Below are 224,701 nucleotides of genomic sequence, written 5' to 3' on the forward strand. Positions count from 1 at the left end.
TTAAAGTTGATGAATCTGTCTATACAGCAATAGCTGATTTAAATTTGCCAGCGCCAATGCAGGATCTAACTACTTTAAGAGATTAAACATTCTTAAATACCCTGTTGGACAGGATAGACGGATAGAAACAAGTACTTTATCGCGGAAAAAAAATTAATCGTTGTTTTACAATAAAAACATGGAAAAGTATTATATTGTAGTATGGATTTCATTCCAATAACCACGTATTTATTTAATTAATTGAGAAAATGGGTAAATTTGAAGTAAAAACTCGGAAAAATGGCGAATTTCAGTTTAATCTAAAAGCTGGAAACGGACAGGTGATTTTAAGCAGTGAAGGTTATACAACTAAAGCAAACTGTTTAAATGGCGTTGAATCTGTTAAGAAGAATGCTCAGGACGATAACAAATTTGATCGTAAAACTGCTACCAATGGTAAGTACTATTTCAATCTCAAGGCGACCAATGGTCAAATTATTGGAAGCAGCGAGATGTATGAAAGCGCAAGTGGTATGGAAAACGGCATTGAATCTGTCAAGAAGAATGCGCCTGACGCGACGGTTGAGGAGATGGCCTAAGTCTATATTGAAATGCCGATCGGCTGCACATAAGCAGTCTGTAAATAGAAGCGCATAGGAGTTTATAACAAAGAGCCGGTTTTTTACCGGCTCTTTTGCGATTATCTTTCCGCTGGTGGGCGTGGAATGGAAAACCAGAAACTGCTGCCCAAGCCTACCGTACTGTCAACTCCTATTAGACCCGCGTGTTTTTTGATAATTTCAGCGGAGATATAGAGTCCGAGCCCGAGCCCCGAGTACGATTTGCCTTCATGGTTTGCTCTATAATATCGATCAAAAATAAAAGGCTGTACTGCCGGATCAATACCTTCACCTTGATCCTTGACGGTTATCTTGATACAATCTTGCAGCTGTTCCACAGTGATATTGATTTCTCTCGATTCTGGTGCATATTTAACGGCATTGTTGACATAATTAACAAGCACTTGTTCAAGGCGTTGCTCGTCAGCAAATATAGTTGCATCGAGATCGCCCGTAATATTAACTTGATGGTTGCCTTGGGATATGATATTGTGACAACTGGAGGCAAGAATCTTTGACGCTTTGAATGTTGTTTTTTCGAGATGAAGCTGTCCTTCACTGATTCTATGCATATTGAGCAGGTCATCAACAAGTGTAACGATTTTTTTTGATATTGACAGCAGACTGATCAATAACCCTTGAAATGATCTCACTTCCAGTTTTGTCCTTAAATCGTTCCAGCAATTGAATCGTTCCCTTTAAGCCCGTGACGGGTGTCTTTAGTTCATGGCTGGCAATGCCCAGGAAGTCATCTTTTTGTGATTCGTAATTCTTTCGTTTTGTAATATCTGCCACTACGCCGATGAGGTGAGTTGCATGACCTTCTGGATCGTATTTGGGAAGACCTGATGCATTGATCCAGTGTAACGATCCATCAGGCCAACGGATGAGATATTCAGCGTGATAAGTGGTCTTGTTCTGGATAGCGTCCTGCACCTTTTGATACACCATTTCGCGGTGTTCAGGGACGATGCTTCGCATGAGGTCTTCATAGTCAAAGCGGTCGTTTTTGGTAAGACCAAAATTGATTTTACAGGTTTCGGAGCAGTCCATTTTTCCTGTTTTGATATCGCGATTGTAGGAGCCGAGTTCACCAGCTTTTAGTGCAATTTCCAACTGATAGTTGAGAGCTTCAAGATGTTCGTTTCTTTTGATGCGCTCGGTAACTTCATTGGCTATGACAATAATAGACTCCGTTTCACCTTCATCATTCTTTAACGGCTCATAAGTAAAATCAAAATAATGATCGCCCAATACCCCCATAGACTCAAGTCTTGCGTAGGCAGTATCTCCAATGTAGTTTTGGCCGGTGGTAAAGACATCGTCCAATATCCCTAAATAGGGCTGTCCCTGAAGTTCTGGAAGCGCTTGTGCAAGTGGTTTGCCGAGGACAATTTCGGTTTTGCGCCAGAGCTTGAGCATCCTATCGTTGGCAACTTCAATAACTAACTCACGGCCTGTTAAAATCGCAAAGCCTATTGGGGCCTTATCTATAAAGGATCTGAATCGACATTCACTTTTTTTGAGATTTTTATTGAGTAGCACGGTCAAATCATAGGATTTGTTGAGCTGACTATTCGTGCGATAAAGTTCGTCATTGGCAAGCTCCATTTCGTCATTAAGTTCGAGCAGTCGTTGTTGCATGGTTGCCATGGTAATATTGACGCCCTCAAGCTCATCAATTTTATCGATGGAAGAACTTCGAAGCTCGATTTGATCCATCGCTGTGCGTGCAAGACCTGCTAATATCTGTCGATCAGCTGCGCTGAAAGCCCGCGGATGCTTGTCGATAACGCACAGTGAACCGATCATAAAACCATCATGTGTAATAAGGGGTGCACCTGCGTAAAACCGTAGCCCAAAGTCTCCAATTACAGTTGGATTGGTCAGTAGGATATCTTCTTCCAATGTATCTTCAAAGACTGTTACTTTCTTGTCCAAAATAGCCAGACTACACAAACTTTGCCCTCGATTCGTTTCCTTTGTGGTGCCCATGCCGATATTTGCTTTGAAATAGACCGATTCTGCATCCACCAATGAGAGCAATGCAATAGGGGCATTAAAGATCTGGCTGGCTAATTTTGCAATTCCATCAAAGCTGGCTTCAGCGGGGGTTCCCATTATTTTATAGCGTCTGAGGGCATTCAGTCGGTCATGTTCATTTTCAGGCATTATATCCATTCCAAACGTATTCTCTATCATAGTGACCCTGTAATTCTTTTTATAAAGATATAGTTTTAATTACAAAAGGGAGATTCAATTTTTCTCTCTTCATCGGCAATTCAATGATTCCATAAAACCACCAAAAAATTTCTAAACCTATAGTTGAATTAACAGCATTTGGGTACTTCGAACTCGGTTTGTGGTTTATGGCTGGGGCAGGATGGCAATCCGACCGTAAAAACGGATCCCTTATTAGGTGTGCTTTGGATGTTCACTACACCTTTGTTCCGCTCAATAAGATCCTTACATAAAACAAGGCCTACGCCCGATCCGGGTTCGTCTTCCGTTCCGAAAGACTTTTGCTGGATCTCATTAAAAAGTACGGCGGACTTCGAAGGGTTAATTCCTATTCCTTCATCTTGAATATGAATATGTGTATAGGTTTCATCCATGCTGGTGTAGATGTTGATATTCCCGCTCACATAGCTGAATTTAATCGCATTGCTGATCAAGTTGCGTAAAATAATGATGGTATGATCCCGATTGGCAATTATCTGTGTGTTGTTTGGTATATCAATATTGATTTTTAGCTGTTTAGATTGTGCATTCTCATTAAAAACTTCAACAATTTGTTGTATTATAGGTTTGATCAACTGGGGTGATGCTTTGGTATTGATCCCCTGCATACTGCTGCTGCCCCATTGCAATAAATCATCCAACGCCTGATTCTGCTGCGTAATTTGTTGAAAGATCTGCTGGATGTATTCCTGGGAGTTTGTACTGTCGAGCATTTGATTACGAAACATAAAGACCAGTGCTTCCAGATTGGCAAAAGGACTTTTGATGTCGTGCGCGATAATAGAAAAGATTTTTTCTTTGTCCCGATTCATGGATTCTAAGTTGCGGCGTTGCTGCTCAATTTTTTTTATATTCTTATAGATGATGTCAAGAAAGAAGTTGACTGCGACGACCATAAAAGCTAGTGCATTGATAATATTGAAAACAGACCTAGATCGAGGCACTTGCTGGCTTAACGGGAGTATATCGGGAAGTAGATATAAGAGTGAAATCAAAAAAGCTACCGTAATACAAAGGGCTATATGGATCTTTCGATTATCATACATCAACATGGAGACAATCAATGTGCACAATAAAAAGTATTCGCCACCATTTTTATAAAGTAGCGCTCCAGCGAAGAAAAACACAGCATTACTTGTCAACAGTGTTGCCTTAGCGATAGTACGCTTCTCATAATATTGAAGTAGAAGGACCGTAAGCGCACATAGTGAATTGCAGAAGTTAATCGCTGCTAAAATATAACGGTGGTCGATAAGATTGAGGATTGAAAAGAAAATTGTCGGAAATAAACATAACAATGCAATCAGATTGATCATGTATACGCGTTTGAAATCGATGTATGACATGTCCGGATGTGCACCAATATGGGAAAGTAGTTTCCAATATTTACGAAAATGATTCATAAAGACTTGTCTGATTTGCTTGCAATTTCTAAACATTCAAAATTAGCTATAAATCAGGAGTTCAACAATGATTTTTCTTGAATAGCAGGACAAGATTGGCAAAATCTGTCCTGAAAGGAAGATAAAAGGCTACGTCACGTTATTAATTTGGAAAAAACAAACGAATTTCGGTCCCTTGGTTTTCCTGACTGAAAATGGCCATCTGCGCTTTGAGCCTTTCAAGAATTTCCTGAACGATAAACAATCCGATGCCTTTTCCCTGGTACTCCGTTGAATTTGAGCCACGAAGTCTTTCCATACGGATATTTTCGAGTTCATGCTGCGGAATACCGATACCATTATCTTTTATGATATATAACACACCGTTCGTTACTTTTTCACTATAAATATGCAGCGCTGCTTTCGTATTGGCCGAAGAGTATTTAATGGCATTGTTGATCAAGTTTGTAAAGATTTGGTAAACTCCATTTTGATCACTGTTTACTGGAAAAAGGTCCCCAAAGATAAGTTCAGTATGCGGGCTACGGAATAATAATTTAGCTTCCCGGCACCAATTGGGCAATGTAAGATCTAAACGGACAGGTTGTTTCCGTAGCCTATACATTGGGGCAAGGCTCAGCTCTACCGTTTTGTCGATAATGTCAGCGATGTTTTCAAGTGATTGATCGATGACCTCATACAGTTCGAGCCGCCTATTGGTTTGCATATCCAAATGTTCTTTAAGTACACCTATACCCAATTTAGCGAGTGCCAAGGGATTTTTAGCATCATGTGATAGTGTATAGGATATCATGCGCAGGTTGGTTGCGGGATTGATAGTTATATTTTCTCGATCTAAAGGTTTCTCATCGTGTATCTTATGCGTGACATCGGTAGCTGTGTGGAGGATGGAATTTGTTCGTCCGCGCTTATCAAAGAGTGGCTTATACTCAAAATCAAAATAGCGTTTGATTTTGAAATCACCGTCAACAATCGTTGCGGGAGTTTCAACTGCCTTGTAGGTAACACCGCTTTCCCAGACGTTACGGAGTATATCGGTAAATCCTTCCTGGGTAAAAACCGGAAAAACCTCTCCAAAGAAATGTCCAACTATTTCATTCTCTGTACGCCACATTTTTAACATACGAGAATTGGCAAATGCGATATTGAGGTTCGAATTATCATAAATGGCCGTGGCAATCGGCATTTGATTTAATGCTTCAAAAAAAATCGGTAAATCCTTTTGAGGTTTTTGCATATTGGTTGTTTAATAATCATCTGCTTGCCACAGTGCGAGCGAAAAATTAATCAAAAATCAAGCCAATAGCCATAGTTTTTTATGTTTTTTAATAAAAATGAGATTAGCGGGTATGCTTGGGAATAGTGCAATAAAAACCCACTAAATTATTCCTATATTTAAGAAACTTCACAGGAGATGTAAGTTTAAAATAGACAGGGATTTGTAATCATACCAATTATGGATAAGTATTTGGAAATTAGGAAATATGATGTTCAAGATAGCAATAAACTGATTGATATTCTTCATATGAATATACCGAAGTACTTTGCACAGAGCGAGGTTGCCGATTTCAGGGAATATCTGGATCAGGAAATGGAGACGTATTTTGTTGCACTGGTTAACGGACAAATTATTGGTGGCGGCGGTGTAGGTTTTTCCGATGATCAGCGCACAGGATATTTGAGTTGGAGTTTTTTAAATCCAAAATATTATGGATTTGGTTTTGGAAAAACCTTATTGCATCATCGCATTGACTTTCTTTACGCCCATCATCAGGTTGAAAAGATCGAAGTCGGCACCTCTCAATTTACGTTTGGATTTTATAAGAAAAATGGTTTTGTACTACGGGAAATCCATAAAGATTATTGGGCTGAAGGCTTTGATTTATATGATATGGTCCATACAAGGGAATAGATAAATACCATGAAGGAATAGACACAAACCATGAATGCTAGTCAGGCAACATGTTGAAAAATAAGTTGCTACTTAGTGGTTTAATGACGCCAAGTTTTCCTTAATTTGATTCAGGTGGTGTAGGGGATGATAGCTCATCAGGTAAAACATTTCACGTATACTGAGTTTTCCGAGCAAAGGGTGGGTAAGACCAGGCTATCGAGCTCCTCTTCATTGTACAGTGCAAATAATTGATTAATTGTGGTTATTACTTCTTCTAATTGCGTTATAAGGCTCTCTTTTGTGCAGGCAGGATTTCATCAGGCAAAAATTGACCTGGCGCCTGTAGGCTTGTTTTGAGATAATTGTTAAGTACTGTATCGTAGTCCCAAGATTTACGTTGTAGGGTGCCGAATTTTTGGACGATGAACTCTTTTGATTGCAGTATCTTTGGAAAGGGTAGAAGCGTTAAGAGGATATGTTTTAGCTGCTGACCAGCTGTCCATTTTTCATGATTACGGTATAAAAAAAGGGGATCAGGTAATGCCTGGATATAGGCAATAACCGTATGGTGGTTGTCAGAAAAAGTTTTGATCAGTTCTTGTCGATTCATCCTATTTTTTTTGGTAAGTGTTTACTTCGGTCGTTTATTCTAGCTTATTGATAAGTCAAAGCCTGCACGCCGTACTAAAAATATAAAATTATTTGCTAACCACACTTATGAAACTCACTTATTCATGGTGATCAAAACAAAAAAGGCCGGTATTGTTTGTTATACCGGCCGCCTATTCTATTGGTTTAAAAACTAATATGCACCAAAATCTGCAAGATGAGAATAGAAGAAATCACCCCAGGAACTTGTCGATTCTATTTTAAGGTATTGGGTGTTAACGGAGGCATTCAGATCGACATTGATCCAGGAACCAGCAACTTTGTTCAGCTGCGTCGTTTTGATTAATGTCCAGCTTACACTATTTGTACTTGAGTAAATATTGACATCTTTCATCGCTCCATTTAAATTGTCGCGGTTACGGAAAGCAACTCCTTTCACGGTGCGTAATGCCCCCATATTGATGGAGAAGAAGTGAGGCTGCGGAGTTTGAGTGGACGACCAGGGCGTATGCCACACTGTACTTCTATTCATATCCAATACATTGCTCGCCGGTGATCCAGGCTCGTTACTATCGCTAGCGACAATTGACCAACCTGTTGTCGGTAAAAGTTTATAGGTAACAACCTTGGATAAATCGGGTACATTGTTAACGAAGTTATAAGCGTACCCTAAGGTTGTACGGCTTCCATTGGCATGGAGAAACCCTATTCTCATTTCGTAATTCCCTGTCAGATCATAAAAATCAGCTAATGGACACTCGAATCGAAAGCTATCCTGGCCAATTATTTTTGTGGCCCATTGTACGGCATCATAATCGTTGTTTACGCCAAAAGGCTCTCTATCATGCCAGACAACAATGTCATTGACCGGTTTTGTTGTCGTAAATTTCCCGGAAATGATAATCTTGTTGTTCACAAAGCTTGATGACAAGGATGTAATTTCTGCAGAAGCGGATGCATACCAGTCACTTCTTACCACAGTGCTAAATACTTGGCTATTGTTAAATGTTGCTGCTGTGGTACTGGTCAATGAGGTTGTGGAGATTCCATAGGTTGAATTGCCTGAACCCATTAAAGCCGTACCTAAAGTTGGTGCTAATGTTTTGTTCATCCTATTGTGACTGGCATTTAATCCGTGGCCCAGTTCGTGGATCATTCCACCGATTCACACAGTTGCTTTCCATCCAATATCGCCGCCTATTCCTAAGTTTTTAGCGTCTAGATTTACATAATCTAAGGCGTAGCAGCTGGTGCCTGTACCATAGAACGGCGGGCCTCCAGGATTAGCTGGATCTGTATTATACGTTGGAATAATAATTAGATTTTGCTCGCTTTTTTTTCCTGACGGATTTTGGTTAAAATAGCTGTCCACTTCTGCCTTCACTGCTCCGCTACCCCCTGAATATGGATAAGTAGCTTCACTTGCGTCCTAAACGTTTAAAAAGTGGCGGTGTTTAGATATAGCAAAGTTGCTATATTTAAATCGCAAAATTATAACACACCGCCATGATAAATTTAAACGTTTTTAGTCAGATTTTATCTCTTATCGACCGCGAATTATTCAAAGATTTGGTTTCAAAGCACAAAAGTGACAAACATCAGAAAGGGATCAACAGCTGGACGCATCTAGTCAGTATGCTTTTCTGTCATTTTTCCTCGGCAGATTCGGTTCGTGATATTAGTAACGGTTTACGCAGTACCACTGGTAATCTGAACCACTTAGGTGTAGTAAGAGCTCCAAGTAAGTCTAATATATCCTATATCAACACACACCGTACCCATGAACTTTTCAAAGATCTTTACTATTCTGTTTTGGATAGGCTTTGGCAAAAGGACACCCATTTTCGCAAAGATCTTGGTCAGCTAAAGCGTAAAGTATATCTGATGGATGCCAGCATCATCCCCTTATGTCTATCTGTATTTGACTGGGCTAAATTCAGGAGCACCAAAGGTGCGGTAAAACTGCACACCGTTCTGGATTATGATGGCTGCCTGCCTGTTTTTATGCAGATTACCGATGGAAAAGTACATGAGAGCCAGCGGGCCGGTAGTTACAGTTTTTCTAAGGGAAGCGTGGTGGTAGTGGACCGTGGCTACGTGGATTACAGCTGGCTTGGGGATTTGGACAGCAGGGGCTGTTATTTCGTTACCAGGAGTAAAACCAACATGAATTACAAGGTTATCAAATCATATCAGAGTGAAGCACTCTTGGAAAAGGGAATCATTAAAGATGAGATCATTGAGCTTTCCGGTGCTGCCTGCAATAAATACAATTCCAAACCGTTACGCCTGGTCCACTTTTGGGACAGCACCACTGGTAATGAGTACCACTTTTTGACCAATAATACTAAATGGAAGGCTTCTTTGGTGGCAAACATCTATAAACAACGCTGGCATATCGAAGTCTTCTTCAAGCATCTAAAGCAGCGCTTAAAAGTATCGACATTCATAGGGACTTCTGAAAATGCAGTGATGATACAGATCTGGACTTCACTGATCGGCATATTACTGTTAAAGTACCTCCAAAAGAAGGCCAAATATGATTGGAATCTTTCCAATCTTGTGGCATTTATCAGAATGAATATCTTCGTGAAAATAAACATCTGGAAATGGATAGATGATCCATTTGTCAGGCCTCCGGTCAAAGGAAAAAATGGACAGCTGAACATCTTCACGGAATGAAAAGTAGGGGTCAAAATTCAAATGAGCAAAAAATCAATGGTTGTAACACAGAAAACGACTCCTAAAATTTATTTAGGACACATGTGAAGTAGCTTTGCCGTATTTTCCGGCGATGTAATGGATATTAATCAAACTGTCATTGAGTAGATCCAATCCGAAAGATTTTCTTCCGAAGCCTTCGCGATCCATATTATTTGCAAACATATTTTGAGCATCTAAGAGGATCTTGCTAAGACGCTTTCTGAAATTGGGAATGGAGTCAACATCATTTGGAACAAAATAGATGACATTCAGCTTATAGGGATTACTGCTCCATTCATTGGTTACCGAAGTTGTTGCTGCGTTTGCCTTTAGATTTCCTACACTTTCTTCGGTGTTAACCAAGGTCTTGTTGCAGGATGCAACCCCTAGTGCGAGGGTTGCAAGCATTAAATTTAAAAGTTTTCTTATAATGGTTTATATTGTGTATCAATAAATATAAATAATGTTCTTTTATGGTGTGTAAAAAAAATAAACTTTTATCATAATTAGTTTAGTCAATCGATTGATTAATCAGCTTTGGAAATTGTTTTGTAACATTTTAATTCGTTTGGGTAGGAAATCATTAAGAATTAATAGGAAATGGACGATCTTTAACCGATGGTGTACTTGGCTTTCATCGTGGTCTTATTACATTTGATTGCATGAATAATTAAATCGTATGGAAAAAATCAAAAAACTGATATTACTGTTGGGCCAGCAGTTTTAGCTATGCAAAAAATGGAGAGAACAATTAAATTGACAGTATTTTTGCCCTATGACCAAGATCTGGTGTGGCGTGCATTGACGGAAGCAGACCTGCTTGGGGCTTGGTTTATGCCAAACGACATCGAAACCGAGACAGGACATTATTTTACGTTTAGGATGAAAGCCCAGAAGGGCTGGGATGGTATTACGCATTGCGAAATTATTTCGGCAATACCCAAGCAATATCTTGCGTATAGCTACCGGGGTGAAGCTACTGGTGAGAAAGCATTGGCCTGTGCCGGAATTCATTCGGATAAGGCAGATAAACTAACGAAAGGAATCTTCACAAAATTGGATACAGTGTTGAGCTTTTCATTAGAACCAACCTGTAGTGGGACTCTTTTTTTGAAAGTGAAACAGTCCGGTTATAAAGGCATTAAGCTGGTTTTGATCAGTTTTATTATGGAAATGGGCTGGAAAAAGCAGTTGCACAAAAAGTTACCCCATCTCTTGCAAAAAGCTCAAAGCAGAGCTATAGAAACAATGATTAGTCCAATTTCTTTCTGAGCCATGTACGGACAGGTTCGTCATACCATTTCAAGCTGACATAGGCCAGTGCAATACTCGTCAGCAAAATCAATAGGGCATAAGGCAAGGCTGTCACTAGCGTCACATCCTTGTTATTGCTGATCCAGGCAACATAAAAATAGACCAAAGGATAGTGTACGAGGTATAGCGGGTAGGAGATGTCACCCAAAAACTTGCAGAGCTTATTTTCTATTCTGCTACTTGATATGTTACTTGTTCCCAAGTAAACAATCAAGGGAAATACAATGATAATGCATACAGACTCATATATCCCGTTCAACCAAAGCTGATCTGCTCCGCCTATACGAGGCATATACAACACAATGGCGATTAAAATACTGCAGTATAAAAATGCATGTCGGATACGGCTGGGATTGGTTATTCTGGATAGCAAAAGGCCCGCAAAAAAGGGATACATGGCGCGGGTGATTCCTATCCGCACTTGCTCAACATTTAACGTCCAGCCACCACTAACATCACCATTGGGACTTGTAATCGCCAAATGCGCGAGCGCCACAGCTGCGATAATGACCAAAATGCTTAAAGCTGTTTTGGATAATTTACGAATACCGATAGCATAGAGAATATTGGCAATATATTCAAAAAACAATGATCAGCCAACACTATTGAGCGGGTGCATTTCCTGCCAACCACGAATATCCAAAGAGAGGGGGACGGGGAGAATCGTATAACCGATGAGCATTACGAGAAGCATTTTCCAAATCGGGACGGTATGAATAAGTGGCCAGATGGTGGAATCGGTAAAGTAGAAGCCTATCGCGCCAAGAGTCATACCCAGTATAACCATGGGCTGAAGGCGTTCAATACGGCGTTTAAAGAAAGTGCCAATCGACATTGTACGCCAGCGATCATCATAAGCATAACCGATTACAAAGCCAGATAAAAGAAAGAAAAAGTCAACTGCCAAATAGCCATGGTTTACCAAGATATCGAGGTGACCTGTTGCCAATGGCTCGGTGAGATGAAAGGTGACAACGATAATCGCCGCCAATCCTCTTAGTCCGTCTAAAATGGGATAGTGTGGTTTTTTAGAAAGGTTTTTATTATTCATGGCTTCTGATTGTATTTCGAAGATGTCGATGGACTTGCTAATTGTTTATACATGTTATCGAATGAATGGGTGAAAATAGTGAAATAACACATTTGATTTTGATCATATTGTATCAAAATCCCGATGGTTAGTCTCATTTTGGTGTTACGCAGATTTGTTTATACGGATTCACTATTCTTGTTACTGGTCTATACAGCTAGCCAGCTTATTTTCTTGTCGATGAAGCATCGCGGGATTCAATACTCCAAATTTTTATATCTTGCTGTCCGATTCACAAAGGTTTTCTTTAATCGCTATACGCAATTAAACCACGTTGTTTATTACTACATGCAATGTCAAGGATGTCATCGATCAAGGTCCAGCACTTATTCTGCTCGTTTATGTAAATATGGGGCTAAATTGCTAAACGCCCGGGTAGACAGCAGCGTTATTAATATGGTTAGCTCGATCCCTTTTTGATGGCTGCCACACTTGGCTGACAATAAATAGCTAAGGAGGCATTAAAACTGATACATTCTAATACCAATTGGGAGGTAATAACAGTTTTCAATCATTTTTTAGACAGTGATTAGTCAGTATTTGTTCAGTTCCCACTGAGTAAGCACTGAGTAAGCACTGAACGAGCACTGAACAAGCACTGAACAAGCACTGTACTAAATTAGAATCTGATCACTCTTTGATCCTCATTTACTGCAATTAAAGATCAAACAAAAAAAAGGAAAAGGAACTACGCTTCTGTGACAAAAAAAACTGTTTCGCGGTAATAGTTTATTTAGGTATAGAGATAAAGCGAAATGATCTTTTGACATCTTTCAAAGCATCTAAAACTGGAATGTTTTAACGTTGACTACTTACATTTTTAAAACTAATCCATATACATTTAGAATTATCGGCTGTTGGATATGGAAATATCATTATAGGAGGTATTTTGAACGGAATTAAAGAATTAAAGTCATTGCGTGAAAATAAATGACATCATTAAATCGAAGTAGGATAACCTGATAAACAAATTCCACATTGATAATTATGTGGATCATACCGAAAGTTTGGGGGGTAAAGTTTTTAAGCATACAGTTTCATTACTCTATATAAGAAGAATGTGGTGTCTCTTACGCCCCGAAAGACACTCCTGAAAGCTTTGAGCTTTGCATTGAAAGATTCTGCTGAAGCATTGGTGCTTCTGTTGTCGAAGTAGTGTAGGATATATTGATGATGTGCCGCAATGGATCTTGCTACGCTCTCAAAAGAGGCGATGCCCGCATTCTCAACCTGATTATGCCACAGTCCCAGCTTGGTAAATGCTATCTTTTTGTCCCTGCATTTATTGAATATGTCACCCAGGGCAATTCCAAGGTCATAAGCGAGCTTTAGTTTGGGAAACCGTATGAACAACTGTTCAGCTCGTTATTTCTGGTTTTCGGACCATCGGCCTGGATGCTTGAACAAGAGGTGTCTGGATCTAGCCAGTAACTGTTTGAGCGTGTCTCCATTAGGCAACAACTCGGGTTCATATGGGGTTCCCTGCTTTCTAGAATAGGCCATCTTCTTGCTTTCTGCATCCAATACTTCCCAACGATACCTGATACGGAGTTCCTGCACTGCATCGTAAGCTAACTTTTGGACATGGAACCGATCGACCACACGCCTGGCATTCCTGAAACATCTACGGATTGCCTTAGCCATGTTCGGTGCCATATCCATGGTCACCTCCTTTACCTTATTCCTTGAACGTAAAGGTATTCGCTCAAGAACAGTCATGATATCCTCAGCCTTTGTGCCCCTGATAGTTGCCAGAATCGTCCCTTTACGCCCTTTTGCCGATTTACTGCTAACAATGGTATATAATTCACCGTTGCTAAAACTGGTCTCATCGATGCTCAAGCGTTCGGAGATATTCCCGGGGAAAAGAGTCCATCGCTCTGCATGTGGCTTTTGGCCCCAATCATGGAAGTCACTGAGATGGTTCTTGTATTGATCCTGAAGTTGCTTGCCGTCCATCTGGAAGAATAATCCTACCAATTGGGCACTTACAGGATAGTTATCCAAATATCTTCTTTAAAAAAAGCCCGAATTCAGTTGTCATTCGGGTACCTTCACGGACCAGGTTCCAATCTCTTGTGATAATCTGTCCCGTATCTAAGACTGTCCAGCGACGGCGGCGGATATGTAATGTGACTTTCTGACCTCTAATGGGAAAGTCGGAAATCTCTGTAGAAGGCATAAAGCCCTTTGACTCCAGCTTGCTGTTCTCATAGCCTGTTGGAGAAATATTAAGCTCATCTAAATAAATGTGGAGTTGATTGTCAACCTGATCGACTTCTAAAATCTGAAAGTATTCTAAAAGCCCTTCGGGCATCAATAGCGATAGTAATTTACGTTCGGCGTCTTGCAAGGGATATCTGTATTAAAAATGCTAAACTAGGAAATTTTTGATATTCCCCCAAGAAGTCTACTTGATCCGTTTAATGCAGAATGATCTGATTGATTTTTGTTATTAACACAAAAAAAAGCCAATCTTGCGATTAGCTCTTCTCAGTGAACTTGCAAGGATTGTCATTGAACCATTTGGTGCAAGATTTGAACTGGATTTTACGTATAACTGTCTGAAAAATAATAGATTGTATTTTTGTGAAAAAAGTTCGAATCTCATTGATATATCTATAAAGGATTTTATTTTCGAACTTTTCTTGCTTCAATTTTCTATTTGTTGATTCTATTTTATTGAAAAATAATGAGTTATGAATCAAATGATCAGTTCGAATCCTGCGAGCATACGTGTTTACTTCATTATTTTTCTTAAAATAGATATTGTAGAGTTGGCAAATTGCCAACTCTATTTTTGTTTTATGGTCAAAATTACTGGATGATATTTTAAGAGAATTATCCATAGATTTTATTTACTTATAATTGTTTGTTCACTTTAAGTTATAGCAAATTCCTAACAATTTTTGTGGGGCTGAATTGTAGGTTTTGCTTACTATTTTTAATGATTGCAAAGTTGGAGGTGGTCTTTTCGATTTTTCTTTCATCTTCTTAATTTTATATGTTTATAAATTTGGTTTTACGAATGAACAGAAATATTAATTGATTTTGGGAGCTTTAATTTATTCGTTCATTCTTCTATATTGAGTAATTTCAAAATTTATCTTAAAACAATTTTAGTATAATTAATATTTGGTTTTTTAGAAAAAATATCCGGAGGACTTTATTAAATATATGATCATACCAACTACCTTGATTGAACAAAAATCGAGAACTTTTTGAAAAATAAATAAGCTTAAAGAATTCGTGACGTATTTTTTCCTACGCTTTCCTAATCATACGACATGTAAATACAAGATGAACAGATTGAGCCAATTAATAGAAGGTATTAAAAAAAGGATATAAAAAATAATGAGGTGGTTCCTTATAAGAAACCACCTCATTATTAAGGTAGGATAATCATACACAAAGATTATTTAATTGATTTTGTCTCTGACAATAACCAATCCAAGCTTTTCTTTTAGTCCTCCTTCTAGTTCATTGAATTTGAATTTTGTGAGAATTCGGTTATCTGCATCATTAAAGAAATAGCCTACAATCGTGTCTTCTTTACCGTTTCCCCAGTCTAAATAGGTAGTCGAACTGACATTTTCACCCAGTGTTCCTATATTGTTCAGCAAAAGTTGTAGCTGATAAGGGGACGGATTTGTTTGTTCATTAGGCACTATTAATTGGATTCCATAAGGATCACTAAGATTGGGATTATAGTACATGGTTTTCTTACCTTCCTTAAGATAATACAGTCTAAGCTTGGAAATATTTGTATTACCTAGTTCTTTTAAAAGATCATTTTTTTCGGAGCTTACAAAAGAGACCTTTAAATATTGGTCTACAACTACCGATCCGCCATTATTTTCCGTTTTCTTACAAGAACCCAATGTTAAGAAGACAGCTACCAGACATATTAATTTCATATTTTCTAATTTAAGTAAATTATGGACGGATATCGTAAACCATTCCTGTTTTATAATTAAAAGAACCGCCTGAGTTGTTCAGGTGCTCGGTCTGATAATAGCCATTGTCAATACCGCTCCAGCCCCAGTTCATATAGCCGTAGGTGTTACTATATGCGCCTATTACCTGACCGGTTTCCCAGTTCCAATCGCAGGTCCAGGTCATTCTGCCGCCTTCTACTACCCATGCATGTCCGTTTGCGTAGTTACCGTTCACATTTTGCCCGCCTCTCATGATTAGCACCCTTCCGGCCTGTAGTTCAGTTATCATTTTATAAGAATCAAAATTCATATATTTTGCAGATGAGTAGCCGAAATTGTTCCTGAACGCTGTAGCAACATCGTTTTGCGTATCGGCACCTGATCCATTGCATTGCCAGTCCATGCTGACTGCCTGACCAATGTTCTTCATTAATTTTGCGGTTTCAGAAGTAGGGTATGTAAGTGGCACTGCGCTCCAATTATACGATGTTGGATAATTATAGTACTTCATCACCTGTCCCATAGCTGTCGCAACACAACCCACGGGAGGACGGCCATTGCTATAGTTGGTGCATGACATATTTATCAGCTGGTCATTGTATCCCACACCTTGCCCCCATGTAGTATTTATTTTAGGTGCAATTTCAACATCTTGATAATTACAAGGTTCCATTTCGCAAACGGTATTGATCCCGAACTCAGGATCTATGCCCCTGAATATGGCATCAGGACATGGCCCGTCCCACAGTGGATTTACGGTCGAGGAATTTACTGCCCGATTTGATTTGTCTTTTTCAATATTCTGGATATACTCCGCGGTAGCATCTACCCAACTTTTTAGCTCCGGACTTGTTTTATCATTGAAAATAAAATTTCCATGAGCAGAAGACGCAATTACCGGAACTGATCTCTTATCTGCCGCCAAAAGGATGAATCCACCCTCATCGACATAATTTATAATATAAAAAGAGGGAGATTCGTCGTTGGGATAAGCAATCACTTCTTTCACAATTCGTTGTTTTGATTCTCCCGTCTTTCCACTTGCCTGCTTTGATGTTTTGGAGGATACTTGGCTGGCGAGACCTGCCAAATCTCTCGCTTCGGTGGTAGTAACGTTGTATTTGTCTTTCTTAGTAATTGACATGTCATCTCTTTGGCAGGAAAGGATGCCTAGAGAGGTGATGCCCAGCAAAATGTACTTGAGTACTTTCATAATGGTTGTTAGTTTAGATTTTATTTATTTTCTAAGTTAAATAAAATATTAACCTACTCTGCATTAAGGTTTGAAAACTACACTTTTGTGTAATCTTAGAGAGTTTTTTTGAGATTTACAGATAAATAATTTAAGAAAAACTGAAAATATATTTAAAATTCTTTTTTAGCCCGAATTCTGCTTAATGTAGATTGAGTTATTCCAAGATATGAAGAGATCATACCTAAAGGAATACGTGCAATAATATTAGGGTATTTTTCAAGTAGATGCAGATAGCGCTCTGTTGCACTAAAGACACGTAATTCGTTTGCCTTTTCTTCGGCTTTAATGTAATAAGTTTCAGTTAGAATCCTACCAATATAATTGAATTCTGGAAACGAATGATAAAGCTCCATTAATTTTTCATGGCTAAGCACCAAAAGACTTGAATCTTCTACAGTCTCCAATACCTCAAAAGACCTCTTCTGACTAAAGAAACTATATACGGAGATTGCAAGATCCCCCTCAAAAAGTATCCATGAAGTTGTGTCTTTACCAAAGCTATCGAGATAGTAAGACCTAACTACTCCTTTAACAATAAAAAAAAGAGATTTTTGGATTTCATCTATATCGAGTAGAATATGCTTCTTATTTACTTTTTGCAAATATGTATTTGAGAATAAGGCAGCACGCAGTTCCGGCGACATCGAATGAATACTTCCGAGAAAGCCCAATAAGGATTCCTTAGCTATATTCTCTTCCTCTGTACTTACAATATTTCTCATTCTTATTTTCGGAAAGATTAAATGTGTAGTTAGTAATGATACTGGAATATACGTGAAAAATTTTAATTAAACATGCTCTTTTTTGCCTTTTATCAAAAATATTCAGTATAAATAGTGGTTAATTTGTTATTCTGAAAGCCATATTACAGAAGGTTGATCTATGAAAAGAGGTACATTTATTAATCAAACTAGAGTTCCCTTTGACCTATCTAGTAAATGGAAGAAGTTTTAGATTTTTGTTGAAAGGACTTTAACAAAGTAGTATAGTCCAGAATTATCATGGGAAAGCTAAGCAATAGTTATGTCATTACTTTTAATAAAAGATTAGTCTAATTTCCTTGTAGTATTAATATTTTTTTATTTAAAGCTATCAATTCCCATGTGGTAATAATTAAACTTATTGGTAAAGTCAGATTTTTATTAAATGCCAGCGGATACCAATTATGTTGCTACAAATAATTAAACACCCTTATAGTCAATGGATGTGAAATAAATTATAGTGTATATTTAATTTTGTTTTATCTCAATAAGATGGGATATATTTTAAAGTGTGGGGCATTATCACTTTAAAAAATAATCATATGAAACAGGCATATAAAAACATTTTATTATCTATCGAGAAAGAAGAGATAAGTGTATCAAGAAGCAAGAAAAGTGCTATTGATGAAGCTTATCACATGGTCTCTTTTCTTGACAAAACTTTAACAGAATTAAAAGGGCAAATCAATATTAAAGGATTTGACAGTATTCTTGATGAAATTATTTTTTTTAAACGTGTGAAACCTGAGATACTGGGACGGCTTATGTTTTACAATAAAGTTATAAAAATAGAAGCCTTTAGTCCTTTGAATTCTGAACTTATCGAATCATATTACAGTGAACAGATGAAGTTGCTAAATAAGGATTTTAAGAAGCATATATCCTCATCCGATTTTTACAGTTACTACCGTGCCGGACGATCAGACAAAGATGAATATTATTATCGGCTCGGAAACATCAATTACTTTGATGGAGTTGACAGCTTTTTCTTTGAGGTTGATAGGGACTTTTCAACCTATTATGATTATAAGGTCGCGCAGATCAATGCTTATGATCTCTATCATTCCTATCTTAGTGGAAAATTCATTAGGGTGGAGCACAACCATAAAGATGAGCTGGTAGATATAAATGAGGATAGTGAATTTTCCTGGACGGATTCAAAAAATGCGCTTATTGAACTTATTTATGCACTTCATATCTCACGAAGTGTTTCCAACGGAAGAGCAGGTATCCGGAAGATATGCCAAATGTTTGAGGATATATTTGAGGTTAGCCTTGGCGATATTCATCATGCATTTTATCAGATGAAATTCAGGGCCGGTCAGCGAGCACGGTACCTTCATTTCCTAAAAAATTCACTTGAACAGTATATGGATAACGATTGATAAAATTTTGGTAGATCTGCTCGTAATATTCATCGGATGTTTTTACAGCATTATGAAACTGCTGGACATAATTGAATTATAATTGGAATTAAATGTCATTTTAGATATAAAGAGATGGTCTTTTTTAGACCGTCTCTTTTTGTTAATAGAGATCCCAACTTATTAATCCCCAAACAACCAAATTAAGAGAAACTTTTACTGTTTTACACTATGCCTTTCTTTAGTCATGTTCAGTCATGGGCTACCCATTAAGTCAGCCTAAGAACATTGCCGCTAATGATTATTGGGTCATAAAAAAGTGAAAAAAAATCCTTTATGGCTAGATATGACTAACCACGCTGGTAGAAATAGCCGGAAAAACTAGGTCAATTTTGGATCTGTAAACCAAACAGCGAATGCTATGAATATCGACAGAATAGAATTTTTGAATTGGATGGAGCGAATCATGAAGCGCTTAGATATCCTTTCGGGTGATCTTGAAAACAGGGAAAAGAAAAGACTAAGCGTAGACGGCGAAGAATTGCTGGATAATCAGGATGTCCTGCAGATGCTAAAAATAACCTATCGCTGCCTTCAACGCTACCGCACAATCGGAAAGATCAAATACTTTACCGTAAGCGGTAAGGTGTTCTACAAAAGTTCCGATGTCCAGCAGTTTATCCGTGACAGTTATCATGGTGGTAAATATACGCCTAAGTAGGAAAACATCGGATAGCCACCTGACGAAGCACCCAACAAAGTATAGATTCGATCAACGTAAAAACTTTTTATTATGAGCGAACAAACTATTTCTAAAGAAAACCAGCCGCAAGAACTGGAAGCATTATCAGATATCCTTTTAGTGCTTGACAAGAAGAAAAACCGTATTGAAGCGGTCAAAGGGGTAGATGAAGAGGGTAATCTCCAAACAGCAGACCCCAAAAAGTCAAATTTACTGGATTTTATGCGTGTTGATAAGGGAGATGCCTTGAGCAATTTCTTTTCGAATTTCTGGCGCAGGCTTAATGACCCCATATCATTCCGTTTTTTCAGGGGCCCGGAGATCGACCTGAATGAAGTTGCCAAAAAATTACAGAAAGCGATAGACCATCCTACGCCGGAAGGTAACAAGCTTCTGGATGCACTTGAGATTAAGTATGACAACAATTAAATCAAAAAAATATGGAAACAAATCAAACATCGGAAGGCGCAGCGCCAACAAATGAAACCAAATCAGCTTACAAGTATAAAGTGGAGGAGATAGACTGGACCTCCCTTGAAAAACTAAACCTGAACCGTGCGCTTCTTGAAAAGAACGGCCAGCTGGATAAGCTGCTAAAGGGGTACAAATCTGACGGAATTTACAGGATTGAAGGAAATTTCGATGGTATAGTCATGAAAGGAGATGCACGGCTTTCACTGAGAAAACCAAAAGATAGTGATCAGGTCGTGGTGATGGCACATGGTGTCCGTCTCGAACCGGATCTAAAAAATCAGTTTTACGGCCATGTTTTTACTGCGGAAGATAAAGACAATTTAAAAAAGACAGGAAACATGGGCGGGTTGCCGAACTTACAAACTATCTGACGGACAAAAGTAAAATCGCTGATCAGCATCGATAAACTTACGAATGAGGTCGTATCTTTTCCGGTAGATCTCATTAAAATCAGTGAAAAGTTTGGTGGAGTTAGGTTAAATGCAGAACAGAAAGCCGAACTACTGGAAGGAAGACCAGTTCTTGTTGAAGGCATGGTCAATACAAAGACAGGTGAAGTTTTTAATCAGCAACTGCAATATAGCGCAGATGCCAAAAAGCTGGGTTTGCGGGACAGAGTGAAGGACAACAGCAGGGGCAGAACTATGCATTCCGCCTGAATTTAGAGGTAAGGTGCTGGAGGAGAAGGATAAAAAACGTTTAGAGAATGGTGAAGTCATTTTTATGAAAGATATTGTTAACCTAGAAGGAACGAAGCTTTATTCAGGGTACGTCTGGCAAAATAAGGAAACCGGTAAGCTGGACTTCGATTTTGACAACCTCAGCAGGAGAAAGCTCAGAAACAGTCCGAAACTCAGGGAACTGTTCAGGGACAGGCAACAAAACAGGATGCTACAGCCAATAACGCGCAGAAAAATGCTCCTAAAAAGGAAAATGCCAGAGGGCCGAAAATACATTAATCCTTACCTTATGAAAGCGATCATAGCAGAGAAGCCCTCGGTGGCCTATGAACTGGCAAGAATTGTAGGGGCTACAGAGAAGAGGGACGGTTATTTTGAGGCGGAGGGTTTCTTGTGACCTGGGCATTTGGACACCTTGTTGGACTGGCGATGCCGGAGGATTATGGGATTAAGGGATTCAATAAAGAATCCTCCCCATCATTCCTTCTGAATTCAAACTGAATGGCAGAAAGGTGAAATCTGGTAATGGGTATGTGTATGATGAGGGTTCAAAAAGACAGCTTGAAATAATAGGCTCCGTATTTAAGAAGTGTGGTAGTATTATTGTTGCTACGGATGCCGGGAGGGAAGGTGAAGTGATTTTTCGGTTCATCTATCAATATCTCGGGTGCAGCAAACCTTTTGAGCGGTTGTGGATCAACAGCCTGACCGAAAAGGCAATTATCCACGGATTTCAAAATCTAAAACAGGGAAGTGAATTTAACGGTCTTTTTGAAGCTGGTAGGGAACGTCGGAATGTGACTGGCTCGTAGGAATCAATGCAACCCAGTCGCTTACCATTGCGATGGGTGATGGTCTATTTTCGCTGGGAAGAGTGCAGACACCTACACTTGCGCTTATCTGTAGCGTTTCCTTGCACATAAAGCATTTGAGGTCAAAGATTATTTTCAGCTGGAACTATCCTTGATAAAAGAAGGAATAAGTTTCAGAAGCCAATCCGAGGATAAATGGCATGATAAAGAAAAGGCCGAATCTATCCTGCGTACGCTTGAACGCTGTGGCGTTGCAGAGATAAAGGAGGTTGAAAAAAAATCGGGTACGATCCAGGCTCCACTGCTTTTTGACCTGACGGGATTGCAGAAAGAGGCGAATAAAAAGCTGGGTTATTCTGCCGAACGGACACTTGAGATTGCCCAGAAACTTTATGAAAAGAAATTTATAACCTATCCAAGAACGGGTTCTAAATATATACCGGAGGATATCTGGGCTGAAATACCTTCATTAATCCTCGCTTTAGGTTACCGGAGTTCATGCAAGGAAGCTGTTGATCAAATCAAGTGGAACGCTATAATAAGCATATTGTAAATGATGTGAAGGTTACGACCATCACGGATATTGATTACCGAAAATATCCCTACCAGACTGGAAGCAAGTGAAGATGCTCTATATGAATGATTGCAAAACGTCTTCTTGAATCAGTTTCACCCGCATGTCATAGGGAAATTACAGATATAAAAATCGCAGTTCTGCATTATAATTTTAAACTGAAAGCGATCAGGATTACTTCTGCTGGCTGGAAGGTGATCAATGGAAATTTGAGCAGGAAGGTGAGGATCTTGTCACTGCTTTTCCTGATCTCCAAACCGGAATGCAGCTGAACATTGATGCTGTAAACGTACTTGCGAAGAAAACAAAACCCCCGATGCTCTATACGGAAGCGGACCTGCTTGCGACAATGGAAAATGTAGGCAGCACAGTTGAAAATGAGGAAGAACGAAAAATCCTGAAAAACATCGGTATCGGCACACCTGCCACACGGGCCGCCATTATCGAAACTCTTTTTGACAGGGGATATATCGTTCGGGAGAAAAAGAGTATTGTTCCCACCGATAAAGGCATGCTCGTTTATGAAATTGTTGGGGACAAGAAAATTGCTGATGCCGCAATGACCGCGCAGTGGGAGATTGCATTTGAGAAAATTGAGAATGGAGAGATTGATGCTGAACTTTTTCATGCGGAGGTTGAGCTTGCAGTACATGAAATAACCAGTGAATTACTGAACGTAAGAAGGGCTTCTACGGATAGTATGGATCTGTACTGTCCGAAATGTAGGGGTAAGGTGGTTCTACGGGAAAAAGTTGTTAAATGTACAGATGAAGGCTGTGGGTGGGTTTTATTTCGCAATATCTGCGGTGTACAACTTAGTTATAAGGAAATTGATGCCCTTCTAAAAAAAGGTAGAAGTCCATTGATTAAAAAGATGGTCGGCAGAAATAAGAAAGCATTCAATGCTTATATCCTGTTGGATGGGTCCGGCTCGACATCCTTTGAGTTTGAACAAAAAAATAAAGGTAAATACAAATAGTTCATGATGTGATTTTTTGGTTAGTGAAGTCCGGGACCGCGAATGGTTCCGGGCTTTTTTTGTGTAATGGGAATATCAAGGTAAGAATAGGAAAGGTTAGGTACCAAATCAAACTTTGCTCCTCTAGCTGATTAGGTTTACCGCTATAAAGTTTTAATAAAAAATATAGCGATATGAAAAATCATAGCCAGGACTTTTCCTACTACCAGCTAAAGTTGCAGGATCACATTGATTCCAGTTTTCCCGAGAGATCAGGGGACGTTAAATTTATCAGCCAGCGTGCAAGGTGGGCCGCAAATGCTTATGAGGGTGCTTTCCGCTCAGGTAATCCGATCATTAAATGTAATGAGATTGCTGATTACATTCTTTACGAAGGACTGCATTTTTCCAGATTTGATACACTATTTGAAGTGCTGACCTATGAATTTTCGGATGTTTTCGATGAACTTGATTATCGTGATTTTGCATTAAAGGTCCTTCCAAAATGTGAGGAGATCTTTGGTCATTATGAGCTGACTGATGATTTTGCATATACAACTGACTATGATCTGCTGTATACGGAGCTAACCGGTTTCATCGCCATCTGGATTGAGCAAAATGGCATTCGATAAGAAGCGGAGCATCCGCCAGAACATTGAAGCGATCCGGACGGTTTTCTCCATTGAAAAAGAAGGAAGATCAGCAACAGACGATGAAATATCCATACTAAAGCAATATTCAGGATTTGGGGGCTTAAAGTTCATCTTGAATCCAGTAGGGCAGGCGGACGATATAAATCAGTGGAAGGCTTCCGATATGCCTTATTTTCCGCTTACACAGGAATTGTTTTCGCTCATTAAGGACAATTCTGAAAGTGAAAACAGTTATAGGGAATATATATCCAAAATTAGAGGTTCTATCCTCGATGCGTTTTACACACCTACGGAAATCACTCAGAGTATTGCAGCAGCAATTACAGACACAGGAATTTCTATATCAAGCATACTTGAACCTTCGGCTGGGGTGGGAGCATTTATCGAACCATTTACTGGCACCGGCGGGCGCGGAATATGCGCCTTTGAACAGGATTTACTAACCGGGAAAATCCTGAAAAATCTTTATGGCTCCAATGCTGATATCCGGATTGATAGCTTTGAAAATATACACGAAGAAGATACAGGATACGACCTGATCATAGGTAATATTCCTTTTGGAACTACTTCTATTTTTGATCTTTCTTATTCAAGAGGAAAAGACGAAGCACGAAAATTTGCTGCACAGAGCGTGCACAATTATTTCTTTTTAAAGGCAACTGATAAGTTAAGGGAAGGTGGGCTCCTTGCATTTATAACATCGCAGGGAGTTCTAAACAGTCAGTCCAACTTTCCTATCCGTGAGGCACTAATGAAGGAGCACCGCCTGGTTTCTGCATTACGTTTACCCAATAATCTTTTCGAAGAAAGTGGAACATCTGTAGGAACAGACCTGATTGTGTTGCAGAAGAGCAGCGGGTCACGGTCATTGTCCAGACGGGCACTTGATTTTACGGGAACCAGTGAAAATTGTAATCTGCTATTTAACAACCCCAATCACATCGTTGCGACACGATCTTTCCAGGATACTGACCAATATGGCAAGGCAACTACCATTCATATACATGATGGTGGGATTGAAAGAATCGCAGAAAGTCTTCATCAAAAGCTTTCTGAGGATTTTCAGCAGTATTTTGACCTTAAATTGTTTACTGAACATAAAGTAACCTCGATTGGCACTAAAGTTTTATCAAAGCCTGCTGTTACCATTCCTGAGAAAAATATCATTCATAACGGTGGTGCTGAAAAAGCTATACAACTCGATCTTTTTTCCGATCAAGTGCTAGGAGAAATGTCTGTTAAAAAGACCAAGAGAAGAGGTAAAAAGACGTCTCAAAGCAAGATTACAAAATTTAAACAGCTTTCCTTTTTTGATTCCGGAGAAATCGGCACGGTGGATCAGAAAGATAAACTGAATACTGAATTGAATCAGAATGAAAAGAAAGCCAATATTCAAAAACATTCGTCCAATTCCTCAAAGAAAAAAGTTGAATCTCTTTCGTTGTTCCATGAAATCGACGATAGTAAGGTTTGCAAAAATGAACCGGAAACTTTTGCAGGAGAAGTAAAATCTTCTTATCGGGAGAATACGCTGATTGTTTCAAAAGGCAGGGTAGGTAAACTACAAATGAACCGCCGGGACAGAGCTTTTATTTTTCAGCCGATTGAATTATCCGTAACTGACAATAAACGTATCCAAAGTTATATTAAGCTACGGGACAGTTATCAACTGCTTTATGATTTTGAAGCCAATAACAGGCAGGAGGATGTAGAGGCCAGAAAACTTTTAAACGGGACGTATGATGATTTTGTGGCTCGTTTTGGAAATTTAAACACAGCAGAGAACATTAAATTTATAAAATGGATGCTTCGGGGAATGAAATTCCCTATCTGGAGCGGGTGGTTGGTGGTGTAATACATAAGTCCGATATTTTTGACCATCCGGTCAGCTTTTCGACAAGAGAAGTCACGGTAAACAGTGCTTCTGAAGCTCTATCTGCCTCGCTTAATTTGTCGGATAGTGTTGATCTGGGGTTTATGGAAGAGATCAGCGGGTTTACTGAAAGTGAATTGCGTGAAAATTTACAGGGTCAGATATTCTTCAATCCACTTTCGGGCAACATGGAGGTTTCCCAAAAGTTTTTGGCGGGGAATGTTGTTTTAAAAGCCCGCCAACTAAAAGAATATATTTCCGCACATCCAGAAGACACAGAAGCCCTAAAAAGCCTTGAAGCGCTTGAAAAAGCGAGGCCTGAGCCTATAAAATTTGACGAGCTGGATTTTAACCTGGGAGAACGTTGGATCGGATGTGATATTTACAACAGGTTTGCAAGCCACCTTTTTGATAGCGAAATCAAAATTTACTATTCGGAAAGCAGTGATGACTTTTCGGTCAATGCGAAATCCAGCAACATAAAAATCACTGAAAAATATGCGATAAAGTCGGAGAGCAGAACATTTGACGGACTGAATCTACTGCGTCATGCCCTGGTCAATACAACTCCCGATATTACCAAAACAGAATATCTCGCAGACGGAACTGCCATAAAAGTCAAAGATATGGACGCTATCCAGATGGCTAACGGAAAAATTGACGAGATACGGAATGAGTTTACGGACTGGTTATATCAGCAGGATGAGGGGTTTAAAAATGAGCTGACAGCACGCTACAACGATCTCTTTAACTGTCATGTAAGGCCTTATTATGACGGCAGTCATCAGACTTTTCCAGGACTGGACCGTGCAGCACTTGATATCGAGGATCTTTATGATAGCCAGAAAGATGCCATCTATATGCTGAAAAGCAACAATGGAGGTATCTGCGACCATGAAGTGGGAGCCGGAAAGACACTTATTATGGTAGGGGGTGCACAAGAAATGAAAAGACTGGGACTTGTTCACAAACCGATGATCATCGCGCTGAAAGCCAATATCCATGAAATAGCAGAAACCTATCGGAAGGCGTATCCTTTTGCAAAAATTTTGTATCCCGGAAAAAAAGATTTTACACCACAGAAAAGGCTAAAAATCTTTGGTGATATTAAAAATAATGACTGGGACTGTATCATCTTAACGCATGACCAGTTTGGTATGATTCCGCAGTCTCCCGAGTTACAGAAAGAAATTTTGGAGGCAGAACTTCATTCTGTGGAACAGAATCTCGATGCCCTGCGCAATCAGGGAAAAGATGTCTCCGGTGCTATGCTAAAAGGTGTAGAAATTAGAAAGAAGAACCTGAATGTAAAATTAAAGACGCTGGAACATGATATTGAAAACCGGAAAGATGATGTTGTGGACTTTAAGATGATGGGAATCGATCACCTTTTTGTTGACGAAAGTCATAAATTCAAGAATCTCATGTTTAATACCAGGCATGAGCGTGTCGCAGGACTTGGAAATGTACAGGGAAGCCAAAAAGCGCTCAATCTTCTTTTTGCGATACGTACGATTCAGGAAAGAACCGGAAAAGATCTAGGAGCGACCTTTCTTTCGGGAACGACAATTTCCAATTCATTGACTGAGCTTTATTGTTTATTTAAATATTTGCGCCCAAAGGCATTGGAACGACAGGGTATAAACTGCTTTGATGCATGGGCAGCGATCTATGCCCGTAAATCGATAGATTATGAATTCTCGGTAGCGAACAATATTGTTCAAAAGGAGAGGTTCAGGCATTTTATCAAGGTCCCTGAACTGTCGCAGTTCTATACCGAAATTACTGATTATCGTACAGCAGCAGATATTGGCATAGACCGCCCCATAAAAAATGAAATCCTGTACAATATTCCTCCAACGGCAGAACAGGAAATCTTTATCAAAAAACTCATGGAATTTGCAAAGACAGGTAATGCTGAGTTATTGGGAAGACCACCTCTGTCACCGACTGAGCAGAAAGCGAAGATGCTTATAGCAACTGATTACGCAAGAAAAATGTCTTTGGACATGCGTCTTATCTCTCCAAAATATACCGATGATCCCGGAAACAAAGCTTCTGTCTGTGCAGACAATATTGCAAAATATTATAGGAAATATAATGCGCAAAAAGGAACGCAGTTTGTTTTCTCAGATCTTGGGACCTATAAATCGGACGAATGGAACATCTACAGTGAGATTAAAAGAAAGCTTGTACTAGATCATGGGATACCTGCGGATGAGATCCGTTTTATCCAGCAGGCAAAGACCGAAGATCAGCGTAAGGAGCTGATAAAGGCGACCAATGAAGGTAAAATCAGAGTTCTATTTGGATCTACTGAAATGCTGGGAACAGGTGTAAACGCACAGAAAAGGGCAGTTGCCGTACATCATCTTGACATTCCCTGGAGGCCGTCGGATCTTGAACAGCGGGATGGCCGTGCGGTACGAAAAGGGAATGAGATTGCTAAATTTTTTGCTGGAAATAAGGTTGATGTCTTTATTTATGCTGTCGAAAAATCCCTCGATGCCTATAAGTTCAATACGCTGGCGAATAAGCAACGGTTTATCGGCCAATTAAAAAGTAATACGGTTGCGGTTAGAACACTTGACGAAGGAGGTATGGACGAAGTTTCAGGAATGAACTTTTCGGAATATGTAGCTTTACTTTCCGGCAATACCGATCTTCTGGAGAAGGCGAAGGTTGAAAAGAAAATATCTGTTTTAGAAAGCGAGAAACATGCTTTTCTCCGATCAAAATGGAGTTCTTCATCTAAACTTGAGAACCTGACCGAAGAACTTGAAACAAGATCCTCCCGGTTAGAAAGGCTTAATGCCGACTGGAACAATTTTCAGAAGCGGGTCCAAAGGTCGAAGGATGGAAATATGTTAAATCCAATACTTTTGGATGGGGTGTCTACAGATGCTGGTGTGAAGGAAATTGGTGCTAAGTTGAGTAAGCTGGCTGCTGTTTCAAGAACTGGGGGAGATTATGAAGAAATAGGGTCTCTATATGGTTTTCGGCTACTTGTTAAGACGGAAATGACGCAGAAAGACAGTTCTAGCCTCGTTGAACGAGATAACAGGTTTTTTATCTGTGGAGAAGGAAATATCAAATACACGCATAACAATGGTATCATGGCCAGTGATCCCGAAAGGGCAAGTCTGAACTTTCTTAATGCGCTGCAGAAACTTCCCGGACTTATCGAGGAAGAGGATAAAAAATTGAAGCTACTAAAAGATGACCAGGTTGTGCTTAACGATATTGTCAAGGGAAGCTGGAATAAGGAAAAACAGTTAGCTACATTGAAAACAGAACTAGCCTCAGTTGAGCGAAAAATTCAGTTTTCTTTGGATGAGGAAAAGAAAACCGAGACTGAGGTAAGTACTGACGGTGAAGTCAAGAAAAAATCCATCGGTCCCAAAATGTAGAACGACAAATAAAAGATAAAATGCATTCAGACCTAAGAACTGAATGCATTTTATCTTTCACAACGTATGCAGCAATTTAATTTGAGACGTTTCTGAAACTTACGTTTAATTATGTTTTAATAGATAGTTATATTAGGACTAAAATTCAGTTTTCTGTATGAGTTATTAAGATTATATTAGAAAGAGCTTAAACAAGAACATCTGATAGGTAAAAGAGCTTAAAAATAAATACAACGTGATGAGTAAATTGCATATATGGCTTGGGAATTTTAAATCTGAGAAAGAACTAGAAAAATATTTGGATCAGAAGGAATATTTAAGGGCATGGGCTGTTTATGATTGTGAGCCACCAACTGGAAATGAAGATGGTGAACCTAGCGAAGAATTGCGTTGTGATTTTTGTAAAGAAGTTGATTTTGATATCTATGATGAAGATGCTATGATAATGAAATATTATAATGAATCTATTGATATCAACACTGTAGCTAATGATATCCTTATTGACAAAAGAGAACTTGAAATATTGTGTAAGAAACATAAAATCAATGACTTTAACTCAGTAGTAGCATATCAGAGCAATGACTTAGCTGAAAAAGATGCCTCTGGGTCCAAAACAGTTAAGTACATTGGGAAGGTTCCACAAGTTTCGATTGAAGCAGCTACTGATGTTAAGATTCATTATTTATGGATAGGGGACCATAAAATAGATAAGAACAATATCCTTAAACAAGCTGCCATTGATAAAAAGAGTGTGGTAAAAGTGAATTACTTCCATACTGCGAAAAAAGGAAAACTTGATGAAGTTTTAATCCTTCAAATCGAGGACTATAATGTTGCTGAGAAAATGATTTTAAAAGTTGATGAATTAAACCTCCATACTGCCAATTCGATACTAGATTTAATAGTTAAAGGTGCTATTAATTTAGACGGTGAACAGATCGGCAACTTGCTAAATATGAAATATATCGGAAAGTTTGATACGGATGATCTAGCGTGAAATTCTTAGACCCTGATTTTTAGCCTTCTCTGCTGACAATTTCAACACAGGAGATTTTCTATCTAAATATTCTGACAATTCTCTATATAGTTTTCCCTTATTTATAGAGTAAGATAAGTAGCCGGGGGTATTATCTATTCCTGCAAGGATCTGTAGCTTTTTCATTTTATCTATGTCAAAACCATCAATGATATTAGGAATACTATCAATATTCTTGCGCAATTGTCTGCAAAGATTATCGATTTCTCTGGGTTCATTGGAATGTAATGCCCTGATAATATTATCGATCTGTCGGGAATTTGCCGGAAGAATAGAAAGATATTCACTCTCTGGAAAGAGAGACATAATGTTTTTGTTTACAATGGTAATGTTAGCTGGGTCGAAAACACAAAATTCAACTTTATCGCGCGAGAATCTTGAGATAATGTGGTCATAACCACGTTCTTTAAATTGTCTTAGATTATCTTCGGAGTTAAAGGCTTCCATAAACTCCATATATTCGCCCATTCCAATACTTTCATCAATAAATTCCAAAGCTTCCCCTGTATCTGAGATATTTTCCTCAAATATAATATTTACAATATCGGGTGCTTGATCCGCGAAATCAAACACTTCATTCAAATTCAATGGTTTTTTTAAATTAACATGGCACTCTAAAACTTTTTCTCCGAAGAGTTGAGCCATATTAATTTCTTGGGTGAAATGAATCCCCCGATGGCAATTATCCCAATGTGTATTCTGACCTAGATATTCCAGGGAAAATTCATTAAAGTCACTATTTGTACCATGATATAAGGTATGCGTACTAGGCTGTAAAATTGGTCTTATATCCATATTTGTTTTTTTTATTACTATGTTGTTGGATGTTTTATTATTATCCCTGATGCACTAAGTGGGCTAGCTCGGGATCATTTTTGATTCTTTCCAGTTCGTTTGCAATGATAATTGACACATCAAGTTTTATCTGACGGTAATTTGCATCAATTTCTTTTTCCATGACATCTTCACCGGTCTCAGAAAGAAAAGAACGAATCTGTGGGATGGGCTTATAATGTTTCATTTCATTTTTTACTTTTTCATTATCGACTACAATTTGACAATGAAAAATTTTCTGGTCTATCTTTTCGTCAAAATTATCTGCAACGGCACCAACAAACATACCTTGGCTTAATGTAGAGATCTTTGATGCAGGAATAAGGCTATCAAGCTGGGTGGAAATAGAGGAACTGGTATCATTTCTGTTTATGCTGATGGACTGTCTTTTTTGTACTATTTTACCAAATCTTTCTGAAAGTGTTTTTGCGGTATCTCCAACGACCTGTCCAGCGAAAATATTGCCGACAATATTTTGAATTACTTTGCTCTCTTTATCACCATAATCCCGCGTCAACATTGAGTAATCCTGGAGTCCCAGGCATACAGAAATTAAATTGGATCTGGCACTGGCTATCAGATTATCGAGGCCCCGGAAAAAAAATTGTGGCAATTCGTCTATGATTAAAGAGCACTTTAATTGCTTCTTTTTATTGATCAATCGTACTATTCTTGAATTGTATAAGCCTAGTGCTGCCGAATATATGTTCTGTCTATCTGGATTACTTCCTACACAAAGAATCTTTGGTTCATCCGGATTATTTATGTCAAGACTAAAGTCATCACCGCTCATTACCCAGTATAGTTTAGGGGATATAATTCTTGACAATGGTATTTTAGCCGACGCGATCTGACCCTGAAGCTGATCCTGTGCTCCGCCTTCCCACGCATCAAGGAAGGGACTTAGATAGTTTTCCAGTTCAGGATAACTGGTAAGGATGGTGAAAAGATCGGCGTATTTTTTGTTCAAAAGCTCAATGGCGTGTGGAAATGTACAGTATTTACCCCCTTGGTATATTTTAAGAAACCAGATAATCGATGCAAGGAGAATGATGGGGGATTCTACAAAAAAATCACCTTGTTTCTGAATCCATGTTCTGTTTAAGTTTAACATTATGGTATATGCTGATTCGTATGCATCAGATATATCTGTCAGAAATGATGGGCTTAGAGGGTTACATCGGTGACTTCGACGTGGGTCATCAAAGTTGATCACATAGAACTTTGGCTTTACCTTGTATTTATCTGTATGTTTTAATAAATGGTTATATACGATAACAGAAAGATCATCAAACTTAAAGTCGAAGACATACATTGAAAATCCAAGTTCAATGTGTTGCTTGATATAGTTGTTTATGATTGCCCAACTTTTTCCAGATCCTGGCGTGCCAGCAACTATTGTTGCACGAAAAGGATTAACGACATTAATATACCCATCGTTCCATTTACCCTTATAGTAGAATTTTGTAGGTAGGTTAACTGAGAATTCATTTTCGATCAGACGGGTTTCCTGCATGAAACTCTCATTTTCGTTGTTAAATGGATCATCCAGTAATCTGCTTTTCAGCAATCTGCTCATCCATAATCCGGCAACCATAATTAGGATAAACCCAACGGAAGTCGTAAGCATGTAGAGTGAAGTGGAAATTTGGATAATAGGGAAATTTAAGAAGTAAAGGATTGAGCCTATGATAAGGCAAGTATTGATATTTCTCCATCTTATCTTTTCATTTTTTACTCCCTTTGTGCCCAAACAGCTTAGAGCCAATAAAATCAGGGCAAATAACTTGGTATATAGGGGATGAGAGAACAGCCCGGAGGTTCTTTGAAAATTCTTTAGTATTCGTTCCAAAACTTCAAGTGTCCATCCCTGGTCGTGAAAAAAGGAATAGCAGAACCAATAAAAATTCATTAGCACCAGTAAAATACTTACTGCGCGCATGAATGCCATAATTTTGGCCAATCCACGTAAATCGTCTTCTTGCATAATCAACTGTTTTTAGCATAGATATAGGGATGGCAATGATTATTTTCAAAGGTGGTTTTCAGAATCCTAGATTGACCGATATTTTCCGGAGTGTTGGAGTTAGTGAATTATTAAACAAGTGATTATTATTTCATATAAATAGCGAAGATCTTAATTAAAAATAACGTCTTTGTGCTGAACAGTTTGGATCGAGATTTGTAAATAAAAGAAGAAACAATTTAAAATAGAAATTATGAAAAAAGCCTTAATTATCCTTTCACTTGGAATTCTTGTGATAGGTTGTAACAATGGTCAAAAAAGTACGAGTGCTAAAAACGATTCAGTCAGCCAGCCCGAAGAAGTAGCTCAGACCCCTGATTTATTTGGCAAGGAATGGAAACTTATAGAACTTAATAATGCACCGATTAAAATTGATACCGCTTTCAAAAAAGAGCCCATGATTACTTTTAATAAGGACAATAACCAGTTAAATGGTAATGGAGGATGTAATGGATTTGGAGGAAGCTTTAAGACGGAAGGGAATGATGGTATTGAAATATCTCTGACCGGAGCAACGATGATGTCGTGTCCTAACCTTGAAGTCGAGACAAAATTTTTAGATATCTTAAAGCAAAGTAAGCATTATAGCCTAAGCGGTAATACTCTTGAATTAAAAGATAAAGATCAAAAAATAACAGCTAAATTAGAAGTTAAGTAATCAGTCCGTTAAATACCATATATATCTGAGCAATTCGTAGAGTGATCTCGAATTGCTTTTTTTTGTATGATACATAAAGACAGTTTCATGGGGTTTTTGTTTGAATGGTATAATGCTTGTAATAATTGAAAAAAGATTTAAATATCTTAATGAAACAATATATATAGATAATTGTCTAAGCTTTAATTCATCGATTACTTTATGGAAAATAAACATAAAAATCTGTTTGATCGCTTTGCGGATTGGGCAGTATGTTTCACAGGAAGTGCAGGCGCATTTGTTGGCTCTAGCATTTTAGTTATTGTATGGGCTATTACAGGGCCAATCTTTAAGTATTCTGATACGTGGCAAATGGTAATTAATACGGGAACAACCATTATTACTTTTTTAATGGTATTTCTAATACAGAAAGCACAAAATAAGGATTCAAAAGCCATCCAGATAAAGTTAAACGAATTGATCTCTGCTAATAAGGAAGCTAACAATAGGCTTGTTGATATTGAAGATCTTACAGAAGAAGAGCTCGACCGTCTTCATCAACAATATGAAAAAGTTGCTAAATCTAAAGAGGAAAAAAATCAGTCTAAAGATTTGAACTGAACAAAAACTTTGAAATAGTTTACGGTGCTATAAGAACAGCTTGTAAGCACCGGCTAGGATTTTAGAGAAATTATTTAAATAAGATGTCATAATAACGTTATTTAATGGGAAACTTGTTAATTATTTTTTAAATAGTTACAAATGTTTATAATTGCATTCGAAATTTAAATTACGTAATGAATCTGACATATTCTGAATTACAATTAATAGAAAAAGCACTGGAAGTCCAAATAACCATTTATGAAAGTTATGGTAGATATAGTAAAATCGAAAAAGCATTGGATGAATGTAGGAGCCTTTTAATTAAAATCCAAGAAAGGATGAATACTCCCTATTAGAAATTTTGTATTTCTCATTTATGCGAAAGTATAGGGCATTCTTACTATAATAAATTTTACTATCATTTTTTGTATACAGAAACATTTAATAGCATACCATATTAGTTATTTAATGTGCTAATTCCTTAGATACCTAAGTGTGCGAAGACACGGCTTGTTGTGTTTATATATTAGACTTCCAGTTAGAAAATATAATTTTTCAAAGCAGTGATTGATTGAGAAAAGTATTTAGATTTTGCAGTAAAATTCATATTATTAGGGGAGAATTTCATATGTAATTTTTTTCTATGCAAGACACAATTGGCAAATATGAGGAGCATTTTGACAAACAGGTATTCAGGGTAACTTACAAGTTGAAGGATTATCAGGTAATTCTACTTAAAAAGGACCTTAAAAAAGATCTCAAGGAGATAAATATACTATTAGACGGTTTAGTTCAGAAAATGATTAAAGAGGAGGGTAAGTGGCAGTTTGAACATGGTGATGACCGCGAGCTTGCAAATGATATCTGGCGTGCTATTTCATTACGGTATCGAATTTTCTCGTAATTATTTGTTTATGTGTGCGATGCATTTGCAATCTTTGTAAAGTGTATCTAGCGGATCTGATTGCCAAATTTGTTTCGTATCAATATTTAACATAGTCAATTTTCCATTCGATCCCGCTCCTGTATCCAAATTGGTAATATTTAAAGCCGTCATTGGTTGAACAGTATCCCAATTTAGGGTAGATGTATGACCTATGTAGATGCTTTTAAAATGAGTAATCATTTCAAAGGTATCGACTTTTTTTTCCTTCATCTGCATGGCTTAGGCTTCAGTCCATAGCCTGCGATCCCAATAGTAATTTTTTTCTGACTGCTCATGGAAATCGAGGTATCGATCAAAACCAGCATGAACAAAGCATATATTTTCTAAAATATAAAAAAGCTTCTGTTTCTGAAAAAACTGCCGATGCAATGGTGGGATATCAGAAGAGTTTAATGAAGTTTTAAATCCTGATCCTTTGGAAAAGCACACCTTTGGACCATCTTTGTATTTCAGATAAGATTCTATTGTTCCTTTTCCACCATAATTCCATGATACAGGATGAAAATCAGTCTGGATAAACTCTTGGAACCATGCGTCATGGTTTCCCTTAATCGCTATCAGATTTTTAATTTTTAAAAGTTCCTCGACACATTCGTAGACTTCGTTATGGCCATCGGCTATATCACCGAGCTGAATTAAGGTATCATTTTGATAGTTAAATCCGGACCTTTGTAAACATTGTACCAACGCTTTGTAAGCTCCATGAATGTCGCCCATTACAAATTTTCTTGATTTCCTATCTTTCATTTCTAGCCTTTCACTGCTCAATTAAATATATGAAAATTTATTTTTTTATTGTTTGAATTTTCCGTTTAATCCTTAATTTAGTGTACTCCCTGTCCCTATAGGAGTTCATCAAATAAAGCAAAAAGCACCGAATGTAAGTTCGGTTCTTTTTTGTGGTAGAGATCAATTTGTCAATAAGTACTATATCGTTTCAACATCAATTACATACCTATAACGGGCTTCTTTATTTACCACTTTCTCCCAAGCCTCGTTTACTTCTTCAGCTTTGATAATCTGGATTTGCGGATAGATTTTGTTTTCTGCACAATAGTCCATTACCTCCTGTGTTTCGGGAATACCGCCAATGAGCGAAGAATTATAATTCACACGGTCAAACATAAACTTGCCGTTATCAACGGTAAATAAGCCTCCAATTGGTTGTCCAACCTGCGTAAAGAAACCATAAGGCTTCACACAAGCGGCATAGCTTGAAAGGTCAAAAGCATAGGGAATAGTGGAAAGCATATAATCCAGCTTACCCAGATAAGGTTGTAATTTATCAATGCTGTCCACTACGATAACTTCTTTTGCTCCGAAACCTTTAATATCGTTTACTTTGGATGGCGATGTGGTAAATGCGTACACTTCCGCACCTTTTGAAACTGCTAATTTGATAGCTATATGTCCTAAACCGCCAATACCTGCAATACCTACCTTATCGCCTTTTTTGAATTTGGCTCTCATCAGTGGCGAATAGGTGGTAATCCCTGCGCAAAGCAACGGTGCTGCATATTGCAGGTGTATATTATCAGGAATTTTGATGGCAAAATGTTCTGTCACCACGATATTATCGCATAGCCTCCCTGTGTTATCCCAGTGGGCGATGATTTTTCGGGTACGCCGTATGTACCTACCATTCCGGTAGTTTCACAATGGTGTTCTTCTCCTTTTTTACAGCTATCGCAGTGCATACAGCTATCTACCATACAGCCTACGCCCGCTTTGTCGCCAACTTTGAATTTGGTCACGTTTTTACCGACTGCGCTAACTATACCCGCTATTTCGTGTCCAGGCACTTGTGGGTACTGCTGTTTTCCCCAATGTCCTCTGATAGTATGAATATCAGAATGGCAGACACCGGAGTATTTGATTTCAATTAGAATATCGTTGTCGCCAACTGGTCTGCGCTCAAAGCTCCATAATTCCAGTTTCCCTTTTTCGCCTTTTCCGGCGTATCCTTTTGATTTTATATTCTTACTCATAATTTTGGATTTATCTGTTTGTGAAAAAATGTGTAAAGGGCTTGCAAGCATTATGCCTGCACTCGCCAACGCCGTTTGCTGAATAAATTTTCTTCTCGATGGTTGTTTGTTATTTTCTTCCATAGCAAAAACGATTTGATGGTTATAATTCTTTCGAGGTTATTTTTATTGTAGCTGCCTTTGCCTGTTTATTAATCATTGCATTGAGGTAGGGGCTGTTACCATATTTTTTGCGATAGGCTTCATCAATTTGCTCATTGATGTTGCCATTTACCGTTTCAAATAAAACGTCCTTAATCATTCCTGCGGCGTGAATACGACCTGCTTTCTGTTCGATGGCGGATTGATACCAACGTGAATTTTGCCCGTTATAGGCACGAACGTATAGGTCATTGTCCACTACCACTGACCAAATCCAGGTAGGCGTACCATAAGTAACGCCGTCAGCCCGAAATGGGGCAATTTTCAGGTCGTCTGCCCTGACTATACTTTGTAATTCTTCGGGTGAGAATTGATAACCTGTATTACTCATATCCTACTTCAATTTTTTAAAAATCTCTACCATAGCCTCTTTATCAGGACTGCTCATATCTACCAGTTTTAATGATTTTATCATTTTAAGGGTAGTGGTCTTATAGTGCTGAAAGTGGGGCGTTTGCAAATGGGATTGATACGCTTCCTTGTTGGCGTACATTTCCACAATCCTTACCTGCGTGGGGTTCTCCTGTTGATACATTGGGAAGATGGCAATCACACCCGGCTCTTTTTTTACGGAAGCCGATGCCTCTTCTTTCAGGATGGCGTTGTATTCGTCCAGATATTCAGGCAGGATTTCTACTTCAGAAATGCGTACCATTATATCCGGTTCCACAACGGGAACGATTGATGTTGAAATTGATTTTCTTACCGAGTTTGCCTGCGTCCTGCTGATATGTTTTTCTATCAATCCGGCAATCTGTTCCAATTGGCTGTTTGTGATACCTGTGTTAACGCCCATACTTATATGGGATTTTAACTGGCTTTCCACTCCGGGCATTGCAGCCAGTGCAGAAATAGTTACCAATTCCCTTTGCTGAAAGCTAAGGACATCACTTACGAAAATATCGGCAAACAGATGTTCTTTCAGAAAGGCATCAATACGAGGGGCAAACGCTCCAAAACCCGGTGCGGGTTTAGCCTGCTTTGTTTTGGTCAAAGTTTCCAAGACTTTTCTGCCCTGCTCGTATTTATCGGTAACATTGTTCTCAACTACAATCTTCTTTCCATCCCTATCTTTTATGCCCTTTGTCTTCCTCTCATCCAAAACGGTCTGAAATATACCGAGTGCATTTAAACTTCTCGGAAAACCACAGTAGGCATAGAGCTGTACCAAAGCTTCTTTGATTTCGTTGATTGTAACTCCTGCATCCAATGCTGCACTTAATTGGGGTTTCAGGTTTTCCAAATCTCCTGCCGCCGTCAATGCCGAAATCGTGACCATACTTTGTTGCTGTGCATTGAGGCTATCAGCATTATTCTGTGCATTCATTGTATGTACGTTAAGAGTGAGAACAAAAAACAATATCCATTTTACAATCTTGCTTCTGTCCATAGTTCTAAGGATTATTTTGTGGCTTCATTTACGGCTTTTTTATATTCCTGATCGCCGACAGGTTCGAGCCATTTGTTTTCATTGGTCTGTGGGTTGCAGGTCACTCCAATGTGGGAAAACCAACTATCGGGAGCTGCACCGTGCCAATGCTCAACATTGGGTGCGATTTCCACTATATCTCCGGGATTTAGACGGCGGGCAGGTTTGCCACGTTCCTGGTAATAACCCACACCGCCAACACAAACTAAAATTTGCCCACCAGTGTGCAAATGCCAATTGTTGCGACAGCCCGGCTCAAAAGTGATATTCGCCATTGGCACATTCAATTCTTTGTTAGAGGTAAGCGGAGCATTCCAAGATTTTCCACTGAAATATTTTTCATAGGCGGTGTTTGGCTCGCCTACAGGAAAATCACTTACTTTTTTCGGTGTTGTTGTTTCCATATTTTTATCTTTTGAATTGTTGCAGGAAAACAGCAGGAATAGTGCTGTTATCGTTGCAATTGTTATTGTCTTTGTCATATATGCTGATTTTAAACGTTATCCAATCTTAATATGTTAAGGTATTGCGAACGCCATGATTGAACCCGAAGGATTATCTTTGGTTCCGCCCACCGAAATTGCCACGTATTGTTTGCCGTTTACCTGATAGGTACATGCCGTAGCGTTCGCAAGGGCAGGGAGCGTAGTCTGCCAAAGCAATTTCCCTGTCGCCTTATCCAAAGCCCGCAGTTTCCTGTCTTCCGTTCCGCTTATGAAAATCAAGCCACCTGCCGTTACAACAGGGCCAGCTTTTCCTTCTTGCCCGGTTTCAGGTGCGCCTTTTTGTTGCCGCAGGCTGTCATTGCCCAACGGTATCTGCCACGCATAGTCCCCGGTAGCCATATTGATGGCACTAAGCGTTCCCCACGGCGGTGTAATTGCCGGATTACCGCTTGGGTCTTTCCACGTTTTGTAACCTGTACTGTTTACATACTGGTCGGGACGTGCGCTTCTGTCGGCGGTTGTCAGTTGGCTGGAACTTTCCTGAACATCCATTTCCGAAGGCTGTTTTGTTCCGGTGGTGATGGTAATCAAGTCCGGCGCATCGTTCGATTTGACATACAATAAATTGGTAGCAGGGTCGTAGGCAGCACCGCCCCATTCACCGCCACCCCTTGTTCCCGGAAGCTGGATGGTTCCTTTTAAGTCAGGTGGCGTGTACAATCCCTCATAGCGCATCGAACGGAACTGTTTTACCAATGCCTCATGGTCTTCGGGAGAAAAGTTTGTCAGGTCTGCCTCTGTGATATGCTGCCTTGCAAACGGTTTGGGTTTTAGCGGAAAAGGCTGGGTGGGTGAAGAGTGTTCTCCGGGCAGATTGCTTACCGGAACTTTTCTCTCTTCAATCGGGAATAGCGATTTGCCCGTTTCCCTGTCCAATACAAATACAAAACCCTGCTTGGTAATCTGTGCCACAGCATCGGTTTTCTTACCATTATTATTTATCGTTATCAATGCCGGAGGTGCGGGCAAATCGTAATCCCACATATCGTGATGGACGGTCTGAAAATGCCATATATGTTTTCCGGTTGCCGCATCCAATGCCAGGACACAATTGCTGTACAGATTGTCGCCTTTTCTGTCTGCTCCCCAAAAATCATACGATGCTGAACCCAGCGATAAAAATACCATTCCACGTTTATTGTCTATACTAAGCCCTGCCCAGTTGTTTGCGCCCCCGACAACTTTATAGGCTTCGGGGTCCCAGGTCTCGTGACCCGGTTCCCCAGGATTGGGGACGGTATGGAATGTCCATTCCAATTTTCCCGTAACGCAGTTATAAGCCCTAATGTAACCGGGTGCCGCTCCCGTAATAAGAACAACTTTGTCTTCCATCAGTTTCATAATCAAATTTTTGTCCAATGTTAATTTTAAAATTCTATTTTGTTTAACGTGATTTACCTCACGTAAGTTTGTAATACAAAGTTCCTATCTTCCTAAAACATATAGCATATACAAACCACGGATTGTGCTACCATTTTCACTGATTTGCACCAATTTGCATATAGGGGAAGAAATAATGGATAAATTTGTATTGATTTTAAACGCAATTGAAATGGACGATATTTTAAGAATTGATACGGTTAGCCAGCACGATGCTTTCTATCATAAGGAGAATTTACATCCGCTGGTAAGCATAATGGATTTTGACGGCAGAGTGCCGGAGATCTATGCTTCCAAAATGAATTTTGGTTTTTATGCGGTGTATTTAAAGGAGGTGATGTGCGGCGATATGAAATACGGGAAACATACCTATGACTATCAGGATAGGACATTGGTCTTTGTTGCTCCGGGGCAGATCATCAACGTGGATATCAACAAGGACTACAAACCGCAGGGCTACGCACTACTGTTCCATCCCGACCTGATACGTGGCACATCCCTGGGCAGGCATATAGATGAATATACGTTCTTTTCCTACCAGTCGAACGAAGCGTTGCATCTATCCGAAAGGGAAAGAAAGATTGTACTGGACTGTTTCGACAAAGTCGAGTACGAACTGGAACGGGGTATGGACAAGCATAGCAGGATGCTGATTGCTTCCAACATTGAACTGTTCCTGAATTACTGTGTACGGTTTTATGAACGCCAGTTCATTACACGTAATGAGGCAAACAATGATATTTTAATCCAGTTTGAAAAGCTGTTGGGTGAATATTATCAATCGGAGAAACCGCAGACAATAGGCTTGCTTTCTGTTACCTATTGTGCGCAGCAACTCAATCTTTCTACCAATTATTTCGGTGACCTGATAAAAAAGGAAACTGGCAAGACGGCTTTGGAATATATCCAATTGAAAATAATGGCTTTGGCTAAACAGAAGATACTGGACAATAAAAAGACCATAAATGAGATAGCCTATGAATTAGGTTTTAAGTATCCTGCCCACTTTACACGTACATTTAAAAAGATAACTGGAACAACGCCGATAGAATACAGGTCTTTGAATTGAAAAAGTTGATAGAAAAGGTGTTAATTTAGGTTTCTCTTTCTTTTTTTCTTTTTTTTCATGTTGAACTCAAATATCTGTTCCTCTGGATCTTCGTACATTCCATCTAGCAAAAGTGAATCCAACAATCCCCATTCACTTAATAAATTTCCGCTGTTTATCATAAAATCGAATAGCGGATGAAGTTCATCTTTAAGAGATGTCGTATTTATATTCGTGTGATTTGGAGGCGTGGTTCGTTTGTTGCTAGGCGTTTCACTGAGTTTGTTGTCGGCAAAAAGCTTTTGGAATACGTTAGCAGAGAATTGTTTTCCCAAATGTGAACCGTTGAATACATGACCGGTATTGTGATCTATAAAGGTAATTCCATACAATCTTTCCTGTTCATTTCTTCTAATGACTGTATTTATTCCGTGCTCTATTAAATAAGTGGTAAACTCCTTTTCATTGCTGGTTATTGTTAAGGCCTCAGAAATAATCAGACTGGTTTTCTCTTTAATTTCGGGACGTACTATTTTACTCTTTTCAAAATGTGATCGAAGGGCTATAAGGCCCGCCTGTTTTCCGAAGAGGGATGCTTTAAACGGATTACCTATTTTAGTTCCGCCAGCATCAACAGCGCTATAAACTAATCCTTCTTTGATCTCGCCTCTATAATCTTTTTTTATATGTTCGGCGGTAATATTGAAAAGTGAAAGAAGAGCATTGTAACTGCCCAGGTTTTGAAAGTTATAATAGGCAGGTAGGTAACGTACAATCGACGCAATCTGACTTTTAATATTTCCTTTGTTATGATCGACAGGGGTAAAGGTAAAACGCTCATCAGAACTTATCTTTTGATCTGCTGGAATTAATTTGTATTTTTTTTCAATCTGTCGGCAGATTTCCATTGATTTTTTCTTCTCAAAAACATCAGATATTTTTATTCCGTTTTCATCTACTGTTGTTGATACAATGTGGATGTGTGTTCTATCGATATCGTTGTGCTTAAAAACCACATAGGGTTGATTGCCATAGCCCATTCTGGTCATGTACTCATTTGCAATGTTGATGAAGTCGTCATCCGATACAATATCATGCGGATCTGGATTTATCGAAATATGGATTGCAGTTTTTTCTGTGTTCTTATTTGCTGCAAGGTTCGGGACGAATGAAGCCAATAATTGTCCTGTCGTATAGTTTCCATCAGGCGTTTCAAGCATATTGTTCATGTGTAATATCTGACCGTTATCCCGTAAAACTTTGTTATGATTATATAGCAATGCACCATATATTTTTGAGCCACGACCTATTTTTGCGATCATAAATGTTGTTTTTTAGCAAGGTGTTCGGTTTCAAATTTTTTGCTTAAGATCAAAATTTCCCGGCAGATCGTAGCTAGTTCTATGGTCAGTGCTTCAAGTTTTCCTATATAAAAGACTGTTTTTTTATCACCGAAATTTGTGTGCAGGATCTTTACGATCTGGTTATAGTTTACCCCGATTGCCCTGAATTGGCTAAAAAACTGCGTTAATTTCGTGCAGTAATCCATAGCTCCTTTATCTAGGACAACTGAATTTATCTTCCTTTCAAACAATAGGGATACAATAAATTTAGCTTTATTGTCAAGCCCTGATTGATCCAATAATGCTAAAAATCTCGCGTTTTCTGCATCCGTAAGGCGGAAAGCATAACGATGTATAGCTTTTTCTATTTTAGGTTTTCGACCTCCTCTATGAATTGTTGTAGCCATCTTTTTTTTTAAAAAAGTAGGCCATTTAAAAATTTAAAGTTGGAAGTATTCCAATAATTTCCTAATTGATCCTATTAATTCATAAATTGAAACAATCAATTTTTCCCTTTTACAGGTCCGTTTATGAAATCCTTTAGCTAAATAAATTTTTTCTCTTTAATTTGTTTTGTGGTTCCATCTGGCTGATTAGTATAAAATGAAAAGGTAGCAATTTGCTACCTTTACAACCTTATTATAAATTGATTTTGTCTATATTCTTTCTTAAAAGTAACTGTTAAATTCCTTGTGACCCTACCTTTATTTTGATTTTACAATTTGTCATAAACGGAAGTGCTAATAGGTATTAATTGCACTTCCGTAAGCTCAATAACCTGTTGATATTTTTAATTGCGATGACTATACTGTAAACCTAAAGTATGCCACAATTGCTGACAGTATAAAAACCACAATCAACATGGGGAGCATTTTGTATTCTTGTTTTTTAGTATGAACAACCATACCTGCTATCATAATTAAACAAAAGCCCGTTGCTGACATAGGTGTCAGTATCGGTGCAAAATCTATAAGCCACGGGATTATAATGCCGATACAGCCTAACCATTCAAGAACTCCTAATATTCGGATTGGTATGATTGAACTCTCGGATTTTAAATGTCCATCTGCGACATGTTTTTCTTTACTTCCGGTAATTTTTCCAAAGCCCGGCATTTATAAAAAATAGAGATAGAAGTCCCTGTATTATCCACAAAATTGTATTCATTTTTGGTCTTTAAGTAATTAAAAAAATATGCTATTGAAAACTTTAATGGATGAGCATAACAAGAAGCCTTGAAAAATCAAGGATGCTCCCCAAATGATTTTGAGTGACAAAATCCTATATTTCCTAATTACTGGTTAACCCTTTTTAGGTTGGTCTAACCAAAGATTGATATCTTCCATTGATGGTTCTATTTGTGCTAGAATATGCAAATATAATAAAAAGTGATGCTGTTAACTGAATTGTAGATTGATGATTTTAAGTTATATCTATTCTCTTCTGCGTTTGTGCTTCCTATTCATCATAGGCAAAATCTTGTTTTTCGTAATCTTCGCTCTGGGCTTCGTGCAGTGAACCGCCCAGTACTTCAATCAAACTGTCTCCACGTTTATCCGTAGTTAAGAAGTCGAACAAATGATTTGTTTCTTTCGCAGGAAGATCTGGATCATTTGATGTAGATAGTTTGGGTTGTAATCCAGCTGGTTCCTTAATATCGGGCTTCATGTTATTGTTCCCATAGTCATTAAAAGTTTTTGATGACGGTTCCTTTGCTTAGGTTGAGCCGTTCCATATCGTTTCAGATTTTTGTGGTCTACAAATGTCATTCCGTAAATACAGCTCAGTAATCACAAATCAATTTTAATTCACAAAAACCCTCGACTTTGGAGAGCGTTTTCAGTCCTCGGCAGAGCAAGTAGTTTTGGGGCACAAAACGAGTTTTGAGGCACTCAAAACACAACTTGCTCTGTTCTTGGGAACAGATATGAGAAAGTGTAGAATAAAGCTCGAATCATAAAGAGTTCTCGGAAACCGTAGGTAAAAGGAGGAAAGGTAGTAAAGCTTCTGCTTTACTGCCCATACAGTTGCCTTCTTTTGTATAGAGCATGTGGGAAGGAACTATGGTTAATTTACCCACTTGCAAAGCAATTAATTATAAAAGCATAAAAGTGTTAGGTTTTGCAACTATAAAAGCATAAAACTATAAAAGCGTAAAAGCATAGAAACGGTAAAATTTGAAGTCATAAATATTGGAAGATCGTTTACCCAGCCTACGAAATTCTAAGAAGTATGAATGATTTACAAGTAAGATGTAAGTCTATATGTAAGGGCCTTTATAAATCCTTATAACTGACTAAACACATATTTTACGATGCATCTGTAAAGTTAGGCAGTTGCTCTTTGATACAACTTTAAAATTAGGAAGCTATAAAATGATATAATATGGAAAAAAAGAAAGAAACCTTAAAGGTAAGCATTTATGCGCAAAAGGGCGGAGTTGGTAAATCGACAATGACGATTCTTCTTGCGAGCGTTTTGCATTATCGTCTTGGATATAATATCGTGGTACTGGATTGCGATTTTCCGCAGCACAGCCTTCTCGGTATGCGTGAAAGAGATAAGCGTAGCATTATGGAAAGTGATTTCCATAAAAAACTGGCTGTTAAACAATTCCATAGCATAAATAAGAAGGCTTATCCGATCATAAAGTGTAAGGCGGAAAATGCGCTTGAAAAAGCTTTTGATTATTGTGAGACAAGCTCTGTTAGGCCGGATATTATTTTTTTCGATCTCCCCGGAACTGCCAATACACAGGGCGTTATCGGTGCTTTAAAGGGCATGAACTACATTTTTTCGCCAATTACTGCAGACCGACTGGTCGTTGAGAGTACACTGGCATTCAGTGAGGTTTTCCTGAAACTTCCGGCGCAGAATAAAAATGTCATTGAGCAATCCTTATTCCTATTCTGGAACCAGGTTGACGGGAGGGAAAAGACAGGTCTTTATGATTCTTATCAAACTGTAATAGAGGGATTATCACTGAAGAGTATGGCAACAAGGATCATGGACAGTAAGCGGTTTCGGAAAGAAATTGATGACACAGGAAGCTATGTTTTCAAGTCCACACTGCTGCCTGCCGACTTACAGATTTTGAAAGCTACGCGTGTAGATGAATTTGTTAAAGAATTTTTAAAAATAATTCATATCTGAGATGGCAATAAAGAAAGATCGTAAAGAATTTGAGAAACCCATCATAGATGAGGAGTACCTGATGAGCATTATGAGTGGCGATGAGCCTTTGCCAGCGGCAGATCCGGAGAAAAGCACCGATAAAGATATAATGCCCACGGCTAAAGTTGAGAAGTCCAGACCAAGATCCGGTAAAAAAATGGATTACGAAGATTTGTTCCTTGTCAACCGTTTTCCAACCGGCAGGAGTGGAAAGGTTGTCTATATACGGTCTGAATATCACGAACGGCTCCTGCGCATAGTTCAGTTGACCCGTGAGGACAAAATCACTCTGTATTCCTATATAGATAATATACTGGAAAATCATTTTAGAGAATATGGTGATGAGATTACCGATTATTTCAATAAAAAATTTAAACCCATTTTATAAGATGAAAAAGCAACAGAAAAAGGTTGAAGTTACTGTAAAAGTACATCAGCAGGTAACTTATGAAAATGTGAATTACGAATCACTTTTCCTGTCAGATATTTTGATGGATAAACGTGGCGATAAGAGCATCTATGTCAGCAGCGAGCATCATACCAGATTAGCCAGGATCGCCAATGTGATCGGTGAGGATAGAATACCGTTGTATGCGCTACTGGATAATATTTTGAGGCATCATTTCACGCTTTTTGAAGAAATGCTCGTCAAAGAGTTTAACGACAAATCTAAGCCACTTTTTTAAGATCATGGAAGCTTTAATACAGATTGTAATATTGTTCTGCCTAATTATCGTGATTATACTGTTGTTGGTTGACAAGGTTAGGTTCATCAATCCTCAGCGCAAAATAGATCGGAATGTTGAGCAGGAAGCGGAACCCGATGTCATTGGGAAGGTCACAATTCCTGAAAAAGAAAAAGGACCGGTGTGGCTTGCCAACAGGAAAAGTTAATCGAACAGATGTTAGCAAAAAAGGCGGATCAGGAAAACAATGATTCAACCGGAAATGAACGGGAAGAAGAAAGTGCCTCAAACTTTAATAATGAGGAACCTGACGATATCGATAATATTCCAGCGGATGATGATCGGTTTGGACAGGCAGTCTCTTTAAATGAACTGACAAAAGTTGGAAACCTGTTGCAGCAGGAGAATCTGGATGCAGCCCAGGAAAAGGAAACAAGTGACATTATCCAAAAAATTGAGGGAACGGAGTTTCTAGCGATGATGCAACAGTCCATTGATGGGGCTTCTCAGAAGATTGCCAGACTTTTAGATAAGTCGTTATCTGAAAAACATAATGTTATTCCAAAAGAGAACCAGAATAATGCCCTGGACAATTTTGATATCGGGGACTTTATCTGATACTGAATTTTTAATGCACTAATTAGTAATAATAAAAAAAGCAGCTATGATAGCAAAGGATGATCCTGACTATATAATAGAAGAATACAAAGGCCGGATAATAGCCAGTCATAAAAAGTAATGTGTCACAAAAATCAATGGACAATATTATCATTGTTTATGATAAGCTTGATTTTCCCGATTATGGATTTTACATCGGACTTGATGATTCAAAAAACATAGGCTACCGGAAAATGGAACCTGTTAATATGGAAGATGCCAGAAATTATATTGATTGGCTATCAGAAGTGACCAATAAAAAAGGCATACAGCAAGATCGGTCAGTTTCTGTTCCCTTACCGATAAAAGAAGTGGTTGGCCAGATTTTATCTGAGGTCGCATTGAAAGGGTTGGAAAAATAAAGAGGCACAGTCCCCAATTAAATCCCGAAAAAGGGTAGGGGATTTGAACCTCTCAATTTCGGAAATTGGATAGGAAATGTTCGGAATAATAGTGTCGCGATTGTTTGTCGTCTTCAAAAGTCGGCGATTTCACGCTGAATTTAGCTCAGCAATAAAATTAATAAAAATGATAAACGCTGAGCTATGGAAAAAGAACTACCGGATCTACACAGATCCGATTATGGAATCGAGTTTATTGTTGATATACAGAAATTCGAATTTCGAGAAAGAGCCAACCCTGACAATCGTTACACATTAGAGGATATAAGTGATCTGGGTGAAGAAGGATACTTTTTTGATCATTTCGATAAATCAACAGGGATGACCATTTGTATAAAGCCTCCTCAATTTGTTACGCTGGCTCCACAGCAGATGGCAGAGAAATATAATAAAGCTGTTGAGGAAATTCTTTTGCTGACCGATTTTGAAACTTATGGTCGATCAGGAGGTACTGACAAGACGAATTAAGTATGGTGAACTTCCCACGATTAAAATTGGCGACCACATCTTTTACGCAGATGCACGTATCGATCTTTTAAGGCCCAAGGACGATTTTTCATCAGTGGGTATACGTTTTGACGATCTGGAGGATTGGTATGTTGAGGATAAAAATGTCTATGCTTTCCTTACGATCCCAAAAATTATAAAATAGGTGATCGGGAGTGGGATAAAAATATTGGATTATCCCACAGATTTAATTTTTGTTGAAATTCCTCATGTGAGGACACTTGATCCTGTGGGATGGAACAGAAGACATGGCTGGCGTGAAATAGAAGATCTAAAAGAAACAGGCCTGAAACTTGACTTTAAAGCCGAGCTGGTCCCCTGGAATAAGTCTGGAATCGATAAACTGATATGGGAAAACAGGATTAAACAACCTATCAGGGAAGCAGTTAAAGAAAGAGATAAAAGGAAAGAAAATAAAAAGGGGCGGAAATTATAGAATCTTTAAGGATATAGCTTTATGCTAAGAGTTTATAAACTTGGTTAACAACTAATTAGATAACGGTGATGTACGAATTCCTTTAGTTAAAGATCCGTGAATGGGAAATTTGGATTTTTTTAAAAACTTTTGCTACGAAAGATTCTACTGTTGGACTTAAGTTAATGAGAAGGAAGCGATACATCGCGTATCGCTTCCTTCTGAGAAGTTATTATAAATATCCTAACATTTCGTTTTTCGGATAGATGGTCTATTTTTCGGTATATCGTTCTCCAGGGGATATTTTATATCGACACTTGGGTCATCGGTTCCCATTGCATTCAACGCTATCAGATCCAATTGTGGCTTAATAGCAGGGGAAGGCTTAGTAAAAGGATTGGTAAAAGAGGTGTAGTCGGTAAAATAACCACCCGATCTCATATATATAGCATTGGCATATTCACCGGATGAAATCACACCACCAGCAACATCGGCTCTTCCTTGCGCCTGGTCTCCGGTGAAGATATAGTTAATAGGCTCAACGTATTGCCCCTGATCGGTGATAAACCAATGATTTGTAAAGTAAGCTTTATGCTCAGCGGCTCCCATCTGTCCGTTAAAAATCCTCTATAAAATGCCCCGCGCTTGTATACCAGTATGGTCCCTTAACTGTCGATTGTGTGACTCCTTTATCTCCAGTAGTACTTCCTGCCGTCTCCATTCGCACATAAAGATCCATTCGGTACCGTTGTGAAACCAAGCCTTATACAAAGTTGAATTAGGAAATCGTACCTGGTCAGGATGGGGGCGGATACGAAGTAAAACTTTATAAGTTTTACCAGTTTCCCACTTAACATTCAGATAACTCTGCCCGCCGGTACCTTCACCGCCAAACACCGAATATGTAATACCAGGTCTATACTGTGGCTGATTACATACCCGAACAATTTTGGGATTATACTTAACTTTTAATGCAGAAGGATCAGACTCCTCTATTGCCGCCCATATCGAGAACAGGAACCGACGCTCTGTTGCCGAGTTTGGTCTGTATACCAGCGTATCCCCTGTCCATTGCCGGAGGTCATATAATATGTATATAATGGATCTCCTCCTGGAGGTACCGTGACTTCAGTATAGAAATATTCCATATTGCCTGTCGGTGCGGTCATATTCATGTGGATGGATGGCGCAGCAATTCCGTCTCTTGGTGTAGCATAAGAGAAACTAATTCCGGTCTTTTTGCCATTAAATAGTGCACCCTGATCTCCTCTGGTAGCCCATCCGTTGAGCCAAAGTTCATAAAAGCGATAGTAATATGAACTATTTCCACTACCTGGGCGTAAAACCTACCCCACGAATCTCCAATTTTACCTGTACCCCGACGTTTCCTGCAGGAATTTCAGGGATAATGATACGATGTAGAGTCACTGTATCAGTAGCGGTTGTCTTGCCAATCAAACGGTAGCTATGATTGTAATCAGTTGTCCCATTATCATCCTTTGCAGGCAACCCATTGATATATGCCTTTACATTGATCTGTTCGCCGTTCGGCGAGGTACCACCGCTACCGGTACGGCCTGCTAACGCAAGCTGCAATTCTCCAGCATGACGTGCGACAAAGTAGATCGTATGTACCCCGGTAGGATCAGGTCCGCTGTTATTATTTTGAATGTAGCCGGTTGTCGCGTTCCCACTACGGCTGAGACCTAAACCTGAACCTGAACTATAAGCATTTCCCCAGAGGCCAAACTTAATGGGTTTATATTTGGGTGTTTCACCTTCAAACCGGCGTTGCGTCTCATTTCGTGGAAACGGCTCAGGTTCTTCCAACCATTTTAATGCTATTTTCCATTCTTTTTTGTTACCATTTGCTGCGCGTACTGTATAGACAATATTTTCCTGCGAAAAATCCGTCACACTGCCCGAAATAGGGGCAACAGTTGCGTTGGAAGAGACTTCAATATTGGGACGAAGCAATTTACCCACATACCAAGGAACCATCACATAGACAGAATCTTTATCGGGTACAATATTCGTCTCGACCTTATCTCCATCTTTATATTCGGGAAACTGAGTTATATCAATATTGAAAGCCACAATATCGTTTATACCGGGGCGGTTTGGATCCGGTTTGTCGAGGTCGGGGTATGTAAGCCTTTTACAGCTTCCCAGTCCAATGGATAGGATACATAATACCAACACTATAATGCAATGGAATCTAAATATCTTCATGTTATTTTTAGATATGTTCAAAACTTAATTTATTTTTCCAAAAAGCTCTATTTCCGCCAATGCTGCAAACCCACCAACAGAGGCACCTGCGTTCGGGTCGAGATAATTCTCACCTTTGATTACAATCTTTACATTGGTCGGATTTTTCACAGATACGGGCAAGACAATACTGCTTACATGCGGCAGGGCAAAATAAGGGGTTTCATCACCTTTATACATCAATTTGTAACCTTCTGAATCCACCGATCCCAGGCTATTCTCTTTCCAGATATCATCGTTTCCGGGCACTGTACTATTTGTATCAGTACCATCTCCTTTTACATAGATAAGATATTGTCCCCAACGACCGTTACTTTTCCTTGGTTCTGTTCTGGGGTAGAGCACAATCATATCCAGGTTTTCTGCACCCGGTTCTAATGAAAATGAAATTGTATGATTTTGTCCTTGTGTGCTGTTTGTCGAATACCGGCTATGCCACATTGAAACATAATCCCCATCGATCGTCCAGGATGCCGGTCCATCCGGTTGCTCGGATGAAGCCACAGCACTTGTAATAGGCAGTTTGCGGGTAGGTAAGCCACTTTGTTTTATCTGCATGGTTGTACTCCGTCCGGGAACCTTGAGTGTAATGACTGTTGATCTCGGACTGATCGAACTATTACGTTGCGTAGTAATCTCCAAATATTTGTCTTTGACATTAATGGAAAGCCATTCGCGGGCAACCTCGGGAATTTCTACTTCTAACGGATATACGGTGCTGTACACCCGATTGAGATAAGTTTCGCCATCCCCGACAAAGGTCAGGTCCGCCTCTTCAACCATTACGCTCGGTGGGATAGCGATACGGTCTTTGCTACATGAAAATAATAGCGTAAAGATAACAGCCAATAAAAATATCTTCTTCATATAAGGTCTTGTTAATAAGTCTATAAATGTCTTAATTGACAGGATTTTGTGTCAGCGGAATCGGATACGCGTCAATCTCACTTTGCGGTATATATTCCACAACGCGCGGATCTGTTGGCAGAATCTCAAGTGGATAGTTTGTGCCTGTCAGGTGTGATCCTGGATAGCGTCTATCGATGACTTGCTGATTTCGCAATATATCATATTTTCGCTGCGCTTCCCATGCAAGTTCCAGCCGGCGCTCGTTCAGTATCCACTGTAGTATCTCCGCATTAGTACCTGCTTGCGCGACAGTTTTCAGCGGCACATTTGCCCGCGTACGAATCACATTCAGATCAGCCACGGCTCCTGAAAAATCGTTGCGATGCCACTTTGCCTCGGCACGTGTCAGGTACATCTCTGCCAGACGGAACAATACCGGGGAATATAGCTGGGATTGCTGCTCCTGGTATGAGCATTTCATAATATATCTTTTAGGATAACCATTTCTATCGATCAGCGCTGGTTCTATCCATACATTATAGCGTGTACCGCCAGACATGACATAATACTGTGTATTTCCTTCTGCGGTGGTTTCTTTCTGTACGGTAGGGCTACTATACTGGTTAGCATCCTGTACAATGGTATAATCATTGCCCGATCTCTGAACCTTCTTCCATACGTAATTATATGTCTTGGCTGTCTCATTACCGACAACATAGATCATCCACAGGTCCTGGCCGCTTTGGGGCTGATTACTGATAAAACTAAAGCGAAGATCATTTGGATTTCGGCGCAATAAATTAAGATACGATTCGGAAGGGTACATTTCACCCCAGCCCACTTGATCGATTGTCGAATACATAGCACCCACTGAATATTCATCCATAAAATAATCTTTGAAATCAGCATCTTTCACCATCCGAATACACCAGATAGTTTCCGAATTTGCCTCTGGGACATGTTGTGCATATTTTTGGTATGCCTCTCCCTGTAATAATGAATACCTGCCTGAATTAATTACAGAATCTGCATACAGCCCGGCCTTTTCCCAATCGCCCATATACAAATAGATCCGTGACAAGAAAGCCCAGGCAACCTCCTGAGAAGCGTAGTTGTTATTTTTGGGGAGTGTCGAACCTGATCTTTTCATATAGGACGCTGCCCGCGTTGCATCGCTCAAAATTTGGTCATAGACCTGCGCTACGGTACTCCTTGGCGGGAAATAATCGATATCATTGGTTGTTTTGATAGGAATACCTAGGTTGTTATTGGCACCTCCGGCATCCAGATATTGACGGCCGAAGATATTGTTACAATTGAAATATGCCGACGCACGGAGCAACAGATTTTCGCCGATCAGATGATTGATAGATTCCTTCTCTGCCTCAGGAGCCGCATAGTTTTCCAATACCGGTAACAATGAATTTATGCTACCTATCATCTGGTAAGTAAAAAGCCACACGCGTGCCGTGTAATAACTATTTGCACTGCGTGTGTAACGATAAAAATTGAACAGCTCATCGGAAGTGGTCCCAGAAAGCGATACATTGTCGCCGCCATATTCACCTATCTGATGGATCGTCTTGTAATAGTACTCTTCTTTCATCTTCGCATAGGTACCGCGTGTAATCGATTCTGCACTGCCGACCGAGATATTATCATCGGAGATCGAATCATAAGGAAACCTGTCGAGTTTTTTGCATCCATCCAATAAAACGACAGCAAGTAATCCCGCGAATCCTACTTTTATATTTTTTATGTTAAGTCTCATCTGGATATATTTCATAATTAAAAACTAAAGTTGACGCCCAACGAAAATCGACGTACTGTTGGGTAGATATCAGTCGCATAGGTTCCATTGCTTTTGCCTATGCCGGCTTCTACATCTGCTCCCGAGAATTTGGTCAATGTCCACAGATTTTCTCCAGTCACATAAAATCGTGCATTTTTCAAACGGATTTTCTGCAATAATGCTGAAGATACATCGTAAGCTAAAGTGACATTTGATAATCGGAAATAGCTGCCATCTTCAAGATAGCGGGTAGACAATTCATTGGAACTACTGTTTCCCCCTGACACAGCCTGGGGATGCGTAGCGATATCTCCGGGTTGCTGCCATCTCACCCAATCTTTATTGGAAGAAAGACTCATGGCATTGTATGTGGGATAAGCACCATCATTGTCATAAAATTGACGAGCGGCATGATAAATCTTGTTTCCTGAAGCGAAAACACCTATTGCGGATAGTGTAAGGTGCTTATAGGATAAGCTTGAATTTATGCCACCTGTAAATTTAGGTGTAGATGATCCTGCCAGTACCCGGGTCGCCTTTGCACGATCAGTTACAACCGAGCGGGCGCCAGTTTGCGGATCATAAGCATACCAAAGCGGTGCTCCGGTGTAAACATCTACTCCCGCCCATTCCGGCAGATAATATGTATCCCGGTCTTCACCTACGCGAAAAATTTTGTTACTCGTATCATCGGGAAACTGATCGGCATTCCCATTCGCCAGCTCCGTAATTCGATTTTTATTGTAGCCAAAATTTGTGCCTAGAGACCATTTCCATCGATCTGTCAAAATAATATCGCCTGAAAGACTTACTTCGATCCCGTCATTTCTTAATGCCCCGATATTTTCATAACGGCTATTGTAGCCTGTCAGCGCACTTAGCTTGCGTGAATACAGGAGATCCGAAGTGTTTTTGACATAATATTCAGCAGTAAGATTTAAACGTTTGAATAAACTCGCATCAACAGCAAAATTTGTTTCGTATGCCTTTTCCCATGCGAGGCCAGAGTTTCCAAGTACATTTGGGAATGCCGCTGGAATACCTACATAGTTGCGGTTGAGCGCATAGACACTCAGGTAAGAATAGTTTCCTAAGCTGGATGAGTTACCGATGGAACCATAGCTGAATCTTAATTTAAGAAGATCTACAAAAGACAGGGATTTTATAAAATCTTCTTTTTCCATTGACCAGGCAGCTCCGACGGTCCAAAAATTGCCGTATCTATTTTGGGGCCCAAATTTTGAAGAACCATCGCGGCGAAAAGAAAATTGTGCGCTATACTTATTATCATAGACATAATTTGTATTAAAATACATTGATCGGGTTGCATTTTCATATTTGGTGCCTTTCACGCTATAAGCTTTTGCCGCCACGTCAAGGACTTCACTATTTATTGGTATAGACTGTCCGATTGCATTTGTATTTTCATACAAATAATCACTGTATTCGTAGCCCAGGAAAGCGTTTATGCTGTGTACTGTTTCAAAAACACGAGAAAAACGCAACAGTTGATTTGTATATCGTGTTGTCGCCAGATCTTCCTTATTTTCGATAGCTCCACCGGTTGCTTCCGAACCGATCGCACGCGGATCGGTATAAACCATACCGCGGGAAAAGCGAAACCCAATACTGTTATTCGACTCGAAGGTCAGCCAATCCGTTAGCCGGTAATCAAATCCAAAATTGCCGTTGATACCGATCTGTTTATTTTTTTCATAATTAAACTGGTTGTTATAAAGATAATTGTCCATATCCCGGCCATGCCAGTCCAATGCTGTTCCCATTCCGGTCTCTTTCCCGGTACGTACAGATCCATCGGGATTAAATGGATAATCCCAAGGTAAATAAGTCATTGCGCTATAGATACTCTGCTGCCTGTCGTCCGTAGTCCTATAGTTTCCGGCAACTTTAAGATAAACTTTCAGCTTGTCGTTGAATGAATAATCTATATTATCCCTAAAGCTTATACGGTCGAATGTATAGTCTCTTACCGTTCCCGATTCTTTATAGTAATCGAAAGACAAGAAATTGCGTACTTTTTCTGTTCCTAAAGTATGTGAAACTGTATGGTTTTGTGTCGTACCGGTTTGTGTGGCAAAATTAAACCAGTTCGTATTATGGGAAAGCAATGCGTCCTTGTCGCTTAACCAGGGATAATCCTTTAGAGCGTTCTTCATTGCGATTGAATATGCATACAGTTCAGGACCATCCATTAAGTGGAAATTTCCGAGATTTTGTGTGGCTATACCAAATTTGGAGCTTGCAGCAATGGTATTTTCTCCCGTACGACCACTTTTGGTCGTTACAAGCACGACACCATTTGTGGCACGCGATCCATATAATGCCGTAGCCGAAGCATCTTTCAAGATGGAGATACTCTCGATTTCATTGGGATTTAATTGTGCTCCTGTTCCCGAAACTACCCCATCTATTACCCATAGTGGTTCGATGGTATTATCTCCGCCTAGCGAACTTTTTCCACGGATACGGATTACAGCAGGATCGCCCGGTCTACCGGACGTATTTAATACCTGTACCCCCGCGACTTTACCCTGTAGCATGCCATTGACATTAGGAGAAGTTACTGTGGTTAGTTCCTTCGCCTTTAGCGTTGTTATGGATCCGGTAACCGAACTTTTCTTTTGTGTACCATATGCTACAGTAACCACTTCGTCGAGCATAGATTCTTTCGGTCGAAGAACGACAGGGCCTTTCAATTCGCGGATGCGTAACTCCTGTGTCTGGTAACCGACATAGACGATTTCCACTATAGCGTTGCCTTGAGATACTGTGAGTTCGAACCAGCCACCCTGATCAGTTACAGCCATAATTTTACTGCCTTTAACCTTGACCGTAGCTCCGGGCAGAGGTTGTCCTTTCTCATCGGTCACACGTCCCCGAAAGATCTCCTGTTGCAATATCTTATTCGACAGGTTTAGGTTTTTATCCGTTACGACACTATTCTTTTCTGTCAGGGTGATAACTTTATTCGAGATATCATAGTCAAGTGGCTGACTGGCAAAAAGAAGAGATAAAGCTTCTCCTAGAAGCTTCCCTTCAATCTTAATGGTGATGGGATTGGCTTTTTCCAAAAGTTCTTCCTGAACCACAAACGAATAATCTGTCTGTTTTTGGATATTACGCAAAACTGACTTCATTGAAGCTGATTTCACGTTTAGGTTAATAATTTGGGCTGCCGTTTTTCCGGTCACCTGTAAGCAAAAAAACAAAGATAGAAGTATCGTTAGTTTCATACTCAGGATTTTAAAGAAAACACCTCGGGACAGTAAATTGGAATACCATCCTTTGGCATGAATAAATTTATCCATACATTTGTTAAGGTTACTTGTCATAAATCAGTTCATTTTATTACATTTTGGCCTACTGCGGAGTTGTGGTGTTCGAGCACCACAGCTCTGTTTCTGACAGAGGGCCGTTCCTCTATTTAATCTTATTTTCTTTTTATATATACCCTCCTTTCATTTACTGCAAATGCTATATTATAGTTTACTTCCAAGGCTTTTAACACATCTTTTAGAGGTAGGTTACGTTTGAGTGATCCAAATACTTTTTTCTGCGCAATACCATCTGGTATTGCCTCAAATTGCACATCATACCAGCGTTCCAATTCTCGGGTCACTTCGCTCAGCGTCAGGCTATTCAGCATAATTTGCCCATTTGTCCACCCAGCATAATCTTCGGCATCCACTTGCTGTAGCGATGTTAGTCCATCAATGGATGTTTTTAACTGTTGACCGGGCTTTAAAATCTGTATTTTGCTATATTTCTTGCTTTTCACTTTTACAGCACCTTCCAATAGCGTAGTTGATTGGATTTCACTTTCGGGATATGCTTTCACATTAAACTTGGTACCCAATACCTGGATAATCTGCCTGCTGGTTTCAACAATAAAAGAATGGCGAACCTGGCTTTTGGCAACTTCCAGATATACTTCACCACTGACTGATATACGCCGCTCATTACCGGTAAATCGAGCAGGATACCTTACTCTTGAATCTGCATTAAGCCAGATGCGGGTGCCATCTTCTAATACCAGCTGATATTGTCCGGCCCTTGGTGTGGTTACGGTCACCCATTTAACCGTATCAGAAGCAATAAGTGATCTACCATCGCCGTAACCGATAAAACCTTTCCCATTTGTAAGGACTGCCTCCGATTCGCTTAGATGTATAGGTTTACCTCCATCTAGTGTAAGAGTAGCTCGATTTGTGCCAGAAAGTATCTCTGTTCTGACAATATTGTGCTGAGATGTTCCATCCTTTTTTGTCCACAACAGATAAGAGATTGCTCCAACCGCAATTAACATAGCGGCAGGTAACCATCGGATTAATCTATGCATGCGGGCGGGACCTTTCCTAATAGGCTGAGATAATAGGATAGTACTGTCCAGCTGTTGAGCCAATCGATCAATTTTATCCTGTGAAATAATATCTGGAATAGGTTTTTCAAGCTGGGAAAGGATACATTCCTTAAGCTTATCACTATGTTCGTCCAATTCAAAGTAACTCAACAGTTTTGCTAACTCCTCCGGCGTCACAGATCCGGCCAAATATTTCTCAAATAATATAGTTATATCTTTAGGTTTCAAGAATCCTCCTGCTTTTATAGAGTTATACGGATCAAAAAGAAAAATGAGGTACAACAATATAAAATTATATTGATAAAATATTTAAAATACTGATATACAGCTGAATATTTTTTTATATCTAATGCAGCTTGTTTGCTTGGGTAGTACAGCTCAATACCATGAGAAGTAGAAATAATTCAGGATTCTTGATAACTTGTTCTTTCAGAAAAGCGTTTGCACGTTTTATATGGGTGTTGACAGTATGGCGGGTGATACCGACTTGTTTCGCGATTTCCTCATAACTATATCCTTCTAACTTTGCCATTCGGAATACAAGTCGCTGTTGTGCGGGCATTTTGGATAATATCTGGTGTAGCTGTTCAGAACGTTCCTTTTTGATAATGTTATCATAGACGTGATTGTCGCTTTGTTCGGTAACCACAGCCAACGTATCGTAAAGAGATTTATCAGAATTGGCCTTCCGAAATAGATCATATGCTTTATTGGTAGCAATCGTATAAAGGTAGGATTTAAAGTTTTTATCAGGATCGATCTGCCGGCAACTTTCCCAAACAGCCATAAATGTTTCCTGAGCGATATCCTGCGCTAGTTCTTCGGATTTAAATAGAAAAAGTAAATGACCAAGGATGTTTTTTTTATACGCATTATATAATTGCTCAAAAGCGTATCTATCTCCTTTATGAAGCCTCAAAAGTAATCCCTTTTCATCTATAGGTGGGATAGTTTTCATATTTGGTCAGTTTTTCAAGAACGAAGTTAAAAAATAAATAACGGAAAACTGCTATTGCCTGATTTTTCTTTTCTGCGTGTTAATGTTTACCGTTCTCTTTTGTACAATATTTTCCGATAATGCTTTATCCTGTTGAAAACTTTTTGAATTTAGTAGTTGGTATGTTGGATAATGAAGATAGTTCTCTTAATAAACAAAGATGGTCACAGGTACTGACAAACTAGTTTCCCAGTAAGTTGAAGATGTTAAAACCGTGGACGGCAACTTATCAGGAATCAGTGCGACACTGATTCCTGTAATTAAGAAGATCAATAAATAAGAAATACTATACTACAATCCTAGAAAGATGAATATTGTAGTCTTTCTTCTTCAAGATCAAGACGCATCAGATGTTTTTTTATTATATCCTCATCCAGATCTTTGTATTCTGCATTTTTTTTCAGCAGCCATCGTCTTTGAAATTCCAAAAGATCTATATAGAGATTTTTGGACGGAGCAGTTCGGCATACATTTTCGACATCATTATATTTTTTCTCCCACTTTGCTACCATGTTCATGACATGGGGATAATCCTGGATTTTATCACCGTATTTGTCCTGGAGGTAATGGACAGTTTCCACTGTCATTTCCTTAAAAAGACTGGCGCTGATCTGTTCTTCGGACATTTCGTTTTCTTCGGAAGGTAAGTTCAGTTTTTTAATGAGAAGGGGGAGAGTTAATCCCTGAACAACAAGAGTTAATAGGATGACTACAAAAGTGACAAATAAAATGAGGCTTCTTTCCGGGAAAAGCTGACCGTTATCCATATAAACCGGAATAGAAAGTGCTGCAGCTAAAGAAACCACTCCGCGCATCCCTGACCAGCCAAAGAAAACCGGGAATTGCCATCCGTGGTTCTGGGCAGCTGCGACCGTCATAAATTTTCTTGCAATGAATGTCGCAATTACGGCGGCATAAGAAGAGATAAACCGGATAAGTATTACAACGCCGGTAATCAAGACACCATATCCGATAGCTTTTGAAATGCTTACATTTTCAAGCTCTGCAATAATCTGGGGAAGGTCAAGACCGATCATCATGAAGACTGTACCGTTTAGTATAAAGCCCAGGCAGTTCCACACACTTATTGTCCGTAATCTGGAAGAACTGCTCAAAAACTTATGCTGGTTATAGGACAGAAACAGTCCTCCCGATACAACAGACAATACACCGGAAGCGTGAGTTTCTTCAGCCGCAAGGTACATAATGTAGGGAGCAATGAGCGTTAAAATGGTATCTATATTAACATCTGTATCCAGTTTTTTATGTACTTCCATAAAGATTTTTCCTGTCAGAATACCAATTCCCACGCCACCGATCACCATCCAGAAAAAGCTTCCCAAAGCTTCATACCAAACAAAATGTCCGGTCATTACTGCGGCTATGGCAAAATGAAATATGATCAATGACGAAGCATCATTCAGTAGGCTTTCGCCCTCCAGGATAGCGGCGGAACTTTTGGGTATTTTCACATTTTTAAGAATTGCCCCCGCACTTACGGCATCCGGCGGCGATACAATTCCACCCAATAAAAAACCCAGGGCCAGGGTAAAACCGGGAATAAAATACCAAGCGGTAACTCCAACTGCGAAGGCAGTGAAGAATACAACCAAAAAGGCAAAACTGCTGATAATCCTGCGCCATTTCCACAGCTCTTTCCATGAAATATTCCATGCTGATTCGTAGAGCAGGGGAGGTAGGAATATAATGAAAATTAGCTCGGGATCAATTGTTATAACCGGGACACTGGGAATGAAGCTAACAGCTAATCCTGCCAATACCAGTAAAATAGGATAAGCGATCCTGATCTTTCTTGCCAGAATAATCAAAAGAGTAATCAATACTGCAAGGATCAGATAAAAAATAAATTTTTCTTCCATTTTGCAAAAATAATATTCCTAAACTTGATCGTGTAGAAGTATCCTACAACTAATTCGACACTATATAGAATTGCACATTAAAATAATGTGCAATTCTATATAGTGCAGCGTTATTGCATCTTTGTATGATATATTTAGCGGGATCTAAGCCCCTCAGTATCGTTAAAAACTATCGGATGCGAATACTTAGATATAGATGAACTGTCTATAGAGACCGTCTAATTGAAGGCGGATTTCATCTGTCAGTTTTTCATCATGATCGTCTGATGCAGCAACAAGCTGACGTTCCAGTTCAGTTATCCTTTCGCAGAGCTCCTCAAGATTCTTACAAAAAGCTTCTGTGTGGGTGAAGTTTTTTCCTTCGCGGGGTTCCTCCGCATTTGGTCTACGGCTGGAGGAAACGGGAGAAACATGATTTTCTTCGTTGAAAGCAATCTGGCGTTTACGGCGACTTTCGGTTTCGTCAATAGCTGCCTTCATTGCCGGGGTGATCTTGTCGGCATACATAATAGCTTTTCCGTTGACATTACGTGCTACACGGCCAATCATCTGTATAAGTGCACTTGCTGACCGCAGAAATCCAGCCCTGTCAGCATCAAGTATTGCAATCAGTGAAGCCTCCGGAATGTCGAGTCCCTCCCGCAACAGACTGATACCTATCAGGATGTCGAATTCTCCGGCTCTGAGATCATTGAGAATTTCAGTTCTTTCTAAGGTCTTAAAATCCGAGTGTAGATATCTCACGCGGAAACCTTCGCTCTGGATATAGCCACTGAGTTCTTCGGCGGCGGCTTTTGTCAGCGTGGTGATCAAAACACGGTTGCCCGAATCCACACATTTTTTTATTTCGCCCAGCAGATCGTCAATATCATTTGCTGATGGCCGTACCTCCACAATGGGATCGAGAAGTCCAGTGGGTCTGACAACCTGTTCAACAACGCGGTCCTCTGAAACTTTCAGCTCATAATTACCGGGGGTGGCCGAAACAAATATAGTCTGCGGTTTGATCTTCTCAAATTCTTCAAAACTAAGGGGATGGTTGTTTTTTGATGAAGGAAGTCTAAAACCATAATCTATCAGGGTATCTTTACGTGCCTGATCGCCCTTGTACATTGCCGAAATCTGCGGAATCATGACGTGTGATTCATCTATAAACAGAAGGCCATCCTTCGGTAAATAATCCAGAAGGGTAACGGGTGGCAGTTTGGGATCACGGCCACTAAAAAAGCTTGCGTAGTTCTCCATACCAGAACAGTATCCGGCAGTACGGAGCATTTCCACATCATCGGTAATACGCTGGTAAAGACGGTCAGCTTCTTCCAGTCTATTTTCGTTGTTGAGCTGTGCAACACGCTCATCAAGTTCGGTCATAATCTGGTCCGCTGCTGCTGTTGCCTGTATTTTTGAAGGTGCAAATAGAGTTTTGGGCGACACTGAATACGCTGTTATATCTTCAAGCTCTTTGCCTGAAGCGGCATCAATAAACTTTAGTGAAGTGATTATCCCGTAACTAAGAACGATTTGTATGGCCCTGTATTCTGAATCAGCGGGAAAAATTTTTATGATATCTCCTTCGATCCGGTAGTTACCACGTTTCAGGGCACGTTCCGTACGGCTGTACTGTAAATGTGCCAGGCCCTGCTCCAGCTGGTCTATCTGAACTGTCATTCCCAGCGACAGGCGAACCTGTAATGCGCTATAATCGCTGGGTGCTCCAAGCCCATAAATGGACGAAACCGATGCGACCACAATAGTATCCCTGCGTTCAATAAGGGATTTTGTGGTGGAAAGGCGGAGTCTTTCCAAATGCTCGTTGATGGAAGAGTCTTTTTCAACGAAACGGTCACTGCCGGGCAGATACATCTCAGGCTGAAAATAATCGTAATATGAGACAAAAAACTCAACAGCATTCTCTGGGAAAAATTGCTTCATTTCATCATATAGCTGAGCAGTCAAGGTCTTGTTAGGTGCAAGAATCAAGGTCGGACGCTTTAGCTGATGGATAATGTTGGCCATTGTAAAGGTCTTTCCTGAACCTGTGATACCTTTGAGTGTCTGGTGGGTCGCTCCAGATTCAATTCCCGAAACAAGTCTTGCGATAGCATCCGGCTGGTCTCCTGCTGGAATATACTTTGAGTGCAATATAAAAAGGCCTTTTGACATAAGTTTCCTGTTAGTTGGTTGTAACACAAATATAATTAAAAAACTGATTCACGGTTTGCCGGTGTTCCGGGAAAATCAATGTTTCATTTATCCGCAAACTAAACCTCCGGAATTTAATGTTTGACCAGCAGGTGTAAAATAGTTTGGTAAGGCCATAATGTGCGTTGGACTGTTATTGATCAGGCACAGTTACCTTTTTTCTGGGTTCAGCGACACCACTCCCTATACAATACAGTATTATTAAAATATAACCCGCTCTTTTACAGTGGTCAGGAAGGTCGCAAATGTATATTATATAATGTTATATGTATAATATCAGGCGTCTCAGGCAGCATAACTTTGTATTATCAAATCAGAGGATCTGGTGATAAAATATCCTTACTACAGAAAATGGAAGAGAATAGTTCAATAAACAATTTAAATATAATCCTGGATGAAATTAAAGCGATTTCATCAGTACTGAATCCGGTATCGCTACAGACACTGGAGGACAATTTAAAGAAAGCGGACCGTATATTTTTTGCAGGTGCCGGACGTACCGGTTTAGCACTGAAGATGGCTGCCATGAGATTTATGCATCTAGGCTTAAATGTATATGTTGTGGGTGAAACAACTACGCCCGCCATCTTAAAGGACGATCTTCTGCTGGTAGGCTCCGGTTCTGGAAGCACGCCGACACTTGTAATCGCCGCTGAAAAGGCAAAAAAACAACATGCAACTGTTATTGGCATTACAGCGGATTCGAATAGCAAAATTGCTAGCCTTTCAGACCATGTGGTGCTTGTTAACGCGGCGGTGAAGACGGACTTTGGAGAATCAGCGTCCCGTCAGTATGCCGGAAGTCTCTTTGAACAGTCTGTCCTTTTGGTCCTTGATGCTGTATTTATGACACTGTGGAGAGATTCAGGCCTGACAAAAGAGGAACTCTGGCCGAAACATGCCAATCTTGAATAACGAGAAATACAATTAAATAAATATTAAAATTTTATATTATGACTAAGTTACAAGTAGCGATTGACTTATTGACTACAGAAGCAGCCCTTGATTTGGCTGCAAAAGTATCACCTTATGTGGATATCATCGAGCTGGGAACACCTTTAATCAAAGCTGAAGGTCTAAAAGTGATCACCGCAATGAAATCCGCGCATCCCGATAAATTGGTCTTTGCGGATCTGAAAACAGCTGATACAGGTGCATTAGAAGCAGAAATGGCATTCAATGCAGGTGCGGATCTGGTAACCGTAATGGGTGCTGTTGATGATTCCACGATCAAAGGTGCGGTAGAAGCAGCAAAAAAAGCCGGTAAAAAAGTAGTAGTTGATACGATCGGTGTAAAAGACCGTGTACAACGTGCCAAAGAAGTTACAGCCTTTGGTGTGGCATTTGTTGAATTGCATGCTGGCCTTGATGAACAAGCGCAGCCGGGTTATAACGTGCAAAAACTTATCGGTGAGGGCCGCGAGGCACAGGTTCCTTTTTCGATTGCCGGTGGTGTAAATCTTGACACGATTAAAGATGTCGTGGCTGCTGGTGCAGCAGTAGCTGTTGCCGGAGGAGCCATCTATGGTGCCCAGGATCCAGCTGCAGCAGCTAAAGCCCTGAAAGAAGCCATCACAGCATAAATCAGAAAGTCGGATTATCCTTCGAAGTCTTCTCTGTACTAACAGGGAAGACTTTATTCTGCGAATCTAATCTGCTCAATTTTTAACTGTAGTGAAGAATGATATAAATAGAATATTTAAAGATTTAGAAAATGAAGACATATAATTTTGGTATAGTAGGCCTGGGTGTGATGGGCCGAAATTTATTGCTCAATATGGCGGATCATGGATTTGCTGTGGCTGGGCTGGATATGGATCAGGAGAAGGCAGGTTCATTGCAGAATGAAGCACAGAAAGACCATCAGATTTTTGCAACCGTTGATCCGGAATCCTTTGTTAAATCTCTGGAAAGTCCGAGAGCAATAATGCTCCTTGTTCCTGCGGGTTCTGCTGTTGACGGGGCAATAGGAACTTTACTTCCCTTGCTGGATGAGGGCGATATAATAATCGATGGGGGCAATACCTATTTTTCTGATACCGACAGGAGGTATCAGGAACTTTCGTCAAAGGGAATCCACTTTTTTGGTATGGGAATCTCAGGTGGTGAGAGCGGGGCCAGAAGGGGGCCGAGTATGATGCCCGGAGGTGATAAGGTAGCTTATGAGCGATTACGCCCCATTTTTGAAGCAATTGCTGCAAAAGTTGATGATGCACCATGCGTTGAATTTTTGGGTAACGGCTCAGCGGGCAACTATGTGAAGATGGTTCATAACGGTATAGAATATGGAATTATGCAGCTTATTGCAGAGACCTATGATATAATGAAGAATGTCTATCATCTGGAGCATGAAGTGATACAGGAATCATTTGAACAGTGGAACAGGGAAGAACTGAATTCCTTTCTCATTGAAATTACCGGAGCTATTCTAAAGCGAAAAGAAGAGAATACTTTCCTGGTGGATCTGATTTCAGACTGGGCTAAATCCAAAGGGACAGGTAAATGGACATCTCAAAATGCAATGGATCTTCAGGTGCCCGTACCTGTGATCGACGCTGCTGTGAATATGCGGGACATGTCCAAATATAAATTGGAAAGGATTCAGGCATCGAAGCTGCTGACCTGGCAAAATACGTCAAAAGTTGATCCTGTTGATCTGGAACATCTGAAGGCCGGTCTTTATTTCGCCATTATTAGCACATACGCACAGGGGCTTGCCCAGCTTAGGATAGCATCTGATACCTATGGTTATGGACTGAATCTGGAGACCGTGTGTAAAATCTGGCGTGGGGGCTGTATCATCCGTGCGACACTTCTGGAAGACTTCCGAAAGGCGTTCGCTTTACAGCCGGATCTTGCAAATATTCTGCTTGATAGGGAGATTGCTGCTAAGTTAAATGCATCACAGGCGGGTATCCGGTCTATCATTCGGGATGCCATTCAGAATGGTACACCTGTTTCGGCATGGATGAATGCACTGTCATATTTCGATTCTTACCGTGCAGAAAATTTGCCTACGAACCTTATTCAGGCACAGCGGGATTTTTTTGGCGCGCATACTTATGAAAGAACTGATAAGGAAGGCGTATTCCATACCCGTTGGGAATCTTAAAATTAAATAAAATGAAAAATAATGATAAAAAGCCAACCTCGATCGTAGTTTTTGGGGCAACAGGAGATTTGGCGAAAAGAAAATTATTTCCTGCATTTTTCAATCTGTTCCTGGAGGGTTGGTTGCCCGAGGAATTTGAAATTCTTTCACTGGGAAGAACGGAACAGACACAGGAAGAATTCAGGAATTATATCCTTGAAAATATCAGGACATTTTCAAGAATCCAAAAATTCTCCCAGGAACAATGGAATAATTTCAGTGAGAAAATTAAATTTATCAGATTTGATATAACACAGGAGGAATCTTTTATCCGGTTGAAAAATGAACTTGATACCATTGATGTAAACTTGGGGATCAGATCCAACCGTCTGTTTTACCTTTCAGTGGCACCCAGTTTTATTGAAACGGTATCGAATAGCTTAAAAAATGCAGGTCTGACCGAGAATGTTGATCAGGACAGGATGATCATTGAAAAACCTTTTGGGTATGATAAGGCTTCGGCCGTAGCGCTCAATAAGCTCCTTTCGCAGACTTTTAAGGAAGAGCAGATCTACCGGATCGATCATTACCTTGGAAAAGAGAATGTACAGAATATCCTGGCTTTCCGTTTTGGAAATACCATTTTTGAGCCATTGTGGAATAATAATTATATCGATTCTGTACAGATTACCGTTGCGGAGACTGTCGGCGTTGAAGACCGGGGCGGATACTATGATGGGTCGGGTGCTCTCCGTGATATGATCCAGAACCATTTGATGCAGATTCTCTGCATGATTGCCATGGAAGCTCCCGCTGCATTTGAATCGTCAGAGATCAGGGACCGTAAAGTAGATGTGCTCAAAAGTGTCAGAAGGATGAATCTTGAGGATATCGGACATTATACGGTAAGAGCACAGTATATCGAGGGAGAGATTGACGGTAAAAAGAAAGCTGGCTATTTGGAAGAACCCGGAGTGAATCCAAACTCAAATACCGAAACATATGTTGCGATGAAGTTTTACATTGACAATGAGCGCTGGCGCGGGGTACCGTTCTATATGCGGACGGGCAAGCGCATGCAGGAAAAAAAATCTTCCATCGTGATCAGTTTCAAAGACGTCCCGTGCACGACATTTCGAGATGATCTGAATATTCTGTTCCCCAATAAACTGGTGATCAATATCCAGCCAGAAATGGACGTCAGGCTGTCGTTCATGACCAAAAAACCAGGTCTGGACATGAAGCTGAAACCGGCTGAAATGGTATTCGACTATTTTGAATGTTCATCGGAAACTCCTGAAGCTTATGAAACCTTACTCTTGGATGCTCTTGACGGGGATTCTACTCTTTTTATGCGTTCGGATCAGGTGGAGGAGGCCTGGGATGTTATCTCTAATATTCAGGCCGCCTGGGAAAGCGGAAATTCGCCAAAGATGGACACGTATGCTGCTGGAAGTGCGGGGCCTGCAGCTGCGGATGATTTATTGAAGAGACAGGGGCATCACTGGTTATCTACTTCCGCCGAAAAATTTAAAAAGGAACAAGATGCTTAATATATTTGCGACCACAGAAGAAATTTTCAAAGAAGCTGCAGCGGTTTTTATCAGTTCTGCAAATGAAGCGATTAGGCAGAAAGGATATTTTGCTGTTGCACTGACGGGCGGATCTTCACCGGAAGGCCTGTATAGGTTATTATCGGAAGATCAGTATAAAAACCAGATCGACTGGGCCAAAGTACTGATCTTCTGGGGAGATGAAAGGTGGGTGCCACTTGACAATGACCTGAGCAATGCCAGGATGTCCTATGAGCAGCTCTTGGACAGAGTGCCTGTTCGGCCGGTCAATGTCTTTCCCATGTACCGGGACGGTATAACAGCAGAGGATTTCGCTGCTGTATATAATGTATTATTAAAAGAAATGCTGGGAAGTGATGGCAGAATGGATCTCATCCTTCTTGGAATGGGACAAGATGGGCATACTGCCTCGTTGTTTCCGGGAACCGTGGCGCTGGATGAAACAGAAAATTGGGTCACTGCGTATTATCTGGAACAGCAGCAGATGTACCGGATTACACTGACGGCCCCTTTTCTTAACAGGGCACGAAAACTGCTCGTGATCGCTTTTGGAGAAACGAAGGCAGAAGCTCTCAAAGAGGTTATCGAGGGGCCTTATAACCCCAGAATATACCCGGCACAATTGCTTGCGCCATCTCAGGGAGAATTATTATTTTTGGTAGACAAAAAAGCAGCAAAATATTTGCACGGCAATATTTAATATAAAAAATAAATATGATCACACATCATCTGAAAGATATTCAGCATAATTCTGAAAGGGCAATCACGCCCTTTCATATTTTTGAATTGGACAGGAATGCACTGGAGGAATATAGGGAACCGCATACAAAAGACCATTTTTGTCTATTATTTGTTAAAAAAGGCAAAATGAAAATGCAGGTGGAGGACCGCCGGTACGATGTGACCGAAAATAACATCTGTGTTATATTTCCTGGACAGCTATCATCAAAAGAACAGATCAGCAGCAACTTTGAGGGCAAGATGATCCTGTTTGATGAAGTGCTGTTCTGTTCGGATATCCTTAAAAATGAGCTGAGTATTTACAATCACAACATTTCTGTCAAACTCAATCATATTGAACTGCCCGTAGCGGAGACCAAGGAAGTAGAGTTGCTGTTGGATCAGATAGAAAAATTATACCATGACCTGACATCGGTAAAGAAAGAACAGGCACGGTTTTACATCAAGATAACGTTACTTAAACTAGTCGAGTTTGTCCACACGAAGTGGGACAAGAATAAACTGACCAATGAAAATACAAAACTCTATGGGAAATTTTTAGAATTACTGGAGCGGCATTACAAGACAGAACGTACAGTAAGCTGGTATGCGGAAAAATTGCTTATTTCACCAAAAAAATTAAATGAGATCACCAAGAAAACCGCGGGGCTGACCTCGATCGAAACCATCCACGCAAGGATCATGAATGAGATCAAGCAGCTGTTGCTGCTCTCCAGCTATTCCCATAAGGAAATTGCTTTCGAACTTGGCTTCAACTCACCTGCTGCACTTAACAAGTTTGTTAAGGCTAAGCTTGATGAAACACCCACGGACCTGCAGCAGCAATTGGCGCAAATGTATAAGACATAGGTATAAGTTGGTTGCGTGACCGCCGGAGAATTGAACTAGGTTTGTAACATAAATCTTAAACATATGTTACCAACGGTTAATTTAAAAAATACAGCGGCTTTTCAGAAGCTTACAGCACATTTCCAGATGATAAAAGATGTGCAGATCCGCAATTTATTTATAGAAGATCCCCATCGGTTCTCCACGTTTTCAGTGCAATGGGGCGATATACTGTTTGATTATTCAAAAAACAGAATTACAGAAGAGACGCTGAATCTTTTGCTGGAGCTGGCAAAAGAGGTGAAACTAGACCAGGCGATTGATAAAATGTTCGCTGGAGACAAGATCAATGCAACGGAGGGCAGGCCTGTTCTGCATACAGCACTGCGCCAGCCAAAAAATGCGGTAGTTACTGTTGATGGAGTGAATATCATACCCCAGGTTCATGAAGTATTGGACCAGATGAAAAATTTCACACAGGATGTACTTTCGGGAAGCTGGACTGGATATACGGGAAAGGCGATAACTGATGTTGTCAATATTGGGATCGGTGGGTCAGATCTCGGCCCCGTCATGGTAACGGAGGCTTTAAAAGCATATAAAACGCCTCTGAATCTGCATTTTGTATCGAATGTCGATGGTACGCACATTTCTGAGGTCTTCAAGCAAGTGAATCCTGAAACCACACTTTTTCTTATTGCTTCCAAAACATTTACCACCCAGGAAACCATGGCCAATGCCCATAGTGCGCGTTCTTGGCTGCTTGAGGCGGGGGCTGAAATAAAAGATATCGAAAAACATTTTGTTGCGCTGAGCACGAATGAAGCTGAGGTGGAAAAGTTCGGAATCAATACGCGTAATATGTTTGTGTTCTGGGACTGGGTAGGGGGAAGATATTCATTATGGTCCTCAATAGGACTGTCCATCAGTCTTGGAATAGGATATGCTAATTTCCAGGCGTTATTGGAGGGTGCCCATGAGGCCGACGAGCATTTTCAGCATATTCCCTTTGAAAAGAATATTCCCGTGATCATGGCTCTTTTGGGGATCTGGTATATCAATTTTTATGGTGCTGAGACCTTGGGTATTTTTTCGTATGATCAATACCTGCACCGTTTTGCTGCCTATTTTCAACAGGGGGATATGGAAAGCAATGGTAAATATATCGACCGTAACGGTCATATGGTTGATTATCAGACAGGACCTATAGTCTGGGGCGAACCTGGCACCAATGGACAGCATGCGTTTTATCAGTTACTTCATCAGGGGACGAAGCTGATACCTGCGGATTTCATCGCGCCTGCTCAGAGTTTAAATCCGCTGGGAGAACATCATAAAATACTATTGTCCAATTTTTTTGCGCAGACCGAAGCACTGATGAACGGAAAATCGGCGGAGGAAGTGATAACCGAACTGCAGGGATCTGGAAAATCAACTGACGAAATCGAGCAGCAGCGTAAATACAAGGTATTTCAGGGAAACCGTCCGACAAATTCATTTTTGCTGAAAAAGATAACGCCAAAATCATTGGGTAAACTGATCGCTCTTTATGAACATAAAATTTTTGTGCAAGGGGTCATCTGGAACATTTTCAGCTTTGATCAATGGGGCGTTGAACTTGGTAAACAATTAGCTAATGCTATCTTACCTGAACTTCAGGAGGATCACCAGGTTCAGGGCCACGACTCATCTACCAATGGGTTGATCAATCAATATAAGTCCTGGCGCTGATTCAGGATAGGTTTTACTCCGAGTATAAAAAGCAGAAGTTTATTACTTCTGCTTTTTATACTTAATACAGTACCATATATGCTGTATGTCAGTGATTAAATGTATAACAATGAATGTTGTGTTCAGTGTGAAGTGTTTGATTTTCAATAGTATAATGGTTTATGTCTGCCTTTTTGTTTTAATTTCAGTTGTTTATTTATAAGGGAGCAAATGTATATCATATAATATTCAATGTATAACATCAGCGTCTGCCATTGCAGTAATTTTGTATAAGAAATTTAAAATAAAAATATGAGTAAGTTATTTGTTGCCAGCGAAGTATTTCACGGAGCTGGAAGTTTATCAGAATTAAAGAACCTTTCAGGAAAGAAAGCGATCATTGTAACTGGTGGACAATCAATGAAAAGAAGTGGGACCTTAGATAGAGCACTTTCCTATTTAAACGAAGCAGGACTTGAAACTGCTGTTTTTGACGGTGTTGAAGAAGATCCGTCTTCGGAAACAAGTCTTAAGGAGCTGCAGTGATGCGTGATTTTGAACCGGACTGGATTGTTGGTCTTGGGGGCTGTTCTGCAATCGATGCGGCAAAAATGATGTGGGTCTTCTATGAATATCCCGATGCCGATTTTGAGGCAATGACAAAGCCTTTCACTGTTCCGACATTACGCCAGAAGGCTAAATTTGTAGCGATTCCTTCTACAAGTGGTACAGGAACAGAAACAACAGGTCTGGCGGTTATCACTGATAGAGAAAAAGGGGTGAAGTATCCGATCGTTTCTTATGAGTTAACTCCGGATATTGCAATTGTAGATGGAGAAATATGTGCTTCAATGCCGGCTCACATCACATCAAATACGGGTCTGGATGCTTTGACACATTGTGTGGAAGCCTATGTGTCGAATATTGAAGATAACTATGCAGATGTACTGGCAAAAGGAGGTCTGGAAATTGTTTTTCAGAATCTGGAAGAAGCGGTGAATAATCCGGGCAATATCAAGGCCCGTCAAAACATGCACGATGCTTCATTTATGGGAGGTTTAGCTTTTAATAATGCGTGGTTGGGTATTGTACACTCATTATCGCATCAAGTTGGCGCCCTTTATGGTATTCCCCATGGTGCAGCCAACGCGATATTCCTTCCAAATGTGATCCGTTACAATCAGACAGCAACAAGCAGATACCCTGATCTGGCCAAAATTGTTGGCAGGACATCAGCAGAGGAGCTGGCTCAGGAAATTGAGAAACTTAGAGCGTCTGTCAATAACATAGGTTCACTTAAAGCATTCGGTATTTCCCGTGAAGACTGGGAGAAAAATCTGGATTTCATCAGCAAAAATGCTTTAGAAGATCCATGTACAGGTTTCAATCCGCGTAAACCGACTTTACAGGACTTAAAAGATCTTTACAATGCTTCTTTTGAAGGTGATATCTATCAGAATTAAACAAGATTGATAAAGAAAGTGGTTTACCCTTTAATTTAGGGTGGATCACTTTCCTCCATTTGATATTTTGGAGTTATATTTATTAAATTGGAATCGGAAATTCTTATTTTGAATTGTATAGTAATAATAATGTTAAATAGAAAGTCCCATGATAATAAACCGCAGAGTTCCATTTAAATTTCTATTAAATGAAATTAAGGTACAATTGTTTACAGTTGCCCTTCTGGGGGTTACTTTTGGTCTATTACCATATTATTTACCAGATTATGCGCCGGATATTTCCATTCAGATAGCGACAACATTGGGTATTGCGATCTCGATTCTGTTATCGTATAAAATCAACCAGTCCTATAACCGGTGGTGGGAAGCCCGTACCATCTGGGGAGCAATCGTAAATGACAGCCGTTCTCTGATCCTGCAGCTCCAGCTTTATGTGAAAACTGAAAACGTAGATGTGGCTAAAATTTCCCATTATCAGATTGGCTGGTGCAGAGCCTTAGAAAGATCATTGAGGCGGCAGGAAATTTGGCCTGTTCTGGAAGATTTGCTCAGCGAAGAGGAAATTAAAAAGCTCCAAGAACATTCAAATGTTCCCCTTGCGATCAGTCAATTACAGAATGGATGCTTGAAAAAACTTTATGATGAAAAGCTGCTGAATGAATTTGCTCTGCTTCAGATAGAAAAAACATTAAATGATCTGGTAGCATCGATGGGGAGGGCAGAGCGGATTAAAAATACCGTTTTTCCACCCACATTTGGACAGATATTGCATGCCGCCATCTATTTGTTTGCCGTTTTTCTGAGTCTGTCATCCTCGTTCCACTTAAACATTGTGCTGCAGGTTGTCATTCTTATTTCGGTTTCGATGATGTTTTTTTTCTTGGAAATGCTAGCGCATAGGCTTCAGGATCCTTTCAGCAACAGCCCTACGGATACGCCTATGACCGCACTTTCACGAACGATAGAGATCAATATCCGTCAACTATTAAATGAGAAGGAAATCCCAGATCCGATTGAGCCGCAGGGATTTTATCTTATGTAACCTTAAAGCATTATTTTATGAAAATTTTTGGTAAAAATACAGAAGGCTCTAATAAGAGAGACCTTTCAGATCAAAGTCCAAGCGAACAGAATTCCGAGGGTTTTGTACGTGTCAGGGGAGCCAAGGAACACAATCTAAAAGATGTTGATGTCGATATTCCCAGAAATAAGCTTGTCGTGTTTACGGGGATATCGGGTTCGGGTAAATCTTCTCTTGCATTCGGTACGATCTATGCGGAAGCACAGCGAAGATATCTGGAATCAGTATCACCCTATGCAAGACGTTTATTTAATCAAATGAATGTTCCGGAAGTCAGTGCCATTCATGGACTGCCCCCGGCTGTTGCCCTGCAACAGAGCAGGGGAGGAACTACCGTCCGCTCTACAGTGGGAAGCGTAACGACTATTTCCAATTTATTGCGGATGTTATATTCCCGGGCAGGGGATTATCCGCCAAAACAGTCTATCATCTATGCAGAAGGATTTTCTCCAAATACGCCGGAAGGAGCATGTCCTGTATGCCATGGTATCGGACGCATCTACGATGTCACAGAAAAATCGATGGTACCGGATGATTCCCTGACAATACGTGAACGGGCTGTGGCTGCCTGGCCTTCGGCTTGGCAAGGGCAAAATCTCCGGGAAATTTTGATGACTTTAGGATTTGATGTCGATAAGCCGTGGAAGGATCTGCCGAAAAAGGACCGGGACTGGATACTATTTACCGATGAAACACCTACAGTACCCGTGTATTCAGGGCTGTCTGCAGCGGAGGTAAACCGCGCAGTGAAAATGAAATTGCCGCCAAGTTATATGGGAACTTTTACCGGTGCCAAACGCTATGTTCTGCAAACATTTGCAAATACCAACAGTCAGATGATGAAGAGACGGGTATCACAGTATATGCTGAATACGGAATGTTCGGAATGTCACGGAAAGAGATTAAAAAAAGAATCTTTGGCTGTAAAATTTGAGGGATTCGACATCGCTGATCTATCCAATCAGTCGTTATCTCAGTTGATGGCCATTTTTACCCCATATGCGGAGGGTAGATTTTTATCTAAAGATAAGGATAAACATCCCGAGAAAGCGATCGTTGCCCAAAATATTGCGATAGATCTCGTTGCCCGGCTAAAAATCATGATTGATCTCGGTCTGGGGTATCTTTCGCTGGAGCGGAGCACGCCAAGTATTTCCCCCGGCGAGTTACAGCGGTTAAGGCTGGCGACACAGGTACACTCAAATCTGTTTGGCGTAATTTACGTTCTGGATGAACCGTCAGCGGGTCTTCATCCTGCAGATACAGAAGCCTTGTTGGCAGTTTTGATAAAATTGAAAGATGCGGGCAATTCAATGTTTATCGTAGAGCATGAGGTTGATATTATCCGACATTGTGACTGGGTTGTGGATGTTGGGCCACAGGCGGGAGCCAATGGCGGGGAAATATTATATAGCGGTCCCCTGAAAGGACTACAATCTGTAGAACGGTCGGTAACCCGTCATTATATTGATCCGGTTCCTGTTACCAAAGAGGTTGTCAGGACAGCTGAACACTGGCTTCGTGCGAAGAATGTCACTAGAAATAATATCCAAAACCTGGACGTGTCAATTCCCTTGGGCGTTCTCACCAGTATTACTGGTACTTCAGGATCAGGTAAAAGCAGTCTGGTAAGTCAGGCGCTGGTAGACCTGATATCGGATTATTTGGGACAGGATATGGAGGAAAGTAGTGATGAACAACCTGAACTATCACAGGAAACCAATATTCATACTTCAGGTGTTATCACAGTCGGCATGGAACACATCAAACGGCTGGTACGAGTTGACCAAAAGCCAATTGGCAGAACACCACGTTCAAATCTGGCAACCTATACGGGGCTTTTTGACAGGGTAAGGCAATTATTTGCTGAAACTGAGCTAGCCAAAAAAAGGAAGTATGATGTGGGACGTTTTTCTTTTAATGTAGCCAAAGGACGATGTGCACACTGCAAAGGAGAAGGATTTGTTATGGTAGAACTGTTATTCCTTCCCAGTGTCTATACACCATGTCCGACCTGTAAGGGAACCCGGTATAATGACAAAACACTGGAAGTAAAGTATGACGATAAAAATATTGCCGAAGTTTTGGACATGACTGTGGATCAGGCCTGGGATTTTTTCAGCAGCGACAGGTCTTTAAGCCAAAGTCTTGAAGTCCTCAGACAGGTCGGTTTGGGTTATATACGTCTTGGACAGCCGGCCACAGAATTATCCGGGGGAGAAGCACAGCGTATCAAATTGGCATCGGAACTGCAGCGTACGCAAAAAGGGAAAACCTTGTACGTTTTGGACGAACCAACGACAGGACTGCATCCGTCTGATGTGGAAAAGTTGATAGGTCAGCTGAATTTTTTGGTTGATGCCGGAAATACCGTGATTACGGTTGAACATGATATGCATGTTGTGGCTTCCAGTGACTGGGTTATAGATCTGGGACCCGGTGCGGGTAAAGATGGCGGAAAGATAATTGCTGAAGGAGCTCCCAGGGATGTAGCTAAGAATAAGCAAAGCAAAACAGCTAAATATTTGGCTGCCTATGTTTAAAAAATGAAAATTAAAGGACGAAATGTCCGCTATTAACAAAATAAATATGTCGTATGAATACAGACGTAATTGGACTCATTGCAGGTGTCTTAACTTCATTTGCAATGATGCCCCAATTGATAAAGGTGATAAGAACCAGAAATGCGGATGACATTTCAATCTTAACACTTATTGTTTTACTTTCAGGCCTTTCCCTGTGGGTCTGGTATGGAATCATGAAACAAGATTGGCAGATCATCCTATCGAATGCCTTTGCCGTTCTGGTCAATTTATCCCTCCTGGCTTACTGTATTATTTCCAGAAAGTGATTTAACAGGTGCAGATCCGAAATGTATGGCACACTGCGATCAAATCTGGCGGCTGCGAAAATTGGGATTAAGTAAATTTTATTTGGTCAATAGTAAATATATAAAGACTTAAGTATGAAATCTTATCGGATAACTCCCGTAAATTTAAGCGACAGTTCTAAATTGGATTCCAGACTGGAGCACCGGAGGACTTTTAATCTTCCGAACTGTGAGCTCAACATATTTGAAACATTTCATAAAAGTGACAATGTAATACTTTCATATAGTGGTGGATTGGTGGTTTCAAGTATGATGAGAGGTAAAAAAGTGATGTCCGTGGAGGGTCAGGAGGCATTTGACTTTCTGCCCGGTCAAAGTGTGATCCTTCCTGACGGACTAACCATGAATGTAGGTTTTCCAGACGCAGATGAAAATCGTCCCGTGCAATGTATCACTCTTACACTGGACTGGAATACTGTTCACAAAAATCTTGACTATCTAAATGAGAGATATTCAAATCATCAGGCACCTTTTGAATGGAAACTTGATTTTTCGCATCAGCATTTCGAGAATAGCATGGAGCTGGTAGCAAGTCTCAATAAGCTTGTTAACCTTAGTATGGAGGAAGGTTTTGCAAAAGAGGCAATTGCGGACCTGTCTCTTAAAGTACTTCTATTAAGGCTTCTTCAGACCCAGAACCGTTTGTCAGTGAACAGCAATCAATCAATGTATGACAATCGAATTCAACCGGCAATCAATTATGTGCATAAGCATCTTACGGAAAAAATAACTGTTGAAAAGATGGCAAGAGAATGCTGTTTGAGCCAATCATCTTTTTATCAATATTTTAAAAATATACTGGGCATAACTCCACTGGAATTTGTTCTGCGTACACGCATAGACCATGCAAAAAAAATAATGGCTGACAGTTCCGTTACTGTGACCGAAGCCTGTTATGCATCAGGTTTTAATAATGTGAATCATTTCATTAAAATTTTTAAAAGGCTTGAGGGGCTTTCTCCGGGCCAATATAGACACTGATTAACGCAAAGTGCGCGTTAAATAGGTATGTAATTGGTTAAGCTGAGAAATTAAAAAAAGGTGGGACATTTATTCGATGCCCCACCTTTACTTTTTATTTTCGCTCTACATGAGTTTACGAACGGTTTTTTATCATGCCATGTGGATCGATAATAAACTTTTTGCTTGAACCATCCGAAAAGTCTTTATAGGCTTGTGGTGCTTCGTCAAGACTGATAACCTGCGGGTTCATGATCGTTTTCATCGAGATACGGCCCCATAGAATGGCCTGCATAATTTGATAGTTGTAACGTCCAATTGGAGCCATTCCCGTTTGAATATGCAATGACTTAAGCCAACCTTTTCCCCAGTCGACAGTCAGTTTACCGTGCTTAGCGTTCTCATCACGTCCTCCTGGGTCAGAAGGAGTATAGATACCTGGAATCCCTATACCTCCGCTTGCGCGGACAACATCGAAAAGATCATTGATAACTGCATTGGGATTTTCTTTTTTGTAGTCTTCATCACCATGTCCATGTGCCTCATAACCTACGGCATCCACACCGGCATCCACTTCCGGTACTCCGAGAATCTGTTCGATCTGTTCTGCTACACTGGCATCAAGGGTAAGATCAACAGTTTCCATTCCCGCCTGTTTGACAAGTTCCAACCGCTCCTTGTTCATATCTCCCACAATAACGCAGGAAGCTCCAAGAAGCTTTGCTGATTCTGCAGCACAGCGTCCCACTGGTCCAGCACCAGCAATATAAACAGTAGATCCTGTTGTAACACCAGCAGCATACGCGCCATGATATCCTGTTGGGAGAATGTCAGATACTAATGTGAGATCTAAAATCTTTTCCAGCGCTTGTTCTCTATCTGGAAACTTAAGGAGCTGAAAGTCAGCATAGGGGATAAGACAATATTCAGATTGGCCACCTAACCAGCCTCCCAGGTCAAACCCATAAGCGCCAACAGGAGCATCCGGATTAACGGTCTCGCAGACGTCGGTATTTCCATTTTTACAGTTTCTGCACCGTCCGCAGGAAACGTTGAAAGGGACTGAAACGATGTCACCTACCTTGATGAATTCTACGTCTTTTCCAATTTCAACTACTTCGCCTGTGATTTCATGACCCAATACGTGTCCCACAGGTACTGAGAAACGTCCCCTAAAAATGTGCTGGTCACTGCCACAAATATTTGTGGAGACCACTTTAATGATTACCGCATGATGAATGTCCTTTCCCTTGGGGTTCTGGAATGTGGGATAGGCAATTTCATTTACTTCTAAGTTCCATGGGCCTTTGTAGACCACTCCTCTGTTACTAGCCATAATGTTTTATTTTGATGGTTTATAAATGTTTGTATTCCCTCATTCTGTGAGGATTATATATTAAAATTAAGCAATATTTAGTCCGATAAAACATGTTGAACTCAGTAACGGAGAATGCTTATTCTAATATCAAGGATCGTTCTATTGTTCTGTGATCCAGTTATGATGAGAATAGTAGAAACCTTGCTTTTTAAAGCACTTATAATTTATGGAGCGAGACCTATTTTTGTAAGATTTTAGTATAAAATTTATCCAGTAATGTTTGGGAATAATGACTTACCAGAATTTTATTTTTGGGATAAACCAAATCTGTAATGAATACTAAACGCGAATAAGTAAGATATGAATCAGTAAAAGAAATTACTGGAATCATTTTCAAAAAAATGCATAACCGCCAGCTTCTAAAGCCTGACGGTTTTTTTTGTTTCCCGGTACTCACATTAGGAAAACAACGGCAAACTTAGTACCTCTCATACCACCAGCCCCCAACTCTGATACTATCTGCAACACCTTTGTTTCCAAGCCCGCATAGGCGGGTATTACAAACTTAAAATGTAATGAAACATGAAAAAATCAAGACAAAAAATTCTGCTGGCGTTGCTGTTTATTTCGCTTATCAGCAATGGGACTTTTGCGCAGGGAAATGGTGCTGCAGGTATCCAGGAAGCCACGCAGATGGTTACAAGCTATTTTGATCCGGCAACAAAGCTGATCTATGCTATCGGTGCTGTGGTCGGACTGATCGGAGGTGTTAAAGTGTACAACAAATTCAGTTCGGGTGACCCTGACACTTCAAAGACAGCGGCGAGCTGGTTCGGCGCCTGTATATTCCTGATTGTCGCTGCGACCATTTTGCGATCATTTTTCCTTTAGGCTAACCCGATTAATTTTTTTCAATTATGGCAAAAAATAAGATGGTTACGCCACTGACGTATTATGGCGGAAAGCAACAGCTGGCCAAGATCATTATACCGCTTATTCCACCCCATTATACCTACGTTGAACCGTTTGTTGGGGGAGGAGCGATATTCTGGTCAAAACCAAGGTCTGAGGTTGAGGTGATCAACGATTACAACCGTGAGCTGATCAATTTTTACGAGATGGTCAAAAATCAGTTTGTTGAACTGGAAAAAATGATCCGAATAACGCTTCACAGTAGATCCCTTCATAGCGATGCGCTGGTGATCTATAACAATCCCCATCTCTTTGACAGATTACAACGAGCCTGGGCAGTCTGGGTTCTATGCAATCAGTCTTTCAGCGCAAAGATCGGTGATTCATGGGGTTATGATGTTCGGGATCAGACTTCCACTAGAAGATTGAGTAATAAGCGAGCATCATTCTCCGAGGAATATGCTATACGACTTCAGAATGTTCAGATCGAAAATACGGATGCTATTCGGATTATTAATTCAAGAGATCATGAAAAGGCTTTTCACTATTGTGATCCGCCTTATTTTAACAGTGACTGCGGTCATTACGACGGGTACAGCAAACATGATTTTGAATCTCTTCTATTATGCCTGTCCCGTGCAAAAGGCAAATTTCTATTGAGCAGTTATCCCAGTGATCTCCTGAACAAATTTAGCCGGGATCTTAATTGGCACACTGTCAAAATGCAGAAAGATGTACTGGTCGATAAACATTCCGGAAAAGTACCCAAGAAAAAGATCGAAGTGCTGACCGCCAACTATGACCTTGCTATCGTGCAGGGGACCCTAAACTTTAAATCCCAAGAACATGAAAACCTATAACATCAATAAAGGTATCGGCTGTACAGTCGAATTTAAAGGGTTGAAAGCGCAGTATCTCTTCGGATTTGCCGGAGGATTGTTATTGGTCCTGATCCTGGTTATGGTGCTGTACATGGCTGACGTAAATATGTATATCTGCCTTTCGGTCGGCTGTATTTCTGCATCGCTGATTGTTTGGAAAACTTTCAGTCTGAACAACAAGTACGGTGAACATGGGCTGATGAAGCTAGGTGCGAAAAGAAAGCATCCACAATTTATCATCACCCGTAAACCTGTACAATCTTACCTTAAATACTCGGTTGCAAAAGGTGAGAAAATCCAAAATTTTAACACTAAATCTTCAAGGCTATCATGAGAAATATCTCTAAAACAACTACGTTAGAAAGCCGTTTTCCCCTCCTTGCAATTGAGAACGATTGTATTATATCGAAAGAAGGAGACCTTACGGTGTGTTTCCGTGTAAGGCTACCGGAAATTTTTACGGTGGGCACGGATGTATACGAATCCATTCATTCCTCATGGAGTAAAGCGATCAAGACTTTGCCTGATTATAGTATCCTGCACAAACAGGACTGGTATTTAAAGGAAAACTATCAGCCGGATCTTGAAAGAATTGAACATAGTTTTTTGTCGCGTTCTTTCCAGCTGCATTTTAATGAGCGGCCGTTTCTGAACCACTACTGTTATATTTTCCTTACAAAGACCACAAAAGCAAGGATGCAGTCCCAGAGCAATTTTAGCAGTTTGTGCAGGGGCAATCTTGTTCCAAAAGAAATAAGGGATAAGGAAGGAATGCGGCGTTTCTTGGAATCGGTAAGCCAGTTCCAGCGTATCATCAATGACAGTGGTCATATAACAATGGATCAGCTGGGTGAAGCTGAAATATTGGGGAGCGAAGGGAAAACCGGAATCCTTGAACAGTATTTTACACTGTCACGTGATGCCAATCCCGTTCTGCAGGATATGGCTCTGGGAGCAGAGGAACTTAGGATAGGAAGTAAGAGGATGGTACTTCATACCTTATCCAGTACAGACGATCTTCCGGGAGCTGTTTCAGACTGCAATCGCTATGATAGGCTTTCCACAGATCGCAGTGATTGTATGTTGTCTTTTGCCAGTCCTGTGGGGCTGATGCTGAGCTGTGACCACATCTATAACCAGTACCTGTTCATCGATAATAGTTCTGAAAACCTTAAGAAATTTGAGAAGTCCGCCAGAAATATGCACTCATTGGCACGTTATAGCCGGGCGAACCAGATCAATAAAGAATGGATAGAGCGTTATCTGAATGAAGCACACTCCCACGGTTCACCATCGATCCGGGCTCATTATAATGTATTTGCGTGGAGTGAAGACCGCCAGGAGCTACGCAACCTGAAAAATGATGTCGGAAGTGCGCTTGCGTTAATGGAATGTAAGCCCCGTCATAATACCGTAGATGCTGCCACTTTATATTGGGCGGGAATTCCGGGCAATGCCGGAGATTTTCCTGCCGAAGAATCCTTTTACACTTTCATCGAACCGGCATTGTGTTTTTTTACGCAGGAGACCAACTATCAGAATTCACTTTCTCCTTTTGGGATCAAGCTTGCGGACAGGCTGACTGGGAAACCGGTGCATTTGGATATCAGTGATCTTCCCATGAAAAAGGGGATTATCACGAATAGAAACCGTTTCATCTTAGGGCCATCTGGGGGTTGGCGGGCTATTCTTAATTGAGTAGCCCGCCAGCCCACCCAAAAAATGGAAGTGGAAAATCATTCTTCACCAATCATATGGTGAGACAGTATTATGAGCAAGGAACTCATGTGCTATTAGTTGATACGGGTAACTCTTATCAGGGTCTTTGCGAACTGATCAAAGGTAAGACTAAGGGAAAAGACGGGGTTTATTTCACCTATACCGAGGAAAACCCGATCTCATTCAATCCTTTTTTTACCGAAGATAATGTCTTCGATATCGAGAAAAGAGAAAGCATTAAGACCTTGATCCTCACATTATGGAAAAGGGACGACGAAGCTCCTAAACGTAGTGAGGAAGTGGCACTCTCCAATGCAGTCGCAGGATATATCGAAAGAATTAAGAATAGTTCTGAAAGACCTTGTTTCAATGCTTTCTACGAATATATCAAAGGGGACTACAAAAAGATTCTTCAGGACAAAGAAGTACGTGAGAAAGATTTTGATCTGGCGAACTTTTTAAATGTGCTGGAACCCTATTACAAAGGTGGTGAATACGATTACTTACTAAACTCAGAAAAAGAGCTCGATTTGCTTAATAAGAGATTTATTGTCTTTGAAATTGATGCGATCAAAGATCACAAAATACTGTTCCCTGTGGTTACGATCATCATTATGGAGGTCTTTATCAATAAGATGCGTCGGTTAAAAGGTATCCGTAAGATGATACTCATAGAGGAGGCTTGGAAGGCCATTGCTAAAGAGGGGATGGCAGAATATTTAAAATATTTGTTTAAAACCGTCAGGAAATTTTTCGGTGAGGCGATTGTGGTTACGCAGGAAGTGGATGATATCATACAGTCTCCCATAGTCAAGGAAACAATCATCAACAACAGTGACTGCAAGATACTACTCGACCAGCGGAAATACGCCAATAAATTTGACGAGATCCAGAATATGCTCGGGCTTACAGAACGGGAAAAATCGCAGATACTTTCGATCAATCAGGACAATGACCCAAAGCGCAAGTATAAGGAAGTATGGATAGGACTTGGAGGAACGCATTCAGCGGTCTATGCGACAGAAGTGAGCGAGCAGGAGTATTTGGCATACACCACGGAGGAATCGGAGAAAATGGAAGTGATGGATCTAGCGCATGAAATGGGCGGGGATGTTGAAGCCGCCATCAAAAAAATATCACTGAAAAAGATCAAGGGTTTATCACTCTTGGACCATCAGAATAAATAAAAATCCTAAAAATTTTAAAAAATGAAAAATTTATTAATGACCGTGTTTATGGTAATGGCAATTACCCTATCACACAAAGCAAATGCACAATGGGTAGTAACAGATCCAGGAAATCTGATTTCAGGGGTTCTGAACAGTGCAAACGAAATTGTACAGACCTCAAATACTGTAAGTAATGTGGTGAAGAATTTTAACGAAGTCAAAAAGGTGTATGACCAGGGAAAAGAATATTACGACAAACTAAAAGCAGTCAACAATCTTGTCAAGGATGCAAGAAAAGTTCAACAGACAGTTTTATTGGTTGGTGATGTCAGTAATATGTACGTGAATAATTTTTCCCGCATGCTGAACGACAAAAATTTCTCTGCCGCAGAGCTGGTGGCAATTGGAAACGGTTATTCATCACTGCTAAACGAGAGTACCGAACTGCTTAAAGAATTAAAGCAGATTGTTAGTTCAAGCAGCTTATCACTGAATGATAAGGAGCGTATGGAGATTATTGACCGTGTGTATAAAGAGGTTAAAGAATACCATAGCCTGGTAAGATATTACACCAATAAAAATATCTCTGTCAGCATCTTACGAGCTAAAAAGCAAAATGACACCAAGCGCGTCATGGATCTATATGGAACTGCTAGTCAAAAATATTGGTAATAAATTCTCAAAGTTATGGAATTTAACAATTTACATGAGATCCTAAGAGGTCTCTACGATGAAATGATGCCCCTTTCGGAAACGATGGCTGTGGTAGCAAAAGGAGTGGCTGGTCTGGGAGCTCTGTTCTATGTGGCATTAAAAGTCTGGCAGGCATTAAGTAGGGCAGAGCCAATAGATGTTTTTCCACTGTTAAGACCATTTGCCATAGGCATGTGCATTATGTTTTTCCCTACAATAGTTTTAGGGACAATTAACGGGGTACTTAGCCCAATTGTTAAGGGGACACATTCTATGCTTGAAGGTCAGGTGCTGGATCTTAATACCTTGCAACAGCAAAAAGATGTACTGGAAAAGGAAGCGATGTTACGGAATCCTGCTACTGCCTATCTGGTCTCCGATGAGGAGTTTGACAAAAAGCTCGATGATCTGGGATGGTCATTTGATGATATCGCAACGATGGTCAGTATGTACCGGGATCAGGCTGTATACAATATCAAGCAGGAAATCAAAAAAGAATTAAGGGAAATACTTGAACTACTTTTTCAGGCTGCGGCACTGGTCGTGGATACTATTCGGACTTTCTTTTTAATCGTTCTTTCGATACTGGGGCCGATTGCATTTGCCATCTCCGTCTGGGATGGATTTCAGAGCACTCTTACCCAATGGCTCAGCAGATATATAAGCGTTTATCTGTGGCTGCCTGTGGCCGATCTTTTCAGTGCCATGCTTGCGAAAATAAACGCCATGAGTGTACAGCGGGATATAGAACTGTTAAGTGATCCCTCATTTGTTCCAGATCCCGAGAATAGTGTTTACCTGATTTTTATGATCATCGGAATTGTTGGATACTTTACCATTCCAACTGTGACAAGCTGGATTATTCAGGCTGGCGGGGCCGGAAACTTTACCCGCAATGTCAGCCAAGCGGCCATGCGTACGGGAAATGTTGGTGCAGCTGCGGCTGGAGCAGCAGTGGGAAATATTGGTGGCGAACTACTGGATAATAAGAGTAGTGGACAAGGACAAAAAAGCAATTGATTATGGAATTCAAAACTTTAAGAAACATCGAAAATAGTTTCAAGCAGATCCGGCTGTACGCGATTGTCTTTGCAGTAATGTGCCTGAGTATAACAGCATTTGCGGTTTGGAAGTCTTATTCTTTCGCTGCATTGCAACGTGAAAAGATTTACGTATTGGACAACGGAAAATCACTTATGTTGGCACTTTCCCAGGATGCCGCAATCAATCGACCTGTTGAAGCCCGCGAGCACGTCAGGAGATTTCATGAACTCTTTTTCACGTTGGCACCAGATAAGGCTGCGATTGAAAGCAATATGAAACGGGCATTCGATCTGGCAGACAAAAGTGCATTTGATTATTACAGGGATCTTTCAGAAAAGGGGTATTATAACAGGATTATTTCAGGAAACATTCAGCAACGAATTGAAGTGGATAGTGTGGTCTGTGATTTTAATACGTATCCATATTCTGTAACCACCTATGCTAAACAGTTCATCATCAGATCGAGCAATCTTACCCGAAGAAGTCTTGTCACCTCCTGCAACTTATTGAATAGTGTACGATCTGACAGTAATCCACAGGGTTTTCAGATTTTGAAGTTCTCAGTCCTTTCCAATAAGGATGAGGAAGTAATCGAGCGATAGATGTACTGACTTATGAAGAAAAATTGTGATTTGGAAGAGTTTATTAAGATTCTTACGGATAAGGGCTACAATGGATATTTTATGACACAGGCGGGCTATCCTGGAAAACTAGCGGACAGTTTGGGAGGATTTCTGGAAAGCCTTGATCCTGAATTTGGTTTTGATCAGAATGTTTTACTCGAAACCTACTTAGACTGGAACGGTGAAAATAAACCGAGTATTCAGTGTTTGATATCGTTAGAAAATGACAATGGCAAATTTGCTATTGATATCATGGAGATTATCCATAAGGATCGTTTTGGAAAATGTATCAGCGAAAAAAAACTTATGGACATTGCGATTGATGCACTGCCAACCAGGGATCAGGCTATCAAAATGGTCTGTGAAGAGGTTAGGAAAATAAGTTCTACCCTTAAAAGAGGTAGACGTTTTTAGTTCAAAATTGACATAATGAAAAATATTAGAACAACAATTGATAATGAGCTTGAGAAGCTCGATCTGAGATGGCGGAATTTACCCGTCAAAAAGCAGATCAGATACGTACTTTATCTATTCGCATTCTACTTGCTTATGGGCGTAGGTGTATTGGTGAAGGTATTTTATAATCTGGGAAAAGGGGACAAAATCGATATAAGCCATATCGAGGTGCCCGCAGTAATTCATAATGAATCTTCTATGAAAGATTCTGTTAGAAATCCTAAAACTATATACAATGGAAGAGAAAGAGAATAAGAGGATCAGCCTGATTGTGGATGATGATTCTGAAAAAAGTGAAAAGGAAAAGACAAGTAGGGAAAAGCTTAAAAAGCCGATCATCTTTGGTCTAATGGCAATCGTTTTTATCGCCTGTCTTTACTTAATATTTAAGCCTAAAAATGGTGTTGAGGAAAATAAAGACAAAGGTTTAAAGAATGCTGTCCCCGAAGCTACGGACAAGGGTTTGCAGGCCGATAAACAGAAAGCTTATGAGAAGGAAATGGTTGAGGAGAGAGAAGCTGCGAAGCGAAATTCCCTGATGTCATTGTCGGATTATTGGGATCGTAGTGATACATCGGTTAACGGTGAAGCTGCAGTTTCAAAGGTTATTGCAGACAACTCTGGGGGATATGGGAAGAGTGGTGCACAGAATAGTTCTTTGAGCAGCTATCAGAATGCACAGCAAACCCTGGGCTCCTTTTATCGTGACGATGACAGCGAAAAGCTGGCGTTGCGGAAACAGGTTGATGAACTCAAAGATCGCCTTTCAGAAAAAAATGTTCCGCAGGCACCCACTTACAAAGATCAACTGGTACTTATGGAAAAGTCATATGAAATGGCTTCCCGATACCTACCGTCGGCTAGTACCGGTCACGGTGCTCCTGCAGTTAACATCGGTCAAAATATGGATTCAATATGGATTAAAAAAGTTTCTTTGCCTAGCACGAGAGAGAAAACCGAAAGTTTGAAGGGTGTTAAAAAGAGTGTGGTATCAGCCTTGTACCGGGAAGAGGACGCATCGGAAATTTTAAATGGGATCGCAGAGCGTAACATGGGCTTTATCACGCCCGGACAAGTTGCCCAAAGCGATATTGTCAGGAATAGTATACGTGCAATGGTGATGGAAACAAAAACATTATCAGGCGACGGGTCACTGAAGTTGAGGTTATCCGAAAATGCTACCATTGGTGGTTTTCATGTTCCCAAAGGAACCGAGCTTGTTGCCGATACCAAATTTCAGGGAAACAGGTTGCAGCTAAAGATCAGCGCAGTTGAAGTATCCGGAAATATAATTCCGGTTGAGATTCTAGTCTATGGCACGGACGGTCAGCTTGGGCTACTTGTCCCACGAACAGATGAGATCAATGCCGCAGGAGAAATAGCGGCTAACATGAGCCAAAGTTCCGGAATGAATATTTCGATGTCGCGTTCAGCGGGACAACAGGTGGCCAGTGATCTGAGTAGGGGCTTGATACAGGGAGTTTCCGGCTTTTTTTCTAAGAAGCTGAGAGCTGTTAAGGTAACAGTACGATCAGGTCATCCGGTACTGCTGTTGACAAAAAAGTAATATAATAACAATAATAATCATACTATGATATCAAAAAAAAATATCCTTATGATCCTGCTTTTTGTAGGACTGTTTATCAAGACTTTTGGGCAGCAGTCACTTGAAGCGGGAAGGGTCGAACCTTATAGGTTGGAAGTTACCTATAATAAAACCTGCCACCTGATTTTTCCGGTTGCGATCAGGTACACGGATCTGGGATCGAATTATCTGATTGCGGAAAAAGCTGAGGATGCACAGAACGTGCTGCGTATAAAGGCCGCAGTCAAGGATTTCGCTGAGGAAACCAACTTTAGTGTCATTACCGAGGATGGGCAATTTTATAGCTTTAATGTTATTTATAATGCTGATCCATCTACCTTAAGCTATGATCTAAAGAAAATGAAAAAAGATGTTGAGCGCAGCGAAGGACGAAACGTTCAGTTTGAAGAACTTGGTTTTAATCCACCCTCTTTGACAGAAGTTGTACTGAAAACCATCTATCAGCAGAATAAAAGATATGTACGGCACATCGCTGCAAGATCCTATGGCATTCAGTCAATACTGAAAGGGATTTATGTCCACAATGGAAAGTTTTATTTTCATCTTGAAGCGAAGAACAGATCAAATGTGCCATTTGTAGTGGATTTTTGCACGTACAAGATCGTAGATAAACAGATTGCGAAAAGAACGGTGTCTGAGGAAAAGCAATTGGTTCCGGTAAGACAGTATCCCGGTCTTGAAGTCATTTCGGATAATTCAGTCGCTGGCAACGTCATACTTCTGGATCAGTTCACAATCACCGATGAACAGGTGCTCAGAATTGAAATTTTTGAAAGGAATGGTGCAAGGAACCAGGTTCTGGAAATTGAAAATTCGGATCTGGTTGCCGCAAAGCCTGTATCTGAAATGAAGATTAAAGTCACTCAATAAAGCAGCGAATTATGAAAAAATATATCATCTTTTTGGTACTGGCCATTTTGAGTATCAAATTACATGCTCAGAGAATGGTGTATAAGCAGAAATCTTTGGAAATTAACTCGGGACTTCTAAATACAGAGGGGGTAGGCAAAAATTTCTATCTAAATCTGACACTGAACAGTTTTGCAAAACATGGCAACTACTGGATCTGGGGACTGGAATATCAAAGAAAGACCGTAGACTATAAAAACTCGGAAATCCCTTTGGAGGACTTTCTTGGAGAGATAGGGTATAGTGTTAAGCTTCTCTCGGATTCAAGGAAATTTATTACGCTGAATGGAGGTGTAACAGGAGTTGCTGGCTATGAATCCGTCAATAGAGGCGATAGCGTCCTTTTTGATGGAGGCCTGCTAAAAAACAATAATGGATTTGTTTTTGGGACTGGCGGGAGATTGTCGCTGGAAACCTATCTTTCAGACCGGATCGTATTCATGTTACAAGGACGTATCAGGGTATTGTGGGGTACTGATCTTGAGAAATTCAGACCCTCCACCGGCGTAGGCTTACGTTTTAACTTTTGAAAATCAGAAAATATTATGAAAAATATATTAGATAAGTGGAAAATGTCGATAGGATCGGTTTTTCTTGGATTTATTGCTATTTTAGGCGTAGGGTTACTTTCAGGCTGTGATAAAGAGGTTCTGGATGTGCAGGAAGTTTTTCCTTTTGAGGTGAAAGTTATGCCGGTGCCGAAGGAAATCGGGATGGGTGAAAGTGTTGAAATCAGATTTTCAATAATTTCAAATGGAAATTATTCAGGTAATACCTACAGGATACGTTATTTTCAGAACGATGGAGAAGGTAGTTTAAATTATTCAGGTTATAAACCTTACTTACCTAACGATCTTTATCCGCTGACCGAAAAAGAATTTCGATTGTATTATACGTCACAATCTTTAGTTTCACAGCAATTTGACGTTTGGATCGTGGATAGTTTTGGTAATGAAAAGCAAATTTCTTTTCAGTTCAATAACAAAAAATTAGGTCCGATCATTATCGGGCCGGTTAGATAATATCACAATTAGATTTTTATGGGGTAATGCCTTACACTACCAGAGTGAGAGCATGCTCGTTAGGACAGCCAGTGGCTGTCCTTTTTTTGTTACAAATAATATGAAAATGTACACTTAAGAAAGTGAGATAGTATTATTACATTGAAATATTTCTTTATTAGGGTAAAAATGTTAGATTTATAATACTGTAGACTATAAATTACACTATACGAAAATATTAATTGCCCTATCCCGCCACTGGTCTATTTTCTTAACTAAAACAGACTAAAGATGAATACACACATAATTACACTGTTTAATGACATGGCCATGCAGAATATGCATAGTTTTTCACGATTACCATTGGTAAAATCTTTGATATGTGCAGATAATATCAATTTACTGACAGACGAGGTTAAGCAATTAAGCGACTTTTATGTAACGTTTCTGCAAAAAATCGGGCTTTTACCTGACAATGTTCAATATAGTAGAAGGAGCCTTACAGGGACTTATGATTTTTTTTATGAGCTCCGAGACAATGATCCTATGGTTAAAGAAGTTTTATATTGTTTTACGAAGGAAGATTTACAAAATGCCGAAAATATTGTACCTATCCATGTACGCTATTTTGATTCGACCAACCTCTATTTAGCAAGTGGTTTCTCCTGGACAGAAAATGGGAAGAAAGTAATGATCCATTTATCCGAATTTTCTATGCCCAAACAGGCTATTAATATGGCTCCTTCTCATCTTTCGTATTTGGTTGAAATATTAAATGAGTTTGATCCGACCGAAATGAGTTCTATCCGTGAGATAGTTGCTAAAAAAGGTCTGAATTATAATCGCGTTCAAAAAGATTCTAAAATTTATTGGGGAGATACTTTTTATAGTTTCTTTAATAAAATTAAAATGATCGAAGCTGTTGGGGATATTATTTTTACTAGGCTCACCTTGAAAGAAATAGCGTTTCGTAATAAATTTAGTAATTATATAAACATGCATAGAACATTTTTAAGTTATGGAATTAGTTTATCTGATATTCCACGATTGGCGAACCATTAAGTTACATATTTTTATTATCGATGGAATTAAAACTTTTTAATATATTTTTTATTTATTAAGACATAAGATTGTAATTATAGGTATTGGTATGGATTATAACTTTGTTATTAATCAATACTGATAATTATGATAGTTGTAAGATTTATAAGAACGCATTTCGTAACCATAGTCAGCATTCTTTTGGCCTTACTTTTTGTATATGCTGCTGGTAGTAAGTTACTCGACTTCGAGAACTTTCAGGTCCAGCTTGCTCAGTCTCCCTTGTTAAGTGCATATTCCGGAATTATCTCTTATGGTGTAATTGCAATAGAAATTTTTGTGGCTATTTTGCTTTGTATCGATAGCACAAGAGTATTTGGTCTGTATGCGTCACTTGGCCTACTGGCAGCCTTTACTATTTATATTTTTCTAATTTTGAAATTTAGTGATTTTGTACCCTGTAGTTGTGGAGGTATTCTTGAAAAGCTTGGCTGGGAGGAACATTTGCTATTTAATATTTTCTTCTTTTTAATAACTGGTACTGGAATTTTTGTACTTAGCAGAAAGGGTGGCGGCAAAACATTAAAGACTTTATTATTATCCGGTACCACGACTATAATAAGCTGTCTCATTGTTATCCTTATGTTTCTTTCGTCAGAGAACATTATTAAAAAAGAAAACAACTTTACGCGTAGATTTTTGCAGCACCCTATATTTGAGAATGGTGTGCTTGATCTAGGAGTAAATTCCTACTATTTTGCAGGTATGGCTGATGGAAACATATATTTGGGAAATGTTACAGCACCACTTTTTATTTCAAAAATTGATAGTGGACTGCAGAGTTTTACTCGAATAAAAATTAAACTTGATAACACAGACCATGCTTTTAAAAGCTTACAGCTAAAAATTAAATCTCCGTATTTCTATCTGTATGATGGTAATGTTCCTGTTATTTACAGGGGCAAACTTGGGGATTCTGTTGCACATACTATTAGTTATGGCGATGCTTTTTTCAACCAGTTAACTGTTCTGGATTCAGCGAAGTTTGGAGTTAGAACACAAAGAAAACTTGATAATCAGTATACAATCGCTTCACTTGATTTAAATAGAGAGCCAAAAGCTGAATTAAAAAATGAGGTTCTTCAAAAGCAGATAGATGGTGTTTTTGATGTTGATGGCTTACTTATTTCAGATCCTGAATCGGGGAATATGGTTTATACATATTTTTATCGCAATCAATTTATTGTACTTGACAGTAAGTTTAATATAAAAAATAGGTTTAATACTATCGATACTACAAGAACTGCCAATATCTCAGTGACTAGGTTATCTGATGGAAGGACTAAAATGAACGCTCCACCTTTTAGTGTAAACAGAGGTTTTGCTCTGTTTGGAAATCTTATCTTCAACCGTTCCAACCTTAAGGGAAAATATGAACCTTCAAGTACATGGAGAAATTCATCGATTATTGATGTTTATAGAACAGACGAACAAAGGTATATAGGAAGCTTTTACATCCGAAATAAAAATGGAAAGGGGATGTCTTCTCTGGTATCGGATGGCCGTAATATTTACGCACTTGTTGACAATGAGATTCAGAGGTATAAAATTAGAGAAGGTGCTTTTAAATAGAACTCAAAATGAAATCGGTAGTTCGAGGAACTTCCGGTGGATCAGGATATATAGGGAATTAGCCGAAAACCCCGAAACAGATTAGGCAATAACCAATTAAATTATGATAGCATGAAAAAAATATTATTACCAACTCTTATTGTAGCAATGGGATTTGGTGGTGCTTATGCAGGTAGTAAGGCAAGTAAAGCAATGCCTACTTATCGTATCGAGGGAAGCCAGTGTATACAGGTGGAGCAAGAATGTGATGAGCAAGGTGATGTAGTTTGTACTTGGAACGATGATGGTATAAATCAATTGTACAAATTCCAAAGCCCTGATGAAACAACCTGTTCTTCAGCACTTCACAGAAGTCTTTAATTCAAAAAAGGATACCTATTCGGTATCCTTTCTTATTTGTTTATTTATCCATGCAACGTCTTTTCGATCTTTCAAAAAATAGTCCCACCATTGCAAAATTCTTCTGTTTCTATCTTCTGCTTCCTTAGGTTCAAATACTAAATCGTGTCCGCCATTTGGATAAAAGAGAGCAATTACATTTTTATTATAGCGTCTTAATCCTATGTAGAATTCCATGACCTGATCCCACTGTATGTTTGTATCTTTCTTTCCTGCCCAAAGAAGGATGGGGGCATTAACTTTTTCAACATTTAAAATCGGACTATTTTGCAAATAAAGGTTTTTATTCTCAACAATTGGAACCCTCATATCATATTGACCTGTTTCAAATTGGAAATAAAAAGGTTTAACGAACTGTGTATTATAAGAATAGTACGATCTGATTAAATCACTATTACCTGCACCAGAAATATAGGTAGTAAATCTGGAGGAATTAGTCGCAATAAAATTTGTTTCATAACCACCATGCGAATGACCTATCAATCCGATTTTTTGTTTATCAATATTAGGGTTCACAAGAACCTGATCTAGTGCATTATTAACACATTCCAAAGCCGAAAGACCAGTTCCTCGCTCACCGAAGGCAATATCTGGTAAATACACGAAATAACCCCTTTCCATAAGTGTTCTAATTTGGAATCCGACGGGCATCAGATTATTCGGGGAAAGATATTCATTGGATGTTTCCCTTTGCATTTCGTAAATATGTACGACCATCGGATATTTTTTTCGAGGATCAAAGTTTAGCGGATAATAGAGAATACCATTAAGTCTTCTACCAACGGCTGAATAAGTATAGATCTCCTGTTTCAATTTTTTTGCATGCACATCCTTTATATTTCCATCAAAAAGTAAATGATTTTGGTGTTTTATATTGTAAGTATAAATTGCAGGAGGTAAGTTATAATTTTCTTCAACGGTATAAAATGTAGTCATGTCTGTGTTAAAAATCATATTGTTGCTGTCAATTCGATTTTTAGTAGGTGGTATTAACTCTTGCCATTTCCCGTCCCTGAATAATTGGTATGAAACTATGTTCTCATCTGTATCATATATTTCGACTAAAATTTCTTCTGTTTTGAGAGAAGAGATTGAAGTCTTGTACTGATCACTTGGTTTTATGGTGCAATTTTTTATTTTTGTCACTTTACCTATGCCAATACTTGAATGACGTAGATTATGGTGATAAATATCGTAAATCCATAGTCCATTGCTGCTCTCGAAATAGATGTTTTTTCTATTTTGGGAGAATGTGGGCTGTCCTAATCCTTGGGCATCTAGCAATGACTCTTTCTGTCCATTTGCCTTAAATAATGTCCATTTTAATCCATCAAGACTAGCTATGAACCACCTGCCATCAGGTGAGGCAAAGATTTCCGAAATTAAATCTTTAGTTCTGCTACTTCTTCGTGAGTATTGCTTAATTACTTTCAAATCACCAATATTGATGTAAGTATTTTTCTTTAGATCAAATATTTGGGTTCCATTTAACTCAGGGTTACTGGTGACGTAATTATACTTCGCCCGCGGCGTATAGGTTAAGAAATACCGGCTACTATTGATGGAATTGACCTCAATATTTTCTGGTACCGTAATTTTCTGCAAATCTGCATTTGCTGGATTGAATAACCAAAATTTTCTAGTAGAGACAATTCGGTCGTGTTCATTAATATATGGATCATTGCCGTACCACAGTTCAACCATTGAATCTTTGTGCTCGTCTAAATTTTTTCTTGCACTAATCAACAGGGCTTTACCATCAAGTATTTCAGAAAACTTTACCGACGAATTTTTTGGAATATCCAAATTCAATATGTTTTTTGGTGTACTTTGTATATCCATGACCACTAATCTGTCACTCTGGTCATTGTTAACTGTAGTTTCAGTAAATGAGATTAATTTTGCGGATAATATGAGCTCCATTTTTTTAATTGCTCCTTCAGTAAAATGTATGACTTTAGTCACTTCCCCAGATGTTTCAAGTATTTCTGTCCTACCTGAATTGTTCCTTTTTAGAAACATACTTTTTAGCGATTCACTGAAAGCTATGTCTTCCACATTACTTATATCCAATAGCTGCTGCCCGAAAGAACTGTAAATACGAATGTGCTTGTCGGTTGTTAGGATCGCGTATCTATTAAGTTTATCTAACGGGCAGAATTTTAAAACCTTATCGTATCTGTATGTCGAGCCTGTTATTAAATTGAGGAATTGTACTTTATTATCTTTTCTACTTAATACTCCTGTTCCGTTCATAAAAACTAGCGGACCAGTTCCAAAAATCTTATGTACCTGATTATTTTGAGTGTTAACAATATAGGACGAATCTCTTAAAGCTGCGTTATACTTATTAATTCCGATCCAGCTTCCCTCATTGGAAATATATGGTACACCGCCCAAGGTTGCAAATTGCTTTTTCCAGTTAAGTATTGTGTCTTCTCTTATTTGTGAGGGTACAAGAAAATATGTGGATAGCAGAAATAATAATATTGAAATATTTTTAATCATTAGTATCCTGTATTTTGAGGTTTTAAGTTTGCATTTAGTAGAATCTCCTTTTGAGGAACTGGCCAAAGTTTATGGTAATCCTTCCAATTTGGCTTGGTCGCAGTAAGGATATTGAGGTTTCCGGTTCTTTTTAAATCAAGGAATCTATGCCCCATTTCCGTAAAGTATTCTCGTCTATTTTCCAGTAGGACTTGTTCCAGCAATAAATTTTTAGTTATCGGCAAGTTTAGGGGGCTAAGTTGTGCACGTAGTCTTGTGGCATTTACAAATGGCAGTGCTTCACCAATTTTATCTTGTTGAGTAAGTGCTTCGGCCAACAATAAATACACTTCTTCTAATCTAAATACTACGGAATATTCAGTCATATTGTTACCACCTCTATTTTTATATTTTTCTGCTCTATAATATATTTTTCCATTAAATGTTACTGGTGCCATCCATTGTTGTTTTCGGAGATCGCTATTTGCAAAAGAAGTAACTAATCCTTCTGACAGGGCGTAAGTTGAAGGTGCGGCGTTCGTAAAATAATATATTGAAGCTTGTGATAATGATTGATTATTGTTTGGTTTTAGTTGCCATATTATGTGTTTTCCTGTTTTTTGAAAAACCTTGGTGATATCGTTTTCCATTTGATATAAAGGACTTTGTGAAATTTCTTTAAGAATAATTTCAGCTTTATTCCATTCTTGTTTTGCCATATATACTTTTGCGAGAAGCAAACGAGCCACCATCTTATTTGGATAAATTCTTTCCGTGTTTCTATACTCGTCATTGAGAAGTGTCAACGTCTCTGATAAATCACTTTCGATCTTTAGTAGAACCTGTTGCGAAGACGTTTTCGGAAGTATGTTATTTATTTTGTAGTCTGTGGTTTCAGGATAGGGGATATCACCGTATAGTTGGTTTAGGTAATAAAACATTATTGTTCTTACGAGTAGTGCTTCGCCTTTTAAATATTTTTTATCTGGGGCGGAAATCGATGTCGATTGCTGTACACCTTCTAAAATAGAATTTGCTGCATAAACTTGCTTATAGGCACTTGACCAAACATTATAAATTAGAGTGTTGGTATCAATTTGTTGATTCAGAAAGAGGTCTCTACTATCGGATGCAACGGTCGTATAATTATCAAGTTCATCAGTGTATGCACTTAAATATGTTTCGAGGGTGCCGCCGGCAATGGGAGAATTCTTCAACACATCGGCATACATGGCTGCCAGTGCAGCATTTGCTGTCTGTACATCCTTGAAAACTGTTTCCCGGTCAATCTGGTTATTAGGGATATCGACATCAATTAATTTCTCGCATGAAACTGCCACAATGATTGATGTAGCAACAAGTATGATATGATTTATTATTTTCATTTTTTTAATTTTTAAAGGTTAATTTGGGCACCAAATGAATAAGTTCTCAATGGAGGCAAGTATCCGAGTGTTGCTGCTTCGGGGTCTACTCCGAAAAATTTTGTCCATGTCCATAAGTTTTGCCCTTGGAAGTATATGGTAACATTTTTAAGAAATTCGCCCCTTAAAGGAATTCGGTAAGATACCTGCAGATTCTTTAGTCTGATAAATGAAGCGTCAGAAACAATCGCGGTGCTGCTGCGAAATAAAGTATGACTAGTCGAATTTATCGTGCTGTAAGGCATGTAAAATCCATTGGGATTGTCAGCTGACCAAACGTTAAGGACTTCTGTTGGTTGATTGTTCATCAATCCTGGCATCGACATCAATGAATTATAATTTATACCTTTCTTTTTAACAAACTGAAATAGTGCTGAAAGGCTCCAGTTTTTATATGTTATTGTGTTATTCCATCCTCCAAAATACTTGACGGCAATATTTTCAACGACCTGTCGGTCATCTGCCGCAGAAATTTTCCCGTCACCATTAAAGTCTTTGAATTGATATTGTCCTGTTGCGGGATTAATACCTTCTAGCTGGTAAAGTTTTACAATATTTGTAGGCTGTCCTATTACATACTGATTTGCGTAGGAAGAACCTTCCAGACCGGGAAATGATAAAAGTTTATTTTTTGGAAAACTAATGTTGAAACTAGATTCCCACTGTATATTTTTGCTAACTAAAGGACGTCCTGAAATTTCTATTTCGAGACCTCTATTCTCTATTGTAGCTGCAAGGTTTGCAATTACACTGGTAAAGCCAGTAACCGATGAAAGTTGGTATCCGACAAGTTGGTTCGAAGAGCGATTTTTGTACCAAGCTGTAGTAAGATTTAGCCTATTTTTGAAAAAGCCAAGGTCTAAAGCTGCTTCAAGTTTTTTGGTAACTTCCCAACTATAATCAGGGTTGTAAAGTCGGGATGGAGAAAGACCTGTTGTGTTGTTATAATTTAATGATGATGATACTGTATAATTATTAAGGTACTGGAAATCCCCTATGTTATCACTGCCCGCAGCGCCATAACTTGCTCGTATCTTTCCGAAACTCAGCCAAGCAACTCTTTTGAAGAGATTTTCATTTGAGAATAGCCAAGCTGCACCAATGGCACCAAAATTCGCAAATCGATTATTTGGTCCAAACCTACTGCTCCCATCACGTCTTCCGGTAAGATTTATAATATATTTATCCTGAAACTGATAGTTAATCCTTCCAAAAAGCGCTGCATAACGATATTCTATATCGGAGTTTTCCAAGGTCATAATACTTTTGGCAGCTCCAATGTTGGTGATAAACTGGTTGCTCTCAAAGCCAAATCCTAACCTTTCATCTACATTTCTCTGGCTACTTTGGAAACTTCCTCCGACAAGAGCTTCTAAATTATGATTGCCCCACTTTTTCTGCCAGTTCAGCTGTGGTTCTAAGATGAAAGAGAAAATTTGTTGGGATTTTTTATCAGTTTGTGAACTTGCACTTGACTGTCCTGATGCTAAATATGGACTATAGATAGTGTTTGGAGATAAAGTCATTTCATCGATTGTCGTATAATTTATGCCGGTGTTTACTTTAATTTTGAAATCTTCAAAAAGGCGATACTCTATATTAAAATTGCTCTGGAGGAGTTTTGTGTCGTTGATATAGGAAGCATTATAACCAGCTAAGGGATTTGTAAAGGTATTGTTTGCCCAATTTAAAGAGCCGTCCTCATTATATAGCTTAGGGGAAACAGGTGCCAACAGATATGCATTTCTGGTCACATCGTTCATTAAGACATTATTCTTTTGTTGCGTAAACATATTTGAGATACTAATTAGAAACCGTCTATCAGTTGAGCGATGCGAGATATTGGAATTGATTGTATTGCTATTATATTTAAATCCTTGTCCAAACACTGTAGTCTGTTCATTATGTCCGAGACTTAAGATGAAGTTTGTAGTTTCACTACCTCCGCTTAATGAAAGCTGCGTATTATTCAGGGTTGCTTTTTTGCCAATTAGAGTTTTAACCCAATTTGTTTCATTATTTTGATCCCATGTGCCATTAATATCATATGCATTTGTGGGAATAGTTGTAATTCCGTCATTTTTATATGCAGTGTATCGCATTTTTAAATATTGATCTTTGCTCAATAATTTAAGGTTAGAAACAGCTTCACTGATCCCGTAATTTGATGAAAAGTTTAGACTTACTCTACCCGTTTTTCCTTTTTTTGTAGTGACAATTATAACTCCGTTTGCACCTCTGGAACCATAAATAGCTGTTGCATCAGCGTCTTTCAATACTTCAATACTTTCTATATCATTTGGGTTAATGCTATTTAAAGGATTTATATTTCCTCCCGGAAAAGTTGTGGAAGAAATTTGTGACTTTTGAGCTGATATCTCGCTAAATGGTACTCCATCTACAACATAAAGAGGAACATTTCCATTTGGATCTGTGAAAGATCCTGTGCGTAAACTATTCTGTCCCCTGATCTGAATTTCAAAGCCTCCTCCAGGAATACCGCTGTTTTGGATAATATTTACTCCTGCCATGCGTCCTTGAACTGTTGATAATACGTTGGTTACAGGTTGATTCTCTATGTCTTTTGCAGTGACCTTTGCAATACTCCCTGTTCGCTTTTTATCGGTCACCTTATAATAACCCGCATTCAAAACAACTTCCTCTATTGCATGTGTATCTGTGATATTCTTTATAGTATCGACTTTGGCTAAATTGACCGTAGATGCTTGGATATTTGTTGTTTGTTTGATTTTTTTTGGTCTGATAATAATGCTGTTTTCATAAATTAAGGCTTCTACAGGAATGTCCTTCAATAGTTTATTTAAACAGTCCAAAACTGGCTCGTTTTTACATTTCAGAGGTTGAACGATATAATTTTTTAGATCATCATTTGAATAATTATAGCGTGCGATATTTTCGTTTAGAAACTTTTCAACTGCTTCAGGTGCAGAAGTTTTTCCAGTTTCAAAATTTACCTTCATTTGTGAAAGGTTTTGTTGGGCATGAAATCCCTGCCAGCCGAATAATAGAAATACGGTGGCCGTGCATAAAATTTTCATATTTTTGCATGTATTTAAAAATTAATGATTCCGTTAAGTTTTATTAGTTAGATACGGGACCGACGGTTGCGCCCGTCGGTCTATTTATTTCTAACCCATTTTTTTAGGTGTCTGGGATCGTGCCCACTGTAATCATGGAGCGGATTTTACTCCTCCAGTTGAAATGTGTTCTCATTGACTTTTTCTATGTTTAGGTTTAATTGTATTGCGACCCTTTCAAGGAGTTTATCGGCCGTTTCCTCGGGAGCGACGATAGATATTTTAGAATAACTTCTATTTTCAGGGAAAATAATTTTTATTCCATAGATCTTTTCAATTGTGCTTATGGCTTGTTGTAAATCATAGTCTCTAAATGAGATGCTGACCTTTGACGCTGTTTTTTCTGAGGTTTCTTTTTTTGTAGGGGTAATCACTGCAACCTTTGTATCTCCGAGATTCGAAAAAGTTTCATTTGGATGAATCACATATGATTCTTTTATCCTTTCATTCTGTGTGACCTGAACTTTACCTTCATATAGGTCTATATTTAAGTTTGATCCACTTTGCACAACCTTAAATATCGTTCCCAGTACTTTAGCCTGATAATTTCCTGCATGGACAATGAAAGGATGAGTTTTTGATTTGCTGACATTAAATATGGCATCACCTTCAAGAAGGACATCTCTGGTATCTGACGGGAACGATTTTTCGACTGTTAATTTTGCACCTTTGGATAATGTAACTATGGAGCCATCTTTTAAGGTTATGGTCAAAACATTCTGAGTTGCCTGATATACATCTGGAATGTATAAAGATCGATACGAAACTATACTACCGATCAGTACCAATATGGCTGCAACCATCAAAGAAGTGAAACGGATCATTTTCCTTTTCTGTTTCTTTAATTCATAATCTTTAATACGAGAGGTTAATTTCTCCCATACCTCTTTTGATTCCTGATCCGTAAGGGGCTCAATTTCGTTTTTTTCATTGTTCATAGGATGGGCTTTATTATATATACCTGAGAATAGGCAAAAGTCCTCCCTATAAATAGTAAAAATTAACTATTTTTAACTTAAATTAAGATTTTTTATGATAGTTTCGTAAAAATGACATTGCCTTATAAACTTGGTTTTCCACGGCTTTTGTCGAAAGATGAAGGTGGTCTGCAATTTTTTCTTGTTTAATGCCATCAAGTTTATTCAGCTTAAAAATTTGTTTTCTTGCAGTTGGTAGGAGTTCTATACTAAGATGTACAGCATTTAACATTTCTTCTTTTTCTAGCTGTGTTTCTAAGGCATCGGATGAATCATCCTGTAATTGAAGATCTGATATTTCTAATAGAAACGGTTGTTTCTTTTTTCGGGAAGCGAAATTAGAGATTTCCTGGTTGCATGTTTTTATGATTATGCTTTCAGTATTTGCTGATGTGAGGGATGCTTTATATTTCCATACATGAAAAAAGACGTTCTGCATTATATCGAGTGCGTCATCCCTGTCTTTTACTTTGGCAATCGCAATATCAAAAACACGTTTGCGATATGTTTCATATATTTTCTGAAACATAATATCATAGCTGTTTTTATTGCGTGAAAATAATGACATTTAAGGTTTTTAGGATAATTCGCAGTACACAAATTTACGTATAATTTGTTAAATATGTTTATTTTAGCAATATATTTGCATTGTTGCGATATAAAAATTAAAGTATATTATGCAAAATTGTAGTATATTTCGTTTATAATTTAATTAAAGATTTTATATCATATTTTAGTGATAATAATTTTCGTTTGTAAAAATATTTATATATTAGCACCCTAATTTTATCGTAAAAAAAAGCGTAAGCTGTCAAAAAGGTTTTGAGAAAACTGCGAAACTTCCAAATAACCTGACTATTGACAGACTTACGCCTGTGTCTCAAAATATGGGCATGGGCTAGGTCGTCATTAGGTTATGGGTTCTTCGCAGTACCTCTCAAAGATGGCGTATCTGGTTCCATGCCTTTTGTATTTACCCAAGAATACATCAGTGCAAAACCTTAATAATTTAAGTTATTATACGACAGGTTTTGACGTTTTGACAGTTTAATTTCGCTTTTAATTCATTGATAATAAATATCTAGGCAGCGTATTTTATTCAAATTTCCGTGAAAATACGGATGTCTAGTTGTTAAAAATAAAATAAATTGCGAAGCCAAAATTAACCTTGAAAAACACACCTTTGAGATGAGACAAATATTATTATTTAGTTTATTTTTAAGCTATCATTATATATATGGACAGATCCCAAATCTGCCGCAAAAACCAGGTATTTCTAATCTTTATAGTGTACCAGAAAGTCTTAATAATCAACCTACACATAGATCCGCCTCTCCAAATATTTATTCCAATTCAAATCCTTATAAGAACGTTACACCCCGAGACGATCAGGAAGAGATAAATAAAGAGGTTGAACGGCAGATGGCTATGATCAGGGAGGAATCCCATGCGAAAAATTATATGCTTAGTTCTTTATCTGATCGAAAAGGGACCGATTCTTATTATCGGGCTTATGACAACCTAACGAAGTTTGACCCTGAAAACTACTCCATTACAGATGCTGTTTTTTTGGTTGAGAATGCATATAACAACAATGACCGGAACTTTCAGGCAGCCTATCAAACGCAGATTCAGAAAGCTACTAACATTATCAGACAGCAGCTCAAGCAAAATGGAATAGAAGATTCTGATAATGTTGCTAAAAACCTTTCAATATTTAGATACTTTTCACAAGATACAAAGCAGAATGGAAAAGTAGTCCATAAGGCCGTCAAATATGATTTTGAAGATTATATGGGCACAAAGGATTACAGTAAGATGTTTGTTTCCAAATTGATGAAAACAAATACCGGTCAATGTCATTCTATGCCGCTACTTTATCTGATATTGGCTGAACAGATCGGTGCCGAGGCTTTTCTTGTTGTGTCACCCAATCATTCTTATATACGTTTCAAGGACGATGATGGGGAAGATCTCAGCGTGGAGCTGACCAATGGAATGTTTTCCGCAAACTCTTTCGTATTAAACTCCGGCTATATAAAAGCTGAAGCCCTTAAGAATAAGCTTTATATGCAAAATATGACGAAAAAGGAAGTCCTTTCACAGACTTACGTTGACCTTGCGAGCGGGTATATCCACAAGTTTGGCTATGATGAGTTCGTAGCTAAAGTTTTAGGAAAGGCACTGGAGCTCAATCCGAATAATATTAACGCAACCTTATGGAAAAGTAACACAGATCAAATGAGGTTTATGCAGGCATGTAACCGGGTAAATATTGATCCTGAAAATAAGGAACAGTTGCAAAAGATCAGGAATTATCCTCCACTGGAAAATCAATTTCTGGAAATAAAGGCCGGGTTTGACTATATAGACCAGTCCGGTTTTGCACAAATGCCTGCGGAACAGTATGAACAATGGCTTGGCTCTTTAAAGGGCACAGAAAACAAACAAAAAAGTGATGAAATCGCCGAACGTATTAAAATATTAAATGCAGAGAAACTTAGAAAGGCGAAGAAACAACCAAAACCATCCCCTCCAAAAAAAGAGAAACCCAAAGATTATAGGATACTTAGAGAATTATTAACCATTAACGAAAAACAAACAAATTATGAGAAAGTACTTATTTTTTCTGCTGTTGTTCCTGCTAAGTTTTTCCCATGCGCAGGTAAATCAGAAGATAAAATCTAATAAAAAAAAGGAATGGGTCAATCCAGTTAGGCTTACGAAGGAGGAAAGATCACGTCCCTATATGGGCGAAGTTCTCAAAACCAGAGACAGCCTAAGTCCTTCCGAAGCAGAAAGAAGGCGAAAAAACATTGAGGCGGGAAACCCATTCAAAAAGTATGGATACTATCCGAAAGTAGCCACGCTGAGCAAAGGAAAGTATCTGGAATTTCATGACCAGGATAGTATCGTCACGATTGGATCGGTAAGGTTTAATGTTAAAAAAGGGGAAATCGTTGATTTCATTGAGATCGATCTTAATGATCCGGACGCACAGCCAATTGGTGATACACATGGCAGGTGGATGAGTCCCGACCCATTGAGTGAGGAGTTTTCAAGTTGGACACCTTACAATTATGCGTTTAATAATCCTATTAAAAATATTGATCCTGACGGTAGAGCTGCTTTTGATTGGGTACACAATAGGGAGACAAATAGTATATATTGGAATAATAATGCAACAAGTCAATCAACCGCTGGTGCCAATGAAACTTATTTAGGAAAGTCCGGTACATACACTACTGAAAATGGATCAACCACCGCATTAAATGCCAACGGTTCTTATACCAATAATTCTCTTTTGGCCCCATTGGGTGTAATGACCAATCTTGATCCCCTTATTCATGCAGGGGATATGGCACCTGGGTTAAGTATGGCAGCATTTGGAGATCCTAACGGTCCTACCATAAGCGGTATACCAGATTCAAGAGGAAAAACCGATATTCAAATGCTTGTCTCTGAAAATCCTTTGGTACAGGAGGCGGCAATAGGTTTATTGACAGGGGGAACTTTCAATGCATTTAGAAGGGCCTTCGCTGTGAAAGAAGGTGTGTCGGCATTAAGTGAGGCAAGAAGATTAGGGCAGGCCGGAGAAGAAGCTGTTGGAATATCAGGACCGAAGGTTGGTGTAGATATAGGTGGTAAGATGAGATTTCCAGACCGTTTAACAGCAACTACATTGGAGGAGGTAAAGAATGTAAAAAGTCAGAGCTTTACACGTCAGTTACGTGACTATCTAAATTATTCTCAATCAACGAATAGAGAAATGATATTATATACGAGGCCAAATACTACACTTAGTGGTCCTTTGCGCAAGGCTATTGAAGCAAATCAAATAACTCATAAATTTATACCACAATAAAATTTAAGTATGAAACCAAATTGGGAACAGATATTCGTTACATTATTACAGAAACCAGTAAAGACAGACGATGAATTTTCTGAAATGCAAAACGCGCGAGTGGAATTTGAAAAAGAACTGAATCTTGAAACACAAGCTTTGCTGCAAGAGATCGAATTGAAAGGTGTAAAGGCAAGTAATATATGGGATTTAGTAAATACTAGGTCGCCATATCCGGAAGTAATTGACATTTTAACAGCGCACCTCACAAAAGATTATCATAACAAAAATAAGGAAGGAATAATTAGAGCACTAGGTGTTAGGGAAGCAGGGGTAGGTGTTGCTCAGCTTCTACTCAGAGCCTATTGTGATACAAACGATAAAGGAGTTAAGGATGCGATATTACTATCTATTTATAATATTTTAAAATCAAAAACTGCTAAAAAACTCTCAACAGAACAGGGGAACGAGGAGCCGTTTATGAGTTTATTACGAGTATTTATTGAAAACAGAAAAATTTCCGTGGATGATTTTGTTAAAATATTTCATAAAGATATTGAACCACTATTGAAAGAATAAAATGAATATGAAAAGAAAAATAGCGCTCGTTTTGATATGTATGCTTGTATTAGTTGTTCTTTTCAGCATAAGTAAAGGTAGTAAAGGTGTAAAATACGATGATTTTAGGTTTATTACTTACGAGCATTCGGGTGAGGGTGTAGAAATTGGTTCATTTTCAAAAATAGATAAGAAAGGTGTTCTATGGGTGTTTTTAAAACGTTCAAAAGATTCTGCTTATTATAAATATCAACTGTCAGCTAATGAAATAGAAAAGCTAAGTATATTCTCATCTAAGAAGTTGGAGGATTTTGTTATTAGAAAACAACTTGATCAAGGTATTGGATATGCTGGTAGTTCTAATTTTTTAGGACTTAAGTTAGGGAATGATGAGGATAAAATCTGTTTTATCAAGCCTTTTATGGATAAAGATTTTAATGATGCGATGATGATGCTGGAAGATAAAGTTTTTAAACAAAGTGATTCAAATAAAATTTCTCGATTTAATATCGATTTTGTAAGCATCAAACGAGATATACTTAAACAAGAAAGAATAAATTTTTACCTTCCTCAGAAACAGCTGCCTCCAAAAATCCTAAAATGGTGACGGATAATCATATAACAATTGATGTAAACGATGAATATCTATATAATTTATACAAGGCAAAAAGCACGATATGGTATTTTGATCATGTAATTGATAATGGATTTGAAGGATATAATTCTATAAAGTTCAAAAATGAAAATGAAGTCTTCGTTTGGTTAGAAAATGTAGAAACTGACGGTAAATATTATAAAGGAACTTTAGTTGAAAATGGTCAACCGCACATCATTTCCCGAAATGATGCTGCCGACTGGATGATAATTGATAATGAAAGAATGATAGGGGCTTATACCATACGTCATTATTACGATACGCTAACTAGGGATGAACAACTAAGTTTTGAAAATTATTGTGGATGTTGTATTGATCATGGTAATGATTTTTTTAAGGCGGACCGTTCGACACCTGAAGGTGCACTCATGACACTGGAAAACTTTTATAATGACAGGAATTGGGACGGTATTCTATCCTGTAAAGATTTTTATTGGGAGGCTGAAAATGTAATGTTGGAGCATGCAATGATTTTCGACCCAAAGACCCGTCTACAGCTGGCAAACGTATTGAAAGTTTCGTTACAAGAAGATCTTGGAAATAAAGCTTTTCCAAATTTTGAGGCGATTGAACGGGTATTCAATCTTTTAGAAAGAAGAGGAGAGCAGGAACTTATTGAAGAAAAGCTCATTTATGCGGATGGATTTGTGACAGTTAATAAATTCTGGGTTGGTTTGACAGAGAATGATGGATGGAAAGTATTAAATCTAGTAGACTAAAATTAAAATGCAGGTAACCATGAAATTAAATGAAATTATAAAAGCGATCAGAAGAAATACAATTAATGATTTACTCGGTGAAAAATTTAATGATATTGATTATGAGAAAATAATCCTATATGCGGAGTTCACGGTGGGAGTTGATACTATATACAGGTTTTTTAAGTCCAAAAAGGGACTGGGAAAAATAGTCAAAGATGGTGAAATGACCTACGAACGCCTTTGTTCGCTTAAAGAGCTAAGCTTTTTGATAAATTATTATCTTTCTCAGTATGACCGAAAGACAGATGATATACTTGCAATAGATATCATCGATCATTTAGATAATCCAAATTTTTAAATTTACCCATTTTGGGGTACCAGATTATGAAACACTTTTATATCTTTTTATCTTTCTTTTTTGCAGGTCAGATGAAATCGCAGCAAAACCGATTTTATGATGATGCTTATCTGACTATTGATAATATGCTTAACGATAAATGCATATTCCGGTGATGTTGACCCCTTTCCGGCGATACTGACCCCTCTGATTTTGGTTATCTGGGGGATTTTTACCAATAGCCTGACAATATTACCTTTTTTTTCTTAGACTTTCACCCTTAAGTTCAATTCGGTGTGAAGTATGTACAATCCGGTCCAATACAGCGTCGGCGATTGTATCTTCCCCAATCACATCATACCAGCTTGCTACGGGAAGCTGACTGGCTATAATGGTCGATGATCTGGCATGCCTATCTTCAATAATTTCCATCAGGTCCAGCCTTTGCTGCTGGTCTAGATTTACAAGACCGAAGTCATCCAGGATCAGCAGGTCAGCTTTTGCAATCCTGTCCAGAAGTTTGTGCATTGATCCTTCCAGTCTGGCAATCTTGGTTCGCTGGAGCAGCTTCTGTAGATTGAAGTATAAGACCTTTTTTCCCTGTGAGCATGCTTTTAAACCAAGGGCTGAGGCCAGAAAGCTTTTTCCGCACCCCGTCGCGCCCGATATCAGTAGCGGCTCACCTCTTTCAATGTACCCGCCAGTAATTAGGTCAGCGATCTGGGCTTTGTCCATACCGCGTTTGGGATCCATATTGAGCTCCTCAACCGATGCCTGATAGCGAAAGGCAGCATTCTTTTTTAGTCTGTCAAACCGTTTTTCTTCCCGGCTGTCCAGCTCCGACTGCAAGAGCAGCTGCAACCCATCCTCAAAGTTAAGTTCTGTCATACGACGGGTTTCCACCAGCGCTTTCCAGCTACGCTCCATGCCCAATAGCCGGAGACTTTTCATGTTGTGTTCAATGTTCACTGTAATTGATTTTTATGTTATGAATAATACCCCCGGTTCCTGATATTTTCATGCAGGGGAAGTTTTTTTTCGATCTGTGCGCCCTGGTGCTCCGGAAAGTTTACCATGCCGGTTATTAAAAGGCCTTCAACAAACTTATACCGTAGCTGGCGATGAGTAATAGCCACCTGGCAGGCCTTTATAAACAGGTCGCTGTAGGTTCTTTGAAGCCTGAACAGTCCGTCACATGTCCTGTAAAGCTGTTCAGGATGGCGTTTCTGGTCAAAGATCATCTGTACCAGTTCACTGAATACCGGAGATATGGCATTTGCTCTTGTAAGGTAATGGGCAGGGTTCCTTTTTCTGAACTCACGGTACCTGGCATCCAGATGTTCCTCCAGGGTGGTGTAGGCATTCTGTTTTGGGCTCCTCTGATGCAGGGCAACCTGTTTTCCTCCAACAAAGATGTGCACGAGATTCTTGGTGTAGATAACCTGTGCTTTCTTTCCGATATAGCAACTCGGGGCACTATAGAAGTGTCTGTCCCTGCCAAGATAGACGTGCCCGTTTTCACCGATCTTAAGCTCCGCATAATATTTTAGTGCAAAGCGATGCTCGGGTAGTGGTAACAGAAGATGTTTTTCACAGCTGAGGAACCGTTCCTGCCGACAATAACTCCTGTTCTGCATACGCGTCTGGTTCAGCTTCAATACACAGTCTTCAACGGCGCTGTTGAGGGCTGATAATGAGAAAAAGCTCCTGTTTCGAAGTTTGGCAAATACCTGCGTATAAATGATCTTTACATGGTTTTCTACGGCACTCTTGTCCCTGGGCTTTCCAGCGCGTGCAGGAACGATAACAGTACCGTAATGATTGGCCAGATCTTCCATACAGCGGTTGATTTCCGGTTCGTACCTGTCACTTTTTATAACCGCAGACTTAAGATTGTCCGGAACGATACATCTTGGCACCCCGCCAAGAAACTGTATACATTTATCCAGCGCGTCCAAAAAGTCGGGTGTCTTCTGGCTCGGCACAGCTGTGGCATAACAATAATTGGAAAAAGGAAGACAGGCCACAAATATCTCACAATTTATGATCTCACCGGTATTACCATCGATAAAATGAAGCTTCTTGCCGGAAAAGTCGATATAAAGTTTATCTGCTGGCGTATGTTCCATGACCATCGAGCTGCGCTTCTGTACTTTGAGATATTGCCCCAGATGGAAACAGAACTGTGAAAGTTCATAGCCGTCCGACACGCTTTGCTTATATTCTTCCCAAAGAAGTTTACGGGTAACACCGGGACGGCCGAGTTCTTGCTGAAAATAGGAAAGCCGCTCTTTGAAATCCTCAAACCGGGCATCACGATAGGCTGGATTACCGGCATTCAGAAGCCCGTCGAGAATCGGATCCTCCAGTTCCAGTAGCTCGTTCATGTTGAGCTTTGCCTGACCGATCTTGAAAAGATAGGTCTTTACGGTGTTCTTACTCAGTGATAAACAACGTGCTATCGCTTTTATGGCATAGCCCTGCTGTTTCAATCTTATCAATTGTTTTATCTGACTCATGGGTCTTGATTTACCGGCCATTGGAATAACTCTTAAAAATCTTATCCCAAATAAATCAAAATAACCAAGGGGGTCAAGATGCTCCGGAATTAGACCCCATATTATTTTTGAGGGGTCAGTATGATCCGGAATAAATCCATCTAAATCTTATAGGGGGTCAACATCTGCCGGAATGGCATGCGATAACTCAATGGAATCGCGCATATACTCCAGTGCAAAGTGCCGGAATCATGGGGTCAATTTACTCCGGAATATGCAATAAACAGAAATACAGTTTTAAAACAGCAGTATTGAATGTAGAAAACGCATATTATCAGGGGAAATTGGATACAACGGAAGTTGACAGGAAAATAAAATTTATGGCTAACTTCTGTAAAACTATTGTTCGTAACCGCGATCTGACCTATAATGAAAAAGATAAAGAAACAGTAAGTAAATATGCTGCAATCTTTTCGGTAATTTGCGAAGAAACTCCAATTTTAATAGATCAGGACACAATAAAATATAAACCATTTTCCTATGATTTTGAAGACGTTTTCGGGCATAAAGATCTGACAAGCCTTTTTGTATCCAAACTGGTGAATACCCATAAAGGTAATTGTAATTCGTTACCTTACCTATATAAAATTCTTGCAGAGGAATTAGGTGTGGAAGCTAATCTTGCATTGGCTCCGAATCATATTTATATTAAGCACAATATAAAATCCATCGGTTGGTATAATACAGAGCTGACAAGTGGTATCTTTCCACAGGATGCCTGGTTGATGGCGTCGGGATTTATCCATTTAAACGCTATTGAAAATGGAGTTTATATGAAAGCACTTGACAATCGCGATAGCCTTGGCTTATGTTTGGTTGATCTGGCAAATGCATACAAACGAGCATTTCCTGAAAATGATGGAAGTTTTGCCCTAAAGTGCGCAGAAAGGGCATTGCAGGTAAGCCCGTATTTAGTCACAGCTTTATTATTACAGGCGGAGACCCACAAAGAACAATATCGGAAAATGGAGCATTCTGATCCGAAAGCGAAAGAGCTACTCGCATCTTTAAACAAAGAGTATAAGCGTATCCATCAGATCGGGTATAGAAATATGCCAGAAGGAATGTATTTGGAATGGTTAACGTCATTAAAAAGCGAAAGAAAAAAATATGAGGATGTTAGATTGAAAAATTGAGTTTCTGAGTAATTTTTGGTTCATGGAAAAGTTAGCTAAGACGGTGTTTTAGCTAACTTTGTTTTTAAGTTCCCGAACTTCCTGCATCAACTTTATAAGCATCGATTTTACGTCCTCATTTGCAAAGTCAATTATTTCCATTTCCTCACTGGAAAAACTACCTGCATACTGCCAAGCTTCCCAAATATCACTAAAGGGAATATGGTAACTATCATAAAATGTATTGTCGGATCTTACGGTTATCGAATTATTGTTTATACTTTCAATTCGTTTAAAGGTAAATCCTGATCGGGTTATAAGCACATGGGTTTTGCCCACTTTAATATCATTTATGCTTTCAACATATCTGCCTACTACATAGGTGCCGTCCTGATAAGGTGGCATTGAATCACCTTCTGCAGGAAAGGCTCTATATTTTCCATTGTGAAGAAAGGGTAGGGACATCGTTTGGAGATTTTCAATATACTCAGGATCGGAATATCCTGCCAAATAACCCATTGATGCTTTGTAGGGAATAATCTCAATTTTATTTTCACCTATTGAATCTGTTTTTATGGGCAGTAAAATTCTATTGTCTGGTAGACTGAGCATTTCTTCCAGCTTATATTTTCTTAGATCTACAGTCAATAACAGGTCAGTACTGATATGATAATATCGTGAAATTGCTAATAGAACATCTAATGGAGGAGTATATTTCGCTGTCTCATATTTTGCATATGAATCTCTGGAAATCAGTAATTTCTCAGCAATTTTTTCTTGCGAAAGATTCGGTTCCTGCTTAAGACGTAAATACCTTATGTTATCTGCTAGGAGATTGATTGTTGACATTTTGTGATAATTTATCACAGCAAATGTAATGTAAATTGTGATAAAACTTACCAGATTTGCTAAATAATTTAGTAACAAAATGGAGCGATCGATTGTGCATTTGGATCTGGATACGTTTTTCGTGTCCTGTGAGAGATTGGTAAATTCCGGTTTTAACGGGATTCCACTGATCATTGGTGGTGGGGATAGAGGTGTAGTTTCTTCATGTAGCTATGAGGCACGCACCTTTGGGGTAAGATCAGCTATGCCCATGAAAATGGCGCTTCGCCTCTGTCCACAGGCAAAGGTTGTAAAAGGAGATATGGAGCTTTACTCCAAAATGTCCCATATGGTGACTGAGGTGATAGAAGAAAGTGCACCCGTAATGGAAAAAGCTTCTATCGATGAATTTTACCTGGATCTAACGGGGATGGATAAGTTTTTCGGCGCTTACAAATGGACAAATGAGCTTGGGGCAAAGATCGAAAAGGAAACTGGTTTACCGATAAGTTATGCACTATCTACCAACAAAACCGTAAGCAAAATAGGAACTGGGGAATCCAAACCGCACGGACACCGGGAGATACCATCTTTTGGTGTTCAGTCATTTTTAAATCCATTGTCGATCAAAAAAATGCCTATGGTGGGAAATGCTACTTTTCAATTATTCTCACGAGTAGGTATCAGAACCATAGGGACACTTTCTGAAATGCCTGTGGAGGTCCTGCAGCAGATGATCGGTAAAAATGGTGCCGATTTATGGAAGAAAGCAAACGGTATCGATGAAACTCCTGTCATTCCATATACTGAAAGGAAGGGCATTTCCAAGGAAAGGACATTTAGCAGCGATACAATGGATACCTATGAGGTAAAAGGTCTGATATCAGGAATGGCAGAGCAGCTTGCCCATCAGCTCCGGCAGGAGAAATGGCTGACGTCAACCGTAGTGATCAAGATCAGATACTCGAACTTTGATACCGAATCCAAACAATGCCGGGTGAGTTATACTTCTTCTGACCATACCTTAGCAAGAGTTGCACTGGAACTATTTGATAAGATTTATACAAGACGTATGCGGCTTCGTTTGGTTGGCCTGCGATTTACCGATCTTGTTCACGGCAGTTATCAGATGAATCTTTTTGAAGATAACGCGGAGCTTATCAGCTTGTACCAGGCGATGGATAATATTAAAAACCGTTTCGGTAAAGATGCGGTTGGTCGGGCTGTTGGATTCAATTTTTCACGGAAGCATTTGTAGGTATGTTTTAAACTGTCATTCCTTTCACAGTCTCCGCTATGGAACACTTTCCATAGACGACCTTATTTATCAGGCTTTAGCACTGGGGATAAAGGAACTTGTTCTAACCGATATTAATACGGTGACCGGAGTGTATGAATTTAAAAAGAAATGCGAAGAAAATAATATCCGCCCGATTGTTGGTGTTGAGGTGCGCAACGGAAGTGAATTATACTATATAGCAATTGCAAAAGAGTTTAGTGGGCTTGCCGAAGTAAACAAAATGCTCACTTCGTACAATTGCGATAATATAGAGTTACCATTGCAGCCTGAATTAATCCACAATTTTATTATATATCCTCTGAGCAATATTCCAAAAAACCTCGGAGAAAATGAATATGTGGGAATCTATGAGGATGAACTTAATCTTTTGATAAGGTCGGAGTATAAAAAGCTGTTTCCCAAAATGGTTATTCTTTGTCCCATTACTTTCAGCACAAAAAAAGAATATAACCTTCATCGGATTTTACGTGCCATTGATAACAATACCCTGCTTTCCAAACTTGCGGAAAAAGAAGTGTGCCGGAAATCTGAATATTTTCGTTCTGTGGATTCAGTATGCAAAATCTATCGTCATTATCCTGAAATTATTGAGAATACGCAAAAATTACTTTCACAATGCAGTTTTGAATTTGCATTTTCGACACCCAGAAATAGAAAACATTATACGGGTACCAAGGCCGATGACCTGAAGCTGCTCACGCGATTGGCTTATGCTGGACTGGAACGTCGTTATGGTAGAAATCACGAGATAGCAACTAAGCGGATCGAAAAGGAATTAAAGGTAATTGATGAACTAAACTTTAGTGGTTATTTTCTAATTACATGGGATATCATCCGATACAGTAATAGCATGGGCTTTATGCATGTGGGACGTGGGAGCGGAGCCAATTCAATTGTTGCATACTGTTTGGGCATTACCGATATATGCCCTATTGAACTGGATCTTTATTTTGAAAGATTCCTGAATCTTAACCGGAAAAGTCCGCCCGACTTTGATATCGATGGAGCTGGCAGGAAAGAGATATTATACTCGATTATATATTCAATCGGTATGGGAAAGAATATGTCGCATTTTGTGGGACGAATGTTGAATTCAAATATAAGTCGATTATCAGGGAGGTAGGAAAGGCTTTTGGTTTACCAAAGGAGGAGCTTGACGAACTGAGTAAAAATCCCGAAAGAGTTTTTCGGGATGATATTGTGAAGCAGGTACAGAAGTATGGTAAGCTGCTGGAGAAATTTCCGAACCAACGGTCAATGCATTCTTGTGGCATTCTAATCTCTGAAGAACCACTCATAAACTTTACGGCTCTTGAAATGCCCCCAAAAGGATTTCCGATTGTACAATGGGACATGCATACAGCTGAGGAGATCGGTTTTGAAAAATTTGACATTTTATCGCAAAGGGGGCTAGGTACGATCAATGATACCGTAAGGCTACTTGAAGAAAAAAGGGGGATCAAGGTTAATATTAAAGATACCACACTATCTAAAGATGAGGTAAAGTGTAATGACTATCTAAGTCAGGGGCGAACGATAGGTTGCTTCTATATCGAATCGCCTGCTATGCGGGGATTGCTCAGAAGGCTAAAGTGTGATAACTATAAAGTGTTGGTGGCTGCTTCATCCATTATCAGACCAGGTGTCGCTCAGTCCGGAATGATGCACGAGTATATTTTTAGACATAACAATCCTGACCAGTTTGAATATTTCCATCCTGTCTTTGAGAAGCAGCTGGGAGAGACATATGGTATCATGGTATATCAAGAAGATGTTATAAAAATTGCGCTTCATTATGGCGGGGTGTCTGCTGCCGATGGCGATATCCTTAGAAGGGCTATGAGCGGAAAAAGTAGGTCATTAAGTGCACTCCAAAAAGTTAAGGAGTATTTTTTTGCATCTTGCAGCAACCAAGGACACCCAGAGGAGCTGAGCAGGGAAATTTACAGACAGATAGAATCGTTTGCGGGGTATTCGTTTTGTAAAGCCCACTCAGCTTCCTATGCGGTGGAAAGCTATCAGAGCCTGTATCTGAAAGTCTACTATCCTTTGGAATTTATGGTTTCCGCCATAAACAATATGGGCGGATTTTACAGAACGGAAGTGTATGTTCACGAAGCAAGGATGTCCGGAGGAACGATCCTTAATCCATGCGTGAATAAAAGTGAATATGAGACAACAATATATGGTGAGGAAATTTACCTGGGCTTGATGCTACTTGAAAAAGTGGAATCGAAACTCGCTCAGCTTATCCCGAAAGAACGGAGGGCGAATGGAGCGTATAAATCTATTGAGGATTTTATAAAAAGGATTCCAATCGGTATTGAGACTTTACAGACGTTAATCTTTATCGGAGCGTTTCGGTTTACTGGAATACCCAAGAATGAACTTTTACTCAAAGCTAGGCTTTTATTGGGAGAGTTTAAACCTGAGAAAAGGTTTCAGACACTGTTTGAAGAACCTATAAAAGAATACAAGTTTCCAGAATTGAAACGTAATGTTTTTGAAGATGCCTTCGATGAAATTGAGATATTGAGCTTTCCAGTTTCGTGTACACCATTTGATCTGCTGCAGACGAAGTATCGAGGTACGGTTATGGCCAAAGATCTTACGGATCATCACAAAAAAGAGGTGAAGATGCTTGCCTATCTGATTTCAAGGAAACATGTTCCTACAAAAAGGGGAACAATGTACTTTGGTACATGGATAGATGTTGAGGGCAACTATTTTGACACTGCTCATTTTGCTGACTGCCTTGAAAAATATCCATTTCAGGGTGGGGGATGCTATCTATTATTGGGGATTGTGGAAGTTGATTTCCATTTTCCGACAATAACGATCACCAAAATGGCAAAGATGCCATTTATACCTGACCCGCGGTATTCCCATGATGAAGAGAAGAAATATGAAGCGCAACAGCGGATTCGGGAAGATGTCAGTATGACTTTCAGGGCCCCTTATCCGCAGGAACATGAAATAGGACTTCCCAGAAAACGTTTTTAGATTCTTTTGAAGAAATTTTAAACAAATTGTTCTGGGGATCGGTTATTTAGAAAAACAGATAGGAAATGGAAAATCACAAAATTGTCGAAGTCTTAAATGATTTAATAGAGATCAACAACGATAGAGCTGAAGGCTTTGAAAAAGCTATCAGGGACATTAACGCCGAAAACATAGATCTTAAAGCTGCCTTTGAAAAATTCGCTTCACAAAGCCGAAGCAATATTACAGAGCTTGCGGGACTTGTGGGAAGCAAGGGTGAAGTTCCCGAAGATGGGAATACGGTCCTTGGAGCATTACATCGCGCTTGGATCGATATAAAGGCAACTTTTGGCGGTAGTGACCGTCACAGTATCCTGGAAGAATGTGAACGTGGGGAAGATGCGATTAAAAAGGCATACAAAGACGCACTGCAGGAAAATGAGCTCGGAGAAGATGTTCGTGAAGTTTTATTAAAACAACAGGATGGTATCCAGGCGAGCCATGATGCAGTCAAAGCTCTCAGAGATTTGAGCAAATAAAAAATAAGGATTAGATTGTATAGAAAATGGTTGAAAAGCTGTGTTGATTTACTAACACAGCTTTTTCTTTTAGGAGATTATACAGAATATAATTGCGTGTATTAGAGAGTTAATGTTACCGCAAATAGAACACAGCAACAATCGATCTATTTCAGCCCCAAATGATGATGTAAGCGGATTAGAAGGACTTTTTAGGGTATATAAGCATTATCTGCATTATATTTCTTACTTTTATTATTTAGAATAGTTCTTAATAACTTAATTTAAGGAAGTGATATGCCCAAAGTAACCCCAGAACTTTTTGAAGTTCTACACGATAGCAGAGCTGAAAATACATTGGCTAGGCTGTATAAGGAAGCTCTCAAGCAGGGCTGGTCGATGGTTTTTCATTTCATGCCCAAAGCATTTAAGTTCTTTGGTAAAGGAATAGACTGGAAAACAGAAAATGAAAGCTTTTATGAGGATAAATATATACCAATACTACCTTATCAGGGTACCTTTATCTATATGCAAGCGAGAGCACTGAATGCGAAAAATATCCTCGAATTTGGAACGTCTTTTGGAATTTCTACAATCTATCTAGCAAAAGCGGCGAAGGACAATGGAGGTAAAGTTATTTCTACGGAGTACTTAGCCCATAAGGTTAAAATTGCCCGACAGAATCTTATTGAAGCAGGTGTCAACGAGCATGTTGAGATTTTGGAGGGGGATGCGATGCAGACTTTAAAGGATCTGGATGTGGAATGGGATTTTGTCCTTCTTGATGGTTGGCCGGACATGGTATATGCGGTATTCAAGCTCATAGAACCGAAGTTGAAAAAAGGTGCAGTGATCTTTGTGGATGATGTTCAGGGATTTCAACCTTCCATGAAGGACTATTTTGATTATGTACGCAATCCCGAAAATGGGTATCTTTCAACAACCGTATATCCAAAAAAAGCGATGGAATTTACGATTAAGCTTTAAATATCGTATATTGGTTATGTGTTAACTAACCATCTTAATAGTATATTGTAGACTAGTCGTAAGATTAGTCTTTTTTTTTCACTTTGTCTGTCAGTACGCGACATGATGATACTGAATGCAAGGCACTCTATCTTTTAGGAGAGGATTTGTGGAAAAGGAAGATGTCAGTATGACCTTTAAGGCTCCTCATCCGCAGGAAAGTGAGATTGGGCTTCCCAGAAAAAAGATGTTTTAAGGTCTATCAATACGAGAATAATTTTAATCAGATTACGGAAACCCGTAGGCGGGTCTGAAATTATTCCTTAAATTTGCACCTGAAAATTGTGAACCTTGTCATAATTCGATTAAGGGATAATAGTATCGGTCAACATAAAAAATATAGTATATTTCAAATACACGTATAATTCTACTTATGGTTTAATACGTTTCATGGTTATTAGTTTTTAAACGCATCTTTTAAAGGTGCGTTTTTTTATATAGAACCTTTTTCCGTTGTAATAATATTCCCTGTGTTTCGTTTAATAGTTCTGATAAAGTTTCCATAATTATTTTGACTTATTTGGTTAAAAAATTATTTCACAATTCGGACTTTTCCTTGATCATAATTCAATTTAACATCATTAAGAAATACTTCGCCAAGAATAGGATTGGAACATGGGCCATCGGAATTTTTCATTTTCACGACCAATTTATCCACTGGGGTCTCACCGATATGCATCATGAGTGTATCTGCCAAAAGTTTATTATCCGGTGAGATTTTAAAAATTCTTTCAGTTCCTGTTCCCTCAACTGAAGGCCGTATAGTATCTTTTTTAGCGGTGTCTTTTACCTTAAAGAAATAGATATCCTTAATTTGATAGGTGGGATCAGCAGAGAAAAATAAGTCTTTGCCCGATGCCGCACCTACGACATTAAAATCTAGAAATACGGGTGTAATCTGAAAGGTACATCCTATTTTTTCATCATTGCTTTTTGAGCACCCGAAAAAAAAAGAAGACGTAACAATTAAAGTTGATATTGATTTTAAGAATTTCACGGTCATAAATTAAAAGTGTGTAATAAGTTTGCATTCCTGACTGAATTGGCATGTTTGATCTATTTAGTATTAGTTCAGGATTGTTTTTTTAGTGAACGATTATGGACTACGAAATGCTACAGCTAAATTAGAATATCTAAAGTATCCCTCATCTAACCGATGAGCAATTTCCTCAACAATAAGTGGGATATTGGGAATCACGAGAATAGCGCTGAGTACCACAATAATTGTTTTCCTCTTCATATATTTTTGTTCAGTTGCTTGAGGTCAGTATTATTTGAGGTATGAAGGTCCGTTGAACTTTTTATTGCATGATATTGCTTTGCAGGGTTTTATTAGAAAAACTCCCATAAAATGAGAGTTTTTCCAAGTGTGCAGTTTAAGAAAAAATCAGAAATCCTGCCATCTATTAGATGGTTCGAAGGGAACTCTGTTTGGCTCTATTTTTTCCCAGTCCCGATACGCGAAATGTCTGCTGACAGTTAAATAATAACGCCAACGCCAAAAACACAACGGGTTGATTCTATAAAGTCTAAAAATTTCCATATTGGTCATTTCCGGTCTCGTATCATAGATAAATCCATAAGTTGTCCACTTGCTCATCCAAGGGGCAAAAATATCAATATACTCAATGCCTGTAAAAGCAGCATTTGCATTTGAATACCGAAAATGGTCACCATCAATGGACTTCAATATTTCCGTACCGATAATCGGTGTATTGGGAATAACCAATACAAATAGTACAATTCCTTTAATGAGTTTTCTCTTCATATCCTTTTCTGATCATTCGTGCTAGCTGGCGAAACTATACGACCTAATGCTACATTACTTTATTAGTATCGACCTTTTTTTTCTCCATATTCTTTTCGATAACACCAGGGTCCATATAATCTAAATGAATACTGTGCCGCAGATAGTAGCTCCATCGCCAAAAACATAGCGGATTAATCTTATATAATCTGTAAAGCTTCCGGTTTTCTTTTGCGGGGGAGGTGTTTTTTACGAAGTATTCAAAACCAAAGGTTGAGAATCCAGGACTTTTAAAATTAAAATCTTGCGTAAGATAATATGATCCATCTAAATTGGAATATTTAAAGTATCCCTCGTCTAACCAGTGATGAATATCCTTACCAATAAAAGGTAGATTGGGAATCAAGAGAATAGTGCCGACCACTACGATTATTGCTTTCTTCATATTTTTCTTCTTCATATCTATTTTTTTTTAGTTGCATGGAGTGGTGCTGGTCGGGGCCATACTTGGTGTAAGGGAAATACCAGCAGTTCCCGCTGTTTTCATATCACTCAGCTTTAGGTACAAACTTGAAGGTGTCTTATAGCCGATTGGGCTATTGGGAACCTGTAATCCCGTTCCACCTAGTGCTGCATTAAAAACACCTAAGGCATAATTCGTACAGTTAAAATCATTAAGATCGTATTTTTTTGTACTTCCGGTCAGGGCGGTATTTCGTGCGTTATTAAAAGCAGCCTCAGATACGCTTATTGTATAACTGCCATCGCTTCTGCGTGTTCCGGGAACTTCTTGTCCAATTGCAGAGTTTTCGGCATTTTTCACCCCCGTCATCCAAGTTCCTGCTTGGGGATAGAACCCAAAGGTTAGCGAACGGGTAACTGAGCCATTGGTTTTTTGCATGGTTATGTAAGCATGTCCAGGATCATTGTCCGAAACATTGTACACCTGATATGCGTTGTTTGGATTGGCAAGATGCGTATGGATCGTTACCTTGTAGGTTGTTTGGGCATTAGAAGGGATGTTATTGAAGCAATTTATAAGCTCTTGGATATTAATTGGTTCAGCCGGAGAGTTGTAATAAGTTGAGGCAGGCGCGCCACTGCCACCTCCATGATTATTTCCGCCACCACCACCTCCGCCACCACCGGTTGCGGTGCCGCTGCAGGTGGTGTATAGATAGGTCCAAAGTTCGGTACCATCATCGAAGTACTGTACCAGATACCACTCGCTGCATACAACGGGTATATTTTTACTTGTGTCAGGTTTACCGTTTTCTTTTGTTACATTGATGTTGTCGTCCTTAATCTTCAATTGCAGGTTTATCTGTTTAAGGCCACTTGCATCAAGTGATTGGCTGTACAATAACGTATCATTTAAATCATATACCATATAATATACTTTTCCCAGATCCTTGGTACGATACACCTGTTTTTTTACGAAATTAGTAATAGCCTCCCCTGAAAATTCAGACACTGAACGGGTGTCAGAAAAGAGATTTACTTTATTCGCGTTTGTTACTTTATTTCCTTCTATAGTAAACACAAGGTTTTGTTGCATGGAACTATCGGGACCAAGTGTTGTACCGTTCTGCACGGGAACCACAAGCTGCGTATTATTATTTCCGTTAATGAGCTGTGATTTTGACCAATCTAAGGGAAAAGGTTTCCCATTGTCCTCATACCATTTTTTGGCCAGTGAGGTTTCATCGTTTTGTGGATAGTTTTCCATATCCCTTTCACAAGACTGCAGCAGCATAATTGCAAATACTGCACAAATTAGTTTTCTGAAAATAGTTGTTAACATGTTATGTGGTTTTAGGTTAGTGTAGTTCTATTTCTTCATTGAATGAATTAATTATACTAAGTTAAGGGTATAAAAGCTTAATTCTTTTGACAAAAGGCAAAAAATCTATACAGGTAGTAAGGGGATCTGTATTAATTGGCAAGGTTTGAAAAGCTATATCACAGGGATATCTGTAAATAAAGATTTCTGAATAAAATTAAAATTCTCTAACTTTACTCAAGAGTTACCAATGGCCCTATTATGATATCCCGGAATTTGATCGACGAAAGGGCACTGCTAGAGGAATTTCGAAGCGGTGATCAGCAGGCATTTGAACGTATTTTCCTCTTACATAATAGCGCTCTGACGTTCTTTGCCAATAGGCTTCTCTTAAATTATGATCAGGCGAATTCTCAGGAAATTGTGCTGGATACTTTTCTTAAATTATATGACCGTAGAGAATCGGTTGTTTCTTTATCCAGTATAAAAGCATTCCTTTATATATCTGTAAAAAATGGCTGCCTGAATGCCATTGAAAAAGAAAAGGTACGATTGCGGAGGTTCGATACCTACGCGCAGAATATCGAGGAGTTTGAAGACAATGTGCTGAGCAAGATTGTGCAGGCGGAATTATATCAGGAACTTCAACAGGCAATTGAACTTTTACCCGTCCAATGCAGGGCGATTATGGAGAAGCTGATGGAGGGCAAAAGTCCGAAGGAGGTTTCTGTGGAGCTAGACATTAGCATCAGTACAGTCAATAGCCAAAAATCCCGGGCGATTTCTTTACTCAAAAAGACCCTTTCAAGCTCAGGAATGGCATTATTACTATTTTATTTATAATTTTTTCAATTTCTTTTGGACAAACGCTGGTCATTTCCTGTTTTTATATTAAACAGCGACCAATGGACGAGCATAAAATTTTTGAAGAACTAACTATTGTACCTATACTAACGAGGTTCGTCCGTGGTGAGGAACTGACTGTATTGGAAACTAAAACAATTGAAATCTGGATCGGTGCAAGTAAATCCAATAGGGAGATTTTCGAGCAGTTAAAGAATGAAGAGCAATTGGCAAAAGATATGGTTGATTTCAGTAGCATAGAATCAGACAATACAGAGGCACTTCAAAAATTAAGAACGAAATTAACAAAACGTAATTCCAGAGAAAGAATCGGAATGTATTGGCGGACTGCGGTTGCGGTTATTTTTGCTTTTGGGATGGTCGCCGCAATCCACTATTATTTCAAGTCTAAAGATGAGTTACAGGATAATATATTGATCACGACTGCGGATGTCAGTCCGGGAAAAGATCAGGCTACATTAACTTTTCAGGATGGTAAAACTGTGGATCTAAAAGGTAAGCCGATCAGGACGGATGTCCACGGTACTTTTTATACAGATGGCACTTCAATAGCAGCGAATACGGTTCAATATGCCACACTTTCCACCCCGAGAAAAGGACAATATAAAATGACTTTGCCTGATGGTACAAAGGTATGGCTGAATGCGGAATCTTCGTTGAAATTCCCTACACAGTTCACAGGTAATGTAAGGCTCGTTGAGCTAATAGGAGAAGGATACTTTGAGGTGGCTCACGATAAGTCAAAACCTTTTTTTGTTTCTTCCAGAGGGCAACAGGTTAAGGTACTGGGCACAAAGTTTAACATCAATGCTTATGAGAATGAACCTGCAATTTTGACAACATTGGTCAGCGGCAGCGTTCAGGTCAGCACTTTGCGGGAGGATATGCCCACAAAATTATCACCTGGGCAACAAAGTCAGCTTAGTTCTCTCTCTCCACTGTTTTTGGTCATTGATGTAGATACCGAACCTTTTACCGCATGGACAAGAAATGATTTTCAATTTGACGGTACTCCACTAAAAGAAGTTTTTAAACAGCTTGAGCGCTGGTATGACATTGATGTTGATTATAGCAAAATGCCAAATATAAAAGTACATGGTACGATAAGCAGGGACAAGAAACTATCCACTGTTATCTATGCACTGGAACAGATCACAAATTTACAGTTTGACGTAAAGAATGGAAGGAGGGTTGTCATTATCCAATAAAATAAGAATTACTGTTTCATATGTTGGCCCAAGAAAAGATGCCGGAGTGTTAGCGCACTCCGGCGATTGGGTCTACATCAAAGTTTTGAGCAACTAAAATACTATTAAACCCTACACAAATCTATGAAAAAAGATCATTTTTCCCATAGGGAAAACATACCCATGTCATTGGATATGTTTTCGAGGAGAAATCTACTGCGCATTGGCATAAGGAGCAGTCTGTTCTTTATGCTACTTGCAGGCGGTGGCACTGCAATCAAGGCGCAACGCATTAGCCTCACATTACAAAATGCTCCCCTTAAAACCGCCATTTCGGAACTTCGTAAAGCTACCAAGTATGATTTTACGTATAATGATGCCCTGTTAAAAAAGGTCGGTCCTATCAGCGTTGATTTAAAAAACGCGACTTTAGAAGAAACTCTCAGTTCACTCTTCTGGAATCAGCCTATTGAATTTCAAATCGCAGATGGTGTGATCATCTTAAAAGAGCGGAGAACATCTAATCAGAAGAATGTTCCCATTTCTAAAAAAAAAGAAACAATAAAGGGAAGAATCGTTGATGAAAGCGGTAATCCTCTTTCAGGGGCGACGATCCAAGTAAAGGGAACCAACTTTACCACAACTTCTGATGGAACAGGGGCTTTTGAACTTCCCGATGAATTCTCTGAATCCAACCTGCGAATATCTTATTTGGGATTTTCACAGATTGAAGTAGCAGCAAGGAACGCGGAAAGAATCGTCCTTACTGCGAATAACAACCGGATCGAGGAGGTGAGTGTTGTAGCCAGCGGGTATCAGTCCATTCCAAAGGAAAGGGCTACGGGGTCATTTTCCAAAGTCGATAATGCGACTTTTAACCGTCAGGTTTCAACTGATGTTATCAGCAGATTAAAGGGTATAGCGCCATCTATATTGTTTGACGAACGTTCAGGTTCTCCGAAGTTAACGATCAGGGGACAGGCTACGATCTTTGGTAACGATCAACCGTTAATTGTTGTTGATAATTTCCCGTATGAAGGGGATATCAACAATATCAATCCGAACGATATTGAGGATATTGATATTTTGAAAGATGCGGCAGCCGCTTCGATTTGGGGAGTACGTGCTGGTAATGGTGTGATCGTGATTAAAACTAAAAAAGGACGAGCAGACCAGCCGATGAATATTGGTTTTACTTCTAATATCACTATAGGAGAGAAACCGGATCTTTATTATTTGCCTAAGATAGCATCTACAGATTTTATTGATATCGAGAAGATGTTATTTGATAAAGGATATTATAATACGATTATCAGCAATACGACTGCAAATAGACCTTATTCACCCGTTGTTCAAATTTTGAATAATCAAAAGAATGGACTTATTACATCGGAGGAAGCAAGTATTCAAATTGATGGTTTAAGAAAGTATGAATTGCGTGATGATATGTCTAAATACCTATATCAAAATGCGGTTAAGCAACAATATGCTTTGAACCTCAGTGGTGGGAGCAAAAAATATAACTATTATTTTTCTTCCGGCTTTGATAAAAATAGAGATTCTGAGAAAGGTGAAGGCTTCAATAGGATAAGTATCAATAGTAATCAGGTTTTCCGCCCGATAGAAAAACTGGAGATTTCTGCGGGACTGTCATATAATCAAAATAATCAATCTAAGTCGAATGTTATTTCCATGCTTAATAATATGGGGACAGAATTGATGTACCCTTATGCTAGATTAGTAAATGACAATGGAGATCCTGCTATCGTTATTAAGGATGTCAGTAGTGTATTGAAAGATAAAGCAATAACAGCTGGTTTACTAAATTGGGATTTTGTTCCTCTTGAAGAATTGAATTACCAAAATAATAAGTTCAAACAAGCTGAAATGCGCCTAAATACTGCAATCAAATACAATTTTCTTCCAATTTTATCGGCAGAAGTAAGATTCCAGTATGAAAATCAACAAGGAAGAAGAAGAAATTATTATGATCAGGATAGCTATTTGATGCGAGACCAGATCAATCGCTTTACTTCTGTTACTAATGGTGTTATGACCCGAAATATTCCAATTGGCGGAAGACTAGACAACACCAATTCAGAATTAAATGCACTAAATGGACGTTTTCAATTAAATTATGATCAAAAATGGAACAAACATCAGGTTAATGCAATAGCTGGAGTTGAAGTTAGAGAAACAAAAGCAAACAGTATTAGCTCAAGACAATATGGTTTTGATCCCAATGTTGGTTCAAGTATTTTTGTAGACTATATTACGCGCTTTTCTCAATATGGTAAAGGCGGTACTGCTACAATATCAAATTATGATAATTATACAGGTACCATAGATAGAATTCGCTCTTATTATATAAATGGAGCATATAATTATGATCTGAAATATGTAATTTCTGCTAGTGCAAGGATTGATCAATCAAATCTTTTTGGGGTAAAAACCAATCAAAAATCTGTTCCATTATGGTCAACAGGATTTAAATGGAATATAAATAAGGAGAATTTCTATCATTTGGACTGGCTATCGCAATTAAGTCTTAGATCGACTTATGGATATAGTGGAAATATTGACAGAACAACCACTGCTTATACAACTGCGCGGATTTCTAAAAATTATTATAATAATTTACCAAATGCTGATCTTGTGACACCTCCCAATAATGAACTCCGTTGGGAACGTAATAGAATGTTTAATATTGGGGCAGACTTTGTATTAAAGAACAACCGACTTTCGGGTTCGATAGAATATTTTAACCGCAATGGAAAAGATCTCATTGGCAATGGTGATATAGATCCCACTACCGGATTTGCGTCATTTCGTGGAAATGTCGCCAATATGAGCGGAAAAGGTATAGATGTTGAGTTGAATTCTATAAATATTCAGTCCCAATCTTTTAATTGGAAAACAACAGCAATTTTTTCTTATGCTAAAGATGTTATTACCGCCTACAAGCGACCGACAAGCCTAAGCAATTTTGTTACGGATAACAGTATTATAAGAAATGCATCATTATACAATCCTGTTGTCGGAAGATCATTGTTCGGAATTTATAGCTATCCCTGGGCGGGGTTAGATCCTCAAACTGGACAGGCCAGAGGTTATCTGGATGGGCAACCGTCTGTACAATATGCACAGATTACTCAACAACTAACGGAAGATCCTGAAAATAGGCTAATTTATCATGGTAATGCTCTTGCACCTTATTTTGGTGCATTACGAAACATGGTTAGTTATAAAGGATTTGATCTTTCTTTTAATATCACCTATCGTTTCGGGTACTATTTTAAAAGAAATTCGATTATGTATACTGCGCTTTATAATAATTATGGTTTGCATGGAGATTATTATAAAAGGTGGCAAAAACCGGGAGATGAACTGAGCACGAATGTTCCGGCAATGGTCTATCCGGGCGTTAATGTTGCGGATCAGTATTATATTAATTCAGAAGTACTGGTAAGTAAAGGTGATCATATCAGGCTTCAGGATATAAACCTTGCATACAATCTTGATTCGAAATTATCACAAAAACTTCACCTTAAGAATTTACGTCTATTTGGTTACGTAAATAATGTTGCTATGATCTGGAAGGCTAACAAAGACAATTTAGATCCTGATTTCCCAACATCAAGGCCGATACGGACTTTTACTTTGGGGCTTAATTGTAACCTTTAATTGCATTGCTATGAAAAAGAAAATCAAATTACTATTACCAATCGCTCTCCTGTTTCTTATGCCATCGTGTTCTAAGGATTGGCTTGAGGAAAAGCAGGATATAAAACTTGTTGTTCCTACAACACTTAATGATCTGAGCCTATTAATGAATTCAAGTCAGTTCCTTTATGACGGGAGAGGGGCAATGGAGGTCTCTTGTGATGATCTTGAGGTGTCACTAGAACAATTTAATTCATTAAGTACTGATTTTGAACGGAAATTATTGACTTGGACCGTGGATATATTTCCAAAGTTAGGAAATGGCACTATCCAAGAAGAATGGGAACTGCCTTATAATCAAGTTCAAGTCTGTAACGTAACATTAAAGGCACTAGATAAAATAAATAGAACATCAAGCAATTCAGAGTTATATGATCGTGTAAAAGGGACCGCACTTTATCATCGGTCACGGGCTTTTTTAAATCTTGCTATGACCTTTTGTAAGTATTATGATGCCTCAACCGCTGAGACCGATCTCGGAATTCCACTGAAAATAGAGGAAGATATAAACGAACCCATTTTTAGGAGCTCATTGAAACAGACCTATCAAAGAATAACAGAAGATCTTAGTTTAGCTGCTACGTTATTACCTCAGAACGCATTGTCTGCTACCCACATTACTAATGCTGGCGCGTTTGCTTTACTCGCTCGTACGTATTTGTATATGAATGTTTATGATAAGGCCTATGACGCAGCCCAAAGTTCCTTAAAATTATATTCTGTTCTGGATGACTACAATAGTTTTAATCCTACTGATGCGCGTCCTTTCCTGGCAAAAAGTAAGGAAGTACATATAATGATCGAATCAGTCACAGCATATGAAACAGCAGTTGGACTATCTTCTTCAATTCCCCAAGAACTGTTTCAACTATATAGTGAAAATGATCTCAGAAAGCAATTATATTTTAGAAGTCAGGATGGAAAAAATGTTTGGCGAGGATCACCACTGGGGAATAATCTTGGTGGTACTGCAACGGACGAAAATTTTCTAATTGCAGCAGAGTGTGCTGCCAGAATGGGAAATAGAGTAAAAGCCTTAGAATTGCTTAATACGCTGTTGGTAAAAAGGTATAAAACGGGAACATTTATTCCTATTACAGCAACTACCGATTCTGACGCTCTAGATAAAATACTTATTGAAAGAAGGAAGGAATTATTAAAGAGAGGATTACGTTTGCAGGACTTAAAACGACTGAATAAAGATCAACGTTATGCGAAAACTCTGACAAGAACTGTTGGCGATAAAACATATACCTTACCACCGAATGATAAACGGTACATACTTCCAATTCCGCAATACATTATCAATTATAATGGAATAGAGCAGAACTAATCCCCTTTATTAATTCAGAAACAATGAGAAAATTACTATTCCTTACGTTGCTGTATTTACTTATAGCACAATTATCTATCGCTCAAAAAAAGAACTGTACTAAATATAAATTTTGAAAATTTTAAAGATTCAGTAATAAGGCTGTCAATTCCAGTTGCCGATGGAAAGTTTGCGCAGGAGTCCATAAATGAATATATCTCAAAGAGAAATGATGGACATTTCCATTTTGATTTTCCTCTGAATGAAACTGCCTTGATAACAATATACTCAAGTATTGTAGGTAGTGTCATAACGGTTCCCGGAACTTTTTCCATTCTAGTCAATCCTGGCGATAGTTTAAATTTTGCCCTTCAGGACAATAAATTTAGGGTTAACTAACATGGAAATCACGGGCAAAGGATCTGAAAAGTTAATTATTATTAAGGAAGTGACAAAAAGAATGAATTCAAATCATTTATTTACAAAACCTTATCGATTGCAAAATATTACTGAAAGATATATGGAGATGGATAGGTCGCTTGATATAATTGATTCAATGTTTAATATAAATCCTCAAAAGCACACTAGAGATTTTCGGTTAGCAAAAGCGCAATTGGTTGATCAAACTCTTGACCCAATTATATTGCAATCTGTAGATAGATACGATGATTCTGTGGCAAAATTATTTAAGAAGTTTATTGTAAATAAAAACCGGATCAACCCGCTACTAGACACTTTGACAATAGATTATTTTGGCGGATTTCACGTTCTACCTGCTTATATTTATTTATCGAATATGGATCAAATAGGAGATAGATATGATCAATTTCGATATAATCATCCATTGGAATATGCGTCTTTAGTTGAGCGAGAATTCGCACACCTTCCTTTTGTGAAAGATTATCTTCATGCAGACAATGCGATTAGTATTTTTCGCTTCAACTGGTATAATCAAATATCTAAAGATACATATAAGATGTATGTTAAGAATGTAAATAAAAAAGATGCTCATTTTAGGACTGTGGCAAATGAATTTAGACTTCTTAAAGATTTTCAAAAAAACTGGAAAACCTTTTTTTAACTTTAATTTACCTGACACTAATGGAGTGTACCATAGCTTAAAAGAATTCAAAGGGAAGGTTGTCATCTTAGATTTTTGGTTTACTGGCTGTGGTGCTTGTAAAACTCTTGTACCAGAGCTTGCAAAGATAGAAAGCGAATTAAAGAGCGATCAGATCCAGTTTGTTTCTATTAGTGTCGATCAAACAGTACCTGTCTGGAAGCGCGGAATAGGAACGTATTCTGTGGGGAGTTCAGTGCAACTTTACACCGAGGGTAAAAGATATAATCATCCAATTATAAAGTTTGGAAAAATCAGTGCGTTTCCTACACTTATTGTTCTTGATAAGGAGGGAAGGATTGTTGGAATTCCACCACACCCTATGAAAGATCCAAAGGGTTTTAAAGAATATATAATGAAATGTTTATAAGAAAATAGAGCATGATTACATGCTCTATTTTCATTTGTACAATAATGGTTATTGTTTAACTCCTGGAATTACATTCTGTCCAGTTGGTTGTTCTGTCTCCAGATCATATTCTTGTGCGCACACGTTTGAAGATCCTTGACATGGATGTAAGGATGGATTATATGGGTCGCCCATAGATCCATCAGTAGGGTTTCTGTAAAAAATACCAGTGTCTTGGTCATTACTGTTTGCCGGAGCAAAAGAGAAAGCTGCGAAACTTCCGATTGCAATTGCTGCAACTCCTAATGTAATTCTTAGTGATTTCATGATGTTTGGTGCTTTTATAAATCAAAAAGCTAAACTTTAGTTAGTTTTTTGCCTACTCTTTGTTTCAGGTTTTCGGCTTCTCCTGTTTGGTTATTAGTTTAGTTATAAGTGGTCTGAACACTATTGTGTGGGGCTCGCCTTAGCGAAAAAAAAGTGATCAGACCAATAATGTTGATTGCAAGGGCAATGAAATTAAAATACAGTTGGTCGTGCCAGTTCATACCTTTAAAAACTGCAATACATGAGCACGGAATGCTTGGTGCAAATTTTAAAATGTAAATGAGATAAGCAGTATAAAGGATCAGGACAGAAAGGGAGGTTAATAGCCCCAATCTTCGCCAGTTGTTGTTTATCAGTAGTACGACAATCCCGAGGTGTACAGCCTGTAAAACATAAGGTAGGACAGATCCTCCTGCAGATAGCAGGTAAGCACCTTTTATCTGTCTATTGAATGTGTCGAAATCAAAGATTTTACTGGCGAATGTGTACGCCCATACAAGAATGAGGATAAATATGATCAGTTCTGAAATGATGTTCTTAAATCTCATGATGTGGTTATTTGGTGGTTGTCATAAATGCCTATTTGGTCACTTGCATTTTCGAGGATTTAAAAATCTCTTTTCGAAATTTCTATTTCATCAAATTTAGAATGCATTTTCTGTCAAAAGCAAGAACTTGTGGTCTCATTAATGGAATGCACACTGTATTTAAAATCTGCACATGTTAATATTTCCACTGATCCTTGTCTTTTGGAGGCGGATCTTTTATCTCATTTCCATTTTCGTCGAAATGTAAATTTGAGGTTGTTTGCATGGTGTCTTTTTCTGTTTTCAGATAAAGCTTCTGCTGATTTTCTTTTTCTGCCAGACTGTTACTTTCTGGTCGCTGGTCCATTTCATCCTGTCTACAAGAATGCATTGTAGAAAGGGTGAAGAGGATTACCGATATTGAGATAACCGTTGTTTTTTTCATTGTAAAATTTTTAGATTATCTCGGCCGAGATGCTGTTGATTTCTGAAGTCCAAATTATCAGTCTTTGGGATAGATAAAAAAAACTTGTGGTCTCACAAATAGCATCCACACTCAAAAAGCACTCCCTTTGGCTGATGTAAATAATTGAAAAAAAGTCACCTTATATTTTTTGAAAAAAATATTGAGAAGGTGGGCTTTTTTGTGCTGTGCCAAAAAAACTCCACTGTCTCACAAATGGAATCCACACATTATGAATTTGATACTTTATTTTTTAAGGTATTGAAATACAGTGTCCTTATTTGTAAAATGGTTTTTTAGGTTTGCTTAGGATGCAATAATGTGGTATTGGGGAAATTTTCTTAATTTTATAGTAATTCTTAGCCATGAACCTTCCAAAAATTCCTCTTTTAGCAATCATATTACTTTTTCTGTGCGAAATGCTGTTTGCACAGCAAGAAAAGCTGAGCGATTTTTATCTCATACAGAGGCAATATGATAACCTGGCTGAAAATGATTCCGCGGCACTTCCTCTTGTTGATAAACTTATCAGGAAGGCGAAACTTGAAAATAATCAGATGCAGCTGTTTCTGGGTTACAAGGATGCGCGTTATTATTCCCGAGATCCACTGATCAAATTAAAGTACGCTGACAGTGCCATTTATGTTGCTAAGCTTAAGAAGAACGATAGTCTCTTGAGCAGTGCCTATCTGAGTAAGGGTGTAGTCTATTATTTTAACCTGAAAAAATACAAGCTTGCACTTGATGAATATTTAAAGGCTTTTGAGAAAAACAAAAACAATAAAGATCCCTATTATAGCAATAAGATCAATTACCATATAGGGGTTGTCAAAAGTTACATTGGTTATTATGATGAGGCGCTCAGTGATTTTCAAGAAGCGCGAGAATTTTCGAAGGTGAGATCCAGAAGAACCTGCATCCCAATTCAATGTTCGGCAACCAAAGAGGTTATCTGAATACGATCCATCAAATGGGCGTGTGTTATCGCAAACTGGGCCAGTATCAAAAAGCGGATTCACTTATTGCTCTTGGGCTTTCCAGAACATGGAAAAATCCTCAATTCAGACAGGAATATAGTTACTTTCTTAAGGAAGAAGGTATCCGTAAATTTCGGGGAAAGGATTACGGTGGTGCTATCAAAGCATTACAAAGTTCATTACCGGCAATCAGCAATATTGATGATTTCGCATGGTTAACAGTATCTTATTCTTATTTGGGTAGATCCTATTGGGAACAGGGAAATACCAGTGCGGCAATCAAGTATTTTGAAAAAAATAGATTCTATATTTCTTAAACATAAATTTGTTCTGCCGGAGGTTCGGCATATTTATGAAGATCTTATAAATTATTATGGTAATCAAGATAACACTGCCAAAACCCTGTACTATACAGGACAGCTCATTAAGGTCGATTCGGTTTTAGAGACTGACTTTGTGTATCTATCCACAAAGATCCATCGTGAATATGATGCAGATCGATTATTGCAGAAGCAAAATATTCTGCAAAGGAATTTCTGGATTAAAATAGGTGTGTATGTGATCGGTTTGATTTTAATTTCTGTCGGTATTTTTTATATGCTTTTGCGGATCAGATCGAGGAGGAAGGTACTCGGACAGAATAAAATTTTAGGGATCAACCTTGCGGGAGGTACATTGAATAGTTCGGGCGAACGTGAATTTGAGGTGAGAACCTATAAAAGCAGCGGTATTAGCTATAATATTGTTCAGAATGCGCTGCATAAATTAAGGGAGTTTGAATCAAATAGGGAATTTCTCAAAAAAGGGGTTACGCTTAAATCTTTAGCCAAAAAGTTTGGTATAAATCAAAAATATCTTCAAGAAATTATTCAGGAACATCGCGGAGCAAGCTTCCAGATGTACCTCTGTAAACTACGTATTTCCTACGCTACAGAGAAACTCAATACTGATGAAGCGTATTTAAAGTATACCAGTAAAACGATTGCCGAGGAGTGTGGATTCTCTTCCCGCACTAATTTTTCAAAAGTCTTTAAGCAGCTCAATGGGATAAATTTTACACAATTCGTAAATAAAAGGAAAAGAGAATTAAAGACTATAGTGGTTCCAGAATAATAAATTTTTACTTCACAATACGGATTTCCGTAATTATCCTTATATTATATATAATATATTTAGCCTTTTATGAAAGATCAATGCACTATCACATGGACAGGTCGTGTTGTGAAGGAACCAATACCCCGTCATTTTGAACTTTTTGAATATATAGGAACGGATGAAAATGGAGAGCCCATTAAAGTTTATGTATACAGGGTTGAAAAAATAGAAAGGGACAATGAGCCCTTTCAGTATAGACCTTTATAGGCAGGAGCTCCTGCAAATTAACTCTAATATTTTAGAGTGAAATCATTGATAGTTAGGGGATAGTAGAAATACGACACTTTTTAAAAAAGTGGGTGAATCATTTTGCCGTGATTTTTCAATATGCTATATTGCAAAACCAAAATCACATTAATTTATGAAAAAGAATATAGATTTATATAGTATAGACGTGCAACCCGGCACTTAGAAAAAGAGTTTCGATTTTATTGAAATTTTTACGAATTCTTCTCAGTACAGTCATTAAATTCCTTTAACCCAAATAAGGAGATTTATCATTCCGACTATGTACATGAAATAACAGTCTCACCGAATACAGGTAGAATATCAGCGTAATTACATAAATGAAAAAAATAGATATGTATGTTTCAGAAAGACATGGATCATATAGATTCGTCAACAGGAGTAGGGGAAAGTAGCAGTTCTTCCGATATTTTTTCTTCACAGCCTGAAAATGCAGGGGCAAAGACTTTTTTGGATAAGCCTATGCAGAATAACGAACGATCACTTACTAAAGGGAAGTTATGGAAAAACCAGCCTACTTCAAAAATTTATAATGCGGGTGCAATTTCAGAAAACGAAGTCAATGGGCTAAACAGGTTGGTAAAACTTGAAATTTTTGTTGAAGGTACTTCAATTCGATTCTTCAAGCATTTCAAGCTTGCACAGAGTGCCGTAAAGCATCATACCTTTGAGTTGACTTTAGCGCACGATACGTTAGGAGATGCTGAAAACCACAATTTAGAGGAGGCCCAAAATTTTCTTGGGAAACGGATTACCGTAGTTTTCAGATATAAAGACGTAGAAGAAGGTCCTGAAAGAAATTTTGTAGGGGTTGTGACTGAGGTTGGTTTCAGTCAGGATCAGGGAAGTTTGGGTAATATAGTCCTTATTGGCGAAAGCCCGACAATTTTGTTGGATGCCGCACCCCATACCCAAAGTTTTGGGGGAGCTCAGGAAATTAGTCTCAATAGTATTGCACAGCAGGTAATAAGCGAAGGACTTGATCCGCATAAATTTGATTTCAGAGTTGATGCTAACTACGGGAATGTAAGTTACAGTTCGCAGTATGAAGAAACGCATTATAACTATCTTGGGCGGATGGCAGAGGCTTATGGAGAACAGTTTTTCTATGATGGGGAGGTATTGCATTTTGGAAAACTCCCACCTGCTGAAAATCCTATCAAGCTAGTATATGGAAGAAACCTTAGTGATGTGAAAATAAGGATGAAAGCCCAGCATGTAAAGCCTTCCTTCTATGGTTACAATAGCCGTAAGAATGAGAAATTGACAGGAGGAGACACCGCTATCAAACATACATCGGATATTGCCCAGCGAGCCTATGAAATCTCTGCTAACACTTTTAAAACTCCTTCATTACGTATAGCTCCAATAAAGGCAAATTCATTTTTGGATGTTGAAGCTTCACAGAAGGGTACGGCGGGTAGTAAAGCTGCGGAGGTATTTGTAACAACTGGTATATCCACTGTACCGTTCCTATATCCGGGCTGTATTGCGGACATGGAAATGCGAAAAGCTGAAAGCAACGATACTTCATATTTTACCCGACTGTTATTAACGGAGGTCTACCATGAAGTTGATGCAAGGGCTATTATAGCGGACGATTTGAGGCTATTGCAGCTGATTCGGGTTATATCCCCCGACCAGAATTTATTACTCCTAAAGCTGAACCACAATTTGGAAAGGTAGTATCCAATACCGATCCATTAAACCAAGGAAGAGTTCAGGTTCAATTCGACTGGCAGCAGGGGACAGCTAGCTCAGAGTTCATACGGGTAATGTCACCGGATGCGGGCAGCAGTGATGATGTGAAAACGAATAGGGGCTTTATGTCAGTTCCGGAGGTTGGTGATCAGGTAATGGTAAATTTCGTTTATCAGCATCCTGACCGACCGGTTTGTGATGGGTGGACTTTTCCCACGGTGGCACTGGAGCTGGCGGTGGAACAGGTAACAATACTATGTCTTTCAGTGGAAGGAGCGGAGCGGAACTAAAATATGACAATGGTGCAGGTTCTATGAACTTAAAAGACAAAGGAGGTGCAAATATGCATTTTGACGGTGCGGGCAATGCCACCACAGATGCAAATTTGAATCATGTAGTCAATGCCGGCAGTAAAAGTTCTATCAATGTAGGGGCAAAAGAAAACATTCCTGCAACTTCGGTTTTTGAAATGGACAATGAGGGAAACATCAATTTTAAGGGAAAAAAGAGCCTGACGATCACTATCGGTGGCAGTTCGCTGAAAATGACAGAAGATGGTACGATCAGCTTGACCGGAAAGGACATCACTGTTACCGGAAGCAACAATCTGGCAATAAATGCCACGCCATCTGAAAAGGGAGGAGGTTCAGGCACGATCGACATCACTGCGAAAGGAGGTGATATTACGATCAGCAATGACAAGAACATACATGTGAAAGGTGGAATTGAAGTAAAATTGACCTAAAATGGAATATTTAAAAGACCAGGCGATACTGGATTGCGACAAGGGGTTACTGACATCAACGTTGATTGTTACGTCCAATCCAAAGATCAAGCTCCGTGAGGGAAAGTTTGCAACTGATAAAGACAATGTTGGAGGATTGAATATCCCTCATTTTGGATTGTGCGCATTGAAAGGAATCTGCCGTTTAAATCTTGAACTTTTAGGTGTTCCATTGACATGGATCAAGCCTGTACCTAAGATCAAAATATTGGATAAAAACCATTATCTGATGTATCGAAATGTATATGTCCGTATGGTGGTATTATAAGCTGTAAGAACTCAGGACAACTATAAAAAAATAAATTATGGAGTTAGCAATAGCGGGTGGAGCAAGTGGTTTTTTTTGCTAGTGCAACCACTGCAGGAACTTCGATGTCGTGGAATCCCATTGGATGGATAATTTTGGGCGGTTGTTGCGATTGCTGCAATCTGGTATTTTTGGGACGATATATGTGATTTTTTCTCGGCGGTCGGCAATGCCATTGCGGAAACAGCAAAAGTGATCTGGGAATTTGTTTCCAGTCCAGCTATACCTGCTCCGCCCCCAGCAATAGATGAGGATCTGCCAAAACCAGTACTCCGCCAGTAGATATACCCCTTGATGAACCCATTACAGTCCCGATAGCACCGCCGATTACGGTTCCACAGGTCAAGCCTAGAACGAGAAGGCGTGAGAAAGATATATACAATGTTTATGACCTGCACGTTGGAACTCCTGGGCTAATGCGCAATTACACGTTTGGAGCGGGATTCGTAAATCAATTTATGATGAGTGGAGCAATCTGGAAATATGGATTAACTTCTTTTAAGTCGGTTTATGCAAGATATTTAGTAATTTTCCAATTATATCATGGTGATAAAGATGAATATATTTTAAATAATCTATCTTCTGGAAAATTATTACCTTATGAGTGGTATTTACAGAATGTCAACTATGCGACAGCCAACGCTGAGGAAGTATCTTTGATCGATGCATACGCAGCAACGCATGGTAAGCTACCTCCTGGTAACACTTTTAGGGGTTAGTTTTTTATACAATTATAAAATTTGAATAATGAATGAGCAAGAAATTGAGAAGTTATTGCAGAAAATAAGCAATCAGAAAATGTTTGGTGAAACTGAAAAGGCTATCGCTGGCTTACATATTTTAAATAATGAGTTCCCGAAGGAAAAAAAGTACTTGGCACTTTTGGCAAGTTCTTATCTTGATGCCGATTCTATTGACGTGGCGGAGGAATATTGCGCAAAGGCACTGGAAATAGATCCTAATTATGCTGAGGCATTTGAACTTAAAGGTCTTATTGAAGAGAAAAAGGGTGATGATGAGCAGGCGGAAAAATATTATAAACAATCCATTTCAACAGGCATTCCTTTTAAGATGGGGCATCTTCGGCTTGTATTATTATATTATAAACTGGGAAAATATGATGATGCAATAAAGGAAGCTGAATATCTGCTTGACAATTTTGATATAGGTAGGAATGAATATTCGGCTGATGAGCAACGTCAAATTTTTGCCCAGTGGCTATCATTTGCTTACAATAAGCTCTATTCGTCCCTTATACGAATTGGTCAATATGAGAAGGCAGCTATTAGAATCAAAGAATTTATCGCTTTCAGAGCTAACTATGTAAAAGATCCATATCAGTTCCTTACCGAAGATGAGATATTGTTTAAACTGTACCTTGCCTTAAACGATGAAGAAAAGATGAAGGAAATGGAAGAAAAGATGCTAAACCACTATATGGTTCCTGAAAGTATGATTGATTCGATGAAGAAAGATGCACAGCAAGGGTATTTGGAAAGTGCAAACCCCGAAAATTATGCCGTATAAACAGTAAATTATAGGATGGTCATCATCCACCGTTAAATCATGTCCGATCTATTGAACGCAGTGGAATATAGATTTTCATTTCACAAAAAGAGTTCTTACAAAGGTAAATCGTTATTTAATATAGAATCCTCTGGAACATTCACTTTGGAAAAGGTGGATGCTGATACAGCAGAATCCAATTTTACCTTTACCAATCTTAGTTATAAGAGTAGCAACACGAACGATCCTTTATTGTTCAGTCCCATTGAGTGGAAATATTCACGGGATTTAGGGATTGCTGCAATTATAAATAAAAAGAATTTTAAACCCAAGTGGAACCGTTTTAGGGATAAACATCGCAATCCATCAAACAGGGTTCTATTGATGGTCATTGAGAAATTATATTTCAATTCACCATTGGGTATGGAACATGACACCTTTTCGAATGGCGTTTATTTACCTTTTTTTATAGATTCCGATGGAACTTATGAAGTTGGAAAGTATTACAAAGGGCTGGATTACCTTGCTATGCCGTTGAATCTGCCATTGGAAACTATTTTTGAATGTAAGGAGTATAACGAAAAAGAAACTCATCTTGAGGGCTGGCTAACTTTAAAGGAACAGGATCTGGATTCATTACTTATGGATCAAGGGTTTAGGGCGAAAGCAAAAGATTATCATATTTCCCGTGATTTTGCAGTTGATTCAGAAATTATTGTTCTGATAGATTCTTATGCTAATATCATCAAGAAGATCATATTTAAATTATCCATAAAGGGTGAGCAGGATCTTTTGGAAGAGATAAACTATACCGTAATTTCTGATTTTGATAGCTACAAAGATGGAATACATAAAATCCATGAGGGTATGAAATTTACTTTGGAACAGTGGGAAGAATACGAACGTGAACGTAAAAAGCCGGGGCGCAACTTCAATTTATTATATGGTGAACAGTAGTATAAATGGGAAATACCATGTTACGTTTCAAGGACTTGAGAAAAGAGCTGAAACGACTATTGATTTTAATATAATGAATGATAACACTACTTTTAGATACAATGGATTTTAAAAGAAATACCCATTTACAAAGAATATAAAAAACATTAAAATATATCTGCGAAGCTAACTGGGATACTATGTATCCCACAAATAGCCCGCAGCGGTGGTCGAAGCGGGGATAGTGAAGAGGGAGACAGCCGTTGCAGCCGATTTTCGCGCCAAAAGCCAAAGGCTTTTGGCCGCCGGCAGTTTTTTCAACTGCCGACGGTGATGGGCTGTGATCTAAAATTTTTAAGGTTGAGAAAAAATCCTCTATTTTCCGTCATACCGTCTTTTAGCAGGTTCCATAAAAGACAGGCTCCTAACTGTGCAATTGTGCTATTAATAAAAAGATCCTGTTTTGAAAGCGATTCTGCAAGTGAACAACTTGGCGTGTCATCTTTTTGCTCCGAATTTTGCATAGCTGTACCAAATTCCTCAATAATAGACGGTAACTTTTCAAATGTTTTAAATTTTTTGGAGGCTGGTTGGTCTATCTTTCCAATAGTCGAAAGTATTCCCTGCCCTGCAAATTTTGTGTTGCCCATATCGAGCCAATACTTTCCTTTGTCTCTATGGAATCTATCTTGTTCATTGAGTTTGTGAATTATTTCAGAGATTTCTATTCTTGAAGCTACCGTATCTGTACAGGATACATAAATAGAAGCCCCTGCACCATTTGGTATTCTACCATCAGCTTCACGCTGAAATTTTCTTGTTTCAGCTTTCCAATTTACCCCTGCCCAACGGTTAAGCCTATTTACGATTGCCTGAGATTTATAAAGATTTCTTTCTGAATCAGCAAACCGTTGCCGTCCAATATTGGAAGAGGTAATAATATCATCGTCCCATAGGTGTACGTCCAATCCTGGGTGGTCAAGTTCCAGTAAACTATGATTGATTTCCATAAGCGCAGTCATAAATTTAGAGCCTGTTCCGCCTGCACCAATTACATTTATACGGATGGGATTTGTTGGACTTAACAGATAATTGTCCAAGAAGTGGATATTTTTCTTTGGCGTTCTCATAATAAAATATCTTTAAGTTTTTTAGATGTCTTCACCAGCATTTCAGTGGGAAATAATTTACCGTTGTCAATCAAGTTTTCCCAAAGCATTACACAATTTCCGTTAACAGGATTATGGTCGTACATGAGGTGGGAGAAGTAACTATTGAAAAAGTAGTTTTCCCATAATTTCATCAGTTGGTCAACAGAACCAGTTTCTGTTGTGGAAATATCGACTGTACCCATGCAAACGGAGCCATCCACGTAGACATTAAAGTATGGAGCATTGTATAGCGGAGTATTTATTGTTGGTTTCCTCGATGTAGAAAGTGCGAAAACTTTCAGTTTTTCCCTATCCGCAACCCAAACCATTGGCGGGGTATGCGCTTTTCCCGACTTTATTCCAAGATGGTTATTAAAGAACAGTTCCCGAAACTGTGCCCTTGTGTGCCATACAATGGTTGCCGATTTAGCATCGAAAGACAGCAGATTGCTATTTACGATACCGTCCGATTTTAGCAGGTTAAGATTTTCTTCATCCACCTGCAATGCTTTGGCGAGCCTTTTGCCCTCATTCACGGTAAGGGGATGCGGATTGACTGGTATACCGTTTTCCATGTCGAAACATTCGACATAAGTTTCATTATAACCTCTATTACCCCTATAAAATACCAATGCAGAAATCGGGTCAAAATAAGTTCCAAAGCTGTTTGTAATATCTTCCATGAGTTCTATTTTTTAATAATTATGCTCCTGCCACAATCGAATGAGATTGTCAATCGTATCGAAAACCTTTGTTTCAAAATCAAAATCATTGTTTTCGATCTTTCTTCTATCAAAAGGTATAAAGCGTGTAGGCTCGTCTATCTCAGAATATTCCTGCAGTTCACAGTTTACAAACTGGCAGAGGATGTCAAAAAGCCTTCCTTTAATGGACGAACAAAAAGAAACGTAGTTGTCTAGTGTGACAGGACGGTCTGATTCATCAGCTATTTCCCTGTAACGAATAGGGAAAAATTTCCGATCTATGCGCACATTCGGATAAGAACTAAAAAGCTCGTAAAATGATGTAGCGATCAAAAGAACGTCTTTTTCAAAATCATTTTTTGGTTTAAAGCCGTGTAGTAGCTTTTTAAAAGATGTTAGATTTTTTGGGTCTGTTATCAATTCTTTTATATAATCTCCCAAAATGACAGCATCATTGAACTCGGTTAATCCTTCTTCATCGTCCAAATCTGCATCTTCGTCTTCCAAGTATGAATTTTCTAGCATTTCATACATGGAGTTCAGATAACAATCTTCATTTCTATAATAAGGTACACCAAGTACCTGATAGATATAGGCATACACGGATACCAATAGTTTACTGACTTTTGCTGTTTTTCTATTGTGCAGGATTGTGTAAAGTGGAATTATCGGTATATAGTACAGTGTACACCCTGTGTCGTATCGGTCTTCTTTGGCGAAAAACGTACTTTTTCCATCGTTGACCAATCTGACTTCTTTCCAGTCGTACATACTAAGTTTAAGCTGTGTTTGCAGATGTACCAAAGATTCCGAAATATTGTAAGGGTATGGCATACCTCTACAATCCAGTTTAGTGATATTCAGTTTTTTTGAGATATTTGAGAGGGATTTAAAAAATTCCCTCTCAAATTTTGAACTATCTTCATTTTCACCAATATCAGGTTCCTGCAATCTTGGATAGAATTGCATCGCTAAAAAGGCATTGGCAACATCGTGTGTGGTACTGACTGCCGTTTGTCCTTTCTTAGTTCGCCCGCATCTTTGGGACGTTGCATCCATTTTGCGAACTCTCCCAACTGGCGGTGAAGTAGTGACTGGCTTACTGCTGTGGGTAGTTTTACGGTTTTTGGATATTTCTTTTGCATTGTTCATGGGTTTTGAATTTTTCATTAACCTTTAGTTCCTATAACTGTTTCAAAACGGTATTCTACGATGTCATCTACAATCGTAGGTCTTGAAATTTTCGCTGTGGTCAGGGCAGGGTAGTTGTTTGAATAGAAATTCAGTACTGCCTGCAGGTTCCACTTTGGTTCGGGATCATCTAGCCTGATTTCGTGTTCTTTTTCTTTGAGAATAAACACTCTTTGGAGTTCTGTTGCTACTAACATAATATTACTTTTTTAGGGGTTATATTCCTGCTGATCGACCTGTTCTGATTTTGGCTCGGAAGCTGACCAGAGATCGGGAACAAATTGCTTTTCGTACTCATCCTGTTTCTTTCTGATGTCTTCTTTACGCTCAGGATAATCGCCCACTTTTGGCAGTGCCGTCCATGCATCTTTGTATTTACCTGCTTTTGCAAGAGCATCGGCTTTTAGCATGGCTTCGCTATATTTTTTACCCTTTGCTTTATCCTTATCAGATTTCTGTTTTTCCATTGCAGAATTAGCCTGAGCCGTTTCCAGACCTTTAAGAAAATTCTGCATATTTGAAATCAGTACGTCCGCTGTCTTTATGGGTTTTTTGATATGCTCAAAGAATCCGTTGTCAAGTTCTTCGGGACTTCCTTTCAGATTAAGAGGGGGAATGATATTCTTCGCCTTATCTCCGCAACTGTCGTTCTCAATCAAGATAGATACGAGTATCCTGTTTTCGGTTGCCTTTGTAATGGATAGCGTAATTTTGCTGTTTATGTCCATCTGTGCAATCTGTCTGAAAAAATTAGCTGTTTCCATAATAATTCATTGCTTTGTCGCTTACGCATTGAGTAATATAGGATTCTGAAAAGCCCTGTTCCCGTAGGTAGTCTTCATAAGCTTTCATTTCCCTTTTAAATTCCGCTGTACCTTCCTCTCCTGTGAGAAAGAGTTTATGAGCGGTTCCGTTTTTCAGAGCCTTGTTAATATCCCTGTATAGTTCTTTTATATGTCTTCGCTGATCGGAAAGTTTTCGGACTTCCATTGCGAACATTTGGTAACGTGAAAGAATATCCAAGAAAATGAAAGCTTCCACGATGTTTTGATTTTTATAATTTTCGACAAACCTGTTATAGAGCCAGTCTGCGAACTTATATTTTGCCAGTATATCCATTTTTAAATCTTTATGAGTTTGTTACTTAAGTTTTTATCATAGTTCATGCGATAGCCATTGTCATGAATTACTTTTTCAAGGCATTGCCTTACTATGTGCAGTTGTTTCCAGTCTTCTTCCCGAATATTCAGAACGTAAAGCTGTCCGAATTTCAGCACCATTTCAGCAATGGTGTTAAGTGCGTTCAGTTCAGTATCAATTTGATTCTTCATTATCTTGGTTATTTAAGTTTTCAACGTAGCTTGTATAGCGATACGTTATATCTTTACCTTTTCTAAACTTTTCAGTGGTGTAGTTAAAATGTTCTTCATACATGGTGACTACTTTGGTTTTCAGGTCGATATAATATCGGTACATGGCGTTTGCACGTTTTTCATCCATTGTACAGTGCTTTTTGAGAAAGTCCATTTCCATGATGGAGTTATTGAAGTTGAGAAGAGGGGTGAATACTTCTTCTACGATATAGCCCTGTTCAGGCGCACTCGTACTGTCGGCAACGCAGACAATCTGCTGTCCGTTTGATAAGGTGATATATAAATTAGATCGTGTCATTTTTTTAATTTTTAGAGGTTAAAATTTCCTGTATCAGTTTGAGGTCGAAATCGGCAGTTCTGAATTTGACATCTTCAAATGCTTCGTAATTTGCCATTCCATCGGGATGTACTATGAGGGCATCGCTTTTTATGCAGTCAAAGTGCCTGCATAACTGTTCTATTTCCTCTGCTCTGGCATCCAAAAAAGCGATTTCTTTTTCACCGAGCCACTGCTCGTAGAATGGTACTTTTGCAGTCCTGCACAGCAGGAAAGAAATACCGTGTTCTTTACGTGCGATATATCCCGAATAGGAAGTTACATTGAGGATTTCGAGCAGGTCGGTTGTTTCGAGCGACTTTTTGAGCCAGTCCCCCCAAAGGGGGATAATGGCTACCTCATAGTTATTGCGACCCACTTCGCTAAATGCCTTGATTATCATGACATCAGTCATTTTATCTGATTTTTTCATGACTAAAGATTTAAGTTTGGGGCTACAATTTTCCTACTGCCGAACAACATATAAATGGCGTATTTAAACTCTTGGCTACACCCTTCCTGCTCGGTATAGTATATAGTTGCATTAATGGCAAAAAGCGCATCGTAACCATCAAAAAGCTGATCTCTGAACGTTTTTTTATTTCTGTACAGTCTTGTACCGTTTCTAATGTATCTGCGATTAAAATTGGTTATGAATTCATACCATAGATTGACGTCTATATTTTTTTCTGTCCAATTTTCTTCAATCTCAGGTCTATGTCTATCCCATAGTTCTGCTTCCTTTCTGATGAATTCGGTCAGTGCTTTGAGTTCTTCGGGAAACAGTCTTGCGAGCAGATAGGCTCTATCAAGGTTGTTCATGTGATGTAAGGTTTTCATATCTTTTTAATTTTAGGGTTGGTTCTTTCTAAAATCAATGGTTACGACCTTATCGTCACCGAAATAGAGTTCTATTGCCAGTCTCAGCATTGTGGGGGTCAGTTGTGAACCTGCAAATCTTATCAGGCAGTGAATACCAAAAACGCTGTTGTCCTGATAGAATAATTGATCTGCAAAAATTCGTGGATTGCGGTACATCAGAACGCCAAATTTTTCGATTATCTGCTCAGCATTTTGCACAAGGCTATACCAATAATCGGCTGTGACAATGCAGTTTGATGACCAAGCTTTTCTAATATCCTCCTCTTTCTCCCGTAAGTGAGCTATTTCGGTTTTAATAAAGTCGGTCAACGTTCCGAGCTGATCCGGAAAGAGCCTTGCAACGGCAAATGCCCTTTCGGTATTGTTCATTTCTTGTAATGATTTCATGATATTTTGATTTTTATAAGGTGGCAGTTCTCTACAAGCCTGCCACCTTTTGTATTTAGCTTAATTCAATTGGAAAATATCGGTTCCTATCTTCTCGAATGATGTGCATAGCTCAAATGCTTTTTGTGATTTAAGCTGTGCAGTACCTCCAAGTACAATGCTCTGTAACTTCGCTTCGTTATCCTTGTAGTTTCGCACGTTCTGAAAGTAGCCAGTGACGGCATTATAAGCCCCGAAGAGTGTGCCTTTGGTTGTTTCCAGTTGCTGTGTGTCGTTCATCATGGCGTATGCAAAGGCATCGTCAACTGTGTTTTTGAACATGGTCGAAAGTTCATCCTCAGCACCTTTTTTAAGTAGGTTATAAGCTTCTGTATTTGGGCATAAGGCAAGTTGTATGAGCTTTTTAACTTCGCTGTCCTTGATTTTTATGGTTGCCCAGTGGTTAAAAATTCCGTCCATCTGTGTTGTCATGTTGTTTGCCAGTCCCATTACTTTGTGCGCATCGCTCAGACGCTGTTTTGCTCCTGCGGTGTGCTTTATACGTACCACATTGCTCATATTGCGGAGTGATGCGTTCAGGGTGTTTTGGCATACGATTCGGATAGGGGTAAAGGCTGCAGTTATGCTTCCGCTTCCGTCATGGCTTGTGGTCAGAAATATGTATTTTTCAATCACATCATCAGAATTGCCAATACGGATATAGTTTGGGAGTTTGGCGGTAATAAATATGCGTTCTCCCTGACCCAATGCCCCTGCGGTTTCGTATAGAATACCGCTTCCACCACCTACAATAGAATCAAAAAATGTAAAAGCGTCTTTATTTTGTACGATGTGGTAATCTTTGCCCACCACTCCAAGCACGGTATTGTTATCCGTACGGATATTAGCGAAATAGTTAGGTACTTCGATTTCAGTGTCCTCGATTACTATACCGTCCGAAATTTCCACTATGCCCGAACCTTTGGTAAACAAAGGGCTTTTTTGTACTTCATAATCAAGACCTGCGTGTCTGATTGCTTCGGCACTTGTCGGGTAGTCCTGCACGATCTGTCCGAGCCCGTGCCATGCCTTTTCCTTTACGCTGAAAAATGAATATCTACCAGTTCTGTTATTGTAATTTAAATTATGTCCCATGATTTCTATTTTTTAAATGGGTTAAATGTTTTGGATTTTGTACTGTCCTGCCTAGAATGGGAGGTCGTCATTTTCGTCCTCTTTTGCAGTACTGTTAGTTTCTTGAGCTTTAGTAGCCTGTACAGCATCATCTTTTGAAGCCGTTCCCCAATATGGTTTAATATAGGAGGTGTTGAAGTTCAGTCCGCATTGAGCGTTCCGTCTTTTCCCTGCCACGCTCTTGCGCTGATCTGTCCTGTCAATTCTACGCACAGCCCTTTTTTGAGCCACGGAGCTACTTTCGCTGTGCGCCAGTAGGCGCACTGAATAAATGCGTCATTGTCTACCCACTGACCTTGTTTGTTTTTGTAGCCGTCAATTACTGCTACCATGAAGTTTACCACTTCTTTACCTTCTGTTGTTTTGCTGACTGTTGCGTTTGCTGTCAGCCTTCCGAAAAATGTTCATAACTTTTGTTTTTAAGTTGTTTTACAATCTTGTTACGTTTGTTCCCTTTTCAGTCCTGCTGAGGCTTCGCCCCAAATATTTTTTCAAAGAAAAAAAAGGAAAAAAAAGAAAGTCAATCCGGACATAGGGTAATTGCGGTAAGGCAAAAGGAAACGGAATAAAGGATGGGTGCGTGCGACGGCATGTGTTTATGCCGTAGTCTTTTGCGGGATGTGGGCTGGCTGCCCTATGTACTTTTGAATGTCTTTTTTCGACTGATTTTCTTTTGTAAAAAAATGATTCCCCCAATCTTATCTATCCGAAGATTTTATGGGCCTGAAAACATTGTTATTTCATAGGGAATTGCGAGATGATTGTGGAAGAACAGCGAGGGCAGCTTGCCAATTTGCTATGTATGGGGGGCAGAAAGCTCTTTTTACGGATCGGGGAAAGCGGCGGAGTAAATGTGCTTTGCCTTTGAAGGGGAAAGAAGTTATCCTTTTAAAAGAGATCTGTATATGTAAGAAATATGACTATGAATGAGTGATTGAAACAGCATTCTTTGGCGAGGGAAAAGATAGATTGAAAAACATGGTTTTACCTTTCATATCTCGGGCCTGGTAAGTGTGATAAAGTGGATCTGTTTATAGAGTTTTTATCCTATAAAGTTGAACTAATATTCGCAATAAAATTTAATAGTCTGCGATTCATTTTTTAATGCCTATAAATTAATGCTATACCTTACGAGAAATATTTTATCACTTACTGGTACACAAATAATTATTCATAACTTGTATGTAGAATTACATTAGAATGAATAACATTAAGTAATTTAATTTAGGTGTTTACTTCGTGGAATTTAAATCTATCCAAACGGTCCTAATTATGAGAAAAATAATGTTTGACAATAGTCATCTGTATGCCGGTTCAATAGGGAAGATATTGTTTCCTATCTCTTCCCGTAGCGCATATCTTGAAATAGATATTGAATTTAGTGATGGAATAGTAGCAAAGGGTGATATGGAAGTTCTGAATGACAGGGAACTGATCCTAAATGTCCAAGGATATAGTACAGCTTCGGGAACAGAAATCGGGGAGAAAACCTGGCTACTTAAAAAATTGGAAGAAAACATATGGAAAGTGGAGAAAAAGTATTCGGAATATTAAGCATTTCCATTTATATGTTTTTTGATAAGAGATTAATTTTAACTCTAAATGAGCTCTTCGTCCAATACGTCAGGTTCTGAAAATTTGATACGAAAAAATTTGTGGCTTGATATCTTAAATGCCACTGCTATATTTTCACATCTCATATACCTAAAGAATGACTGGAGCGATCTATGTCCGGTAATCTTCATGAGATCAAATGGTGATATACCAGAAAGATAACCATTTGTGGCAAAAGTCCTTCTTGCTGTATGGCTACTGATCAATGAAGAAAGCTGTACAATTTTTTCGGTTTTTCTTCCTCCCTCTGTTCTAAAAAAAGCAACCTCTCGGTCAATAGTTGATTTGGCGACAATCTTTTTTAGCGTTATATTATAATGTGATTCTGAGAAACCTTTTTGTAATGAATTTCCGTACTTTTCAATGATGGTCATAACAATTGTAGCCGCTGGAATGACAACAGGATAACACTTTTTCCCTGTGTGAACCTCAAAAAACACCTGTTCTTCAAGCGTGCGTTTACGGCAGTTGATATTTTGTAGAAACTTAAACATATCACCTACACGAAGCCCTAAAAAAGACTGGCAGATGAATATGTCCAGTACCTTTCGCTGGCCTTCAGGTAGTTTCATAACATACAATGCCTGTAATTCCTCGATACTCAAAGAAATTGCTGTTGTGATTTCACTGGGGTATTTCCCGACTTCTCCTTTGTAATCCATCAATTTTTCCACATGAAAACGTTTGATCCAGAACCTTAGCCCATCAAGTTTTCCCTGAAATGGTATTTTTTGCTAAATTTTTATCCAATAAAAACTGATGGAAAGCATCAACAAAGTTTTTATCAACGTCCTTCATTTTGAGGGTCTCTGCTTTTATTGACACAAACGAACGAATAAGTTTTATGTTCTGTTTCATTGTACGAATTGTTGTATCACTGTAGAGGTCACCATCCTTCTTTTTTACTAAGCCAGCACCCATATCTGCTATTACTTTATCGCAGTGCTCTAAAAAGCATTCTTCCATATTGATTTCCTTTATTTTACAGGATTTATCCTGTATAATTTTAAGTCACCGAATTTATCAGTTTTAAGATTGTTATGCAAAGCATATAAACTGATATTAATCAGCTTGTAATCAAAGTATTAATCATTGAAAATGGGACAATAAAATTTGGAGAGGATAAAAAGGTAGTCTGACTTATTAGGCAAACACTCTAGTAAAAGAAAAGCACCGAGAGAGAGTCCGGTGCTTCACTAAATTTTGATTACCTTCTAAGGAGGAAGATAACACTAAATAAAATTTAATTCTGATATTCCTTCTGAAAAAGAAAAAATACAATAGCCTTTTCTCTGGTCTATTAAATTGAAGATGGAATTATTGATTTAAATGTTCAAGCCTGTAATTGTTTTTAATCGGCCTATTTAAAAAGGTACTGTGCAAAAACAGGAGCTGTTCATCTGTAAGGTTTATTCTACGTGATTTTAGGTTATGGACATTCTATTAAAACTTGCCATCCCAATGATAGGTATAATATCATTTTTTGATTGGGTAGCCATGCCACTGATACCTAGTGTTTTTGGCTTAAAAATTATAAGAATTGCCAAACATTTGATGTCATTATTTGTTTTAAATGTACTCGCTCCCATTAATACGATTAGTAACGTTTTGGCTGGGTATATTGCCCAGCCTCTTTTTTGATTTCACCTTCTAATAAATACAAATTATTGTCTCACTGTTATTTCATTCCTATAATATTGATATTTACCTACTTTGCAAAGTGACCGTACACGTAGGGTAAATCAATGATTATTGCGCTATATATTTGTATAATTGATAAATTTACTTAGTATAAATATTCAAAGTTAATCGCTATGGCTGAGCCAGAAAATATAGAGGATCTGAAAATCGAATTACAACTACTAAAACATCGTGTGAAAGAGCTGACCGATTTTATCGAAAACGGGAGTATGCCCCTTCACTGGGTAAATGAACACGGTATTATTATTTGGGCCAACCAGGCTGAACTTGATCTTCTGGGATATCTCAAAGAAGAGTACGTAGGTTTTCCGATCGAGAATTTTCATGCGGATAGTGAGGTAATTTCGGACCTATTGGTTAAACTTTCCAATAATGAAACTATACAGGATTTTCCAGCCAGGCTACTGTCAAAAAATGGGGATATAAAGTACGTAAGAATCAGTTCAAATGTGCTTTTAGAAGATGGAAAATTTATCCATACACGATGTTTCACAAGAGATGTGACAGAATTGGTCAAAGAAGAAAAACGCAAGAATGAACTCCACCATCTACTTAAGGAAAGTGCAGAACGGTTACAGCTTGCGATTTCCGCATCTAATATGGGGATTTGGGAATTAGATTTGATGACCGGAAGTGTCCAGATCTCAGTTGAATTGCGAAAAATGTTGGAATTACCTCTGGATCTTGATATTGGATGCCTGCTTTCAGATTATATTTACCATGAAGATAAAGAAAAAGTGGAATCCTATATTTCCGATTTGAAATATAAGGATAAGGGTGAGTTTGATTTTATTTTTAGATTTTTAAAATCCAAAAATTTTCCTGTCTGGATCAGAGTTCAGGGAATTATACAGAAACAGGTAATAGAAGGTTTACATAGGGTAGTTGGGTGCGTCCTTGATATCACCGATCTAAAGAATTCAGAGGAATACCATTCAAAACTTGTAGCGATTGTCAACTCTTCTTTTGATGCCATAATAAGTAAAACATTGAATGGAGTAGTCAGTACCTGGAACAGTTCTGCTGAAACGATATTCGGTTACAGTGCAGATGAAATGATCGGTCAGCCGATTATCAAAATAATTCCGGAAGAACGCCTTGGGGAAGAAGATTATATATTGGAAAAACTCAGGGCTGGGGAATCTATAAATCATTTTGAAACCCAGAGGCTCACAAAATCAGGTAAACTTTTGGATGTATCCTTGACAATATCCCCAATAAAGAACGGAAATGGTGAAATAATGGGGATATCCAAAATTGCGAGAGACATTTCTGAAAAGAAACAGGAAGAAAGGCGGAAAAATGATTTTGTTTCAATGGTAAGCCATGAACTAAAAACACCGCTTACTTCGATATTATTAAGTTCGCAGGCCATGCAAAAAGGTTTTAAGAACAATAACCTGGAAATAGCAAAAAATCTTTCCGTTGGGATTGAAGGTCAGGCGAAACGGATGACCTCGATGATTCAGGATTTTCTGAACCTTGCAAAGATCGAAGAAGGCAAAATCCGCATGCGCTTTGAATATTTTCAACTTTTAGGTCTAATGGACGAGATTGTAGAGCAGGCTAAATTTCTTAGCAGAAAGCATATCATTCAGATTCAATGTGATTCCTCCCATGAAGTTCTCGCCGACCGTGATAAAATTGGTCAGGTATTAATAAATCTTTTGACCAATGCTATAAAATATTCTCCTGAAGGTGGAACTATTGTATTAGGTTGCGAGAAGCTCCATAACGGTTCATTAAGGATCTATGTCAGTGACGAAGGGGTCGGAATAAGTAAAACGGACCAGAAAGAACTTTTCAAAAGGTTTTTTAGGGTTGAAAGGAAGGAATTAGCCAATATTTCAGGATTCGGTATCGGTCTGTATATTGTAGCGGAGATATTGCATTATCATAATTCCGTTATAAGTGTGGAAAGTGAGGAAGGTGCAGGTTCTACATTTCAGTTTGTACTGGAAAATAGGAACTAAATGAAAATTAAAAGGTGTTTTTCAATTTCTTTCAATTACTCTTTTTTGCTAGGTTATCATAAGTTTTGAAATAGGAAAATGTAGGATAGTTATTACCTCAAAAGTCCAATGAAAAACAAGTTAAAGACATCCGGTATACCTTCGATGGTATAACAGTAAAATCTTTAAAATTTGTAGGGCTATGGGAAAATTTACATCTGCAAAAAAGAAAAAATCAATCAATGCAGAGATGTTAAAACATTCTACATTCATTGAGTTGGAAGAAATACCTTTTGAACAATTTTTAGAAACCGTTCGTAGCACCGGCCGGGTTGTTAGCGAAGAGGAAGCAAAGGAAATGCTTGAGATTTTATATACTTTAGCAAGAATTACAATAAAACAGTTCTTCTCCCCCGATTAATCTATTTTTTGTAGCTTTGTATAATTGTGACTGATGATTGAACAATTTGATATCCAGTGAATTGTTGCATCAGCTTAACCAAGTATAATTTTCAAAAATTTTTTCTGATGAGAAAGACTTCAATTTTAATGAGGGCTAATATTCGTATTAGATTTCCTACCAATTGGGATTTACAAATCTCTGTTTTCAATTCAAAAATTTTAAACTTAATATATGCTTATGAAGAAGAATTTTAGCAGTAAGATAGCGGATCTTTATATTCGTGTATCGACAGATGAACAGGCAGACAAAGGATATTCACAACGAGATCAGGCGGAGCGTTTGCAGGCATATTGTGCGAAATACGATATAGCCGTAGATAACGTTTTTTTCGAAGATCACTCTGCAAAAAACTTTGATCGTCCTGAATGGAGCAAATACCTGAAAAATCTTAAAAAAAGAAATAAAAGAGACAGGGAGCCTCGATTAGTTCTATTTACTAAGTGGGACAGGTTTAGTAGAAATGTCGGTGAGGCTTATCACATGATCAGTGTTCTCGAAGGTTTGGAGGTAGAGACACAAGCTATAGAGCAACCTTTAGATCTAAAAATTCCTGAAAATAAGATTGTGTTAGCTATATACCTTTCAACACCTGAAGTAGAAAATGATCGTAGGGCTTTAAATGTATTTTATGGGATGAGACGTGCGCGAAAGGAAGGGCGTATTATGGGTATTCCGCCTTATGGTTATATTAATAGGTGTACCGAAGACGGTGCGAAATACATAGGTGTCAGACATCCGGAAGCAGATAATATAGTGTGGGCATTTGAGGAAATCGCAAAAGGAGAATTACCTTCTGAGCATATTCGTTTGCTTATGAATAAAAGAGAAGGGAAGGATCTGACAAGAAATGCTTTTATGGTAGCTGTCAGAAATCCTGTGTACACTGGAAAGGTTTTCATCCCCGAATTTGAAAATGAGGAAGCCCATTTTGTTAAAGGAAAGCATCTACCTTTAATTACGGAGGAGCTTTTTGAAAAGGTGCAGATCGTTTTAGATGGTAAAGGTAGGAAAAGCAAATCTGAGCACGGAGAAAATCGGGTTTTGCAGAATGAGAATTTTCCATTGCGTGGCGTCTTGATTTGTCCACGTTGTGGTAAAAACGTTGACAGCAAGTACATCGCAAGGCAATACGAAGCGTTACAACTATTATCATTGTAATTCAAAATGTGGTTTCCGCCATAACTCTGATATAGTCAATAATAAGTTTGTTGAAACTCTTCGAGAGTTTGAAATTCTTCCCGAGTACAGAGACACGTTAAAGATAGTTGTTTTAAAAAATTACAAAAAGCATTGTGGTAATGTTGATGATGAGAGAAAAGCTGTTGTTGAGGAAATGGAGAATGTTAATCAAAAACTTAGTAAAGCCAGAAATTTATTTTTATCAGATCGATTAGACGAGGATGATTATAATGAAGTAAAGGTCGAATGTAAAAAAAGAAGCGATGAACTTGATGAGAGTTTGAAAAGTTTAACAAAGGCTAGCAAGGATCAAGATGTGCCTGGTAAACTTTCATTAGCTATCGAAAGTATCGCTAATATAGCACAGAGGTACAATGATTCATGTGTGGAAGATAAAAGAAAGATCGCCAGTTCACTTTACTACCATAAATTAGAGTTTGACGGCAAGAACTTTCGAACCCCAAAATCAAATGCATTTTTGAATCTAATTAGACTGAGTAAGAGGGGGTTAGGTGATAAAAAAAATCGTCATCAAAGCTGTAAAAACTCTGATGACGATGAAGTGATCCCGCTGGGATTCGAACCCAGGACCCATACATTAAAAGTGTATTGCTCTACCAGCTGAGCTACGGAATCTTACTTCTTTATTTTGAACTGTCGTTCCTTGTTTGAAGTGATGCAAAAGTAGGGCTTTAATCCTGTTCCTGCAAATAATTTTGGCTTAAAATCATGCTTTGAGGTTTAATAAGCTGATTTTAAGCCAAAAAAATTAACCATTTTCCAATTCCATGATTTCTTCCGCCAGCTGTTCCCAACTCTCCTGAAATTGCGTCAATAATGCCTTCGCTGAGTTGTAAGAGCGTGTAGTTTCCTGTAACTTAGTCGCATCCGAATACACTGCTTCGTCGGCAAGTTTTGATTCTAAATTTTTAACTAAAATTTCTTGCTCTTCAATTTTTTGTTCAAAAGACGTTAGCTCCTTATTTTTTTTACTCAACAAACGTGTTTTATCTTCCGTAAGTGGTTGCTTTTCTTTCTTTACTTTGGGTTCTTCCTTGATTTTTTTCTCCGTTTTTACGTCCGCCTTTACGACGCGTTTTGCAGCCCATTCTTCATACTCCTGATAGGTACCTGGGTATTCCTTGATCTGTTTGTCTTCAATGTACCAGATTTTGTTTGCTACATTGTCTAAGAAATAACGATCGTGGGAGACAACGATAAATGTACCTTCGTATTGCTGCAAGGCCTGGATCAGAATGTTGACAGACTGCATATCCAAGTGGTTGGTAGGCTCATCGAGCGCTAAGAAGTTCGCGTCCGCGGTTAATGCTTTTGCAAGGGCCACACGCGATTTCTCACCTCCGGAGAGTACTTTGATCTTTTTGAATGCATCATCACCAGTGAATAGAAAACATCCAAGGATCGAGCGCAATTCAGTCTCTGTATGCTTCGGCGCAAAAGTTTGTAACTCGGCAAGGATGGAATTTTCCAGGTGCAGCGCTTCCAGCTGGTGTTGCGCAAAAAATGTCTGCGAAACATTGTGTCCCTGTTCTGCTTTTCCTTCAAACTGGTGATCCGCATTGGCCACGATACGTAAGAGAGTAGATTTACCTTTACCATTGGCACCAATTAGGGCTATTTTATCACCCTTTTCTATAATGGCTGAAGTATTTTTTAGGATCTCCAGGTTAGGGTATGACTTGGAAATATTTTCCAATGTCACGACGTGGCGCCCCGAAGGTTTTGAAAATTTAAAGCTGAAGTTTACCGTAGGATTGTCATCGTCTACATCGTCAATTCTCTCCAAGCGATCTAATGCTTTGATGCGCGACTGCGCCATTTTGGCTTTAGAAGCCTTGGCGCGGAAACGCTCGATAAGGCGTTCTTCCTGTTTTATCTTGGCTTGCTGGTTTTTGAATTGATTGGCCTGCAATTCATTCCGTAGTTCCTTCTCTTCAAGATAAAAACTGTAGTTACCTGCATAAAGTGTTAATTTTCCTTTACGTGATTCTACGGTTTTCTTGATGATGCGGTCAAGAAAATATCGATCGTGGGAAACAATCACAATGGCGCCATCAAATGCTTGCAGATAGTTCTCCAGCCATTTGATGGAAGGTAAGTCCATGTGGTTGGTCGGTTCATCCAATAACAGAATATCTGGAGTTTGCAATAAGATACGGGCAAGCATAACCCGCATACGCCATCCTCCGGAGAAAGTGGCCAATGGTCTTTTCTGTTCTTCTTCGGAAAAACCTAAACCGGCAAGGATTTCATGGGCCTTAAATTCGATGTTATAACCATCTAAAGCCTCAAATTCTACTTGTTTATCGCTTAGTTTATTCAGGATTTCATCCGAATAATCTGTTTCTAGTTTGTGGAGTAAGTCCTCGATTTCGGCATGTAATTGATTTTGGCGCTCAAAAGCTTCCATGGCAACATGCAAAATGCTTTTTTCAGAATGGTACGACAATAAGTCCTGGTTTAAATAACCAATCTTAAGGTCCTTCGCCATGGAAATCGTTCCTGATGTGGGCGTATATTGACCGACAATAAGGCGAAGTAAAGTCGATTTACCTGTACCATTGGCACCGATCAAGCCAACTTTATCTCCTGGTTTGATATGCCAGTTTGCTTCGTCATATAAAGCGCGAGATCCTATTTCAAATGTTAAATTATTTATTGATATCATTTCAACTGCAAAAGTACAAAAGTAATGAATATTTCTTCTTCTTTGAGTAACTTTGCGATTATGTATAAATTAGTCAAACCTATATTCTTTACAATGAATCCGGAGACGGCTCACCATAAAGTGACCGGTGGATTGAATGTTTTCTCAAAAATTTGGGGCGCCAAACAATTATTGAATGCTTTTTTTACCGTGGAAGATCCACGTTTGGAACGCGAAGTCTTTGGATTGAAATTTAAAAATCCGGTGGGCCTTGCTGCTGGCTTTGATAAAAATGCGGAATATATTGCGGATATGACTAATTTGGGATTTGGTTTTATCGAAATTGGAACGGTAACTCCTAAGCCGCAACCGGGCAACGATAAACCCAGGATGTTCCGCCTTGTTCCCGATGAAGCGTTGATCAATAGAATGGGATTTAATAATCAGGGGGCAGATGTTGCCGCTACAAGATTGAAAAATCTAAAGGATCGAAAAGGATTGTTAATAGGGGGAAATATTGGTAAGAATAAGGTGACACCCAATGAAGAAGCTGTCAATGATTATATTTATTGCTTCAATGCATTGTTTGACTACGTGGATTATTTTGTTGTCAATGTGAGTTCTCCGAATACACCGGGCTTACGGGATTTACAGGAAAAGGAGCCTTTAAAACATATATTGAATACTTTACAAAGCCTCAATATCGCAAAATCGGCTCCGAAGCCCATCTTGCTTAAAATAGCGCCCGATTTGACGGATAGTCAATTGGATGATATTGTCGAGATCGTTTTGGAAACTCAAATTGCAGGTGTTATCGCAACGAATACGACGATTTCAAGAGAAGGCTTACAGAGCCAACAGGAGCTGATCAATGAAGCGGGTGGTGTAAGTGGACGTCCTTTGACCAAACGTTCAACGGAAGTGATTCGCTACTTAAGTGAAAAATCCAACAAGGCATTTCCGATCATCGGTGTAGGGGGGATTCATTCGGCGAAAGATGCCATTGAGAAGTTAGATGCTGGAGCCAGTCTCATTCAAGTTTATACCGGTTTTATCTACGAAGGCCCAGGCTTGATCGCAAAGATTTGTAAAGGTATTCTTCAAACTGGAAGATAAGGATTAGTATGGCCGTTGATTTTGATCTGAAAGATTTCTTGGATAAGAAAGTTGATGAATATAATCAACCTGGTTTTATTCCAAATGATCCCATATCGATTCCCCATCAATTTTCCCGGAAGCAGGATATTGAGATCATGGGATTTTTGGCTTCCATCATGGCTTGGGGACAAAGAAAGACGATTATCAATAAATGTAATGAACTGGTGGCTCGTATGGATGGTTCGCCATACGATTATATTGTAAATCACCAAGAACAGGATTTAAAGACCTTGCTGGGATTTAAGCACCGTACCTTCAATGATACCGACATTCTTTATTTTGTTTCTTTTTTTAAGCATCACTATGCGCATTTCGAATCTTTGGAGGATGCTTTTCTCGTAGGACAGGAGAACAGGGAAGAGGTCGACCTAGAAATGGCATTGAATGCCTTTAAAACCTATTTCTTTTCCTTACCTGATTATCCTGTTCGCACGCGGAAGCACATTAGTAGTCCAGCACAGAAGTCAACCGTCAAGCGGATCAATATGTTTTTACGCTGGATGGTCAGAAAAGATACAAAAGGTGTAGATTTTGGTATTTGGCACCGCCTGTCCCCAAAAGATCTCATCTGTCCCTGTGATGTCCATGTCGAGCGTGTTGCCCGCAAATTTGGTCTAATTACGCTGGATAAAGTGAATTGGAAAACAGCCCAGGAATTAACAGCCAATCTGCGTTTACTGGATCCGCTGGATCCGGTCAAATATGATTTTGCGTTATTTGGATTAGGCGTTGAAGGGGAAATGTAAAATTAATGCATGAAGAAAAAAAAGCGTCCTTGCCAATTATAATTGGCAAGGACGCTTTTTTTATGCCGCCACCTATCCTAAGATGATGATGAGGTAGCAAACTTATGCGAGCCTATCGATCTTGATCAGAAGGTCAACCAAACGATTGGAATAACCAAATTCATTGTCATACCAGCCCACAACTTTGACCAGACCGCCCACTACCGAGGTTAACTGCGCATCAAATACACATGAATAGGGGTTATTGATGATATCTACCGAAACGATGGGGTCTTCTGTATAAAATAATACGTTTTTTAATTCGTCTTCTGCTGCAGCTTTGAATGCTTTATTGATTTCCTCTACAGTGGTTTCTTTCTCGAGCGTACAGGTAAAGTCCGTCAATGAACCGTTGAGTACGGGGACACGTATCCCGGCTCCGCCAAGTTTATTCTGCAGATGCGGAAAAACATTGGTAATCGCTTTAGCGGCACCAGTAGTTGTTGGAATGATCGCCGACGATGCTGCCCGCGCTCTCCTTAAATCTTTATGTGGTGCGTCGTGAAGATTCTGGTCTCCCGTCATGGAATGAACCGTGGTAATATAGCCATCTCTGATGCCCCAATTTTCATCCAATATTTTAACGAGGGGAGCAACATTGTTTGTTGTACAGGAGGCATTGGATAAAATCGAAGCAGATAGATCAATGACACTGTCATTAATGCCCAATACCACTGTTGGAATGTCTTTATCTTGTGCCGGGGCGGAGATAATCACTTTTTTTGCACCAGCTTCCAGGTGGAGAGCCGCTTTGTCACGACTGGTGAAATACCCTGTAGATTCGATGACAACATCAATTTGAAGCTCCTGCCAGGGCAGTGCTGCAGGATCTTTTTCATTGGTAACCAAGATGGAAAGACCATTGACAATAATATGTTTTTCATCGTGTGTCACGGTGCCAGGAAAAGGACCATGTACAGAATCGTATTTAAATAGGTGGGCTAAGGTCTTCGTATCTGTCAGGTCATTGATGGCAATGACCTGCAGTTCATCGAAAGCCTCCCGTAAAAAGATATTACGTAGTGTATTCCGACCGATGCGTCCGAATCCATTGATTGCTATGTTTAGCATTTCAGATTATTTATGAAATTGGCTTATTGCTTCGTTAATATTTTTTTCACCTTCCCAATGTGCTTTTAGTTTTCCGTCCGCACCATAGACGTAATTTGCGGGAAATTGTGAAGGTACGTGAATGGTCTGTATAAACGTTTGGTCTTTATCAATCAATACCTCTACGTTGGATGCTTTGGATAGTTTAGGTGCAAAGGTGTCAAAAAAACCTAGTACTAAGGCCGGATCATTCATGGAAATATAATAAATATTGACGTCTTTTATACGATCAATATTCTTTTCAAGCTCCGTAGCTTCATGTTGGCAATGACTACACCCGGGATCAAATAGAATAAAAACGGTATTCTTGTCTTTAGCAACGTTTTCCTGCGTAACACGGATGCCCGAACGAAGCTGATAAAATGTGAAATTAGGAAGAATGGCTGCAGGGTCGGAAGATTGCTTTGGCGCAGCTTGACTAGGATCGTGGTCTGCATGATCATGACCTGCATGATCATGGCTGTCAGCACTGGCTTCCTGCGTAGTATTTGCAGTTTGATCTGTTTTCGGTTTGTTGTTGTTGCATGAGGAAATAATGCCGGCGGCCAATAACGCTGTCACTCCTAAGATTATCTTTTTATTCATAGAATACGTTTGCTTTTAAATCAGTTTTCGTGATTTTATCGTTTTAATGTTTATGCTTAATACATCGTCAATTTTTATGTAGAAAGTATTGAAGAATGTATTATACTAATGATCAAAACTATGAAAAAAAAGGGATTCTTAATCGTAGAAATTCATTTATGACAGTATACTGGATATTAATGCATGTTGTGATCAAAACAATTTAACCTGTTGCAGTTCCTTTATTCTATGATGTCAGGACCGTCATGCGTAGACTTTGAGTCTGTCAATGAGGTAGATTGAATAATTTCTGGCGTACTTCTTCCAAATTCAATGCTATACACCTTCAATAATACACCCACACAAGATAGGATTAGTGGACCGAAGATCAATCCCAGCATACCAAATAGGTTTAATCCCAGCAAAACACCGAATACCGTTATTAAGGGATGAACGTCACCCAACTTTTTCAATATGGTAAATCGAAGTACATTATCAATACTACCAATAATAATGATACCATATAAGGCAAGACCTATTGCATTTCCGGACTGTCCATTCGCCAATAGAAAAAGCGCTGCCGGTAGATACACAACCATGGTTCCCAAAATTGGGATTATAGTGGAAACTGCGGTAAGAATTCCCAGAAAGATCGGGCTCTCCAAGCCAAAGAACCAATAACCAAGCCCCGCTACAATACCTTGGCATATAGCCAAAATCGGGATACCGATTGCATTGGATTTTACCATCATATCAAATTCTTTCCACAACTCGGCTTTACTGGTTTGGGTGAAAGGGATCGCTTGATAAATGGTTTGTTCTAGTTTTTTGCTGCTAACCAACATAAAATACAACACAAATAGCGCTACCAGTATATTGACACCAACTTCCGCAACGGAATTCAGAATATTGGGTATAAATTTAGCTGCTTTTTGAAGCGTTCCCATTAAGGCGGTATCAGAAAGATCGATATTGCTTAAATAGGGGCTATCTTTAAAGTACGTTTTGATCGAGTCAAACTTGTGCATCAGATCGTCTTTATTGCTAATGACTTCTGTTACCTGAGGTACCATGTAGTTGATTAACAGATAGAGTGGCCCTACCAAGAATATGATAGTCAATAATATCAATAAAATACTGGCGAAAGATTTATTCCATTTTTTTTCTTCAGTCAACTTAAAATTGATTTTTCTAAAAAGAATATATAAGGTAACTGCTCCCAGAAAACCGGGGAGGTAGTAGAATAAGCTTGTAAAGATCAATATACATATCGCCAATATGATGACGATTAGCATGATTTGATTGATGGAATTATTGTTGATTTGTTTGTACTTCATATAGCTGACAAATATACTGTCTATCGATTGTTATTTATCGTATGACAATATTTTTTTGGAAAAAGTTTTGTCTGGTTAAAATAAACTTTCTTTTTTATAATTTCAATGTTTTATTGTATTTCTTTTTTCTGCCCTAAAGCCAATTGTGAAGTTCTGGTTCCCAGTGATTAGCAATCATGTTGTTTTGCTAAATTTTGATAGCTTTATACGCTATGCTGTACCTAGACTTTCTTTAACCTAGGCACTAATCGTGCGTAGTAAACATAGTCTGTTTACGTTTACATGTAGGGCCAACATCATTCACGTTAGTATGGAAGATGGAAATCTGCTTAATTTTAGTTTTGATTCTGCGGCATTAAAACCTCCCTTAAGATCGTTAGTATATCGTATTGTTTGACAAAAAGCATGGATTGTACCGTCCTTGTTTGACTGGTTTCTTTAGCTGAAAAGGCCGTGCTGCTTACTGTTTTGGTCGCCTTATGAAAAAAAGGATGAGACCCTTTTCCTTTTTTATTGTTTGAAAATAAGCCCATAATCTTTTGTTTTTGTTGGTTATAGCGATCAGGCTCGTTCAGCGGAACCGCTATAACTAATATACAAAATAAAACGGAATTAATTGATAAAAATTTGACTGCCACGCTCTTCATCCTTTTCTATTGAAAGGGATACTCGAATACGTTCTTTGAGCTCTTCAACATGTGAAATAATACCGACGATGCGGTTTTCCTTGTGTAAATCTAATAGGGTTTCGAAAACAATATTAACAGAAGTGATATCTTGTGTTCCAAAGCCTTCATCGATAAAAAAGAAGTTTCTGGTCGCACGCGAATTAGACTGTACACTTTCTGCTAAGGCCAAAGCCAGACTTAGGGATACCTGAAATGCCTGTCCACCGGATAGTGTTTTTACACTGCGATTTTTTCCCTCATTCAAATAATCGATAATTTCAAATTCATTGTTGTCATTCAGCTGCAGGCTAAGTTGATTGCGGGTCATGCGATGGAAACGAATGTTCGCATGATCACACAGCTGCCGTAAATAAATCGAAGAAACATATTGCACAAAGCCCGCACCTTTAAATAGATTAAAAAGTTGTTTCAAATTATCGTGGCGTAAACTTAGTTTGATCTGTTGTTGCTGGAGATTTTCCTTTTTAGCATAGGCGATTCTTAGCTGATCGCGCTCTTGTTGAAGTCGGGCAACATTTTCTGTGCTTGCTTTCAATTCTTGGGCGCTCTCATCCAGGATTTTTTCCTGCGCGAGAAATTGGTTTTCGTCATATACCTGGTCGACGAGTTTCTTTTCCAACTGACTGATCTGTGCCTTCACCGTTTCAAATTGAATCTGAAATTGCTCCAGCTCTTGTCGGATCTGTATGACAGACAAATTCTCCGCGAGGATTTGCCGAATCTCTTCCAACGTTTCAAAGGGTGACGCCTCAAGTAGCTGTTGGAGCGTGACATCGGCCTCTTGACTTTCACGTTCGATATGTCCGAGCTGTTCAACAATGGTCTGTACCAAGCTGTTTTGGGCTGCAAATTGACTGTTTAACTCATTTAATCGTTCGCTTAAAGCAATGTAGTCGCGCTCAATCTCAAGATTCGATCTTTTCAGTGCAGTATATTCCTGTTCGACTGCTTCGGACTCCCGCATTTTATAGTCGGACCAGCGCAGCGTTTTTAGATTCCCCATATTTTGATTAATCTGGGCCTGTTTGCTTGCTTCATCACGTTCAAACTGATGCAGTGCTTTATTGTATTTCTCCAGCTTTTCCTCAACGGAGGCGAGTGTAGCCTGGTGTTCGCCAAGTTGTTGCTCCACTTTTGCTAGTTGCGTTTCGATCCGGGCAAGCTCCTGCTTATTTGATGTGTAGCTGGATTCATCCGTAGGACTATAACCGGCCCATGTAAATTGTTGGGCATGCGCAATTTTGTTACGGGCATTCAGCTGTATTTTCGTATGTAGATCTTGTTGCTGATCATTTAGTGACTGCAAACGTAGCTGAAGTTTCTCTACCTGAAATTGCTGATCTTGTTGGTGCTTAAGGTTCTCATTTGTCTCAGTAATCAATTTCTCATTAGCGGCAACCTGGTGAGAAATATCCTGTCCTTGATTGATGGCGGGATGTTCCAAAGCTCCACATAGTGGGCACGGGGAGCCTGCTTTAAGGTTTTCTGCATATTGGGTCAGCCTTTGCTGCAGGAGAAGATGAGATTTTTCATCTTGGAGTGCTTGAAGTTTTTGCTCGAGGGCATTGACGACAAGAGGATGATTGGATCGAAATTCTTCGAGATCAGGATGGAAGGTATGGAGTTCATTCTTCAGTATGGCTATGCTTTTTTCTAAATCAATGGCCTGTTTGTTCAGGTCGTCTTCCTGCTGCTGGATGCTCTGCTGCTTGGTATACCACTGACCCAGCTCCATGAGTTCTTGAGATGAGGGTTTTGCTCGCTTTAGGCTGACGATTTGAATTTCTGTCTCCTGAATTCTGGCTTTATAATGTCGTTGTTGATCTTTCGTTTCCTGCACAAAATTGCGTCCCTTCTGCGCCCGATCCTGTAAACTCTTGATTTCATTTGAAAACGTAATCAATTGGCTTATCAATTCCAGGTCCAATTCCTGAATACGACGCTGTGGTAGCAGCTCATATTGTGATTTCAACAGATTTAGACTTGAGGAATGCTCCTGGATTAGCTGTTGAATTTCGGCCTGTCTTTGCTTTTCGGTTTCTACTCTTTTCTGTGTAATTAGGCCTTCCGCCGCTAATTTTTCCTTAGTTTTAAGAATATGTAGAAAGTTGGTTTGCGCTTCCTCAAAGCGATTTAACTTTAACCGTAAAGTTTCTTTTTCATCTTTTTGTTCTAGCAATTGCTGAAAGAGTGCTTTCACTGTTCGGAGTTCTAAGAAATCCTCTTTGAGTTTTTTGAGGCTTAAGAACCTTTCATGATGCGCCTTGTACGACGACTCAAGGACGACAAAGGACTCGACTGCCAGTTGGAGATTTGTTTCGGTCGTTTCTATCAGTTCGGTTGTGACCTCATCAAATCCGATTAATTGACCGTTGAGGTGATCCAGTTCGGACTGATTTTTTTTATAGAGGTTGGAAACTTTATCCTGCAGGTCGAATCGATGCAGCTGAAAAATTTCTTTCATCATATCCGTGCGTTCCTTGGCTCCGAGTTCTATAAACTCTTTAAACTGTCCTTGAGGAATGATGATTGTCCGCTTGAAGTTCTCATAGCTTAATCCGATGATATGCTGTGTATTGCTGCTTTCTAGTGGGACCCATGCTTCATTGATTTTTTCGTAGAGTACAACCGTGGGCGATTTCACATCATCGAAATTTTTGGAATTGCGTTTAAATTCGCGGGTAATTCTAAATGTACGGTCTTCAAAGTTGACGAAATCAAGCTCAATATAAGATCGGTTAGACTTTAGATTCATCATGTTATAAGCGCGCTTATCCCGTGCATTCAGGCGTTCTGTTTCCCCAAATAAGGAGTAGGTAATTGCTTCCAATATCGATGATTTGCCGGAACCCACAGCACCGAAGATACCAAAAAGACCTGCTTGAGAAAGCGCAGTGAAATCGATCGTCTGACGTTCTTGATATGAGTATATCCCTTCTAGAGTTAACTTTAATGGAATCATGGATTATGAGTTTAGGATTTCGCGAAAAAGATCGAGGATGTCATCATTGGGTGCCTGGTTGCCGTTCTTGGATTTAAAATAATCGTTGAATAAAGTCGACATGTCTTGTGTAAGATTAATTTCTTTGGCTTCAAGCAGCTCTTGCTCATCCTGCTTAATGAGCGGAATGAGGTAGATTATTCCCGAATGGCTCTGATAGATTCGCTTGCGGTCCTCGGCTTTTAAGAAGGTCTCCGATTTCAGCGTGAGCTCCACCAATGCATTGGGGTTTTCAGACAACCAAGATATACACTGCTCAATATCGTCGAATGATTTTCGGACCAGCGGTTTGCCCTGAGTCAATGGAATGCGCTCGACAATTGCTTGTTCGCCGGCCGATACATTCACCAGCGCAACGTATTTAGTTTGCCCAGCCTCCGAAAAGCTATAACATAGGGGCGAAGATGCATAAATTACCGGTTTCTCAGCCGAACCGATATTTTTATAACCATGGATATGCCCTAATGCCGTGTATTGGACCTGCGGCGGGATGGCCTCTGAATAGATTAAGTCTGCATTACCAATTTTGACCGGTTTTTCGCCATCTGGCTCCTCTAAAAGTGGACTGCCCAATTTATTCATGTAAAGATGTGCCGTCAATATATTGACGCCTTTATCATCGCAATAGGTATTGGCTATTTTTTGCCAATTTGCCGCTAACACTTCATTCAATTTACTTTCTTTCTCTTCGCCTAGATACTGTTTTAAGCGTATTTCATTGGCATAGGCTGTGTGAAGAATACGAATCGGGTCGTCAAATTGCGGCAAGCTTAATTCGATGAAGCCTGTATCTGACTGTAACACGGTGAAACCCTCTGTTGCGAAAGGAGTGACCACAGCATGAGGATGCCCGATTAAGATGATCCCCGACGCTCTTGCCAAAGGATCGGGTGCATCAATCAAATGAGGTGAATCGTGATTGCCTGCGATTGCTATTACAGGGCGCATGCCATTCTTTGTAAGACGCTTGATGGTTCGGTAAAATAACTCAATGGCTTCCACACCTGGATTGAAGGCATCGAACAGATCTCCTGCGATGATCACCAGATCCACGTTTTCCCGATCTGCGATATGAACGATTTCGTCCATGACCAGTACTTGTTCATCTATCCGGGAAAAACTGTCCAATCTTTTTCCTAAATGCCAATCGGCGGTATGCAATATTTTCATGTGAGAGCTTGGATATTTTGCGACAATGTTACAAACTAAGATAATTTTGGCATGAAATGCAATTATAATTGGATGGAATCTTTCAAATGATCAATTTGTGCTAATAAGGAATGAGGCCTTTCTTTTCTTTGAATGGCTATGTTCACGAAATCGAAGTGTTAAAACATGTTAAATGCATACCATAAAAGTCATTTAATTGTATTTTTAGTGCTCCAAAATTAAGCTAGATAGTCATAGACAAGAAGTATGCGAAAAATTTACCTGTATATCTGTTTTTTCTTTATGCTGTTGATGCGCGTAAATGCGCAGGAGATACACGCTATAAAAGGGGAGACTGCTTATCCCTTTCTATTGAAAGATGCTGCACCGGATTCATTGGAATCTGAAAAGCAGCCTGTGTTTGTGTTTTTGCACGGAAGAAGTTTGTCCGGGACAAATTTAGACCGTGTAAAGCGTTACGGTGTATTGTATGCCATCAATAAAGGGCAGGATGTACCTGGGATAATTGTTGCACCACAGTCCCGGGGAGGATGGGATCCAGACAAAGTGATCGAAATTGTTGACTATGTTATTGAACATTACAATGCCGACCCCGATCGTATTTACGTTTGCGGCATGAGTATGGGAGGCTATGGCACAATGGATGTGGCTGGCAAATATCCTGAAAGGGTGGCTGCTGCCGTTGCAATATGTGGTGGTGGATCGAGTCAGTATGCATCTAACCTGACGCAGGTGCCGATATGGCTTCATCATGGTACTGCTGATCGTGCTGTGCCAATTTCGGAATCCCGAAAAATTATGAATGCGATAAAAAGAGAGGATCCGGAAGCAAATGTGAGCTTAAATGTAATAAAAGGGGGCACACACGGAAGCGTGGAACGACTGTTTCATGACGATGCAATTTACAATTGGATGTTGAAATTTAAGAAAAAGCATAAATCTTAGCTTAACGTGAATGCGAAGGTGCTCTGTCGGACAGTGATTTACAACATAAAAAAGCCTGATGAAATATTTCTATCAGGCTTTTTTGTTGTTATCCTTCGTGATCAAAGGCGGACTGTCTTTTTTGAAATTGAGCCATTAATATATTAGGTTGATGGATCAAACGTGTTTTTGCGAGGTATTCGGAGTTGTCAGCGTAAATAAACAACAACGTTCCATCTTTGATTGTGTTAATGATTGGACCTGCAAACTCTCTTGGAACCGCGGGGCAGCCGTAGCTTTTGCCAAGTCTGCCTAAACTTGCTATTGTTCCTGTGCTACAGTAGTCGGCGCCATGCATCACAACATATCGTGCTTTTGCATTGTCATTTATCCCCTCTTCAAGACCATTTAAAACCAAAGAGTAGCCGTTCTCGCCATTGTAGGTGTTTTCTGTTGTAAAGAATCCTAAAGAACTTTTAAGTGATTCCTGTTGATTTGAAAAATTGACGGCATAGTTTTCACCGCTATTTTTTCCATGTGCGACCAGCGTGTTGAATAGTACTTTTTTGTGCGCAAGATCGAGTACCACAAGCCTCTTTTCCGTTGATGCCAATGAAAAATCGATGACGGTCATGATGTCCTTGTTGTGGATCGGAAGTTCTTTTCTGCCTTCCATTGCTTGACGAAACGCTTCGTATTTTAATACTTTGCCTAGATTCATTTCATCATACAATGAGTCAACTTCGGTATGTTGACGTTCGACATTGATACGATGAGTGCTGGTGGTTTGTTGATCTGTTGTTTTTAATTCTTCTTGTGAGGACAGTGCTGTATTAAGTGCCATCAAAAGAAACATAAACGTATTTCCCATTCTTCTCCTTTTCTGTGTAGATGTTTACAAAATTAATGATTAAAGATAATACATATTTGATTACAGAATGTTAAATATTGTTAATCAATAACAACAACCAGCGAAGCGAGGTCTTTTGACCGTTTATAGACAAATTGAGCGTGAGATGACGCATTTCTGACGCACATGTGGGACTTGGGTATTGTGCCCAGACTCTCACTATATTCAATGATGCTGCCGTTGGGATTGTTAACTGGAACCCCATGTATATAGGCCCCAGCGGTAAATCGGGTAGCATAGGGGGCGAATCCGGCATAAGTTTTGGTACCGTCTTCATAGTAAAACATCTTGGATTTGTGTTCCTGGACCACAAAGAGGCCTGTCGGTGTTTCCTGGGCATGGGGAGGTTTGTGCCGGCCACTCGTCACGGGGTTCATGCTTCGGACAAGCCATTCGTTACCGACCTTCTCCAAGGTGCAGATATTTTGGTTCTTCACATCGACAACATTGATAATGTTGAACTGTACGGTATCGCTAATGATGCGAAGATATCTTTTGGGTACGGTATATTTCCCTTCGAATGAAATACCCTCAATCGGAATCCGTGCGATGCTTTCGGGGCCTTGTACGCGAACGAGCCAGCCGTCCCGACCGTAACGAACGGCCTTCGCGCTGTTAAGATCGTAGAGGGGTGCCGCTTGATAGCGTTCGACATTGAAACTGTCGGACACGCGTTTATAAGAGTCCCGCTTATAATTCTGGATTGTTGGCGCTTCGCCCTTTTCATTTTGATAATTTGTAGAACGCCGTACAGCGATGGAGACTGTTGAAAATTTTCGATAAAGGCCAGGCGTTCCTTGATTTTATCCCATTGAAAACCTCGCGTGGTATCTTTATAGGGATAACTGTCCTCCAGGGTGTATTTGTTGTAAAGCAGCTCTTTTTTTAGGATAATATCCTCAGCCGTAAATACTTTTTTCTTCTCAACCTGCTCTTTAGGAGGTGTAGGTTTTCGCTGTTCAGTTTGCTGATTGGTCTTTGTTGTGTTTTTCTTATCTTGCCGGCATCCCGGCAATAGAAACAACATGCTTAGTATGAAACAGGTTAATCTTCGATTCATATATGGATGTATAGATTATCGTTTTATACCTTAAACTTAGATAATTAGTTTATTATTTGCAATTTTATTGCAGTTGAAAGAAAAAGAATTACCGTTAAACCTTTAATATTCGTTTTGTGAACCCTAACAGATTTTCGAGGTTATGACGTTCACTTGGTGTGAAATTTGGTTGTAAAGAGCTGTCTTGAATGCTGGGGATATATTTCTTTGATGATGGATAAAAAGTTAGTTTTGTGGTCTGAAATAATCAGTGTGAAATAAGTGATATGGACAAAATTGTTATTTGCTCGGGGGTGATGCTTGCCCCGGAAGGAGATTTGCTGATGGTTCGTAAAAAAGGTTCTAGCTATTTTCAGCTGCCCGGCGGGAAGGTAGCTCCGGAAGAAAGCCGTGAGGAGACCTTAATTCGCGAACTCAAGGAGGAGCTTCAGTATGACGTGGGCGGGATGGAAATACGGTTTATCGGAAGCCACAGTACGCAAGCCGTAAATGAGCTTAATACGGTTGTCGTGGGCTATATCTATTTAATTAAACTGGCAGAGCGTCATGCATTTGAGGCTTACGAAGAGCTGGACGAAGTGCTGTGGATCAGTAAAGCTAATTGGCAGAACTACCGATGGGCTCATTTGGCATCCGAGTTTGTTCTTCCGAAATGGCTTTCGGGTGATTTTGATCAGTAAATCGTATTGAGTAAACAAATTAAACCTTTGTTTGTTAGAGTTTTATAAAAACTAAAAATAAACGAAGATTATGGAAAATCAGCTTTTAAAAGGGGCGAAGGACTTTTTTGACGAAGAAGCGGTCGCTCAGATAGGGCAAGTTTTAAACCAGGATAAAGAGGGGGTGAAGCAGGGGTTGAATGCAACAATTCCCGCCTTGTTTTTAGGTTTAAGCCAACATTCCGATTCCGGTGGAATTTCGGCAATACTTGAAAAGGCCAAGCAGCATTTCGCGGATTTCGATCTCAAAGGACTTCTCGGCGGTGTGACAAACGCGGATGAGTCTGCAGGGGATCGTGCGGTGGAAGGTGAGAATTCGGCTGGGCTACTGGGATCAATATTTGGTAGTGGCCTGGATACCGTTTTGAGTACCGTTGCCGGTTATTTGGGCTATGATGGTAGTTCCATTGGGAAATTAATGAATTTTTCTCTGCCAGCGATATTCTCCAGTTTAACAAATAAGGGACAAAATTGGGATTTTGAACGTATCGGTCATGTTTTGCAGGAAAATAAAACAGCTTTTGCTGCTGCTGTGCCAGCGGGTTTAGGTTTAGGTGCCTTTGGAAAGCTTTTCGATGGGGCGCATTTTTCTCCACCTTTGGAGTCGGTGACTGAACCTGCAGTTCCTGTTGATGTTGTCAAGGAGGTCGATAGTCATAAGTCAAGCTCCATTAATCCGGCAAATAAGTTGGAAGCACATAAAGAGCCTTTGTCATTGCCGAGAACAGGAGAGTCGCGGGCAGCGATAGCTGAAAACAGTTCCAGAAGCGGGTCCGGTGGCGGTTGGTGGAAGATTTTAATCGCCTTGGTTATATTGGCTCTACTCTGGTTTTTATTTGGAAAAGGCTGCAGCGGCAGTAAGCAAGACGGTGCTACCGACACCAGTGTGAACAGTGCAATGGTGGATTCAAGTACCATGAAAACAGGTTCCAGTTTAGTGGAGCGCGAGCAGACGGAGGTCATCTTGCCAGATGGTGTCAAACTTGCTGCATTTAAAGGCGGGATAGAAGATCAGTTGGTCCAATTTCTAAAATCCGATTATAAGTCGATCGGTGAGGATTCCCTGAAAAATACCTGGTTTGATTTCGATAACCTGAATTTCAAAACAGGTACAGCCGAGGTGTTGCCTGAAAGCCAGGTGCAACTGCGTAATCTTGCGGCGATATTAAAGGCTTTTCCTGCAGCCAATATTAAGATCGGTGGTTATACCGACAAAACAGGTAATGAGGATTTTAATAAAAAGTTATCGCTTGAGCGCGCAACAGCTGTAAAGGATTACCTGGGTAAAGAGCAGCTTTCCAAACAGGTAATCGGTGCAGAGGGGTACGGTTCACAGTTTGCCAAGTATAAGGCAGATGGGCCCGAATCCGATCGTATTATGGATCGGCATGTTTCGATAAGTGTACGGTAAGTGTTTTTTGCTGAACAATAGCCTTGAACGATCCGATCGACAAGGCTAAGTTTGAATTCCAAACTATGTTTTTTCTCATAAAAATGCCCCCAGAAAGTGTCTCGCTTTTGGGGGCATTGCAGTGTAACCTGCCCTTTTCTTTGGTGTAATGGAATGCTCTTTAGAAACTGTATACACAGGCCAATAGAAATTGTCCTGCAGATTTAGTTGGGCTTAAGTCGTTCTTGATGAATCGTTCGGTATTTCCTTTGTCAATTCTGATTTCGGGAATAAATTTGAATCCATGGTAATTGTATTCTGCTGTTAAGGTGGTTGCGAGGATATTGGAACTAGGGATTCCATTTTCTTCCTCTTTATGCGTTTGGAAAAACTCTTCGCGTAATCCTAGGCCAAAATTTTCTGAAAAATGAATTCTTGGATAAAGTGCTATTCCAGAGTAACCGCCACCATCTCTCTTTTTATAATTTGTAGCATTTAATCCAAGGAAAAATTTTGAGGTGAAGTCATAATTAGCAACGAGATCGACCAAGGTCCCGGAACTGTAATTGTTTTTACCGCCAGCGGACGATCCTGTCAGAAAATTGAGATAGAAGCTGCTTTTGTCATTGGGGGTATAGGCCAGTTGTGATCCGACATGGGAAACTCCGTTCATATCTTGATAGACGTTCCAGTCGTTAAATAGTCCGACCATTAAGGCTACTTTGTCTGAGAAACTATAGGTAGCTTTTAAACCTGCGTCTTGAAATGGGCCGGCGCCAAATAAATAGGAAGTTGAATAATGAAAGTTGTATGTGGGCGATATTACTTCAAAACCCACAAATGTTCCCATGAATCCTGCAGTAAGATTGAGCTTCTCGGTTAGATCATAGCCTACATATAAATTTTGGATGTGGAAACTGTTTTTGTCATCGCCGGCCTGGCCATCACCATTCATAATGGATCGATACTGCCCTCTGGGGCCAAAAGATAATTCTCCGACAAATGATGCTTTTTTAAACTTCTTTTTTACAGCCAAATCCACCATGCCAATAGACACAGAATTGTTGTCTTCCGTAAAATAGGTGTTGATGTTGGGTTTGTTTTGAAAATCATATTTCCAATAGGTGTCTACTGATCCGGATATTTCTATTTCTTTTTCTTTTGTTTCTTCTTGGCACGTGGCTGTGTTTATCAGAAATGTCGATAAAATGACGGTTGTTAGAAGTCTTTTCATGTTTTTTTTTGGTTTAAGTTTGATTTGTTTGATGTTTTTGGGTGAAATTATCTTTTTTTTGCTTGTTTTGTTTGGTTTTTGGTTTAAAAATAAAGTGATTATTGTGATTTTTGTATTTGTTTTCGTGAAATTATGTAAAAAAATCATAAAAAATAAAATAACATGGTATTTTTTTAATAAAAAGACTTTATATTTGAAAAAATTATAAGAGAAAGTAGCTTTTTGTTTTGTTCTTGTATTTTTTTAACAATTTTATTAATGTATTGAAAACACTAATCAGTTTAAACAAATGAAAAAAATTATTCCACTCATTGTTCTAGTTCTTTTGGGAGTATTAGGACTTGTATTTCCCTCGATTGACTTGTCTGACTTAAACAAGACAGAATTTGATACGGGAGATACGGCCTGGCTGTTGACTTCTTCTGCATTGGTGTTGATTATGACACCCGGACTTGCCTTTTTTTACGGCGGTATGGTTAGCAAGAAGAATGTAATTTCAACGATGATGCAAAGCTTTATATGTATGTGTTTAATGACAATCCTTTGGGTCATTGTTGGCTTTAGTTTAGCTTTCGGCGATGATATCGGTGGTATTGTGGGTGATCCGCGTACATTTTTTATGATGAAAGGTACATTAGGGAATGTTGCTTGGGGAGCGCTTCCCACTATACCTTTGGTTTTGTTTGCCATGTTTCAATTGAAGTTTGCGATTATCACACCGGCATTAATTACTGGGGCTTTTGCGGAACGTATTCGTTTCAATTCATTTATGCTATTCATTATCCTATTCAGTATTTTTATTTATATGCCATTGGCACATGCTACTTGGCATCCAGAAGGTATATTGGCAAAATTTGGTGTTCTTGATTTTGCCGGTGGTACAGTTGTGCACATGTCAGCTGGTTGGGCAGCGTTGGCAGCTGCTATTTATTTAAAAGGACGTAAGACGCAAAGTCATAATCCCGCACGTATAAGCTATGTGATATTGGGTACAGCACTCCTGTGGTTTGGCTGGTTTGGATTTAATGCCGGTTCTGCTGGTGGAGCAAATTCGTTGGCAGCATATGCTTTTGCGACCACAACTACTGCATCGGCCATGGCCGCCATAGCATGGATATTTGTTGATATCATACGTGGAAAAAAACCTTCAGCAATGGGGGCGTGTATCGGTGCCGTTGTTGGTTTGGTTGCGATTACTCCAGCAGCTGGTTTTGTCAGTATTCCACATGCGATGATCATTGGTTTGGTTGGTGCTTTGGTTAGTAATCTGGTTGTATATCTGAGAAGCAAAACAAGTATAGACGATACGTTGGATGTGTTCCCTTGTCACGGGGTAGGCGGTATGGTTGGTATGGTACTTACCGGTGTGTTTGCTCACCATAATGTTAATCCACTTGTTGTGGACAATGGCCTATTTTTTGGCGAGACGAAATTGTTTTTTGTCCATATGGTCGCGTTATTTGCGGTGTCATTTTTTGCCTTCGTGGGTTCATTGGTACTATTGAAGATCACCGATCTTATCGCTCCATTGCGCGTCGAAGAAACAGATGAAGAGCTTGGCTTGGATGTTTCTCAACATGCAGAAGCATTGTAAACCATTCGTAGCATAACGCTCCATTTATCCCAAACAATCTACTGCTTCGCGGTACATTATTTGGGATATTTTTTGCATTTTTGTCCTGCAAGGAGAAGAGTGTATCTTGTTATACACTATTTTCGGCAACTATGCCTCTAAAAAGATGTTCAATGACTACTGAGATTAAAGATACTTTGCGTTCTGATTTTGAAAAAATGATGCGTTATTGCCTCCAGAAAAATGGTGATTTCGGTTTTAACCTGTTTGGCGAATATGCTGTATCTGTATTAAATTTCTATGTCGGGAGTTCAATTTTGCCGCTTAACGAAAAACGTGAAGCTGCATTTTTCCTTACGAACCTTTACAATGCAGGTATTAGAAATGCAATTACCCCAGAGGATATTGAAGAAATAGCCGATGTGGTCTCGCAGGACAAGACGTTAAACTATCAGCTATTGGCCCCTATCTTTAACTAAGGTTTGATCTATACAGGATTAGTGCTTGGTCCACACCAGATCTCCTGTTTTATATCCACATTGGAGGGCATAGGTTAAAAATTCATTTCTTATTTTATCTGGAATTTCCCTTTCACGGCCCAAAATCCACATATAGTCGAGGTTGTCTCCAAAAATAAGTGCATATTTATAATCCGATGTTATTTTTACGATATTATAGCCACTGTAAAACGGTCCAAAGAACGACACTTTAAGTGCACCTTCATTGGGGCTGTTGACAAATTTAGCTTTTCCGATAGACTGTTTCCAGCGTTCTTTGTCTTCGGAGTACCCTTGGTTATTGACACGTATTGTACCATTTTTATTTTTGCTGTATTCTGCCGAAACTTGACTTAAGCCTTTTTCCCAATAAAAATCGAGTCTAGCTATTTCATACCATTTTCCAAGGTATTTATCCAAGTCAAACGGATCGACGACGTCAGGTCGCGAGATGAGGGGCTTAAAGGCATTATAGGCCACAGCGCTAAGTGCGACGCCAGCTAACAGTAACAGTGATTTTTTCTTATCCATGTTCATCTTTCGAATATATATTGTTAAAACAACAATTTTGATACCAATAAGGTTTACACATACCGCGCTATTTTGCTAATTTTGTTGACTAAAATTTGTATCGGTGTATTCAAGGGAAGAGATAAAACAATTAAAACAGTTATTCTGGACGAAGTTTGGCCAATTTATGGCTTTACATACTTCTGCAGATGGGGATAAGGTAAATTGGATCAACTACAAGACAGGCATTAAGCATTTATACTTCAAAATGGATGCGGATAACAAAGTGGCAACTGTTGCGATACAGTGGTCACAACCTGATGCTGGACTGAGGGCATTGATGGCAGAACAATTTTTTCAGTTTAAAGCGTTGTTGCAGGATCTTCTTGAAGAGGAGTGGATTTGGGACATGGACGGAACGGACGAATATGGGAAACCGATTTGTCGGATCTACACAAGCTTAACAGGTTACAGCGTTTTTAAAGAGACAGACTGGGCTGAGCTCATTTCTTTTTTTAAGCCTCGAATAATTGCGCTGGATGAGTTTTGGTCCTCAGCGAAGTATACCTTCGATATTTTCAAATAATTAACATTTAGTATAGTAAGATGAGTTATTACAGGTTTGATTCCGCTTTTCAACTCCAGTTTGTGAAGAGAACAGCGTTTTTTACAGGTAAGAACTTCGTCATCATTTAAAACAACAATCTAATGAAAAAAATGATTAAGGGTTTGCTGGCAATGGCAATGTGTTTTCAGCTTTCTTCGGTATTTGCGTGGGGTACAACGGGACATCGTGTCGTGGCCGAAATTGCGGAACGCCATTTGACAAAAAAAGCCAAAAAAAATATAGGGAAAATTATTGGAAAACAGAAACTGGCTTATTGGGCCAACTGGGGCGATTTTATTAAATCAGATCCCAATCCTGAATTTAAAAAACTGGGAAATTCCCATTTTATCAATTTAAACTCGAATTTACCCTGGGCTGATTTTCAATTGGGTTTGGAAAGTTCAGCCGACGAGAATCTTTATAAGACAGCGCTACGTATTGAGAAGTCGTTTGCAGATAAAACTCTTCCAATGGATCAGCAAAAGCAAAACCTGTATTTCTTGATCCATATTTTGGGCGATGCGCATCAACCCATGCACGTTAGCCGTGCTGAGGATCAGGGAGGCAATAAGATTGAAGTAAGCTGGTTTGGAAAAAAATCGAATATTCATCGTGTATGGGATAGCGATTTGGTTGATAATGAGAAGTATAGTTACACCGAGTTTGCAACTGTTTTAGATGTGAACAATAAAAAAGAGAATGCGCAGTTAGCGGCTGGGGAACTCTCGAATTGGTTGTATGAATCAAATCAATTAGCTGAAAAGATTTATGCTGACGTAGCTAATAACGCCAATTTATCGTACACTTATGTCTATCAAAACAAGGATATTATGGAGCAATGTATGCTCAAAGGTGGTTTACGCCTTGCCAAAGTGTTAAATCGGATTTTTGGTTAATGTAGCGGGGCTATCACTTCACACAAACAGGGCTATTCATTTTGGATAGCCCTGTTTGTGTCATGCCAGACATATTCCTTACAGTACCGTTTAAGTTATTCGCTTATCAAAGAAGCTGGCCTCACGGTTTGGATATCTTCCTAATTTAGGTAAGCCCGACGTTGCGATCAAATTGATTGTATGCTTTCAGTTAAACAATGTCCGTAGCTTAATTGTTTCCTGTGTATTAAATCGATTTCAATGACTATCCCACAATTATTTAAGAAAATTGTTCCCTTTGCCAAACCTTATCGTCAGCTGATTATTTATACGTTGCTATTAACGGTAGTGGGGTCTTTCGCGGCGCAAATAAACGCTTTTATTTTACGTTATACCGTCGATCAAATTAATGAGCTGATGGTCGCCAAGGAGCCTTTATCGAAGGGCATGTATCTTGTTGGTATAATTAGTATTATTTTACTAATTAAAGAAATAGTCTACGCTTTTGTGCAATTTGGTCAGAAATTTTACGGGGAGAAACTTCGCATTTATATCGCACGTGACTTTTCTCAATCCATTGTAAACCGTATTTTAACCTATAAGTTAGCCTTCTATACCTCAAGCGACAATGAAAGTGGAAAATTGGCTACCCGGATAGATGCCGGGATCAGTTCGTTGACACGTCTGGTCCAAAATTTCTTTATTGATATTCTGCCTTTGTTTGCCAATGCAATCATTGCATTAATCTGTATGTTCTACGCTAATGTATACGTAGGTCTAGTGGGATTGGCTGTTATTCCCTTGTATCTTTATATTAGTCAGACCCAAGCCTCTAGATTGACGGGCTTTAGGAGGCAGATGCGCAAATACCGGGAGTCGAAAAATAATCGGATCATTAGTTTGATCGATTCAATTCTGGTAATTAAGTCTTTCGTTCGAGAGCCAGAAGAAGCGAAACGTCATGAAAAGATTCAATATGAAATGACTGAGAATCAAATGGAAACTCGAAAAACAAGTTTTTTTTACGATAGCATTAAAAATTTCGTAGAACAGATTGCCGTTGTCATAATTATTGTTTTAACGGCCTATCTTGTTCTCTCGGGCCAAATTACCATTGGTGCGATTATGTTTCATATTATGTTATTTAATAACGTTTCGGCACCGATTCGTCAGCTGCACCGGATTTATGATGAAGTAAACGATGCCCTGGTCTATTCGGAATCTTTCTTTGAAATTTTGGAATCTGACGAGTATATAGAATCAAAGGGAGATTATAAGCCGGCACAGATAAAAGGACATTTGGCGTTACGGAATGTATTTTTTGAATATCCGAATGGGACGGTTGCTTTAAAGGATGTAAATTTTGAGATCAAGCCAAATGAAATTACGGCATTAGTGGGGCTGAGTGGAGCCGGGAAAAGTACGATTATCAACTTATTGGATAAATTTTATGAACCCACCAGTGGGCAAATTTTTTTGGATGGGGTAGACTTGGCAAAATACGATACAGCGTTTCTCCGTCGACATATCGGTATGGTATTGCAACGGAATCATATTTTTAAAGGAACTATCTTTGAAAATATTGAATATGGTAAAATGGGAAGTTCCAGGGAAGAGATCATTGAAGCGGCCAAAAAGGCCTATATCCATGAGCAGATTATGGATTTGCCCAAAGGTTACGATTCAGATGCGCAATCGCTGTCAGGGGGGCAGCAGCAGCGGATCGCTATAGCTCGTTTGTTTTTAAAAAATCCGCCGATTATTTTTCTCGACGAGCCTACGGCTAATTTGGACGCCATTGCGACCGAACAGATTAAAAATAGTTTGGATGCCATAAAGAAAGACCGTACAGTAATTATCGTTTCCCACAGTATCTCCCAGATCATCGATTCCAATGCTATTGTGGTCATGGAAAAGGGGATGGTGGTGGAGAAAGGACAACATGAAGATCTATACACACATAAAGGAACCTATTATGATATTTTCTCGGCAATGGCCAACAGCTTAAACCTGAGTAAAATAAGCAGAACATTACAAGCAGATAAAAGATAGGGGATTATTAACTTGTGCGACTATGGAGTATCATGCCAATGACCACCAATACAATACCCATACAGGAATATACATTTGGAAGTGCCGCCTGCAAGATGAGAATTTCGCCTAGCAGCGTAAAAATAACTTCCATGGCCTGTGTTGCCTCTACAGCTGCTAAGGCTTTATGATCGTGATGAACGAAATCAGTAGCTGAGAAAAATAAAAGTGTTGCAATCACCCCCGAACAAATGGCCACTAAAAAGGTTTGGAAGAGCTGACTATCAGTTGGTAAACCATGATCAGAATAGCCAAATAGACTCAGGATAATCCAAAATGGCATACTACAGAGCGTCATCCCGAGCGTGCGTTGAAAAGCATCTAACCTATTATTTGATATTTTCATCATTTTACGGTTACCTAAGGGATAGGCAATGGAACCGATCAATACAGGGATGGTTCCCAATAACATGCTGTTTAAGGAGGTTGACTGGGCTTCTGAAATTTGCATCAAAAGAATACCTAAAAAAATTAGAATGGAGAAGAGGAGTGAAGCTTTTGATATGCTTTTTCGCTGACCTTTCTTTTCGAGCAACGGACCAATAAACATGCCGGCTATAATGGTGAATTCGAAAGTGCTGGCCACGAGCCAAGATGGGCCATAATTTGCGCCATAGGTAAGCGCCGCATAGAACAGTCCGAATCCGATGGTACTCCAAAGAAGCCATTGCCAAAGGTTAGATCTGATTTCTTTAAGTAAATCGATGAGGTTTCCTCTTATGGCAACAATGATAAGTAAGACTGGGAGCATCCAAATAAACCGTAAGGAGGCTGTCCATTGCCAGCTTCCACCGGACACGGCCATAATGCGGTTTAGAACGAAGGTACTGGCAAAAAATAAGGCGGCTAGCGTTCCTAAAAAAAGTGCATTTTTTTTATTCTTTTTTATTGTAAATTGGATTGGCATAAATAAGTGGAATGCGATGTATACTTAACTTTGTGAAAGTAAGCAAATGTCCGTTTAAATGAAAATGAAACAAAAACTAATTGATTTTTATCGCGATTTTCTCATTTAAAATTCCTTATTTTGCCTAATCAATAAAACAAGTAGTAAGAAAATTAATCAAGATGATTATACAACCAAGAACTAGAGGTTTTATTTGTTTAACCTCGCATCCACAAGGGGCTGCGCAAAACATTAAAAATCAAATTGAATACGTGAAATCCAAAGGTGAGATCGCGAATGGTCCAAAGAAAGTATTGGTAATCGGTGCTTCTACTGGATTTGGTATTGCATCTCGGATTTCTGCAGCATTTGGTTCTGGAGCTGCTACAATCGGTGTATTTTTTGAAAAACCTGCGGCAGAAGGCAAGCCCGGGACTGCCGGATGGTACAATTCCGCAGCTTTTGAGAAAGAAGCCCATGAGGCGGGATTATATGCCAAAAGTATCAATGGCGACGCTTTTTCGGACGAAGTGAAAAAACAAACTATTGAACTTATTAAAAAGGATCTGGGACAGGTTGATTTAGTGGTTTACAGTTTGGCATCACCACGCCGTACGCATCCAAAAACGGGGGTAGCACATGCTTCTGTTTTGAAACCGATACAAGAACCATTTACCAACAAAACGGTAGATTTCCATACGGGTGTAATTTCAGATATTACCATTCAGCCTGTTGAAAATGAAGAAGATATTGCGAATACTGTAGCTGTTATGGGTGGAGAAGACTGGAAGTTTTGGATCGAAGATCTTAAAGCTGCTGGTGTGTTAGCTGATGGAGCGAAAACAGTTGCCTATTCTTACATAGGTCCTGAACTTACTTATCCAATTTACCGTAATGGTACGATTGGTCGTGCGAAGGATGATTTAGAAGGAACAGTGCCTGCCATAAACGCGATTTTGAGCGATATTAATGGTGTATCTTATGTATCGGTGAATAAAGCTTTGGTTACGCAATCAAGCTCAGCTATTCCTGTTGTTCCTTTATACATTTCTTTATTGTACAAAGTCATGAAAGAAAAAGGAATTCACGAGGGTACAATTGAACAAATGCAACGTTTGTTTGCCGAGCGACTTTATACTGCTGACGGTAAAGTATTGCTTGATGAAAAAGGTCGTATCCGTGTTGATGACTTAGAAATGCGTGAAGATGTTCAGGCTGAAGTTGCAGCATTGTGGGAGAAAGCAACAACTGAAAATTTAGCGGAAATTTCAGATATTGAAGGTTATCGTAACGAGTTTTTCAATTTGTTCGGTTTCAATTTTGAGGGTATCGATTACAATGCTGATACCAATGAAGTTGTTGGCGTACCTAGTATTGAGGGTTAAATTTAACGAATATACCTACAAAAAGAGCGGTGAATGTTTAAACATTCACCGCTCTTTTTGTAGGTATATCTTTGATACGATGTATGGATGTTTAGTGGAGACTATGGTGTCAGCTCCCGCTTTTTTTGATAGAGTAGGTTTCCAACAACGGCAAAACCAATGCAGACCATCATGGTACTAAATGGGTATATCGCTGTCATCCCCCTATTATTGGCCACAAAGCCAATTAATGGACCTGTGATGCCAAGTGAAATATCAATAAATAGCCCATAAGCAGCCAGAGCAGAGCCTTGTTGACTTTGGTCTACCCGTTTAATGGCTTCGACACCAAGCGCAGGAAATACCAGTGAGAAGCCAAAACCCGTTAACGCAGCGCCCAATAGGGTCCATAAGGGATCAATTGCCACGGCGATAACCGTGAGGCCTACTGTTTCGACGAAAAGACTAACTAAGGCAACCTTGAGCCCACCATATTGGTCAATGACCTTATTGAAAATTAGTCGTGTTAAAATGAAAAATACGCCAAATAAAGTTAAGCATGCTGCCCCATTTTCCCAATTGAAATGTTCATAGTAAAGCGTCATAAAAGTGGAGATACTGCCAAACCCCAGACCACCTAAGGCAAGACAAATTCCAAAGGGAGCTACTAAAAGCAATACGCGTCTAAAACTCACTTTTTCAGCCTTTTTACCTGCCACTTGATAGGGTGTTTTTGCGCGGCAATAAAAATAGCCGAGCAGACCAATAGCACTGGTCAATAGAGCCAAAGCTTCATAATTGATATGATCCACCAGCAACACACCCAAGGGCGCACCAATAGCCAATGCACCATAGCTGGCTATTCCGTTGAAAGAGATCGCTTTTGCGGCATGTTCGTCGCCGAGCTCCATTAATGCCCAATTTATAGGGCTCGCACCCACTAGACCCTCTCCAATTCCAGTAAACAAGCGGGTAATAAGTAGGAGACCCAAACTGAGCAGAGGCTGAGACCGGAATAAAAAAACAAGCAGTAAAAGGAGTCCCGATAATGCAAAAAATAACATGCTGCGCAGAACGGAAATCTTAGGGCCCTTGGTGTCCACAATTTTTCCTGCATAACCGCGTAGTAGGAAAGTAGCGATATATTGAACGCTAATAACCAGTCCCGCAATAATTGTATTAAATCCTAAAGTTTGATGAATAAAGATGGGGAGGGTAGCAAGCGATAGGCCGATTGTGAGGTAACCAAGGAAAGTTAAAGAGACGTAGCCTAAAATCTTTTGATTGACCTCCCGAGGAGAAACTGTCATTATAAAAATTTTAGGCGAAATTACGTCTTTATGCTTGTTTTAAGAAATAAAATCAATAAACAACTGTCTCTTTAATATCACAATTTTTCTCGAGCCATTCTTGGTCAAATTGTTTTGGTGAAATTCTTTTGCCTTGATAGATATAGTAAACTTTTTCAGATTCACCCTTTACTGGGGGACCAGGTATTTTATTGACAATCTTCTCTTCAGGACAGTCCTGTATCAAAGCCTGTTCTTTGACCTGACGAGTTTTACATGAATTGAAGGCGATAACAAGGATGAAAAGGTACAATAATTTATTCATGAGTTTAGTTTTAATACAATTGTTAACGTAAGCGCTGTTCAAAATGCGACATCAATTATTCAATAGTGTACAACTTTTTGATCGACTGTTTGTTCTATAAAAGATACCTGAAAGGCTAGAATCGCGACAGGAGAAATTAACGTTAGAAAAATTAAATAATAAGCATAGAAAACATGAGAAGAAAAGCAACAGCCCAATGGAATGGCAATCTGAAAGAAGGAAAAGGTAGCCTGACCACAGACAGTACAGCGTTGGATCATACGCAATACTCATTTTCGACACGGTTTGAAAATGGTGTGGGGACAAACCCCGAAGAATTATTGGCAGCAGCACATGCAGGATGCTTCACCATGCAATTGAGCGCTTTTCTTTCTGAAGCCGGTTTTGTCCCGGAAGAATTAATCACCGTGTCGACAATCGTGTTCGAGAATGGTTCAATTGTGCGATCTGAACTTGAACTGCAAGGAAAGGTGCCAACGATAAGCGAAACTGAGTTTCAAACAATAGCGCATAAAGCGAAGGAAAACTGTCCGGTGAGTAAAGCATTCAGTTTCGAGAAAACCTTAGATGCAAAGTTACTTTGATAAAGGCGTTCTATCGAACAAAAACTTGGTCTTTTTTCGTTAAAAGGAGAAAAAGCTGTTATTTTTGAGGCTAACATAAATAATTAGCAATATTGAATTTTAATCCATTGAGTTTTGGTTCAGAGAAAGAAAAATAAGTTAAGTTCAGCAGCGCTTGCGGAAAAGAATCTGGAAGCTGGAAAGGCATTTTTGGAAAAGTATGCCCAGCAAGAAGGAGTAATCGTATGCGCATCGGGTTTGCATTATAAGGTATTAACAAAGGGGGCGGGGCAAATCCCCAAGAAGTCGGCTAAAGTTATCTGCCATTATAAAGGCGAGCTTCTAGACGGAACTGTATTCGATAGTTCGTATAGGCGGAAGCGCCCTGAAACGTTTTATATTAATGAACTCATCGTGGGATGGCAAGAAGCGATTTCAATGATGCCGGTTGGATCAATCTGGGAGGTGTGCCTTCCACCAAAACTGGCTTATGGAAAGGAAGAGTTGTTACCTCGAAAAGGAGGAGAATGTACGTTGATATTTCAGATTGAGTTAATTGCGATTTTAGCTTAACCCTAAAAAACTTCCATAAAAAAGCCCGCGTCATCAGATGCGGGCTTTTTTATGGAAGTTTATTTTTTACTCTACTTCTTTGATCTTAGCATTGATTTCGGCCGTTTTAGCTTCGTCTTGCATAAAAATATAATAGTTCTTTAAATTCGTTAAAGCATCTACATTTTTTGGTTGCAAAGAAACTGCTTTCTCTAAGTAAGGAAGCACTGGCTTTAATTCTGCTTTAATCTTATTTAATTCTGCATCATATTGCGCTTGCGTCAATTTTCTGTTATTATTAACAACATTTAATTTTTCACGTGTTTTGTTCATTAACGTGATTGCTAAATTTGTATTTGCCTCAAAAAAGTTAGGATCAATCTCCAATGCTTTTTTGTATGCTGCAACTGCTGCGTCTTCGTTTTTCGCTGAAGATTGGGCTATGCCTAGGTAATAATTTAAGCTTTTATTGTTTGGATCTTTTGCTAATTGTGCAGTGATAGCATCAATTGTTTCTTTTTCGTGGCCTGTAATCAGATTCAATTCGATGTTTTGAGTCATCGCCGCATTGTCATCTGGATAAGCTTCAGCCGCTTTTTTTGCATATTCAAGTGCTGAAGTTGTATCTTGCATAGAGAGGTACAATTTCGGCAGATCGACCATAATCGTTTTATGCGAAGAGAAATCTTTTCTTGGAATTAGTTCTTTATAACGTTCCACAGCATTCTTATAATCCTTATTTGATAGCGCTGCAACACCGCTGTAATAAGTAACTAATGTATCTCCAGGAAGATAGGTCAACGCTTTTGTAAAAGAGCTGTACGATTCAGCATATTTTTGTGCTTGATATGCTTCTGCTCCCAAATTGAAATTATATTGTCCCAGAATTTGTTCTGCAACAGTAATATTCGCTTTATTCGCACCGTCTGTATCCAGCTGTTTTGCTTTCGCAATTCCGTCCTCAGCCAATTTCGCTAATTCAGATGACTTATCTATTGTTGATAGGTTTGCATTTACCAATGCATATACCGTCCACGCTTCCGCATTATCTTTTGTTTTGTCATTGACAACAGCTGCGTCAATAGCTTCTTTCGCCGATTTCAAATTAGGAATACCCAATTGAACCGTACCAGCGTCTTTCAATTCTTGGAATTTCGCTAGGGCAGATTTTGCCTTTTTAACATTGCCCGTCTGCGCAAAAGAAACTGAGGTAGATACAGTACCTATTGCTGCTAATAATAATAGAGATTTTAAATTCATATCTATTTAACTGTTAATTGATTCAATAATAAATTCACTCTGTCTAATTGAGATGCGTCATCAATAAGCTTATAATATTTAGCCAAAGCTTTAAGCGCATTGACATCATAAGGCTTAATCTCATTTGCCTTCAACAGATACTCGATGGTCAACTCTTGTATATCCTGGTTGGAAGGTTCCTTTAATAAAGTCTCCAGATTGATTAATCCTAATGCAAGATTAGATTCATAATTATTCGGATCCAATCGCAATACATTATTATAATATTCTTTCGCCCGTTTTATATCATTGGCATTTTCGTAAGAATAGCCTGCAATATAGTTCAGTTCGACATTTTCAGGTTCTAGACGGATAGCATCAGCAATGACATTTAAGATAGCGTCATAAGAATTATTGGCCGAATACACATCAATTAATCTAAAAAGTATCTGTTTATTTTCAGGAAATATAGCATGTCCTTTTTCAAGAACGTTCAAGACATCCTGTTTAGTACCTCCGAGCGAATAAATCTGCGCTAATTCAAGAAAGTAATTAGGCTTTGGATGTTCACTTTTAATGAGTTCATCATAATATTTGATTGAATTCATATAATCTTTATTCTTGCCGGAGAGTACCGCCAGATTATATTTGAGATCATTATTTTTGAAACCAAGTGAATCTATTCGAAGGTAAGCTTTATAAGCTTTGTCAAATTTGCCATCTTTTAAAGCCAACGCTCCCTGATAGGATATGGCTCCAGCAAGATTTTGACGAATGTAGTCCATTTCCGCAGGAAAGTTTCGACGTGCTTTTTTTTGATCCAGAAGCTTAAGTGATTTGATGGATACGTCGATAGGATCCATTTTATAGGGCTGCTTCCTTGTTGAATCTGCAACTGCCAAGGAGCTATATACCAATGCCCTTAAAAGGTTATTATTGACAGAAGCCGAATCTTTCTTTGATTGGAAGGCGGCGTCTGCAAACTTTCGCGCATTTTCAAGATTTTTAAATTCGCCAGTTTTGGTATATAAAGCAAAACTGTTGCTGCCCTCCTTTAAATTGGATTGGGCAACAACAGTTAAACTACTTGCAGATATTAACAATGATATCAGTAAGTTTTTCATTAGACTATTTATTCTTCGTTTGAGTCCGTGTTTTCTTCAGAAGTCGAATCACCATTTTCCGTTAACTCTTCGGTCAGTTCAGTCTCTTCTTCACGATCGACTTTCGTAATAGACGCGATCTCGTCGTTATCTTTCAAATTAATGAGCCTTACACCTTGTGTTGCACGTCCCATTACTCTTAATTCTTCTACAGCAATGCGGATAACAATACCAGATTTGTTGATGATCATTAAGTCCTCGTTGTCCGTAACGCCTTTAATTGCAACGAGTTCACCTGTCTTATCGGTGACGTTGATTGTTTTCACACCTTTACCACCACGATTCGTTACGCGATAATCCTCGATATCTGTACGTTTTCCATATCCTTTTTCAGAAACGACCAACACGGTAGTTTCCGAATCATTCACACTAATCATGCCAATCACCTCATCGCTTTCCGCTGCCAAGGTGATACCACGTACACCTGTTGCCGTTCTGCCCATTGGACGAACCGTAGATTCATTGAAACGAATTGCACGACCAGAACGCAGTGCCATGACAATTTCGCTGCTTCCAGTAGTCAAACAAGCCTCAATTAATTGATCGCCTTCATTGATATTGATGGCATTGATACCGTTTGCTCTTGGACGAGAATAGGCTTCCAACGACGTCTTCTTAATCGTACCTTTTTTGGTACACATAATAATGAAATTGTTTTCCAAATAATCTTGGTCTTTCAGGTTCTTCACCAGGATGAAGGCCTTTATTTTCTCTTCTTTTGGAACGTTGATGATATTTTGAAGTGCTCGACCTCTAGAAGTACGGCTTCCTTCAGGAATCTCAAATGCACGCAACCAGAAACAGCGACCTGCCTCTGTAAATAGCAGCATATAATTATGTGCCGACGCTGTAATGATATGTTCGGTAAAATCTTCTTCGCGTGTATTTGTGCCAATTGATCCGCGGCCACCGCGACCCTGACGTTTGTATTCGGATAATGGTGTGCGTTTTACGTAACTGTTGTGGGAGATTGTGATAACGATTTCTTCATCATCAATAAAATCTTCCATACGCATATCTTCAGCAGAGTGTACAATCTGGGATCTACGTTCGTCACCATATTTTTCTTTGATCTCAATTAACTCATCTTTGATAATTTTCATACGAAGTCCCTCGTCTTCCAATATCGATTTTAAATAGTCAATTGTTTTCATCAATTCAGCATATTCCTCTTTAATCTTATCACGTTCCAGTCCTGTTAGACGACGTAAGGTCATATCAAGGATCGCGCGAGCCTGAAGATCGGATAGGCCAAATTTCTCCATTAATCCAAGGCGTGCATCTTCCGGAGTATCCGAATTACGGATCAATTTGATGACTTCATCCAAATGATCCAAGGCAATTAAATACCCCTCTAGAATATGAGCACGTTTTTCAGCTTCCGCCAGCTCATAGCGTGTACGTCTAACGATTACCTCATGTCTATGCTCTACAAACTCATGAATCATGTCTTTCAGATTCAATAGCATTGGCCTTCCTTTAACTAAAGCAATGTTGTTTACTGAAAATGAAGTTTGTAGCGCTGTGTATTTAAACAAATTGTTTAAAACAACATTTGCATTTGCATCGCGCTTGATGTCGTACACAATACGCATCCCGGTACGGTCAGATTCATCACGAATAGCAGAAATTCCTTCTAATTTCTTTTCGTTAACTAATTCGGCTGTACGCTCGATCATATTCGCCTTGTTCACTTGATAAGGAATTTCGGTGACGATAATCTGCTCTCTACCCGATTTGGTTGCTTCTATTTCAGCTTTTGCACGCATAACAATACGGCCACGACCTGTATTACAAGCATCTTGAACCCCAGCATAGCCGTAGATTAATGCACCTGTAGGGAAGTCTGGACCTTTGATGTGCTGCATCAATTCCGAAACCTCGATATCACGATTATCAATAAAAGCGATTGTACCATCGATAACCTCGGATAGGTTATGTGGGGCCATATTTGTAGCCATACCCACTGCAATCCCCGAAGCTCCGTTGACCAGGAGATTTGGAATACGGGTGGGAAGGACTGTTGGTTCTTGTAGGGAATCGTCAAAGTTATTTTGGAAATCAACCGTATCTTTGTTGATATCAGATAGCATTTCCTCGGCAATTTTCTTTAATCTTGCCTCCGTATAACGCATCGCCGCAGGTGGATCGCCATCGATGGAACCGTAGTTACCTTGACCATCTACCAAAGGATAACGTAAACTCCAATCTTGAGCCATACGAACCATGGTGTCATAAACGGATGAATCACCATGTGGGTGATATTTACCTAATACGTCACCAACGATACGGGCAGACTTTTTGTAAGGCTTGCCACTGGTAACCCCTAAGTCCAGCATGCCATAAAGAACACGTCTGTGTACTGGCTTCATGCCATCACGCGCATCAGGAAGTGCTCTTGATACAATGACAGACATGGAGTAGTCAATGTAGGCAGACTTCATCTGATCCTCGATGTTAATTGGGATAATCCGGTCGTTTGCCGGAACAAGATTGTTGTCGTTTTCTGTTTCTTCAGCCATATGAATTTGGTTTCAATAAAACTAGTATGCAAGCCCTCTAAACTGGCTTGCCACGCATGCGAAGTTACAAAAATTTAACCTCAAAAGCGAATGATTTAAGCCCTAATATACACAAAAAAGACAATCTTTTATGGATTGTCTTGGTACTTATGGGGTATCCTTTTTATTTGATTTTTTTAAAGCGGAGCCGAATTGAATTGCCGATGACAATTAAGTCTGAAAAGGCCATGCTAAGGGCGGCAAGCATAGGTCCGAAAAAGCCAACCGCGGCAAGCGGTATGGCCACAATATTGTACGCGAACGCCCAAAAGAGATTTTGCTTTATCGTCAATAGGGTATGGTGACCAATTTCCAGCAGCTTTTCAATAGATTTGAGCTCATTGTTTAATAAAACTACCTTTGCCGATTGGATGGCAATATGTGTCGAATCGCCAAGCGAGATGCCAACATCGGCAGCAGCTAATGCGGGAGCGTCATTGATACCGTCACCAACCATTGCGGTAGGGCCATTCTTTTTGAGTTTGAACAAGATTGCTAATTTTTCTTCTGGCGATTTATCCCAATACACATCCGCAATACCAAGTTTCTGTGCTGTGCGTTCACATTTGCTTTGTCGATCTCCACTCAAAAGAATAGGCCGTATGCCTTTATCTTTGAGGTATTGGATGAGTTCCTTTGCATACGGCTTAATTTGATCTTCGAGGACAATGCCTGCAATTACAACGGCATTGATGGTTAAGGTAAGGTCATAACGATTAGAGTAATCTTTTTCGCCAAGTTTTGCATTGCAAATGGAGTAGTTATTTCCATTTGTGTCGGTCGCAAAGATTCCTTTCCCTTTTATTTCATTGACTTCCTTGAAGATAATGCGGTAAGATTTTATCTCCTGGAGTTGTTTTCGGATCGACTTGGCGATCGGATGGCTCGAATAACTCTCCAATTGTGCGATGATCGATTCGACTTGCGATTGTTCGATACCAAAGGTCTGAATCGCTTTGATATTAAAATCGCCTGTCGTTAGGGTCCCCGTTTTGTCAAATACCATCTGTTTGAGATCGGACATCTCCTCGATGGTGCTTCCGCCTTTGATCAGTATTCCACTTTTTGCAGCTCTTCCCAGGCCAACCATGACAGCAGTAGGTGTGGCTAGCCCCATGGCGCATGGACAGGATACAACAAGGGTAGCTATGGCATTCATGAGGGATTGCTGCAGCGGAAATTGTGCGATAAAATAAGTAACAAAAAAAGTGAAAAATGATATCGTCACAACGATTGGAACGAAATAAGCGGCTACTTTATCACCAAATTTTTGAATAGGTGGCTTTTTACTCTGCGCATCTTTAATTAATTGGATAATCTGATACAGTACACTTTTAGACCCAACTTTGGTCGCCACGATTCTGATATTTCCTTCGGTTAGTAAGGTACCGCCGATGACGGCATCATATTTAAGTTTTTCGATAGGTAGACTTTCTCCGGTTAGCATAGATTCGTCCACCCAAGCCTGTCCTTCCAAAATATCGCCATCAACGGGGATGAGATTTCCAGAATTTACTTTTAAAATATCACCGGATTTAATTTCTCGGGCTAATAGCTCGACTTCTTGGTCATTTTCAATTTTGATAGCGGGTATATCTTGATATTTAACCAGCTCTTTGATGGCTGATGTGGTTTTGGTAACGGCTCTTTTTTCGAGGACATTTCCCAAAAATACCAGTGTTATGATTGTTGCACATGTTTCGTAGAACTGGTAATCATGTCCTAGATTATAATATGTTCCAATGAGACTATAGGCAAAAGCAGCTGTAGATCCAATAAAGATGAGTACATCCATATTGGGCATTTTGTTCCAGATGGAACGAAATGCACTGATGCCAAAATAGGAAAAACCAATGATGTAAACTGGCGCACAAAGCGCGAGTTGGATAAAGGGATCATGTAGAATAGGTAAATTCGTAAACATGTGACTCCACAAGGGTATCGTAAAGATGAGGCAGCAGAGGAACTTAAGCTCGATAGATTTCCAAAAGCTAGGTTTCTTATCCTTACCCTCCATAACTTTGTAACCCAAAGACTCAATGCCTTTGACCAGCACAGGTATTTGTTCCAGCGGTATCTCCGAAAATTTCACTTCATCTGATGCAAAATCGACATAGATATCCTTAGCACCGTTGTTTTCTAGGTATTTGTGAATTGAAATAGCACAATTTGCACAGTGCATTCCGCTTACGTTAAGTTCAGTTTGCACGTTCGATTCCTTCATTTAATAGCATGTAATGTCTTTAGCCAAAGATAGCTATTTCCTGATAATGCTTTTTACGTAAAGTAAAATTGTTTAGTTTAGCAAGCCCGTTTGAAGCCATTTTACATGAAATATCTTGAATAGTGAATGGGAGAACATTAAATTTGACTAGATAGACAACTTAAGCTTGTGTAAAAAATGACAAAACCGATTTCAATTTCTTTTATCGTCCGAATTATATTGTTGATTGCGCTAACGGCATCCTTTGTTCAATTTGAAACCTTTTATAAGCAGCGGGAGATCATCCGGAATATGGCATACGGCTTAAATACTTTTCTAACAGCTAGTGTCCTGATCTCCATTGGTCATTTTATCCTTGTAAAACTATACAATAGCCGAAATGAGCAGCAGGTTGTACGGGGTAATTTTGTGCTTGGAATTACGCGTGTCGCCACGGTAGGCAATGTCTTTTTCATTATTGTCAGCCTAATGATAGCGGTTGGGATTAACCCAAAAGATTTTATCACCAGCATGACAATTGTCGCAATGGCTATTGCTGTGATTTTTAGAGAATACATCACGAATATGATATCTGGTTTGATTATTATGTTTTCGGATCAGTTTTCTGTAGGCGATCGCATAAAAATCGGCGAATATCAGGGGAAAATCGTGGATATCACGTTGGCTAATCTGGTTGTGCGCGATGAAGATGACGACGCTGTGATGATTCCCAATAATTTGGTGTTTACTGCAACGTTGGTCAATAAGACCTCCCAAAAGTCAAATAAAATTGTTGTAAAATTCGAATTGCCGATTGATCGCTCGTTTGCAGTGGCGGAATTGGAAGAGTATTTAAGTCCACTATTTCAAAAAAATCCAAATTTAGATCATTCCCAAGGTTTTACAATTAAGGTCGCCGATATGACTAAAGATTATATCAAGTATAAAGTTGAGGTTAGTGCAATCTCGTCCAGCAATAAAGTACATCAACAGGTACAAAGCAGCATATTAAATGAAATCCTGCAGTTTACGAGACTGTAGGGTCAAATCTTTCTTACTTTGACATTTTTAACAAAGTGGTGGCTTCCTTTTTCCAAAATAAGATCGGCGCGATATCTCGTTGGCAAAATGTTTTTAATTAGATTGGGCTTATTAATTTCGTTCCAGATATTTACAGCCATGGTGTGGCTTTCATCAGCTGTCATATTAGCATATTTATGGAAAAATGAAGCCGGATTTTGAAATGCAGTGGCACGCAGTGACTCAAATCGATTGGTATACCATTCAATAAGATTTTTCTCGCTGGCATGTACATAGATTGAATAATCAAAAAAGTCGGAAACGAATACGCTATGTCCCTTTCGTGGTCGCTGGGAATTGACTTGTAATACATTTATCCCTTCTACAATAAGGATGTCGGGTTGTTCAATCACTTGTTGCTGTTCGTCTGGCAACACGTCATAGACCAGGTGGCTGTATACTGGAACCGTAATTTTTGGAGCTCCTGATTTCACTGCTGAAAGGAAATGAATCAATCTTTTAGCATCATAGCTTTCAGGAAAGCCTTTTCGGTTTAGAATACCGCGTTCGATAAGATATTGATTCGGGTAAAGAAAACCGTCTGTGGTCACCAAATCGACCTTCGGTTTGGACGGGAGTAAACTAAGCACACGTTGTAGCACACGGGCTGTCGTACTTTTTCCCACAGCAACCGACCCAGCTATACCGATGATATAAGGCAGTTTGCTCACTTCCTTGCCAAAGAAGCGGTTTGTTCGCTGGTGAAGACTTTGGAAACGATCAATATGAATCTCAAGTAGATGACTCAAGGGAAAGTAGACTTCTTCTATTTCCTGATTTGTCAAGGGTTCATTCAGTGCATGGAGATTTTCCAGATCTTCGACACTGAAATTGTGCAATACTTTTCCGTTTAAATTTTTCCAGTCTTCACGTTTGATCGATCTAAAAGGCGAGTCTATTGCTATTTGTGGATCCAATTGCATTGTTTGCTTTATTTTTATTCCCAATTATCTATAATGCAGGACAAGTAACCTTTTCTATTCGATTCTAGGAGCTATTAAAGGTCTTTTTTGCGCGGACAAATATAATTAGTGTTATCCGTTATCCCAAGAAACATTATAAATGATTTGAAGTTATTACAATAGGATTTGATAATATCTTATGAACGGGGCACTTTTCAGCAATTTTGAACAACCGCTGCTTTTGCACCTCATCTAGATCTCCTTTAAAGCTGATAAAGCATTGTATATAGGTCGTTTGCTGCTGCTCACTTGTTTGCACCTCATAAGATAAACGCACCTGTACTTCTTCCAGGAGCCAATTTTTGCGGTCCGCATACATTTTGACGGTAATGGCTTTGCAACTCCCTAAGGATGATAACAGTAATGGAGTAGGGTTTATGCCCTGATCTTCACCGCCTATATCTTCAGGTTCATCGACCGTTATTTGATGCTTTCCGTATTGTACTGTCGTTGTATAGGGGATTTTCCCTATTGAAACGATTACTTCATTGTCCATAAGCGATAGAAATTAGGATTCAACGTCTTCTAATAGACCTTCAATGATAAGGCTTCCAGTTGCGGGGTTTGTTGCCAAAGGGACATTGTAAAGATCACATACACGCATAAGCATTTGAATATCTGGTTCATGGGCATGTTTTCCTAGTGGATCGCGAAAGAAAATAATGCCGTCCACTTTTCTTTCGGCGGCTAAAGCTGCGATCTGTGCATCACCACCCATGGGGCCACTCAATTTCAATTCTACAGGCAGTCCTGTCTGCCTGACATAAGAGCCCGTAGTACCTGTGGCAATGATATTGGCGCGCTCCAATAATTCCTGGTGATCTTTGACAAATGCGACCATTTCAGGTTTTTTGCCGTCGTGGGCTATTAGTGCGATTGTTTTTTTCATCACAATATAATAATTTGTAAATAGTTGACATTGTTATAACAGCAGACCTTTCTGTAGTATAAGTATGTTATTTAAAAAATATGTATGAGATAATTATTGCTGCGATTACACCGGCTAATTCCGCTAATAATGCACATGGTAAAGCATGCCTAGTACGTTTTATGCCCACTGCACCAAAATATACGGCGAGGACATAAAAAGTAGTTTCTGTCGATCCTTGTATAACACAAGCAACCCTGGCAGCGAAATCCATTGGACCTTTGGCATTCATCAAATCGACCATAAGTCCACGTGCACCGGAGCCGCTGAGCGGTTTCATAAAGGCTACTGGTAAAGCGTCTACAAAGGATGTGTCTAGACCACATAATGCGATGGCTTCGGAAATTCCAGCGACCATATAGTCCATCGTTCCTGATGCTCTAAATACCGCAATACCAACAAGCATGGCGACAAGATAGGGGATTATTTTTACAGAAACTTCGAAGCCCTCTTTGGCACCTTCAATAAATGAATCGTACACATTTACTTTACGGAAAAGAGCCAAACCTATGAAAGAGGTAAATAAGCTGAATAAAATAACATTACCAAACACTTTGCTGAATATTTCAATTTCTGTTTGTTGCAGTCCCGAAAAGTAATAAAGTAGTCCACCGATAAATAATCCCATTGCACCCAGGTATCCTAGAATTACACGGTTAAATAAATTGATTTTTTGATAGATGGAAACGAGAATCAAAGCCACCAATGTGGAAAAGAAGGTTGCGATCAAAATTGGCAGAAATACATCTGAAGGGTCTGGAGCACCAGCTTCCTTCCGATAAGCCATAATTGAAATAGGCAATAGGGTTAAGCTAGATGCATTGAGGACAATAAACATGATCTGTGCATTGGTAGCGGTTTCCTTATTGGGGTTGAGCTCCTGGAGTTCCTTCATCGCTTTAAGGCCCAATGGCGTTGCCGCATTATCTAGTCCCAACGCATTAGCCGAGAAATTCATCAGAATTGAGCCAAGTGCCGGATGATTTCTGGGTATTTCCGGAAATAGTTTATGGAAAAAAGGGCCCACGATTTTTGCAAAAATATTGATCATACCGCCTTTCTCGCCAATTTTCATAATTCCAAGGGCAAAACTCATCATGCCGATCAGCCCTAAAGAGATTTCCGCCCCCGTTTTTGCACTGTCAAAGATTGAATTTACAATTTGCTGAAAGATTTCCGTATCTCCGAAAAAGATTAGTTTTACAAGGGCTACGGCAAATGTGATTAAAAAAAATGCAACCCAAACGTAGTTTAATGCCATATAGATTTAAAATATGCGTAAAAGTAATCTTTTAGAACTTATCCATCAACTGGCTCCATGGATTTTTCTTCTTATTTTGACTCTTTTCCTTAATGAGGTGTGCAACGATATAATCCAATGTATCCTCGTGCTCACTGATCATTTTATCGGATAGGGAAATCAACTTCTGTATATTATTGGGCGAGGCTGCATCTAGCGACGCATTGATACTAGACAAGTTGGAAGGCTCTATGCGCAGATAATTTTGTTGCTTGCCATTATTTTGGAATAGTTGCCGAATAAAAAATTCGGTACTCTCGGAAGATGCACTCGTCATAATGTCAACTAAAGCGGGGCCGATTTGTATAGCAAGTTTCTTCTTAAAATGTTCGTAGTTATAAGCTGTCTTTGATATTCCCGTACCTAAGGATACCATAAACATGTCGTTTATCTGCGTGCTGTTAAAAGCCTTTAAAACTTCAAGTAAACCACATATGGAGGGGTTTTGAGCAAACACACCGCCATCAATCAACGGATATCTTGTTTTTGAAAGGGAATAGATCTCTGCAACAGGAAAAAATGTGGGCGCAGCGGATGTCGCCTTGCAGACGTCTTTGAGGTAGAAATCCCGTGCTTCGCCATGCGTAATTGCTTTTTGCTGCCTGAAAAAATGATTTTTCCGTAATTCAATGTTATATGCAGTGATGATACATGGTTTGATAAGATGGCTCAATTGTGCATTTTGAAAATATTCATCCAGGACATTCGATAATGGATTCGACGAATACAGCTCACTGACCAGGCCAAATCCACTCAGAAATCGACGCCATTTGGAGGCCGTGAAAATTTCAGTTCCATGGTTGACGAATAAGTTTAACGCATCTCGAGCTGAAAATTTAGGATGCGCGGGATTGCCTTCTTCTGGATACAAGAGAATGCTCGTTAGAATTCCGCCGCTGCTTGTACCTGCAATAAAGTCAAAGTAGGAGGCAATCCGTGCATTAGGATCCATCGTCTGCTTTTGCAACTTCTCTTCGAGAGCCACAAGAACCATTGCAGGAATGATACCCCGGATACCACCGCCGTCAAGCGCGAGAATATTCTTCATAAGCTAAAAATTGATTTAGTTAACGATATGTAAATATAATAAATGTCTACAATTGGCAGGAGTCATATATTGGTGACAATTGTCAGCGATCCTGTGCTTCAATGCATAGCGAATCTATTTGTAAATACTTTTACAAATTTGCCCTAAACAAAAAAAGCTGCCTCAATAAAATTTGAGACAGCTTTTTTAGCTAGCATAGATACCGATTTAATTGAACCAAGCAAATACTTCGTCTTTCGTTGGCATATTGATATCCAGTTTAAGTTTTTTACGCATACCACCAAGGTCATTAAAAACCTTGTTCGGATTGGCTTCTTTTAAAGCTTCAATGGTTGTAAAGCCCATTTTTTGTAACGCGGGAACCCAGGCTGCAGGAATACCTTGTTCTTCATAATCTTTTATTTCTGCCACTTTGGCGACTTTTTCAGGTCTCATTTGTGGGAAGAAAAGAACTTCTTGGATTGACGCATTATCGGTCAAGAACATGATTAAACGGTCCATACCGATTCCAAGTCCAGAGGTCGGTGGCATTCCATATTCCAATGAACGAAGGAAATCCTGATCTATAAACATGGCTTCATCATCACCTTTTTCAGAAAGACGTAATTGATCTTCAAATCGTTCACGTTGATCAATTGGATCATTAAGTTCTGAATAAGCATTGGCAATCTCTTTTCCACAAACCATCAGCTCAAAACGCTCGGTTAAATCAGGATTATCTCTGTGTTTCTTCGTTAAAGGAGACATTTCTTTTGGATAATCCGTAATGAATGTCGGCTGGATGTAGTTTCCTTCACATTTTGCACCGAAAATTTCATCAATCAGTTTGCCTTTACCCATGGTTTCGTTTACATCGATGCCCATTCCTTTGGCAGCGATACGGATTTCTTCTTCAGATTTTCCAGTAATATCAAATCCAGTGAATTCCTTAATGGAATCTGTCATCGATATCCGTTTATATGGTGCTCTAAAGTCAATTTTTATGTTCACCGAAGGTTGCTTCAGTCGTACCATTTACAGCCAACGCACAATGTTCTAACAAACGTTCTGTAAAAATTCATCATCCAGTTGTAGTCTTTATAGGCTACATAAATTTCCATTGCGGTGAATTCCGGATTGTGGGTGCGGTCCATTCCTTCATTACGGAAGTTTTTAGAAAACTCGTATACACCATCAAATCCACCAACGATTAGTCTTTTTAGATAAAGCTCGTTGGCGATACGAAGATATAATGGAATATCTAAAGCATTATGATGCGTGATGAACGGACGTGCCGCGGCACCGCCTGGGATGGATTGCAGGACCGGTGTTTCTACTTCCATATAACCCGCATCGTTAAAGAACTGACGCATCGCATTGAAAAGCTTCGTACGTTTGATAAATATGTCTTTGTTACTTGGATTTACGATCAAATCTACATAACGCATTCTATAGCGTTGTTCTGGATCTGTAAAGGCATCAAAAGTTTTTACCTTCTGCCGATTTTACAACAGGTAGGGGGCGCAGCGATTTGGATAAAACAGTAAATTCTTCTACGTGTACTGCAATGGCCTCGGTTTGTGTCGTGAAGACATAGCCTTTGATACCAACGATATCGCCAATATCCAATAGCTTTTTGAAAACTACATTGTAAAGGTCTTTATTCTCATCAGGACAGACATCGTCACGCTTTATATAAGCTTGAATACGTCCGGTGGAGTCTTGAATTTCAAAAAATGAAGCACTACCCATCACACGACGACTCATGATACGTCCCGCAATGGTGATGTTCTTATAATTCAATTTATCTCTATCGTAATTTTCTAAAATATCAGCAGCATGTGCATTGACGACAAATTCGTTGGCTGGAAATGGATCAATTCCCATATCCAACAACGATTGCATCGCTTGTCTTCTAAGTTGTTCCTGTTCGGATAATACAGTACTCATTCGGTATGAATAATATTTAAAATGTGAAAATCACGCAAAAATAGCCATTTTTTTCAATTCTTTTTATGGATTTTTTTTGAAAACGCTGTAGCGAAAGGAAATGGCATTTCGTTATATGGATAAAAATAGTTAAATAGTGATATTATTACAAGGGGACATTCGGCTATTTGATGTTGAGTTTTATAATTTTAATTTCGTTATCTCCTCGAAAAAAACGTTCATCTTGAAGGGGAGAATTCGATAGATTGTTTACATGGCATATGTTATTGATTGCATATGAAAGGCAATTTGTCTAAGTTTGAAACTTAATAATTAAATGGTTTAAGTGGGTATAATTCGGTCATATTTTTATAACAAGAAGCTATCATCTTTACAGGATGCCTTAGAACGTTGCTTACGCGATCGTGAGGACGGCAAGGCCTTCGTTTATAAGAAGTATTATGGTTATCTCATGGCTATTATTATTCGTTATGTTAAGCAGGATGTGGACGCGGAAGAGCTTGTAAATGAAAGTTTTGTTCGGGTATTTCGGAAATTAGAATCATTTAATAGGGATATTGATGATGAAAATCTCGAAAAATCATTTAGAGCTTGGATAGGGCGAATTGCTGCCAATATTTCGATTGATTTTTTACGAAGTAAAAAGCAGTTTTATTCGGTTGAAGATTTGGGAGAAGGGGATATGCATACTCCTGCAGTACAATTGGACAGTCGACTAGAGGTCAATGAGATTATGCGTCTGCTCGATCAGCTCCCCGAAATTCAAAAAACTATTTTTAATCTCTATGAAATTGAGGGTTATTCGCATGATGAAATAGCCCAGATGCTTAACATACCAGATAGTACGTCAAGGACTTATCTGACGCGAGCGAAACAAAAACTTAGAAAATTATACTTGGATTATACAGGCGTAGTTCAAGAAATAAGATAAATAGTGTTGTTACGATGAAAGACAATAAGAAAAAGGAATTGATAGAAGAGATCATTGGACAATTAAAAGACCATGAACTACCTTATAAAGAAGGTTCCTGGGAGAAATTTGCCTCAAATTATGGCGTTTCAGCACATCGCTCCTCTAATTGGAAGTATTGGAGTGCTGCTGCGGCTGTGTTATTGTGTTTTGGTGTAGGATATTGGGGGCTAAAGACGAATGTGGAGACTGATTCACCTGCAGTCGTTTTAACACATCTGCCAGAACGAGAAGATGTGTTAGGTGATCATAAGGATTTAAAAGAATCGATACAGCGTTCGTTATCGGGTGTTACGGGCGATAGGATTGTAAGTGCAGAGGTATTATCAGCGAAGAAGCCCTATGCCTATTCTGTGCCAGGGGACCATTCAACTGAAAATTTGGACAATCACCACTTGGTATTGAGTACTGAGCAATTAATGCGGGGCCACGATGTGGCTGTATCAGCCGATTTAAGAAGGCTACAGTCCATGCAATTGAAAAATAATTCATTTTCAGCGCAGGTTGGTTTAACGGAAAGTGAAGCGGAACGGGCAAGCGCGTCAACAAATAACACGTTGACGAATAAAACCGTTATTGCATCGACCAATTCAGGGCTAATCCCGCCTGTTAATCAAACGCAACGTGACGCTGTAAAACTCGCGCAATTGTATGATGCGCAACAAGGGAGAACAAGAACTAGTGTTGTTCACACGAACATTCCTCAAGATAAAAAATGGGAAATGGGCGCTTTTGTATCCCCAGCCTCTACATCGGAAAGCATAACGCTCGGTGGTGGGGTCGCGCTAGCCTATAATATTTCGAGCAAAGTAAGTCTTCGTTCAGGAGCTTCCATTCAACATTATGGAGCTGTTTCGGGTAATTCACCCATCACTCCTGCAATGGGATCAAATTCTCTTAATGCAGATGCGCCAAATTATATTTCTCAATCGAATTTGAATAATTCCTTTGCGATGCGGGCAGCAGATGCAAAAGATGCAAAGAGTAATGAACGGGTTTCAGGTAAAATCCTAACAGTTGATATCCCATTGGATGTTAGATACGCGATAAACAAGAATTTCTATACCTCAGTCGGTGTATCCTATGTTGGTGTATTGGATCAGGAACGGGCAACGATCTATGAAACAAATAATACGGAGTACAGACAAAAATCTCAAGACAAAAATGTTGATGATAAAGGTGTGAACGGCTTTATTAATTTTTCAGTTGGTCGGAAACAGAAAGTTGGAAAATTATCCATTTCTGTAGAGCCTTATTATAAAGCTCCAATCGGAAATTTGAAATCATCCGATTTGAACTATAGCAACGGGGGAGTGAAAATAATTACTAGTTTTTAAATAGCATAATGTTATAAAAAAAGCCGCAGTAAGCTTGAAGTTTACTGCGGCTTTTTTTATAGTCTGCAAATTGGGGTTTATTAAATTTCATCAACGCGAACCCAACCCATTCCTGCGGCTTTCGCACCTTCAACTCCTGGGGTCCCGTCTTCGTAGACCAGGCATCTTTCCGGAGCAATATTCAATTGAGCAGCTGCCAAAAGAAAGGGTTGTGGTGAAGGTTTTCCCTCAGCTGTATCTCCAGCACAAACCAGTGTTTCCAAATCATCCCATACACCAATGGTGGTTAATGTCATGGATAAGGTTGTTCTGGTTCCTCCTGAAACGGCAGCGATGTGTTTTTTACCTTTCTGATATTTTAGATGTTCAACAACGTAATCTACAGGTTTCGTCTTGAAAACATACTCGTCTCGAAAAATAGTAGACTTTAGTGTGGAAAATTCTTGATAATCGAAATCTACCTCATAGCGTTTGCTGATTTCCTCTGCAACAGCCACAGTGGGCCATCCGGCAGTTTCATCAATCAAATTGACGTCCAACTCGACTCCGTATTGTTTGGCTGCAGCTTTATAGGCTTGTTTATGTGCGTCCATATTATCTGCCAGGGTACCATCGACATCAAATAATAGTGCGTCGTAGGATTCGGCAAGAAGGTTTAGTAATTCAAATTTTCGTTGTGATTCAGGTGACATATACTTTTAATAGTGAGCAGTAAAAATAAAAAAATATAATTGGACGAGCAAAAAAGAAGAGGCTGTCTCAAAAAGGCAGTCTCTTTTTTGCATTATCTAAGGTTTATTATTTGTTTTAACTGTTTGCTTTTCATATATTTATAGTGTAAGCAAAAAGGATATATGCCATCTCAAAGAGCTACTTTTAAGCCTTACTATCAGGACCAGATCATGGCCATTCCTCCAACTTTGGACGAACTGGTGTCCAAAGGTCATCCGGTACGTATCGTTAACGATGTAATCAACCGGATCAACATCCAGTCCCTATTGGACGCTTATAAGATAAAAGGCTGCTCCAGTTATCATCCGCAGATGTTGTTGAAAGTTTTGGTGTTTGGCTACGTAAGCAATGTCTACAGCAGTCGCAAATTGGAAACGGCGTGCCGGGAGAACATCAATTTCATGTGGCTGAGCGGCATGAGCTATCCCGACCACAATACCATCAACAGATTTCGAGGCGTTCGTTTGAAAGAAGCACTTCGTAGTGTATTTGAAGAAGTTGTCAAACTCCTATCCGAAGAAGGTCTGCTGAGTATAGAAGATGTTTACACCGATGGCACCAAGATTGAAGCCAATGCTAACAAATACACCTTTGTCTGGAAAAAAGCTATCCAGACCAATAAGGAGAAGATGAAAGCTGCCTTAAAAGATATTTGGGAATACGCCCAAAGTATCGCCAAAGCAGAGGACAACCTTCCGGAACCTCCCGATCTGACAACAATTGACCGCGAAAAAGTTCAGGCTACGGTCGATAACCTGAACCGGGTCTTGTCCGATAAACCTTCGGTAAGCAAGAAGATGAGGGCAAAGTTGCGCTATGCGACTAAAAACTACCCGGCCAAGATTGTTCAATATGAAGAGCAGGAAGTAACGCTTGGAGATAGAAATAGTTATAGCAAGACAGATCCCGATGCTACTTTTATGCGCATGAAAGAGGATCATATGAAAAATGGCCAGCTCAAACCAGGTTATAACATTCAGATATCTACTTCCAATCAATACATCGTCAATTACACCATACATCCCAACCCCACAGATACCACAACGCTACCCGGTCATCTGGCACAACATGAGGCGAGCTTTGGGGAAATACTGAAAACCATTACCGCAGATGCTGGCTATGGCAGCCAGGAGAACTATGCGTTACTAGAAGGGAAAAACATTGGGGCCTATGTGAAATATGGTATGTTTGACAAGGAGCAGAAAAAGAGTTATTCGGGCAAGAAGCCATTCTCCGTTGATAAACTACATTATAACCCTGCAAAAGATTGCTATATCTGTCCAATGGGACAGGAAATGAACTGCATAGGTCTATTTACACAAAAGACCTCCACAGGTTTCGAGCAAAAAATAAAAAGATATCAGGCAAAAAAACTGCACAAACTGCCCATTGAACGGTGCTTGCCACAAATCACAGGGCAATAGAATCATCCAGATAAATGAACAGCTTGAGGCTTATAAAGATAGAGCATACGGATTGCTTAACAGCGATGTCGGTATAGCCAAAAGAAAACAGCGATGTCACGATGTCGAACCAGTCTTTGGAAACATAAAACAGAACCACGGGTTCCGAAGATTTATGCTCCGCGGTAAGGAAAAAGTGTCCATAGAATGGGGTTTATTGGCTATAGCGCAAAATCTAAGGAAAAAAGCAGCTTAAATAGCTACTTTTTGTTCTTTTTCTTCCCAAATGAACAGTTCTGTGAAATAATCAACAACAACTCACAAATCTATCGCATAGCCATATTTAATAAAAAAGCTGCCTCAATAAATTTGAGACAGCTTCTTCTTGCTGTTAGCTCCGTGGGGATTCTTCACGGAGGCAGCGTATAATTAGTGTGAACTTAAATTTTTCGCTTTCTCTTCATCGAAATTCGCTTCTAATTCAGCCAATTTTTTCTTACCGTATGCCATACGTGTAATCACAACGAATAGTACCGGAACGATAAAGATCGCTAGGAGTGTGGCTGCAGTCATACCACCAAATACCGTCCAACCGATTGTTTGGCGAGAAATTGCTCCAGCTCCATGAGATAGCATCAATGGAATAATCCCCAAGATGAAGGCAAAGGACGTCATGATAATTGGGCGTAGACGCAATTTTACAGCATCTAATGTCGCTTCATAAAGGTTCATCCCGATATCAACCCGTTCCTTAGCAAACTCTACGATTAGAATCGCATTCTTGGCAGCAAGTCCAATGATGGTGACCAGACCAATCTGCGCATAGATGTTATTATCCAATGTAGGGATTAATGTTAGGGTTAATATGGCCCAAAATACACCTAAAGGAACAGATAATAAAATAGAGAATGGTACAGACCAACTTTCGTATAGTGCGGCTAAAAGCAAGAACACAAACAGGATACACAACGCAAAAATTTGGACAGTTTTTGATCCCGATTGCATCTCTTGCAGCGACAGACCGGAGAACTGATAGTCAAAACCTTCTGGTAATGTTTGTGCAGCTACTTCTTGTAAGGCTTTCAAAGCATCTCCTGATGAGTAACCAGGGCCGAACTACCATTGATCTCTACACTTCTAAAGATATTGTAGTGATTGATGATCGAAGGCATAGTCATCAATTCATACTTAACCAGCGTACCATCGGTACAGGGTTTCCCGACACATTATTGACATACAATTTGTTGATGTCTTCAATATTCATACGGTACGGGATATCAGCTTGTGTGACGACACGGTAACTACGACCATACTTTGTAAAATCATTCACATAGCTACTACCCAAATAGGATGATATCGTCGAATAAATACTGGAGATAGGCACGCCCATGCGTTTTGCCTGTTCGCGGTTCACTTCCAATTTGTAGTTGGGAGAGTTGGTATTAAATAGGGTATAAGCCATGCCAATTTCTGGACGTTGGTTGGCAGCCATCAAGAATTTGCCGACTGTCGCTTCGAAATCTTTGATATTTACCGTCTGTAAATCCTGTACCTGCATAGAGAAACCTCCAGATGTACCTAGACCCGGAATTGCTGGTGGCGTTACCGCCAACACCCTTGCTTTGGTATAGCCCTGGTATTTACCCATAATCATACCAGCGATATCGTTTGCCGTGCGTGTACGGGTTTCCCAAGGTTTAAGCGAAACGAACACTGTTGCACCATTGGATTTAAACGCGCGGTTCAAAATATTGATACCGGAAATTGCAGTAACATACTTGATTTCTGGAAATGTCTTGTGTAGATCGGCTTCAATCTCTTTAAGAACTTCATTTGTACGCGCAGAAGAAGAACCTTCTGGCAATGTAATACCGGCGAAAAATGCACCACCATCCTCTGAAGGAATAAATCCAGTTGGTTTGGTTGTAAACATCCAGCCTGTTCCGATAAAAATACACAACAGAATGATCAATACCAGTGGTGCTTTTTTGATAGCCTGTTTTACACCATTTGAGTACCTGATGGTCACTTTTTCAAACCAAATATTAAATTTGTAGAAAAATTTATTCAAACCTTTAGCGCCTTCATGTACTGCTGTCGGCTTTAATAAAATTGAACATAATGCCGGGGTTAACGAAAGTGCGATAAATGCAGACAGCATAACGGATACTGCAATGGTGATTGCAAACTGTTGATATAATTTACCAACCATTCCAGGGATAAAACCAACCGGAACGAATACTGCAGCCAAAATTAATGCAATTGCAATAACCGGAGCAGTGATATCGCCCATGGCACGACGTGTCGCTTCTTTTGCATCCAGCTTATAATGGTCGATATAGTGCTGGACGGCTTCCACCACAACGATGGCATCATCCACCACAATACCGATGGCCAATACAAAGGCAAGCATGGTCAGGTTGTTGACCGAAAAGCCAAACATTAGGAAAAAGATGAAAGTACCGATGATGGATACGGGGATTGCCAGTACGGGAATTAATGTTGCTCTCCAGCTTTGAAGGAAGAAAAATACCACGACCGTTACCAGAATCAATGCTTCAACCAAGGTGTGGATAACCGAAGAAATAGAGGCATTCACAACCGACACCGTCTCATAACTGATCGTATAATCTACATCCGTTGGAAAAGATTTCTTTAATTTTTCCAAAGCATCGACAATACCTTTTGCGGATTCTACGGCATTTCCTCCTGGGGTTTGATTGATCATCATCGCAGATGAAGTCATACCATTTACGGTAGATGATGTACCATAATTAAATTGACCCAATTCAACACGCGCAACATCCTTTAAGAGTACGATAGATCCATCTTTATTGGTTTTTACAACGATGTTTTCAAAGTCCTCGGGATTTGAAAGATCACTATCGGTAATGATCGGATATTCAAATACCGTCGAAGACTCTTGTGGACGTCCACCAACGCTACCACCAGGTATACGGGAGTTTTGTTCGGCAATTGCTGTGGATACATCAGCAGGAGTCATGCTCAGGTTGGCTAATTTATTTGCGTCAAGCCACACGCGCATCGAGAATGGTTGCCCGAAAGCCGTTACATCACCGACGCCTTTCACACGCAAAAGTGCATCTTTAACGTATAAGTTGTTGTAATTGGCCAAGAAATTTTCACTTCTAGTTCCTTTTGGTGAAGTTAAAGCAACCAACATCAAGATATCGTTATTGGCTTTACGGGTTGTAATCCCCAAACGTCTTACCGCTTCCGGAAGGGCTGGTTCAGCAATTCCTACGCGGTTTTGGACGTCTAAGGTCGCGATATCAATATCTGTTCCCACTTCAAAGGTCACGGTAATTGTTGCTTGACCATTTGACGTACTATTGGACGACATATAAATCATGCCAGGTGTACCATTGATCTGACTCTCAATAAGAGTAGTCACGGTTTGTTCAACCGTCTGTGCATCCGCTCCCGTGTAATTGGCTGTAACCGTTACTGTTGGAGGTGCAATAGAAGGATACTGGCTAATTGGCAATGTAGATACTGCAATGATCCCGATAATTGAAATCAATATCGAAATAACGATTGCGGTAACTGGCCTCTTAATAAATACTTCTGAAATCATTCTATATCTTTTAGATTCTCTTTAAAAAATTAATGGTATTATTTTCCTTGAGGAGCGCCTTTTGCAGCCTGTTGGGCAGCGACAGCAGCGTCAACTACTTTAACTCCATTTTGGACATTCATGGCACCATCGACAACGATTTTCTCACCATCTTTAACACCTTCTTTGATCACAATTTTGTCACCGGCTTTAATACCTAATTTTACTTGGCGAATTTCAGCTTTACTGCTATCATTTACGGTATAGAGGTTAAATACGCCAAGCTGTTCGAAAACGGCTTTGTAAGGAACCACAACTTCTTCCGTAGCTGAGGTTGTCGATACATTCATCGTAATATTCATACCGGCCCGCAATTCGTTGGCATTGTTGGGGAAAGTAGCGCGCACTTTGATCGTCCCGGTTGCAGGGTCAACTGCGCGGTCGATGGTTGTGATTGTCCCTTTACCTTCATACGTACTTCCATTTGGCAATACAAGAGAAAGATCGGATGATGAATGGCTACTTTGCAGTTTGGTAAATTTGGTAATATCCTTTTCATTTACCTGAAATTCAACAGCTATTGGGCTAGTTGAAGACAAGGTATTCAATAGGGTCGTACCTGGATTGACCAAGGCGCCCAAACGTACCTGTGATATTCCTACGGTACCACTAAAAGGAGCCCGAATGGTCGAACGCGATAAGTTTGTATTCGCGGTGACCAAAGCTGCACGAGCAGACTCTACCTGTGCCTGCGAAGCGGCTACATTCGAAACTGCATTGTCAAATACCTGCTTCGCAATCGCATCTTTATCGGCTAATGTTTGGTAGCGCGCTAGATCTCTTTTTTGCCGGTCCAAATCCGTTTTTGCTACCTGTAAGCTTGCTTTAGCTTGTTGGACAGCCGCATTGTAGCGTGTTCCATCAATTTCATAAAGCGCTTGTCCTGCGGAAACTACTGCGCCGTCAGAAACATATATTTTGGTGATATAGCCGCTTACTTCCGCATATAGATCTGCTTCGTTCAACGGTTTGACTGTTGCTGGATAGCTGATTGTACCTGTAACAATCTCATGTGATGCTACGCCAAAGCTGACAGGAACAACTTTTTCAGCCTGAGCCTGTGCTGCACCTTGCTTTTTTGCATCCTTATTTCCACAAGAGGTCCATACTAATGCCGTCCCAAGGAAGAAAGCGAATAATAATTGTCTTTTATTCATGATTTGTATTAGTTTCCGTTTATTGATTAATTTGTGTGGATTGCCCCAACTGCTTTCTGAACATCTAATTTACTTGATAATAGTGCATAGAGGGAGTTCAAATAATTAAGTTGCGTTGTTTTGAGATCAGTTTCTGCTGTCATTAGATCGAGGTAAGTTTTGATACCTTCGTCATATTGAAGTTTGATGGTCTCGTATACTTCTTTGGAGAGTTCCACATTTTCTTTAGCTGTTTTCCAATCATTTAAGTTAGCATTATAGGTTGCTCTTGCCAGCGAATACTCTGTGTTAATGCTATTTTCTAAATTTTTGATGTCCCAGTCAATTCTTTCTTCCTGCAATCTGGACTTATTGATTTGTTTTTTACGTTTAAATCCGTCGAAAATTGAAAAAGAAACATTTAGGCCGGCAACTGAACCCGGGAAATTATCGGAGTAAAGTTTACTAAATTTATCATTTCGATAGTTGAAAGCGTAATTATAAAAAGCACTTACACTTGGTAAATATGTCCATTTATAGTATTGCGTGCTCAACTGCTGGATTTTTTTGGATGTTTCCAATTGTTGGAATTCAATTCGATTAGAGACATTTATTCCAGCAGTTGTGTCTAACAAAATTTCTGATTCCATATTGCTATTGTCAAAGGATAGCGTCAAATTTTTGCTTTTATCCAAAGCTAGCAATTGTTTGAGGTATTCGTATTTATATTTGCGAAGCTCAACCGTTCTTTTCTCGTCTGCATTCGAATTTGCCAAAGCAATTTGTGCTCGCTTATAGTCGGTCTTATCGACTAAGCCCACATCGTATTGAGACTTTGCATCTTTCAATTGTTTTTGGAGGCGAGCGATATTTTCTCGTACAATCTTGATCTGCTCTTCCGAAGTTAGGATATCATAATAGGCTTTGCTGACCTCTACAACAGCGGTGATCTTTTTGTTCTCCGTATTTTGTTTATTGCCAAGACGTACCAATTCTGCCGCTTTCTTCGCCTGCATTAGCTCTGGATTTAGGATCTGTTGATCTGCTTGAAGCGTTAATGCACTTGCATTGTTCTGCCCCATTTTGATATTATTTCCGCCAATATTTGCTAATGGAACAATGACATTATAATTATAACTTCCTTTTAGACCCAATTGTGGATACCAACCTGAAAGAGAGATGTCAATATCCTTTTCACCGATGGTCTCGTCCAATTGCGCTTGTTTTACAGCGATTTGATTACGTAAGGCGTAATCAATCAGCTGCTGAAGTGTTGCATTTGCCGGCAAGTTTTCAGATTGCTGTTGTGCAAATCCTGTATTACTCAAAAGCGATAGGGCCGCCAAGGAATAAACGATTCTATTAAACTTCATATATGTAATTAATTATTTTTTTCTCTATTAATAGCTCCATCCCAAATAATCCCAATTAAATCTTCTACATTCTGTTCAGAGAATTTGAGATCTTTAAATTTGATACTGTGAACAGTCGATAAGGCTACACCGATATAACTGGCCACCAAAAGATGGACGTCTACCTGTTTCAATATTTTTCGGTCAATGCCTTCTTGTAAAAAATCAACAACTTTATTTTGTCCACCTACAGGTTCTTGTATCTCAGCTTTGTTTTTCTCGTAATAAGGAGACGAAAAAAACTGTTCAAAAAAACTGAAGATATGCCCATTTTCTAAATAAAACTTGACAAAGTTGCGCCAGATATGAATAAAGGAATCTTTATAATCGAAATCATCTTTTATACCATCAAAAATGTAATCATTCAGTAATGTTCTACAATGTTTGAACAGTGCAAAGATTAGGTCATCTTTTGATGGAAAATAATGGTAGATAGTTCCTATTGCTACATCAGAATCTTGTGCGATTTTGCTCATCGGCGTTCCATGGAAGCCGTTTGTTTGTATAAGTTTTAGTGTGCTGGCAAGTACTGCCGCAATTTTTTCATTGGAATTCATCAATCGAACGTTCATTCGGTTGCAAAATTAACGATTAATTTGGATCCAAAATGTCAGAATATTGTTATAAATCAATAAATATAAAACGATTTGAACCAATAATACAATAAGGAAAAAAAGGTGAAATTGTTTTCAACTTTTTATTTTTTTTGATGGGCGGGGGGGATGTAGTGCCAAGAGTGCCAGGGTTGTAGCTTGATTGTCGCTTGCAGATTGGCCCGAAGATCTTTCTTAGAGGAGGTGGATCGGTTGCATAGAAAAAAAAGCGTTGGCTTATAAAACCAACGCTTTTTTCTATTTACAATTTTTTAAATTTTTCTCCACTTCTTCCAGAGGATATAGATTCTTTCCTTTATTGATCTTGGTATTGATGTATGTTAATACATAAGCGATATCAATTGCAGAAAGATTTGAAGCGGGCATGGTATTATTAAACTTTTTGCCTGCTACTTCAAGCTCTCCTGAAGTTCCGTTCTTGATAATGCAAGCGAGATCTTGACGATGGGTTTGCAGAAAGGTGGTATCGGTTAGGGGAGGATAGAGATTTCCCAATCCTTCGCCTTTCTCTCCATGACAATTTTGACAATGTGTTCGGTATACCTTTTGACCATTAACCGCATATTGTGCCGTTTTGATATCAACTTCCTGCTGACAACCAATCAAGATCGATAAAATAACCCCGATCGTTATACTTGTTGTTAAGAGAATGCGCATGTTATTTTTTAGCCCCACTCAAGAGTAAAGGTAAATCGTTCATCAATTTTTTTACCTGCTCATCGTTTGTGCCGTCGTAGGCACCCCGAATTCTTTTATCCTTATCTATTAAGACAAGGTATCCTTGATGATCGTAACCTCCAGGTGCATTTTTATCTTCAGCGGTATAAACCAGGTATTGATTGGCTAGACCATATATTTCTGCTTTAGTCCCCGAAACAAATTGCCAGTGATTATTGATTACACCCAATTTATTGGCATAATCTTTCAGTACATAGGGTTGATCGTATTTAAAGTCTATACTATGGGACAGGAAACGAACTTCTTCATTATCCTTGTATTGTTGGTATATCTTTAATAGGTTGCGATTCATCGTCGGACAGATACTTGGACAATGGGTAAAGAAGAAGTTGGCGATATATACTTTGCCCTCAAAATCTTTGTCTGAAATCATTGTACTATCCTGATTGAGCAGTTTAAAAGGCGGAATAGTATGATAGACTGTATCTACGATTTGTTTTCCATCAACTGTTTTTTCTACAGCTTCTCTTTCGCCATAGATGGGTAAGCTTGTCTGGCTATTGTTTTTACAGGAAAATAAACCGAGTAAAAGACCAGTTGCGCAGTAAAATTTAGTTATGGATCTCATGTATTTAATAGTTTTGTTTGTTAAAGCTTGATTCCATCTTTACACGAACAACTTAATGTTAACCTAAAGAGGGGCGGACTGTGTTATTTGAATTTTTGGATTTAAAAATTCTTTAATTTGTCTTGGCTTTCTTTAGCAACATTATCAAATATTTTTTTCATATCACTTACTTTTTGAAGCTCTGTTTCAAAATATTTAACATCTGTTGAATCTGGGTTATATCCTTTCATCCAGTCCATCATATGGTCTGTAGCACTTTCTAAATTAGCTTTCAATGTGCTTAGCTCTTTTTTTGTTAAATTGGTGTCTAAATCAGCCTTAGTTGTCTTTAGGTTTTTTAAATTTGCCAAAATAGAATCTATCTTAACAACATCGCGGTCGAAATGAGCGATTTGAGGCATAATTTCATCATGTATCTTAATAGTTGAATCTTGCAGGGCTTTTACACCTGTTGCACCATTTCCCTGGGTTCCACATGCTGCTACTGCCAAGGATGCGATAGCTACAAACGCGATTTTATTCATGTTTTATGTTTTTTGGTAATTGGACAAATATATTAATTTCTTATGGCTCAATATTTCGATTTCTGGAAGGGAATGTAAAATTCAAGTCACGAATATAGGTTTCACAACGTACCGTGGCACAGAGGTCACCAGACTTATCTTTAATTTCCAGGGTAAAATCCTTTACTACTTTGCCTTTTGTGCGGATAATATGGGCACATTCTTCAAGGATTTCCTCTGAGAGTTGCACAGAATATTCCACGCTGGTTTTGCCGGGTTTCTTAAAGGTGATCTGTGATGATTTTAACCAAGCAACGGTTTTCTTAAAGCCAATTTTTTGAAGGTATTGGTCGATTAGGATAGGGAAGATGGGGTCTGCTGCAGAAAAGATTGTTCCACCAAAGAGTGTTTTGTTGGTATTGATGTTGAATGGTGTTTTATATATTTTTACTTTGGCACCTTGGAAGCCAGGACTAATTTTTTTTACCCAGATTCCTTGAAATAGAAAGGGCGGGTAAATACGTAATAGCCATGTTAAGGCAAGTGGACTATATCTCATGATGCAAAAATAAAACAATGTGTCGGATTATTTTTCGAAATCTTGGTTTTATAGCTTCACTATGGTATTTTTACAGATCAAAAAACCTAAAATGTCAACAATAAAAGAAAAACAACCCAATAAAAAAGTGTGGTTACTGGTTATGATTGCGTCACTGGGCTATTTCGTCGATATCTACGATTTGATTATTTTCTCCATCGTCCGTATTCAGTCCTTCACTGATATTGGCGTCCCTGCGGAAGAGATGCGGGTAAAAGGTGAATTTGTGCTCAATATGCAAATGGGCGGTTTGCTGTTGGGTGGAATTCTTTGGGGGATTATAGGGGATAAATTTGGACGTTTAAAAGTGCTTTTTGGATCGATTCTTTTATACTCTGTAGCGAATATTGCAAATGGTTTTGTACATGATGTGCTTATGTATGGTATTATTCGTTTTATAGCGGGCGTTGGTTTGGCTGGAGAACTGGGGGCGGGAATTACCCTGGTTTCTGAAAGTATGCATAAATCAAAACGCGGTTATGGGACCATGTTGGTTGCCGGTGTCGGTGTTTTAGGCGCTATATTGGCCTATTTTGTCTCGGAAGAATTTGACTGGCGGACGGCCTACTTTGTCGGTGGTGGAATGGGCTTACTGTTGCTATTGTTGCGCATTGGCTCTTTTGAATCAGGATTATTTAAGGAGCAAGATAAATCGGGTGTTGTGAAAGGGGATATTCGCATGCTTTTCACAAATAAAAGCCGCTTAAAACGGTATGTCAACTGTCTATGCATTGGTCTTCCAATCTGGTTTGTTGTCGGTGTTTTGGTTACTCAAGCTCCGGAGATCGGCAAGGCCTTGGGGGCTGCAGGTACACTGAGTGCTGGTCAAGGGGTGATGTTTACCTATATCGGTATTTCTATCGGGGATGTACTGGCAGGAATATTCGCACAGATTTTAAAATCCCGCAAAAAAGTGGTGTTTATATGTCAATTAATTATCATTGGAAGCTCACTATGGTATTTATTGAGTGATGGTATTACAGCGACGAAGTTTTTAAGCCTTGCCTTTATAATAGGCTTAGGAGTAGGGTATTGGGCAACCTTTGTGACTATCTCAGCGGAACAATTTGGTACAAATCTTAGAGCAACTGTCGCAACGACGGCCCCCAATTTTGTACGGGGTGCACTCATTCCGTCAACAATGCTATATGGACTTCTAGTAAATGCATTTGGAATTGTGACAGCAGCAATTACAATGGTTGTCGTTCTTTCGGGTATAGCAATTTATTCGTTGAGCCAGTTAGAAGAAAGCTTTGATAAAGATTTAGACTACCTGGAAGAGTAGTCAATAAATAGCTATTTTTTTCGTCCCGGACATTTTTTACAGCGTTTGCCTTCTTTATATTTTTTGCAACACTTTTTAAAGCAGGCACAAGAAAAGTCAGAAAAAGGGTTCATAGCCGTATTCCGAAACTGAAACAACCCAGCTTTATTTTCTGACTCATCGATCTCCAACACAGATTCAATAACTTCGTTCATAATACAAAGTTACAATTTGTTTAAAACAATTCTAAATAATAGAATTGTTTTTACATTTTTTTGATCAGATTTTCAATTGTTTTAGGGAAGTACTGATGTTCGAGTTGCTGTCCTTTAAATTTAATAATGTCTAAAGTATCGTTGGGATCCACTTTGAATCGTGCTTGGTATATAATTTCCCCCTCGTCGAAATGTTCATTTGCGAAATGGATCGTAATGCCATGTTCCTCTTCCTTATTGGCCAAAACGGCTTTATGTACATGGTCACCATACATACCTTTGCCACCGTATTTTGGTAGGAGAGCAGGATGTATATTTATAATTTGATTTGGAAATGCTTTCAGCAGGTTATTTGGAACGAGCCAAAGAAAACCCGCCAAAACAATCAGATCAATATTTAAGTTTTTAAGAATATTGACAACGTTGTCGGTTTTGTAAAATTCGTCACGATCAAATATATGTGCAGGTATTTCAAAATTGTCGGCTCGTTGAATAACGTAAGCATCAGGGTTATTGGATAAAATCAAGGCAACCTCAGCTTCATCTGAATACTTGAAATGTTCCATTATTTTTTGAGCATTGGACCCTGAACCTGAAGCAAAAATAGCAATTCGTTTTTTCACGATTAATAAGTATTAATAGATTTGATCGATTTAAAAATTAGCCCAAACTTACGGATTTTTTGTAAAAAAACTAAAATAATAGTTGACTGAAGCGCATTTTTAAGTATTATTGATTAAAATTAATTGAATAGTCACTGTTGGTTTAAATTTCTTTAACATGAGGTTCCTTTGTTCCCTATTTTTTGTAAGTGTATTTTTCTTATTTAAACCTGTTTTTGCACAGGCGCCCAAAACACTTCCATCGTTTACTTTTGAGGAGGTCTATCAGGCCAGCAAGTTTAATTCGGACAGGCTTCCAAAATCGGGCTATATTGTGTTGGATTTTTACGACCCGGGTTGTGGCCATTGCCAGAAAATGGGGGCTGGTATCGCACGCAATTTGTCCAAATTCAAGAATATATCCTTCTATTTTATCTCCATGAATGATAAGCCTTATGTCGATGGATTTATTAATATGCATGCGAAGGCATTGAAAAGTGCCCCAAATGTCAAATTCTTGTTTGATGCTGGAACTCAATTTATTGAAAAATTTAAGCCAAGCAATTACCCATCGCTCTATATCTATGATGCAAAAACCAAAGTATTGGTACAGCATTTGGACGGCGAAGACGATGTAAACAAGTTGTTAAAAGCTTTAGGTATTACAGGTTAAATGTTTAAAAATTAACAATAAAAAAAAACGTCCGACAGTACTGTCGGACGTTCTTTTTTTATTGTTCTTGTTTATTGATGAACACAAATTTACCGTCGAATACATCCAGACGAATAATCGAATCGCGATTTACTTTTCCGGATAAAATTTCCTTTGACAGTTCATTTAAAATTCGTTTTTGAATAACACGTTTTAGTGGCCTAGCCCCATAAATTGGGTCATAACCAAGCTGTGCCAACCAATCCATTGCTTCATCAGAAGCCGTAATGAATATATTTTGTTCGGCCAGCTGTTTCTGAACATGTGCAAATTGTAAACGAACAATATCTCCAATTTCGTCTCGACTTAATGGCGTAAACATAATCACTTCATCGATACGGTTCAAAAACTCGGGGCGAATCGACTGTTTTAAAAGATCGAAGACCTCATTGCGTGTTTTGGCGATAATTTCATCCCTATTATCATCGGTCAGATGACTGAAATTCTCCTGTATAATGGTTGACCCCGTATTGGAGGTCATGATGATAATGGTGTTTTTGAAGTTTACCGTACGACCTTTGTTGTCTGTAAGATGGCCATCATCCAATACCTGCAATAGGATATTGAATACATCGGGATGAGCTTTTTCAATTTCATCTAACAAAACAACAGAATAGGGTCTTCTTCGGACTGCTTCAGTCAACTGTCCGCCTTCATCATAGCCGACATATCCTGGAGGCGCTCCGATTAAACGAGACACGGCGTGTCGTTCTTGATATTCCGACATATCAATACGAACCATGGATTGTTCGTCGTCAAATAAGAACTCGGCAAGTGCTTTTGCAAGTTCGGTTTTTCCGACTCCGGTAGTCCCCAAAAATATGAACGATCCTATTGGCCGTTTCGCATCATTTAATCCAGCACGTGATCGACGAATGGCATCGGAAATAGCTTCTATTGCTTCATCCTGACCGGCGACACGTTTATGAAGCTCTTCTTCTAGATTCAATAATTTTTCGCGTTCTGATTGAATCATTTTACTCACAGGTATGCCCGTCCATTTTGCAACAACATCAGCAATGTCTTCTGAAGTAACTTCTTCTTTGAGCATACGCTTACTTTCTTGTTTTTCGGCGAGTTCAGCCTTTAGTTTGTCCACTTTTTCTTGCGCTTCTTTAATTCGCCCATAACGAAGTTCTGCTACCTTTCCATAGTCTCCGGAACGTTCGGCCTGCTCAGCTTCGAGTTTGTAGTTTTCAATATTCTCAATCTCTTGATTGACATTGTCAACAAGACTCTTTTCTTCTTGCCACGATGCTCTCAGCGTATCTCTTTCTGCAGATAGATTAGCGATACTTTCCGATAGTTCTGCAACTTTTTTATCGTCATTTTCACGTTTCAAAGCTTCACGCTCAATTTCCAATTGCATGATACGACGTTCAAGCTCATCGACAGCTTCCGGTACAGAATCCATTTCAAGGCGCAATTTGGATGCTGCCTCATCAATTAAATCAATCGCTTTATCTGGTAGAAAACGATCGGCAATATAGCGCTGTGACAATTCCACGGCAGCAATGATAGACTCATCCAGAATGCGTACCTTATGGTGTGTTTCGTAGCGTTCTTTTAGGCCACGGAGAATGGAAATGGCATCTTGCGTGTCAGGTTCTTCAACCATAACTTTCTGGAACCTGCGCTCCAATGCTTTATCTTTCTCAAAGTATTTTTGGTATTCGTTTAAGGTTGTCGCTCCAATTGCACGTAGTTCACCTCTAGCTAACGCCGGTTTGAGGATATTAGCCGCATCCATTGCACCTTCACCACCTCCAGCACCCACCAATGTATGGATTTCGTCGATAAAGAGTATGATGTCTCCATTGGAATCGGTAACTTCTTTTACAACCGCTTTTAGACGTTCTTCAAATTCACCTTTATATTTAGCTCCGGCAACCAAAGCGCCCATATCTAAGGAAAATACAATCTTAGATTTTAAGTTTTCAGGTGCGTCGCCTTTAATAATTCTGTAAGCAATACCTTCCGCGATAGCCGTTTTACCAACCCCAGGCTCACCGACAAGTATCGGGTTGTTTTTGGTACGACGGGAGAGTATCTGCATCACACGTCGAATTTCCTCATCACGGCCAATCACAGGATCCAATTTTCCGGATTCGGCATATTCATTTAAATTTCGGGCATATTTTCCCAAAGCATTGTAGGTGGCCTCCGCATTTTGATCAGTTACCCGACTGTTTCCGCGCAATTCTTTTATGGCGGTCTTTAAGTCTTTTTCTGTAACGCCCTGTGACTTAAATAATGTTGAGGTTTTATCAGAAGTTGCCAGAATACCCAATAATAAATGCTCTACCGAGACAAATTCATCATTGAATTCTTTGAGATAGCCCTGTGCTTTCTGAAGTGCATTGTTGGCATCGCTACTTAAATAAATATTGCTGCCACTAACCTTCGGAAAACCTTCAATTTGTTTGTCAAGTTCAGTCCCGAGATAGCTGATGTTGACATTTAACTTTTTTAATAAGTGGCTGACAACATTTTCATCCACTGTGAGTAAAGCTTTTAAAATATGCGCTGTCTCAATAGCCTGTTGTTGATGACCAGCCGCAATTTCGGAAGCTTTTTGTATAGCCTCTTGGGCTTTAATTGTATAGTTGTTAAAATTCATTTTTATTCTCTTATTTAAAGTTTCGTTGATACATATTGGTTATAACAATTGAAGTGCCATTCGGGTTTTAAGCTATACTTCGGAAAAAATGGCAATAATTTTTATTGAATCATGACAAATTTTCAGTTGTCAAAAATAATGCGCTTGATTTTTAAATAATTGGCTTAGCAGGGTATAAAATTCTTGAAATCGACTTGCATTTTTGGTTTAAGCTTTCGATATTTGCAGCATCTTAAAACGGTCAGACGTTATAAGATTGAAAAGAAGTAACGCCTCTTTAGCTCAGCTGGTAGAGCAACTGACTTGTAATCAGTAGGTCATTGGTTCGATTCCGATAAGAGGCTCTTTTAAGCAACATGCATTAAACTTCTTTAAAAAGCCTCTTTAGCTCAGCTGGTAGAGCAACTGACTTGTAATCAGTAGGTCATTGGTTCGATTCCGATAAGAGGCTCTTTGAGCGACACTCATTAAAATTCATTTGAAAGCCTCTTTAGCTCAGCTGGTAGAGCAACTGACTTGTAATCAGTAGGTCATTGGTTCGATTCCGATAAGAGGCTCATAAAAAAGATCCCCAAGATTTCTTAGGGATCTTTTTTTTGTTTAGTCCAAACTAAGTTTTGCTGCTGTAGCGATTTTCTTTGGTATATCTGTGTTATCCATTTTCTGACTGAATTGCTCGGAGCCAACACCGATCGCATATACCGGTGCATAGGCGGCCGAATGGTTGTTAGAGGCCCAGCTTATTGATCCCATCCGATTTAAGATTGAAATACTCAGTGCGGCTATTTTGTCGTCGCTTGCGTAAAGGCTTTTTGCGGTTTCATTTTGGTGATCGACAAAGCTTTTTTGATAGGCAGCTTCTAAAGCACTACGATCAGTTTCATGGATTGTAATTTTGGAAAATAAACCAGTTTGAGCAGCAATGAGATTCTTGAGATCGTCCCATGTTGCATTTGGATTATTCTTACGAAGGTTGCCTATTGCGTTCGAAAGTTCTGCATGCGAGGTTTTTTGGTGGGACAAGAATTTTGTTTTCAGCGAAGAACTTCCATTACCGACACCTAATCCTCCTGTTTCATGGTCCGCTGTAACGACTATAAGTGTTTCATTTGGGAATTTTTTATAAAAATCATAGGCGAGTTGTACGGAGGCATTGAAATCCAATACTTCCTGAATCGTTGTAGCCGCATCATTTGCATGGCATGCCCAATCAATTTTTCCACCTTCAATCATTAAAAAGAAACCATTTGTATTGTTTTTATGCAGTGAAGTGATAGCTGCAGATGTGATATCTGCCAATTTTAAATCATTTGGCTTTTGGTCTATGGCATATTTAAGGGCATCTATAGGACTGCCATCTGAATTCATCAATATGATCTTATCTGATTTATTTGGTAGTTGTGCATAAGCATCTTTTCCTTTAAGCACTTTATAGCCGGCTTTTTCTAATATGGGGAAAAGCGATGGCGCCTTTTTATGATCAAATGTTGTTTCGGGTTTGAGAAAATTGGATCCGCCAAAAAAATCAAAATTGGAAGTGACAATTTCTTTACCGATTTCATAATACATGTCGCGGTCTGCTTGATGCGCATAAAATGAAGCCGGGGTAGCGTGGTCTATGCTGACGCTTGTAATAATACCGACTTTCTTTCCTTTTTGCTTTGCGGCATAAGCTATACTCTTATAGGGGACAGTTCCTGTACTATCCATACCGATAACGCCATTTTTGGTTTTTTTTCCAACGGCTAATGCGGTACCTCCAGCGCCTGAGTCCGTTACGCCATTGGAGAGTGAATGTGTGGAGGCAAATCCAACATGAGGAAATTGGGTAAACACAAGTGGGATGGGGTTATCTTTATGCTGTACTTCAGCTTGATGAATTTCGGTGAGATTAACCTGGTTGAGGCCCATGCCATCACCAATTAAATAAAAGATGTATTTTGCTTCTTGGCCAAAAGAGGGGAAAACATGTACAAAAACGAGGAGAAACAGAAATAAAACGTGTTTTTTCATTTGAATGGTTGTTATTTTAAAAAAACACAAATTACAGCCTTAGGATTAGCTTACTGTTAATTCAATATTATGAATTGTTTTTTTACTTGTTTCAACTGGTTTCTGCTGCTAGTTTCTGGATATCTTTCACGGTTACTGTATGGATACCTGTTTTGTAGTGATTGATCGCCTTTAACATTGCCATAGCAACTTGTCCTACTGAAAGAGGATCGTATGTTTTGAATAATCCTATTGTATTAAAGATACGAAGGGCAGCTATAGCTGTTTTTTCACCCAAGCGATCTGTATTTGGTCGGATTAGTCCTCCAGGCTGGAAAATAATAAGCCGATTGAAATCAAGTGCCTTAACATCCTGTTCAAGGCTTCCTTTCATGCGGTTATAAAAAATTTTTGATGCAGGATCCGCAAGAACAGCCGATAATAAGAGAAAGGTAGGAAAACCATTTTTTTTAGCCAATGCCGCAAATTGCAAATTAAGATCATGATCTATTTTCCATTGTGCATCTTTACTGCCTGCGTCTTTTAATGTGGTGCCAAGGCAGGAAATTGCGACATTGCCCTGTATCACTTGCTCAAAATCCGTTAGATTTTCGAAATCTACGATAACCTGTTTCAATTTAATGTGCTCCTCAAATGAGACACGTCTTAAAAGCACTACGATTTCCGTAATTTCCTTAGATTTTAACATCAATTGAACGAGCGCCCTTCCTGTAGCGCCAGAACCGCCTATTAAAACTACCTTCATTATTTCCTTACTTCTTTTCTTTACTAATTATCTTGTATTAATTGCTTTACTGAGCGTTATTTGCCGAGATGATTGAGCATGCAATTAATCTTTATAATTAGGCTTGCCAGGAGTAAAGCGAACAATAGATTGATCCAATCGGAGGGTGTCTGCGACGGTAATCAAGTCTTCTTCGACGATAAAATTTTGATCAATAGCGGTTTTTATTGTCGTAAAATCCTCTTGATCGGCGTCCTGAAAATAGAGGAGGGATTGAATAGTAGATACAGCTACCAGTTCGAGTAATTCGTCTTCACCTTCGTATCCAACGTAGAAAAAATCTGCCATAACAATGATATTTGATGTTATACGAATATACTTTTTTTCTTTTTAAAATTTGTCAATTAGCGCGAGAACTTATTGAATTGTGATAAAGGCTATGTCAAAAAGTTGTTGAAATTTGAGTTTCTTTTAGACAGATGTGGGTAGCCATCGTAAAATACATTATATTTGATATAGTCATTTTAAAGATAATTAACAATAAGTTTTGATAACGATGGATAAAGAGCAGATACAAAATTGGTTGGACAATGGATATGACATACTTCATCATGGAAGACCTGTGAAAGTTGAAGGTGATTTGTGGGATTATATCGATGGATTGGGAAGTTATGAAAATGTGTATGTTTTGCGCGAATTGATCTATTGGACGGAAGAAGAGTTGGCAAATATCGGTAAATAACGTGGAGACCCTGAAAAATCATATTCAGGATCCCGTCGGTTGTTGCCTTGTACTAGAATATAATATTTCGCTTGAAGGCACAGCCTAATTCAATAAGGGAATCTGTTTTTGCAATTCCTGGAATGCTATCGATTTTTTCATAAAGCAATTGTCGCATATGTTCGTGGTTCTTAGCAATAATTTTTACATATAGCGTGTAATTGCCCGTAATGTAATAGCATTCTGTAACTTCTGGTATTTTCTTAAGTTCTTCAATAATTCGGCTCGAGTCATGATCTTTTTCTAAACTTAGCCCTGTAAAAGCACCCCAATCATAGCCTAGCTTTTTTTCATTTAATACAGGCTTTATACCCGCTAGTATTCCTTGTTCCGTCAATCGGTTGATTCGTTGATGGATCATCGTATTGGATACGCCCATAGCTGTTGCTATTGCAGAGAAGGCCATCCGTCCATCTTCGTCTAAATATTTTAAAATCTGTAGATCAAAGTCATCGATATTATTCATTGTAGAAAGCGGTTTAAAAGTTAATTTTAATATTTCTACGCTAATTTAGTGTTAAATTTTATTTTTCAGTCAATAAAAAAGTAAATATTGTATATTTGTTGTTATTAGAAAAAACTGAATTATGAGTACAGTAGCTAAACAAGGTAAGGGCGAGATGTTCATTGCCAAAGAAGAAAAATATGGAGCGCACAATTATCATCCTCTTCCGGTCGTCTTGGAACGAGCTGAAGGAGTTATGGTGTGGGATGTTGATGGAAAGTCTTATTTTGATTTCTTATCTGCATATTCAGCTGTCAATCAAGGACACTGCCATCCACGAATTGTACACGCTTTAAAAGAGCAAGCCGAGAAATTAACATTAACATCCAGGGCATTTTATAATAATAAACTGGGTGATTTTGAAGAAATGCTTTGTCATCTTTTTGGATTTGATAAGGCTTTGGTGATGAATTCGGGCGTTGAAGCTGTGGAAACAGCAATGAAGCTTTGTCGTAAATGGGCCTATCAGGTGAAAGGTGTAGCAGCCAATCAAGCGAAAATTGTCTTTGCCAAGGACAATTTCCATGGTAGGACAATCTCTGTGATATCGGCATCCAATGATCGTACTGCAACACATCAATTTGGTCCCTTTTTAGATGGCATAGTACTCGTTCCCTATAATGATGTTGATGCACTAGAACAGTTATTCAAAGCAGATGAAAATATCGCCGGTTTTATCGTTGAGCCAATTCAGGGCGAAGCGGGTATTGTTGTTCCTGATGAGAATTATCTGATGCACGTGAGACAATTATGTACAAAATACAATGTATTGTTTATTGCAGACGAAATCCAAACCGGTATTGCTCGGACGGGAAGTATGTTGGCATCCTATGCTATTGATGATGCGCAGAGTCAAAGCAAACCAGATGTTCTGATTTTAGGGAAAGCTTTATCGGGCGGTGTATTGCCGGTATCGGCAGTGTTGGCAAATGATTCCATTATGTTGTGTATTAAACCGGGCGAACATGGTTCGACTTATGGTGGGAACCCATTGGCCTGTGCAGTGGCTATGGAAGCGTTAAATGTTGTGCGGGATGAAAATTTGACGGAACGGGCGTTTCAGATGGGAGCCTTGTTTTTGGATGGATTGCGTCAGATTGCTGCTAAGTGCACGTTAATTACAGAAGTGCGAGGAAAGGGGCTATTGACTGCCATTGTAATTGATGCGGATGAAGAAAGTGATTTGGCCTGGAATATCTGTCTCAAATTTAAAGAAAATGGACTTTTAGCGAAGCCTACACATGGTAACAAAATTCGATTGGCTCCGCCGCTGGTTATTACAAAAGAGCAAGTCGAGACTTGCTTAGGGATCATTGAGCGATCGTTGACTAATTGGAAATAGTGTATGGAGAAAATGATTGAATTGATCAAAAACAGATCGGATATAGGAGCAGGGACTAGGGGTTCAGATCTGGGCATCGACGCCATCGAGATAGCTGCAATTAATAAAGGAAGTCAATATTTCATTAACTATCCATTTGTTGATGTGCCGACTCGAAATAGCTCCATTTATCAGAATGATAATCATCCTTTTGCGAAACATATTCAGCAGATTTATGAACAATGCAAACAAGTAGCTTCTACCGTTGAAGATAGCTTATCTTCCGGCAATTTTCCATTGGTGTTTTCAGGGGATCATTCCTCCGCAATGGGGACGATTAGTGGTATAAAGTCCGCTTATCCTGATAAACAACTCGGTGTGATCTGGGTAGATGCGCATGCCGATATTCATTCTCCGCACACAACACCTTCTGGTAATATGCATGGAATGCCTTTAGCGGCGATGTTGAATGAGGATAATATCCCATGTAAAATCAATGAAATAGACGAATCGACACAAGAATTTTGGAATAAACTAAAACGAATAGCTGGCCCAGTAGGTAAAATACTATCCAATCATTTGATTTATTTTGGTGTAAGGGATACGGAAGAACCGGAAGATCAGGTCATTGAACGACTTGGCATTAAGAACTATCGTGTGGAAGATACCAGACAGCGGGGAATAACCGATTGTGTGGCTGAAGCATTGAAAATCCTAGAAGCATGTGATATGGTTTATATCTCTTTTGATGTGGATAGCATGGATAGTGAATTGATCTCGGATGGCACGGGAACACCAGTACCGAAGGGGTTTTTGCCAAGGGAGATTGTGTTGATTTTAGAAGAGATCATCCGATCTGGTAAGGTAATTTGTTTTGAAATTGTTGAAGTTAATCCGTTATTGGACAATAAAGGTAATAAAATGGCAGAGGTGGCATTTGATATATTAGAACGGATCACTCCGCTCATTGAATTGAAATCGAGTAATTAACCGGTTTTGGGATTGTCTATTTTCAAGCCCTTTTATTGATGTGTATCGTCAATAAAAGGGCTTTTTTAATAGTATATCGTTGAGCTTGGTGGATAAAAATAAGTCAGGCTTCCTTATGTTAAAACTCGTATTACTCTATGTGATTTAATATTGTGTTAACATGTTTCATGTACATTTGCAATTCGATTATTTACATGAAATATGAGGATTTCTGATAAAATTATTTTGTTTCTACTTTTTTTTATACAGCTTTTTTTGTGGCAGCCAGGTACTGCGCAGGTTAAATCCTTTAAAGATATCAGGGCGTTAAGTCAAAACCATCCGGATTCTGCAATTATGCTCGTAAAAAAACGTTATGCAAAAGCTGTTACGGATAAAGACTTATTATTACAAGCCAATTGTTTACAGGCGATTGGATGGTTATGTGTTAATCAGGGGCATTATGGACAGGCGCAGGACTACTATTTTCAAGCTGATCGAATCTATACGCAATTAAATTCAAAACAGCATCTTGCTTCGAATTGGAGTGATATCGGGGAGCTTAATATTTTCAACAAACAACATGATCTAGCGAAAGTTTATTTTAACAAGGCGCTACATTCTTTCCGAACAGAAGGGGATAAAAATGGAGAGGCAGGTACATTAGGGAATATAGGTCATTTATTTGAAAAGGAAGCGAACTACGACTCCGCCTTTGTCTACCAGAATCTTGCTTTGTCCATTTATAGCAGTATTGGGAATAAAAATGGAGAAGCTAAGATCCATGAAAATTTAGGCAGTATTTATGAAGATCTTGCAAGATATGACAGCGCTTTTTTTCATTTTGAAAAAGCACGTACCCTCTATACGGAAACAAAAGACAATTATGGAAAAATTGTGGTCATAAATAATATGGGCGATATTTTTAGGAAGACCAATAAATATCCAGAAAGTATCAAACTCACGCAATTGGCTTATCAGATGGCGGAAAATTTGGGTGATGTGTATCAAATGGCTGCTACGACAAAAGATTTGAGTAGGACCTACGCCTTGCGCGAGCAGATGGATAGCGCCTATTTTTATGCAGAAAAGAGCCGTAAGTTGGTGCTTGAGCTTTATAGTGTGGATGGTGCTCGCCATACTGCTTTTTTTCAGGCACTCTACGATATGAATCAACAAGCCGAAGAGATCGAGAAATTACAAGTAACCAAAAGAATCAACTTAATCATGCTCTGGGGAACAATCGTAGTTTTAATTTTGTTAATTGTGTTATCCTATGTATTGCATAGTCGCCAGAAAATTAAGATTAAAAACCAGATCTCCGATTCCCGAAAACAGGAGGCCGAACGCGAGTTGACCGAAATTGCACTTAAAAACCAGTTGCTTGAAGATAAGCAGCTCAAACAAGAACTGTCGCTCAAGCAAAAGGAATTGACATCCCATACCTTAAATTTAATCCGTAACAATCAATTTTTGGAAGAACTTCGTGATGAACTGAAAGGTATGGTTAAGGACGAACGCCGGGATCAAAAACGACAGATGCAGAAGTTGGTGTTGCAGATCAATGAAAATATCACACAGGGTATTCATTGGAAAGAGTTTATGGGAACTTTCGAAAAGGTGCATCACAGCTTTTTTGAAAAACTTATTCAACGATTTCCAGATTTGACGGCAGCGGATATGCGGTTAATCGCATTGCTTAAAATAAATTTGAATAATATCGATATTGCCGTCTTATTGGGCATATCACAAGATAGCCTTCGTGTTGCCAGACATCGATTGCGAAAAAAACTAAGACTGGAACAAGGAGAGGACCTCGCGGGCTATCTTGTTGGGATTTCATAATTTTTTAACACAGGAGTAATAGAATGTTAATGGCGCTTAAATTGCATTTAAACTGCTGTTTATTAGTTGTTTAGTAGTGCTTGTTTCCTTACTGTATAGCCCACTTTCTACCTTGTTTCCTCATTGTAACGCTCGATATTTTGTGTGATTAAAGTTGGCTGCCATCTTTGCGACAACAATCAAAGATTCATAATAATCTAAGCAAAATGAAAAACTTTTTAACAGTATTACTTGCCTCCAGTATTTCGGTCAGCGCTGCTTATGCGACCAAAATCAAAGGTAAGGTATTGGATGGTCAGACTGGTGAAGCTATTGCTGGTGCAACAGTTTTCTTGGAACAAAGTGGGCTATCGACCAAAACACAATTGGATGGTTCGTTTGAATTCAAAGGATTATCTGCAGGTGTGGATAAGGTCCATATCAAGCATATGGC

214 protein-coding genes, 4 tRNA genes and 10 pseudogenes (1 of these 228 only partly in view) are annotated in these 224,701 nt (G+C 39.2%); 119 read left to right on the plus strand and 109 right to left on the minus strand.

Features of this window, described 5'->3' with window-relative positions:
* Together DTA23_RS29995 and DTA23_RS25740 are read left to right on the plus strand one after the other, a co-directional pair.
* Nucleotides 1-86 (plus strand): annotated as a pseudogene (locus DTA23_RS29995) (M60 family metallopeptidase) (it extends 1,177 nt beyond the left edge of the window).
* Nucleotides 87-248: 162 nt separating this feature from the next.
* Nucleotides 249-578, plus strand: a complete 330-nt coding sequence (locus DTA23_RS25740; protein WP_112376407.1) for a YegP family protein — start codon at nt 249-251, stop codon at nt 576-578.
* A 101-nt stretch (nt 579-679) separates the two neighbouring features.
* Here the strand turns inward: DTA23_RS25740 and DTA23_RS25745 are convergent, their stop codons facing one another.
* The 4 genes from DTA23_RS25745 to DTA23_RS25760 form a co-directional block, all read right to left on the minus strand.
* Nucleotides 680-1,171: a sensor histidine kinase gene (locus tag DTA23_RS25745; RefSeq protein WP_112376408.1), complete on the minus strand. Its 492-nt coding sequence runs from the start codon at nt 1,169-1,171 to the stop codon at nt 680-682.
* Nucleotides 1,172-1,184: 13 nt separating this feature from the next.
* Nucleotides 1,185-2,801, minus strand: coding sequence for a GAF and PAS domain-containing protein (locus DTA23_RS25750; protein ID WP_112376409.1), 1,617 nt, complete (start codon nt 2,799-2,801; stop codon nt 1,185-1,187).
* A gap of 128 nt (nt 2,802-2,929) precedes the next feature.
* Nucleotides 2,930-4,243 (minus strand): sensor histidine kinase, encoded by a 1,314-nt coding sequence (locus tag DTA23_RS25755; RefSeq protein ID WP_172462516.1) that lies wholly within the window; start codon nt 4,241-4,243, stop codon nt 2,930-2,932.
* Nucleotides 4,244-4,385: 142 nt separating this feature from the next.
* Nucleotides 4,386-5,480 carry a sensor histidine kinase gene (locus DTA23_RS25760; RefSeq protein ID WP_112376411.1) on the minus strand — a complete coding sequence of 365 codons (1,095 nt, stop codon included), beginning with the start codon at nt 5,478-5,480 and terminating at the stop codon, nt 4,386-4,388.
* A gap of 219 nt (nt 5,481-5,699) precedes the next feature.
* On the opposite strand from DTA23_RS25760, the gene DTA23_RS25765 reads away from it, so the two are divergent.
* On the plus strand, nt 5,700-6,155 hold the full coding sequence (locus tag DTA23_RS25765; RefSeq protein WP_112376412.1) for a GNAT family N-acetyltransferase: 456 nt from the start codon (nt 5,700-5,702) through the stop codon (nt 6,153-6,155).
* Nucleotides 6,156-6,420: 265 nt separating this feature from the next.
* On the opposite strand, the gene DTA23_RS25770 is transcribed toward DTA23_RS25765, so the two are convergent.
* Both DTA23_RS25770 and DTA23_RS25775 read right to left on the minus strand, forming a co-directional pair.
* Nucleotides 6,421-6,747, minus strand: coding sequence for a hypothetical protein (locus DTA23_RS25770; RefSeq protein ID WP_112376413.1), 327 nt, complete (start codon nt 6,745-6,747; stop codon nt 6,421-6,423).
* Between the two features lie 192 nt (nt 6,748-6,939).
* On the minus strand, nt 6,940-7,857 hold the full coding sequence (locus tag DTA23_RS25775) for a discoidin domain-containing protein (protein ID WP_172462517.1): 918 nt from the start codon (nt 7,855-7,857) through the stop codon (nt 6,940-6,942).
* A gap of 395 nt (nt 7,858-8,252) precedes the next feature.
* Here DTA23_RS25775 and DTA23_RS25785 point away from each other — a divergent pair, with 395 nt between their 5' ends.
* Nucleotides 8,253-9,428 carry an IS4 family transposase gene (locus tag DTA23_RS25785; protein ID WP_112374444.1) on the plus strand — a complete coding sequence of 392 codons (1,176 nt, stop codon included), beginning with the start codon at nt 8,253-8,255 and terminating at the stop codon, nt 9,426-9,428.
* Nucleotides 9,429-9,500: 72 nt separating this feature from the next.
* Here DTA23_RS25785 and DTA23_RS25790 read toward each other — a convergent pair whose 3' ends face one another.
* Nucleotides 9,501-9,857: a hypothetical protein gene (locus tag DTA23_RS25790; protein ID WP_112376416.1), complete on the minus strand. Its 357-nt coding sequence runs from the start codon at nt 9,855-9,857 to the stop codon at nt 9,501-9,503.
* A gap of 330 nt (nt 9,858-10,187) precedes the next feature.
* Here DTA23_RS25790 and DTA23_RS25795 point away from each other — a divergent pair, with 330 nt between their 5' ends.
* The gene (locus DTA23_RS25795; protein ID WP_112376610.1) at nt 10,188-10,721 is read left to right on the plus strand and encodes an SRPBCC family protein; all 534 of its coding nucleotides are present in this window, start codon (nt 10,188-10,190) and stop codon (nt 10,719-10,721) included.
* Here the strand turns inward: DTA23_RS25795 and DTA23_RS30120 are convergent.
* The 6 genes and pseudogenes from DTA23_RS30120 to DTA23_RS25830 form a co-directional block, all read right to left on the minus strand.
* Nucleotides 10,702-11,814: pseudogene (locus DTA23_RS30120) on the minus strand (acyltransferase family protein). The gene DTA23_RS25795 and the pseudogene DTA23_RS30120 overlap by 20 nt on opposite strands.
* Before the next feature lie 1,062 nt (nt 11,815-12,876).
* Nucleotides 12,877-13,812 (minus strand): annotated as a pseudogene (locus DTA23_RS25805) (ISAon1 family transposase).
* Nucleotides 13,813-13,852: 40 nt separating this feature from the next.
* Nucleotides 13,853-14,206, minus strand: a complete 354-nt coding sequence (locus tag DTA23_RS25810; protein WP_070569066.1) for an ISAon1 family transposase N-terminal region protein — start codon at nt 14,204-14,206, stop codon at nt 13,853-13,855.
* A gap of 1,066 nt (nt 14,207-15,272) precedes the next feature.
* Complete coding sequence (locus DTA23_RS25820) at nt 15,273-15,770, minus strand: hypothetical protein (protein WP_112376418.1); 498 nt, start codon at nt 15,768-15,770, stop codon at nt 15,273-15,275.
* Nucleotides 15,771-15,789: 19 nt separating this feature from the next.
* Nucleotides 15,790-17,004, minus strand: coding sequence for a C10 family peptidase (locus DTA23_RS25825; RefSeq protein WP_112376419.1), 1,215 nt, complete (start codon nt 17,002-17,004; stop codon nt 15,790-15,792).
* A gap of 152 nt (nt 17,005-17,156) precedes the next feature.
* Nucleotides 17,157-17,768 carry a Crp/Fnr family transcriptional regulator gene (locus tag DTA23_RS25830; protein WP_112376420.1) on the minus strand — a complete coding sequence of 204 codons (612 nt, stop codon included), beginning with the start codon at nt 17,766-17,768 and terminating at the stop codon, nt 17,157-17,159.
* 581 nt (nt 17,769-18,349) lie between these two features.
* On the opposite strand from DTA23_RS25830, the gene DTA23_RS25835 reads away from it, so the two are divergent.
* The 13 genes and pseudogenes from DTA23_RS25835 to DTA23_RS25875 all read left to right on the plus strand — a co-directional run bounded on the left by DTA23_RS25835 (nt 18,350) and on the right by DTA23_RS25875 (nt 30,344).
* On the plus strand, nt 18,350-19,192 hold the full coding sequence (locus tag DTA23_RS25835) for an RteC domain-containing protein (RefSeq protein WP_112376611.1): 843 nt from the start codon (nt 18,350-18,352) through the stop codon (nt 19,190-19,192).
* Nucleotides 19,193-19,592: 400 nt separating this feature from the next.
* Nucleotides 19,593-19,892, plus strand: coding sequence for a helix-turn-helix domain-containing protein (locus tag DTA23_RS25840; RefSeq protein ID WP_078764479.1), 300 nt, complete (start codon nt 19,593-19,595; stop codon nt 19,890-19,892).
* 72 nt (nt 19,893-19,964) lie between these two features.
* The gene (locus DTA23_RS25845) at nt 19,965-20,342 is read left to right on the plus strand and encodes a hypothetical protein (protein WP_112376421.1); all 378 of its coding nucleotides are present in this window, start codon (nt 19,965-19,967) and stop codon (nt 20,340-20,342) included.
* An 11-nt stretch (nt 20,343-20,353) separates the two neighbouring features.
* Nucleotides 20,354-20,758 (plus strand): DUF4099 domain-containing protein, encoded by a 405-nt coding sequence (locus DTA23_RS25850; RefSeq protein ID WP_112376422.1) that lies wholly within the window; start codon nt 20,354-20,356, stop codon nt 20,756-20,758.
* A gap of 78 nt (nt 20,759-20,836) precedes the next feature.
* Nucleotides 20,837-21,046 (plus strand): DUF3945 domain-containing protein, encoded by a 210-nt coding sequence (locus DTA23_RS30815; RefSeq protein WP_502263830.1) that lies wholly within the window; start codon nt 20,837-20,839, stop codon nt 21,044-21,046.
* Between the two features lie 13 nt (nt 21,047-21,059).
* Entirely contained in the window at nt 21,060-21,464 is a 405-nt protein-coding gene (locus DTA23_RS30010) for a hypothetical protein (protein WP_256604681.1), read from the plus strand.
* Between the two features lie 115 nt (nt 21,465-21,579).
* Nucleotides 21,580-21,879, plus strand: coding sequence for a toprim domain-containing protein (locus DTA23_RS30015; protein WP_256604682.1), 300 nt, complete (start codon nt 21,580-21,582; stop codon nt 21,877-21,879).
* Nucleotides 21,880-21,911: 32 nt separating this feature from the next.
* Nucleotides 21,912-22,432, plus strand: a pseudogene (locus DTA23_RS30020) (DNA topoisomerase).
* A gap of 208 nt (nt 22,433-22,640) precedes the next feature.
* Nucleotides 22,641-23,432: a type IA DNA topoisomerase gene (locus DTA23_RS30025; protein WP_256604713.1), complete on the plus strand. Its 792-nt coding sequence runs from the start codon at nt 22,641-22,643 to the stop codon at nt 23,430-23,432.
* A 173-nt stretch (nt 23,433-23,605) separates the two neighbouring features.
* On the plus strand, nt 23,606-24,043 hold the full coding sequence (locus DTA23_RS25865) for a DUF1896 domain-containing protein (RefSeq protein ID WP_112376424.1): 438 nt from the start codon (nt 23,606-23,608) through the stop codon (nt 24,041-24,043).
* Nucleotides 24,030-25,919 (plus strand): N-6 DNA methylase, encoded by a 1,890-nt coding sequence (locus DTA23_RS30030; protein ID WP_256604683.1) that lies wholly within the window; start codon nt 24,030-24,032, stop codon nt 25,917-25,919. Before DTA23_RS25865 ends, DTA23_RS30030 begins: the two co-directional genes overlap by 14 nt.
* Nucleotides 25,865-29,347: a helicase-like domain-containing protein gene (locus DTA23_RS25870; RefSeq protein WP_256604684.1), complete on the plus strand. Its 3,483-nt coding sequence runs from the start codon at nt 25,865-25,867 to the stop codon at nt 29,345-29,347. Before DTA23_RS30030 ends, DTA23_RS25870 begins: the two co-directional genes overlap by 55 nt.
* 238 nt (nt 29,348-29,585) lie before the next feature.
* Complete coding sequence (locus DTA23_RS25875; RefSeq protein ID WP_112376425.1) at nt 29,586-30,344, plus strand: immunity 22 family protein; 759 nt, start codon at nt 29,586-29,588, stop codon at nt 30,342-30,344.
* Here DTA23_RS25875 and DTA23_RS25880 read toward each other — a convergent pair.
* Nucleotides 30,336-31,178 (minus strand): ADP-ribosyltransferase-containing protein, encoded by an 843-nt coding sequence (locus DTA23_RS25880; protein ID WP_146753207.1) that lies wholly within the window; start codon nt 31,176-31,178, stop codon nt 30,336-30,338. The two genes, DTA23_RS25875 and DTA23_RS25880, sit on opposite strands and share 9 nt — an antisense overlap.
* Nucleotides 31,179-31,218: 40 nt before the next feature.
* Nucleotides 31,219-33,207, minus strand: a complete 1,989-nt coding sequence (gene mobC / locus DTA23_RS25885; protein WP_112376612.1) for a conjugal transfer protein MobC — start codon at nt 33,205-33,207, stop codon at nt 31,219-31,221.
* A 229-nt stretch (nt 33,208-33,436) separates the two neighbouring features.
* On the opposite strand from mobC, the gene DTA23_RS25890 reads away from it, so the two are divergent.
* The 3 genes from DTA23_RS25890 (at nt 33,437) to DTA23_RS25900 (ending at nt 35,387) form a co-directional block, all read left to right on the plus strand.
* Nucleotides 33,437-33,901 (plus strand): META domain-containing protein, encoded by a 465-nt coding sequence (locus tag DTA23_RS25890; protein ID WP_112376427.1) that lies wholly within the window; start codon nt 33,437-33,439, stop codon nt 33,899-33,901.
* A 201-nt stretch (nt 33,902-34,102) separates the two neighbouring features.
* The gene (locus DTA23_RS25895) at nt 34,103-34,501 is read left to right on the plus strand and encodes a low affinity iron permease family protein (protein ID WP_078764471.1); all 399 of its coding nucleotides are present in this window, start codon (nt 34,103-34,105) and stop codon (nt 34,499-34,501) included.
* A 625-nt stretch (nt 34,502-35,126) separates the two neighbouring features.
* Complete coding sequence (locus DTA23_RS25900; RefSeq protein WP_112376428.1) at nt 35,127-35,387, plus strand: hypothetical protein; 261 nt, start codon at nt 35,127-35,129, stop codon at nt 35,385-35,387.
* A 261-nt stretch (nt 35,388-35,648) separates the two neighbouring features.
* Here the strand turns inward: DTA23_RS25900 and DTA23_RS25905 are convergent, their stop codons facing one another.
* The 7 genes from DTA23_RS25905 to DTA23_RS25930 form a co-directional block, all read right to left on the minus strand.
* Nucleotides 35,649-36,176, minus strand: coding sequence for a metallophosphoesterase (locus DTA23_RS25905; RefSeq protein ID WP_218565472.1), 528 nt, complete (start codon nt 36,174-36,176; stop codon nt 35,649-35,651).
* A 180-nt stretch (nt 36,177-36,356) separates the two neighbouring features.
* On the minus strand, nt 36,357-36,998 hold the full coding sequence (locus tag DTA23_RS28215; RefSeq protein WP_218565473.1) for a zinc-binding dehydrogenase: 642 nt from the start codon (nt 36,996-36,998) through the stop codon (nt 36,357-36,359).
* A complete protein-coding gene (locus tag DTA23_RS28220) occupies nt 36,992-37,417 on the minus strand; it encodes an alcohol dehydrogenase catalytic domain-containing protein (protein WP_218565474.1) in 426 nt (141 codons plus the stop codon). Before DTA23_RS28220 ends, DTA23_RS28215 begins: the two co-directional genes overlap by 7 nt.
* Nucleotides 37,418-37,559: 142 nt before the next feature.
* Complete coding sequence (locus tag DTA23_RS27320; protein WP_112376429.1) at nt 37,560-37,949, minus strand: DUF2255 family protein; 390 nt, start codon at nt 37,947-37,949, stop codon at nt 37,560-37,562.
* Between the two features lie 3 nt (nt 37,950-37,952).
* Nucleotides 37,953-38,945, minus strand: a complete 993-nt coding sequence (locus tag DTA23_RS27325; RefSeq protein WP_204991131.1) for a carboxymuconolactone decarboxylase family protein — start codon at nt 38,943-38,945, stop codon at nt 37,953-37,955.
* A 74-nt stretch (nt 38,946-39,019) separates the two neighbouring features.
* Complete coding sequence (locus tag DTA23_RS25925; RefSeq protein WP_112376431.1) at nt 39,020-39,529, minus strand: cupin domain-containing protein; 510 nt, start codon at nt 39,527-39,529, stop codon at nt 39,020-39,022.
* A gap of 36 nt (nt 39,530-39,565) precedes the next feature.
* On the minus strand, nt 39,566-40,894 hold the full coding sequence (locus tag DTA23_RS25930; RefSeq protein WP_112376432.1) for an outer membrane protein assembly factor BamB family protein: 1,329 nt from the start codon (nt 40,892-40,894) through the stop codon (nt 39,566-39,568).
* Nucleotides 40,895-41,105: 211 nt separating this feature from the next.
* On the opposite strand from DTA23_RS25930, the gene DTA23_RS25935 reads away from it, so the two are divergent.
* Nucleotides 41,106-42,002, plus strand: coding sequence for a helix-turn-helix domain-containing protein (locus tag DTA23_RS25935; RefSeq protein ID WP_112376613.1), 897 nt, complete (start codon nt 41,106-41,108; stop codon nt 42,000-42,002).
* Nucleotides 42,003-42,022: 20 nt separating this feature from the next.
* Here DTA23_RS25935 and mobB read toward each other — a convergent pair whose 3' ends face one another.
* From mobB to DTA23_RS25955, 4 genes are all read right to left on the minus strand, one after another.
* Nucleotides 42,023-43,303 carry a conjugal transfer protein MobB gene (mobB, locus tag DTA23_RS25940; protein ID WP_112376433.1) on the minus strand — a complete coding sequence of 427 codons (1,281 nt, stop codon included), beginning with the start codon at nt 43,301-43,303 and terminating at the stop codon, nt 42,023-42,025.
* Nucleotides 43,300-43,731, minus strand: a complete 432-nt coding sequence (gene mobA, locus DTA23_RS25945; RefSeq protein ID WP_112376434.1) for a conjugal transfer protein MobA — start codon at nt 43,729-43,731, stop codon at nt 43,300-43,302. The genes mobB and mobA overlap by 4 nt, the downstream gene beginning before the upstream one ends.
* Before the next feature lie 396 nt (nt 43,732-44,127).
* Entirely contained in the window at nt 44,128-44,439 is a 312-nt protein-coding gene (locus DTA23_RS30820) for a DoxX family protein (RefSeq protein WP_112376435.1), read from the minus strand.
* A gap of 343 nt (nt 44,440-44,782) precedes the next feature.
* Nucleotides 44,783-44,992, minus strand: a complete 210-nt coding sequence (locus DTA23_RS25955; protein WP_112376436.1) for a hypothetical protein — start codon at nt 44,990-44,992, stop codon at nt 44,783-44,785.
* Nucleotides 44,993-45,709: 717 nt separating this feature from the next.
* Here DTA23_RS25955 and DTA23_RS25960 point away from each other — a divergent pair.
* The 9 genes from DTA23_RS25960 to DTA23_RS26000 all read left to right on the plus strand — a co-directional run bounded on the left by DTA23_RS25960 (nt 45,710) and on the right by DTA23_RS26000 (nt 49,185).
* The gene (locus DTA23_RS25960; protein WP_112376437.1) at nt 45,710-46,477 is read left to right on the plus strand and encodes a nucleotide-binding protein; all 768 of its coding nucleotides are present in this window, start codon (nt 45,710-45,712) and stop codon (nt 46,475-46,477) included.
* A 1-nt stretch (nt 46,478) separates the two neighbouring features.
* A complete protein-coding gene (locus DTA23_RS25965; RefSeq protein ID WP_112376438.1) occupies nt 46,479-46,886 on the plus strand; it encodes a DUF3408 domain-containing protein in 408 nt (135 codons plus the stop codon).
* Between the two features lies 1 nt (nt 46,887).
* Nucleotides 46,888-47,184 carry a DUF3408 domain-containing protein gene (locus DTA23_RS25970; protein WP_228459743.1) on the plus strand — a complete coding sequence of 99 codons (297 nt, stop codon included), beginning with the start codon at nt 46,888-46,890 and terminating at the stop codon, nt 47,182-47,184.
* Nucleotides 47,185-47,188: 4 nt separating this feature from the next.
* Nucleotides 47,189-47,392 (plus strand): hypothetical protein, encoded by a 204-nt coding sequence (locus DTA23_RS25975; RefSeq protein WP_112376440.1) that lies wholly within the window; start codon nt 47,189-47,191, stop codon nt 47,390-47,392.
* An 8-nt stretch (nt 47,393-47,400) separates the two neighbouring features.
* Nucleotides 47,401-47,802 (plus strand): hypothetical protein, encoded by a 402-nt coding sequence (locus DTA23_RS25980; RefSeq protein ID WP_112376441.1) that lies wholly within the window; start codon nt 47,401-47,403, stop codon nt 47,800-47,802.
* Between the two features lie 137 nt (nt 47,803-47,939).
* Entirely contained in the window at nt 47,940-48,203 is a 264-nt protein-coding gene (locus DTA23_RS25985; RefSeq protein ID WP_112376442.1) for a hypothetical protein, read from the plus strand.
* A 183-nt stretch (nt 48,204-48,386) separates the two neighbouring features.
* The gene (locus DTA23_RS25990; protein ID WP_112376443.1) at nt 48,387-48,710 is read left to right on the plus strand and encodes a hypothetical protein; all 324 of its coding nucleotides are present in this window, start codon (nt 48,387-48,389) and stop codon (nt 48,708-48,710) included.
* Nucleotides 48,676-48,894 (plus strand): hypothetical protein, encoded by a 219-nt coding sequence (locus tag DTA23_RS25995; protein WP_112376444.1) that lies wholly within the window; start codon nt 48,676-48,678, stop codon nt 48,892-48,894. The genes DTA23_RS25990 and DTA23_RS25995 overlap by 35 nt, the downstream gene beginning before the upstream one ends.
* 24 nt (nt 48,895-48,918) lie before the next feature.
* Nucleotides 48,919-49,185, plus strand: coding sequence for a hypothetical protein (locus DTA23_RS26000; protein ID WP_146753209.1), 267 nt, complete (start codon nt 48,919-48,921; stop codon nt 49,183-49,185).
* A gap of 222 nt (nt 49,186-49,407) precedes the next feature.
* Here DTA23_RS26000 and DTA23_RS31015 read toward each other — a convergent pair.
* The 10 genes and pseudogenes from DTA23_RS31015 to uvrB all read right to left on the minus strand — a co-directional run bounded on the left by DTA23_RS31015 (nt 49,408) and on the right by uvrB (nt 63,497).
* Nucleotides 49,408-50,265 (minus strand): annotated as a pseudogene (locus tag DTA23_RS31015) (DUF3472 domain-containing protein).
* Complete coding sequence (locus tag DTA23_RS30035) at nt 50,157-50,393, minus strand: DUF3472 domain-containing protein (RefSeq protein ID WP_370445175.1); 237 nt, start codon at nt 50,391-50,393, stop codon at nt 50,157-50,159. Before DTA23_RS30035 ends, DTA23_RS31015 begins: the two are co-directional and overlap by 109 nt.
* Nucleotides 50,394-50,493: 100 nt before the next feature.
* Nucleotides 50,494-51,396: an SGBP N-terminal domain-containing protein gene (locus DTA23_RS26020; RefSeq protein WP_146753210.1), complete on the minus strand. Its 903-nt coding sequence runs from the start codon at nt 51,394-51,396 to the stop codon at nt 50,494-50,496.
* Between the two features lie 24 nt (nt 51,397-51,420).
* Nucleotides 51,421-52,302 (minus strand): BACON domain-containing protein, encoded by an 882-nt coding sequence (locus tag DTA23_RS26025; RefSeq protein WP_112376450.1) that lies wholly within the window; start codon nt 52,300-52,302, stop codon nt 51,421-51,423.
* A gap of 31 nt (nt 52,303-52,333) precedes the next feature.
* Nucleotides 52,334-54,055, minus strand: coding sequence for a RagB/SusD family nutrient uptake outer membrane protein (locus DTA23_RS26030; protein ID WP_164466431.1), 1,722 nt, complete (start codon nt 54,053-54,055; stop codon nt 52,334-52,336).
* Between the two features lie 17 nt (nt 54,056-54,072).
* Nucleotides 54,073-57,234 carry a SusC/RagA family TonB-linked outer membrane protein gene (locus tag DTA23_RS26035; RefSeq protein ID WP_172462518.1) on the minus strand — a complete coding sequence of 1,054 codons (3,162 nt, stop codon included), beginning with the start codon at nt 57,232-57,234 and terminating at the stop codon, nt 54,073-54,075.
* A 293-nt stretch (nt 57,235-57,527) separates the two neighbouring features.
* A complete protein-coding gene (locus DTA23_RS26040; RefSeq protein ID WP_123870228.1) occupies nt 57,528-58,685 on the minus strand; it encodes a FecR family protein in 1,158 nt (385 codons plus the stop codon).
* Between the two features lie 118 nt (nt 58,686-58,803).
* Nucleotides 58,804-59,415, minus strand: coding sequence for an RNA polymerase sigma factor (locus DTA23_RS26045; RefSeq protein WP_112376454.1), 612 nt, complete (start codon nt 59,413-59,415; stop codon nt 58,804-58,806).
* A gap of 338 nt (nt 59,416-59,753) precedes the next feature.
* On the minus strand, nt 59,754-61,334 hold the full coding sequence (locus DTA23_RS26050; RefSeq protein WP_112376455.1) for a Na+/H+ antiporter: 1,581 nt from the start codon (nt 61,332-61,334) through the stop codon (nt 59,754-59,756).
* A gap of 186 nt (nt 61,335-61,520) precedes the next feature.
* Nucleotides 61,521-63,497, minus strand: a complete 1,977-nt coding sequence (gene uvrB, locus DTA23_RS26055) for an excinuclease ABC subunit UvrB (protein WP_112376456.1) — start codon at nt 63,495-63,497, stop codon at nt 61,521-61,523.
* Between the two features lie 390 nt (nt 63,498-63,887).
* Here uvrB and hxlB point away from each other — a divergent pair, with 390 nt between their 5' ends.
* The 13 genes from hxlB (at nt 63,888) to DTA23_RS26115 (ending at nt 77,895) form a co-directional block, all read left to right on the plus strand.
* Nucleotides 63,888-64,451 (plus strand): 6-phospho-3-hexuloisomerase, encoded by a 564-nt coding sequence (hxlB, locus tag DTA23_RS26060; RefSeq protein ID WP_112376614.1) that lies wholly within the window; start codon nt 63,888-63,890, stop codon nt 64,449-64,451.
* A gap of 38 nt (nt 64,452-64,489) precedes the next feature.
* On the plus strand, nt 64,490-65,119 hold the full coding sequence (gene hxlA, locus DTA23_RS26065; RefSeq protein ID WP_061084748.1) for a 3-hexulose-6-phosphate synthase: 630 nt from the start codon (nt 64,490-64,492) through the stop codon (nt 65,117-65,119).
* Nucleotides 65,120-65,250: 131 nt separating this feature from the next.
* The gene (gnd, locus tag DTA23_RS26070; RefSeq protein WP_061084747.1) at nt 65,251-66,648 is read left to right on the plus strand and encodes an NADP-dependent phosphogluconate dehydrogenase; all 1,398 of its coding nucleotides are present in this window, start codon (nt 65,251-65,253) and stop codon (nt 66,646-66,648) included.
* Between the two features lie 11 nt (nt 66,649-66,659).
* The gene (gene zwf / locus DTA23_RS26075; RefSeq protein ID WP_112376457.1) at nt 66,660-68,180 is read left to right on the plus strand and encodes a glucose-6-phosphate dehydrogenase; all 1,521 of its coding nucleotides are present in this window, start codon (nt 66,660-66,662) and stop codon (nt 68,178-68,180) included.
* Entirely contained in the window at nt 68,173-68,901 is a 729-nt protein-coding gene (gene pgl, locus DTA23_RS26080; protein WP_112376458.1) for a 6-phosphogluconolactonase, read from the plus strand. Before zwf ends, pgl begins: the two co-directional genes overlap by 8 nt.
* A gap of 14 nt (nt 68,902-68,915) precedes the next feature.
* The gene (locus DTA23_RS26085) at nt 68,916-69,791 is read left to right on the plus strand and encodes an AraC family transcriptional regulator (protein WP_061084744.1); all 876 of its coding nucleotides are present in this window, start codon (nt 68,916-68,918) and stop codon (nt 69,789-69,791) included.
* Nucleotides 69,792-69,854: 63 nt separating this feature from the next.
* Nucleotides 69,855-71,501 (plus strand): glucose-6-phosphate isomerase, encoded by a 1,647-nt coding sequence (gene pgi / locus DTA23_RS26090; RefSeq protein ID WP_112376459.1) that lies wholly within the window; start codon nt 69,855-69,857, stop codon nt 71,499-71,501.
* Between the two features lie 291 nt (nt 71,502-71,792).
* Nucleotides 71,793-72,026, plus strand: coding sequence for an iron-containing alcohol dehydrogenase (locus DTA23_RS28225; protein WP_218565475.1), 234 nt, complete (start codon nt 71,793-71,795; stop codon nt 72,024-72,026).
* Entirely contained in the window at nt 72,026-72,943 is a 918-nt protein-coding gene (locus DTA23_RS26095) for an iron-containing alcohol dehydrogenase (RefSeq protein ID WP_218565476.1), read from the plus strand. The genes DTA23_RS28225 and DTA23_RS26095 overlap by 1 nt, the downstream gene beginning before the upstream one ends.
* A 148-nt stretch (nt 72,944-73,091) precedes the next feature.
* The gene (locus tag DTA23_RS26100; protein WP_112376460.1) at nt 73,092-73,985 is read left to right on the plus strand and encodes a bestrophin family protein; all 894 of its coding nucleotides are present in this window, start codon (nt 73,092-73,094) and stop codon (nt 73,983-73,985) included.
* A 17-nt stretch (nt 73,986-74,002) separates the two neighbouring features.
* Nucleotides 74,003-76,567, plus strand: coding sequence for an excinuclease ABC subunit UvrA (gene uvrA, locus DTA23_RS26105; protein ID WP_112376461.1), 2,565 nt, complete (start codon nt 74,003-74,005; stop codon nt 76,565-76,567).
* Between the two features lie 53 nt (nt 76,568-76,620).
* Complete coding sequence (locus tag DTA23_RS26110) at nt 76,621-76,875, plus strand: SemiSWEET transporter (RefSeq protein WP_027374815.1); 255 nt, start codon at nt 76,621-76,623, stop codon at nt 76,873-76,875.
* Nucleotides 76,876-76,989: 114 nt separating this feature from the next.
* A complete protein-coding gene (locus DTA23_RS26115; RefSeq protein ID WP_034722849.1) occupies nt 76,990-77,895 on the plus strand; it encodes a helix-turn-helix domain-containing protein in 906 nt (301 codons plus the stop codon).
* Nucleotides 77,896-78,010: 115 nt separating this feature from the next.
* On the opposite strand, the gene DTA23_RS26120 is transcribed toward DTA23_RS26115, so the two are convergent.
* Complete coding sequence (locus DTA23_RS26120; protein ID WP_027374817.1) at nt 78,011-79,210, minus strand: alcohol dehydrogenase catalytic domain-containing protein; 1,200 nt, start codon at nt 79,208-79,210, stop codon at nt 78,011-78,013.
* A gap of 564 nt (nt 79,211-79,774) precedes the next feature.
* Here DTA23_RS26120 and DTA23_RS26125 point away from each other — a divergent pair.
* From DTA23_RS26125 to DTA23_RS26200, 16 genes and pseudogenes are all read left to right on the plus strand, one after another.
* Entirely contained in the window at nt 79,775-80,083 is a 309-nt protein-coding gene (locus tag DTA23_RS26125; protein WP_061085369.1) for a DUF4134 domain-containing protein, read from the plus strand.
* A gap of 26 nt (nt 80,084-80,109) precedes the next feature.
* Nucleotides 80,110-80,964 carry a DNA adenine methylase gene (locus DTA23_RS26130; RefSeq protein WP_061085370.1) on the plus strand — a complete coding sequence of 285 codons (855 nt, stop codon included), beginning with the start codon at nt 80,110-80,112 and terminating at the stop codon, nt 80,962-80,964.
* Entirely contained in the window at nt 80,951-81,319 is a 369-nt protein-coding gene (locus tag DTA23_RS26135) for a DUF4133 domain-containing protein (RefSeq protein ID WP_061085371.1), read from the plus strand. The genes DTA23_RS26130 and DTA23_RS26135 overlap by 14 nt, the downstream gene beginning before the upstream one ends.
* A pseudogene (locus tag DTA23_RS26140) lies at nt 81,316-83,891 on the plus strand (TraG family conjugative transposon ATPase). Before DTA23_RS26135 ends, DTA23_RS26140 begins: the two are co-directional and overlap by 4 nt.
* Nucleotides 83,892-83,912: 21 nt before the next feature.
* Nucleotides 83,913-84,545 (plus strand): DUF4141 domain-containing protein, encoded by a 633-nt coding sequence (locus DTA23_RS26145; RefSeq protein WP_060868789.1) that lies wholly within the window; start codon nt 83,913-83,915, stop codon nt 84,543-84,545.
* A 15-nt stretch (nt 84,546-84,560) separates the two neighbouring features.
* Nucleotides 84,561-85,586, plus strand: a complete 1,026-nt coding sequence (traJ, locus tag DTA23_RS26150) for a conjugative transposon protein TraJ (protein ID WP_060868790.1) — start codon at nt 84,561-84,563, stop codon at nt 85,584-85,586.
* A gap of 2 nt (nt 85,587-85,588) precedes the next feature.
* Entirely contained in the window at nt 85,589-86,212 is a 624-nt protein-coding gene (gene traK, locus DTA23_RS26155; protein WP_060868791.1) for a conjugative transposon protein TraK, read from the plus strand.
* A 12-nt stretch (nt 86,213-86,224) separates the two neighbouring features.
* A complete protein-coding gene (locus DTA23_RS26160) occupies nt 86,225-86,647 on the plus strand; it encodes a hypothetical protein (protein WP_060868792.1) in 423 nt (140 codons plus the stop codon).
* A 15-nt stretch (nt 86,648-86,662) separates the two neighbouring features.
* Nucleotides 86,663-86,944, plus strand: coding sequence for a nitrogen regulatory IIA protein (locus DTA23_RS26165; protein WP_060868793.1), 282 nt, complete (start codon nt 86,663-86,665; stop codon nt 86,942-86,944).
* Nucleotides 86,925-88,256, plus strand: coding sequence for a conjugative transposon protein TraM (gene traM / locus DTA23_RS26170; protein WP_060868794.1), 1,332 nt, complete (start codon nt 86,925-86,927; stop codon nt 88,254-88,256). Before DTA23_RS26165 ends, traM begins: the two co-directional genes overlap by 20 nt.
* 48 nt (nt 88,257-88,304) lie before the next feature.
* Nucleotides 88,305-89,165, plus strand: coding sequence for a conjugative transposon protein TraN (gene traN / locus DTA23_RS26175; RefSeq protein WP_239468856.1), 861 nt, complete (start codon nt 88,305-88,307; stop codon nt 89,163-89,165).
* An 11-nt stretch (nt 89,166-89,176) separates the two neighbouring features.
* Nucleotides 89,177-89,734, plus strand: a complete 558-nt coding sequence (locus DTA23_RS26180) for a conjugal transfer protein TraO (RefSeq protein ID WP_060868796.1) — start codon at nt 89,177-89,179, stop codon at nt 89,732-89,734.
* Nucleotides 89,735-89,749: 15 nt separating this feature from the next.
* Entirely contained in the window at nt 89,750-90,226 is a 477-nt protein-coding gene (locus DTA23_RS26185; RefSeq protein WP_060868797.1) for a DUF3872 domain-containing protein, read from the plus strand.
* 270 nt (nt 90,227-90,496) lie between these two features.
* Complete coding sequence (locus DTA23_RS26190) at nt 90,497-91,267, plus strand: helix-turn-helix domain-containing protein (protein ID WP_112376462.1); 771 nt, start codon at nt 90,497-90,499, stop codon at nt 91,265-91,267.
* Nucleotides 91,268-91,393: 126 nt separating this feature from the next.
* Nucleotides 91,394-92,878 carry a DoxX family protein gene (locus DTA23_RS26195; protein WP_204991133.1) on the plus strand — a complete coding sequence of 495 codons (1,485 nt, stop codon included), beginning with the start codon at nt 91,394-91,396 and terminating at the stop codon, nt 92,876-92,878.
* 111 nt (nt 92,879-92,989) lie between these two features.
* Entirely contained in the window at nt 92,990-93,238 is a 249-nt protein-coding gene (locus tag DTA23_RS26200; RefSeq protein ID WP_061084802.1) for a DUF6520 family protein, read from the plus strand.
* Nucleotides 93,239-93,253: 15 nt separating this feature from the next.
* On the opposite strand, the gene DTA23_RS26205 is transcribed toward DTA23_RS26200, so the two are convergent.
* The 5 genes from DTA23_RS26205 to DTA23_RS26225 form a co-directional block, all read right to left on the minus strand.
* On the minus strand, nt 93,254-95,785 hold the full coding sequence (locus DTA23_RS26205) for a S9 family peptidase (RefSeq protein WP_061084801.1): 2,532 nt from the start codon (nt 95,783-95,785) through the stop codon (nt 93,254-93,256).
* Nucleotides 95,785-97,149 carry a RagB/SusD family nutrient uptake outer membrane protein gene (locus DTA23_RS26210; protein WP_061084800.1) on the minus strand — a complete coding sequence of 455 codons (1,365 nt, stop codon included), beginning with the start codon at nt 97,147-97,149 and terminating at the stop codon, nt 95,785-95,787. Before DTA23_RS26210 ends, DTA23_RS26205 begins: the two co-directional genes overlap by 1 nt.
* A gap of 11 nt (nt 97,150-97,160) precedes the next feature.
* The gene (locus DTA23_RS26215; protein WP_082723085.1) at nt 97,161-100,169 is read right to left on the minus strand and encodes a SusC/RagA family TonB-linked outer membrane protein; all 3,009 of its coding nucleotides are present in this window, start codon (nt 100,167-100,169) and stop codon (nt 97,161-97,163) included.
* 224 nt (nt 100,170-100,393) lie between these two features.
* Nucleotides 100,394-101,224 (minus strand): FecR family protein, encoded by an 831-nt coding sequence (locus DTA23_RS26220; protein WP_061084798.1) that lies wholly within the window; start codon nt 101,222-101,224, stop codon nt 100,394-100,396.
* 82 nt (nt 101,225-101,306) lie between these two features.
* Complete coding sequence (locus DTA23_RS26225; protein ID WP_082723084.1) at nt 101,307-101,831, minus strand: RNA polymerase sigma factor; 525 nt, start codon at nt 101,829-101,831, stop codon at nt 101,307-101,309.
* A gap of 620 nt (nt 101,832-102,451) precedes the next feature.
* Between DTA23_RS26225 and DTA23_RS26230 the strand changes: the two genes are divergently transcribed.
* Genes DTA23_RS26230 through DTA23_RS26255 form a run of 6 tightly spaced genes read left to right on the plus strand, consistent with a single transcriptional unit; the run spans nt 102,452 to nt 107,379 of the window.
* The gene (locus DTA23_RS26230; RefSeq protein WP_061084796.1) at nt 102,452-103,951 is read left to right on the plus strand and encodes a regulatory protein RecX; all 1,500 of its coding nucleotides are present in this window, start codon (nt 102,452-102,454) and stop codon (nt 103,949-103,951) included.
* Complete coding sequence (locus DTA23_RS27300; protein ID WP_082723083.1) at nt 103,872-105,128, plus strand: putative toxin; 1,257 nt, start codon at nt 103,872-103,874, stop codon at nt 105,126-105,128. The genes DTA23_RS26230 and DTA23_RS27300 overlap by 80 nt, the downstream gene beginning before the upstream one ends.
* A gap of 9 nt (nt 105,129-105,137) precedes the next feature.
* Nucleotides 105,138-105,686, plus strand: a complete 549-nt coding sequence (locus tag DTA23_RS26240) for a hypothetical protein (RefSeq protein WP_061084794.1) — start codon at nt 105,138-105,140, stop codon at nt 105,684-105,686.
* Nucleotides 105,687-105,693: 7 nt separating this feature from the next.
* Nucleotides 105,694-106,272, plus strand: coding sequence for a hypothetical protein (locus DTA23_RS26245; protein WP_123870231.1), 579 nt, complete (start codon nt 105,694-105,696; stop codon nt 106,270-106,272).
* Entirely contained in the window at nt 106,266-107,039 is a 774-nt protein-coding gene (locus tag DTA23_RS26250; protein WP_112376463.1) for a DUF2314 domain-containing protein, read from the plus strand. The genes DTA23_RS26245 and DTA23_RS26250 overlap by 7 nt, the downstream gene beginning before the upstream one ends.
* Nucleotides 107,040-107,058: 19 nt before the next feature.
* The gene (locus DTA23_RS26255; RefSeq protein ID WP_123870232.1) at nt 107,059-107,379 is read left to right on the plus strand and encodes a hypothetical protein; all 321 of its coding nucleotides are present in this window, start codon (nt 107,059-107,061) and stop codon (nt 107,377-107,379) included.
* Between the two features lie 231 nt (nt 107,380-107,610).
* On the opposite strand, the gene istB is transcribed toward DTA23_RS26255, so the two are convergent.
* Complete coding sequence (istB, locus tag DTA23_RS26260) at nt 107,611-108,327, minus strand: IS21-like element helper ATPase IstB (protein ID WP_201668617.1); 717 nt, start codon at nt 108,325-108,327, stop codon at nt 107,611-107,613.
* 17 nt (nt 108,328-108,344) lie between these two features.
* Nucleotides 108,345-109,898 carry an IS21 family transposase gene (gene istA, locus DTA23_RS26265; protein WP_112376464.1) on the minus strand — a complete coding sequence of 518 codons (1,554 nt, stop codon included), beginning with the start codon at nt 109,896-109,898 and terminating at the stop codon, nt 108,345-108,347.
* 209 nt (nt 109,899-110,107) lie between these two features.
* On the opposite strand from istA, the gene DTA23_RS26270 reads away from it, so the two are divergent.
* Nucleotides 110,108-111,052 carry a hypothetical protein gene (locus DTA23_RS26270; protein ID WP_174890608.1) on the plus strand — a complete coding sequence of 315 codons (945 nt, stop codon included), beginning with the start codon at nt 110,108-110,110 and terminating at the stop codon, nt 111,050-111,052.
* A 48-nt stretch (nt 111,053-111,100) separates the two neighbouring features.
* Here DTA23_RS26270 and DTA23_RS26275 read toward each other — a convergent pair whose 3' ends face one another.
* Nucleotides 111,101-111,880, minus strand: coding sequence for an XRE family transcriptional regulator (locus DTA23_RS26275; protein ID WP_204991134.1), 780 nt, complete (start codon nt 111,878-111,880; stop codon nt 111,101-111,103).
* A gap of 79 nt (nt 111,881-111,959) precedes the next feature.
* On the opposite strand from DTA23_RS26275, the gene dinB reads away from it, so the two are divergent.
* From dinB to DTA23_RS26295, 5 genes and pseudogenes are all read left to right on the plus strand, one after another.
* A complete protein-coding gene (dinB, locus tag DTA23_RS26280; protein ID WP_061083936.1) occupies nt 111,960-113,117 on the plus strand; it encodes a DNA polymerase IV in 1,158 nt (385 codons plus the stop codon).
* 64 nt (nt 113,118-113,181) lie between these two features.
* Nucleotides 113,182-115,013, plus strand: a pseudogene (locus DTA23_RS30830) (hypothetical protein); the annotation flags it as partial.
* Nucleotides 115,014-115,283: 270 nt separating this feature from the next.
* Nucleotides 115,284-116,162, plus strand: a complete 879-nt coding sequence (locus DTA23_RS30835) for a helix-hairpin-helix domain-containing protein (RefSeq protein ID WP_370445176.1) — start codon at nt 115,284-115,286, stop codon at nt 116,160-116,162.
* A 65-nt stretch (nt 116,163-116,227) separates the two neighbouring features.
* Complete coding sequence (locus DTA23_RS26290; RefSeq protein ID WP_061083934.1) at nt 116,228-116,680, plus strand: PA2169 family four-helix-bundle protein; 453 nt, start codon at nt 116,228-116,230, stop codon at nt 116,678-116,680.
* 276 nt (nt 116,681-116,956) lie between these two features.
* On the plus strand, nt 116,957-117,646 hold the full coding sequence (locus DTA23_RS26295; RefSeq protein WP_061083933.1) for an O-methyltransferase: 690 nt from the start codon (nt 116,957-116,959) through the stop codon (nt 117,644-117,646).
* Between the two features lie 571 nt (nt 117,647-118,217).
* Here the strand turns inward: DTA23_RS26295 and DTA23_RS26300 are convergent.
* From DTA23_RS26300 to DTA23_RS26315, 5 genes are all read right to left on the minus strand, one after another.
* Nucleotides 118,218-118,688, minus strand: a complete 471-nt coding sequence (locus DTA23_RS26300) for a hypothetical protein (RefSeq protein ID WP_061083932.1) — start codon at nt 118,686-118,688, stop codon at nt 118,218-118,220.
* Nucleotides 118,689-118,781: 93 nt separating this feature from the next.
* Nucleotides 118,782-118,925, minus strand: coding sequence for a hypothetical protein (locus DTA23_RS27305; protein WP_172462520.1), 144 nt, complete (start codon nt 118,923-118,925; stop codon nt 118,782-118,784).
* Nucleotides 118,926-119,072: 147 nt separating this feature from the next.
* A complete protein-coding gene (locus tag DTA23_RS26305; RefSeq protein ID WP_061083931.1) occupies nt 119,073-119,453 on the minus strand; it encodes a hypothetical protein in 381 nt (126 codons plus the stop codon).
* A gap of 49 nt (nt 119,454-119,502) precedes the next feature.
* A complete protein-coding gene (locus tag DTA23_RS26310) occupies nt 119,503-119,892 on the minus strand; it encodes a hypothetical protein (protein WP_061083930.1) in 390 nt (129 codons plus the stop codon).
* Nucleotides 119,893-119,904: 12 nt separating this feature from the next.
* A complete protein-coding gene (locus DTA23_RS26315; RefSeq protein WP_123870234.1) occupies nt 119,905-121,236 on the minus strand; it encodes a hypothetical protein in 1,332 nt (443 codons plus the stop codon).
* Nucleotides 121,237-121,476: 240 nt separating this feature from the next.
* On the opposite strand from DTA23_RS26315, the gene DTA23_RS26320 reads away from it, so the two are divergent.
* The 6 genes from DTA23_RS26320 to DTA23_RS26345 all read left to right on the plus strand — a co-directional run bounded on the left by DTA23_RS26320 (nt 121,477) and on the right by DTA23_RS26345 (nt 129,791).
* Nucleotides 121,477-122,058 carry an RNA polymerase sigma factor gene (locus tag DTA23_RS26320; protein ID WP_061083928.1) on the plus strand — a complete coding sequence of 194 codons (582 nt, stop codon included), beginning with the start codon at nt 121,477-121,479 and terminating at the stop codon, nt 122,056-122,058.
* Nucleotides 122,059-122,120: 62 nt separating this feature from the next.
* Complete coding sequence (locus tag DTA23_RS26325; protein WP_061083927.1) at nt 122,121-123,287, plus strand: FecR family protein; 1,167 nt, start codon at nt 122,121-122,123, stop codon at nt 123,285-123,287.
* Between the two features lie 123 nt (nt 123,288-123,410).
* The gene (locus DTA23_RS26330; protein ID WP_082723043.1) at nt 123,411-126,950 is read left to right on the plus strand and encodes a SusC/RagA family TonB-linked outer membrane protein; all 3,540 of its coding nucleotides are present in this window, start codon (nt 123,411-123,413) and stop codon (nt 126,948-126,950) included.
* 10 nt (nt 126,951-126,960) lie between these two features.
* Nucleotides 126,961-128,322 (plus strand): RagB/SusD family nutrient uptake outer membrane protein, encoded by a 1,362-nt coding sequence (locus DTA23_RS26335; protein WP_061083925.1) that lies wholly within the window; start codon nt 126,961-126,963, stop codon nt 128,320-128,322.
* Nucleotides 128,323-128,701: 379 nt separating this feature from the next.
* Entirely contained in the window at nt 128,702-129,382 is a 681-nt protein-coding gene (locus DTA23_RS26340) for a hypothetical protein (RefSeq protein ID WP_112376465.1), read from the plus strand.
* The gene (locus DTA23_RS26345; protein WP_172462521.1) at nt 129,330-129,791 is read left to right on the plus strand and encodes a TlpA family protein disulfide reductase; all 462 of its coding nucleotides are present in this window, start codon (nt 129,330-129,332) and stop codon (nt 129,789-129,791) included. The genes DTA23_RS26340 and DTA23_RS26345 overlap by 53 nt, the downstream gene beginning before the upstream one ends.
* A gap of 48 nt (nt 129,792-129,839) precedes the next feature.
* Here the strand turns inward: DTA23_RS26345 and DTA23_RS26350 are convergent, their stop codons facing one another.
* From DTA23_RS26350 to DTA23_RS26985, 3 genes are all read right to left on the minus strand, one after another.
* Entirely contained in the window at nt 129,840-130,097 is a 258-nt protein-coding gene (locus tag DTA23_RS26350) for a hypothetical protein (protein WP_061083923.1), read from the minus strand.
* A gap of 98 nt (nt 130,098-130,195) precedes the next feature.
* Nucleotides 130,196-130,645, minus strand: a complete 450-nt coding sequence (locus DTA23_RS26355) for a MauE/DoxX family redox-associated membrane protein (protein WP_061083922.1) — start codon at nt 130,643-130,645, stop codon at nt 130,196-130,198.
* A gap of 175 nt (nt 130,646-130,820) precedes the next feature.
* A complete protein-coding gene (locus DTA23_RS26985; protein ID WP_061083921.1) occupies nt 130,821-131,069 on the minus strand; it encodes a hypothetical protein in 249 nt (82 codons plus the stop codon).
* 383 nt (nt 131,070-131,452) lie between these two features.
* Between DTA23_RS26985 and DTA23_RS26360 the strand changes: the two genes are divergently transcribed.
* The 10 genes from DTA23_RS26360 (at nt 131,453) to DTA23_RS26400 (ending at nt 138,720) form a co-directional block, all read left to right on the plus strand.
* The gene (locus tag DTA23_RS26360) at nt 131,453-132,043 is read left to right on the plus strand and encodes a hypothetical protein (protein WP_112376467.1); all 591 of its coding nucleotides are present in this window, start codon (nt 131,453-131,455) and stop codon (nt 132,041-132,043) included.
* Nucleotides 132,016-132,381 carry a tetratricopeptide repeat protein gene (locus DTA23_RS26365; RefSeq protein WP_112376468.1) on the plus strand — a complete coding sequence of 122 codons (366 nt, stop codon included), beginning with the start codon at nt 132,016-132,018 and terminating at the stop codon, nt 132,379-132,381. Before DTA23_RS26360 ends, DTA23_RS26365 begins: the two co-directional genes overlap by 28 nt.
* Nucleotides 132,353-133,177, plus strand: coding sequence for a helix-turn-helix domain-containing protein (locus DTA23_RS26370; RefSeq protein WP_112376469.1), 825 nt, complete (start codon nt 132,353-132,355; stop codon nt 133,175-133,177). The genes DTA23_RS26365 and DTA23_RS26370 overlap by 29 nt, the downstream gene beginning before the upstream one ends.
* A 627-nt stretch (nt 133,178-133,804) precedes the next feature.
* Nucleotides 133,805-135,151, plus strand: a complete 1,347-nt coding sequence (locus DTA23_RS28230; RefSeq protein ID WP_218565477.1) for a contractile injection system protein, VgrG/Pvc8 family — start codon at nt 133,805-133,807, stop codon at nt 135,149-135,151.
* Nucleotides 135,115-135,456, plus strand: coding sequence for a phage baseplate assembly protein V (locus DTA23_RS30840; RefSeq protein WP_370445177.1), 342 nt, complete (start codon nt 135,115-135,117; stop codon nt 135,454-135,456). The genes DTA23_RS28230 and DTA23_RS30840 overlap by 37 nt, the downstream gene beginning before the upstream one ends.
* Nucleotides 135,369-135,911, plus strand: a complete 543-nt coding sequence (locus tag DTA23_RS28235) for a hypothetical protein (RefSeq protein ID WP_218565478.1) — start codon at nt 135,369-135,371, stop codon at nt 135,909-135,911. Before DTA23_RS30840 ends, DTA23_RS28235 begins: the two co-directional genes overlap by 88 nt.
* Nucleotide 135,912: 1 nt before the next feature.
* Entirely contained in the window at nt 135,913-136,218 is a 306-nt protein-coding gene (locus DTA23_RS26385) for a PAAR-like protein (RefSeq protein ID WP_112376470.1), read from the plus strand.
* A gap of 455 nt (nt 136,219-136,673) precedes the next feature.
* Nucleotides 136,674-136,976 carry a hypothetical protein gene (locus DTA23_RS26390; protein ID WP_112376471.1) on the plus strand — a complete coding sequence of 101 codons (303 nt, stop codon included), beginning with the start codon at nt 136,674-136,676 and terminating at the stop codon, nt 136,974-136,976.
* Nucleotides 136,977-137,004: 28 nt separating this feature from the next.
* Nucleotides 137,005-137,784: a tetratricopeptide repeat protein gene (locus tag DTA23_RS26395; RefSeq protein ID WP_112376472.1), complete on the plus strand. Its 780-nt coding sequence runs from the start codon at nt 137,005-137,007 to the stop codon at nt 137,782-137,784.
* A gap of 39 nt (nt 137,785-137,823) precedes the next feature.
* On the plus strand, nt 137,824-138,720 hold the full coding sequence (locus DTA23_RS26400; protein WP_060868923.1) for a hypothetical protein: 897 nt from the start codon (nt 137,824-137,826) through the stop codon (nt 138,718-138,720).
* A 296-nt stretch (nt 138,721-139,016) separates the two neighbouring features.
* On the opposite strand, the gene DTA23_RS26405 is transcribed toward DTA23_RS26400, so the two are convergent.
* Genes DTA23_RS26405 through DTA23_RS30055 form a run of 14 tightly spaced genes read right to left on the minus strand, consistent with a single transcriptional unit; the run spans nt 139,017 to nt 146,220 of the window.
* Entirely contained in the window at nt 139,017-139,829 is an 813-nt protein-coding gene (locus DTA23_RS26405) for a PRTRC system ThiF family protein (protein WP_060868922.1), read from the minus strand.
* Complete coding sequence (locus DTA23_RS26410) at nt 139,826-140,533, minus strand: PRTRC system protein B (RefSeq protein ID WP_112376473.1); 708 nt, start codon at nt 140,531-140,533, stop codon at nt 139,826-139,828. The genes DTA23_RS26405 and DTA23_RS26410 overlap by 4 nt, the downstream gene beginning before the upstream one ends.
* Nucleotides 140,534-140,545: 12 nt before the next feature.
* Nucleotides 140,546-141,724, minus strand: coding sequence for a hypothetical protein (locus tag DTA23_RS26415; protein ID WP_060868920.1), 1,179 nt, complete (start codon nt 141,722-141,724; stop codon nt 140,546-140,548).
* A complete protein-coding gene (locus DTA23_RS26420) occupies nt 141,724-141,942 on the minus strand; it encodes a PRTRC system protein C (RefSeq protein ID WP_060868919.1) in 219 nt (72 codons plus the stop codon). The genes DTA23_RS26415 and DTA23_RS26420 overlap by 1 nt, the downstream gene beginning before the upstream one ends.
* 12 nt (nt 141,943-141,954) lie before the next feature.
* Nucleotides 141,955-142,509 carry a PRTRC system protein E gene (locus DTA23_RS26425; protein WP_060868918.1) on the minus strand — a complete coding sequence of 185 codons (555 nt, stop codon included), beginning with the start codon at nt 142,507-142,509 and terminating at the stop codon, nt 141,955-141,957.
* Entirely contained in the window at nt 142,496-142,864 is a 369-nt protein-coding gene (locus DTA23_RS26430) for a hypothetical protein (RefSeq protein ID WP_060868917.1), read from the minus strand. Before DTA23_RS26430 ends, DTA23_RS26425 begins: the two co-directional genes overlap by 14 nt.
* 2 nt (nt 142,865-142,866) lie before the next feature.
* Entirely contained in the window at nt 142,867-143,076 is a 210-nt protein-coding gene (locus tag DTA23_RS26435; protein ID WP_060868916.1) for a hypothetical protein, read from the minus strand.
* Nucleotides 143,060-143,416 carry a hypothetical protein gene (locus DTA23_RS26440; protein ID WP_060868915.1) on the minus strand — a complete coding sequence of 119 codons (357 nt, stop codon included), beginning with the start codon at nt 143,414-143,416 and terminating at the stop codon, nt 143,060-143,062. The genes DTA23_RS26435 and DTA23_RS26440 overlap by 17 nt, the downstream gene beginning before the upstream one ends.
* A gap of 4 nt (nt 143,417-143,420) precedes the next feature.
* A complete protein-coding gene (locus DTA23_RS26445; RefSeq protein WP_060868914.1) occupies nt 143,421-143,867 on the minus strand; it encodes a hypothetical protein in 447 nt (148 codons plus the stop codon).
* Between the two features lie 2 nt (nt 143,868-143,869).
* A complete protein-coding gene (locus DTA23_RS26450; RefSeq protein ID WP_060868913.1) occupies nt 143,870-144,274 on the minus strand; it encodes a hypothetical protein in 405 nt (134 codons plus the stop codon).
* A gap of 12 nt (nt 144,275-144,286) precedes the next feature.
* Nucleotides 144,287-144,703 (minus strand): hypothetical protein, encoded by a 417-nt coding sequence (locus DTA23_RS26455; RefSeq protein ID WP_060868912.1) that lies wholly within the window; start codon nt 144,701-144,703, stop codon nt 144,287-144,289.
* 60 nt (nt 144,704-144,763) lie between these two features.
* Entirely contained in the window at nt 144,764-145,837 is a 1,074-nt protein-coding gene (locus DTA23_RS26460; protein ID WP_060868911.1) for a DUF932 domain-containing protein, read from the minus strand.
* Nucleotides 145,838-145,888: 51 nt separating this feature from the next.
* The gene (locus tag DTA23_RS30050) at nt 145,889-146,089 is read right to left on the minus strand and encodes a hypothetical protein (protein WP_256604717.1); all 201 of its coding nucleotides are present in this window, start codon (nt 146,087-146,089) and stop codon (nt 145,889-145,891) included.
* The gene (locus tag DTA23_RS30055) at nt 146,017-146,220 is read right to left on the minus strand and encodes a single-stranded DNA-binding protein (protein WP_256604686.1); all 204 of its coding nucleotides are present in this window, start codon (nt 146,218-146,220) and stop codon (nt 146,017-146,019) included. The genes DTA23_RS30050 and DTA23_RS30055 overlap by 73 nt, the downstream gene beginning before the upstream one ends.
* A 928-nt stretch (nt 146,221-147,148) precedes the next feature.
* Here DTA23_RS30055 and DTA23_RS26475 point away from each other — a divergent pair.
* The gene (locus DTA23_RS26475; protein WP_060868909.1) at nt 147,149-147,430 is read left to right on the plus strand and encodes a hypothetical protein; all 282 of its coding nucleotides are present in this window, start codon (nt 147,149-147,151) and stop codon (nt 147,428-147,430) included.
* Between the two features lie 44 nt (nt 147,431-147,474).
* Here DTA23_RS26475 and DTA23_RS26480 read toward each other — a convergent pair whose 3' ends face one another.
* Together DTA23_RS26480 and DTA23_RS26485 are read right to left on the minus strand one after the other, a co-directional pair.
* Complete coding sequence (locus tag DTA23_RS26480; RefSeq protein ID WP_146753213.1) at nt 147,475-148,164, minus strand: site-specific integrase; 690 nt, start codon at nt 148,162-148,164, stop codon at nt 147,475-147,477.
* Between the two features lie 31 nt (nt 148,165-148,195).
* On the minus strand, nt 148,196-148,456 hold the full coding sequence (locus tag DTA23_RS26485) for a phage integrase SAM-like domain-containing protein (RefSeq protein ID WP_112376476.1): 261 nt from the start codon (nt 148,454-148,456) through the stop codon (nt 148,196-148,198).
* An 848-nt stretch (nt 148,457-149,304) separates the two neighbouring features.
* Between DTA23_RS26485 and DTA23_RS26495 the strand changes: the two genes are divergently transcribed.
* The 3 genes from DTA23_RS26495 (at nt 149,305) to DTA23_RS26505 (ending at nt 152,764) form a co-directional block, all read left to right on the plus strand.
* Nucleotides 149,305-151,164 (plus strand): PAS domain-containing sensor histidine kinase, encoded by a 1,860-nt coding sequence (locus DTA23_RS26495; RefSeq protein ID WP_060868906.1) that lies wholly within the window; start codon nt 149,305-149,307, stop codon nt 151,162-151,164.
* Between the two features lie 181 nt (nt 151,165-151,345).
* Nucleotides 151,346-151,564, plus strand: coding sequence for a hypothetical protein (locus tag DTA23_RS26500; protein WP_078764597.1), 219 nt, complete (start codon nt 151,346-151,348; stop codon nt 151,562-151,564).
* Nucleotides 151,565-151,783: 219 nt separating this feature from the next.
* On the plus strand, nt 151,784-152,764 hold the full coding sequence (locus DTA23_RS26505) for a recombinase family protein (RefSeq protein ID WP_172462522.1): 981 nt from the start codon (nt 151,784-151,786) through the stop codon (nt 152,762-152,764).
* Nucleotides 152,765-153,348: 584 nt separating this feature from the next.
* Here the strand turns inward: DTA23_RS26505 and DTA23_RS26510 are convergent.
* Together DTA23_RS26510 and DTA23_RS26515 are read right to left on the minus strand one after the other, a co-directional pair.
* Nucleotides 153,349-153,421, minus strand: a tRNA-Lys gene (locus tag DTA23_RS26510).
* A gap of 133 nt (nt 153,422-153,554) precedes the next feature.
* Nucleotides 153,555-155,474, minus strand: a complete 1,920-nt coding sequence (locus DTA23_RS26515; RefSeq protein ID WP_112376478.1) for an ABC-F family ATP-binding cassette domain-containing protein — start codon at nt 155,472-155,474, stop codon at nt 153,555-153,557.
* 60 nt (nt 155,475-155,534) lie between these two features.
* Here DTA23_RS26515 and DTA23_RS26520 point away from each other — a divergent pair, with 60 nt between their 5' ends.
* Both DTA23_RS26520 and DTA23_RS26525 read left to right on the plus strand, forming a co-directional pair.
* Nucleotides 155,535-156,569 (plus strand): quinone-dependent dihydroorotate dehydrogenase, encoded by a 1,035-nt coding sequence (locus DTA23_RS26520; protein WP_070569103.1) that lies wholly within the window; start codon nt 155,535-155,537, stop codon nt 156,567-156,569.
* An 8-nt stretch (nt 156,570-156,577) separates the two neighbouring features.
* The gene (locus tag DTA23_RS26525; RefSeq protein ID WP_172462523.1) at nt 156,578-157,357 is read left to right on the plus strand and encodes a TIGR02757 family protein; all 780 of its coding nucleotides are present in this window, start codon (nt 156,578-156,580) and stop codon (nt 157,355-157,357) included.
* A gap of 102 nt (nt 157,358-157,459) precedes the next feature.
* On the opposite strand, the gene gap is transcribed toward DTA23_RS26525, so the two are convergent.
* The 6 genes from gap to DTA23_RS26555 form a co-directional block, all read right to left on the minus strand.
* A complete protein-coding gene (gene gap, locus DTA23_RS26530) occupies nt 157,460-158,467 on the minus strand; it encodes a type I glyceraldehyde-3-phosphate dehydrogenase (protein WP_112376479.1) in 1,008 nt (335 codons plus the stop codon).
* A gap of 6 nt (nt 158,468-158,473) precedes the next feature.
* A complete protein-coding gene (locus DTA23_RS26535; RefSeq protein WP_112376480.1) occupies nt 158,474-159,091 on the minus strand; it encodes a TlpA family protein disulfide reductase in 618 nt (205 codons plus the stop codon).
* A gap of 221 nt (nt 159,092-159,312) precedes the next feature.
* A complete protein-coding gene (locus DTA23_RS26540; protein WP_070568932.1) occupies nt 159,313-160,407 on the minus strand; it encodes an AI-2E family transporter in 1,095 nt (364 codons plus the stop codon).
* A gap of 335 nt (nt 160,408-160,742) precedes the next feature.
* Nucleotides 160,743-160,940: a hypothetical protein gene (locus tag DTA23_RS26995; RefSeq protein ID WP_139145072.1), complete on the minus strand. Its 198-nt coding sequence runs from the start codon at nt 160,938-160,940 to the stop codon at nt 160,743-160,745.
* A 79-nt stretch (nt 160,941-161,019) separates the two neighbouring features.
* Nucleotides 161,020-164,058 carry an AAA family ATPase gene (locus DTA23_RS26550; RefSeq protein WP_112376481.1) on the minus strand — a complete coding sequence of 1,013 codons (3,039 nt, stop codon included), beginning with the start codon at nt 164,056-164,058 and terminating at the stop codon, nt 161,020-161,022.
* 3 nt (nt 164,059-164,061) lie between these two features.
* Nucleotides 164,062-165,267 carry a metallophosphoesterase family protein gene (locus tag DTA23_RS26555; RefSeq protein WP_112376482.1) on the minus strand — a complete coding sequence of 402 codons (1,206 nt, stop codon included), beginning with the start codon at nt 165,265-165,267 and terminating at the stop codon, nt 164,062-164,064.
* A gap of 246 nt (nt 165,268-165,513) precedes the next feature.
* Here DTA23_RS26555 and DTA23_RS26560 point away from each other — a divergent pair, with 246 nt between their 5' ends.
* On the plus strand, nt 165,514-166,212 hold the full coding sequence (locus DTA23_RS26560) for a carboxylesterase family protein (RefSeq protein WP_053003619.1): 699 nt from the start codon (nt 165,514-165,516) through the stop codon (nt 166,210-166,212).
* Between the two features lie 88 nt (nt 166,213-166,300).
* On the opposite strand, the gene DTA23_RS26565 is transcribed toward DTA23_RS26560, so the two are convergent.
* Both DTA23_RS26565 and DTA23_RS30060 read right to left on the minus strand, forming a co-directional pair.
* A complete protein-coding gene (locus tag DTA23_RS26565) occupies nt 166,301-167,062 on the minus strand; it encodes a murein L,D-transpeptidase catalytic domain family protein (RefSeq protein ID WP_236586050.1) in 762 nt (253 codons plus the stop codon).
* Nucleotides 167,063-167,142: 80 nt separating this feature from the next.
* On the minus strand, nt 167,143-167,772 hold the full coding sequence (locus tag DTA23_RS30060) for a L,D-transpeptidase (RefSeq protein ID WP_256604687.1): 630 nt from the start codon (nt 167,770-167,772) through the stop codon (nt 167,143-167,145).
* Nucleotides 167,773-168,427: 655 nt separating this feature from the next.
* Between DTA23_RS30060 and DTA23_RS26575 the strand changes: the two genes are divergently transcribed.
* Nucleotides 168,428-168,841 carry an NUDIX hydrolase gene (locus tag DTA23_RS26575; protein ID WP_053003618.1) on the plus strand — a complete coding sequence of 138 codons (414 nt, stop codon included), beginning with the start codon at nt 168,428-168,430 and terminating at the stop codon, nt 168,839-168,841.
* Nucleotides 168,842-168,911: 70 nt separating this feature from the next.
* Nucleotides 168,912-170,291 (plus strand): OmpA family protein, encoded by a 1,380-nt coding sequence (locus DTA23_RS26580; protein WP_112376483.1) that lies wholly within the window; start codon nt 168,912-168,914, stop codon nt 170,289-170,291.
* A 160-nt stretch (nt 170,292-170,451) separates the two neighbouring features.
* Here the strand turns inward: DTA23_RS26580 and DTA23_RS26585 are convergent, their stop codons facing one another.
* Nucleotides 170,452-171,504 carry an outer membrane beta-barrel protein gene (locus DTA23_RS26585; protein ID WP_112376615.1) on the minus strand — a complete coding sequence of 351 codons (1,053 nt, stop codon included), beginning with the start codon at nt 171,502-171,504 and terminating at the stop codon, nt 170,452-170,454.
* A gap of 289 nt (nt 171,505-171,793) precedes the next feature.
* Between DTA23_RS26585 and DTA23_RS26590 the strand changes: the two genes are divergently transcribed.
* The gene (locus DTA23_RS26590) at nt 171,794-173,098 is read left to right on the plus strand and encodes an ammonium transporter (RefSeq protein ID WP_112376484.1); all 1,305 of its coding nucleotides are present in this window, start codon (nt 171,794-171,796) and stop codon (nt 173,096-173,098) included.
* A 152-nt stretch (nt 173,099-173,250) separates the two neighbouring features.
* A complete protein-coding gene (locus DTA23_RS26595) occupies nt 173,251-173,556 on the plus strand; it encodes a hypothetical protein (protein ID WP_112376485.1) in 306 nt (101 codons plus the stop codon).
* A gap of 18 nt (nt 173,557-173,574) precedes the next feature.
* Here the strand turns inward: DTA23_RS26595 and DTA23_RS26600 are convergent, their stop codons facing one another.
* Nucleotides 173,575-174,105, minus strand: coding sequence for a lipocalin family protein (locus tag DTA23_RS26600; RefSeq protein WP_112376616.1), 531 nt, complete (start codon nt 174,103-174,105; stop codon nt 173,575-173,577).
* Between the two features lie 103 nt (nt 174,106-174,208).
* Between DTA23_RS26600 and DTA23_RS26605 the strand changes: the two genes are divergently transcribed.
* From DTA23_RS26605 to DTA23_RS26615, 3 genes are all read left to right on the plus strand, one after another.
* The gene (locus DTA23_RS26605) at nt 174,209-174,670 is read left to right on the plus strand and encodes a DUF4268 domain-containing protein (protein ID WP_070568910.1); all 462 of its coding nucleotides are present in this window, start codon (nt 174,209-174,211) and stop codon (nt 174,668-174,670) included.
* Between the two features lie 122 nt (nt 174,671-174,792).
* A complete protein-coding gene (locus DTA23_RS26610) occupies nt 174,793-175,587 on the plus strand; it encodes a S1/P1 nuclease (RefSeq protein WP_070568908.1) in 795 nt (264 codons plus the stop codon).
* A 240-nt stretch (nt 175,588-175,827) separates the two neighbouring features.
* Nucleotides 175,828-177,618 carry an ABC transporter ATP-binding protein gene (locus DTA23_RS26615; protein WP_112376486.1) on the plus strand — a complete coding sequence of 597 codons (1,791 nt, stop codon included), beginning with the start codon at nt 175,828-175,830 and terminating at the stop codon, nt 177,616-177,618.
* Nucleotides 177,619-177,625: 7 nt separating this feature from the next.
* Here the strand turns inward: DTA23_RS26615 and DTA23_RS26620 are convergent, their stop codons facing one another.
* Nucleotides 177,626-178,564: a DMT family transporter gene (locus DTA23_RS26620; protein ID WP_112376487.1), complete on the minus strand. Its 939-nt coding sequence runs from the start codon at nt 178,562-178,564 to the stop codon at nt 177,626-177,628.
* 161 nt (nt 178,565-178,725) lie between these two features.
* Here DTA23_RS26620 and fabV point away from each other — a divergent pair, with 161 nt between their 5' ends.
* A complete protein-coding gene (fabV, locus tag DTA23_RS26625) occupies nt 178,726-179,928 on the plus strand; it encodes an enoyl-ACP reductase FabV (RefSeq protein ID WP_112376488.1) in 1,203 nt (400 codons plus the stop codon).
* A 101-nt stretch (nt 179,929-180,029) separates the two neighbouring features.
* On the opposite strand, the gene DTA23_RS26630 is transcribed toward fabV, so the two are convergent.
* A complete protein-coding gene (locus DTA23_RS26630; protein WP_112376489.1) occupies nt 180,030-181,217 on the minus strand; it encodes an MFS transporter in 1,188 nt (395 codons plus the stop codon).
* Between the two features lie 52 nt (nt 181,218-181,269).
* On the minus strand, nt 181,270-181,521 hold the full coding sequence (locus tag DTA23_RS26635) for a hypothetical protein (RefSeq protein ID WP_046673571.1): 252 nt from the start codon (nt 181,519-181,521) through the stop codon (nt 181,270-181,272).
* A gap of 173 nt (nt 181,522-181,694) precedes the next feature.
* On the opposite strand from DTA23_RS26635, the gene DTA23_RS26640 reads away from it, so the two are divergent.
* Together DTA23_RS26640 and DTA23_RS26645 are read left to right on the plus strand one after the other, a co-directional pair.
* Nucleotides 181,695-182,105, plus strand: a complete 411-nt coding sequence (locus tag DTA23_RS26640; protein WP_070568887.1) for an OsmC family protein — start codon at nt 181,695-181,697, stop codon at nt 182,103-182,105.
* 114 nt (nt 182,106-182,219) lie between these two features.
* The gene (locus tag DTA23_RS26645) at nt 182,220-182,657 is read left to right on the plus strand and encodes an FKBP-type peptidyl-prolyl cis-trans isomerase (RefSeq protein ID WP_112376490.1); all 438 of its coding nucleotides are present in this window, start codon (nt 182,220-182,222) and stop codon (nt 182,655-182,657) included.
* 66 nt (nt 182,658-182,723) lie between these two features.
* Here the strand turns inward: DTA23_RS26645 and DTA23_RS26650 are convergent, their stop codons facing one another.
* The 4 genes from DTA23_RS26650 to DTA23_RS26665 all read right to left on the minus strand — a co-directional run bounded on the left by DTA23_RS26650 (nt 182,724) and on the right by DTA23_RS26665 (nt 189,823).
* Entirely contained in the window at nt 182,724-183,896 is a 1,173-nt protein-coding gene (locus DTA23_RS26650) for a tetratricopeptide repeat protein (protein WP_112376491.1), read from the minus strand.
* Nucleotides 183,897-183,898: 2 nt separating this feature from the next.
* Nucleotides 183,899-184,999: a tetratricopeptide repeat protein gene (locus tag DTA23_RS26655; protein WP_070568880.1), complete on the minus strand. Its 1,101-nt coding sequence runs from the start codon at nt 184,997-184,999 to the stop codon at nt 183,899-183,901.
* Between the two features lie 8 nt (nt 185,000-185,007).
* A complete protein-coding gene (gene gyrA / locus DTA23_RS26660; RefSeq protein WP_112376492.1) occupies nt 185,008-187,560 on the minus strand; it encodes a DNA gyrase subunit A in 2,553 nt (850 codons plus the stop codon).
* Between the two features lie 163 nt (nt 187,561-187,723).
* Nucleotides 187,724-189,823, minus strand: coding sequence for a heavy metal translocating P-type ATPase (locus DTA23_RS26665; RefSeq protein WP_112376493.1), 2,100 nt, complete (start codon nt 189,821-189,823; stop codon nt 187,724-187,726).
* Between the two features lie 177 nt (nt 189,824-190,000).
* Here DTA23_RS26665 and DTA23_RS26670 point away from each other — a divergent pair, with 177 nt between their 5' ends.
* Entirely contained in the window at nt 190,001-190,843 is an 843-nt protein-coding gene (locus tag DTA23_RS26670; protein ID WP_112376494.1) for a mechanosensitive ion channel family protein, read from the plus strand.
* Nucleotides 190,844-190,845: 2 nt separating this feature from the next.
* Here the strand turns inward: DTA23_RS26670 and coaA are convergent, their stop codons facing one another.
* From coaA to lysS, 6 genes and pseudogenes are all read right to left on the minus strand, one after another.
* Nucleotides 190,846-191,805 carry a type I pantothenate kinase gene (gene coaA, locus DTA23_RS26675; RefSeq protein WP_046673564.1) on the minus strand — a complete coding sequence of 320 codons (960 nt, stop codon included), beginning with the start codon at nt 191,803-191,805 and terminating at the stop codon, nt 190,846-190,848.
* 133 nt (nt 191,806-191,938) lie between these two features.
* On the minus strand, nt 191,939-192,340 hold the full coding sequence (locus DTA23_RS26680) for an OsmC family protein (protein WP_070568864.1): 402 nt from the start codon (nt 192,338-192,340) through the stop codon (nt 191,939-191,941).
* Between the two features lie 12 nt (nt 192,341-192,352).
* Nucleotides 192,353-192,733 carry a methylglyoxal synthase gene (locus DTA23_RS26685; protein ID WP_046673562.1) on the minus strand — a complete coding sequence of 127 codons (381 nt, stop codon included), beginning with the start codon at nt 192,731-192,733 and terminating at the stop codon, nt 192,353-192,355.
* 67 nt (nt 192,734-192,800) lie between these two features.
* Nucleotides 192,801-194,033, minus strand: coding sequence for a nucleoside recognition domain-containing protein (locus tag DTA23_RS26690; RefSeq protein ID WP_112376495.1), 1,233 nt, complete (start codon nt 194,031-194,033; stop codon nt 192,801-192,803).
* Nucleotides 194,034-194,064: 31 nt separating this feature from the next.
* Nucleotides 194,065-195,120, minus strand: a complete 1,056-nt coding sequence (locus tag DTA23_RS26695) for a patatin-like phospholipase family protein (RefSeq protein ID WP_112376496.1) — start codon at nt 195,118-195,120, stop codon at nt 194,065-194,067.
* A gap of 207 nt (nt 195,121-195,327) precedes the next feature.
* Nucleotides 195,328-197,049, minus strand: a pseudogene (gene lysS, locus DTA23_RS26700) (lysine--tRNA ligase).
* Between the two features lie 325 nt (nt 197,050-197,374).
* On the opposite strand from lysS, the gene DTA23_RS26705 reads away from it, so the two are divergent.
* Together DTA23_RS26705 and DTA23_RS26710 are read left to right on the plus strand one after the other, a co-directional pair.
* On the plus strand, nt 197,375-197,980 hold the full coding sequence (locus DTA23_RS26705; RefSeq protein WP_046673558.1) for an RNA polymerase sigma factor: 606 nt from the start codon (nt 197,375-197,377) through the stop codon (nt 197,978-197,980).
* A gap of 14 nt (nt 197,981-197,994) precedes the next feature.
* Nucleotides 197,995-199,356 (plus strand): hypothetical protein, encoded by a 1,362-nt coding sequence (locus tag DTA23_RS26710; protein WP_112376497.1) that lies wholly within the window; start codon nt 197,995-197,997, stop codon nt 199,354-199,356.
* An 80-nt stretch (nt 199,357-199,436) separates the two neighbouring features.
* On the opposite strand, the gene DTA23_RS26715 is transcribed toward DTA23_RS26710, so the two are convergent.
* Nucleotides 199,437-200,048 (minus strand): HAD family hydrolase, encoded by a 612-nt coding sequence (locus DTA23_RS26715; protein ID WP_070568850.1) that lies wholly within the window; start codon nt 200,046-200,048, stop codon nt 199,437-199,439.
* Between the two features lie 162 nt (nt 200,049-200,210).
* Between DTA23_RS26715 and DTA23_RS26720 the strand changes: the two are divergent.
* Nucleotides 200,211-201,747 (plus strand): annotated as a pseudogene (locus tag DTA23_RS26720) (IS1182 family transposase).
* Between the two features lie 173 nt (nt 201,748-201,920).
* Here the strand turns inward: DTA23_RS26720 and DTA23_RS26725 are convergent.
* From DTA23_RS26725 to DTA23_RS26760, 8 genes and pseudogenes are all read right to left on the minus strand, one after another.
* Nucleotides 201,921-205,089 (minus strand): annotated as a pseudogene (locus tag DTA23_RS26725) (efflux RND transporter permease subunit).
* Nucleotides 205,090-205,127: 38 nt separating this feature from the next.
* On the minus strand, nt 205,128-206,285 hold the full coding sequence (locus DTA23_RS26730; RefSeq protein WP_112376498.1) for an efflux RND transporter periplasmic adaptor subunit: 1,158 nt from the start codon (nt 206,283-206,285) through the stop codon (nt 205,128-205,130).
* Nucleotides 206,286-206,311: 26 nt separating this feature from the next.
* Complete coding sequence (locus DTA23_RS26735) at nt 206,312-207,637, minus strand: TolC family protein (protein WP_112376499.1); 1,326 nt, start codon at nt 207,635-207,637, stop codon at nt 206,312-206,314.
* 8 nt (nt 207,638-207,645) lie between these two features.
* Complete coding sequence (locus DTA23_RS26740; RefSeq protein ID WP_158638758.1) at nt 207,646-208,233, minus strand: TetR/AcrR family transcriptional regulator; 588 nt, start codon at nt 208,231-208,233, stop codon at nt 207,646-207,648.
* 294 nt (nt 208,234-208,527) lie between these two features.
* Entirely contained in the window at nt 208,528-208,947 is a 420-nt protein-coding gene (locus DTA23_RS26745; protein ID WP_112376500.1) for a c-type cytochrome, read from the minus strand.
* A gap of 1 nt (nt 208,948) precedes the next feature.
* On the minus strand, nt 208,949-209,596 hold the full coding sequence (locus tag DTA23_RS26750) for an SCO family protein (protein WP_112376501.1): 648 nt from the start codon (nt 209,594-209,596) through the stop codon (nt 208,949-208,951).
* 101 nt (nt 209,597-209,697) lie between these two features.
* A complete protein-coding gene (locus DTA23_RS26755) occupies nt 209,698-210,120 on the minus strand; it encodes a transposase (RefSeq protein WP_112376502.1) in 423 nt (140 codons plus the stop codon).
* Nucleotides 210,121-210,160: 40 nt separating this feature from the next.
* On the minus strand, nt 210,161-210,658 hold the full coding sequence (locus tag DTA23_RS26760) for a PaaI family thioesterase (protein WP_070563819.1): 498 nt from the start codon (nt 210,656-210,658) through the stop codon (nt 210,161-210,163).
* A gap of 91 nt (nt 210,659-210,749) precedes the next feature.
* Between DTA23_RS26760 and DTA23_RS26765 the strand changes: the two genes are divergently transcribed.
* Nucleotides 210,750-211,982 carry an MFS transporter gene (locus DTA23_RS26765; protein WP_112376617.1) on the plus strand — a complete coding sequence of 411 codons (1,233 nt, stop codon included), beginning with the start codon at nt 210,750-210,752 and terminating at the stop codon, nt 211,980-211,982.
* Between the two features lie 244 nt (nt 211,983-212,226).
* On the opposite strand, the gene purN is transcribed toward DTA23_RS26765, so the two are convergent.
* Nucleotides 212,227-212,799, minus strand: a complete 573-nt coding sequence (gene purN, locus DTA23_RS26775; protein ID WP_112376503.1) for a phosphoribosylglycinamide formyltransferase — start codon at nt 212,797-212,799, stop codon at nt 212,227-212,229.
* Nucleotides 212,800-212,956: 157 nt separating this feature from the next.
* On the opposite strand from purN, the gene DTA23_RS26780 reads away from it, so the two are divergent.
* Complete coding sequence (locus tag DTA23_RS26780) at nt 212,957-213,451, plus strand: TlpA family protein disulfide reductase (protein ID WP_112376504.1); 495 nt, start codon at nt 212,957-212,959, stop codon at nt 213,449-213,451.
* A 58-nt stretch (nt 213,452-213,509) separates the two neighbouring features.
* Here the strand turns inward: DTA23_RS26780 and clpB are convergent, their stop codons facing one another.
* Nucleotides 213,510-216,110: an ATP-dependent chaperone ClpB gene (gene clpB / locus DTA23_RS26785; protein ID WP_112376505.1), complete on the minus strand. Its 2,601-nt coding sequence runs from the start codon at nt 216,108-216,110 to the stop codon at nt 213,510-213,512.
* A 271-nt stretch (nt 216,111-216,381) separates the two neighbouring features.
* Between clpB and DTA23_RS26790 the strand changes: the two genes are divergently transcribed.
* The 3 genes from DTA23_RS26790 (at nt 216,382) to DTA23_RS26800 (ending at nt 216,667) form a co-directional block, all read left to right on the plus strand.
* Nucleotides 216,382-216,454, plus strand: a tRNA-Thr gene (locus DTA23_RS26790).
* Between the two features lie 34 nt (nt 216,455-216,488).
* Nucleotides 216,489-216,561, plus strand: a tRNA-Thr gene (locus DTA23_RS26795).
* Nucleotides 216,562-216,594: 33 nt separating this feature from the next.
* Nucleotides 216,595-216,667 (plus strand) — tRNA-Thr (locus DTA23_RS26800).
* 43 nt (nt 216,668-216,710) lie between these two features.
* On the opposite strand, the gene DTA23_RS26805 is transcribed toward DTA23_RS26800, so the two are convergent.
* From DTA23_RS26805 to DTA23_RS26815, 3 genes are all read right to left on the minus strand, one after another.
* Complete coding sequence (locus DTA23_RS26805; protein ID WP_112376506.1) at nt 216,711-218,123, minus strand: alkaline phosphatase; 1,413 nt, start codon at nt 218,121-218,123, stop codon at nt 216,711-216,713.
* 91 nt (nt 218,124-218,214) lie between these two features.
* Nucleotides 218,215-218,868, minus strand: coding sequence for an NAD(P)H-binding protein (locus DTA23_RS26810; RefSeq protein WP_112376507.1), 654 nt, complete (start codon nt 218,866-218,868; stop codon nt 218,215-218,217).
* A gap of 84 nt (nt 218,869-218,952) precedes the next feature.
* Nucleotides 218,953-219,195 carry a hypothetical protein gene (locus DTA23_RS26815; protein ID WP_046673541.1) on the minus strand — a complete coding sequence of 81 codons (243 nt, stop codon included), beginning with the start codon at nt 219,193-219,195 and terminating at the stop codon, nt 218,953-218,955.
* A 208-nt stretch (nt 219,196-219,403) separates the two neighbouring features.
* Here DTA23_RS26815 and DTA23_RS26820 point away from each other — a divergent pair, with 208 nt between their 5' ends.
* Nucleotides 219,404-219,589, plus strand: coding sequence for a hypothetical protein (locus tag DTA23_RS26820; RefSeq protein WP_046673540.1), 186 nt, complete (start codon nt 219,404-219,406; stop codon nt 219,587-219,589).
* A gap of 52 nt (nt 219,590-219,641) precedes the next feature.
* On the opposite strand, the gene DTA23_RS26825 is transcribed toward DTA23_RS26820, so the two are convergent.
* Nucleotides 219,642-220,094: an Lrp/AsnC family transcriptional regulator gene (locus DTA23_RS26825; protein ID WP_112376508.1), complete on the minus strand. Its 453-nt coding sequence runs from the start codon at nt 220,092-220,094 to the stop codon at nt 219,642-219,644.
* Nucleotides 220,095-220,215: 121 nt separating this feature from the next.
* On the opposite strand from DTA23_RS26825, the gene rocD reads away from it, so the two are divergent.
* The 4 genes from rocD to DTA23_RS26845 all read left to right on the plus strand — a co-directional run.
* Nucleotides 220,216-221,475, plus strand: coding sequence for an ornithine--oxo-acid transaminase (gene rocD, locus DTA23_RS26830; RefSeq protein ID WP_112376509.1), 1,260 nt, complete (start codon nt 220,216-220,218; stop codon nt 221,473-221,475).
* Between the two features lie 3 nt (nt 221,476-221,478).
* Nucleotides 221,479-222,444: an arginase gene (locus DTA23_RS26835; protein WP_112376510.1), complete on the plus strand. Its 966-nt coding sequence runs from the start codon at nt 221,479-221,481 to the stop codon at nt 222,442-222,444.
* Between the two features lie 255 nt (nt 222,445-222,699).
* Complete coding sequence (locus DTA23_RS26840; RefSeq protein WP_172462524.1) at nt 222,700-224,268, plus strand: tetratricopeptide repeat protein; 1,569 nt, start codon at nt 222,700-222,702, stop codon at nt 224,266-224,268.
* 206 nt (nt 224,269-224,474) lie between these two features.
* Nucleotides 224,475-224,701, plus strand: a 227-nt coding sequence (locus DTA23_RS26845) for a carboxypeptidase-like regulatory domain-containing protein (RefSeq protein ID WP_146753215.1), incomplete at its 3' end; no start/stop codon positions are given.

Origin of the sequence: Sphingobacterium multivorum (assembly GCF_900457465.1) — a bacterium.
Lineage (GTDB): Bacteria > Bacteroidota > Bacteroidia > Sphingobacteriales > Sphingobacteriaceae > Sphingobacterium > Sphingobacterium multivorum.

Bases quoted from the DNA above. Each gene is read 5' to 3' on its own strand.
- DTA23_RS25740 (WP_112376407.1), top strand. From the start codon at position 249: ATGGGTAAATTTGAAGTAAAAACTCGGAAAAATGGCGAATTTCAGTTT.
- DTA23_RS25745 (WP_112376408.1), bottom strand. From the start codon at position 1,171: ATGCATAGAATCAGTGAAGGACAGCTTCATCTCGAAAAAACAACATTC.
- DTA23_RS25750 (WP_112376409.1), bottom strand. From the start codon at position 2,801: ATGATAGAGAATACGTTTGGAATGGATATAATGCCTGAAAATGAACAT.
- DTA23_RS25755 (WP_172462516.1), bottom strand. From the start codon at position 4,243: ATGAATCATTTTCGTAAATATTGGAAACTACTTTCCCATATTGGTGCA.
- DTA23_RS25760 (WP_112376411.1), bottom strand. From the start codon at position 5,480: ATGCAAAAACCTCAAAAGGATTTACCGATTTTTTTTGAAGCATTAAAT.
- DTA23_RS25765 (WP_112376412.1), top strand. From the start codon at position 5,700: ATGGATAAGTATTTGGAAATTAGGAAATATGATGTTCAAGATAGCAAT.
- DTA23_RS25770 (WP_112376413.1), bottom strand. From the start codon at position 6,747: ATGAATCGACAAGAACTGATCAAAACTTTTTCTGACAACCACCATACG.
- DTA23_RS25775 (WP_172462517.1), bottom strand. From the start codon at position 7,857: ATGAACAAAACATTAGCACCAACTTTAGGTACGGCTTTAATGGGTTCA.
- DTA23_RS25785 (WP_112374444.1), top strand. From the start codon at position 8,253: ATGATAAATTTAAACGTTTTTAGTCAGATTTTATCTCTTATCGACCGC.
- DTA23_RS25790 (WP_112376416.1), bottom strand. From the start codon at position 9,857: ATGCTTGCAACCCTCGCACTAGGGGTTGCATCCTGCAACAAGACCTTG.
- DTA23_RS25795 (WP_112376610.1), top strand. From the start codon at position 10,188: ATGGAGAGAACAATTAAATTGACAGTATTTTTGCCCTATGACCAAGAT.
- DTA23_RS25820 (WP_112376418.1), bottom strand. From the start codon at position 15,770: ATGAAATTAATATGTCTGGTAGCTGTCTTCTTAACATTGGGTTCTTGT.
- DTA23_RS25825 (WP_112376419.1), bottom strand. From the start codon at position 17,004: ATGAAAGTACTCAAGTACATTTTGCTGGGCATCACCTCTCTAGGCATC.
- DTA23_RS25830 (WP_112376420.1), bottom strand. From the start codon at position 17,768: ATGAGAAATATTGTAAGTACAGAGGAAGAGAATATAGCTAAGGAATCC.
- DTA23_RS25835 (WP_112376611.1), top strand. From the start codon at position 18,350: ATGAAACAGGCATATAAAAACATTTTATTATCTATCGAGAAAGAAGAG.
- DTA23_RS25840 (WP_078764479.1), top strand. From the start codon at position 19,593: ATGAATATCGACAGAATAGAATTTTTGAATTGGATGGAGCGAATCATG.
- DTA23_RS25845 (WP_112376421.1), top strand. From the start codon at position 19,965: ATGAGCGAACAAACTATTTCTAAAGAAAACCAGCCGCAAGAACTGGAA.
- DTA23_RS25850 (WP_112376422.1), top strand. From the start codon at position 20,354: ATGGAAACAAATCAAACATCGGAAGGCGCAGCGCCAACAAATGAAACC.
- DTA23_RS25865 (WP_112376424.1), top strand. From the start codon at position 23,606: ATGAAAAATCATAGCCAGGACTTTTCCTACTACCAGCTAAAGTTGCAG.
- DTA23_RS30030 (WP_256604683.1), top strand. From the start codon at position 24,030: ATGGCATTCGATAAGAAGCGGAGCATCCGCCAGAACATTGAAGCGATC.
- DTA23_RS25870 (WP_256604684.1), top strand. From the start codon at position 25,865: ATGGATGCTTCGGGGAATGAAATTCCCTATCTGGAGCGGGTGGTTGGT.
- DTA23_RS25875 (WP_112376425.1), top strand. From the start codon at position 29,586: ATGAGTAAATTGCATATATGGCTTGGGAATTTTAAATCTGAGAAAGAA.
- DTA23_RS25880 (WP_146753207.1), bottom strand. From the start codon at position 31,178: ATGGATATAAGACCAATTTTACAGCCTAGTACGCATACCTTATATCAT.
- DTA23_RS25890 (WP_112376427.1), top strand. From the start codon at position 33,437: ATGAAAAAAGCCTTAATTATCCTTTCACTTGGAATTCTTGTGATAGGT.
- DTA23_RS25895 (WP_078764471.1), top strand. From the start codon at position 34,103: ATGGAAAATAAACATAAAAATCTGTTTGATCGCTTTGCGGATTGGGCA.
- DTA23_RS25900 (WP_112376428.1), top strand. From the start codon at position 35,127: ATGCAAGACACAATTGGCAAATATGAGGAGCATTTTGACAAACAGGTA.
- DTA23_RS25905 (WP_218565472.1), bottom strand. From the start codon at position 36,176: ATGAAAGATAGGAAATCAAGAAAATTTGTAATGGGCGACATTCATGGA.
- DTA23_RS28220 (WP_218565474.1), bottom strand. From the start codon at position 37,417: ATGAGTAAGAATATAAAATCAAAAGGATACGCCGGAAAAGGCGAAAAA.
- DTA23_RS27320 (WP_112376429.1), bottom strand. From the start codon at position 37,949: ATGAGTAATACAGGTTATCAATTCTCACCCGAAGAATTACAAAGTATA.
- DTA23_RS27325 (WP_204991131.1), bottom strand. From the start codon at position 38,945: ATGAATGCACAGAATAATGCTGATAGCCTCAATGCACAGCAACAAAGT.
- DTA23_RS25925 (WP_112376431.1), bottom strand. From the start codon at position 39,529: ATGACAAAGACAATAACAATTGCAACGATAACAGCACTATTCCTGCTG.
- DTA23_RS25930 (WP_112376432.1), bottom strand. From the start codon at position 40,894: ATGAAACTGATGGAAGACAAAGTTGTTCTTATTACGGGAGCGGCACCC.
- DTA23_RS25935 (WP_112376613.1), top strand. From the start codon at position 41,106: ATGGACGATATTTTAAGAATTGATACGGTTAGCCAGCACGATGCTTTC.
- mobB (WP_112376433.1), bottom strand. From the start codon at position 43,303: ATGATCGCAAAAATAGGTCGTGGCTCAAAAATATATGGTGCATTGCTA.
- mobA (WP_112376434.1), bottom strand. From the start codon at position 43,731: ATGGCTACAACAATTCATAGAGGAGGTCGAAAACCTAAAATAGAAAAA.
- DTA23_RS30820 (WP_112376435.1), bottom strand. From the start codon at position 44,439: ATGCCGGGCTTTGGAAAAATTACCGGAAGTAAAGAAAAACATGTCGCA.
- DTA23_RS25955 (WP_112376436.1), bottom strand. From the start codon at position 44,992: ATGAAGCCCGATATTAAGGAACCAGCTGGATTACAACCCAAACTATCT.
- DTA23_RS25960 (WP_112376437.1), top strand. From the start codon at position 45,710: ATGGAAAAAAAGAAAGAAACCTTAAAGGTAAGCATTTATGCGCAAAAG.
- DTA23_RS25965 (WP_112376438.1), top strand. From the start codon at position 46,479: ATGGCAATAAAGAAAGATCGTAAAGAATTTGAGAAACCCATCATAGAT.
- DTA23_RS25970 (WP_228459743.1), top strand. From the start codon at position 46,888: ATGAAAAAGCAACAGAAAAAGGTTGAAGTTACTGTAAAAGTACATCAG.
- DTA23_RS25975 (WP_112376440.1), top strand. From the start codon at position 47,189: ATGGAAGCTTTAATACAGATTGTAATATTGTTCTGCCTAATTATCGTG.
- DTA23_RS25980 (WP_112376441.1), top strand. From the start codon at position 47,401: ATGTTAGCAAAAAAGGCGGATCAGGAAAACAATGATTCAACCGGAAAT.
- DTA23_RS25985 (WP_112376442.1), top strand. From the start codon at position 47,940: ATGGACAATATTATCATTGTTTATGATAAGCTTGATTTTCCCGATTAT.
- DTA23_RS25990 (WP_112376443.1), top strand. From the start codon at position 48,387: ATGGAAAAAGAACTACCGGATCTACACAGATCCGATTATGGAATCGAG.
- DTA23_RS25995 (WP_112376444.1), top strand. From the start codon at position 48,676: ATGGTCGATCAGGAGGTACTGACAAGACGAATTAAGTATGGTGAACTT.
- DTA23_RS26020 (WP_146753210.1), bottom strand. From the start codon at position 51,396: ATGAAGATATTTAGATTCCATTGCATTATAGTGTTGGTATTATGTATC.
- DTA23_RS26025 (WP_112376450.1), bottom strand. From the start codon at position 52,302: ATGAAGAAGATATTTTTATTGGCTGTTATCTTTACGCTATTATTTTCA.
- DTA23_RS26030 (WP_164466431.1), bottom strand. From the start codon at position 54,055: ATGAGACTTAACATAAAAAATATAAAAGTAGGATTCGCGGGATTACTT.
- DTA23_RS26035 (WP_172462518.1), bottom strand. From the start codon at position 57,234: ATGAAGTCAGTTTTGCGTAATATCCAAAAACAGACAGATTATTCGTTT.
- DTA23_RS26045 (WP_112376454.1), bottom strand. From the start codon at position 59,415: ATGAAAACTATCCCACCTATAGATGAAAAGGGATTACTTTTGAGGCTT.
- DTA23_RS26050 (WP_112376455.1), bottom strand. From the start codon at position 61,334: ATGGAAGAAAAATTTATTTTTTATCTGATCCTTGCAGTATTGATTACT.
- uvrB (WP_112376456.1), bottom strand. From the start codon at position 63,497: ATGTCAAAAGGCCTTTTTATATTGCACTCAAAGTATATTCCAGCAGGA.
- hxlB (WP_112376614.1), top strand. From the start codon at position 63,888: ATGGAAGAGAATAGTTCAATAAACAATTTAAATATAATCCTGGATGAA.
- hxlA (WP_061084748.1), top strand. From the start codon at position 64,490: ATGACTAAGTTACAAGTAGCGATTGACTTATTGACTACAGAAGCAGCC.
- gnd (WP_061084747.1), top strand. From the start codon at position 65,251: ATGAAGACATATAATTTTGGTATAGTAGGCCTGGGTGTGATGGGCCGA.
- zwf (WP_112376457.1), top strand. From the start codon at position 66,660: ATGAAAAATAATGATAAAAAGCCAACCTCGATCGTAGTTTTTGGGGCA.
- pgl (WP_112376458.1), top strand. From the start codon at position 68,173: ATGCTTAATATATTTGCGACCACAGAAGAAATTTTCAAAGAAGCTGCA.
- DTA23_RS26085 (WP_061084744.1), top strand. From the start codon at position 68,916: ATGATCACACATCATCTGAAAGATATTCAGCATAATTCTGAAAGGGCA.
- pgi (WP_112376459.1), top strand. From the start codon at position 69,855: ATGTTACCAACGGTTAATTTAAAAAATACAGCGGCTTTTCAGAAGCTT.
- DTA23_RS28225 (WP_218565475.1), top strand. From the start codon at position 71,793: ATGAGTAAGTTATTTGTTGCCAGCGAAGTATTTCACGGAGCTGGAAGT.
- DTA23_RS26095 (WP_218565476.1), top strand. From the start codon at position 72,026: ATGCGTGATTTTGAACCGGACTGGATTGTTGGTCTTGGGGGCTGTTCT.
- DTA23_RS26100 (WP_112376460.1), top strand. From the start codon at position 73,092: ATGATAATAAACCGCAGAGTTCCATTTAAATTTCTATTAAATGAAATT.
- uvrA (WP_112376461.1), top strand. From the start codon at position 74,003: ATGAAAATTTTTGGTAAAAATACAGAAGGCTCTAATAAGAGAGACCTT.
- DTA23_RS26110 (WP_027374815.1), top strand. From the start codon at position 76,621: ATGAATACAGACGTAATTGGACTCATTGCAGGTGTCTTAACTTCATTT.
- DTA23_RS26115 (WP_034722849.1), top strand. From the start codon at position 76,990: ATGAAATCTTATCGGATAACTCCCGTAAATTTAAGCGACAGTTCTAAA.
- DTA23_RS26120 (WP_027374817.1), bottom strand. From the start codon at position 79,210: ATGGCTAGTAACAGAGGAGTGGTCTACAAAGGCCCATGGAACTTAGAA.
- DTA23_RS26125 (WP_061085369.1), top strand. From the start codon at position 79,775: ATGAAAAAATCAAGACAAAAAATTCTGCTGGCGTTGCTGTTTATTTCG.
- DTA23_RS26130 (WP_061085370.1), top strand. From the start codon at position 80,110: ATGGCAAAAAATAAGATGGTTACGCCACTGACGTATTATGGCGGAAAG.
- DTA23_RS26135 (WP_061085371.1), top strand. From the start codon at position 80,951: ATGAAAACCTATAACATCAATAAAGGTATCGGCTGTACAGTCGAATTT.
- DTA23_RS26145 (WP_060868789.1), top strand. From the start codon at position 83,913: ATGAAAAATTTATTAATGACCGTGTTTATGGTAATGGCAATTACCCTA.
- traJ (WP_060868790.1), top strand. From the start codon at position 84,561: ATGGAATTTAACAATTTACATGAGATCCTAAGAGGTCTCTACGATGAA.
- traK (WP_060868791.1), top strand. From the start codon at position 85,589: ATGGAATTCAAAACTTTAAGAAACATCGAAAATAGTTTCAAGCAGATC.
- DTA23_RS26160 (WP_060868792.1), top strand. From the start codon at position 86,225: ATGAAGAAAAATTGTGATTTGGAAGAGTTTATTAAGATTCTTACGGAT.
- DTA23_RS26165 (WP_060868793.1), top strand. From the start codon at position 86,663: ATGAAAAATATTAGAACAACAATTGATAATGAGCTTGAGAAGCTCGAT.
- traM (WP_060868794.1), top strand. From the start codon at position 86,925: ATGGAAGAGAAAGAGAATAAGAGGATCAGCCTGATTGTGGATGATGAT.
- traN (WP_239468856.1), top strand. From the start codon at position 88,305: ATGATCCTGCTTTTTGTAGGACTGTTTATCAAGACTTTTGGGCAGCAG.
- DTA23_RS26180 (WP_060868796.1), top strand. From the start codon at position 89,177: ATGAAAAAATATATCATCTTTTTGGTACTGGCCATTTTGAGTATCAAA.
- DTA23_RS26185 (WP_060868797.1), top strand. From the start codon at position 89,750: ATGAAAAATATATTAGATAAGTGGAAAATGTCGATAGGATCGGTTTTT.
- DTA23_RS26190 (WP_112376462.1), top strand. From the start codon at position 90,497: ATGAATACACACATAATTACACTGTTTAATGACATGGCCATGCAGAAT.
- DTA23_RS26195 (WP_204991133.1), top strand. From the start codon at position 91,394: ATGATAGTTGTAAGATTTATAAGAACGCATTTCGTAACCATAGTCAGC.
- DTA23_RS26200 (WP_061084802.1), top strand. From the start codon at position 92,990: ATGAAAAAAATATTATTACCAACTCTTATTGTAGCAATGGGATTTGGT.
- DTA23_RS26205 (WP_061084801.1), bottom strand. From the start codon at position 95,785: ATGATTAAAAATATTTCAATATTATTATTTCTGCTATCCACATATTTT.
- DTA23_RS26210 (WP_061084800.1), bottom strand. From the start codon at position 97,149: ATGAAAATAATAAATCATATCATACTTGTTGCTACATCAATCATTGTG.
- DTA23_RS26215 (WP_082723085.1), bottom strand. From the start codon at position 100,169: ATGAAGGTAAATTTTGAAACTGGAAAAACTTCTGCACCTGAAGCAGTT.
- DTA23_RS26220 (WP_061084798.1), bottom strand. From the start codon at position 101,224: ATGAACAATGAAAAAAACGAAATTGAGCCCCTTACGGATCAGGAATCA.
- DTA23_RS26225 (WP_082723084.1), bottom strand. From the start codon at position 101,831: ATGTCATTATTTTCACGCAATAAAAACAGCTATGATATTATGTTTCAG.
- DTA23_RS26230 (WP_061084796.1), top strand. From the start codon at position 102,452: ATGAGACAAATATTATTATTTAGTTTATTTTTAAGCTATCATTATATA.
- DTA23_RS27300 (WP_082723083.1), top strand. From the start codon at position 103,872: ATGAGAAAGTACTTATTTTTTCTGCTGTTGTTCCTGCTAAGTTTTTCC.
- DTA23_RS26240 (WP_061084794.1), top strand. From the start codon at position 105,138: ATGAAACCAAATTGGGAACAGATATTCGTTACATTATTACAGAAACCA.
- DTA23_RS26245 (WP_123870231.1), top strand. From the start codon at position 105,694: ATGAAAAGAAAAATAGCGCTCGTTTTGATATGTATGCTTGTATTAGTT.
- DTA23_RS26250 (WP_112376463.1), top strand. From the start codon at position 106,266: ATGGTGACGGATAATCATATAACAATTGATGTAAACGATGAATATCTA.
- DTA23_RS26255 (WP_123870232.1), top strand. From the start codon at position 107,059: ATGAAATTAAATGAAATTATAAAAGCGATCAGAAGAAATACAATTAAT.
- istA (WP_112376464.1), bottom strand. From the start codon at position 109,898: ATGGCCGGTAAATCAAGACCCATGAGTCAGATAAAACAATTGATAAGA.
- DTA23_RS26270 (WP_174890608.1), top strand. From the start codon at position 110,108: ATGGGGTCAATTTACTCCGGAATATGCAATAAACAGAAATACAGTTTT.
- DTA23_RS26275 (WP_204991134.1), bottom strand. From the start codon at position 111,880: ATGTCAACAATCAATCTCCTAGCAGATAACATAAGGTATTTACGTCTT.
- dinB (WP_061083936.1), top strand. From the start codon at position 111,960: ATGGAGCGATCGATTGTGCATTTGGATCTGGATACGTTTTTCGTGTCC.
- DTA23_RS30835 (WP_370445176.1), top strand. From the start codon at position 115,284: ATGTCCGGAGGAACGATCCTTAATCCATGCGTGAATAAAAGTGAATAT.
- DTA23_RS26290 (WP_061083934.1), top strand. From the start codon at position 116,228: ATGGAAAATCACAAAATTGTCGAAGTCTTAAATGATTTAATAGAGATC.
- DTA23_RS26295 (WP_061083933.1), top strand. From the start codon at position 116,957: ATGCCCAAAGTAACCCCAGAACTTTTTGAAGTTCTACACGATAGCAGA.
- DTA23_RS26300 (WP_061083932.1), bottom strand. From the start codon at position 118,688: ATGACCGTGAAATTCTTAAAATCAATATCAACTTTAATTGTTACGTCT.
- DTA23_RS27305 (WP_172462520.1), bottom strand. From the start codon at position 118,925: ATGAAGAGGAAAACAATTATTGTGGTACTCAGCGCTATTCTCGTGATT.
- DTA23_RS26305 (WP_061083931.1), bottom strand. From the start codon at position 119,453: ATGAAGAGAAAACTCATTAAAGGAATTGTACTATTTGTATTGGTTATT.
- DTA23_RS26310 (WP_061083930.1), bottom strand. From the start codon at position 119,892: ATGAAGAAGAAAAATATGAAGAAAGCAATAATCGTAGTGGTCGGCACT.
- DTA23_RS26315 (WP_123870234.1), bottom strand. From the start codon at position 121,236: ATGTTAACAACTATTTTCAGAAAACTAATTTGTGCAGTATTTGCAATT.
- DTA23_RS26320 (WP_061083928.1), top strand. From the start codon at position 121,477: ATGATATCCCGGAATTTGATCGACGAAAGGGCACTGCTAGAGGAATTT.
- DTA23_RS26325 (WP_061083927.1), top strand. From the start codon at position 122,121: ATGGACGAGCATAAAATTTTTGAAGAACTAACTATTGTACCTATACTA.
- DTA23_RS26330 (WP_082723043.1), top strand. From the start codon at position 123,411: ATGAAAAAAGATCATTTTTCCCATAGGGAAAACATACCCATGTCATTG.
- DTA23_RS26335 (WP_061083925.1), top strand. From the start codon at position 126,961: ATGAAAAAGAAAATCAAATTACTATTACCAATCGCTCTCCTGTTTCTT.
- DTA23_RS26340 (WP_112376465.1), top strand. From the start codon at position 128,702: ATGGAAATCACGGGCAAAGGATCTGAAAAGTTAATTATTATTAAGGAA.
- DTA23_RS26345 (WP_172462521.1), top strand. From the start codon at position 129,330: ATGAATTTAGACTTCTTAAAGATTTTCAAAAAAACTGGAAAACCTTTT.
- DTA23_RS26350 (WP_061083923.1), bottom strand. From the start codon at position 130,097: ATGAAATCACTAAGAATTACATTAGGAGTTGCAGCAATTGCAATCGGA.
- DTA23_RS26355 (WP_061083922.1), bottom strand. From the start codon at position 130,645: ATGAGATTTAAGAACATCATTTCAGAACTGATCATATTTATCCTCATT.
- DTA23_RS26985 (WP_061083921.1), bottom strand. From the start codon at position 131,069: ATGAAAAAAACAACGGTTATCTCAATATCGGTAATCCTCTTCACCCTT.
- DTA23_RS26360 (WP_112376467.1), top strand. From the start codon at position 131,453: ATGAACCTTCCAAAAATTCCTCTTTTAGCAATCATATTACTTTTTCTG.
- DTA23_RS26365 (WP_112376468.1), top strand. From the start codon at position 132,016: ATGTTCGGCAACCAAAGAGGTTATCTGAATACGATCCATCAAATGGGC.
- DTA23_RS28230 (WP_218565477.1), top strand. From the start codon at position 133,805: ATGTTTCAGAAAGACATGGATCATATAGATTCGTCAACAGGAGTAGGG.
- DTA23_RS26385 (WP_112376470.1), top strand. From the start codon at position 135,913: ATGGAATATTTAAAAGACCAGGCGATACTGGATTGCGACAAGGGGTTA.
- DTA23_RS26390 (WP_112376471.1), top strand. From the start codon at position 136,674: ATGCGCAATTACACGTTTGGAGCGGGATTCGTAAATCAATTTATGATG.
- DTA23_RS26395 (WP_112376472.1), top strand. From the start codon at position 137,005: ATGAATGAGCAAGAAATTGAGAAGTTATTGCAGAAAATAAGCAATCAG.
- DTA23_RS26400 (WP_060868923.1), top strand. From the start codon at position 137,824: ATGTCCGATCTATTGAACGCAGTGGAATATAGATTTTCATTTCACAAA.
- DTA23_RS26405 (WP_060868922.1), bottom strand. From the start codon at position 139,829: ATGAGAACGCCAAAGAAAAATATCCACTTCTTGGACAATTATCTGTTA.
- DTA23_RS26410 (WP_112376473.1), bottom strand. From the start codon at position 140,533: ATGGAAGATATTACAAACAGCTTTGGAACTTATTTTGACCCGATTTCT.
- DTA23_RS26415 (WP_060868920.1), bottom strand. From the start codon at position 141,724: ATGAAAAATTCAAAACCCATGAACAATGCAAAAGAAATATCCAAAAAC.
- DTA23_RS26420 (WP_060868919.1), bottom strand. From the start codon at position 141,942: ATGTTAGTAGCAACAGAACTCCAAAGAGTGTTTATTCTCAAAGAAAAA.
- DTA23_RS26425 (WP_060868918.1), bottom strand. From the start codon at position 142,509: ATGGAAACAGCTAATTTTTTCAGACAGATTGCACAGATGGACATAAAC.
- DTA23_RS26430 (WP_060868917.1), bottom strand. From the start codon at position 142,864: ATGGATATACTGGCAAAATATAAGTTCGCAGACTGGCTCTATAACAGG.
- DTA23_RS26435 (WP_060868916.1), bottom strand. From the start codon at position 143,076: ATGAAGAATCAAATTGATACTGAACTGAACGCACTTAACACCATTGCT.
- DTA23_RS26440 (WP_060868915.1), bottom strand. From the start codon at position 143,416: ATGACACGATCTAATTTATATATCACCTTATCAAACGGACAGCAGATT.
- DTA23_RS26445 (WP_060868914.1), bottom strand. From the start codon at position 143,867: ATGAAAAAATCAGATAAAATGACTGATGTCATGATAATCAAGGCATTT.
- DTA23_RS26450 (WP_060868913.1), bottom strand. From the start codon at position 144,274: ATGAAAACCTTACATCACATGAACAACCTTGATAGAGCCTATCTGCTC.
- DTA23_RS26455 (WP_060868912.1), bottom strand. From the start codon at position 144,703: ATGAAATCATTACAAGAAATGAACAATACCGAAAGGGCATTTGCCGTT.
- DTA23_RS26460 (WP_060868911.1), bottom strand. From the start codon at position 145,837: ATGGGACATAATTTAAATTACAATAACAGAACTGGTAGATATTCATTT.
- DTA23_RS26475 (WP_060868909.1), top strand. From the start codon at position 147,149: ATGAGAAAAATAATGTTTGACAATAGTCATCTGTATGCCGGTTCAATA.
- DTA23_RS26485 (WP_112376476.1), bottom strand. From the start codon at position 148,456: ATGGAAGAATGCTTTTTAGAGCACTGCGATAAAGTAATAGCAGATATG.
- DTA23_RS26495 (WP_060868906.1), top strand. From the start codon at position 149,305: ATGGCTGAGCCAGAAAATATAGAGGATCTGAAAATCGAATTACAACTA.
- DTA23_RS26500 (WP_078764597.1), top strand. From the start codon at position 151,346: ATGGGAAAATTTACATCTGCAAAAAAGAAAAAATCAATCAATGCAGAG.
- DTA23_RS26505 (WP_172462522.1), top strand. From the start codon at position 151,784: ATGAAGAAGAATTTTAGCAGTAAGATAGCGGATCTTTATATTCGTGTA.
- DTA23_RS26515 (WP_112376478.1), bottom strand. From the start codon at position 155,474: ATGATATCAATAAATAATTTAACATTTGAAATAGGATCTCGCGCTTTA.
- DTA23_RS26520 (WP_070569103.1), top strand. From the start codon at position 155,535: ATGTATAAATTAGTCAAACCTATATTCTTTACAATGAATCCGGAGACG.
- DTA23_RS26525 (WP_172462523.1), top strand. From the start codon at position 156,578: ATGGCCGTTGATTTTGATCTGAAAGATTTCTTGGATAAGAAAGTTGAT.
- gap (WP_112376479.1), bottom strand. From the start codon at position 158,467: ATGCTAAACATAGCAATCAATGGATTCGGACGCATCGGTCGGAATACA.
- DTA23_RS26535 (WP_112376480.1), bottom strand. From the start codon at position 159,091: ATGAATAAAAAGATAATCTTAGGAGTGACAGCGTTATTGGCCGCCGGC.
- DTA23_RS26540 (WP_070568932.1), bottom strand. From the start codon at position 160,407: ATGAAGTACAAACAAATCAACAATAATTCCATCAATCAAATCATGCTA.
- DTA23_RS26995 (WP_139145072.1), bottom strand. From the start codon at position 160,940: ATGGGCTTATTTTCAAACAATAAAAAAGGAAAAGGGTCTCATCCTTTT.
- DTA23_RS26550 (WP_112376481.1), bottom strand. From the start codon at position 164,058: ATGATTCCATTAAAGTTAACTCTAGAAGGGATATACTCATATCAAGAA.
- DTA23_RS26555 (WP_112376482.1), bottom strand. From the start codon at position 165,267: ATGAAAATATTGCATACCGCCGATTGGCATTTAGGAAAAAGATTGGAC.
- DTA23_RS26560 (WP_053003619.1), top strand. From the start codon at position 165,514: ATGCGAAAAATTTACCTGTATATCTGTTTTTTCTTTATGCTGTTGATG.
- DTA23_RS26565 (WP_236586050.1), bottom strand. From the start codon at position 167,062: ATGGGAAATACGTTTATGTTTCTTTTGATGGCACTTAATACAGCACTG.
- DTA23_RS26575 (WP_053003618.1), top strand. From the start codon at position 168,428: ATGGACAAAATTGTTATTTGCTCGGGGGTGATGCTTGCCCCGGAAGGA.
- DTA23_RS26580 (WP_112376483.1), top strand. From the start codon at position 168,912: ATGGAAAATCAGCTTTTAAAAGGGGCGAAGGACTTTTTTGACGAAGAA.
- DTA23_RS26585 (WP_112376615.1), bottom strand. From the start codon at position 171,504: ATGAAAAGACTTCTAACAACCGTCATTTTATCGACATTTCTGATAAAC.
- DTA23_RS26590 (WP_112376484.1), top strand. From the start codon at position 171,794: ATGAAAAAAATTATTCCACTCATTGTTCTAGTTCTTTTGGGAGTATTA.
- DTA23_RS26595 (WP_112376485.1), top strand. From the start codon at position 173,251: ATGACTACTGAGATTAAAGATACTTTGCGTTCTGATTTTGAAAAAATG.
- DTA23_RS26600 (WP_112376616.1), bottom strand. From the start codon at position 174,105: ATGGATAAGAAAAAATCACTGTTACTGTTAGCTGGCGTCGCACTTAGC.
- DTA23_RS26610 (WP_070568908.1), top strand. From the start codon at position 174,793: ATGAAAAAAATGATTAAGGGTTTGCTGGCAATGGCAATGTGTTTTCAG.
- DTA23_RS26615 (WP_112376486.1), top strand. From the start codon at position 175,828: ATGACTATCCCACAATTATTTAAGAAAATTGTTCCCTTTGCCAAACCT.
- DTA23_RS26620 (WP_112376487.1), bottom strand. From the start codon at position 178,564: ATGCCAATCCAATTTACAATAAAAAAGAATAAAAAAAATGCACTTTTT.
- fabV (WP_112376488.1), top strand. From the start codon at position 178,726: ATGATTATACAACCAAGAACTAGAGGTTTTATTTGTTTAACCTCGCAT.
- DTA23_RS26630 (WP_112376489.1), bottom strand. From the start codon at position 181,217: ATGACAGTTTCTCCTCGGGAGGTCAATCAAAAGATTTTAGGCTACGTC.
- DTA23_RS26635 (WP_046673571.1), bottom strand. From the start codon at position 181,521: ATGAATAAATTATTGTACCTTTTCATCCTTGTTATCGCCTTCAATTCA.
- DTA23_RS26640 (WP_070568887.1), top strand. From the start codon at position 181,695: ATGAGAAGAAAAGCAACAGCCCAATGGAATGGCAATCTGAAAGAAGGA.
- DTA23_RS26650 (WP_112376491.1), bottom strand. From the start codon at position 183,896: ATGAATTTAAAATCTCTATTATTATTAGCAGCAATAGGTACTGTATCT.
- DTA23_RS26655 (WP_070568880.1), bottom strand. From the start codon at position 184,999: ATGAAAAACTTACTGATATCATTGTTAATATCTGCAAGTAGTTTAACT.
- gyrA (WP_112376492.1), bottom strand. From the start codon at position 187,560: ATGGCTGAAGAAACAGAAAACGACAACAATCTTGTTCCGGCAAACGAC.
- DTA23_RS26665 (WP_112376493.1), bottom strand. From the start codon at position 189,823: ATGAAGGAATCGAACGTGCAAACTGAACTTAACGTAAGCGGAATGCAC.
- DTA23_RS26670 (WP_112376494.1), top strand. From the start codon at position 190,001: ATGACAAAACCGATTTCAATTTCTTTTATCGTCCGAATTATATTGTTG.
- coaA (WP_046673564.1), bottom strand. From the start codon at position 191,805: ATGCAATTGGATCCACAAATAGCAATAGACTCGCCTTTTAGATCGATC.
- DTA23_RS26680 (WP_070568864.1), bottom strand. From the start codon at position 192,340: ATGGACAATGAAGTAATCGTTTCAATAGGGAAAATCCCCTATACAACG.
- DTA23_RS26685 (WP_046673562.1), bottom strand. From the start codon at position 192,733: ATGAAAAAAACAATCGCACTAATAGCCCACGACGGCAAAAAACCTGAA.
- DTA23_RS26690 (WP_112376495.1), bottom strand. From the start codon at position 194,033: ATGGCATTAAACTACGTTTGGGTTGCATTTTTTTTAATCACATTTGCC.
- DTA23_RS26695 (WP_112376496.1), bottom strand. From the start codon at position 195,120: ATGAAGAATATTCTCGCGCTTGACGGCGGTGGTATCCGGGGTATCATT.
- DTA23_RS26710 (WP_112376497.1), top strand. From the start codon at position 197,995: ATGAAAGACAATAAGAAAAAGGAATTGATAGAAGAGATCATTGGACAA.
- DTA23_RS26715 (WP_070568850.1), bottom strand. From the start codon at position 200,048: ATGTCACCTGAATCACAACGAAAATTTGAATTACTAAACCTTCTTGCC.
- DTA23_RS26730 (WP_112376498.1), bottom strand. From the start codon at position 206,285: ATGAATAAAAGACAATTATTATTCGCTTTCTTCCTTGGGACGGCATTA.
- DTA23_RS26735 (WP_112376499.1), bottom strand. From the start codon at position 207,637: ATGAAGTTTAATAGAATCGTTTATTCCTTGGCGGCCCTATCGCTTTTG.
- DTA23_RS26740 (WP_158638758.1), bottom strand. From the start codon at position 208,233: ATGAATTCCAATGAAAAAATTGCGGCAGTACTTGCCAGCACACTAAAA.
- DTA23_RS26745 (WP_112376500.1), bottom strand. From the start codon at position 208,947: ATGCGCATTCTCTTAACAACAAGTATAACGATCGGGGTTATTTTATCG.
- DTA23_RS26750 (WP_112376501.1), bottom strand. From the start codon at position 209,596: ATGAGATCCATAACTAAATTTTACTGCGCAACTGGTCTTTTACTCGGT.
- DTA23_RS26755 (WP_112376502.1), bottom strand. From the start codon at position 210,120: ATGAATAAAATCGCGTTTGTAGCTATCGCATCCTTGGCAGTAGCAGCA.
- DTA23_RS26760 (WP_070563819.1), bottom strand. From the start codon at position 210,658: ATGAGATATAGTCCACTTGCCTTAACATGGCTATTACGTATTTACCCG.
- DTA23_RS26765 (WP_112376617.1), top strand. From the start codon at position 210,750: ATGTCAACAATAAAAGAAAAACAACCCAATAAAAAAGTGTGGTTACTG.
- DTA23_RS26780 (WP_112376504.1), top strand. From the start codon at position 212,957: ATGAGGTTCCTTTGTTCCCTATTTTTTGTAAGTGTATTTTTCTTATTT.
- clpB (WP_112376505.1), bottom strand. From the start codon at position 216,110: ATGAATTTTAACAACTATACAATTAAAGCCCAAGAGGCTATACAAAAA.
- DTA23_RS26805 (WP_112376506.1), bottom strand. From the start codon at position 218,123: ATGAAAAAACACGTTTTATTTCTGTTTCTCCTCGTTTTTGTACATGTT.
- DTA23_RS26810 (WP_112376507.1), bottom strand. From the start codon at position 218,868: ATGAAGGTAGTTTTAATAGGCGGTTCTGGCGCTACAGGAAGGGCGCTC.
- DTA23_RS26815 (WP_046673541.1), bottom strand. From the start codon at position 219,195: ATGGCAGATTTTTTCTACGTTGGATACGAAGGTGAAGACGAATTACTC.
- DTA23_RS26820 (WP_046673540.1), top strand. From the start codon at position 219,404: ATGGATAAAGAGCAGATACAAAATTGGTTGGACAATGGATATGACATA.
- DTA23_RS26825 (WP_112376508.1), bottom strand. From the start codon at position 220,094: ATGAATAATATCGATGACTTTGATCTACAGATTTTAAAATATTTAGAC.
- rocD (WP_112376509.1), top strand. From the start codon at position 220,216: ATGAGTACAGTAGCTAAACAAGGTAAGGGCGAGATGTTCATTGCCAAA.
- DTA23_RS26835 (WP_112376510.1), top strand. From the start codon at position 221,479: ATGGAGAAAATGATTGAATTGATCAAAAACAGATCGGATATAGGAGCA.